General features: G+C 44.3%; 188 protein-coding genes, 15 tRNA genes, 1 rRNA gene, 1 pseudogene, 1 riboswitch and 1 other annotated feature (1 of these 207 cut by a window edge). Of the genes and pseudogenes, 60 read left to right on the top strand and 145 right to left on the bottom strand.

Annotated elements, in window-relative coordinates; all coding sequences use genetic code 11:
* Both fdrA and M2444_RS19345 read right to left on the bottom strand, forming a co-directional pair.
* Positions 1 to 607, bottom strand: partial view of an acyl-CoA synthetase FdrA gene (gene fdrA, locus M2444_RS19350; RefSeq protein WP_280787787.1) — the 5' portion only. 941 nt of this gene lie to the left of the window's left edge; 607 of the gene's 1,548 nt are visible here — the first part of the coding sequence; it begins with the start codon at positions 605 to 607; its stop codon lies beyond the left edge, outside the window.
* A 15-nt stretch (positions 608 to 622) separates the two neighbouring features.
* A complete protein-coding gene (locus M2444_RS19345) occupies positions 623 to 1,489 on the bottom strand; it encodes an oxamate carbamoyltransferase subunit AllH family protein (RefSeq protein ID WP_094877621.1) in 867 nt (288 codons plus the stop codon).
* 264 nt (positions 1,490 to 1,753) lie between these two features.
* Here M2444_RS19345 and M2444_RS19340 point away from each other — a divergent pair, with 264 nt between their 5' ends.
* Positions 1,754 to 3,448, top strand: a complete 1,695-nt coding sequence (locus tag M2444_RS19340; RefSeq protein ID WP_280787786.1) for a PucR family transcriptional regulator — start codon at positions 1,754 to 1,756, stop codon at positions 3,446 to 3,448.
* 62 nt (positions 3,449 to 3,510) lie between these two features.
* On the opposite strand, the gene M2444_RS19335 is transcribed toward M2444_RS19340, so the two are convergent.
* The 5 genes from M2444_RS19335 to M2444_RS19315 all read right to left on the bottom strand — a co-directional run bounded on the left by M2444_RS19335 (position 3,511) and on the right by M2444_RS19315 (position 10,227).
* Positions 3,511 to 4,710 carry a CynX/NimT family MFS transporter gene (locus M2444_RS19335; protein ID WP_280787785.1) on the bottom strand — a complete coding sequence of 400 codons (1,200 nt, stop codon included), beginning with the start codon at positions 4,708 to 4,710 and terminating at the stop codon, positions 3,511 to 3,513.
* Positions 4,711 to 4,847: 137 nt separating this feature from the next.
* The gene (locus M2444_RS19330) at positions 4,848 to 5,624 is read right to left on the bottom strand and encodes a DeoR/GlpR family DNA-binding transcription regulator (RefSeq protein ID WP_094872386.1); all 777 of its coding nucleotides are present in this window, start codon (positions 5,622 to 5,624) and stop codon (positions 4,848 to 4,850) included.
* Between the two features lie 55 nt (positions 5,625 to 5,679).
* Positions 5,680 to 6,345 (bottom strand): deoxyribose-phosphate aldolase, encoded by a 666-nt coding sequence (deoC, locus tag M2444_RS19325; RefSeq protein ID WP_094872388.1) that lies wholly within the window; start codon positions 6,343 to 6,345, stop codon positions 5,680 to 5,682.
* 307 nt (positions 6,346 to 6,652) lie between these two features.
* On the bottom strand, positions 6,653 to 7,861 hold the full coding sequence (locus tag M2444_RS19320) for an MFS transporter (protein ID WP_280787784.1): 1,209 nt from the start codon (positions 7,859 to 7,861) through the stop codon (positions 6,653 to 6,655).
* Between the two features lie 140 nt (positions 7,862 to 8,001).
* Positions 8,002 to 10,227 carry an S-layer homology domain-containing protein gene (locus M2444_RS19315; RefSeq protein ID WP_280787783.1) on the bottom strand — a complete coding sequence of 742 codons (2,226 nt, stop codon included), beginning with the start codon at positions 10,225 to 10,227 and terminating at the stop codon, positions 8,002 to 8,004.
* Between the two features lie 298 nt (positions 10,228 to 10,525).
* On the opposite strand from M2444_RS19315, the gene M2444_RS19310 reads away from it, so the two are divergent.
* The 3 genes from M2444_RS19310 (at position 10,526) to M2444_RS19305 (ending at position 12,970) form a co-directional block, all read left to right on the top strand.
* Positions 10,526 to 11,503 (top strand): tRNA dihydrouridine synthase, encoded by a 978-nt coding sequence (locus tag M2444_RS19310; protein WP_280787782.1) that lies wholly within the window; start codon positions 10,526 to 10,528, stop codon positions 11,501 to 11,503.
* Between the two features lie 113 nt (positions 11,504 to 11,616).
* Positions 11,617 to 11,916 carry a helix-turn-helix transcriptional regulator gene (locus tag M2444_RS33585; protein ID WP_481857510.1) on the top strand — a complete coding sequence of 100 codons (300 nt, stop codon included), beginning with the start codon at positions 11,617 to 11,619 and terminating at the stop codon, positions 11,914 to 11,916.
* Between the two features lie 70 nt (positions 11,917 to 11,986).
* On the top strand, positions 11,987 to 12,970 hold the full coding sequence (locus M2444_RS19305; RefSeq protein WP_042131871.1) for a tRNA dihydrouridine synthase: 984 nt from the start codon (positions 11,987 to 11,989) through the stop codon (positions 12,968 to 12,970).
* Positions 12,971 to 13,040: 70 nt separating this feature from the next.
* Here the strand turns inward: M2444_RS19305 and M2444_RS19300 are convergent, their stop codons facing one another.
* The 10 genes from M2444_RS19300 to M2444_RS19255 all read right to left on the bottom strand — a co-directional run bounded on the left by M2444_RS19300 (position 13,041) and on the right by M2444_RS19255 (position 22,018).
* The gene (locus M2444_RS19300) at positions 13,041 to 14,426 is read right to left on the bottom strand and encodes a family 4 glycosyl hydrolase (protein WP_042124563.1); all 1,386 of its coding nucleotides are present in this window, start codon (positions 14,424 to 14,426) and stop codon (positions 13,041 to 13,043) included.
* Positions 14,427 to 14,459: 33 nt separating this feature from the next.
* Positions 14,460 to 15,182, bottom strand: coding sequence for a 6-phosphogluconolactonase (locus M2444_RS19295; RefSeq protein WP_280787781.1), 723 nt, complete (start codon positions 15,180 to 15,182; stop codon positions 14,460 to 14,462).
* A 20-nt stretch (positions 15,183 to 15,202) separates the two neighbouring features.
* A complete protein-coding gene (locus M2444_RS19290; RefSeq protein WP_280787780.1) occupies positions 15,203 to 16,333 on the bottom strand; it encodes an ROK family protein in 1,131 nt (376 codons plus the stop codon).
* Positions 16,334 to 16,613: 280 nt separating this feature from the next.
* Complete coding sequence (gene groL, locus M2444_RS19285; RefSeq protein WP_094871457.1) at positions 16,614 to 18,242, bottom strand: chaperonin GroEL; 1,629 nt, start codon at positions 18,240 to 18,242, stop codon at positions 16,614 to 16,616.
* A 78-nt stretch (positions 18,243 to 18,320) separates the two neighbouring features.
* Entirely contained in the window at positions 18,321 to 18,602 is a 282-nt protein-coding gene (gene groES / locus M2444_RS19280; RefSeq protein WP_036676506.1) for a co-chaperone GroES, read from the bottom strand.
* Between the two features lie 440 nt (positions 18,603 to 19,042).
* Positions 19,043 to 19,810 carry a twin-arginine translocase subunit TatC gene (tatC, locus tag M2444_RS19275; protein ID WP_094871468.1) on the bottom strand — a complete coding sequence of 256 codons (768 nt, stop codon included), beginning with the start codon at positions 19,808 to 19,810 and terminating at the stop codon, positions 19,043 to 19,045.
* A gap of 150 nt (positions 19,811 to 19,960) precedes the next feature.
* The gene (locus M2444_RS19270; RefSeq protein WP_094871456.1) at positions 19,961 to 20,203 is read right to left on the bottom strand and encodes a twin-arginine translocase TatA/TatE family subunit; all 243 of its coding nucleotides are present in this window, start codon (positions 20,201 to 20,203) and stop codon (positions 19,961 to 19,963) included.
* Between the two features lie 137 nt (positions 20,204 to 20,340).
* Entirely contained in the window at positions 20,341 to 20,826 is a 486-nt protein-coding gene (locus M2444_RS19265) for a MogA/MoaB family molybdenum cofactor biosynthesis protein (RefSeq protein WP_020429419.1), read from the bottom strand.
* A gap of 79 nt (positions 20,827 to 20,905) precedes the next feature.
* Positions 20,906 to 21,379, bottom strand: coding sequence for a cyclic pyranopterin monophosphate synthase MoaC (moaC, locus tag M2444_RS19260; protein ID WP_094871454.1), 474 nt, complete (start codon positions 21,377 to 21,379; stop codon positions 20,906 to 20,908).
* Between the two features lie 3 nt (positions 21,380 to 21,382).
* Entirely contained in the window at positions 21,383 to 22,018 is a 636-nt protein-coding gene (locus M2444_RS19255) for a 5-formyltetrahydrofolate cyclo-ligase (RefSeq protein WP_094871453.1), read from the bottom strand.
* A 243-nt stretch (positions 22,019 to 22,261) separates the two neighbouring features.
* Here M2444_RS19255 and M2444_RS19250 point away from each other — a divergent pair, with 243 nt between their 5' ends.
* On the top strand, positions 22,262 to 24,202 hold the full coding sequence (locus M2444_RS19250) for an ABC-F family ATP-binding cassette domain-containing protein (protein WP_280787779.1): 1,941 nt from the start codon (positions 22,262 to 22,264) through the stop codon (positions 24,200 to 24,202).
* A gap of 406 nt (positions 24,203 to 24,608) precedes the next feature.
* Here the strand turns inward: M2444_RS19250 and M2444_RS19245 are convergent, their stop codons facing one another.
* From M2444_RS19245 to M2444_RS19215, 7 genes are all read right to left on the bottom strand, one after another.
* Positions 24,609 to 26,144: a 2-isopropylmalate synthase gene (locus M2444_RS19245; RefSeq protein WP_094878597.1), complete on the bottom strand. Its 1,536-nt coding sequence runs from the start codon at positions 26,142 to 26,144 to the stop codon at positions 24,609 to 24,611.
* 239 nt (positions 26,145 to 26,383) lie between these two features.
* Positions 26,384 to 26,666, bottom strand: a binding site (T-box leader).
* A gap of 391 nt (positions 26,667 to 27,057) precedes the next feature.
* On the bottom strand, positions 27,058 to 28,107 hold the full coding sequence (tsaD, locus tag M2444_RS19240; RefSeq protein ID WP_094871449.1) for a tRNA (adenosine(37)-N6)-threonylcarbamoyltransferase complex transferase subunit TsaD: 1,050 nt from the start codon (positions 28,105 to 28,107) through the stop codon (positions 27,058 to 27,060).
* On the bottom strand, positions 28,104 to 28,628 hold the full coding sequence (rimI, locus tag M2444_RS19235; RefSeq protein ID WP_042185263.1) for a ribosomal protein S18-alanine N-acetyltransferase: 525 nt from the start codon (positions 28,626 to 28,628) through the stop codon (positions 28,104 to 28,106). The genes tsaD and rimI overlap by 4 nt, the downstream gene beginning before the upstream one ends.
* Positions 28,625 to 29,461 carry a tRNA (adenosine(37)-N6)-threonylcarbamoyltransferase complex dimerization subunit type 1 TsaB gene (gene tsaB, locus M2444_RS19230; RefSeq protein ID WP_094871447.1) on the bottom strand — a complete coding sequence of 279 codons (837 nt, stop codon included), beginning with the start codon at positions 29,459 to 29,461 and terminating at the stop codon, positions 28,625 to 28,627. Before tsaB ends, rimI begins: the two co-directional genes overlap by 4 nt.
* A gap of 5 nt (positions 29,462 to 29,466) precedes the next feature.
* A complete protein-coding gene (tsaE, locus tag M2444_RS19225; protein WP_042185258.1) occupies positions 29,467 to 29,949 on the bottom strand; it encodes a tRNA (adenosine(37)-N6)-threonylcarbamoyltransferase complex ATPase subunit type 1 TsaE in 483 nt (160 codons plus the stop codon).
* A gap of 211 nt (positions 29,950 to 30,160) precedes the next feature.
* Positions 30,161 to 30,346 carry an H-type small acid-soluble spore protein gene (locus M2444_RS19220; RefSeq protein WP_280787778.1) on the bottom strand — a complete coding sequence of 62 codons (186 nt, stop codon included), beginning with the start codon at positions 30,344 to 30,346 and terminating at the stop codon, positions 30,161 to 30,163.
* 31 nt (positions 30,347 to 30,377) lie between these two features.
* The gene (locus M2444_RS19215) at positions 30,378 to 30,548 is read right to left on the bottom strand and encodes a hypothetical protein (RefSeq protein WP_280787777.1); all 171 of its coding nucleotides are present in this window, start codon (positions 30,546 to 30,548) and stop codon (positions 30,378 to 30,380) included.
* Positions 30,549 to 30,687: 139 nt separating this feature from the next.
* On the opposite strand from M2444_RS19215, the gene ku reads away from it, so the two are divergent.
* Positions 30,688 to 31,656, top strand: a complete 969-nt coding sequence (gene ku, locus M2444_RS19210) for a non-homologous end joining protein Ku (RefSeq protein WP_280787776.1) — start codon at positions 30,688 to 30,690, stop codon at positions 31,654 to 31,656.
* Between the two features lie 12 nt (positions 31,657 to 31,668).
* Entirely contained in the window at positions 31,669 to 32,616 is a 948-nt protein-coding gene (locus M2444_RS19205) for an ATP-dependent DNA ligase (protein ID WP_280787775.1), read from the top strand.
* A 47-nt stretch (positions 32,617 to 32,663) separates the two neighbouring features.
* On the opposite strand, the gene M2444_RS19200 is transcribed toward M2444_RS19205, so the two are convergent.
* From M2444_RS19200 to M2444_RS19185, 4 genes are all read right to left on the bottom strand, one after another.
* Positions 32,664 to 33,470: a hypothetical protein gene (locus tag M2444_RS19200; protein ID WP_280787774.1), complete on the bottom strand. Its 807-nt coding sequence runs from the start codon at positions 33,468 to 33,470 to the stop codon at positions 32,664 to 32,666.
* 26 nt (positions 33,471 to 33,496) lie between these two features.
* The gene (locus M2444_RS19195; RefSeq protein WP_280787773.1) at positions 33,497 to 34,312 is read right to left on the bottom strand and encodes a hypothetical protein; all 816 of its coding nucleotides are present in this window, start codon (positions 34,310 to 34,312) and stop codon (positions 33,497 to 33,499) included.
* A 160-nt stretch (positions 34,313 to 34,472) separates the two neighbouring features.
* Positions 34,473 to 35,663: a hypothetical protein gene (locus M2444_RS19190; protein ID WP_280787772.1), complete on the bottom strand. Its 1,191-nt coding sequence runs from the start codon at positions 35,661 to 35,663 to the stop codon at positions 34,473 to 34,475.
* Entirely contained in the window at positions 35,621 to 36,205 is a 585-nt protein-coding gene (locus tag M2444_RS19185) for an RNA polymerase sigma factor (RefSeq protein ID WP_094877699.1), read from the bottom strand. Before M2444_RS19185 ends, M2444_RS19190 begins: the two co-directional genes overlap by 43 nt.
* A gap of 146 nt (positions 36,206 to 36,351) precedes the next feature.
* Here M2444_RS19185 and M2444_RS19180 point away from each other — a divergent pair, with 146 nt between their 5' ends.
* Complete coding sequence (locus M2444_RS19180) at positions 36,352 to 37,236, top strand: DNA polymerase domain-containing protein (RefSeq protein ID WP_094877698.1); 885 nt, start codon at positions 36,352 to 36,354, stop codon at positions 37,234 to 37,236.
* A gap of 202 nt (positions 37,237 to 37,438) precedes the next feature.
* Here the strand turns inward: M2444_RS19180 and M2444_RS19175 are convergent, their stop codons facing one another.
* Positions 37,439 to 38,278: a YitT family protein gene (locus M2444_RS19175; protein ID WP_231573468.1), complete on the bottom strand. Its 840-nt coding sequence runs from the start codon at positions 38,276 to 38,278 to the stop codon at positions 37,439 to 37,441.
* Between the two features lie 240 nt (positions 38,279 to 38,518).
* The gene (gene cls / locus M2444_RS19170) at positions 38,519 to 39,949 is read right to left on the bottom strand and encodes a cardiolipin synthase (RefSeq protein ID WP_094877696.1); all 1,431 of its coding nucleotides are present in this window, start codon (positions 39,947 to 39,949) and stop codon (positions 38,519 to 38,521) included.
* A gap of 207 nt (positions 39,950 to 40,156) precedes the next feature.
* Between cls and M2444_RS19165 the strand changes: the two genes are divergently transcribed.
* Positions 40,157 to 41,275: a peptidoglycan DD-metalloendopeptidase family protein gene (locus M2444_RS19165; protein ID WP_280787771.1), complete on the top strand. Its 1,119-nt coding sequence runs from the start codon at positions 40,157 to 40,159 to the stop codon at positions 41,273 to 41,275.
* Between the two features lie 40 nt (positions 41,276 to 41,315).
* Positions 41,316 to 41,765 (top strand): bactofilin family protein, encoded by a 450-nt coding sequence (locus M2444_RS19160; protein ID WP_094871437.1) that lies wholly within the window; start codon positions 41,316 to 41,318, stop codon positions 41,763 to 41,765.
* Between the two features lie 9 nt (positions 41,766 to 41,774).
* On the opposite strand, the gene M2444_RS19155 is transcribed toward M2444_RS19160, so the two are convergent.
* The 5 genes from M2444_RS19155 to M2444_RS19135 all read right to left on the bottom strand — a co-directional run bounded on the left by M2444_RS19155 (position 41,775) and on the right by M2444_RS19135 (position 51,780).
* Positions 41,775 to 42,563 carry an ABC transporter permease gene (locus M2444_RS19155; RefSeq protein WP_094871436.1) on the bottom strand — a complete coding sequence of 263 codons (789 nt, stop codon included), beginning with the start codon at positions 42,561 to 42,563 and terminating at the stop codon, positions 41,775 to 41,777.
* Positions 42,556 to 43,467, bottom strand: coding sequence for an ABC transporter ATP-binding protein (locus M2444_RS19150; protein WP_094871465.1), 912 nt, complete (start codon positions 43,465 to 43,467; stop codon positions 42,556 to 42,558). The genes M2444_RS19155 and M2444_RS19150 overlap by 8 nt, the downstream gene beginning before the upstream one ends.
* Positions 43,468 to 43,685: 218 nt before the next feature.
* On the bottom strand, positions 43,686 to 48,281 hold the full coding sequence (gene gltB, locus M2444_RS19145) for a glutamate synthase large subunit (RefSeq protein ID WP_094877695.1): 4,596 nt from the start codon (positions 48,279 to 48,281) through the stop codon (positions 43,686 to 43,688).
* A gap of 364 nt (positions 48,282 to 48,645) precedes the next feature.
* Positions 48,646 to 51,000, bottom strand: a complete 2,355-nt coding sequence (locus tag M2444_RS19140) for a YhgE/Pip domain-containing protein (protein ID WP_094877693.1) — start codon at positions 50,998 to 51,000, stop codon at positions 48,646 to 48,648.
* A 204-nt stretch (positions 51,001 to 51,204) separates the two neighbouring features.
* Positions 51,205 to 51,780, bottom strand: coding sequence for a TetR/AcrR family transcriptional regulator (locus M2444_RS19135; protein WP_094871433.1), 576 nt, complete (start codon positions 51,778 to 51,780; stop codon positions 51,205 to 51,207).
* A 268-nt stretch (positions 51,781 to 52,048) separates the two neighbouring features.
* Here M2444_RS19135 and M2444_RS19130 point away from each other — a divergent pair, with 268 nt between their 5' ends.
* Positions 52,049 to 53,236 (top strand): MGDG synthase family glycosyltransferase, encoded by a 1,188-nt coding sequence (locus M2444_RS19130; RefSeq protein WP_094871432.1) that lies wholly within the window; start codon positions 52,049 to 52,051, stop codon positions 53,234 to 53,236.
* Between the two features lie 235 nt (positions 53,237 to 53,471).
* Here the strand turns inward: M2444_RS19130 and M2444_RS19125 are convergent, their stop codons facing one another.
* From M2444_RS19125 to thpR, 3 genes are all read right to left on the bottom strand, one after another.
* Complete coding sequence (locus M2444_RS19125; RefSeq protein WP_280787770.1) at positions 53,472 to 54,155, bottom strand: metal-dependent hydrolase; 684 nt, start codon at positions 54,153 to 54,155, stop codon at positions 53,472 to 53,474.
* Between the two features lie 74 nt (positions 54,156 to 54,229).
* On the bottom strand, positions 54,230 to 55,120 hold the full coding sequence (locus M2444_RS19120; protein ID WP_094871430.1) for a cell wall hydrolase: 891 nt from the start codon (positions 55,118 to 55,120) through the stop codon (positions 54,230 to 54,232).
* Between the two features lie 77 nt (positions 55,121 to 55,197).
* A complete protein-coding gene (thpR, locus tag M2444_RS19115) occupies positions 55,198 to 55,800 on the bottom strand; it encodes an RNA 2',3'-cyclic phosphodiesterase (RefSeq protein WP_094871429.1) in 603 nt (200 codons plus the stop codon).
* An 88-nt stretch (positions 55,801 to 55,888) separates the two neighbouring features.
* Between thpR and M2444_RS19110 the strand changes: the two genes are divergently transcribed.
* Together M2444_RS19110 and M2444_RS19105 are read left to right on the top strand one after the other, a co-directional pair.
* Positions 55,889 to 56,845: a D-2-hydroxyacid dehydrogenase gene (locus M2444_RS19110; protein ID WP_280787769.1), complete on the top strand. Its 957-nt coding sequence runs from the start codon at positions 55,889 to 55,891 to the stop codon at positions 56,843 to 56,845.
* Between the two features lie 78 nt (positions 56,846 to 56,923).
* The gene (locus M2444_RS19105) at positions 56,924 to 57,157 is read left to right on the top strand and encodes a GrpB family protein (protein ID WP_280787768.1); all 234 of its coding nucleotides are present in this window, start codon (positions 56,924 to 56,926) and stop codon (positions 57,155 to 57,157) included.
* A 131-nt stretch (positions 57,158 to 57,288) separates the two neighbouring features.
* Here M2444_RS19105 and M2444_RS19100 read toward each other — a convergent pair whose 3' ends face one another.
* Positions 57,289 to 62,085 carry a glycosyl hydrolase gene (locus tag M2444_RS19100; protein WP_280787767.1) on the bottom strand — a complete coding sequence of 1,599 codons (4,797 nt, stop codon included), beginning with the start codon at positions 62,083 to 62,085 and terminating at the stop codon, positions 57,289 to 57,291.
* A gap of 314 nt (positions 62,086 to 62,399) precedes the next feature.
* Positions 62,400 to 63,809 (bottom strand): deoxyguanosinetriphosphate triphosphohydrolase family protein, encoded by a 1,410-nt coding sequence (locus tag M2444_RS19095; RefSeq protein WP_094871426.1) that lies wholly within the window; start codon positions 63,807 to 63,809, stop codon positions 62,400 to 62,402.
* Between the two features lie 190 nt (positions 63,810 to 63,999).
* On the opposite strand from M2444_RS19095, the gene M2444_RS19090 reads away from it, so the two are divergent.
* From M2444_RS19090 to M2444_RS19075, 4 genes are all read left to right on the top strand, one after another.
* The gene (locus M2444_RS19090; RefSeq protein ID WP_256989878.1) at positions 64,000 to 64,308 is read left to right on the top strand and encodes a hypothetical protein; all 309 of its coding nucleotides are present in this window, start codon (positions 64,000 to 64,002) and stop codon (positions 64,306 to 64,308) included.
* Positions 64,309 to 64,350: 42 nt separating this feature from the next.
* Entirely contained in the window at positions 64,351 to 64,974 is a 624-nt protein-coding gene (locus tag M2444_RS19085; protein WP_094871425.1) for a class F sortase, read from the top strand.
* A 166-nt stretch (positions 64,975 to 65,140) separates the two neighbouring features.
* Positions 65,141 to 65,776 (top strand): polysaccharide deacetylase family protein, encoded by a 636-nt coding sequence (locus M2444_RS19080; RefSeq protein ID WP_256989877.1) that lies wholly within the window; start codon positions 65,141 to 65,143, stop codon positions 65,774 to 65,776.
* Between the two features lie 66 nt (positions 65,777 to 65,842).
* Positions 65,843 to 66,814, top strand: a complete 972-nt coding sequence (locus M2444_RS19075) for a substrate-binding domain-containing protein (RefSeq protein ID WP_094871423.1) — start codon at positions 65,843 to 65,845, stop codon at positions 66,812 to 66,814.
* A gap of 404 nt (positions 66,815 to 67,218) precedes the next feature.
* On the opposite strand, the gene modB is transcribed toward M2444_RS19075, so the two are convergent.
* The 5 genes from modB to M2444_RS19050 form a co-directional block, all read right to left on the bottom strand.
* The gene (modB, locus tag M2444_RS19070) at positions 67,219 to 67,881 is read right to left on the bottom strand and encodes a molybdate ABC transporter permease subunit (protein WP_280787766.1); all 663 of its coding nucleotides are present in this window, start codon (positions 67,879 to 67,881) and stop codon (positions 67,219 to 67,221) included.
* Positions 67,882 to 67,915: 34 nt separating this feature from the next.
* On the bottom strand, positions 67,916 to 68,710 hold the full coding sequence (gene modA, locus M2444_RS19065; RefSeq protein WP_481857509.1) for a molybdate ABC transporter substrate-binding protein: 795 nt from the start codon (positions 68,708 to 68,710) through the stop codon (positions 67,916 to 67,918).
* Positions 68,711 to 68,941: 231 nt separating this feature from the next.
* Positions 68,942 to 69,913 carry a helix-turn-helix transcriptional regulator gene (locus tag M2444_RS19060; protein ID WP_094877684.1) on the bottom strand — a complete coding sequence of 324 codons (972 nt, stop codon included), beginning with the start codon at positions 69,911 to 69,913 and terminating at the stop codon, positions 68,942 to 68,944.
* A 199-nt stretch (positions 69,914 to 70,112) separates the two neighbouring features.
* Complete coding sequence (locus M2444_RS19055) at positions 70,113 to 70,799, bottom strand: hypothetical protein (RefSeq protein ID WP_094877683.1); 687 nt, start codon at positions 70,797 to 70,799, stop codon at positions 70,113 to 70,115.
* 191 nt (positions 70,800 to 70,990) lie between these two features.
* Entirely contained in the window at positions 70,991 to 71,677 is a 687-nt protein-coding gene (locus tag M2444_RS19050) for a M50 family metallopeptidase (RefSeq protein ID WP_094877682.1), read from the bottom strand.
* A 226-nt stretch (positions 71,678 to 71,903) separates the two neighbouring features.
* Here M2444_RS19050 and M2444_RS19045 point away from each other — a divergent pair, with 226 nt between their 5' ends.
* On the top strand, positions 71,904 to 72,371 hold the full coding sequence (locus M2444_RS19045; protein WP_280787764.1) for a DUF3450 domain-containing protein: 468 nt from the start codon (positions 71,904 to 71,906) through the stop codon (positions 72,369 to 72,371).
* Positions 72,372 to 72,420: 49 nt separating this feature from the next.
* On the top strand, positions 72,421 to 73,125 hold the full coding sequence (locus M2444_RS19040; RefSeq protein WP_042185200.1) for an AIM24 family protein: 705 nt from the start codon (positions 72,421 to 72,423) through the stop codon (positions 73,123 to 73,125).
* Between the two features lie 78 nt (positions 73,126 to 73,203).
* On the opposite strand, the gene M2444_RS19035 is transcribed toward M2444_RS19040, so the two are convergent.
* The gene (locus M2444_RS19035; RefSeq protein ID WP_042185198.1) at positions 73,204 to 73,659 is read right to left on the bottom strand and encodes a Dps family protein; all 456 of its coding nucleotides are present in this window, start codon (positions 73,657 to 73,659) and stop codon (positions 73,204 to 73,206) included.
* A 184-nt stretch (positions 73,660 to 73,843) separates the two neighbouring features.
* Positions 73,844 to 75,322, bottom strand: coding sequence for a potassium/proton antiporter (locus M2444_RS19030; protein ID WP_280787763.1), 1,479 nt, complete (start codon positions 75,320 to 75,322; stop codon positions 73,844 to 73,846).
* Positions 75,323 to 75,516: 194 nt separating this feature from the next.
* Between M2444_RS19030 and M2444_RS19025 the strand changes: the two genes are divergently transcribed.
* On the top strand, positions 75,517 to 76,584 hold the full coding sequence (locus M2444_RS19025; RefSeq protein ID WP_280787762.1) for a GNAT family N-acetyltransferase: 1,068 nt from the start codon (positions 75,517 to 75,519) through the stop codon (positions 76,582 to 76,584).
* A gap of 518 nt (positions 76,585 to 77,102) precedes the next feature.
* Here the strand turns inward: M2444_RS19025 and M2444_RS19020 are convergent.
* From M2444_RS19020 to M2444_RS18920, 21 genes are all read right to left on the bottom strand, one after another.
* Positions 77,103 to 79,808 (bottom strand): discoidin domain-containing protein, encoded by a 2,706-nt coding sequence (locus tag M2444_RS19020; RefSeq protein WP_280787761.1) that lies wholly within the window; start codon positions 79,806 to 79,808, stop codon positions 77,103 to 77,105.
* Positions 79,809 to 79,859: 51 nt separating this feature from the next.
* Positions 79,860 to 81,380, bottom strand: coding sequence for a glycosyl hydrolase (locus M2444_RS19015; RefSeq protein ID WP_280787760.1), 1,521 nt, complete (start codon positions 81,378 to 81,380; stop codon positions 79,860 to 79,862).
* 153 nt (positions 81,381 to 81,533) lie between these two features.
* Positions 81,534 to 83,084: a glycosyl hydrolase gene (locus M2444_RS19010; protein ID WP_094871462.1), complete on the bottom strand. Its 1,551-nt coding sequence runs from the start codon at positions 83,082 to 83,084 to the stop codon at positions 81,534 to 81,536.
* A 12-nt stretch (positions 83,085 to 83,096) separates the two neighbouring features.
* Positions 83,097 to 83,176: riboswitch (cyclic di-GMP riboswitch) on the bottom strand.
* 136 nt (positions 83,177 to 83,312) lie between these two features.
* Positions 83,313 to 84,686 (bottom strand): sugar phosphate nucleotidyltransferase, encoded by a 1,374-nt coding sequence (locus tag M2444_RS19005; protein ID WP_060625067.1) that lies wholly within the window; start codon positions 84,684 to 84,686, stop codon positions 83,313 to 83,315.
* A gap of 686 nt (positions 84,687 to 85,372) precedes the next feature.
* Positions 85,373 to 86,713 (bottom strand): UDP-glucose dehydrogenase family protein, encoded by a 1,341-nt coding sequence (locus tag M2444_RS19000; RefSeq protein WP_280787759.1) that lies wholly within the window; start codon positions 86,711 to 86,713, stop codon positions 85,373 to 85,375.
* Positions 86,714 to 86,717: 4 nt separating this feature from the next.
* The gene (locus M2444_RS18995; protein WP_036676592.1) at positions 86,718 to 87,818 is read right to left on the bottom strand and encodes a glycosyltransferase; all 1,101 of its coding nucleotides are present in this window, start codon (positions 87,816 to 87,818) and stop codon (positions 86,718 to 86,720) included.
* A gap of 61 nt (positions 87,819 to 87,879) precedes the next feature.
* Positions 87,880 to 89,019: a glycosyltransferase family 4 protein gene (locus M2444_RS18990; RefSeq protein WP_280787758.1), complete on the bottom strand. Its 1,140-nt coding sequence runs from the start codon at positions 89,017 to 89,019 to the stop codon at positions 87,880 to 87,882.
* Positions 89,019 to 90,206, bottom strand: coding sequence for a glycosyltransferase family 4 protein (locus M2444_RS18985; RefSeq protein WP_280787757.1), 1,188 nt, complete (start codon positions 90,204 to 90,206; stop codon positions 89,019 to 89,021). The genes M2444_RS18990 and M2444_RS18985 overlap by 1 nt, the downstream gene beginning before the upstream one ends.
* The gene (locus M2444_RS18980) at positions 90,193 to 91,050 is read right to left on the bottom strand and encodes a glycosyltransferase family 2 protein (protein WP_280787756.1); all 858 of its coding nucleotides are present in this window, start codon (positions 91,048 to 91,050) and stop codon (positions 90,193 to 90,195) included. The genes M2444_RS18985 and M2444_RS18980 overlap by 14 nt, the downstream gene beginning before the upstream one ends.
* Positions 91,051 to 91,076: 26 nt before the next feature.
* A complete protein-coding gene (locus M2444_RS18975; RefSeq protein ID WP_280787755.1) occupies positions 91,077 to 92,462 on the bottom strand; it encodes an oligosaccharide flippase family protein in 1,386 nt (461 codons plus the stop codon).
* The gene (locus tag M2444_RS18970; protein WP_094875422.1) at positions 92,428 to 93,906 is read right to left on the bottom strand and encodes an O-antigen ligase family protein; all 1,479 of its coding nucleotides are present in this window, start codon (positions 93,904 to 93,906) and stop codon (positions 92,428 to 92,430) included. Before M2444_RS18970 ends, M2444_RS18975 begins: the two co-directional genes overlap by 35 nt.
* A complete protein-coding gene (locus M2444_RS18965) occupies positions 93,903 to 94,676 on the bottom strand; it encodes a WecB/TagA/CpsF family glycosyltransferase (RefSeq protein ID WP_042124436.1) in 774 nt (257 codons plus the stop codon). Before M2444_RS18965 ends, M2444_RS18970 begins: the two co-directional genes overlap by 4 nt.
* Positions 94,673 to 96,019, bottom strand: coding sequence for an O-antigen ligase family protein (locus tag M2444_RS18960; RefSeq protein ID WP_280787754.1), 1,347 nt, complete (start codon positions 96,017 to 96,019; stop codon positions 94,673 to 94,675). The genes M2444_RS18965 and M2444_RS18960 overlap by 4 nt, the downstream gene beginning before the upstream one ends.
* 9 nt (positions 96,020 to 96,028) lie before the next feature.
* Entirely contained in the window at positions 96,029 to 96,964 is a 936-nt protein-coding gene (locus tag M2444_RS18955) for a glycosyltransferase (protein ID WP_094871551.1), read from the bottom strand.
* Between the two features lie 25 nt (positions 96,965 to 96,989).
* Positions 96,990 to 97,682 (bottom strand): sugar transferase, encoded by a 693-nt coding sequence (locus M2444_RS18950; RefSeq protein WP_042124430.1) that lies wholly within the window; start codon positions 97,680 to 97,682, stop codon positions 96,990 to 96,992.
* Between the two features lie 30 nt (positions 97,683 to 97,712).
* A complete protein-coding gene (galU, locus tag M2444_RS18945; protein WP_036676615.1) occupies positions 97,713 to 98,603 on the bottom strand; it encodes a UTP--glucose-1-phosphate uridylyltransferase GalU in 891 nt (296 codons plus the stop codon).
* Between the two features lie 83 nt (positions 98,604 to 98,686).
* Entirely contained in the window at positions 98,687 to 99,328 is a 642-nt protein-coding gene (locus M2444_RS18940; protein ID WP_094871549.1) for a CpsD/CapB family tyrosine-protein kinase, read from the bottom strand.
* Positions 99,312 to 100,052: a YveK family protein gene (locus M2444_RS18935; RefSeq protein ID WP_094871547.1), complete on the bottom strand. Its 741-nt coding sequence runs from the start codon at positions 100,050 to 100,052 to the stop codon at positions 99,312 to 99,314. Before M2444_RS18935 ends, M2444_RS18940 begins: the two co-directional genes overlap by 17 nt.
* Positions 100,053 to 100,320: 268 nt before the next feature.
* Positions 100,321 to 100,956 (bottom strand): response regulator, encoded by a 636-nt coding sequence (locus tag M2444_RS18930; RefSeq protein WP_094871545.1) that lies wholly within the window; start codon positions 100,954 to 100,956, stop codon positions 100,321 to 100,323.
* Positions 100,957 to 100,980: 24 nt separating this feature from the next.
* Entirely contained in the window at positions 100,981 to 102,627 is a 1,647-nt protein-coding gene (locus M2444_RS18925) for a sensor histidine kinase (RefSeq protein WP_094875425.1), read from the bottom strand.
* Positions 102,628 to 102,944: 317 nt separating this feature from the next.
* Positions 102,945 to 103,799, bottom strand: coding sequence for a helix-turn-helix domain-containing protein (locus tag M2444_RS18920; protein ID WP_179283579.1), 855 nt, complete (start codon positions 103,797 to 103,799; stop codon positions 102,945 to 102,947).
* An 84-nt stretch (positions 103,800 to 103,883) separates the two neighbouring features.
* On the opposite strand from M2444_RS18920, the gene M2444_RS18915 reads away from it, so the two are divergent.
* A complete protein-coding gene (locus tag M2444_RS18915; protein ID WP_280787753.1) occupies positions 103,884 to 105,794 on the top strand; it encodes a glycoside hydrolase family 20 zincin-like fold domain-containing protein in 1,911 nt (636 codons plus the stop codon).
* A gap of 41 nt (positions 105,795 to 105,835) precedes the next feature.
* On the opposite strand, the gene M2444_RS18910 is transcribed toward M2444_RS18915, so the two are convergent.
* Positions 105,836 to 106,129 (bottom strand): hypothetical protein, encoded by a 294-nt coding sequence (locus tag M2444_RS18910; RefSeq protein WP_094875430.1) that lies wholly within the window; start codon positions 106,127 to 106,129, stop codon positions 105,836 to 105,838.
* 103 nt (positions 106,130 to 106,232) lie between these two features.
* Here M2444_RS18910 and M2444_RS18905 point away from each other — a divergent pair, with 103 nt between their 5' ends.
* The gene (locus tag M2444_RS18905) at positions 106,233 to 107,168 is read left to right on the top strand and encodes a hypothetical protein (RefSeq protein WP_280787752.1); all 936 of its coding nucleotides are present in this window, start codon (positions 106,233 to 106,235) and stop codon (positions 107,166 to 107,168) included.
* Between the two features lie 94 nt (positions 107,169 to 107,262).
* Complete coding sequence (locus M2444_RS18900; RefSeq protein ID WP_170880314.1) at positions 107,263 to 107,502, top strand: NHLP leader peptide family RiPP precursor; 240 nt, start codon at positions 107,263 to 107,265, stop codon at positions 107,500 to 107,502.
* A gap of 16 nt (positions 107,503 to 107,518) precedes the next feature.
* On the opposite strand, the gene M2444_RS18895 is transcribed toward M2444_RS18900, so the two are convergent.
* Both M2444_RS18895 and M2444_RS18890 read right to left on the bottom strand, forming a co-directional pair.
* Positions 107,519 to 109,429 carry a sensor histidine kinase gene (locus M2444_RS18895; RefSeq protein WP_256990349.1) on the bottom strand — a complete coding sequence of 637 codons (1,911 nt, stop codon included), beginning with the start codon at positions 109,427 to 109,429 and terminating at the stop codon, positions 107,519 to 107,521.
* 114 nt (positions 109,430 to 109,543) lie between these two features.
* Positions 109,544 to 111,442, bottom strand: a complete 1,899-nt coding sequence (locus tag M2444_RS18890) for a sensor histidine kinase (RefSeq protein ID WP_094875432.1) — start codon at positions 111,440 to 111,442, stop codon at positions 109,544 to 109,546.
* A 224-nt stretch (positions 111,443 to 111,666) separates the two neighbouring features.
* Between M2444_RS18890 and M2444_RS18885 the strand changes: the two genes are divergently transcribed.
* Positions 111,667 to 112,065, top strand: coding sequence for a hypothetical protein (locus M2444_RS18885; protein ID WP_280787751.1), 399 nt, complete (start codon positions 111,667 to 111,669; stop codon positions 112,063 to 112,065).
* Between the two features lie 93 nt (positions 112,066 to 112,158).
* Here the strand turns inward: M2444_RS18885 and M2444_RS18880 are convergent, their stop codons facing one another.
* Positions 112,159 to 113,364 (bottom strand): MFS transporter, encoded by a 1,206-nt coding sequence (locus M2444_RS18880; RefSeq protein WP_076283887.1) that lies wholly within the window; start codon positions 113,362 to 113,364, stop codon positions 112,159 to 112,161.
* A gap of 204 nt (positions 113,365 to 113,568) precedes the next feature.
* Between M2444_RS18880 and M2444_RS18875 the strand changes: the two genes are divergently transcribed.
* Positions 113,569 to 114,252, top strand: a complete 684-nt coding sequence (locus M2444_RS18875; protein ID WP_280787818.1) for a peptidylprolyl isomerase — start codon at positions 113,569 to 113,571, stop codon at positions 114,250 to 114,252.
* A 234-nt stretch (positions 114,253 to 114,486) separates the two neighbouring features.
* Here M2444_RS18875 and M2444_RS18870 read toward each other — a convergent pair whose 3' ends face one another.
* The 3 genes from M2444_RS18870 to M2444_RS18860 form a co-directional block, all read right to left on the bottom strand.
* Positions 114,487 to 115,593, bottom strand: coding sequence for a Glu/Leu/Phe/Val family dehydrogenase (locus M2444_RS18870; protein ID WP_076283886.1), 1,107 nt, complete (start codon positions 115,591 to 115,593; stop codon positions 114,487 to 114,489).
* Between the two features lie 183 nt (positions 115,594 to 115,776).
* The gene (locus M2444_RS18865; RefSeq protein ID WP_094875436.1) at positions 115,777 to 116,709 is read right to left on the bottom strand and encodes a manganese-dependent inorganic pyrophosphatase; all 933 of its coding nucleotides are present in this window, start codon (positions 116,707 to 116,709) and stop codon (positions 115,777 to 115,779) included.
* Positions 116,710 to 116,827: 118 nt separating this feature from the next.
* Positions 116,828 to 117,625: an AAC(3) family N-acetyltransferase gene (locus M2444_RS18860; protein ID WP_094875438.1), complete on the bottom strand. Its 798-nt coding sequence runs from the start codon at positions 117,623 to 117,625 to the stop codon at positions 116,828 to 116,830.
* 167 nt (positions 117,626 to 117,792) lie between these two features.
* Between M2444_RS18860 and M2444_RS18855 the strand changes: the two genes are divergently transcribed.
* Positions 117,793 to 118,770 carry a ring-cleaving dioxygenase gene (locus M2444_RS18855; protein WP_280787750.1) on the top strand — a complete coding sequence of 326 codons (978 nt, stop codon included), beginning with the start codon at positions 117,793 to 117,795 and terminating at the stop codon, positions 118,768 to 118,770.
* Positions 118,771 to 118,830: 60 nt separating this feature from the next.
* Here M2444_RS18855 and M2444_RS18850 read toward each other — a convergent pair whose 3' ends face one another.
* Positions 118,831 to 119,532: a YjjG family noncanonical pyrimidine nucleotidase gene (locus tag M2444_RS18850; protein WP_280787817.1), complete on the bottom strand. Its 702-nt coding sequence runs from the start codon at positions 119,530 to 119,532 to the stop codon at positions 118,831 to 118,833.
* Between the two features lie 167 nt (positions 119,533 to 119,699).
* Between M2444_RS18850 and M2444_RS18845 the strand changes: the two genes are divergently transcribed.
* A complete protein-coding gene (locus tag M2444_RS18845; RefSeq protein WP_094871567.1) occupies positions 119,700 to 120,635 on the top strand; it encodes an MraY family glycosyltransferase in 936 nt (311 codons plus the stop codon).
* Positions 120,636 to 120,975: 340 nt separating this feature from the next.
* On the opposite strand, the gene M2444_RS18840 is transcribed toward M2444_RS18845, so the two are convergent.
* The 9 genes from M2444_RS18840 to M2444_RS18800 all read right to left on the bottom strand — a co-directional run bounded on the left by M2444_RS18840 (position 120,976) and on the right by M2444_RS18800 (position 128,994).
* On the bottom strand, positions 120,976 to 121,497 hold the full coding sequence (locus M2444_RS18840) for a mismatch-specific DNA-glycosylase (protein WP_094871527.1): 522 nt from the start codon (positions 121,495 to 121,497) through the stop codon (positions 120,976 to 120,978).
* A gap of 112 nt (positions 121,498 to 121,609) precedes the next feature.
* Positions 121,610 to 121,777, bottom strand: coding sequence for a hypothetical protein (locus M2444_RS33480; RefSeq protein WP_179281647.1), 168 nt, complete (start codon positions 121,775 to 121,777; stop codon positions 121,610 to 121,612).
* 208 nt (positions 121,778 to 121,985) lie between these two features.
* On the bottom strand, positions 121,986 to 124,007 hold the full coding sequence (locus M2444_RS18830; RefSeq protein ID WP_280787749.1) for a hypothetical protein: 2,022 nt from the start codon (positions 124,005 to 124,007) through the stop codon (positions 121,986 to 121,988).
* Entirely contained in the window at positions 123,982 to 124,884 is a 903-nt protein-coding gene (locus M2444_RS18825) for an ABC transporter ATP-binding protein (RefSeq protein ID WP_094871524.1), read from the bottom strand. Before M2444_RS18825 ends, M2444_RS18830 begins: the two co-directional genes overlap by 26 nt.
* Positions 124,877 to 125,266, bottom strand: a complete 390-nt coding sequence (locus M2444_RS18820) for a GntR family transcriptional regulator (protein WP_094875444.1) — start codon at positions 125,264 to 125,266, stop codon at positions 124,877 to 124,879. Before M2444_RS18820 ends, M2444_RS18825 begins: the two co-directional genes overlap by 8 nt.
* A 167-nt stretch (positions 125,267 to 125,433) precedes the next feature.
* Positions 125,434 to 126,186, bottom strand: coding sequence for an amino acid ABC transporter ATP-binding protein (locus M2444_RS18815; RefSeq protein WP_373455890.1), 753 nt, complete (start codon positions 126,184 to 126,186; stop codon positions 125,434 to 125,436).
* A gap of 15 nt (positions 126,187 to 126,201) precedes the next feature.
* Positions 126,202 to 126,861, bottom strand: coding sequence for an amino acid ABC transporter permease (locus M2444_RS18810; RefSeq protein WP_094871519.1), 660 nt, complete (start codon positions 126,859 to 126,861; stop codon positions 126,202 to 126,204).
* 29 nt (positions 126,862 to 126,890) lie between these two features.
* Complete coding sequence (locus tag M2444_RS18805) at positions 126,891 to 127,661, bottom strand: amino acid ABC transporter substrate-binding protein (RefSeq protein WP_094871518.1); 771 nt, start codon at positions 127,659 to 127,661, stop codon at positions 126,891 to 126,893.
* 211 nt (positions 127,662 to 127,872) lie between these two features.
* Complete coding sequence (locus M2444_RS18800) at positions 127,873 to 128,994, bottom strand: polysaccharide deacetylase family protein (RefSeq protein WP_280787748.1); 1,122 nt, start codon at positions 128,992 to 128,994, stop codon at positions 127,873 to 127,875.
* Positions 128,995 to 129,478: 484 nt separating this feature from the next.
* Between M2444_RS18800 and qoxA the strand changes: the two genes are divergently transcribed.
* The 4 genes from qoxA to qoxD are packed head-to-tail and all read left to right on the top strand — an operon-like array spanning position 129,479 to position 133,344.
* A complete protein-coding gene (gene qoxA, locus M2444_RS18795; RefSeq protein ID WP_280787747.1) occupies positions 129,479 to 130,474 on the top strand; it encodes a cytochrome aa3 quinol oxidase subunit II in 996 nt (331 codons plus the stop codon).
* A gap of 38 nt (positions 130,475 to 130,512) precedes the next feature.
* On the top strand, positions 130,513 to 132,456 hold the full coding sequence (gene qoxB / locus M2444_RS18790; protein ID WP_280787746.1) for a cytochrome aa3 quinol oxidase subunit I: 1,944 nt from the start codon (positions 130,513 to 130,515) through the stop codon (positions 132,454 to 132,456).
* A complete protein-coding gene (gene qoxC / locus M2444_RS18785; protein WP_094871514.1) occupies positions 132,453 to 133,049 on the top strand; it encodes a cytochrome aa3 quinol oxidase subunit III in 597 nt (198 codons plus the stop codon). Before qoxB ends, qoxC begins: the two co-directional genes overlap by 4 nt.
* Position 133,050: 1 nt before the next feature.
* Positions 133,051 to 133,344 carry a cytochrome aa3 quinol oxidase subunit IV gene (qoxD, locus tag M2444_RS18780; protein ID WP_179281646.1) on the top strand — a complete coding sequence of 98 codons (294 nt, stop codon included), beginning with the start codon at positions 133,051 to 133,053 and terminating at the stop codon, positions 133,342 to 133,344.
* Between the two features lie 75 nt (positions 133,345 to 133,419).
* On the opposite strand, the gene M2444_RS18775 is transcribed toward qoxD, so the two are convergent.
* From M2444_RS18775 to M2444_RS18735, 9 genes are all read right to left on the bottom strand, one after another.
* A complete protein-coding gene (locus tag M2444_RS18775) occupies positions 133,420 to 135,126 on the bottom strand; it encodes a methyl-accepting chemotaxis protein (RefSeq protein ID WP_179281645.1) in 1,707 nt (568 codons plus the stop codon).
* 209 nt (positions 135,127 to 135,335) lie between these two features.
* On the bottom strand, positions 135,336 to 137,915 hold the full coding sequence (locus M2444_RS18770; protein WP_280787745.1) for a DUF4430 domain-containing protein: 2,580 nt from the start codon (positions 137,913 to 137,915) through the stop codon (positions 135,336 to 135,338).
* 208 nt (positions 137,916 to 138,123) lie between these two features.
* A complete protein-coding gene (locus tag M2444_RS18765; RefSeq protein WP_280787744.1) occupies positions 138,124 to 141,084 on the bottom strand; it encodes a GAP1-N2 domain-containing protein in 2,961 nt (986 codons plus the stop codon).
* On the bottom strand, positions 141,081 to 142,343 hold the full coding sequence (locus tag M2444_RS18760; RefSeq protein WP_042124368.1) for a TRAFAC clade GTPase domain-containing protein: 1,263 nt from the start codon (positions 142,341 to 142,343) through the stop codon (positions 141,081 to 141,083). The genes M2444_RS18765 and M2444_RS18760 overlap by 4 nt, the downstream gene beginning before the upstream one ends.
* Positions 142,344 to 142,427: 84 nt before the next feature.
* On the bottom strand, positions 142,428 to 143,069 hold the full coding sequence (locus M2444_RS18755; RefSeq protein ID WP_094871508.1) for a beta-mannanase: 642 nt from the start codon (positions 143,067 to 143,069) through the stop codon (positions 142,428 to 142,430).
* A 22-nt stretch (positions 143,070 to 143,091) separates the two neighbouring features.
* Positions 143,092 to 144,366 (bottom strand): vWA domain-containing protein, encoded by a 1,275-nt coding sequence (locus tag M2444_RS18750; RefSeq protein WP_256989881.1) that lies wholly within the window; start codon positions 144,364 to 144,366, stop codon positions 143,092 to 143,094.
* A gap of 329 nt (positions 144,367 to 144,695) precedes the next feature.
* Complete coding sequence (locus M2444_RS18745; protein WP_280787743.1) at positions 144,696 to 147,098, bottom strand: transcription initiation factor TFIID; 2,403 nt, start codon at positions 147,096 to 147,098, stop codon at positions 144,696 to 144,698.
* 4 nt (positions 147,099 to 147,102) lie between these two features.
* Entirely contained in the window at positions 147,103 to 150,492 is a 3,390-nt protein-coding gene (locus M2444_RS18740) for a tubulin-like doman-containing protein (RefSeq protein WP_280787742.1), read from the bottom strand.
* 61 nt (positions 150,493 to 150,553) lie between these two features.
* Positions 150,554 to 152,371, bottom strand: coding sequence for a vWA domain-containing protein (locus M2444_RS18735; RefSeq protein WP_094871502.1), 1,818 nt, complete (start codon positions 152,369 to 152,371; stop codon positions 150,554 to 150,556).
* A 187-nt stretch (positions 152,372 to 152,558) separates the two neighbouring features.
* Between M2444_RS18735 and M2444_RS18730 the strand changes: the two genes are divergently transcribed.
* The 3 genes from M2444_RS18730 to M2444_RS18720 all read left to right on the top strand — a co-directional run bounded on the left by M2444_RS18730 (position 152,559) and on the right by M2444_RS18720 (position 155,655).
* Entirely contained in the window at positions 152,559 to 152,729 is a 171-nt protein-coding gene (locus M2444_RS18730) for a hypothetical protein (RefSeq protein WP_156113055.1), read from the top strand.
* Positions 152,722 to 153,648, top strand: a complete 927-nt coding sequence (locus tag M2444_RS18725; protein ID WP_280787741.1) for a hypothetical protein — start codon at positions 152,722 to 152,724, stop codon at positions 153,646 to 153,648. The genes M2444_RS18730 and M2444_RS18725 overlap by 8 nt, the downstream gene beginning before the upstream one ends.
* 228 nt (positions 153,649 to 153,876) lie before the next feature.
* On the top strand, positions 153,877 to 155,655 hold the full coding sequence (locus M2444_RS18720) for a hypothetical protein (protein ID WP_280787740.1): 1,779 nt from the start codon (positions 153,877 to 153,879) through the stop codon (positions 155,653 to 155,655).
* A 96-nt stretch (positions 155,656 to 155,751) separates the two neighbouring features.
* On the opposite strand, the gene M2444_RS18715 is transcribed toward M2444_RS18720, so the two are convergent.
* Both M2444_RS18715 and M2444_RS18710 read right to left on the bottom strand, forming a co-directional pair.
* Entirely contained in the window at positions 155,752 to 156,306 is a 555-nt protein-coding gene (locus M2444_RS18715) for a pyridoxamine 5'-phosphate oxidase family protein (protein WP_280787739.1), read from the bottom strand.
* Between the two features lie 300 nt (positions 156,307 to 156,606).
* Positions 156,607 to 157,089, bottom strand: a complete 483-nt coding sequence (locus M2444_RS18710) for a GyrI-like domain-containing protein (RefSeq protein ID WP_280787738.1) — start codon at positions 157,087 to 157,089, stop codon at positions 156,607 to 156,609.
* 152 nt (positions 157,090 to 157,241) lie between these two features.
* On the opposite strand from M2444_RS18710, the gene wrbA reads away from it, so the two are divergent.
* Entirely contained in the window at positions 157,242 to 157,883 is a 642-nt protein-coding gene (gene wrbA / locus M2444_RS18705; protein WP_094875457.1) for an NAD(P)H:quinone oxidoreductase type IV, read from the top strand.
* Positions 157,884 to 157,960: 77 nt separating this feature from the next.
* Here the strand turns inward: wrbA and M2444_RS18700 are convergent, their stop codons facing one another.
* The 5 genes from M2444_RS18700 to M2444_RS18680 form a co-directional block, all read right to left on the bottom strand.
* Positions 157,961 to 158,959 (bottom strand): Gfo/Idh/MocA family protein, encoded by a 999-nt coding sequence (locus M2444_RS18700; RefSeq protein WP_373455807.1) that lies wholly within the window; start codon positions 158,957 to 158,959, stop codon positions 157,961 to 157,963.
* Between the two features lie 44 nt (positions 158,960 to 159,003).
* Entirely contained in the window at positions 159,004 to 159,354 is a 351-nt protein-coding gene (locus M2444_RS18695) for a DUF1648 domain-containing protein (protein ID WP_094870792.1), read from the bottom strand.
* 37 nt (positions 159,355 to 159,391) lie between these two features.
* A complete protein-coding gene (locus tag M2444_RS18690; protein WP_094870791.1) occupies positions 159,392 to 159,718 on the bottom strand; it encodes a nucleoside triphosphate pyrophosphohydrolase in 327 nt (108 codons plus the stop codon).
* Positions 159,719 to 159,755: 37 nt separating this feature from the next.
* Positions 159,756 to 160,151 (bottom strand): 8-oxo-dGTP diphosphatase MutT, encoded by a 396-nt coding sequence (mutT, locus tag M2444_RS18685; RefSeq protein WP_094870789.1) that lies wholly within the window; start codon positions 160,149 to 160,151, stop codon positions 159,756 to 159,758.
* A gap of 154 nt (positions 160,152 to 160,305) precedes the next feature.
* Positions 160,306 to 161,019 carry a YceI family protein gene (locus M2444_RS18680; RefSeq protein ID WP_094875459.1) on the bottom strand — a complete coding sequence of 238 codons (714 nt, stop codon included), beginning with the start codon at positions 161,017 to 161,019 and terminating at the stop codon, positions 160,306 to 160,308.
* Positions 161,020 to 161,168: 149 nt separating this feature from the next.
* On the opposite strand from M2444_RS18680, the gene M2444_RS18675 reads away from it, so the two are divergent.
* From M2444_RS18675 to M2444_RS18660, 4 genes are all read left to right on the top strand, one after another.
* Positions 161,169 to 161,849, top strand: coding sequence for a response regulator transcription factor (locus M2444_RS18675; RefSeq protein WP_094870787.1), 681 nt, complete (start codon positions 161,169 to 161,171; stop codon positions 161,847 to 161,849).
* Entirely contained in the window at positions 161,837 to 163,252 is a 1,416-nt protein-coding gene (locus M2444_RS18670; protein ID WP_094875460.1) for a HAMP domain-containing sensor histidine kinase, read from the top strand. Before M2444_RS18675 ends, M2444_RS18670 begins: the two co-directional genes overlap by 13 nt.
* Before the next feature lie 69 nt (positions 163,253 to 163,321).
* Positions 163,322 to 163,813, top strand: a complete 492-nt coding sequence (locus M2444_RS18665) for a hypothetical protein (RefSeq protein WP_094870784.1) — start codon at positions 163,322 to 163,324, stop codon at positions 163,811 to 163,813.
* Positions 163,814 to 164,019: 206 nt separating this feature from the next.
* Positions 164,020 to 165,477, top strand: a complete 1,458-nt coding sequence (locus M2444_RS18660) for an amidase family protein (protein WP_280787737.1) — start codon at positions 164,020 to 164,022, stop codon at positions 165,475 to 165,477.
* An 85-nt stretch (positions 165,478 to 165,562) separates the two neighbouring features.
* Here M2444_RS18660 and M2444_RS18655 read toward each other — a convergent pair whose 3' ends face one another.
* The gene (locus M2444_RS18655) at positions 165,563 to 166,120 is read right to left on the bottom strand and encodes an SLOG family protein (RefSeq protein ID WP_042185074.1); all 558 of its coding nucleotides are present in this window, start codon (positions 166,118 to 166,120) and stop codon (positions 165,563 to 165,565) included.
* Positions 166,121 to 166,482: 362 nt separating this feature from the next.
* Here M2444_RS18655 and M2444_RS18650 point away from each other — a divergent pair, with 362 nt between their 5' ends.
* Positions 166,483 to 167,148, top strand: coding sequence for a hypothetical protein (locus M2444_RS18650; protein WP_280787736.1), 666 nt, complete (start codon positions 166,483 to 166,485; stop codon positions 167,146 to 167,148).
* A 74-nt stretch (positions 167,149 to 167,222) separates the two neighbouring features.
* Here the strand turns inward: M2444_RS18650 and M2444_RS18645 are convergent, their stop codons facing one another.
* The gene (locus M2444_RS18645) at positions 167,223 to 169,253 is read right to left on the bottom strand and encodes a beta-galactosidase (RefSeq protein ID WP_280787735.1); all 2,031 of its coding nucleotides are present in this window, start codon (positions 169,251 to 169,253) and stop codon (positions 167,223 to 167,225) included.
* Between the two features lie 119 nt (positions 169,254 to 169,372).
* Between M2444_RS18645 and M2444_RS18640 the strand changes: the two genes are divergently transcribed.
* A complete protein-coding gene (locus M2444_RS18640; protein ID WP_256990341.1) occupies positions 169,373 to 170,206 on the top strand; it encodes an AraC family transcriptional regulator in 834 nt (277 codons plus the stop codon).
* Between the two features lie 183 nt (positions 170,207 to 170,389).
* On the opposite strand, the gene M2444_RS18635 is transcribed toward M2444_RS18640, so the two are convergent.
* The 5 genes from M2444_RS18635 to M2444_RS18615 all read right to left on the bottom strand — a co-directional run bounded on the left by M2444_RS18635 (position 170,390) and on the right by M2444_RS18615 (position 176,128).
* Positions 170,390 to 170,815 (bottom strand): hypothetical protein, encoded by a 426-nt coding sequence (locus M2444_RS18635; RefSeq protein ID WP_280787734.1) that lies wholly within the window; start codon positions 170,813 to 170,815, stop codon positions 170,390 to 170,392.
* A gap of 124 nt (positions 170,816 to 170,939) precedes the next feature.
* On the bottom strand, positions 170,940 to 172,931 hold the full coding sequence (locus M2444_RS18630; RefSeq protein ID WP_280787733.1) for a beta-galactosidase: 1,992 nt from the start codon (positions 172,929 to 172,931) through the stop codon (positions 170,940 to 170,942).
* A 119-nt stretch (positions 172,932 to 173,050) separates the two neighbouring features.
* The gene (locus tag M2444_RS18625; protein WP_280787732.1) at positions 173,051 to 174,352 is read right to left on the bottom strand and encodes an ABC transporter substrate-binding protein; all 1,302 of its coding nucleotides are present in this window, start codon (positions 174,350 to 174,352) and stop codon (positions 173,051 to 173,053) included.
* 61 nt (positions 174,353 to 174,413) lie between these two features.
* Positions 174,414 to 175,247, bottom strand: coding sequence for a carbohydrate ABC transporter permease (locus M2444_RS18620; RefSeq protein ID WP_094870770.1), 834 nt, complete (start codon positions 175,245 to 175,247; stop codon positions 174,414 to 174,416).
* Positions 175,247 to 176,128, bottom strand: coding sequence for a carbohydrate ABC transporter permease (locus tag M2444_RS18615; RefSeq protein WP_094870769.1), 882 nt, complete (start codon positions 176,126 to 176,128; stop codon positions 175,247 to 175,249). Before M2444_RS18615 ends, M2444_RS18620 begins: the two co-directional genes overlap by 1 nt.
* Before the next feature lie 136 nt (positions 176,129 to 176,264).
* Between M2444_RS18615 and M2444_RS18610 the strand changes: the two genes are divergently transcribed.
* Together M2444_RS18610 and M2444_RS18605 are read left to right on the top strand one after the other, a co-directional pair.
* The gene (locus tag M2444_RS18610) at positions 176,265 to 178,085 is read left to right on the top strand and encodes a cache domain-containing sensor histidine kinase (RefSeq protein ID WP_094875470.1); all 1,821 of its coding nucleotides are present in this window, start codon (positions 176,265 to 176,267) and stop codon (positions 178,083 to 178,085) included.
* Positions 178,082 to 179,743 (top strand): helix-turn-helix domain-containing protein, encoded by a 1,662-nt coding sequence (locus tag M2444_RS18605; RefSeq protein ID WP_280787731.1) that lies wholly within the window; start codon positions 178,082 to 178,084, stop codon positions 179,741 to 179,743. The genes M2444_RS18610 and M2444_RS18605 overlap by 4 nt, the downstream gene beginning before the upstream one ends.
* 98 nt (positions 179,744 to 179,841) lie before the next feature.
* Here the strand turns inward: M2444_RS18605 and M2444_RS18600 are convergent, their stop codons facing one another.
* Together M2444_RS18600 and yicI are read right to left on the bottom strand one after the other, a co-directional pair.
* Complete coding sequence (locus tag M2444_RS18600) at positions 179,842 to 181,008, bottom strand: SGNH/GDSL hydrolase family protein (protein ID WP_094875472.1); 1,167 nt, start codon at positions 181,006 to 181,008, stop codon at positions 179,842 to 179,844.
* A gap of 125 nt (positions 181,009 to 181,133) precedes the next feature.
* On the bottom strand, positions 181,134 to 183,455 hold the full coding sequence (gene yicI, locus M2444_RS18595; RefSeq protein WP_280787730.1) for an alpha-xylosidase: 2,322 nt from the start codon (positions 183,453 to 183,455) through the stop codon (positions 181,134 to 181,136).
* A 127-nt stretch (positions 183,456 to 183,582) separates the two neighbouring features.
* On the opposite strand from yicI, the gene M2444_RS18590 reads away from it, so the two are divergent.
* Positions 183,583 to 184,473: an AraC family transcriptional regulator gene (locus tag M2444_RS18590; protein WP_094875474.1), complete on the top strand. Its 891-nt coding sequence runs from the start codon at positions 183,583 to 183,585 to the stop codon at positions 184,471 to 184,473.
* Positions 184,474 to 184,577: 104 nt separating this feature from the next.
* Positions 184,578 to 185,336: a hypothetical protein gene (locus M2444_RS18585; RefSeq protein WP_094875475.1), complete on the top strand. Its 759-nt coding sequence runs from the start codon at positions 184,578 to 184,580 to the stop codon at positions 185,334 to 185,336.
* Positions 185,337 to 185,437: 101 nt separating this feature from the next.
* Here the strand turns inward: M2444_RS18585 and M2444_RS18580 are convergent, their stop codons facing one another.
* From M2444_RS18580 to M2444_RS18560, 5 genes are all read right to left on the bottom strand, one after another.
* Positions 185,438 to 187,507 carry a class I SAM-dependent methyltransferase gene (locus tag M2444_RS18580; protein WP_094875476.1) on the bottom strand — a complete coding sequence of 690 codons (2,070 nt, stop codon included), beginning with the start codon at positions 187,505 to 187,507 and terminating at the stop codon, positions 185,438 to 185,440.
* Between the two features lie 126 nt (positions 187,508 to 187,633).
* Positions 187,634 to 188,509, bottom strand: coding sequence for a radical SAM/SPASM domain-containing protein (locus M2444_RS18575; protein ID WP_280787729.1), 876 nt, complete (start codon positions 188,507 to 188,509; stop codon positions 187,634 to 187,636).
* Positions 188,510 to 188,528: 19 nt separating this feature from the next.
* Entirely contained in the window at positions 188,529 to 189,515 is a 987-nt protein-coding gene (locus M2444_RS18570; protein WP_094870760.1) for a Gfo/Idh/MocA family protein, read from the bottom strand.
* A gap of 261 nt (positions 189,516 to 189,776) precedes the next feature.
* Positions 189,777 to 191,165, bottom strand: coding sequence for a threonine synthase (thrC, locus tag M2444_RS18565; protein WP_280787728.1), 1,389 nt, complete (start codon positions 191,163 to 191,165; stop codon positions 189,777 to 189,779).
* Between the two features lie 103 nt (positions 191,166 to 191,268).
* The gene (locus M2444_RS18560) at positions 191,269 to 191,772 is read right to left on the bottom strand and encodes a CYTH domain-containing protein (protein ID WP_280787727.1); all 504 of its coding nucleotides are present in this window, start codon (positions 191,770 to 191,772) and stop codon (positions 191,269 to 191,271) included.
* Positions 191,773 to 192,070: 298 nt separating this feature from the next.
* On the opposite strand from M2444_RS18560, the gene M2444_RS18555 reads away from it, so the two are divergent.
* Positions 192,071 to 193,285 carry a chromate transporter gene (locus M2444_RS18555; protein WP_094875479.1) on the top strand — a complete coding sequence of 405 codons (1,215 nt, stop codon included), beginning with the start codon at positions 192,071 to 192,073 and terminating at the stop codon, positions 193,283 to 193,285.
* 134 nt (positions 193,286 to 193,419) lie between these two features.
* On the opposite strand, the gene M2444_RS18550 is transcribed toward M2444_RS18555, so the two are convergent.
* From M2444_RS18550 to M2444_RS18540, 3 genes and pseudogenes are all read right to left on the bottom strand, one after another.
* Entirely contained in the window at positions 193,420 to 194,406 is a 987-nt protein-coding gene (locus tag M2444_RS18550) for a phosphotransferase (RefSeq protein ID WP_094875481.1), read from the bottom strand.
* Positions 194,407 to 194,509: 103 nt separating this feature from the next.
* Positions 194,510 to 194,918: pseudogene (locus M2444_RS18545) on the bottom strand (GNAT family N-acetyltransferase).
* A gap of 142 nt (positions 194,919 to 195,060) precedes the next feature.
* Positions 195,061 to 197,112 (bottom strand): beta-galactosidase, encoded by a 2,052-nt coding sequence (locus M2444_RS18540; RefSeq protein ID WP_280787726.1) that lies wholly within the window; start codon positions 197,110 to 197,112, stop codon positions 195,061 to 195,063.
* Between the two features lie 170 nt (positions 197,113 to 197,282).
* Here M2444_RS18540 and M2444_RS18535 point away from each other — a divergent pair, with 170 nt between their 5' ends.
* Positions 197,283 to 198,116, top strand: coding sequence for a helix-turn-helix transcriptional regulator (locus M2444_RS18535; RefSeq protein ID WP_280787725.1), 834 nt, complete (start codon positions 197,283 to 197,285; stop codon positions 198,114 to 198,116).
* A 153-nt stretch (positions 198,117 to 198,269) separates the two neighbouring features.
* On the opposite strand, the gene M2444_RS18530 is transcribed toward M2444_RS18535, so the two are convergent.
* Complete coding sequence (locus M2444_RS18530; RefSeq protein WP_280787724.1) at positions 198,270 to 200,423, bottom strand: alpha-galactosidase; 2,154 nt, start codon at positions 200,421 to 200,423, stop codon at positions 198,270 to 198,272.
* Positions 200,424 to 200,448: 25 nt separating this feature from the next.
* Positions 200,449 to 203,001, bottom strand: coding sequence for a beta-mannosidase (locus M2444_RS18525; RefSeq protein ID WP_280787723.1), 2,553 nt, complete (start codon positions 202,999 to 203,001; stop codon positions 200,449 to 200,451).
* A gap of 248 nt (positions 203,002 to 203,249) precedes the next feature.
* On the opposite strand from M2444_RS18525, the gene M2444_RS18520 reads away from it, so the two are divergent.
* The 6 genes from M2444_RS18520 (at position 203,250) to M2444_RS18495 (ending at position 210,574) form a co-directional block, all read left to right on the top strand.
* Positions 203,250 to 204,602 (top strand): ABC transporter substrate-binding protein, encoded by a 1,353-nt coding sequence (locus M2444_RS18520; RefSeq protein WP_094875487.1) that lies wholly within the window; start codon positions 203,250 to 203,252, stop codon positions 204,600 to 204,602.
* A 107-nt stretch (positions 204,603 to 204,709) separates the two neighbouring features.
* Positions 204,710 to 205,603 carry a carbohydrate ABC transporter permease gene (locus M2444_RS18515; protein WP_094875489.1) on the top strand — a complete coding sequence of 298 codons (894 nt, stop codon included), beginning with the start codon at positions 204,710 to 204,712 and terminating at the stop codon, positions 205,601 to 205,603.
* A 2-nt stretch (positions 205,604 to 205,605) separates the two neighbouring features.
* Entirely contained in the window at positions 205,606 to 206,439 is an 834-nt protein-coding gene (locus tag M2444_RS18510) for a carbohydrate ABC transporter permease (RefSeq protein WP_094870749.1), read from the top strand.
* A gap of 30 nt (positions 206,440 to 206,469) precedes the next feature.
* Positions 206,470 to 208,323: a sensor histidine kinase gene (locus tag M2444_RS18505; RefSeq protein ID WP_280787722.1), complete on the top strand. Its 1,854-nt coding sequence runs from the start codon at positions 206,470 to 206,472 to the stop codon at positions 208,321 to 208,323.
* Positions 208,324 to 209,823, top strand: a complete 1,500-nt coding sequence (locus M2444_RS18500; RefSeq protein WP_280787721.1) for a response regulator — start codon at positions 208,324 to 208,326, stop codon at positions 209,821 to 209,823.
* Positions 209,795 to 210,574, top strand: a complete 780-nt coding sequence (locus tag M2444_RS18495) for a spermidine synthase (protein ID WP_481857508.1) — start codon at positions 209,795 to 209,797, stop codon at positions 210,572 to 210,574. Before M2444_RS18500 ends, M2444_RS18495 begins: the two co-directional genes overlap by 29 nt.
* Positions 210,575 to 210,656: 82 nt before the next feature.
* Here the strand turns inward: M2444_RS18495 and M2444_RS18490 are convergent, their stop codons facing one another.
* The 5 genes from M2444_RS18490 to M2444_RS18470 all read right to left on the bottom strand — a co-directional run bounded on the left by M2444_RS18490 (position 210,657) and on the right by M2444_RS18470 (position 216,190).
* Complete coding sequence (locus tag M2444_RS18490; RefSeq protein ID WP_094870745.1) at positions 210,657 to 211,544, bottom strand: sugar phosphate isomerase/epimerase family protein; 888 nt, start codon at positions 211,542 to 211,544, stop codon at positions 210,657 to 210,659.
* Positions 211,545 to 211,582: 38 nt separating this feature from the next.
* On the bottom strand, positions 211,583 to 212,611 hold the full coding sequence (locus tag M2444_RS18485; protein WP_218832579.1) for a LacI family DNA-binding transcriptional regulator: 1,029 nt from the start codon (positions 212,609 to 212,611) through the stop codon (positions 211,583 to 211,585).
* 68 nt (positions 212,612 to 212,679) lie between these two features.
* On the bottom strand, positions 212,680 to 214,254 hold the full coding sequence (locus M2444_RS18480; protein ID WP_280787719.1) for a DUF3502 domain-containing protein: 1,575 nt from the start codon (positions 214,252 to 214,254) through the stop codon (positions 212,680 to 212,682).
* 75 nt (positions 214,255 to 214,329) lie between these two features.
* Positions 214,330 to 215,226, bottom strand: coding sequence for a carbohydrate ABC transporter permease (locus M2444_RS18475; protein ID WP_218832580.1), 897 nt, complete (start codon positions 215,224 to 215,226; stop codon positions 214,330 to 214,332).
* 28 nt (positions 215,227 to 215,254) lie between these two features.
* Complete coding sequence (locus tag M2444_RS18470; RefSeq protein ID WP_256989849.1) at positions 215,255 to 216,190, bottom strand: ABC transporter permease; 936 nt, start codon at positions 216,188 to 216,190, stop codon at positions 215,255 to 215,257.
* 535 nt (positions 216,191 to 216,725) lie between these two features.
* On the opposite strand from M2444_RS18470, the gene bglX reads away from it, so the two are divergent.
* The 4 genes from bglX to M2444_RS18450 all read left to right on the top strand — a co-directional run bounded on the left by bglX (position 216,726) and on the right by M2444_RS18450 (position 221,818).
* A complete protein-coding gene (gene bglX / locus M2444_RS18465; RefSeq protein ID WP_280787718.1) occupies positions 216,726 to 218,885 on the top strand; it encodes a beta-glucosidase BglX in 2,160 nt (719 codons plus the stop codon).
* Between the two features lie 113 nt (positions 218,886 to 218,998).
* Positions 218,999 to 219,967, top strand: a complete 969-nt coding sequence (locus M2444_RS18460; RefSeq protein WP_280787717.1) for a metallophosphoesterase family protein — start codon at positions 218,999 to 219,001, stop codon at positions 219,965 to 219,967.
* A 194-nt stretch (positions 219,968 to 220,161) separates the two neighbouring features.
* Positions 220,162 to 220,914, top strand: a complete 753-nt coding sequence (locus M2444_RS18455) for a 3'-5' exonuclease (protein ID WP_094870739.1) — start codon at positions 220,162 to 220,164, stop codon at positions 220,912 to 220,914.
* Positions 220,915 to 221,041: 127 nt separating this feature from the next.
* Entirely contained in the window at positions 221,042 to 221,818 is a 777-nt protein-coding gene (locus M2444_RS18450; protein WP_280787716.1) for a MerR family transcriptional regulator, read from the top strand.
* Positions 221,819 to 221,888: 70 nt separating this feature from the next.
* On the opposite strand, the gene aroD is transcribed toward M2444_RS18450, so the two are convergent.
* Positions 221,889 to 222,653: a type I 3-dehydroquinate dehydratase gene (gene aroD, locus M2444_RS18445; protein WP_280787715.1), complete on the bottom strand. Its 765-nt coding sequence runs from the start codon at positions 222,651 to 222,653 to the stop codon at positions 221,889 to 221,891.
* A gap of 44 nt (positions 222,654 to 222,697) precedes the next feature.
* The gene (gene rbsK, locus M2444_RS18440; RefSeq protein ID WP_280787816.1) at positions 222,698 to 223,612 is read right to left on the bottom strand and encodes a ribokinase; all 915 of its coding nucleotides are present in this window, start codon (positions 223,610 to 223,612) and stop codon (positions 222,698 to 222,700) included.
* 277 nt (positions 223,613 to 223,889) lie between these two features.
* Between rbsK and glgP the strand changes: the two genes are divergently transcribed.
* Both glgP and katA read left to right on the top strand, forming a co-directional pair.
* Positions 223,890 to 225,506 (top strand): alpha-glucan family phosphorylase, encoded by a 1,617-nt coding sequence (glgP, locus tag M2444_RS18435; RefSeq protein WP_280787714.1) that lies wholly within the window; start codon positions 223,890 to 223,892, stop codon positions 225,504 to 225,506.
* A gap of 250 nt (positions 225,507 to 225,756) precedes the next feature.
* Positions 225,757 to 227,214 carry a catalase KatA gene (gene katA / locus M2444_RS18430; protein ID WP_094870734.1) on the top strand — a complete coding sequence of 486 codons (1,458 nt, stop codon included), beginning with the start codon at positions 225,757 to 225,759 and terminating at the stop codon, positions 227,212 to 227,214.
* Between the two features lie 155 nt (positions 227,215 to 227,369).
* On the opposite strand, the gene M2444_RS18425 is transcribed toward katA, so the two are convergent.
* The gene (locus tag M2444_RS18425) at positions 227,370 to 227,564 is read right to left on the bottom strand and encodes a sporulation protein Cse60 (protein ID WP_280787713.1); all 195 of its coding nucleotides are present in this window, start codon (positions 227,562 to 227,564) and stop codon (positions 227,370 to 227,372) included.
* A gap of 394 nt (positions 227,565 to 227,958) precedes the next feature.
* Here M2444_RS18425 and M2444_RS18420 point away from each other — a divergent pair, with 394 nt between their 5' ends.
* Entirely contained in the window at positions 227,959 to 228,414 is a 456-nt protein-coding gene (locus tag M2444_RS18420; protein WP_280787712.1) for a GreA/GreB family elongation factor, read from the top strand.
* Positions 228,415 to 228,515: 101 nt separating this feature from the next.
* Here M2444_RS18420 and M2444_RS18415 read toward each other — a convergent pair whose 3' ends face one another.
* From M2444_RS18415 to rrf, 17 genes are all read right to left on the bottom strand, one after another.
* The gene (locus tag M2444_RS18415; RefSeq protein WP_280787711.1) at positions 228,516 to 228,980 is read right to left on the bottom strand and encodes a YdeI/OmpD-associated family protein; all 465 of its coding nucleotides are present in this window, start codon (positions 228,978 to 228,980) and stop codon (positions 228,516 to 228,518) included.
* Positions 228,981 to 229,084: 104 nt separating this feature from the next.
* Positions 229,085 to 229,155, bottom strand: a tRNA-Gly gene (locus M2444_RS18410).
* Positions 229,156 to 229,167: 12 nt separating this feature from the next.
* A tRNA-Pro gene (locus M2444_RS18405) sits at positions 229,168 to 229,241 on the bottom strand.
* A 30-nt stretch (positions 229,242 to 229,271) separates the two neighbouring features.
* Positions 229,272 to 229,348 (bottom strand) — tRNA-Arg (locus tag M2444_RS18400).
* 8 nt (positions 229,349 to 229,356) lie between these two features.
* Positions 229,357 to 229,431: transfer RNA gene (locus M2444_RS18395), tRNA-Gly, on the bottom strand.
* Between the two features lie 6 nt (positions 229,432 to 229,437).
* Positions 229,438 to 229,521 (bottom strand) — tRNA-Leu (locus M2444_RS18390).
* A 15-nt stretch (positions 229,522 to 229,536) separates the two neighbouring features.
* Positions 229,537 to 229,612 (bottom strand) — tRNA-Lys (locus M2444_RS18385).
* 68 nt (positions 229,613 to 229,680) lie between these two features.
* Positions 229,681 to 229,755: transfer RNA gene (locus M2444_RS18380), tRNA-Gln, on the bottom strand.
* A 16-nt stretch (positions 229,756 to 229,771) separates the two neighbouring features.
* Positions 229,772 to 229,849 (bottom strand) — tRNA-Asp (locus tag M2444_RS18375).
* Positions 229,850 to 229,874: 25 nt separating this feature from the next.
* Positions 229,875 to 229,951 (bottom strand) — tRNA-Met (locus tag M2444_RS18370).
* A 72-nt stretch (positions 229,952 to 230,023) separates the two neighbouring features.
* Positions 230,024 to 230,100 (bottom strand) — tRNA-Met (locus tag M2444_RS18365).
* Positions 230,101 to 230,117: 17 nt separating this feature from the next.
* Positions 230,118 to 230,193, bottom strand: a tRNA-Val gene (locus M2444_RS18360).
* 6 nt (positions 230,194 to 230,199) lie between these two features.
* Positions 230,200 to 230,271: transfer RNA gene (locus M2444_RS18355), tRNA-Glu, on the bottom strand.
* A gap of 16 nt (positions 230,272 to 230,287) precedes the next feature.
* A tRNA-Ser gene (locus M2444_RS18350) sits at positions 230,288 to 230,380 on the bottom strand.
* A 5-nt stretch (positions 230,381 to 230,385) separates the two neighbouring features.
* Positions 230,386 to 230,461 (bottom strand) — tRNA-Asn (locus tag M2444_RS18345).
* A 3-nt stretch (positions 230,462 to 230,464) separates the two neighbouring features.
* Positions 230,465 to 230,541, bottom strand: a tRNA-Ile gene (locus tag M2444_RS18340).
* A 57-nt stretch (positions 230,542 to 230,598) separates the two neighbouring features.
* A 5S ribosomal RNA gene (gene rrf, locus M2444_RS18335) occupies positions 230,599 to 230,686 on the bottom strand; the annotation flags it as partial.

Raw genomic sequence — 230,686 nt, 5'->3', positions numbered from 1 at the left:
CTGTTCCTGATGCGCCAACGATCCCGATATTTCCTTTTCTCACGGCATTTGCAAAGCATAATGCGACATTGCCAATAATCGCAGTCCCACAGTCTGGCCCCATCATTAACAAGCCTTTTTCTTGGGCTAAAGTCTTTAATTCAATTTCATCTTCAATACTTACATTGTCGCTAAACAGCATGACATGAAGATTATTTTCAAGAGCTTTTCTTGCTTCTCTAGGAGCGTAGCTCCCATTTACGGCAATAATCGCTAAGTTAGCTTCAGGAGTACCGTTTACAGCTGAGGTAATGGTTGAGTATTTAACCTCACTTTTTCCCTTAGAGGAATCTTTCTTTTTCGTTAACAATTCATTGATGCTATCGAAAGCACCCTCACATAGCTCTTCAGAGGCAGCCTTCACAATAATCACTAAGTCACTTGTTTTGGCACTTTCTACTTCAGGTGTCATCAAGCCCACATTTCTAATGACCTCTTTATTCATTTCAGTCCCCATTGCAATAATGGCTTGTTGTACGATTTCGATCTGATTCGCTTTGGTTGAGAGTGACATCAAAGATACGGAATCGATATACGTGTTTGGTTTTACTAAAACTTGAACAGTCATACTTGTACCTCCCATTTACATGTTCATTTCCAGCCCTGCAACAATTCCTAGGGCGATATCTGTACCCGAAGTGGACCCTATAGCCAGTACCCTATCTAAAGCCAATAGTAATTCCTCTTCGCTACCTCTAAATAAAGCTTCCATTAAGTCACTTATAGACTCTCTTACCTGACCAACTGCTGCTTTAGCTAATGCCATATAGCTGATATCATTGGTTAAAGCCTTCGCATGTAAGACGACTTCTTCACAAAACGATTGGTGTGAAAAGTATTGATGATTCTCGATGCCCATGACGGTAAACAATCCCACCAAGAAATCATCGCCGGCTGGCGTTAAGCCTGGTCCAAGGCCTATGAGCGAAGTTGCATGTGTAATTGCAGTAGAGATTCGCTTGTTTTGCAATTCCGATACAAGTAACTGCGTCCGTTCATGAAGGATTCTAGACATTTCATCGTCAAAAGGATTGCCGCTTTTGAAAGCCCTTTCAATTCTGCTGTTATTTCCGTGAAGTTTAATATATTGCTTCATGACGGATACATTCATTATTAAGACATCAGCTTCTGAAGGATATTTAGGCAGTTTACAATTCCATTTTTTAACACCATTCATTGTGATAGACATCTTATTAGCAATTGATAAAACGGAATGATCCGAACTTACAATGTCATTCACCCTGATATCTGCTTCTTCAAAATGTTCTAAGTCAATAATAAGTGTATTAGGCGCATTATCGATTCCCTTACACGCAATAGTATACAAATCTCCACGATCCAAACATTGAATATTGATTGTGCGATTAAATGTGCTATGAACAAAGCCATGAAACTTATGATGAATGATTCGTTGAATAAAATCTCCATCACCGGATTTCGCAAATCTCACTAGAGTCACCTCTATTTTCATTCCTTATATTTTCAAAAAGGTGATTGACCTCCTTTTCACTTCAACAGATGGATGAATGCATTGAATCATATGATTTGGTTACATCGTACAAAGGCAACTATTAGCGTAACTACCTTACGCACTTAATATATAATATACTGGTAGGGATCGTCATCGTTTAAGCGAACCAAAAAGAGTGCATCCTATTTGTGCATGTTATACAAGGGAATGTGTTAAAAGTGTGTCTGAGGAGTGTGCCAAACATTGCTAACCGTTAAAGACTTAATAAAGATCAAGGCTATAGAGGGAATAAAAATTGTTGCTGGAGAACAAGGAATTGATAAATCCATATCCATCGTTAACATTATTGAGAATCCTGATGCCTTTGACTGGCTTTCACCTAACGAACTACTCTTATCAACAGGCTACATCTTTAAAAACAATGCCGAATTACAAAATCGAATGATTAAGGAACTTGCGGAGCTGAACTGTTCAGGATTGGTTGTGAAAATGAAACGGTACTTTGACAAGCTTCCTCAGAACATGATTGATGAAGCCAATAAGTATGGGTTACCCCTTCTAGAACTTCCCTTTGAATACACACTCTCTAACATGATCTCGATCATTAATGAGAAGGTTTCCGGAAGATATGATTTGCTCAATAGAAAGACTTTAGATATACATAACTTGTTCTTCAAAATCACCCTCGAAGGCGGCGGTATTGCCAAAATAACCTCCATGTTATCCGAAACGATTAGTAATCCTATTATTGTCGTAGACAAGGATTGGCGATTACTGCATCACACAGAACATGCGAAGAATAACAGTCCTCTCGAGTATTATCTTGATTTTTCAAATCGACAGCCTGTTTTTAATAAAGCGTTCATCGATACTATCCCTACCAATCTAAATGAAATGAAAAAATCTATTAAGAGGACCTATCATTCAGAAGGTGCGGAAATAAAATGTCGGGTGATTCCTGTCGCTGCTTCTAACTATATTTACGGCTATATTGTGATTTGGCAGACAGTGCAAGAGCTATCAGAATTTGATTACATTATTTTGCAGCAAGCCTCCACCATCATGGCACTTGAGCTGATCAAAGCAAAGGAAATTAGCGAACTTGAAATAAGAATTAAGCAGGACTCCATTGATGATTTACTTTCGGGGAAAATATCATCCCATGAAGCGCTGCAAACCTTATGTTATTTACATGGATTAAATCCGAGCTATATGTATTACAGTATGGTGATAAATATTGAAATGAATGAAGCAGACAAGTTTGAAGATATGATTATCGGAAAGTACAAAATGGAGTCCATTGCAAAAAAGTGTGTGGACATCATTTATGACTTGTCGCATAAAGCGATTGGAGAAATTAAGTGTTTTTATAGAAACAACAGAGTCATCATTCTAGTAGGGCAAAATGAAGAAAGACCTCCTGTTTCGATTAGTGATGCCAAGTTATATGCAAATGAACTGCTTGAGGTACTTATCCAAAGAACAAAAGAAACACTCTTAATAGGGATTGGTCAGCAATACAGTACAATCAGCTCGCTGCATAATAGCTTTTCTGAGGCGAACGAAATGATTAAATTAATGCAACAAAAAAACCTTCAAAACAAGGTCTCACATTTCGAAGATTATTCAGTTTACCATCTGTTGGAAGCAAATATCAAAATCGTTGCCTTAGAAGAATTTTTCCGGAAGTGTCTAGGTAAAGTCTTTGATCATGATCAATTACACGGTACAAGCTACATGCTAACTTTAGAAAATTACTTTATTAACAATCTGAATGTCACCGAAACTTCGAAGGCTATGTTTTTGCACAGAAACACACTTATCTATCGAATCGAAAAAATAAAAGAAATCCTAAATCTGGACTTAAAGCATTCGGAAGAATTACTACGAATTCAAATAGCGCTAAAGATATTTAGTATTATAAATAAAACGATTTAAAAAAACTCCCCATACAGCAGCAGGGTTCATTATTTCACCTGTCTGCTATATGGGGAGTTTTTTTATACATATTTATCTCGGCCAGACAACATTCCAAACGTCATCACAAGTCCGGAAATAACGATCAGTGTGATCAGTGGAATCGTCCACACTTGGGTCATATCATATAAATAACCGATCAGTATAGGCCCTATGGCTGCAAGCATATATCCCGTGGATTGAGCCATTCCAGATAATTCTGCAGCTTGATTTCCGTTTCGGGCACGAATTCCGATATAACTTAGCGCCAGTGGGAAATTCCCTCCCAAAGCGATACCAATCAAGATAATACTTAGGATCATCATAGGATAAGATGAGCCCATCCATAGGCCCCCATAACCAACAATGGAGCACATGCCTAATGCGAATGCAATCCATACTTGAGAGCGCAGTCGTCCTGCAAGAATAGGAACAAGAAAACTAACAGGTACGCCAACAATTTGTGTGAAGGATAATAACCAGCCTGCTGTACCCCTACTTATGCCATAGTTATATAAGATTTCAGGTAACCAAGACATTGTTATATAAAATAATGAAGATTGAAATCCCATGAATAGCGCTATTTTCCAAGCGAGCGGTGAACGCCAGATTTGCCTAGCACTGATCCTTACACTTTTCACTACATTATCTTTGGCTGGATTTAATCTAGTTAGAAGGATCCATACCACGATCGCTATGATTGTCGGAATTCCCCATACGATTAAGGCTCCGTCCCACCCAAGCTTCAGACCATGGGCTAGAGGAATACTAATACCTGATGCTAACGATGCGAACAATCCCATGGAAGTGGAATAGATACTTGTCATTAGACCGAACTTTTGTGGGAACTTCTCCTTCACAACTACCGGCAATAGAACATTTCCGATGGCTATCCCTACTCCAATCAAAAGCGTACCAACGAAAATAAAGAGTGTCATTGAAATGGAACGAATGCAAATTCCGACCAAAAGAATAACCAAACCTAACAATAGCGTCTTCTCGTTGGATAAACGAGCAGCGATTCTAGGAACGAGAGACGACATAACAGCGAAGGATATCAAAGGTATACTCATTAATAAACCTGCACTCCAGTGTGCAAGCCCCACATCTTCTTGAATAATGCCCACTAATGGACCTACCGATGTAATCGCAGGGCGTAAATTAAAGGCTACCAGAACAATCCCCGAAATGAGTAAAATGATATATAACAAATTCTTGTTGTCTTGTGTCTGTGGTGAATGCAAAAACTAAATCTCCCCTCAACGAATCAAACGCCAAATGATCTTCAGAATGTAGCATTAGTTATAACATATAAGAAAGTAGTTTAAAAGTATAAAAGCAAACAGCGCGCACCAATTGAGTATCGGCACGCGCTGAATTTCTAAGCTAGATAAAGAGAAATATTTAATTGTTTGATTTTCTCAATCCACTCTTCTGATAAACCTCTATCAGTTACAATCGCATCAAAATCATTTAACGAAGCAAAGTAAGTGGACTTAACCATATCAAACTTAGAGGAATCAATCACTAAAATTTTCTCAAGAGCACAATGAATTGCCGCATTTTTTGTGTCCACTTCACAACTGTTCGTACAAGTAATGCCTAATTTAGCATTAACTCCAGCCGCAGAAATAAATGCTTTTGTTGTTCGTGTTCTACTTATTAAATCCAACCCTTCTCTGCTCTCAAACATTTGAAGTTCTGGACGGTAATGACCACCAATAAGAATAAAATCCTTAAACCCTTTTTTATGAATCTCAATTAATGCATTCATAGTGCAGCAAACAATTTCCACAGAATGATTTGACGGAATATGTTCGATGATTTGAGCGGTTGTTGTACCAATATCAATAAAAATAATATCGTTAGGCTCGATTAGTGAAGCTGCTAACTTACCTATATTATATTTTTCTGATGCCCGATTATTTTTTTGAGTGGTCAAATCATATTCATCTTGTTTATTCTCATTGAGGTCAGAACCATTATAAATAACCGCACCTGAAACAACTTGAACGATTTTATTTTCTTTTAGATATTTAATATCCCGGCGAACAGTCATTTCTGTGACATCAAGTTGATGGGAAAGTTCTTTGATGGATGCGCCACTTTTATTTTTTAGGATTGATACAATTGTATTTACTCTCTCTTGCTTATCCATACCGGTTCATCCTAACTACTAATAATAAAGTATAATTATCAGAATTATACCATATCTAATACCCCAATACTTCCTGCCCTTTTACAATTTTAACTATGGCACTAGTTCCTAAACGGTCTGCACCCAACTCGATAAATGCTTTAGCATCATCCAAAGAGCGAATGCCTCCAGCTGCTTTAATCTTCACATTTGGACCAATGTTCTGTGCAAACAGGCTGACATCCTCTTTAGTTGCTCCAGCTTTTGAAAATCCAGTGGATGTTTTGATATAATCAGCACCAGCTTTTGTAACAAGCTCACATACTTTCACTTTTTCCTCTTGGGTTAGCAAACAGGTTTCAACAATAACCTTTAATACTCTACTTCCACATGCATTTTTAATGGCATGTATTTCCTCGTAAACTTCCTCATAACGCCCGCTTTTTAAGAAGCCCACATTGATCACCATATCAATCTCTGATGCTCCATTTGAAATGGCGTCTGTTGCTTCAAATACTTTAACAGCTTGGGTATTATAACCGTTCGGAAATCCAATGACTGTACAGATGGCTATTTTGCCTTCAACATAATTTGCTGCTTCTCTAACATAAGCACTTGGGATACAAACACTGGCCGTTTGGTATTTCATAGCATCATCACATAAATTCTTTATATCTTCCCATGTAGCCGTAACATCCAGCAGTGTATGATCTACTTTTGCTAATATATCTTTAACATCCATTCTATTCACTTCTCCTTTAAAAATTAGTTATGAAACATTAAAATGTTACTATTATAACATTCGCTGACACTACAAAGAGCTAGTTCCTCCATAGTCATTAATGTTGATGAATAAGCTATTACTTTGTTTGTGCAACGAATTAATGCTCCTAATATGTATTGATACATTTTGTTATATTAGAAACATATGTTTGAATTATAACATAGTTAAAAATATAGTCAATGATAGTGAAATGTTGTTTTGCTAGATTATCTTTGATATACGAAAAGGCCGCCGGATTATTTCCGACGACCTCTATGACTTCTCCTCAGGTTAAGTTATGATGCTGAGCAATAACTGCTTCTTGACTCTGCTGATCCAACTTATAGCATATCAATGCAATTACACAGGCTGATATCGCCAGGATAGAAGCAGCTATTGGAAGGGAGAATAATCCTCCATGCTGGGCAACGACTCCACCAATTGCGGAGCCACCTGCGATTCCCAAGTTAGACGCTACTGGATTCAACGATGCAGCAAGGTCATTCGATCGTGGTGAGAACTGCTTCGCCAAATCTATCAAATAGAGCTGGGCTGGTGCGCTCACAATACTCGACATGACGGCTAACATCATGAGTACGATCATTCCTAGAATCGAGATCGATGCGGTCATACTAAAGATGATGTAGATCACTGCTTGTATAAGAAAAACGAATCTAAGCTTACTTACCGCATTTCCGGTTGCAACCTTGCCTCCAATCCAGTTGCTGACAATCGTAGCAATCCCGTATACAAACAGTACACCACTAACCGAGCTCTTAGGAATATTCATCACTTGCTCTAGCAATGGTGTGATGTACGTATACATCACAAACACTGCTCCCACTGCCGTAACTGGAATGAGAAATGCAAGAATAATACGTCCATTTGTGAGCAGCTCGATCTGATCCTTGAGTGAGCTAGGCACAGGCTTCGGTAGTTTGCGTGGAATATAGACATAATTTAGCGCTATGGCAATTCCAGCTAATCCCCCATTCAGAACAAATGCTGCAGGCCAGTTAAAATACTGCCCTACAAAAGTGCCGATCGGTACACCAAATACATTCGCAACAGCGAAGCCGCTTAAAATTGTAGCGATCGCTTTGCCTCTTTTCTCCGGGTCAACCGCTTCATTTGCTACCGTAATGGCTACAGAAAGAACAAAACCACATAGTACGGCAGTAACTATTCTGGTCACTAGCAGCATACTATAGGTTCCAGTTATAGCACTCCACAAATTCAGCAGCAGAATCAATACAAGCGATACAAGAATCGTAATCCGTTTCGGGATGCGGCTGAACAAAGACATCATAATGGGTGTGCCAATGGCATAAGCGATCGCGAAACCAGATACCAAGCCCCCGGCTGTCGCTAGCGTCACTCCGAGGCTCGAGGATATTTCCGAGAGTAAACCAACGATAATATACTCCGTCGTACCCAGAATAAACGCCATAAAAGTAAATGAAAAAATCAATGCGTTCTGTCGTGATGTTGTCATGGTGCTCTCCATCCTATTTATCTCTATTTTTATAAGAGCATACCTACTCATAATACTCATTTAGACTATATTGAGCAATCCTATTTTTCATAAAAAAGAAGCTTCACATAAGTTCAAAGAACTCATGAGAAGCTTCTTTTTTAAGCCGGAGGCAAAATAATTAAGGTAATAAATTGTTCCTCGGAGAAAGATCTAGCTGTTCCAGGTCCATCTGCATCTGCTTTGAACTTAATGAGATAGGTCCCCGGTGCCGGCATCAATTTATCGTGAAGTTCAAACGCAATATCCGAAACACCTCTGTTGCTTCCTGTGAAAGTCAGCGTATGCCCATTATTGCTAATTTGGTCACTTGTCAGATGTGTCCACCCACTAATGCTATAATAGTCATTTGTGTTAAAGGTCATGCCTTCAATCGTTACCTGAACTTCAGCATTCGTAAAGGTTTCCCCGGAGAAAAAGTCAAACCGAATGGTCCGTTGTGTAGAACCAGTTACCAGCTGTTTTGTTTTTAAAATGCCTCCGTCAAAGCCATATATGGAGCTAGTAACCGTAGGTGTGGTCAGAACACCCTTAACAAGCTCAATCATAACGGCATGTTCAGCATTCTTCGCCGATTCATTATTGGATGAATCCTTAGCGGTAATCACGAAACGATACGTTCCTGCGCGCAAATCACCGACATTAGCTGCATTCACAGATCCGTCTGCTTCACTGGTGCCTAATGCGATAGCTGTTCCTAATTCATCGGCATCTACTTCACCGTTCTCATTCGTATCCGTCCACAGATAGGCTTGAACTGCTGCTCCTTGCTCTCCAATAGCTCCCGCTAACCCGCGAAGCTGATCTTGTGTCCCGTTGTAGTTATCCACCGCCTCGAACTTAGCTGTGTCCACTAACGGTGCAGTCGTATCCGGAACTTCGTTCTTGCTCAAGGTCAACGTAACGGCATGTTCAGCATTCTTCGCCGATTCATTATTGGATGAATCCTTAGCAGTAATCACGAAACGATACGTTCCTGCGCGCAAATCACCGACATTAGCTGCATTCACAGATCCGTCTGCTTCACTGGTGCCTAATGCGATAGCTGCTCCTAATTCATCGGCATCTACTTCACCGTTCTCATTCGTATCCGTCCACAGATAGGCTTGAACTGCTGCTCCTTGCTCTCCAATAGCTCCCGCTAACCCGCGAAGCTGATCTTGCGTCCCGTTGTAGTTATCCACCGCCTCGAACTTAGCTGTGTCCACTACCGGTGCAGTCGTATCCGGAACTTCGTTCTTGCTCAAGGTCAACGTAACGGCATGCGCAGCATCCTTCACCGATTCATTATTGGATGAATCCTTAGCCGTAATCACGAAACGATACGTTCCTGCGCGCAAATCACCGACATTAGCTGCATTCACAGATCCGTCTGCTTCACTGGTGCCTAATGCGATAGCTGTTCCTAATTCATCGGCATCTACTTCACCGTTCTCATTCGTATCCGTCCACAGATAGGCTTGAACTGCTGCTCCTTGCTCTCCAATAGCTCCCGCTAACCCGCGAAGCTGATCTTGTGTCCCGTTGTAGTTATCCACCGCCTCGAACTTGGTGCTATCAACCAAAGGTGCATTGATATCTGAATTGCTGCTATGCCCACTTTGTGAAGAGGAAGACCCTCCAACAACAGGAGTAGGTACAGTTACCGCTTCTTTACCCGGCTGAGGAGTTGGGGTGGCGCTTGGCTGCTCAGTATTCCCGCTCTCCTTAAACTTTAGAAACTTGGAAGCTACTAGAGCTACAGCCTGACGATCTACTTTGGCCTCAGGATTAAAAAAATTATTATATCCGGTAATCAATCCATATTCCACAGCGGCAGCTATAGAATCTTTGGAATAATCAGCAATTTGGCTACTATCAGCAAATTGCAAAGTTCCAGTTTTACCGGTAGGATTGACTCCCAATGCTCTCACGAACATGACGACCATATCCTGACGTGATAAATTTTGCCCCGTACCGAAAAGATTACTGCCGGTACCCTTGATCAATCCGGCTTTGACAGCTGCCTCTACATAGCTGTATGCGTAGTTGCTTGCGGTAACGTCCAGAAAGGTAGGCAGCGCAGGTGGGTTCGAAATATCCAGCTTCAATGTTTTTGCTAAAATAATTGCAAAATCCTGCCGTGTAATATTTGACGTAGGATAGAACTTACTCTCTTCAACACCGGTCACTATCCCCTGATCGAATAGCTCAACAATCGCTTTCTTTGCATATGAGCTATCAATATCAATAAAGGAAGCGGCAGCCGATCCTTTGGTCGGCATAATGATAGGGCTTGATAATACAGCAGCAGCCAATATAGAGCTTATCCATTGCTTTTTGTTCACTTACTTGTCCCCCTGTTCATTGGATGCATTATGTCGTTTGTCTATAATCGATTCGTTAACACAATTCGACTTTAAATTACAAACTTTTCATCTACAGGATTATAACAAGTATCAATAAACAGATTATAAACAAACAAGCCATGGCCTTATTACTGATGAACACTACAACCATAAATTTGGCTGTCGCTCACATCATTGATTCTGTGCATCAAACGAAAAAAAATGATACTATGTATGATGGGTATAGGACTTTGCTATCCTTATATCGTTTTTATATATTACAACAAGAGGAGATAATATGAGTAACGAACAAAACTTCTGGCTTGATTTACCGAAGCCGTTTTTTATATTAGCACCAATGGAAGATGTCACAGATGTTGTATTTCGTCACGTCATTAGTGAAGCTGCCAAACCCGACGTGTTTTTCACAGAATTCACTAATACAGAAAGCTATTGTCACCCTGTAGGAAAAGACAGTGTTCGTGGTCGATTAACGTTCACAGAAGATGAGCAACCGATTGTTGCTCATATTTGGGGTGATAAACCTGTATTTTTTGAACAGATGAGTATTGATATGAAAAAACTTGGTTTTCGCGGTATCGATTTAAACATGGGTTGCCCCGCACAAAACGTCGCATCCAATGGAAAAGGTGCTGGATTAATACTACATCCTGAGGTTGCAGCAGAAATTATTCAAGCAGCAAAAGCCGGTGGATTGCCGGTTAGTGTAAAAACAAGATTGGGTTACTCTGAGATTGATGAGTGGCGGGATTGGTTAACACATATATTGAAGCAAGATATTGCGAATCTTTCCATTCACCTTCGTACAAAAGAAGAAATGAGTAAAGTAAATGCACACTGGGAGCTAATCCCTGAAATAAAAAAATTACGCGATGAAATTGCTCCAAATACGTTATTAACTATAAATGGAGATATCCCGGACCGCGCAACAGGATTAAAGCTAGTTGAACAATACGGCGTTGATGGTGTCATGATTGGCCGCGGCATCTTCACCAATCCATTTGCTTTTGAAAAAGAACCTAAAGAACATAGTCCAAAGGATTTTCTCAATTTACTTCTATTACAGTTGGATCTTCACGATAAATATTCAAATGAACTCGAGCCACGTTCATTTAAACCACTTCTTCGCTTTTTCAAAATCTATGTTCGTGGATTTAGAGGCGCAGGCGAACTAAGAAACCAATTAATGGATACAAGATCAACAGATGAAGTACGTCGTTTAGTAAAACCTATTTTAGAGCAAGAATTAGAGTGAGGCATTTTCACCTGTGAATTGCCCCCCGTCAATTAGACAGTTTAAAACTATCTAATGCTTAACAGAATGAAAGGCCTCTCGTATTCCTACGAGAGGCCTTTCATTTTTACCCTATACGGTCAGAACGTAGTAATTCCAACCTATGCATAAATTCAATTGCAGACGAGCTCTCGATGTCTCCAATTTATTTGAGCCGGCTATATAAGCAGTTAACAACAAACGCACTATTAGATAAAATTAACGAACTGCGGTTGGATAAAGCTAAAGAGCTGCTGAAGACCTCTGAATACACCATTGTTGATATCGCCGAAAAAACTGGATTTACTAGTAGTTCATATTTTTATCGCTTATTTAAGAATAGTACCGGTATAACCCCGAGCGATTATAGAAAAAAGATAAAGGTCCTCCTATAATTCTGTGCATTAAACGAAAAGAAATGATACTATGTATGATGGGCAAAATGTTGCAAAAGAAGGAGAATTTATGAGTAACGAACAAAATTTTTGGCTTGATTTACCGAAGCCGTTTTTTATATTGGCACCTATGGAAGATGTCACAGATGTTGTATTTCGTCATGTGGTTAGTGCAGCTGCAAAACCCGATGTGTTCTTCACGGAATTCGCAAATACAGAATACTACTGTCACCCTAAATTAAAGGTAAAGGAAAGTGTGCTTACTCGATTAAGGTTCACGGAAGATGAACAACCGATGGTCGCTCATATTTGGGGCAATAACCCGGAGTATTTTGAACGAATGAGCATGGATATGAAAAAACTTGGTTTTCGTGGTATCGATATAAACATGGGATGCCCCGTAAAAAACGTCGCAACCAATGGAAAAGGTGCTGGATTAATTCGACATCCTGAAGTGGCAGCAGAAATTATTAAAGCGACTAAAGCTGGTGGATTGCCGGTTAGTGTTAAAACAAGATTAGGATATAGCGAAATTGATGAGTGGCGCGATTGGTTAGGAAATGTATTGAGACAAGATATTGCGAATCTGTCCATACACCTCCGTACAAAAAAAGAGATGAGCAAAGTAGATGCACACTGGGAGCTCATCCCCGAAATCAAAAAATTACGCGATGAGATCGCCCCAAATACGTTGCTAACCATTAATGGGGATATTCCTGACCGTGCAACAGGCTTGAAATTAGTAGAGCAATACGGGGTTGATGGAGTCATGATTGGCCGCGGTATTTTCAAAAATCCATATGCTTTCGAACTAGAACCTAAAGAACATAGTGTGGAGGAGCTTCTTAACCTTCTACTTTTTCATCTAGATCTTCACGATAAATATTCAAAAGAGGTTGAACCACGTCTGTTTAATCCACTTCGAAGCTTCTTCAAAATCTATATTCGTGGATTTGACGGAGCCGACGAACTAAGAAACCAATTGATGGAGACGAATGCAACCGATGAGGTACGTCGTTTAGTACAACCTTTTCTGGATGCAGATTCGGAATAATATGTAATGCAAAATAAATGGCCTCAGTTCTGAATTTCATCAGACTGAGGCCGTTTTTATTAAAGATGTCTTACTTCCACTCCAGCTTTGGCAGTATTTCTTTTTGCAGCTCACACATTTCATCGATCATCGCACAAGCTTGATAGTAGGTTGGAGCTTGCGGATCAAGCAGGATCGCTTGCAGCAATTTTGTTCTCGACTCTTCAAGAAACGCCTCCAGTAACAGCTTATGGATTGTACCTTGAATATGGATCATTCCGATAATGGCAGTTGGCAGTTCAACCGTCATTGGCTTAAATACGATACCCTTTTTATTAACGATCGCTTGTGTTTCAACAACCATATCCTCTGGAAGTCCTTTAATAGCGCCGTGGTTTGGCATATTAACAGCATTCAACTCGATTTCATCGTCGAAGAAAATCGCTTCAATAATTGGTATTGCGTATTCATTACTAATTTGAACCTTATCTTTATCAAATAGATAAGCCTGCTCAGACCACTGCTCTTGATTCAGCGTATTCTCGAATAAGCCTTTATCCAAAGTACTGCCACTTGCACAGTATACAAATTCAGGTGTTCTGGAGTCCTTCTTCCACAGCTGCTCGCTCATTGGATTGTAACGGAACTGTAAAGGTAGTCCAGCATAGAAATCCTCTGCCCAAGAAATATACTCTCCACAATGGTTAGTCCCGGGGTAAGGGTAGTAGCCATAAGTATGGTACAAGGTTCTGGATAATCCAATATGATCGAAATGTGCCAAACGGTTAGCTTGCTTTTCTTTGTCATGGAATAGAGGGTATAAATCCTCTCCCGTACTCTTGTTCCAGATCTTCGTAAAGAAGCCAAAGTGGTTCAATCCGCCGCCTTCAACTGCAATATCTTTACTATCCATCTCCAGGAATTCAGCTAGCTGATGAATCCCCATATCTAAACCATGGCACAAGCCCACCACTTTGATTGAAGTTAATTTGGAGATGGCTTCCACTAGCTTCGCTTCGGGATTCGTATAGTTAATTAGCCAGGCATCTGGACATACCTTCTCCATTGTCTTTGCAATCTCCAGCATCGGACCTAAATTTCTCAAGGTGTGGAACATTGATCCTGGACCGCCGTTCTCACCATATAGCTGCTTGCTGCCGTAACGCCGTGGGATATGGAAGTCTTGTGACCAGTAGTGATATCTCTCTACCTCAATCGCAACGATGGAGAAGTCAGCCTCTCTTAAGGCATCTTCCAAATTCGTCGTTTGCCAAATCTTCGCAGGATGAGAAAATGCCGTAAACATTTCGGTTGCATACTTGTACGTTCTATTCACATTCTCTTCTACAATATCCATAAGTGCGATTTCGAGTTCTACTTGATTTCTCAAACGTTCTGATAACACGAGATCTTGAAGTGCTCCTAGTCCAAAGGAAACACTTCCTGCTCCGATTAACGCAACCTTCAACTTTTTCATGGTCTTCAAGCTCCTTTTCATATTACGCCTCAACTATAATGACTGATCCATATATTTGGCGGCTGCTGCATCTAAAAAGAAATCTATATGATCATAGCCGAGCAATTGCTGAGCAGGCAGCTGTGCGTCAGAGTTTATGAAGATTTCCTTCACGATATCAGCTTTGCGCTCTCCAGTTATGACGACAACAACTCTTTTACTCCTTGCAATCTGTTCCAAACCTAATGTAACGCCTTGCTTTAATTCAGTCTGCTCATGAAAATATTTTTGAGCGACAGTCTTTGTTGTTTCCGACAGCTCCACAACACTGCTGTAATTTAATACTGGGCTACCAGGTTCATTTAATCCGATATGTCCATTCATACCTACGCCCATCAAGCTGAATGAAATCGGGTGTTGCTCGATAAAGTGATCAATTCGTAAACATTCCTGCTTCATATCCGGCGATGTTCCATCAAAAAACACAATCTGTCTGCTATCCAGTGAAATCTGGGAGAACAGATCTTGATTCAACATCTGATAGCAGCTGCCTTCGGAGCTCTTGTCAATGCCAACCCACTCATCCAAGCTAACGATGTTAAGCCTCTTGATTTTCAATTGGAGGTCCGCATCATTGGAAAATTTCTGATAGCTTTTTTGTGGAGTACTCCCTGAAGCCAGGCAAAACACGGGATGCTGATCGGTAAATAAATGATCTTTCATCTCTCTGGCAATTTCGTTTGCTACTTCCTCTTCATTCTCAAAGATTTTGATCATGTTGTTCACTTCCTTCTTGTTTACTCCGAAATGACATTAATCATCTCTTGCTGGAGAATAAGTATAGCTGCTCCGATGGCAGTTGATTGATGTAACTTACTCAAAGAAATTTGAGGAGTCCACTCCGTATATTGCTCGACATAGCTTTTCGTGCGGTCCAATATGCGTTCCGGGAACAGCGTTACCGTTTTACCGCTAATAATGACCTGGTCGATATCCAAGATGCTGATCATATTGGTAATCGTTAATGCCAGATTCTTCGAAACATAATCAATACAAGCTTCTACGTCATTCGTTGAATTCAAATCATATGTGCTTAACAAATACTTAATGGCTAATTTGCTTTCCAGCCAACCTACTGAAGATGGCGTACGTTTATATTCTGAATCAAAGCACATATACTCCAGCTCCCCTGCACTTGCATTAACGCCGCGGTGAAGCTCTTTGTTAATAATCAGGCCGCCTCCGACCCCATCACCTGCAGCAACATGAATGAGACTCGTCAATGATTGATCTGAGTTTTCAAGATTCCGAAATTCCGCCACAGTCGCTGCGTTCACATCATTCTCCAGAAGAATGGGTAAGTTTACTTCGCTCTTGAGAGTTTCAATAATCGTTTCATACATAAAGTCGTTTTCTTTATTGTGATGCGTTCTCATCCGGATCGATTTCTTTCTTGTATTGATCGCAGCATCAATGCCAATACCAATCCCCAAGACAACACTATCCGTTTCCTTCGCTTTACTCTTCAAATGCTCCACAATCTCTATAAATATCGAAGTAAACTGCTGGCTATAGAACGGAATATCTGTTTCAATCGAATACGAATCTATGATCTTGCCGTGCAGATTAATAAGTACCGCTGTAATCGTGTTGCCAATAATCTGTATTCCGATTGTCGTATAGCTGTTTTCATTAAATCTGTAAACCGTGCGCTTTCTTCCCAAGCCGCCAGAGCCTTCTCGACTTTCACCAGTGACGGTCAATAAACCAATCTGTTCAAAAAAGGTAACAATCTTGCTTACAGTAACAAAGCTCATTGCCGTTTTTTCTGTAATCTCAACTTTCGCCAGTTCAGGATATTGAAGCAAAATGTCGAAGACTATTTTTCTATTCTCATCTTTAATATCATTGGGTAAAAATGATTTCATATGTCCTCCATATTATATTATTAATATAATTAATAAATAAAGTTAAATAACTAATCAAAAAAGATAGGTCATCACTTACTGACCTCTTGAATTCATTATATATTCACTGTAGTGAACGTTCAAGTGTATTTATTTAACTTCCTTAAATTAATCTGTTCTCTATCTTAATATCACCAGCAAGTGCGTGCATCTGGGTACGCCACAAAAAGAAGCCTCTTATGAGTTCAATGAACCCATAAGAGGCTTCTAATCAATCCTATTTCAAAGATTTACAGCCTTATTACATCATGCCGCCCATTCCACCCATGCCGCCCATATCAGGCATACCTGGTTTTTCTGGTTCTGGCTTGTCAGCAATTACTGCTTCAGTAGTCAAGAACATAGCCGCTACGGATGCAGCGTTTTGAAGAGCATAACGAGTTACTTTCGCAGGGTCAACGATTCCAGCTTCGAACATGTTTACCCACTCATCAGTAGCAGCGTTGTAGCCGATCCCTACAGCTTCTTTTTTCAAGCGGTCCACGATAACGGAACCTTCTTGACCAGCATTAGCAGCGATTGTGCGAACTGGCTCTTCCAGAGCACGCAATACAATGTTAACGCCTGTTCTTTCGTCGCCAGTTGCCACAACAGCAGCAACAGCAGCATATACGTTCACAAGAGCAGTACCACCACCGGACACGATACCTTCTTCAACCGCAGCGCGAGTTGCGTTCAGGGCGTCTTCGATGCGAAGCTTACGCTCTTTCAATTCTGTTTCAGTTGCAGCGCCTACTTTGACAACGGCTACGCCGCCAGCTAATTTAGCCAAACGCTCTTGCAATTTTTCTTTGTCGAACTCGGAAGTTGTTTCTTCCAGTTGAGCACGAATTTGGCTTACGCGAGCATTGATGTCTGCTTTGTCGCCGCTTCCGTCTACGATTGTAGTATTTTCTTTGGTTACGCGTACTTGACGTGCGTTACCCAATTGCTCGATGGAAGTAGTCTTCAGATCAAGACCGAGCTTCTCAGTAATCACTTGGCCACCAGTCAGGGCAGCGATATCTTGCAGCATAGCTTCACGGCGGTCGCCAAAGCCAGGAGCTTTAACAGCAACAGCGTTGAATGTTCCACGCAGTTTGTTCACGATCAGCATAGCTTGAGCTTCGCCTTCGATATCTTCAGCGATAATAACAAGCGGTCTAGCTTGTTGAACGATTTTTTCTAGCAAAGGAAGAATTTCTTGAGTGCTGCTGATTTTTTTATCAGTGATCAAGATGTACGGGTTCTCCAGAACAGCTTCCATTTTATCCGTATCAGTAATCATGTACGGGGAAATGTAACCACGGTCGAACTGCATACCTTCTACGACTTCAAGCTCAGTAAGGAATCCACGGGATTCTTCAACAGTAATAACACCGTCTTTACCTACTTTTTCCATAGCTTCAGCAATCAATTGACCCACTTCTTCGTCAGCAGCAGAGATAGCAGCTACTTGAGCGATAGCTTGGGAATCTTCGATTGGTTTAGAAATTCTTTGCAATTCGATAACAGCAGCTTTAACTGCTTTGTCGATCCCTTTGCGGATAACCATTGGGTTAGCGCCTGCCGTTACGTTCTTCAGACCTTCACGGATCATAGCTTGAGCCAGAACCGTTGCAGTTGTAGTACCGTCACCGGCTACATCGTTAGTCTTAGTAGCAACTTCTTTAACCAGTTGAGCACCCATGTTCTCGAATGCATCTTCAAGTTCGATTTCTTTAGCGATAGTTACACCATCGTTAGTGATAAGCGGGCTACCGAATTTCTTTTCAAGTACCACGTTGCGACCTTTTGGTCCAAGTGTAACTTTTACCGCATTTGCCAAAGCATCTACACCGCGCAACATAGAGCGGCGTGCTTCTTCACTAAATTTAATTTCTTTAGCCATTGTGTAATTACCTCCTAGAATTTTTTGTATATCACGTTACTTTAAGTAGTTTAGATTTAGCTTATGATCGACTCTCGCTTAGTCAAGAATCGCGTGAATGTCGCTTTCTTTCATAATCAAATATTCTTTACCTTCGTATTTGATTTCTGTTCCTGCATATTTAGAGAAAAGAACACGGTCGCCTTCTTTAACTTCCAGCGCTACACGTACTCCATCTTTTAAAGCTCCGCTACCTACTGCAATAATAGTTCCTTCTTGTGGCTTTTCTTTCGAGGAGTCCGGAAGCACAATCCCGAATGAAGTGGTTTCCTCCTGCTCGCTCGGTAGCACCAATACGCGTTCACCTAAAGGTTTGATCATGAAAAAATAGCCTCCTTTTAAATTATGTTATTTTGCTTCAAAACATAGTTTAGAACTTACCTGTCTTACTTCAAAATCTCTGGTGTTTATGAAAAATATCAATTGGACGCTACGAATATCTGGTCCATCTCATATTTTCCATAAGCATTAGCACTCGACAGCTTGTAGTGCTAACAACAATTTTTATGATACTCAACTTGAGCCCGGATTTCAAGTCCTTTTACACAAATTCGCATTTGTTTTCGTAAAAAATAACGTTTCACTGGTTGTCCTAGGCACACACTCTATACATTCTATCCACAGGGTGTGAAAATATGCGTATGATTTCCAGTAGTCTCAACTGTACCACCTACGCCCGAACATTTCAAAAAGACGGGGGTTTAAAACAAAAGAGCTGTCTCTTTCGTAGAAAAATCTACTTAGTGACAGCTCTTTCATTATCATTCCTCACTCTTGGTGTACTGAGCTTCCCTTGCCGCATCCGCAGCGAGCTGTTTACGATAGACGAAGGCGGACAGGAATACGCTGAACTCATATAACACTAGCAGTGGAATCGTCACCAGAAAATCTGAGATAAAATCCGGAGGAGTGATGACTACAGCAATAAAGACAAGCGTGAAATAAGCGTATCGACGCATTTTACGCAAGCGTATCGGGTTAAGAACCCTCAGTTTGGTCAGAAACATCACCAGCAGCGGAAGCTCAAACAACAGCGCTAAAGGTAGCACCAGACTGAACATAAAGTTGAAATATTGCGCAATTCCGTAGGTCTCTTCCAGCCCCATACTCCGGGTGATAGAGATCGTGAACGAAAGCGCCATTGGAAATACAACATAATAAGCAAACGAAAGACCGATTAGAAAAAGAACAAAAACATAGGGTACATAACGAAGTGTTGCACTACGCTCTTCCGGCCGTAAGCCCGGACTAATAAACGCCCACAGCTGGTAAGCAATAAAAGGAATTGAAATGACTAATGAAACCGCCATTGCGATCTTCATATACATTCCGATACCATCCCAGAATGAGAAAGCATGCAGAACAAAACCTTGCGCTAGATCTGTACTAATTAAATAATCGTAGATTGGCTTGGCACAGAACAGCCCCCCTACCAATCCCAAAACAAATACAATCAGCACATAAATAATCCGTTTACGCAGCTCGGTGAGATGATCCACCACCGACATTTCTTCCGATTCGAGAGACATCCTGACACCATCCCATGACAAGAATAGAAACGCCACACCGACTTTATGTATAGCTGTGCCCGTTTCTGCAGAAAGCAGCAACCAAATTGAAAAAGGGGCATCTCCTAAGTCTATTAGACTTGAGAGATTGCCCCATTGTTAAACCTTTTATTATTCCGGCAGGCGTTTGTCCTGAGGAATATCTGCAGCGACCGTCTGCGGGGCCGTCGGCACAGGAGCTTCGCTCTTCTTCACCGGATCACTATCACCAATGATTTCACGTGCGCCTTCCTTAAATTCACGAAAGGTTCGCCCAACTGCGCGGCCTAACTCTGGCAGTTTATTCGGGCCAAAGAGGAGCAGTGCCAGTATAACCAACAAGATAATACCCGGAGTACCAATTCCACTAAACATTATTATTCCTCCTTGTCCGTCTATCCGATCATGGTATCGTTTACGATAATCTAATAATACCATAACTTATGTCACAGTTACATCCACTATCTTCTATAAATAGTTTATCCTTGTGACGTGACAAGAATATGACAATGTTATTGACGGTATTGGCCAGTTACCATGAGTAACGCTTCAGGCAGTTGATCCATAATGGCTGCTAAATTCTCATGAACACCCTTCGGTGTGCCCGGTAAGTTGACAATCAACGTGCGTCCACGAATGCCGCATATCCCGCGGAAAAGCATCACCGCACGGTTTTTTTGCATCACCGTACTTCGCATCGCTTCTGAAAGTCCAGGCACTTCCCGTTCGATTACACGCCGGGTTGCCTCTGGAGTCACATCGCGTATCGCTAAATCCGTACCTCCGGTAGTCAATACCAGATCTGCTTGAAAATAATCTGTGAGTTCTATCAAAGCTGCGATAATCTCATCTTGTTCATCAGGCACGATCCGATATTCAACGATCTCGCCTCCAAGTTCCTCTTCCACCAGCTCCCGAATAACCTGGGCGCTCGTGTCTTCCCGTTCGCCCCTGGCCCCTTTATCGCTGGCCGTTAGGATTGCTGTTTTCCACGCCATAGGTTTGTCCTCCCTCTCTATGTATAATCGGCTGTACAGTGCAGCCCAATTGCTTCAGCGCACCGAACGTCAGGTCTGATCATGATTCAAGCGCGTAATCTCCATTCTTACCCCCACTTTTAGACAATAAGAGCGTTGGCCCGATAATCATGTCCTTCTGAAGAGCCTTGCACATGTCGTACACCGTTAGTGCTGAAGCAGAAACAGCTGTCAATGCTTCCATTTCAACTCCGGTCTTTCCGGTAGTATGGACTGTTGCTTCTATATAAAGTTCATCTTCGCTGTTATCGGAGAAGCGGATGTCAATACCGGTAAGCGGGAGCGGATGGCACATCGGAATCCAGTCAGACGTCTTCTTGGCCGCCATAATTCCAGCGATCTGCGCAACGGCAAGTACGTCTCCTTTACTGATCTTGCCTTCCTTGATGGCACTAAGCGTCTCAGTCGCCATCTTGATCTTACTCCGCGCGACAGCTGTCCGCTTCGTAATCTCCTTTTCGCTCACATCCACCATACGAGCTCTTCCCTGCTCGTTAAAATGGGTCAATTCCACGGCTCACTCTCCTTTTCGGCAGTTCACTATGCCATTTTCAGTAATCAGCATGTCCATAAAGGCATCATGCTCATCCATGGGCACTTTCGGAACAAGTTGCATACCAAAGGCCAGCCCGATCCAGACAGGGGGCTTCGCAGCGGCATACTCTTCCGTCTCCCATGACGCACGCAATCGATCATAGTATCCTCGGCCGTAACCAAGCCTGCCTCCCTGAAGATCAAAAGCCAGCCCCGGAACAAACACAACATCCGGTAGTGTAACAACTTCAATCTCTTGTGAATCTTTGCCGGATACAATAGGTTCATGGATACCATACGCCCCCGGCTCAAGCTCACTCCACGCGTTCACCATATGGACACTCATTGCACCACTTGCCAGAATGACACGCGGCAGCAGTACCCTACGCTGGTCCTTCCACGCCTGTGTAAGAAGCACGTTGGTATCGAGTTCAGAACGAAAAGATACATAGGCCATCAATGAGGCTATGTCTTTCGTCTTCAGCCACTCTGATGCATGCTTGCAGACCAGAAAAGACAATTCCCTTCTCTGGTCCGAGGAGAGCTCGTTTCGGGCGATGGTCTTCTCAGTTCTTAGTTGTTGCTTTGCTTTGGAGATCACCGACTCCTTGCTTGTCATCGCCCGGCAACCCCCTGTATTTATCCCAAGCTTATCCTTGTTTGTAAATCCAGTTTACCACTCTTCTCCCTGGTTCGCCAAGGTGGATAGACTGTGTTTCTGGGCCGGGTCGTTATTCTCTGCTTCCGATATATCGAGCTCTCGCTTGGGAAACGCTTTTCATGTAAACTATAGAATAAGTTATTCATAAGGCTGAGGTGTAAATGCCAAGGCGAAATATGCAAGGGTGGAGGTTTCATCGTTATGCTTCTTCAAGCGACAGGAATTACAAAATCATATGGTATACAGAACGTACTAGATGGCATAAGCCTTCAGGTAAATGAAAAGGAACGTGTCGGACTCGTGGGCGTTAATGGTGCCGGCAAATCAACTTTTCTGCAAATTCTGGCTGGTGAAATGTCCTATGACAGCGGTCAAATTCATAAATCAAAAGAAACTACTATCGGGTATTTAGCCCAAAATAGCGGACTTCAATCTGACAAAACCATTCATGAAGAAATGATGGCCGTTTTCGCACCGCTGATCGAAGCCGAGGCTGAGCTAAGAGAGATGGAGGTAAGCATTGCCGATCCTAAGCTGGCAGAGGACCCAAAACGGTACGAAGAACTGCTCGAAAGATATGCCCGCCGTTCAGATTGGTTCAAGGATCACGGCGGTTATGAAATGAATACACGAATCCGTAGTATCCTGCACGGCATGGGCTTCGGTGAGTTCCCACCGGATACACCTATCTCCACACTTAGTGGTGGCCAGAAGACTAGACTCGCATTAGCCCGTATTTTGCTTCAGGCTCCCGATCTTCTAATGCTGGATGAGCCGACGAACCATCTGGATATCGAAACATTAACATGGCTTGAGGATTATCTTCGCAGTTATGCTGGCGGAATTCTGGTTGTCTCTCATGACCGTTATTTCCTTGATCGGCTTGTAACTACTATTGTAGAGATCGAACGTCATCAATCTCGGCGTTATACAGGCAATTACAGCCGATATGTAGATTTGAAGGCTGCCGAATATGAAGCACGGATGAAGCAGTATGAGAAACAGCAAGATGAAATCTCAAGAATGGAAGATTTCGTTCAGAAAAATATTGTGCGAGCATCTACCACGAAACGTGCGCAGAGCAGACGCAAAGCGCTTGAGAAGATGGACCGTATGGATCGGCCGATGGGCGATCTGAAGAAAGCCAGCTTCTCCTTCGAGCCGGACTTCATGTCTGGTAAAGAAGTGCTGCAAGTCCGTAATGTTGCGGTTACCTTTAAGGATGGTCCACCTTTGTTCAAAGACGCTACTTTCGAACTGCGCCGGGGAGAAACTGCTGCACTCATCGGTCCCAATGGTATTGGCAAATCTACACTGCTGCAGTGTATGACCGGAACCCGTGAGCCTTCAACTGGAACTGTGAATTGGGGGACTAAAGTAAAGGTCGCTTATTATGACCAGGAACAGACCCGCCTCAATCCAAAGAACACAGTAATGGAAGAGCTATGGAGTGAATATCCAATGATTGAGGAAGCCAGAATCCGTACGATCCTTGGCAACTTCCTCTTCAGCGGTGAAGATGTTCTTAAGAAGATATCTGCGCTGAGCGGCGGCGAAAAAGCACGCGTTGCATTATCAAAGCTCATGTTGCGCGGCGCTAATATGCTCATCCTAGATGAGCCAACCAACCATTTGGATTTGGTCAGTCGTGAGGTTCTAGAATCAGCTTTAATTGATTTCGAGGGCACATTGCTCTTCATTTCTCATGACCGTTATTTCCTCAATAAAATGGCTGAACGGGTGCTTGAGCTTCATCCCGAGGGGATCGATCAATACCTTGGCAACTACGATGACTATATTGAGAAAAAACGAGAATTAGAAGAGATTGCGAAAGATGCCGCCGAATTAGCCGCCAAAAATGTCAACAAGGATGCTCCAGTTCCTGAAAAAAACGCTGTTTCCTCCTTCGAAGCGGACAAGCAAACCAAGCGTGAAGAGCGTAACCGGAAGCGGCGAATTGCTGAGCTAGAGGAAGGCATTGCTGAGCTAGAAGAGACGATCGCTTTTATAGAGAATGAAATGACTAAACCTGAAGTTTACCAGGATTATTTAGCACTTCAAGGTCATGAAGAGGATCTAAAGAACAAAAAAACTCAGCTTACAGATTTATTTAACGAATGGGAAATTCTTGCTGACGAATAATGTAAAAGCCACTTCATAAATTTTTTTCATATTTCTTATTTTGTTCATAAACAGTTATCCACAGCTCTATACACAGGTTTCGTGTATAACTCCCTGCTAAAAAAGCCCCTTAGGGGCTTTTTTTATGCGTTAAATCGGTATTTTCGAATTACAGGAATTATTATCCACCGAATTATCCACATTATCCACAATTCCCACAATGTTTCATTGCTAACAAAAATGGTTATACGGGCATTTTAAAAAGAGCTGACATTGCTGATTTTACGCACTTTTTACACAATTCGTAGAGAATATGTGGATAACGTTGTCCACAACTTGACAAAAGACATAACCCCACCTAAAACCTGTCATCAAAAGCTAAAAAAGAACCCGCTATCTCTTAATCAGACAGCGGGTACGACACATATTAAACGATCTGTGTAGAGAGCAGCGCAGCGTTACAGGCTGCAATATAAGCAATCCCTGCTGCCATGATAATATCCTGATGAGTAGCTGTGCCTCTAAATTTAAGACCTTCCCACTCTACCATCACAGCCGCCTCCGCTTGGGCATTCTCCCCACTTCCGAGGGAATGCAGCTCAAGTCCAGAGAATTCTATGTCCTCTGAAATTCCTTGCCCAATAGCAGCAATGATAGCCTCAAGCGGACCATCCCCAATACTAGTATGGGAGGATTCCTGTCCAGACTTCAAATGGCGAACCGTAACCGCGGCAACCCGGCGCTGGGCACTACCTGCCAATACTTGAACCTCACCCAGTTCATAGACCTGAGCTTGCTGTCCGGTAGTACTACTCACCATTTGCAGCAATTGATCATCACTGACAACCTTTTGTCGGTCAGCGGTCTCTTTAAACGATTCATAAAGTGCATCCAGCTCCGCAGGCTCCAGCGTAATACCATACTTCGCCGCACGGTCCTTCAGCGCATGTCTGCCAGAATGCTTGCCCAGAATGATCATGCTACGCGGGATACCCAGCCGCTCCGGGTCCATAATCTCATAGGTGCTACGATCCTTCAGCAAACCATCCTGATGAATCCCTGACTCATGCTGGAAGGCATTTCTTCCGACGACTGGTTTGTTATAGGCGATTGGAAAATGCATCGCTCCGCTGATCAGCCGCGAAGTATCATACAGCTTATCAAGCACAATTCCTGTTTCTGCTCCAATTGCATCCCCGCGGGTTTCGAGCGCCATCACAAGCTCTTCCAGCGCGCAGTTCCCGGTACGCTCGCCGACTCCGTTGACAGTGACTTCGATCTGCGTCGCACCTCCATCAATGGCTGCCAGACTGTTGGCTACAGCCAGCCCCAAATCATTATGACAGTGGGCACTGTAGCTTACCGTTTCTCCACCTCTTGCTCCCAGCCGCACACGTCGGAACATTTCCCCATATTCATGTGGCAATGCGTATCCGACCGTATCGGGCAGATTGATAATAGAAGCACCTTCCTCAATAACAGCTTCAATCATTTCAATCAGATCATCGATTCCTGTTCGCGCAGCATCCATCGCCGTGAATTCAACGACATCAGAGAATTGACGCGCATAAGCCGTCATCTCGCGGGCTTTGGCTACGACTTCGGCTCTGCTCATACGCAATTGATGCTGCAAATGAATATCAGAAGAGGAGATGAACAGGTGAATCCGCCGGCGTTCAGCATCTTGGGTTGCCCGGACTGCCGCGTCAATATCCCCTTTAACCGCCCGTGCAAAACCGCAAATTTCCACATTTCGCACCTTACGGGAAATCGTCTGTACTGCTGCAAAATCACCAGGGCTCGATATCGGAAATCCAGGCTCCATCACATCAACACCCAGATCCGCAAGCTTATAGGCCAGCAGTATTTTTTGCTCTGGGGTTAGACTTGCACCCGGAGCCTGTTCACCATCTCGCAGAGTCGTATCGAAAATTTGTATACGTTTCTTTACTGGAATAATCATCTGAATTCCTCCTGTTTTCCTCTTATTGGATATCTTACCTTTAGCTTATGCTTCAGCGCAGAGTCACACGTCGACTTGTGATCCTGCTAAATTCCCCACCCACTGCTGCCGGCAGCTGATACGAATGAATCCTCTGCACAATTGGCGAAGTGCAGAGCGTTCACTCTTGGCGTCTTATGTAGCGATGAGTCCGTAACCCGAATCACTTCAATAAGAACGCAAAAACCCGCCGTCTCTAATAAAGAGACGGCGGGTCACCCCTCCGCGGTACCACTCTTTTTGACGCATAGGCTATTCATAGAATCAAGCCGTTAAGCTGCGTCCAGCTCTTCTTCCCGGTCCATCCTGATCGTGTCAGGAAGGACTGGGAAGGTCCGATAACGGGGACAACCGTAGGCAGCGTACTATTCTTTCCGCCGCTCCGCTCCCGGGCGAGATTCAAGACATCCGGTGACTGCGTCGCACCACCCCACAGCTCTCTGTTCACCGTCATTCCCTACTACTCCCGTTCTTAGCGTGTATTATATACATTACTCACTACTCAAAATCCATACAAAAAAGCCTGCCATCTCATTCAAGAGACGACAGGCTGTTAACCTTCGCGGTACCACTCTTGTTGATGCTCTGTACCGGTTAAATTACTACCGATTCCAATTGAACATCCACTCAACGGCCCAGTATGTTAGTACTCGACCACCCTATCACGGAGGTTACCCGTAGACGGTGTACGAACGTTCCGGCGACAATTGCCGGTAATGCTTCCACCGTTCCGCTCCCAGACGAGTTCAGGTCCCCTTCGACTGCGTCGCACCTACCCGCAGCTCTCTTATTATCCCAGAGTATCCTTACTACTTCCGCTCATCGCGTTTCCCTATATAATTGAACTGATTATACTCGTTAGCTCCAAATGATGTCAATAGGCGGATACAGACCATTGTTCCAGTGAGAATCCAGGGTCTGCAACCATATCCAGCGGAGTACCGCCATCATGCTGCCACTTCACATAAGCAGCAGCTCCAATCATAGCTGCATTATCCGTGCAGTATACCGGAGGTGGAATAATAAGCTCAATGCCCTCTGCTTCACAGCGTGAGATCAATGCTGCGCGCAATCCAGCATTAGCAGCAACCCCTCCACACAACAATAACTGCTTGGAGTTAGTAGCTTTAACAGCGCGTACGGCTTTTTCCACCAGCACCTCGACCACAGATTCTTGGAACCCGCGGGCAATGCCTGCCACATCTGGTGTAAGACCTTTCATCTTACTTTGATTCACAACATTCAGCACAGCCGACTTTAGGCCACTGAAGCTGAAATCATAAGAACCCGGCTCCAGCCATACGCGTGGCAACGGCACAACCTCAGTCGCCTCGCGTGCTAGACGATCCACGTGGGGTCCGCCGGGATAAGGGAATCCTAGTGCCCGTGCCACTTTATCATAAGCTTCGCCTACTGCATCATCACGGGTGCGTCCAATAATTCGAAACTCACCCTCCCGCTCCATATGAACCAGTTCAGTATGTCCGCCGGACACCACTAGTGTCATGCATGGATACTGCAACTCTGCCACTAAACGGTTAGCATAAATATGTCCTGCAATATGATGTGTGCCAATTAGCGGCTTCCCCCATGCGAGGGCAAGGCTCTTGGCAGCCACTACCCCGACAAGTAAAGCCCCCACCAAACCTGGGCCTTGTGTAACCGCCACCGCCGATAACTGAGCTGGTGTAACCCCTGCTGTAGCGAGTGCTTCTTCTATCACCAGTGTAATTACTTCCACATGCTTACGGGAAGCTACTTCTGGTACTACGCCGCCGAAGGCGCGATGCGTCTCAATCTGACTCGAGATGATGTTGGATAACACTTCAGAGCCATCTTTGACTACAGCGACCGACGTTTCATCACAACTCGTCTCAATAGCAAGTATTAGTACAGGCTGAGCTGCGCCCGTTTCTGTCTTCATTTCAAGTCCACGCTTCCTTCCATATTGCCATGCTCCTCGTACTCTGGCAGATCCGCCCACATAATGAGCGCATCCTCGCGATTATCGGAATAATATCCTTTGCGTGTGCCAGCAGAACGAAAGCCTTTTTTACGATATAAATTCTGTGCTACCTCGTTCGATACCCGTACCTCAAGTGTAATAGACTTCATACCTACATAAGACGCCGTCTTCATCAGCTCTTCCAGCAGGCGCTCGCCCCATTTACGTCCACGATAGGCTTCAAGCAAGGCTATATTCGTCACATGCGCCTCATCCACGATGGCCCACATACCAGCATAACCGATTATATGACCTGCCAGCTCCATAACCATATATTTTGCAAAATGATTATGCGTTAGCTCGTTGCGAAAAGCTTCCTCTGTCCAAGGCATCGTGAAGGCTTCCCGTTCAATGATAAGAATGTCAGGAATATCCGTAAGCTTCATCAAACGAAAAACAAGTTCAGCCTCTTGAGCTATCATTGATTCCGCTTCCGTCATAGTTTCTTTAAGCCCCCTTCTCTGCTTAACCGCAGATTGGCCTCCGCTTCTGAGATCTGAGTATAGTTAGGGATCAAGCTATGGATATCATCTTTTCCTACCTGAAGCCGCGCTTCCCCAAGAAATCCTGTCCAGCGGCCTTCCATTTCATAAGGAACCGCAATAGAAATGCCAAGATCCTTCAATGGACGAAGCGATTCCGCACTGCCATGAACTTCAGTCTCCCCAACAAACCAAAGAACAGCAGGCTTGTTTCCCTCGACTGACGCCTGTCCTAAACGTTCAGCTAAGTACTCCACCCAATCTGCCATCAGACGGATGGCATCAGGCTCAAGACGGCTAGGAGCATGATTTCCCTCAGCTGCGAATAATCCTGTATACACCTGTCCTCGGCGCGCATCCATTAGTGGAATGATCCAATCAGGCCCGTAGCTGTTATTCTCGGTAGTTTGTTCCGGCGCTTTGGTCATCACGTTATTCTTGAGGGCTGTTTGATATCCGCCCCATGCTACTGCATGTAGACTCGAAATACCGACAACGGGGACATCCCATGCCCATGCCAGCGTTTTGGCAGCGGTAACTGCGATACGCGTCCCTGTATACGATCCAGGACCCACACCAACAGAAATCCCGCCCAGCATTGCAGCAGTAGTTCCTGTTGCTTGCAGCGCCTGCTCAATGATCGGCAGTAAATGCACCGAATGATTCCGTTCTCCGGAAGCATTTATTTCATGCAGTAGTTCCCCATTCTCTGTAACTGCCACGCCTAATACTGCAGTTGATGTATCCAGCGCTAAAAGCCGCTTGCGCGGCTCTGTATTCTGATTCGTCATATTCCTTAACCCCACTTCTGGATCAGCTGCCGGCAAAGCTCACCATACGGCTCCCCGATTCCGGTCACCGTAATCATTCTTTCATCTGGCCCCACTGTTTCCATGTATATATGCATATGCCGCGGCGGCATTAAATCCGTAATAATACTGCTCCATTCCACCAAGCAGACCCCTTGCCCGTAGAAATACTCATCAAGTCCAAGCTCGTCCGCTTCCTGAAGCGAAATCCGATATACATCCATATGATATAGGGGCAGACGGCCCTCATACTCTTTAATAATTGTAAAAGTAGGACTGTTTACAATCCCCTTTACGCCGAGATGCCGAGCATACCCTTGTGAGAATGCTGTTTTTCCTGCGCCCAGATCGCCATCCAAACCGATAATCATCCCTGGCGTTGAAGCAGTAGCTAGAGCAGCTGCAAGCAACTCCGTATCCTGGAGGCTGTAAGAACGGTAAGTGAACACCGTTTCGTCTGTATTGTCCAACTACAACTACCACCTTTTAAAATGTACCTGCCAAAAACCATTACTATTAATTATATCGGTATGCTCCATCCACCGCAACAACTGTCCCCATTCAATCTTCCATGCCAGTATGCCAACAATAGAAAAAGAGACCTCTACGCAAAGATAAGCATAAAGAATCTCTTTTATAAACGTGTGATTTAGATTATCTCAGCTTTTCGAACAAACCCTGTTATTGTTCTTGCTCCTCTAACCGTTCAACACCTACCGTATGCGTATTCGTTGGTCGAGAGCCCACTTGAACCGTAGCCATTCCGTTCTGTGCATCCACATGCTCAATCCATACAGGTTCTCCATCCAAATGTACACTTACCGTCTCTTTAGAAGCATAAATATCCTGTGCCCGTTTGACGTCCACCACTGTTCTCCTCCTTTATTTTTCCTATAGTTTACGATTCTAAGGGTGATGTATCTTCGAGGGTTCGTTCTGCATCCAGCTTCTCCGAATCAGATACCTGACTAGCCTCCGGGGGAGCAATAATACTATCCCAATCCACAACTGCCGCTGGAATATCCTGCTCACTTAATGCATCGGTCCACTCGTTATCCCTGGGTTCCATTCCTTGTATTCTCCTCCTCAGCTTTATAGGCCTGGTTTTATATTTTCCCATGCTTCTCAAAAAATGCACCCGGCTAGAAAAGCCTTTCCTGCCTCATACTAACCCAAAGCAGACCAACTTAGATCAGGAGGGGTTTCTCATGCATACCGTTTGGAAAGGAGCCATCAGCTTCGGGCTAGTGCATGTTCCGGTTAAAATGTTCTCCGCTACGGAAGATAAGGACATTTCCCTGCGTTATATTCATAAGGAATGCGGCAGCCCTCTGTCGTATGTACGTAAATGTCCAGTATGTGACAAAGAGGTGGCTTGGGAAGAAATCGGCAAGGGGTATGAATATGAAAAAGGGAAATTTGTTCTATTCGACAAAGAGGAACTGGATCAATTGACCGACGAAAGCAGCAAAAGCATTACCATACTCGACTTTGTCGATCTGACGGAGATCGATCCGATTTATTTTCAAAAAACCTATTATTTATCCCCGGATCAGGCAGGGACAAATGCATACCGGCTTCTTATGGAGGCCATGCGTCAAACTGGTAAAATTGGCATCGCCAAAATTTCGATTCGTTCCAAAAGCAGTCTCGCTGCTATTCGTGTGCTGGAGGATTGCCTCGCCATCGAGACTATTTTTTATCCTGATGAAGTGCGACCAGTCTCACAAGTGCCTGGCCTGCCCGAAGCAGGGACGGTGAATGATAAAGAGCTGGATATGGCGAAGCTGCTGATTTCACAGCTGTCCACGCCTTTTGATCCGGCCAAATATACCGATGATTATCGCCAGCGTATGCTTGATCTAATCTCACATAAAATTGCAGGCGAAGAATTTCATATTGCTCCCGCTAAACAGGAAAGTAATGTAATTGATCTTATGGCAGCATTGCAGGCCAGTATTCAGGCGGTACAGCATGTTCCTACGGATCCAGGTCCTTCAATAGCAGGTACCAAGAAGACAAAAACAAAAGCCACTCCGGCTGCCAAAAGAAAAACTTCCAAGACCAAAGCAGCAGCTGAACCTGCCGAACTGCAGAATGAAGCTTCTGGGCCGATTCCAGTCATCGCACCCAAACCGAAGCGTCGTAGCCCCAAAAGTAAAACAACCGTATCTTAGGAGGCTCTGCTGATGAAGCTTCAGCCTATTATTCCTTTTGAACCCATACTGGCTGGGCAGCTTCCAGCAGGCAACCAGTGGATTGCACAGATTAAATGGGATGGCGTTCGCATGTTGTCCTATTACGACGGAAGCACTACTCAGCTTATTAACAGACGCGGCAATTACCGTACAACGCAATACCCTGAGCTTACGGATGTATCTGCTTACTGCAAAGCGGACTCCGTTATTCTTGATGGTGAGATTATTGCACTCAAGGATGGAAAACCTTCATTCCACGAGGTCATGCGGAGGGACAGCTTAAAGAATGGCTCCACCATTTCTGTCGTTAGGTATCAGGTTCCTGTCATTTATATGATTTTTGATATTCTGTTGTACAATGGCCAATCGACGATGGATCAACCTTTATGCTCGCGGCAGCAGCTACTAAGCGATATTCTGCTGCCCCATCCTCATGTACAAGTCGTACCGAATTATAGCGATCCTGGAGAACTGTTTGCCGCCGCTCAGAACCAAAGCCTAGAGGGAATCGTCTGCAAGGATATCAACAGCACTTATGCTCCGGGTGGAAAAGATAAACGCTGGCAGAAACGTAAAATCATTTCTGACATTGTGGCTGTAGCCGGAGGTGTAACGTTCCGAGACGGCATCGTTAATGCATTGCTTCTCGGGCTGTATGACAATGATGGTAACCTACACTATATCGGGCATGCCGGACCCGGCAAATTGACTGTACAGGATAAACGCGACTTAACTGCGGAGGTACATCAATTAAAAATAGATCAAATGCCCTTTGCAGAGGTTCCGCAACGAGGTAAGAATGCATATTGGATCAAACCAAAGCTTGTCTTCAAGGTTCATTTTCTGGAATGGAATACCTCAGGCACTTTGCGTCAGCCCGTTACTCAAGCTAAGGTTGATCTTCCTCCGGAGTCTTGCACTATGGAGCAAAAAGGATGAGTTCTTCCCCAAAGAAACGTCCTCCCGACTGTACGGGAGGACGTTGTTTATTGTGCTATAAGACTTGTTACAATAGCCTCCAGCTCCGCTTTTGTCTGCGCAGTATTTTTTGTACTCGTAAGCTTATAATCAGTACCTCCATCCACACTAGACCATACCAGCTGAACTTTAAGATCTCCATGATGAGGTCCAAACACAGTGTATACTGACTCAACTCCATTGATGGTCGAGTTCTCATCTTGGTCACCAGGCAGCTGCGCCAAAGTAACCCCTTCCGGAAGCGTATATGCAGGAGCAGATTTTAAAATCACTCTCTCCCCATTTCGCAAATAGGTGATAGAAGTTTCTGTTTCGCTCCACTTCAAGCTTTGGGAAATCACTTTTTTACCAGCAGCTTGTGCTTTGGCTTTTATCTGATCTCTGAGGGCTTTATACTCTGTGCTGAAAAACATCGGAAGTACTGGATTTAAAACAACATCCTGCAGCTTATAATCCTCCGGGAGTGAAGCAGGTATCAAGAGTGACTTTCCGCTTAATGAAGATAACTTCTGCGCTGCTTCATTTGTGGAACTGAATCTGTAAGGCATATAGCTTATACTCAAGGTTTCATCTGGATTAGATTTCTTGTCATTGACATAAAGGATCTTAATTTCGCCCGCTTTTAAGGGAACCGCATTTTCTTTAGCAATCAACGCTTCAATCGTTGGCGATACCGGCGTATTCTGTTCAACGGGTACGGTGGCTTTGCTTTTATTCTTGCTTCCTGCAGGCACTGCGCCTGCTGTTCCACTCACCGCACTCATCAACACTATTAAGCTTAAAGCCGTAATAGCTGCACTTTTTTTAATAATCAATATGATATCCTCCTTTAACCATCTGGTTATTTGATCATGCTTTTAGCTACAGCCAGCATTTCATTTGTCGTCAGTTTACTGGCCCGATTGTCTGAAAGGGTATATTGTACTGTTCCTGAGTTATCCAACCATACCAGTTTAGTATTGAAGCTTGCATCTTTAGCGGAATCGGTTGTAAGCACTACTTTCCTTCCGTTGACCGTCAGCTCTTTCTTAGTTTCTGTAGCTCGTACAAAAGGTACCGCTCCTTCGGGGAGTTTGGCGGGCGGCGCCCCGGTTACAATGCTAAAATTGGCTTTTCCTTTAGCATACAGCTGCATGGACAATTTAGTCTGGCTCCAGCTAACAACTTTACTGAACAACTGTTTATGGGGCTCACCTGCCGCTGCTGCTGCCTTTAGTTCTTGCTCTAACTGTAAATACAGATCTGAATCATTAGCTACGACCGGTGGGTAAATGATAGCTGTAGCCAGCGCGAAGCCTTTAGGAAGATTGCCAGGCTGCGGAGTAGACGGCCCCTTTAGCGCTTTAAATTTAGCTGCAAAAGATTTATAGTCTTTAAAAACAAATCCTTTGCCAGAGAAGCTGATCGTATCCTGAGGATTGGAAACTTTATCACGTACGTAATAAGCCATTAACGTTCCTTCCTTCAACCCTGCTTCGAGTGCATCCAGTTGCTTCTGAATCTTCTGATCGATTGGTGCTGAAGCCTGCTGCCCGGATGCCGACGCGGTCGAAAGGAATAAGCCAGATACCTCCCCACCCAAGACCACTCCTATTCCCAGCAAGGTTACTGCAGAAATCACCATCAGTATTTTTTTGAATTGATTATTAAGCTTCAAGTTCTAATCACCTCCTTCTAACAGAGTAGATGTAATTTCGCCCTGTTTTTCAACTACACTTCTATAACACTTCAGCATGGGAGAAAGGGACTTTTTCTCATAAAAAAATCCTTTCGTCAAAAGACGAAAGGATCATAAAGTACAATTAGAGCAGCAGTAGCTAGCGAATAAAACTATTGGCAATCACTTGCCATTGTTCACGGGTCAAGCTGTTGTTCAGTTCATCATTTAAACTACGGATCATCTGGCTGGCTTCATCATACCAATACATAAGATTCCGGGAAGACCAAGTCTGCTCCTCCTTCTCTGTACTCGCTGCGATAAAAACCGCCTCTTTACCGGTTCCTGTGATAGACCATTTTTCAGCAGTCTGACCTTCCAAGATAGACACTTGTGTTGGATAACCCCTAAAGGCGCTCTGCATTAAGGATAATGTAATTCTTTGACCCCCCTTGTGATAGGTAACCTCAGCACTCTCTATGGCATTCACAGTTATCTTCTCCATAAACAGCTTTTGGCCTGTTTCATCGGCCTTAGCTTTCTTTTGAAATTGTTCAAACATTTCTTTATGCTCCGTGTTTATCGACCCGTAAGGAGAAGCGGCTTTAAAAGTTGCTTGCTCAAATTCATAACCATTAGTGAGCTTGGAAGGCAGCTCTGGCCAGAAATCGCCAGTCCCTTTTAATTCATTTGCGAAATCTTGATACTTCGTATACACAGGAGATTTGAAGGCGTACTGCAATTGATTCCCATAACCTAAACCTTTGACCAACTTAGTAAATTCAGGATCATTCACATAATAAGCAGCCATTTCTCCAACGTTCAAGTAAGCAAGCACCTGCTCTTTATAAGTCTCTAATAAGCTTAGATACTTCTCTATCGCAGTAGAGGTTGTGGGAACAGGGGTATTATTGTGAACCGTCTGAACAATAGCTTTACCTCCACTGCTTACTAATGTAATAGCGCCATCCGAAGGCTGTGTGATATCAATTGTAGACTGGCTCCCATGTTCCGCTAAATCCCCAAGTCCAGACAGCTGAAGAGCACCAAATCCGATCATTCCCAGCAATGCAGCTGCGGATACCCCTGAGAGAAGTCTTTTTCTAAACCTAGATGGATGCGGGAGTATCTTCTCTTGCTTTTGCATAACGGGATTTCCCGGCTTTGAGAATGAATCCAGCTCGTCACGGAAGTGGGTCATTTCTCCATCTATTATTTTCTGTTGATCATGAATCGCCCTTACCCGCTTCATAACAGCTGCTTTTACATCTAGATCGTCACAGTCACCCCATGCGTCCATTTTTTTTATCATTTTCTCTTCAACAAAGCTTCGTTGCCGTTGCCCCACCATTCCGTCCCCCCTTTCTGAGCATTCATCATTTTGCCAAGCTTCATAATCGTACGCCTGTATCTCTTCTTCACGGCATCCGTATTTTTATCGAGGATCTCCGCAATCTCCGGAAAGCTCTGTTCCTCAAAGATTCGAAGTACTAACAGATTTCGCTCATCCATTTTCAGCTTTGAGAGGGCAATCGTGAGCTGTTCGTTAAATATGTAACGGTCCATCAACTGTTCCGGACTTTCTGCAGGAGGCTCGGGTTGAAAAAGCGCCATAATCTTTAAATGTCTTTGGCGTTTGCGGATTAGACTAAGGCAATGATGATAGGCAATTTTATATAACCATGATGAAAAGCTCGCGATAGGGCGGTACGTGCCTATATGCTGATAGGCCTTTACCAGAATATCTTGTACCGCATCCTCTGCTTCCGTGCGGCTTCCAAGCAGCCGGCAGCAATAGCGGTAAATCGGCTTTTGATAAGCCTCGACGATAAGGGCATAGGACTCTACCTCGCCTGCCTGTACCCGAACGACGGTGTACTCGATTCCGTCCAATATCAGCAAACTCCCCTTTCACGTAATCGTATATCCTTATAACTCCTATGATCATCCAAAAGGGACGCTTTGGAAATATTTTTTTCATGAAAAGAAACAGACTGGCACATAATACCCTCATTCCTATAATGGAAAGGAGGTTTCAGATGCCCGCGGCGATCAAAGGTACAATTACCGTAGACGGAGAAGAAATCATTATCACGAACCCAGAGAAGCTGCTCTGGCCAGAATGTGGCATTACGAAGCGGATTTATCTGCAAAAGCTTGCTGCACTTTCTCCCTATCTGCTGCGCTATTGCCGAGATCGGCTGCTGACCGTCATTCGTTATCCGCACGGTGTCTCTGGAATGTCCTTTTATCAGAAAAATGCACCTGATCCTCTTCCTGCCTTTGTCCAGACCGCTGTACATGAGAATATAAATTATATTAAGCTACAAGGTTTACCTGAGCTGATTTGGCTGGGTAATCTGGCTGCTTTGGAATTCCATCCTTCTTTGCATTATGTCGGCAGCGCTCTACCTTGTGAATGGATGATTGATCTAGACCCGTCACGTGAGGTTGAGCCTCGTATCATGGAAGCCACTGCAATCGTTGGGACGGTCTTAACCTCCCTCGGTTTATCTTCTGTACCCAAAACCTCTGGCGCTACCGGGGTGCAGATCATTGTTCCTATCGAAACTGGTGTTACTTTTGATGAATTGCGAAAAATCGGACATTTCGTCGGTCGTTATGTCACTGAAAAGCACTCCGATTTATTCACCTTGGAGCGTCTGAAGAAGAATCGGGGAGATAAAATCTATTTTGACTACCTCCAGCATTACAGTGGCAAAACATTAGCTGCACCTTACACACCACGCGCCAGACCGCTTGCTACAGTATCCACACCCTTGCTATGGAAAGAGGTTCAGCAAAACGTATCTCCTACTGATTTTCATCTGCTCAATATTGAGGAACGCCTGCAACGGATGGGAGATCTATTGGAAAAGGTGCCTCCGCAACCCGTCAAACAGCTCATTGCTAAGCTTCCGTAGGGATGGAATGACACGAATAATGAGCCAAAAAACAACAATAAGCCCGCAGCATCATTTCATGCTCCGGGCTTATCAGGCGTCCCACTCAAGGACAGAAGGTATATTGTATAAGAATACGGCATATCGAGTCTTGTTCACCGTATTTATTGCTCCATTATTCGTAAAAATACCTTCTTTCAGTTAATAATACTAAAGTGCCAAGCTAATGAATGGCTTTCTTCTTGAAACGGCCACCTTTAACATCATGAATGTTACCTATTGCGATGAATGCACCAGTATCCCAATCCTCAACAATGGATTTAAGCTTGGCTTCTTCCAAACGGGTGATAACCACGAAGATTACTTTCTTATTCTCCCCGGAAAATCCGCCTTCTCCATCTAAATAAGTAACACCACGTCCAAGACGTTCCGTCAAGGCTTCACCGATATCACGGAATTTATCACTGATAATCCATACCGATTTCGATTGATCCAGACCCTCAAGTGTAATGTCAATTACCTTGAAAGCAATGTAATAAGCAATTAGTGAGAACATCGCATTATTCCAACCGAACACAAATCCAGCTCCGGACAAGATGAACAGGTTGAAGAACATAACAACTTCACCTACAGAGAAGGGAAGCTTCTTGGCCACTAGAATCGCAACAATTTCTGTACCATCTAGAGATCCGCCAAAACGTACTACTAACCCAACACCTACACCAAGAATGATCCCCCCAAAAACGGCTGCAAGCATAGGCTCAACCGTAAAGGCATTCACATGATGCAACATTGAAGTACCAATAGACATAAGCACAATTGCATATAAGGTAGATAAGGCAAAGGTCTTACCGATTTGCTTATAACCAATTAACAAGAACGGAAGGTTTAACAGCGTCAATAAAATCCCCAGAGGAATGTCGAATAGATGTGATAAAATAATAGAGATACCGGTAATCCCACCATCAATCATTTGATTCGGTACGAGGAATATCTCAAGTGCAACAGCCATCATTGCTGCCCCAATGGATAACATGATCATACGCTGCGCGAACTTAGCCATTTTATGTGTTCCGGTCTTCTGCAGCTTGTTCTTTTCCTCTTTGGCAATCATTTGTGGACTCACATTCATAGAACTCCCCCTACAATTTAACAGTATAGTGTTGAAACATTCGGAAGTATAATTATAATCTATACTTTCTTACATTTCTTCTTATACAATTATTATATCACAAAATAAGCCCTAATAATGAATGGAACAGGTTATATCCTTCGAAAAATTCAGATTTAGTCCTCTTTCCGCTCATAATAGCGGAGATAACAACTGACACAGCCCTTCACCGAGTTTGACAATTCGCCCTCTCTCCTTAAACTTTACAGGATCAATAAATTCACTGTGCTTCTGATCCTTCTCAAACCCTTTGACTATCGGAGAGATAGCATCAGGATGTAGCAGCACAGCTGTCATTTCAAAGTTAGAATAAAAGCTGCGCATATCCAGATTTGCACTTCCCACTGTAGCGAGCAGATCATCGATAATCATGATTTTGGCATGCATAAATCCTTTGGTATAGCTGTAGAATTTAACTCCTGCGTCTTGTAAATTTTCTAAATAAGACAAAGAAGCATGATAAACAAGCATATTATCAGGCTTCGCCGGAATGATAATTCTTACGTCCACTCCACGAAGTACTGCACTTTTCAATGCCCGGCATACGGCAGGATCAGGAATAAAATACGGTGAAGTAATCCAAATCCGCTGTTTAGCTGCGCATAAGGCGGCAAAATACATCTCCTGAGAAGCGTCTATTGCAGCATCCGGGCCACTCCCAACAATCTGCACGGCTTCTTGCGCCTCACAAGTATGTTTTGGGAATAGACGCGGATGACTCATACTTTCGCCAGAGGCCAGTGTCCAATCCTTTAAGAACACATACTGAATGTAATATACCGAGTCTCCTTCCAGACGCAGATGGGTATCACGCCAATATCCCATTTTGGGATCCTTCCCCAAATAATCATCCCCTATATTCATTCCACCCGTGAAGCCAACGAGCCCATCCACCACCAGGATCTTCCGATGATTTCGGAAATTAAAACGACGATCCAACAGTGAACTAATCGGAGGTAAAAAAAAGTGGAACTCTACTCCCGCATTACTCAATGTACGAATGAATCTCCGGCTTAATTGATGGCTGCCCAAACCATCACAAAGCAAGCGTACCTTAACGCCCTGTCGCGCCTTCCGAATCATAACATCTTGAAATTGCTCACCAATCTCATCATCACGATAAATATAGAATTCCATGTGTATATGTTCTTTCGCCTCTTCCATAGCTTCCAGCATAGCATCATACGCTTCTCTAGCAGTGGATAATACCCTGCTCTTGTTGTGACCAGTAATCGGTCCTTCTGCGATTTTCGAGAGTAAATCCAGTAGACCTTTATTATTCTCAAACTGAGCGTTTCCACTCTCAGTAACATCCTTTACTACCTTAATACTGCCAGAGACATGTGAACGAATTTCACGAAATAGTGAAGTACATCTTTTGTTTAATTTTCGATTCTGTCTATAATCACGGCCCAGAAAATAATAGAATGCCAGACCCAGCGGCGGACAACAGAATGAAATGAACAACCACGCCATAGCCCTTTGCGGGCGACGGAACTCCAAAAATACAATAACTGCGAGCTGTACAATAAAAAGACTTAGAATTATCGCAAAGGTCTTCAATTCCCTACCCCCTCCATTAATAAAACAGTTGCAATAGACTCGCTGTGACGACTCTAGTACAGGTTTTGCCGTAACTCTCTTTCTTTATTCAAACAAACCGTTGTCATGTTCCCGAAAGATATGGAATACATAGAGTAGTAAGACAATTCGGGATGAGCCTAATGCAAGTAAGGTCGTTAGCTTCGTGTATCGTAAGGCGGCTGCCATATGCCGCAGAAAGGAGAAGCCATGAAGAGTCAGCCAGATCATAACCGGATTACGCTGCTCGTCGTAAGGGATGTCGGACGCCCAGTCAAACAACTCCACATCTCCAAGCCACTTGCGTTCGCCCTGCCGGCAGCAGCAGCCCTGTCCCTCTCCAGTCTGGTCACCTCTATGCATTTCCATGCCTCGCAGTCGATCTCACAACTGGAAGCTGAGGCAGCCGCACTATCACTAACCAATCTCCGCATGGAAATGAAGGTCGCTGACAAGGATAAGGATCTAATGCAGCTTCGTACTCAAGTCAGCGAGCTATCAGAAGAGGCAGATCATATTAAAGACAAGCTGAAGAGTGTAAATGCGCTGGAACAGGAGCTCCAGTCTTTGATTAACAAAAGCAAAGGCTCCGCCACTGAAACAAAAGAATCAAAAACGGGATCTACTGCTTCAAATTCAACCTTAGGCTTATCGAGCCGTAACGCTATGCCAATCCCAAATGAGACATCTTTTAAAGCTACAATCACATCACAGGTAGGCGGAGAATATATCGCGTCTTATCAGAACGAATCACTAAATCTGGTGGAGGAAACAAAAGACGATTTCGAAGAGATCCACGGTATGCTCGATGAAATGGTAGAAAGTATTACTCAGACTATCACTCTGGCCGAGCATGAGAATAACGTTCAAGCAAATCAACAGGCAAAAAAAGCTCAGGCTGAAAAAGCCAGACTAAATGCAGCGGTACTCTGGCCTACCGATTCTAGGGTCATCTCCTCAAGCTTCGGCTACCGAACAGATCCTTTCAAAGGCTTATCCGCGTTCCATTCAGGTGTCGATATTGCCGGGAACTTAGGCGATCCTGTATATGCCGCCTTAGACGGAGAGGTCGTTACCTCCGAGCAGATGGGTGCGAGAGGCAAGTATATCGTGATAAAGCATTCGAACGGGCTTGAAACCTGGTATATGCATCTGCAGGCAATGAATGTATCTGCGGGAGACAAGGTTAACAAGGGGCAGAAGATTGGCTTACTTGGAAACACTGGTCGAAGCACAGGACCTCATCTTCATTTTCAGGTAGTGAAGCAGAATAAAACTGTGGATCCCTTGGATTATGTTAAACCCTAAATGTTAATGTGAAAATATATGAACTAGGAGGAATTTATACATGTGGAACAAGCGGCAGCAGCGTGCCCCTTTCAAGTCTACGGACTCTCTGATTGGTCATGGGGGTACGCTCGAGGGTAAAGTACATTGTGATACGAACCTGAGGATTGAAGGTACCTTTAGCGGAGAAATTATATGCAGTGGTGTAGTCACTGTAGGGGAGGAAGGCACGGTGCGCTCCAGTATTAGAGCAGAAGAGATCGTTATCGCTGGTAAAGTATATGGAGATGTTACCGCAGATCGTAGGCTCATTATGACTGGTACTGGCGAGCTACACGGTAATATTTCTGCAGGAGCACTCAGTATTATGGAGGGCAGCCTGCTTAACGGGTCCATCGCCATGCAGGAACAGCCCACCTCTGAACAAGCAGGTGAGCTCAAAAGTAATACGAAAAAGGACAAGTCAGCAAAACGTTCCTCCAAAGCAGAAGAAACGCTTGAAGCCGGTTAATCCTATTTTTTATCCAGCAACGTCCCGTTTACGGAAGACAAACCAGGAAACTGCTAAGAATATAACATAATACACTGCTAGCACAGCAATGGAGAAGCCTAGTGTGGCACCACCTGGACCAACATCAGATCCCATGTAGACCCTTAGATCCATATGAGTGAAAATTAAATATCTGGCCCATTCGAACACATCCGGATTAAGCAAAGCAGCGAAAATACCTTGGGCAAACATGATGAACATAGATAAACCAATCGCCAATCCACTTGCCCGGAATACGGAAGAGATCATAAAAGCAAGTGTAACCGTCAAGAAAAGAGTGACATAGCGGCATAGGAGATCTATAAAGGAATACTCAGCAGGACTCCAAGCTGCAATCGAAGACAGTGTGTCTCCAGTTGGTGAGGCGAAAATAAACGATGCAGCTAAACCAAAAACAATCAACACTGCAGTACAAAGCAAGCTAAACAACACAATGCTAATGTATTTCGAGAGCAAGATCTGGGAACGGCTCCACGGGCGAATCAGCAGCATTTTGATGGTTCCCCAGGTAAATTCGCCCGCTACGGAGTCAGCGGCTATAACAACAACGAAGATCGTATTCAGGAAGAATACAACACTCACTATCATTTGGAAGCTGTCCCAAACGCCTAAGCGTGATGCAGGGTTATCCGTTGTGAAATACATAAGAGCCGGAAGAAACGCACTAAACACGGCTAGAATAATCAGCATAATCCATGTGCGAGCACGACTGTATATCTTGATGTTCTCATTATGTATCAACGCTGTAAAATTACTCAATTCCTTCACCTCCTGTAACCTCTAAGAATTGATCCTCAAGTGTACGGGCAAGTGATTTGATACTGTACACTTTAATCCCACCAGCCACTAGTCTGGCATTAAACTCCGCAATATCTTCACGTGCCGCCTCAACTACAAGCCCACCGCTCTTTAATGTTCCTTGTCCAATGAGAGCAAGTGCAGCTTCGGCATCGTCAACCTCAAACAAGGTTTCTCCGACAGGCATTGTAACATTGCCCACCTCTTTTAGCTGTTTTACCTCAAGCAGTTGCCCATTCTGAATAATGGCTACACTGTCACACATGAGCTCCATTTCGGAAAGTAAATGGCTGGAGACAAATACGGTTGTTCCTTCTTCACGACAGAGTAGGCGCAGATAGTCACGAAGCTCACGTATGCCTTGGGGATCAAGCCCATTGGTTGGTTCATCTAGAACCAGTAGCTTTGGTCGGTTTAGTAGTGCCTGAGCTACTCCAAGTCTCTGACGCATACCTAGGGAATAAGTCTTCACTTTGTCATGAATCCTTTGACCAAGCCCGACCAGCTCCACAACCTCATCAATCCGTTGCTTACTGACTCCCGGTACCATCCGTGCAAATTGTCTAAGATTCTGATACCCGGACAGAAACTTGTACATTTCAGGATTTTCTACAATAGCCCCAACACTTGCAATAGCCTCTTTATAATTATTTTTAATACTATGACCACTAATCAGGACATCCCCACTGCTAATGGAAATTAATCCCACCATCATTCGTATTGTTGTCGTCTTCCCTGCTCCGTTTGGTCCCAAAAACCCGAATATTTGACCCGGTGGGATATCAAGCGTTAAATTGCTCACCAGCGTCTTAGAGCCTATTTTCTTGGTAACTCCCTGCAGACGGGCAACAGGTTCAGACATCATTTCTGTATTTGACACAGTATCACTTCCTTTCATTTACAAACAAGTTTACCATACCGTTTTTTTCAGAAAATTACAAAAAAGAAACAGTCTAACGTTGTTTAGACCGAGGATTCGATTCAATTGGAACAAAAAAGGACCTGGCCTCCCGCAAACGAAAGAGTCCAAGTCCCTTATATTACTTCATTCAATATTACCCGTTTTTTTCAGAATACAGGTATTTAGCCACCTACACGTGCAAGCTCGCGCATATTCGCTTCAAATGCAGCCATCAAAGCAGCCTCGCCGGTCAATCCGGTTTGCTCCACTTTGCGAATCTGCTCCATCATCCGTTTGTAATCCTTCGGAATGACCCGAACAAACTTCGGCAAGCTATCTGCCCAGTGATCCAATACCCGCGCTCCCGCCTCACTGCCTGTAAGCTCTACATGACGGCTAATCAGCTCGCGCAGCTCTTCGATCTCTTCTGGCTCTTCCACTCTCTCGAGCAAGACCATTTCGAGATTGCAGCGGCCGATGAAGGATCTCTCTGGATCGTAAACATAAGCGATACCACCTGACATCCCTGCCGCAAAGTTACGGCCTGTTTCACCAAGAACCACCACACGGCCTCCGGTCATGTATTCACAACCGTGGTCACCCACACCTTCTACAACAACCTTCGCTCCAGAATTTCGAACGGCAAAGCGTTCACCGGCGATACCGTTGATATAAGCTTCTCCAGCTGTTGCTCCGTAGAATGCAGTATTTCCGATAATGATATTGTCCTCAGCTGCAAAGGTAGCTTTTGGAGAGGGTTTGATAATAATCTTACCACCCGACAGTCCCTTACCAACGTAGTCATTGGAATCGCCTTCCACCGTAAGTGTGATCCCCTTAGGTACGAATGCACCCAAGCTTTGACCAGCAGAACCGGTGAAATGAAGACGAATCGTATCATCAGGCAAGCCGGCTGCCCCGTATTTACGTGTCAGCTCGCTGCCAAGGATGGTTCCAACGGCACGATTAACGTTCGTAATCGGTAACGATGCTTCTACAGCCGTTCCAGATTCCAGTGCAGGTGCAGCCAGATCCAGCAGTTTAGAGACATCAAGCGTCTCTTCCAGACCATGATTCTGACGTTTACTGCAGAAGCGCGTGCTTCCCTCTGGCATTTCCGGTACATGCAGCAGACTACTCAAATCTACGCCCTTCTTCTTCCAATGCTGCGAAGCTTGAGCAGCGTCTAAGCAATCTGTACGGCCAACCATCTCTTCAATCGTACGGAAGCCAAGACTCGCCATAATTTCGCGTAAATCCTGTGCCACAAAGGTCATAAAGTTAACTACATGCTGTGGATCACCCGTAAAGTTCTTACGAAGATCGGGATTTTGTGTTGCCACGCCAACCGGACATGTATCCATTTGGCAGACACGCATCATGATACAACCCACAGCTACTAACGGAGCAGTAGCGAAGCCATACTCTTCAGCACCCAGTAATACAGCTACGGCTAGATCGCGTCCGCTAAGCATTTTTCCGTCTGTTTCCAGTACAACGCGGTCACGCAGATTGTTCAGCATCAACGTCTGATGCGTTTCAGCCAAGCCAAGTTCCCATGGAAGACCTGCATGACGAATGGAGTTCATTGGAGATGCACCTGTCCCCCCGTCATAGCCACTTACCAGGATAATATCAGCACGCCCTTTGGCTACGCCAGCAGCAATCGTACCTACTCCGACTTCAGAGACGAGCTTAACATTAATGTTTGCACGTGGATTGGCATTCTTCAGATCATAGATCAGCTCTGCCAAATCCTCAATCGAATAAATATCATGATGCGGCGGAGGTGAAATCAAGCCCACACCCGCTGTTGAACCGCGTACTTCAGCCACCCATGGATAAACTTTACGTCCTGGAAGCTGTCCGCCTTCCCCTGGTTTAGCACCCTGAGCCATCTTAATCTGGATCTCATCAGCGTTAACAAGGTAGTTAGATGTAACTCCAAAACGTCCGGAAGCTACTTGTTTAATCGCACTGCGACGGGAATCGCCGTTGCTGTCCGGGATATAGCGGGCCGGATCTTCTCCACCCTCACCAGTATTACTCTTACCACCGATCCGGTTCATTGCAATAGCGAGGGTCTCATGCGCTTCCTTACTAATGGAACCAAAGGACATCGCACCCGTCTTGAACCGTTTCATAATGGACGCTACGGGTTCTACTTCTTCTAAAGGAATCGGTTCATATGCTGACTTGAACTGCAATAAAGAACGAATTGTCTGATGCTTCTCACTTTCACCTTGAACCAGTGCAGCATATTTCTTGTACATTTTATAATCTCCACTACGCACAGAGTGCTGAAGCAGATGAATGGTCTGCGGGTTGAACAAATGATCTTCCCCATCGTTTCGCCATTGATAATCACCACCGGAATCAAGCACTTTATCATTTCCGTCTTTTTCAGTGAAAGCACGGTTATGATGGATAAGTGCCTCGGTTGCTACTTCCTCCAGACCAATACCGCCAATGCGGGAAGGTGTCCAAGTAAAGTAACGATCCACGAACTCCGAGTTCAGACCCACAGCTTCAAAAATCTGCGCGCCCCGGTAGGATTGAATAGTAGAAATCCCCATTTTGGAAAGAATCTTAACTACGCTCTTAGTCGCAGCTTTAATATAGTTCTTCACAGCCTTCTCATGCGAGATTCCCCGCAGTAAGCCTTGGCCGATCATATCATCCAAACTTTCAAAGGCCAGATACGGATTGACTGCACTCACACCATAACCAAGCAGAAGTGCATAATGATGGACTTCACGAGGTTCACCGGATTCAAGTAAAATACTAACTTTTGTCCGTGTTCCCTGCCGGATCAGATGGTGATGCAAGCTCGATACCGCAAGTAGAGCAGGAATCGCAGCATTCTCACGGTCCACACCACGGTCCGTCAGAATCAGAATGTTATGACCTTTAGCCATAACGCGATCCGCAGCCTCGTTCATACGCTCAAGCGCGATACGCATTCCTTCTGCTCCGAGCTCAGCCGGGAAAAGAATCGGAATAGACATCGACTTGAAGCCTGCTCGACGAACATGACGAATTTTAGCAAAGTCTTCATTCGAAAGAATCGGTGTGTGCAGCGAGATTTGGCGACAGCTTTCTGGTTCTGGTTTAAGCAAGTTACGCTCTGGTCCAATCGTAGTCGTAGTAGAGGTAACCAGCTCTTCGCGAATCGCATCGATTGGCGGATTCGTAACTTGAGCAAACATTTGTTTGAAATAGTTATATAGACGCTGCGGACGGTCAGAAAGCACCGCAAGCGGCGCATCATACCCCATGGAACCTACAGCTTCAGCGCCAGTAGATGCCATTGGCTCAAGCACCTTGCGCAAATCCTCAAAAGTATAGCCGAACGCTTGCTGCAGCTGCTGCACATTGTCATGCTTAGGATTGGGTAGCTCAGGCGCATCTGGAAGCTCTTCGAGACTAATCAAATGCTCATCCAGCCACTGGCGGTAAGGCTTCTCGGTGGCGATAGCCGATTTAACTTCCTCATCGGAGATAATGCGGCCTTCCTTCGTATCCACGAGCAGCATGCGTCCAGGCTTCAGGCGGTCTTTATATAAGATGTCCTCTGCTGGAATGTCCAGTACACCCGCTTCGGAGGATAGAATAATCATGTCGTCCTTTGTTACATAATAACGAGCAGGCCGCAAGCCGTTACGGTCCAAAATAGCGCCGATTTGCACACCATCTGTAAAGCCCATTGCAGCAGGTCCGTCCCATGGCTCCATCAAAGTGCTGTGATATTCGTAAAAAGCTTTCTTGTCGGCGTCCATACTGTCATGATTGCTCCATGGTTCAGGGACCATCATCATGGCTACCTGCGTCAAGGAGCGTCCGCTCAAATAAAGAAACTCAAAGGTATTATCAAACATTGCAGTGTCCGATCCATCCGGGTTTATAACAGGTTTGATCTTGCTCAGATCTTCGCCGAACACTTCACTCTTGAACAGCGACTGGCGAGCATGCATCCAGTTCACATTTCCGCGCAAGGTATTAATCTCACCATTGTGGATCATAAAGCGGTAGGGATGCGCACGTTCCCAGCTTGGGAAGGTATTCGTACTGAAACGGGAGTGAACTAACGCGATTGCTGATTCCAGCTCTTCGTTCTGCAAATCCAGGTAGAATTGTCCGACTTGTTCTGTAGTCAGCATGCCTTTGTACACGATCTTACGACATGACAAGCTTGGGATATAGAAGGCTTCAGCCTCTTCTACACCACCGTAGCGAATCGCAAGTTCTGCACGTTTGCGAATGACATAAAGCTTACGCTCAAAAGACAATTCGCTCGTAACCGAGGCCGAGCGACCGATAAACACTTGGCGCACAAAAGGCTTTGCAGCCTTCGCTGTTTTGCCTAGCATTTCATCATAGGTAGGTACATCACGATAGCCGAGTACTTCCTGACCTTCTTCAGCAATAATTTTGCTTAAAAGAGCCTCATGCTGAGCCCGAACTTTCTCGTTTTGAGATAGAAAAATCATGCCTACGCCATAATGGCCTTGTTCCGGCAAAGCAAAGCCAAGCTTCTGGGCTTCACTAGCAAAGAAACGGTGCGGAATTTGCAGCATGATACCTGCTCCGTCACCAGAGTTGGGTTCGCTACCTTGTCCGCCACGATGCTCCATATTAAAGAGCATTGTTAAAGCGTTACTAACAATATCATGGGACGGTTTGCCTTTAATATGGGCTACAAATCCCATGCCGCAAGCATCTTTTTCGAACTGGGGATCATACAGGCCCTGTTTTCCGGGCAGTTCAGTGTGTCTCATCGAACGCAACCTTTCTATTATAAAGTATGGCGTAATCTTTGGAAAATTTTTCAGATTAAAATTTTAATAATTATTCAAGCCAGATTAGTGCTATTATTTTATCACCGAGGTGACAACAGCGCAATTTAAACTTTTTTATGATGCTGATTAACATTTCTTTTTGCGACACAGCTTTAGTGGACAAAAGTTTAAAAAAACTCATATGTGTATAATTATGCATAATTGACGCATAAGAACTTATGCAATGAAAGCGTTTCAAGAATTTTCATTGCCCTTGAATGTTTGCAAGAAAAAGGGTTCTATGATTTGAACTCAAAAAAAGCGTCTCCCGGAGGAGACGCTTTTTAATTACTTTTTTTTAAAATTATACAGTCAGAGCCTGTTCACTATTCATTCCAGCTTCATTGTCCCGACTGCGGGTCATGAAGTAAGCGAAAGTAAGAGCAAGGAATCCAAGACCGAAGATTGCAAGCACACCTACATCACTCCACATTGCACTGAAGTCCCCTGTAGAAATTACTGATTTAAAACCACTAACTGTGTAAGTCATAGGAAGCAGTGGGTTAAAGAATTTCATCCAGTTCGGGATCAATTCAAGTGGGAATGTTCCAGCACTAGTTGTTAATTGGAAAATAAGAATAACGATAACAACAAAACGTCCCGGTTGATCCAGCCAAGTAACAATGGATTGTACTACCCATGTGTAAACTAGACTAGTCAAGAATGTAAACAGGAAGAATAGCGGTACACTTTGTACTTCTAGTCCAAGTCCGTACAATACAACCACAGCAGCCAGCATAGACTGGATAAAGCTCATGATTGAGAACGTAAGCGTACGGCTGATAAAACGATTCAAACGGCTTGCGCCAATTACAGCTGATTCACGCATTGGAATAACAATCGTAGAAATCAGAGCACCTACGAACAACCCAAGAGATAAGAAGTAAGGAGCAAACCCTGTGCCATAGTTCGGTACATGATTTACAACCTGATCCTCAACCACAACCGGTTGTGCGAACATTTCCATCATTTTATCTGACTTATTCACGCTGCCTGTTTGTTCAGCAGCTTCACCAAGCTTAGTTGCAAGTTCTGTGGATCCAGATTTCAGATCATCCATCCCATTCTTCAGCTCGCCTGCACCATTAGCCAATTGTTTGGAACCGTCAGCTACAGCACCAATGCCGCTACCTAGTTCACCAACACCACTGAGTAATTTCGATGTACCATCTCCGAGTGCTTTACCACCCTCAGCAAGTTTGTTACCTCCAGCTGCTGCTTCACTAAGCTTCGCACCGAACTGTTTCATACCTGCTTGTAGCTTATCGCCACCTGTTACAAGGGCTGACGCACCTTGTGCCAATTTTTGTTGTCCTGCCAAGAGCTGAGTGCTACCAGCATTTAATTGCTGTGCTCCATCATGCAACTGGGTTACTCCAGCAGAAACCTGCTGTGAACCAGCATGCAGCTGAGTTGCACCTTGTGCAAGTTGCTCTTGCCCACTGTGAAGTGCGCTTGCTCCTTGTGCTAACTGTTGTTGGCTTTGTTGCAGTTGTTCACTGCCTTGTGCAACAGCTGCACTAGCTGCTAGGAGCTTCTGTACGGCTGGATTTTGTGCCAGCTCAGGACTAGCCTGTGCCAATTGCTGCAAACCTTGAGCGACCGCTTTAGCACCCTCAGTAACCTTTGTGCTACCTTCTGCGGAAGCCTGCAAGCCTGCTTCCAGCTTCGCGCTGCCATCAACGGAAGAGGTCAAACCTGCTTCCAGCTTCGCGCTGCCGTCGACTAAAGATTGTGTTCCTGCTTGTAGTTTAGCAGTACCATCCACAGCAGACTTCGTACCTGCTTGAAGCTGTGTGGCACCTGTTACAGCTTGCTTCAAGCCATCACTAAGCTGTTTACTGCCGGCAGCGCTTTGTGCAACGCCATCTTGAAGCTGTGTATGAGCAGCCGACAATTGTTGCAAACCGCCTGCCAAAGTGCTAGAACCCGTTTGAATTGCGGTAGCACCTGAATTTAAATCAGTCACACCTTTAGTCAGTGGTTCTAAACCATTTTGAAGCTTGCCCGTACCTTCAGTCAGTACAAGAAGATTCTCTTTCAGCTTCAGTGCGCCGTCATCCAGCTTACCTGCACCATCAGCGATCTTGCTAGCTCCATCTCCCGCTTCGCCAAGTCCTTTAGATACATCAGTAATCTGATTGAATACAGAATCCACATAAGCCTCAGTTACCTTAGCGGATACTTTAGATTTAATTTCTGCTACAGCCGTTCCGCCGATTTGACCGGCCAGGAAGTTGTAGCCTTCATTTGGCTCATAAATAATTTTTGCCGGTTGTGGTTCATCATCCAAAAGCGTTGTTGCTTTAGCAGAGAAGTCTTCTGGAACAATAATCGACATATAATAGGTATTGTCCTTCATTCCTGCTTGCGCTTCTTCTAGTGAAACAAAGTTCCATTGAAAGCCATCGGTTACCTTAAGCTCTTCAACCAGATCATCTCCGGCCTGAAGTTGTTTTCCTTCATAATTAGCACCGACGTCTTGGTTGACCACAGCAACCGGTAACTCATTCATCTTGCCATACGGATCCCAGAATGCCTTTAGGAAGAATCCGCTATACATCACCGGAATAAATAGGATGGCAATCATCGGAATCAGCACCTTTGGATTTCTCAGTGCTGCGCCAAGATCCTTGGTAAATACGGATAATGATTTCATTCTGGTTCTCTCCTTATGAGCTTATGCTCTCTTTAAAATGCTTTGTTTGCGAAATATTACGTAACACTAGGTGACCACTTTCCCCATTTGGTCAATTCAGGGGATAAAAAAACGCCTCTCGGCTCTTCTTCAATGCCTATAACAGCTTGGAAATTGTTAAGGGAAAGCGAATCTGATCACGCCATCCCTACCCTGAATCAACGCTTACTGTGCCAATCCTTCGGCGAGAAACAAATGAAAGTACATCTTGATCTGTTCCTTGTCCAAGGGAGTATGTGTTTTATTCAGTTCAGCAGTCAATACAATATATAGCCTGAACATGACTACAGATACGATTTTAGGATCGCAAGGTTTGATTTCTCCCTTTTGGAGCGCTTGTTGCACCTCCCGTTCTAAATATTCTAAAACTAAGTTCTCGATCTTCTCGAGCCCTTCTCCTGCCTGCGGCGTTCCGAATTCGCGACTCTCCTGGGAAAGCTTGATGAATAGCTCCTGCTCACTTCGAAATTCCAGCAGGGCATCCAGCACACGATGCAGGTTATCAAAGAAAGGTCTGTCTCGCCTGATCTCGCGATCAGCAATCATCTTCATTTCTACCATCATATCGCGCAGGATCTCATCAAACAATTGCTCTTTGTTTGTAAAAAAGGTGTAGATGGTTCCTTTCCCAACATTTGCGATCTTAGCAACCTGATCCATGGTAGTCGCCTTATAGCCGAATAATGAAAAAGATTTTGCTGCGGCCTGAAGCACCTGCTGTCTTCGATCCACCACTGCCACCTGTGCTCACTTCCTTTCTCCAGAAAATATCATTACCGCTGACTATCTGACCACTTTACTAATCCGGTCAATTGGTCATTCATTACTTTAACATGAAGCCTTGCAGTTTGCAATACTTTAGAAAATCTTTTATTTTTTTATTTATTGCAGGGTTTTAACTTTCTATTTACGTCTTATTTGTATAATGTGATTAGAGAACAGTTTTCCCTCATTTATATTAAGAAGAAATTCCGCATTTCTATTGAAAAGGAAAGTAGCAGGTGAACTTATGCGAAAGAAAAGAGTACTGCTGTTTTCGGAAGGCTTCGGTACGGGCCACACAGGAGCAGCCTATGCTCTGGCCGAAGGAATAAAGCTGCTGAATCCGGATGTCCAGTGCCGAGTCATCGAGCTAGGTAAATTTCTTAACCCGATGGTCGCCCCATGGATTCTTTCCGCTTACCGAAAAACAGTTAGCAGCCAGCCTAAGCTGGTCGGCATGATGTATAAGACACAATATCATAAATCATTGAACCCGTTGACTAAGATGGCACTTCACCGGATTTTTTATACACATGCCTCTCAAGTGATCGAACAGCTAAAACCTGATTTGATTATTTGTACACATCCCATTCCGGCTGCTGTCATTTCCAGACTAAAACGTCGTGGATTGGAGGTTCCGCTGTATACGTTAATTACAGATTATGATGCACATGGTAGCTGGGTAAATTCCGAGGTCAATCGATATCTCGTCTCTACCCCACGCGTCAAATCAATTCTAACAGGCCGAGGGATTGCTCCTGAGCTTGTAACGGTCACCGGCATTCCTGTGCATCCGAAGTTCTGGGAACGATCCAACAAGACGCTGCTCCGTAAGGAACTAGGTCTAGCCGATATCCCTACTGTTCTTATAATGGGTGGAGGCTGGGGACTGATGTTCGGCAAAGAGATTATGAATTCACTCACAGCCAGAATGGATAACATCCAGCTCATCTTCTGTATGGGCAGTAACGAGAAGCTTATAGCCAAAATGAAGTCCAATCCAAGACTTAATCATCCTAACGTCAGGATTCTTGGATACACCAGTGAAATCAATAAACTGATGGATGCTTCCGACCTTCTAATCACAAAACCTGGCGGTATGACCTGTACCGAAGGTCAGGCTAAGGGAATTCCAATGCTCTTCTATAAAGCTATTCCAGGTCAGGAAGAGAAAAACTGCCAATATTTTGTAGAGCTTGGACTAGCAGAGGTACTTGACTGTGAGGTAGTAAACAAATGGTTCTCTATGATGCTCCGTGAGTATTCTGTTCTCGAAGAGCAGCGTAAACGCCGTCTTGCCCCTGATAAACATCAACCGCAAAGTTGCGCGACTACCGTTCTGCAGATGTTAGGCAACCCCGCAGACAAAACAGCTGATATTAGAGGAGCAAGATCTCAAGCCCGAGGCGAAGAGGCTGTGTGCATTACACCATAAAACATCCCCACGAAGCGGAGCTTTTCTTCAAATATAAGAATGTAACTTTTACGCTATACATTATCTTTATATTTCTACGAGAAACGGTTATCGTCTTTAATAGACGACAATCTCGTTTCTTCTTGGATGCGTAATCAGGTACTTTGTGAGGTCCCAATTATATGTAAAGAAAAGTAGATAGCCGGGAAAATCCCCGGCTATCTACTTTTTTGTGTAAACATGTGATCGGGATTTATTAAATCTCTATACTTTCACCAGCTTTAAGCGGGAACCCCTCTATCCCCTCTTGTCGCAGACGAGTACAGAAATCCATAGCATCTTGGGCAATATCCGGAAATGTATTGTAATGAAGTGGGATGACCTTGTCCACTTGAAGCCAGAGCGCAGCAAGGAGCGCATCATCCGGTCCCATGGTCAGCATATCGCCAATTGGCAGAGCCGCCAAATCAATCGCAGTTCTTTCACCAATCAGACGCAGATCGCTGAATAGTGCGGTATCACCTGCATGAAATAACGTCTTACCCTCTATCGTCAATAAAATACCTGCGGGCTGTCCAGCATAAATCCAAACGTCGCCTTCCTGAATCGATGAGGAATGAAACGCCTGAGTATATTTAACAGTAATGGCATCATAAATATGACAGCCACCTATATTCATATGTTTAACCTTGGCACCCTTCATCCGGCAATATTCTGCAAGCTCAAAAACAGCAAAGATCGGACAATCATTTTGTTTGGCAATTTGCACAGCATCACCTAAATGATCCAAGTGACCGTGAGTCAGCAGGACAGCATCTACAGTAATATCATCGGGTGAAATACCGGAGTTCGGATTCCCTGACAAAAAAGGGTCAATAATAACTTTCGCTTGCTCTGTTTCTACCAGCAGTGCTGAGTGTCCGTAATAAGTGATCTTCATGACAATTCTTCCACCTCCAGGGTTATTTAGTCTAGTTTACCCTATAAATAGCTGAGGTTCACAGAATAGGTCAATTATTTATAAAACGTATGATTACCAATGGTCTTCACATACTCCTGCGAATGATGTACGGTAAGATCCTGCGCAAGCTTAAGCGATAGGAAAAAATAAGTATTATCAGGAACTTCCTTCACGCCAGAGAGCGCTGCGTTCACCGCTTTAATACTATCATCATTAGGTTTGACACGTTTAAGACGCCCGTTAGCTACAGGACTGAATTGATGCTTTTGATAAATGACCTTATATATCGTGTCGGGGAAATTGGCTGACCGCAGCCTATTCAGAACAACGTTGGCAACTGCCACCTTGCCCTGGTACGGTTCACCTTCCGCCTCTGCCATTACAATCTTTTGTAGCAGAAGCAGTTCTTCTTCGGATACTGCGTAGCGCCGGGTTGCTTTACTTTGCTGCTCCTGGCTTAATAGCTCGGTCCGAGAGAAGTATAATGTTGTGAGGGGATTTTTCTGAGATGCCGAGACTGTCTTAACTACAGTCTGAGCGCTCTTTTTCGCTGTCGCTTTCTGCGCAGCTGAATTAGATTGTGCTACATCAGCCTTTACCCGAACTATGGAAGCCTGCGATGTATTTTGTGGCTTTATTTTATTCTTACTAAGCCATTCTACACTTTGCTCTGGTTTCCAAGTGGAACTGAACAGATTAACTGTGTTGTAAAGCTTATTCGTTTGTGAAACTTTTGTAGTGCCCCTCGTCTTACTAGATTTTGATTCTTCTTGCAAATAATTAATTACCGATGCTCGGCTGGTGGATTGCAGCTTATCCATCTGCACACTATCTATTTTCCCCTCGGCAACCTGATTAGGCTGCATTAAGCTTATGGCAGAGAAACACACTAGTATAACGCCAACAAGCAACGCGATACAGCGGTTTTGTTTAAAGATTAACATGATATTCCTCCTATTTCACGGCACATTCCTATTGTATGTAACCGAAAACGGAAGCTTTGAAAACTTAAATACCGAATTTAAAATGTAATATTTTCAATCATTTCATACATAGGAATGGCATACATTCTGGTAGCATACAACACAAAACTATCAATCGTCCAGTCTCTATGAAAGATTTTCGATCTTTTTTCATCATCCAATTTCAGTAAGTTTTCCAGCAATTTATCATCAAATGAAATTTTTCCAAGGTACTTTCGAGCCACTGTGAGATGTGGTTTGTACTCCCTGGATTCGGCCGAAAAACCTAAAGGAAGTGTCGCAGCGTGTACTCTCGCAGCCAGTAAATTCAGCTCTTCTAATTCGCCGGAAACCCCTACCCATAAAACTTTTGGAGCCTTCGGCAGACCAAATGTATTCCATTTATCTAAGGATAGTTTGAAGGGACGGCATTGCTCTGACATCTGCTTCAATGACCTGATTAAATCCGGGATTTTCGTCTTTGGGGTATCTCCTAAAAATTGCAGGGTAATATGATAATCCTCTGGATGAGTCCATTTTGCAAAATGAAACTTATGTGATAGGTTAGAGCACTCTTCCGCCACAACTTGTTGAAGTTCTGAAGGTAATTTCACAGCAATAAATAATCGTTCTGAATCTTTATCCGACACGTTAGCATCCATATCAATTTCACCTTCTCCTATAGATTTGGTATCCTTATCCTATAACATTATCCATTTTCATCAAACCTTATAGCAGGAGGAATACATCATGACTAAGTCCATAGTATGTTTACAACCACTTACAGCCGAACAACAAGAAAGGATTAAAGCAGCAGCCCCCGGTTATACATTCACACAAGGTGACGGCAAAAATCCGGATTTACAGCTGCTAGCTGATGCTGAAATCGTAATCGGCTGGGCTAAAGGCATCGCCGATACGCTTCTTCGTCCAGATTCGCCCCTTCGCTGGGTCCAATCCTGGTCTGCTGGAATTGAGAAACTCCCGTTAGAGCGTTTTAAGGAACGTGGAATCCTATTGACTAGTGGGAGCGGAGTGCATGCCGAGCCTATTTCTGCGGTAATTTTTGGTTTCATGCTTCTCTTCACACGTAATTTGCACACAGCCGTTCGCAATCAGATGAACCGTTACTGGAATTCTGACGGAAGTGAGAGTGAATTGTTCGGAAAAACAGCCGTTATTGTTGGAACTGGAGCCATCGGCAGCGAAACTGCCAGAATAGCTAAAGCATTCCGGATGAAGACGATCGGAGTAAGTCGCTCAGGCAAGCCACTCGCTGATTTTGATCAAGTATATACCACTGACCATCTGCCAGAAGCTGTGAGCCAAGGCGACTTCATCATCAATATACTCCCTATCACCGATGAAACTAAGCAATTATTTAACACTCCAATCTTTTCTGCCTTTAAACAAGGTTCCTATTACATTAACGTTGGACGCGGAGCGACTACTGATACTGAGGCTCTAATCCATGCACTGAATCGCGGTCAGCTTCGTGGTGCGGGATTGGATGTTTTCGAAACCGAACCCCTCCCGCAGGATCATCCGCTTTGGACTATGGAGCAGGTAGTCATCACTCCTCATTCTGCTGGCATAACCGATCAATACACTAATCGAATCGTAAATATTTTTACCGAAAATATAAATTCCTATTTATCTACTGGCACTCCATCCCTAAATCTCGTTGATTATGCCCGCCAATATTAAATTTAGTATTTGATTATTAAGAACACTTGTTCTATAATAAAAAAATCCAGGAATCAAACATAAAGAGAGGTTAGCCAAATGGATGTTACTGTCGCACAATACAATGAGGAATGGAATCTTATTTTCCAAGAAGATTCTCGTAAGATTAAAGAGATCTTCGCTGATGCACTTATTGATATTCACCATATTGGCAGCACTTCTGTTCCTGGGCTAAAAGCTAAACCAATCATTGATATGATGCCTGTTGAACGAAATATCCGAAGGACATTGAAGCCTAAATGGATGGGAAAGAAGCATTTGTCACTGAACTAGAAAGAGCAGCGCTTGAATGGTATTCAAATCATTAACTATAAACTGATCATACAAAATAGTCCCCGCATGTCCATTAGACAATCCTAATGGACATGCAGGGACCCTTATTTCACACCTGGATCGCAGCGCTCTTAATTAGAAGCTATGATTTCGTCAATATAAGCTGTAGCGGTTCCAGCCGTAGAAGGTGTAACAAACTGAATGCCAATGGCATCCACTTTTTTCAAATTATCAGGCGATAGATTGGAATTGTTGCTGAGATCAATCGTGAACTCCGTGAATCCATCCTGAGCAGCTATCTTCGCACCCGAATCGACCCATACTGCATAACCCCCTAATTGAAGAAACAGCTTGGCTTGGACATCAGGATGGTCAGAGAGTATTCTAACTTTAGCAGTAAGCTTGGAGAATAAGCTCAGATCAAGCGCAGCTACTTTTGTTGCTGCTATAAAAGGATCTTTATCTTCTCCATTCCATGCGAAATCAAGCTTCAAAGATTGATTACCTTCAGCATATACATCAGAAGATACTGTGGCTGTACCAGAATTAATAGACCAACCGTCGTTACCCGTCTCGAAGCCAAAGTGAACATCCGGGACAGCTTTCTCCAGAGATACTTCCTTCAAGTAAAGCTTCGCAGTTCCTCCATCATTGGAAACATCCTCAATTTTAATCCCAATCGTCTTTACAGCAGCCAAATCTACGCTCAAGCCTGCTGCTGCAGTCGGCAGTGAAATAGATAAGGTCGTATAGCCCTTAGAATCTATAGGCACAGGATCGCCGCTGTCGCTCCATTTCCAGTCCGCACCTGTCTTGATGAATAGACGCGCTTTAGCCGCACCACTCGAGAGCCTAACCTTAGCGCTGATCGTATCGAGCCCTGTAATATTCAGCTTCTCAGGATTAATAGCGAGTTCAAAGGATTCTTTGGAGCTGCCATTTGCATCATTGCCGGTATTAATCAAATCAAATTGTACACTTGCCGCTTCTTCATTGGCATCAAATGCTGGAGGTTGAGCGTTAGCGGACGAACCGTTAGTTGTAGCCCACCCTGTAATATCAGATGAGGTAGTGAAGGCGTATAACACGCCAGGCGCATGTCCCTGCGAACCTCCATTTTCTTCTCCCGACATATCCGGAAGTGTCCCGTCATAGACCGCTTGAATATCGTCAAAGTAGAGCGAACCTTCGTGGCTATGTCCGTCCATCGCATTCACATACAAATTGAAGCTCTGAACCTGCTTCAATCTTTCCTGTGTAAGCTCTCCCGCTTTTCCCCAGCTCATCTCCGTCAAATTCTTCAAACTTAATATTATTTTACCGTTCTTGTCTGGATTAATGACCGGATAAGCTTCGAAATATCCACCATCAATGACAAGCTGCACCACTAGCTTAAGCGGCTCACCTTTCTCAGCATAAGCGTTGTCTCCATCGGAAGCTACCCACATACTGAGTGCATTATAGTCGGACCAGTCCAGCGAACCCAGACTTTTACCTACTCCGGTATAACCTGCATTATTAATCGTATAGTGCAGTTTCATTCCGTAATCCCCGGATGCCTTATGCTCGGAGCTTAAAGATACGTTCACATCATCTCCGCCAGCCTTAGGATATTTGGCTACCAGCGCTTCATCACTTGAGCCATAAGATTCATAATTATCTACCAGTGCTTTGTCAGCAACAGGTGCAGTATACGTATTATAAAGACCGATATTATCTACATAGATCGGCAATTCACCTTCCACTTCCAAACCACTGCCAACCAGGGATATCGCTAGACCAGCGGCTTCCGCTGATTTAGCAGCATTATCCAGATCAACCGAAACATCAAATTTATAATATTGTGATCCACCCATGTTAACTTTCTCAAGATCGGACAAAGATTTATAGGATGAGTCCATGCCATACTTTGTATCCCAATCTGGCGGCAGCTGAATCACACTGCGTACCGCAGCATTGTTAGCCTCATTCTGAGCAGCCTCCGGAATTAACACGGAGAACTTCACACGTGTAACTTGAGACAGATCCACTCCATCCAGTGCAAGATCATTCAATTGCAGCTTCAGTTCCTGCCAAGTATCCTCAGCAGACAGCCCTTCAGTAATGTTAATAACAAGCTTACCGTCCGCATCTAGTGACGCATGCTGCAAGACCGTCTTGATCATCTCTGCGTTATTGGCGAGCCCTGACCAAGTACCATTATTTTGAATTTGCTCCAGATCCTTATCTGTATCAAAAGTAAGTACCTTTATCGGCGCTTCGCTGATTTTTAAGAACACTGAATTAGTTTGCGTAAGTGTAGATTCTCCAGTTCCATATGCTTTTACTGTAATCTCTGCTGAACTGCCATTCAGACCAGCTTCTGGCTGCCAGGAAGCGCTATAGTAACCGTCCGCACCTAGCTTCATTTCCACCTCCACTCCAGAATCACCCACAGTATAAGTCACTTTGCTAGGCACTGCATTTAATACTTTGGCCCGAATGACGGTTACAGCATCTGTTATTGTACTGATATTATTCGGAGTTACGATGTGGAGGAAAGGTTTCTTTCCTGCCACTTCAACCTCGAGATTGTACTTATTATCTTCTTTCACATCGCTCGCAAAAGCCGTGAAATCATCTTTATAGAAATTCACAAAATCAGGAAGCAACTCATGATCTGCTTTGTTAGGAACATTCTTATAAGGAACATACAGATTGTTACCTTCACCAAAGTTCGCCCAAGTCAGCATATATGATATTTTTGCCGCATCAGGGTCCGCCTTGATCGCATTCAATACTTTAGTAAACCATTCCAGCTCATTATTGCCTGTTGTTTTCATACCAGCAGCACTATAACCATACTCAGATAGGGTAACAATCTTACCTTTGTCTTGAGCAAGCTGAGAAATCATTTTAAGGTCTTTAACAAGACCACTCAGGAAAGCCTCCGAACCGGCATTCTCCTTGTTGTCATACTGATCCATTCCAAGAATATCAACAAATGAATCACCCGGATAAGTCGTTAAATATTCACTTTCATTTCCATTAAAAGATCCGTTTGGTGAGAATACATAAAGGAAGTTATGAACGCCTTTAACATCACGTAGATATTCAACTGTATATCTGTACAGTTCCGCGTATTCACTCTTTGTCGTTGTAGCCGCACCCCACCAGAACCAACCTCCATTTTGTTCGTGGAAAGGACGGAACAGCACTGGAATCAGGTTTCCATCGTCATCCTTAAGATTGTTCGCAAAATCAGAGATGCGATCCAGATATTTATTAAACTCTCCATTCCTATCTCCGCCCGGCAAAATACGTGATACTACGGAGTGCGTTGCTCCTTTGGAATTGCCTGTATCATTAAAGCTTCCCCCCGTAACAAAATTGTACGGATGTGTACTTAGCGTTACAATACCCCCCAAATCATGAGCCTGCTTCATGGCAGCTGATAACCCCAACCTACTCGCTTCATAATCTCCGCTAACGCCAGGAGGATTCTCATATCCATCTAAACTAAGAGTGTCCCAACCAAAAACCCCGGGATAATCACCAGTGGAGCTGTATACGTCAGAAATAACATTTCCGTTCTTATCCTTTCCGGCAAAAGAGACGGTAGTATCATGCTGATGACCGAACATCACTTGTTTACCGCTCATGCTATCCAGATAAGCAAATAACGATTTGGTAGCAGCCGATGCATCTACGTCAACGATATGAACACCAGCTTCCGGTGTTGCCGTTGGAGCAGCTGTTGCTGTAGGTTCCGGAGTAGCCGTCGGTACTGGCGTTGCTGCAGGCTCTACACTAGTACCACCTGAGCCCCCAGGCGCCGGTGTGCTTGTTCCCTGTTCTACAAGAATTCCATCCTTCACAGTGTATGTTCCTGCTACTAAAGTCACTCCATTTAAGACTACAGAGGAAGCACTTACTACAAGTTTGCTAATGGTACCTTTTGTTGTAATCAACGTTCCCGTTGCACCGTTACCAATCACAAGCTGATCGATTGTAGAACCTGAGCCTACTTCTATAATAGAAGCACTATCAATAGACAGTTGAGTGATGATCGTACGGCCCTCTACAACGACCCGAACTTTTCCTTCAGGACGATTCACTTTTACAGCAGCCAATTCAGAATTTTTTAAATGAATCGAATGCTCACCACCACCAGATATAAGTACATTTCCTTGTACAGTTACATTCTCCAAGAAACCCTCACCATTACCAATACCGGAGGTAAGATAAAGGTTGCCTGATGCAGCTATATTCTTTAGTTCAACCCCACTCTGGTTAATGACAACATTCCCTTGGATATCTCCCCCAGTGAATGTACCGGCTGTGTTGTAGTAGCCGCTAACCAATCTGTCAACGATAGTGACTACCTCTGCCCTTGTAATTGGGTCGCTCGGACGAAATGTACCATCTGGATAACCGGATAGAATTCCACTCAATGCTAGGGTAGCCCCTTTAGCGTAAGCGCTGATGGATGCTTGGTCTGTAAAGGTACTCGCTTTAGTGTCAGGCTCTAGTGAAAAAACAGAAGCAATTAATGTTGCAGCATCCTGACGAGTTACTTCAGTATCCGCTTTCGCTTTATTATCAGGAAAACCTTTGTAATAGCCAGCTTGCTTCGCTATAGATAAAGCGCTTGCATACCAGGCTTTAGCGGGTACGTCCGAGAATGACATTTCCGAAAGAGTGCTAAATCCAAATAGCTTATTAATAATACTTACAAGCTCAGCACGCGTTACTTTATGATCCGGCTTAAAAGAGCCGTCCGGATAACCTTGAATAACACCATTACCCTGCCACTTCTCTAAACTTTCTCCAGCCCAGTGGGCCTTGAGGTTTTCATTTGTTTTTCCGTTAGCTAGCGCAGGCACAGCCATTGTAACGAGCATTACTGCTGTAAGAAATAGAGCAAAGCTTTTTTTGAACCTCTTCATTTGTTTTACCCTCCCGTTTTGTAAAGGTTTTCATTATTACTCAAGCAGAAGATTCGACTGCTTTATCAACCCCCATTTATTCCCAATAACAATTTAGTTATTATATTAGCATCAATATATCATAGTAACAATAACTTATTTTAATAAATAGCAATATTTTTAGAAAAATCACTGAATTTCAAGGTTTATAAGCATAAATATATTCGAATAAATAATAACAAAACACTAACGAAATATTCCTTGTTCTATAAAAACAAAAAAAAGGCCAGTTCCAATGAAATGGAGGCTGGCCTTAATTTAATCTTCTCTTTTATCTAATCCAAGTCATAAATCGATCCGACTTTCAACCCGTATAGCTCATTGTATATTTTCTCCGCAAAGGCATCCGTCATCCCTGCGATATAATCAATCACCATATGTTCCCACGTCCAAATAGGATTTGCTTGTTTCTGATCCTTCTCGAAGCGTTGCAGCCAGTCCGATGGAATAATGGCTTTGGATGTCTGCGGATCAAGAAAAGCTCCCCATAGACGGCGCAGAATCCATTCACTACGTTTCTGAAGCCGCTGTACTCGTAAATCACGAATCATCGTGACCCAAGCGAAGCTTTTTAGCACACTTACGGTCCGCAGCATATCCTCATCTTCTTTTCCTTCCTTTATAAAGGTGACCTTCTTCCAGTCTCCATCAGGAATCACCCCAAGACTTGCGACAAAGGTGCTGACCCAATAAGCCTTAACTTCACGCCGAGTTCTGGAATAGTCGTTCTCACAGGTTGGCATCTTTTCCATCCATACTCGAAGAAATGAACTAAGCACCTCTTCTACCTTAGCACGAATCCCGTCCTCCTCCCAACCCTTCCAGAAGAAATCCTCTAACGTTGTAATTTTCTCTACGATCAGCCGCTGAATATAGGAATCATGCATGAAGTGTTCATGCACTTCAATCTTTCCAGCCTTAATTCCATCCTCCAAATCATGTGCAGAATAAGCGATATCGTCGCAAAGGTCCATTAGCTGAGCTTCCAACGTTTTCTTACCTGCTGGAATTCCCCACTCTTTGCGAATCTCCGAAATATATGCCCATTCGTGAAGGTACATCCCCTTCTTCAGTGAGGTACCAGGAAACGGATATTTATTAATTCCGAGAAGCACAGCATCCGACAGATTTAAGCCATCAATATTCTCCCGCTTCTCCAGAAACATAATCAGCCGATAATTATGAGCATTTCCTTCAAAGTGCTCATAGCGCTGCTTCATCTGCTCATGAATGAGCAGCCTATCTGGACCTGTTGCTCCAGATTGCAGGGCAGCCTCATTCGTCTTCTTTTCAATAAGCTGGTCCAGAATGTTATCCAGTACCTCTTCCCCTTTATGCCCAAATGGAGGATGACCAAAATCATGAGCAATAGCCGCGCATTCTACGACCTCCGGATCAATTACAAGTCCTGGGTTCTCCGCTTTACTTGTCTCTACCTCTGGATAAGATCTAAGCAGACTTTTCGCTGCCTCACGAGCAATCTGAGCGACCTCAAGTGAATGAGTTAGACGCGTCCGGTAATAATCACCCGTGCCAGCCCCGAACACTTGAGATTTGCCTTGCAGCCTACGAAAAGTAGGCGAATGGATCAAGCGAGAATAATCACGCTCATAAGCAGCTCTCGACGTTTCTAGGCGGGTAATTTCCGGATATTGCCGGTGTTCTCTTTTTTCAATAAGTGTCATATTCCCACCCCTAACCAATTGTCTATATATTGAATTTCATTATAAGGCATTTTCATAACAATTTTCACATCAAAATACAAAATGCTATACCAATCCCAAACTGCAATGGAAGCAATCCACCAATCTAAAAGCCACTGAAATGGAGATATTAATCTTCGTAGGGAAAAAACATCTAGGAGGGATCCACTAAATGATTATGAAGAAATTGTCCGTAGCTCTTTTATCCACTTGCTTAATGCTATCCGTTGCTTCTGCGGCTTCCGCTTCTGCTGCACCAGTCGAAACGAAACATGAGAAAAAAATGATGCATGCTGAGAAAATGAAAAAAGAAAAAGAACATAAAATGCATGAAAAGAAAATGCATATGAAGAGCCACTCCACTAAAGGAATTCATGCAAAGAGCATGAAGGCTAAAAGCATTAACACTAAGAGCATTCAGATGAAAGCAACAAAAATGCCAAAAACAGGCCATGGCGGTGCTAGCGAACAAACTGAATAGGGAGGATGAAAGAGGGGAAATCCCCTCTTTCTTTTCTTAAACATGAAAAAATGGATCTCTTCATTAATCTTAACCTTCATCACTCTAACTACTGTCAGTTGTACTGACTCACATTCGCAGGAAAGCAGACCAGAAACGAAGTCACTACAAATACAGCAGCAAGAAACGATAACGCCTACTAAAGCTATTCAAAAGATCGATATTAAACCATCATTACCCAAACCTATCCTGCCTACTCAGCTTAGCATTCCAGCTATTAAAGTAAGCGCCAAAATAGAGACCGTTACGTTGCTTCCAGATGGACAAATGGACGTCCCTAAGGACAGCAATATTGCAGGAATTCTGTATCCAGGAATATTGCCAGGCGCTAAGGGAAATGTGATTTTAGACGGGCATGTGGATAGTTATATAGGTCCAGCTATTTTTTTCAACCTCAAAAAGCTTAAGCACGGTGATGAAATTACGGTATCCAATGCGGACGGGCGAAAACTAACTTATAGTGTAGAGTCTGTAGAAATCTTCACCACTGCTGAAGCACCCTTGGAACGAATCTTCGGTAAGTCTACTGAAGCCAGAATGAATCTTATTACTTGTACAGGGAGATATAGCAGAAAGAAGAAAGAACATGAAAAAAGACTGATTGTCTTTACAAAACTGAAACTATGAATATTTTGACCCTCCAAAGGAGCATTCTAAAATAAAAAAAACAGGTGAATTCATGAAAACTAGCAGCAAAATTATGATGACTACCCTCTCTCTCTTGTTATGCTTCACGAACTCCGCGCTAGGTAGCCCGAGCAAGAACCGCGACTACTACGAAAAAAGAGGAGACATGATTTGGGAAGTACATACTAACCAAAAAGTGATTGCATTAACGTTTGATGACGGTCCCGACCCTTCTGAAACCGATCAAATATTAAAGGTATTGAGTCAATATCATGCGAAATGCACCTTCTTTGCCATAGGAAAAAGAATTGCAGCGTATCCAGATGTGGCGAAACGAGTCATTTCCGAAGGACATGAATTAGCTAACCATACCTACAATCACGTTTATTTTAGAAAACCTATTAATAAAGCCCAGTTTGAGCGGGAGCTTAATTTAACCGAAGAAGAAATCATCAAGGTTTCTGGAAAGCATAGCGCTTTGTTCAGACCCCCGGGTGGCATGTATGACGAGACACTAGTTGATACTTCAAATAATATGGGCCTAAAGCCAATTTTATGGTCCTGGCATCAAGATACTCGTGACTGGAATCGCCCTGGCGTGCAGAGTATCGCGAACAAGGTTATTCGAAATGCACATAATGGTGATATCGTCCTGTTTCATGATCATGTGCATGGACAATCTCAAACCAGAGAAGCGCTCAAAATTATTTTGCCGGAATTAGAAAAGCAAGGTTTTCGATTTGTCACCGTTTCAGAATTAATCAAATTATCCAATACACAGCAAGCTGGTAAACCACAGTAGCCTAATTGCACAGGACTTCAAAATAAGGTAGTCTTGTCCTATTATGAAGTTCTGGAGGCTTTTGTCATGTCTGATAACACATCCTATACGACTGAGGAAATTGCCCGTTTACTGAAGATCTCGAAATTAAAAGTATATGATCTGATTAAAAAAGGGGAGCTTCCCTCCTACCGTGTAGGAAAACAGATGCGTGTGGATCAATCCGATTTAGAAGCCTACAAACAGAATGCTCGAAATGGAATGACCCTATCGACATCGCCGCTCACTTTTGCTGGAGCAAATCTAACACAAGCTGCCACACATTCTGGCCAATTTAATAGTAAAGCTACAGGACACAGCCTTGTGATTACAGGTCAGGATATGTCACTCGATATTCTAGCGACCTATTTGGAGCGTTGTTTGCCCACTGAGCGCCCTCTTCGTTCTTACGCTGGCAGTCTAGATAGTCTGATTGCCATGTATCAGGGCGAATCGGACATCGTCAGTACGCATCTGCTCGACGGGGATACTGGAGAATATAACCTTCCCTATATCCGTAAAATACTTGTGGGGTTCTCTTATGTTGTAGTCCGTCTGTTGACCCGAAGTGCAGGATTGTATGTTCAAAAGGGGAATCCTAGAGGTCTCCATGAATGGTCTCATTTACAACAGGATGGACTTAAACTGATTAATAGAGAACGAGGCGCTGGTGCACGTGTGTTATTGGATGAACAACTCCGATTGCACGGCATTCCTGCTGCAAGCCTATCTGGATATGAGCAGGAGGAGAATAGCCATTTAGCGGTCGCGGGTAAAGTCGCAAGAGGCGAAGCTGATGTGGCCATCGGTACCGAAAAAGCTGCTAAGATTGTCGATGGCATTGATTTCATTCCCTTGATTCAGGAGTCTTACGATCTAGTGATGCTTAAGAAACCGGAGCATGAGCAATGGATTGCCACCGTGATTGATATTTTACGCTCGCCAGCCTTTCAAAGTGAGCTTGGGTCCATTCACGGATATGATCTCACGCAAACCGGGATGATTATTTATGAGACCTGATGAGTCGCTGACTTACTTAACTGTATAGCGAGCAATCGAAATCTGCGTTGGTGCAGTGCGGAGCATGCGGCGGAGGAACATTTAGTTGTATTTCGTACAACTACAATCCTGCTAATAACTCGCAAAATAGATATAACTGTATTTAGTACACCTATTTCACTTGATTTCTCCCCTATACGGGATTTTTCTAGTTTTTAGTTGTATAGAATACAGTTAAAATCTAAATAATCCCTTTTTCATCCGAAATAAGTGTACAGAATGCAATTATCTCAAAGGTTCTTCAATATTTGTGCTATAGATCTGCGCTGACGAGCTTCTGCTGAAGATTCACACTAAAAATAGCTATTTACAAAAAACACCAGCCAACGTTTCTCCATTCCTCGGAGAATCACTGGCTGGTGTTTTTAAGTACGCCGGTTCACAAACATCAACATTACAGCAGACATAACAATAATAGAGCACACCCACATCCAAGCAAGAGTCATGTTGCCGCCATCTACCGCAACATAGATCGCTGTAGGCACTGTCTGCGTGCGGCCAGGAATATTCCCGGCAATCATGATCGTAGCGCCGAACTCTCCTAAACCACGAGCAAAGCCGAGAACGTACCCTGCAGCGAGTGAACGGCCTGCAAGAGGAAATGTGACATAACGAAGTACTTGCAGCTCGCTTGCTCCCTGCGCACGCGCCGCATCCTCAAGATCCGGTTCCACGCCTTCAAAGCCCGCCTTCACTGTGCGATAAACGAGAGGAAAAGCGACGACAACCGCGGCGATAACCGCAGCCCCCCATGTGAAAAGGATCGTATGCTCCGTCATCTGTTCATACCATCTGCCAATCCAGCTGCGGCGACCTAAGACGACCAACAGCACAAATCCGACAACTGTCGGCGGCAACACAAGTGGAAGCAGCATTACAGTCTCGACCAAGCTATAACCAGGGAATTTACGACCCGCCATAGCCTTGGCTGCAGCCGTTGCCAGAATAAACACAATGATGCTGGTAAGTACTGATATTTTTACGGAAAGCCATACCGGGGCGAAGAAATCAGTCCAGTTTATTTCCATCCTTAACCACCCCGCTTCTACTTATGATCTCTTATTAAGGAAGCAAGAAGCCATAGCTTGCAAAAATATCACTAGCTTCCTTACTCTGAAGATAACTGTACAGTTCCTTGGCTTCCTTCTGATTCTTCGAATCCTTCACGATACCCGCCGGATAATTAATGGCTTTGTGGACATGCGGGCCAACAGTAAGGGCGATCTTCGTCTTTTTTGAAGTCAACGCATCTGTCTTATATACAAAGCCTGCATCGACATTCCCCGTTTCGACGTAGGACAGAACCTGACGTACATCCTTCGCAAATACAAGTTTGTTTTGCAGCGTATCCCATACCTTCTTCGCAGTTAACGATTGCTGAGCATATTGGCCAGCGGGCACAGATTCAGGCTGCCCTACCGCTACCTTCTTAAAGGATTTATCCGTAAGTTGAGTGATCGTATTTAATGAAGCTTTTGAATTCGAAGGTACGACAAGAACCAACTGATTCTTAAGCAGAACCTTATGGTCAGAGATCAGTCCAGCATCCACTAAAGCATTCATCTGTTTATCCCCTGCAGAGAAGAACAGATCAGCCGGAGCACCTTGCTCAATCTGCTTCTGTAATGTGCCAGATGCAGCATAATTAAAGACTAAATCAATATCGGGATGTTTCTTCTCATAGAGAAGCGCCATTTTATCTAAGCTATCTTGCAAGCTGGCTGCAGCGGATACTATAATTTCTGTCTTCTTGGCGGCTGCCTCTACCTCCACCACTGCGCCCGCAGATAAATTCACAACCAAAAAAATTGCTAATACACCAAAGATTCTGATTGACCATTTCTTAAACATTTCCATTCCTCCCATTTTCACATATATATGTAGATGCTATTCTAGCATACGTTTTTTCGATTTTCTATAGATTGAGTTGTGTTTAGATATGTTTAGTTATATATTGTTATAATTAGATAGTTAGAAATGAGTACATCTTCGACTTACTCGCAAAAAAAGGATGCCTCCGGCAACCATTTAAATGGTTGCACAAGCACCCCATCTTTCGAATTGAACGAAGGTCAAATGAGCGTGTCACTACTTATAGTGCGAGCTCCATTTTTCCAACTGCTGCCTGATTACTTCACGATAATAGTACGGTTCAATGATTTCCGCTTCCTCTTCGAATCTCTTAATCCAGCGGACAAATCCTATATCTTGTTCCACTGCAACTTTAAAGTGAAAACATCTAGATTGACGATCCACTTTACTTGGCTTAAAAGGTAATTCGTCCTTCTTAATTCCTTCCATTACCCGTTCCGAGAATTTCACTTTAAATTCTACCTGTAAACTATCCCTATCTAGTGACCATTTCTGCTTCATAAAGGCTTGCACATCAAACGCTTCCTTCGAAAAAAAACGATTTAATGGCTTCACATTAGAAAAATCGTTGATATGATATGTACGAATAACACCCTGACGATGACAAAATCCAATGAGATGAAAACGACTTTCCAGCGGGACCAGACAATAAGGATCAATGGTGATCCCTTTCTCTTCTAATGCATTCTCACTATAATTCGCTTGAATACTCTTTTGCTTTAATAAAGCCTCCAGGATCGGAGTAAGAAATGAGTGTTGTTCCATATGTGAACTGTTTCTTGTTCTTTCTGCCCACCCCACCCCTACTTCTCTTCTTGCACGTTCTATTGATTCTTCTCTCTCTGCCTTACGTTTATATTCAGCTGCGACTATTTTTTCATACGCGCTTTCAAAATCTATGGGTAATGCTGGTTTTATATCTTCCATAATATAGCGTAATTGCGAAAATGCGTTTGCTTCTTCTTCCGACCAATCCAAGGGATAGAGTGCAAAATTTCCAATAAAAGCATAACCTTTTCCATGCCCCAGGTGGGTTATGGGAATATGCATGGCACTAAGCGCGTCCATATCCCGGTAAATCGTTCTCTCGCTGTTGCCGCAGCGTTCCGCCAATTCACGGGCTAATATCCCTGGCTTGGCTTGAACAAGTGTAATAATGCGCATCAGTCGGATTAATCGGTCTGTCATATTCAGTTCCCCTTGATTTATGGTTAAATAGACCCATTATTTTATGAAAAAAAGTAAAATTGTGATAGAACTTTTTTACTATGTTACCACATTTTATATTACAATTCTTCTTATAATTTTCCGCCGAATCCGCTGAAAAATCCAATTTATGTATAGGTCTTTTTTCGCTTATATGCATCCTCGTGCAGTGAGTCCTATATTAAATTCCACCAACGGCTTTACTTCGTTGCTGATGCTCGAACCCGATCTGTTTATATAACATTTCAGCCTCTTTAAGCAGCAAAGGATCTCCAGAGCGTACTGCGAGTAGCAAAATCTTATCCGCATGCCGATTGAGCATTTCGTGAGCTTCACTATGCTGGCCTTTACTTCGTAGTGCCTCTGCTTCTTCAACCGTTTCAGCCGTCTTCAACAATTCCAGATGCTTCTCAACATAAAAGCAGCAAGTATCGCTCAGAATGCGCGTATGATGCGCGTACTCCAGTTCAAGTACCTTCACGGGAAGTTCACGAACGCGCTCTACGGTTGGTTTTTTATACTTCCACTGTAGGGATAATGCTTCATACTTACCTGCTACAGAACTAGAAGTAGTGAACTCCAATCCTATGAATTTGCGTTGTCCTGTTTTTATTTTTCCTAGTTTAAGCAAGAGAGAATTTCCTTCCCCTACCTCCATTTCACATCCATAACAGCGCTTAAAAGTTACATGTGGCTCAAGCCAAACTCGTAGTTCAATATCACGTGCAACCACTTTGTGGCTGCTTGGTCGGCTATTTTCTGAAGGCAAATTTCCTTTCCATTCGACAAGTAAAACTACATCACGATTTCCACCTGCAAAAATACGATCTTGACCCCACGTAAATATAGGAGTAATACTTTCCATCATATTTTCCACCTCTTTCTTATTTTGGGTCTTCTATTAATGTACCAATAATGGCGGACAACTCCATGTCATGGAATGTATGTTCGGTTCTATATTATCGACAAAAAAAGAGCCATTCTACATACTAAGTAGACTGACTCTCGCAAAAACAGCCCCTTTTGTCTGTTTATGACGAAAATTTTATATTTTTAACTTTAACGACTCTGAAGTTTAGGCTGCACTCGCTCCCGCTTAAAAAATAGTCCCAGCGCCCATTTGGCGCAAAGCAGAGAAAATATAAAAAATAGGATGGCCCAAAATATGGCCGGCACCGATGTCATCCTTGCCAGGTTACTGGCATCTCCCGCACGAGATGGGGATACAACGGCCGCATATACGAGAAATAAACTTCCCATTACAGACTCTTCCAAGGTCAAAAAAGCTAATAACAAATAATAATATTTGCTGGCCTTTTTCCACACCACCAGCATTAAAATATTCAGCGTAATAAACCCGCCTAACCACATCATTCCGAAGCTTCCCCGCACGTACATTACCAGCATAATCAATGCTACTGTAGTAGCTAAAATAAGTCCCCAATCATGCCGTCCTTTACTGTAGAGATAGAAGAGCAGCAATGCAAATAAAGAAGCCAGCACATACCCGGATAACGACACTAGTATCGCTCTGCCTCCATCTTGAATGGCTGTATAGGTGACCCCACTATGATTTGCATATAGCTCAATCCGTAGCACACTGCCAGACAGCAGTAGAGTCACCAGCGCATGACCAAATTCATGAATCATCGTGTCCAAATTCCGAAACAAAGATGAGAATGGAATCAACCTCGTCAAAAAAGCAGATCCGACCAAAAATAACATTGTCTTAAGCCATTTATTCATTCCGTAGCAGCCCCTTTCCGTCCAAAGTATACGATAAATAGTCCCTCTTCTCAATCATGTAGAGCACAGCCTTGTTGTTCTTCACAAGGATGTGTAACCTCACTTCAAGCAGGCAAATATTACTGATCCAAGAAGCCCTATTCACGTTTAGCGTACGCTGTCAGAAGCTGTCAAGCTGTGTTAAAATAAAAGAAATACAAGCCTAAATTGGGTGGTGATTATATAGATGAAACAACGTAAATACCGTAAATATCTACAGCTGTTATGTTCGCTCCTGCTTCTGCTGACCCTTTCCTTATCTCTTCCGGCCCCAGTAGCAAAAGCCAATATATTCAGTGATATCTATAATGGATTCAAAAGCTTCTCTGAGCTTCCGAATGAAGTCAATGAATTGAAAGAAGGATTTCAGCAGACAGCTGAAGAGCTACAACAGGCGAAAGATAAGCTTACGAATACCATGCAGGAAATGGAGGCCTACCGGACACAGAACGAAGCCCTGCAGGAGCAGAATCGCCAACTAACGCAAATGGTGGATGAGTTGCAAAATGACCGGACGGCACGCGAAGAATATTATCATAAAATCAAAGTGACTATTTTTACGGGGATTGGTCTAATTCTGGGGTATTTTATACTCATCCGTATTGTTCGTTTCAGCATGCTTCACCGTTCTAGAAAAGGAGACCGCCTGCGCTAAGCTTGAACATTCAGTAAAGATCACGTCTACAGCATGAGGGAGATGAAATATGAACATCGATGTCCAAGATGAAAGCGACAGCGGGAGCGGACAAGCCGTAGCCTTCACCCTTGGGGAGAAGGAAGAGGTTCATGTGCTGCACCCACAGCAAATTATCGCTTATCAAGGACCTGCCACTGGACGGGCGGACAGATTTATGGATGTAAAGGGCATCTATCGCAAGCGAAAATTGATTCGTTCGGATATGTCTGGTCCTTGCCATTTTGTCGCAGCCCTTCCACCAGGTTATCGGGTAAAGATTCTGCAGCTTGATGGAAAGAGCGATTTATTGTACGACTTTAAACATCTCTTCTTCTACAGCAAGGGAGTTACGATGGATACACGAGTGCTAAGTATGAAGAATGTGCTCGTTACACGTGATATTGTGAAAGTGAAATTTACGGGTAACGGCATCATTGGCATATTGACCGAAGGTACGGTATGTGAAGCTGAGCTTCATCCTTACAACCCGCTCTATGTGGATGCAGGCAGCATTATTGCCTATCCTGAGAATGCGAAGCTGGAGCTTACCGTTTACGGCAACCATTTAGCTAGCCAGCATATGAGCTATCACTGGAAGATGACGGGCCACGGCCCTGTGTTGTTTCAGGCCGGACGCCAGAATCGCCGATTTGAAAGAGATAATAACGATGATGGAATTATTAAACGATTTCTGCGCGAAGCCGTGCCATTTGGTGGAGTATTTATTAAATAGAATGCTTCAAAAAAAGAGCGCCATGCGTTAACCATACGCAGGCGCTCTTTGTGTATTCTATCCTATAAGGATGTTGTCTTAGCCGATAAAGGCATTCAGCATCCAAGCATGTTTCTCAATGCTGCTTCTGATGCCAATCAGCAGATCCGCAGTTGGTTGATCGCTCAATTCTTCAGCAGTAGCAATTGCATCTTGCAGTTCTTTAGCAACAGTCTTAAAATCTCTCACGAGCTCAAGTACCATACCTTTAGCATCTTCACCGCCACGAGCTTCTTGTAAGTCGGACAATTCAAGATATTGCTTCATTGTGGAGGCTGGTTGTCCACCAATAGAAAGCAAACGCTCAGCTAAATCATCTGCATAACCCGCAGCTTCATTGTATAGCTCTTCAAACTTCTCATGCAATGTGAAGAATTGAGATCCGCTAACATACCAGTGATAGTGATGAAGCTTTACTCCGAGCAGGAACCAGTTTGCAGTTTGGCGGTTCAAAGCAGCTTGCAGTTCAGTATGGTTCTTTAATTGTGTTGTCATTAATAAAACCTCCTATGGTTCATTTATTATAATTGTATTTAGACTCGTTCTAAATCTATATACAATTTAACACACTCTTTCGTATTTTGCAACTATTCTGGAGATTATATGTTGTGCCGATTCTAGCACAGCTTATGGTGTGAAGCCTATTATGTGTGTCACACTTTGGTAAAAAGTCTCTTCTCTAGATTAGAGAAACATCCTCCTCCGCGGTCTTTCCTTTCCTGCTGCGGAAGAAAGCCCTCATCTCATCTCGCTTACTCTTTGGACTTAGGACGTACACAGTATCCCCAGGCTCAATAACAGTACTGCCATGCGGAGTGACAATCTTTTTATTGCGGATAATGGCCGTAAATAAGATATCATCCGGCAGACCTATTTCTGAAATCTTCTGTCCAGCAATCGGCATATAAGGATTAATTCCAATATGGTTAAACTCCGAGTCTGTCTTGCCAAGAGCCACCAGCTCCATCAGGGAAGGCTGATCTGAATCTTCTTGCCCCACAAGCTTCAATCGGGATGCTAACGGGGATATACTAGTTCCCTGAATCACCGCCGAGGTCAGTACGACAAAGAAAACAACATTAAAGAATAGTCGTCCATGAGGCAGGTCAGCCAGCAGCGGATAAGTCGCTAACACAATCGGAACGGCTCCACGAAGTCCTGCCCAAGAAATCAAAGTCTTCTCGCGGAACGTAAAATTGGAAAAGTGCAGGCTTATAAATACACCGATTGGTCTAGCTACAACCATCAGAATAACGGACAACAAGATACCTTGCCATGCCACTTCCGCCAGCTCCTGTGGAAATACTAACAAACCCAGCAGTATGAACATAAATATTTGCATCATCCAAGCAAAGCCATGACTAAAATTCATAATGGTACGGTGATACATGAGCTCGGAATTTCCAAGCGTAAGGCCCATAACATAAACAGCCAGCAGCCCGCTGCTATGTACCCATGCAGATAAACCATAGGTCAGTACAGCAAAGCCAATCGCCATTACTGGATAAAGACCTGTGGAATCCAGGTTAATTCGATTGATACAGAAAACTGCGATCTTCCCCAGCACAAAACCCAGTACTAAGCCAATGCCCATCTCCCATATAAAAGACAACAGAAGCCCCCATATCGCCATATCCGGATGCTGTATCCATTCGATTAGCGAGACTGTCAAGAACACCGCCATTGGATCGTTGCTTCCTGATTCTGCTTCTAACGTCGAGGTTAGACGTTTATCAATGTTCTTACCACCGAGTACCGAGAAGACTGCAGCCGCATCTGTCGATCCAACGATCGCTCCAAACAGAAAGCTTTCCGGCCATGACACATCAAGGATTAGCTTAGCAAATACCCCTACAATGACCGTCGTCATGATTACGCCTACCGTTGATAAGGATAATGCTGGCCGAATAACAGGTTTAATATCCTTAATATTCGTCTGCATGCCACCTTCGAATAATATGACAACCAATGCGAAGATCCCGGCCATTTGCGTTAAGGAAGCATTGTTAAAAAAAACAAATTGGCTTAGCACCATCCCCGCAGCAAGAAACAGCACTAAAGCTGGCATTCCAAATTTAGTGGAAAACTTGGTGGAAAATACGCCTACAAGCAGGAGTGCTGCCAGTAATAATATAATATTATCTGCAAGTTGGGACACCGATTATTCACTTCCCTTTCTCTTCTAGCTTTAAAATATAAGAAGCTTCCTTATTTATGTACTTTATTACCCTTTTCGATATCCTTTTGAGACATTGAATAATATAAACAAGATTGGAGATTTCATTCCCCGGGCCTTATACTTTATGTAAATGCTTTCTCCCCATCGTCTGTACATATAGGAGGTTGAATGTTATGCAATTGAGATTAATTAAACCTGCGGAGCTAGACCAAGCGGCTCGGCTCGCAGATTCTGTCTTTCGTGAACCGGGTGCCACTTCAATGAAAGAGCTGTTTCCACTTATTTTCCGCCCTGGACTCAGTCATTCCTACGCGGCGATTGCCGATGACGGAACGGTTGCTGCTTTTATGGGACTCGTACCCTCTACGATCAAAACTGGAGATGCTTTCCTGAATGTATTCTCCATAGGTGCTGTCTGCACCGATCCCGCTTTTCGTGGCCAAGGGCTGGCGGGCCAACTTCTGCAGCTATGCCAGAGTCACGCTGCCGAGGCCGAGGCATCGCTGATTTTTGTCTCGGGTGATCGTTCGTTATACACCCGAGCAGGGTGCGTACCGTTCGGAGGTACGCAATTTGCCGAGCTGAACGCAAGCTCGGCTCAGGCACTTGCAGCCGCAGCAGGCGAAGAATGGACGCTGCGGCCAATGCAGCCGGGCGACTTCTTCGCCGTCTACCGGCTGCTCAATGAACGCGAAGCCGGACATGTGTACAGTCCGGGTGAGCTGGCGCTGCTGCTGGGGACCGGGGCTTACGCGGGTGTGATGGGCTTAGCCCAGCGCACACTCGTAGCCGTTCGGGACGGCAGCATCGAGGGGTTCGCCGCGGTGGCTGTGCCCGCGGCGGCAGAGGTGCCAGCGCCGAACACGGCGACGGCGGTGGAATGGGCCGGCCAGCCGAGCGCGGTAGCGGCATTGCTGGCCAAGGCGGGCTTGTGCGGCGGCGTTGGTGCGCTGCAAGTGCCTGTGCCGTGGCAGGAGCGCGGCTTGCTCGCGCTACTGCGGGACTCCGGCGCCAGCTTAAGCGGCGGCGCGAACAGCGGGACGGTCTGCATCGCAGACCGGGAAGCGCTTTTGCGGCAGACCGAAGGCTGCCGCAAGGGCCACGACTTGTCGTCCGTGCAGGACGACAAGGAGCTGATCTCGCTGCTCTTTGATCCAGCGAGCCCGCTTCACAGCTCTGATTCCTCGGGGGAATCAGAGGCAATTCCCTTGCCGTATATGTCTGGTCTACGTTTCATTTGACGGATTTAAACAATAAAACGGAAACCGTCCTTTTAGGGACGGTTTCCGTTTCTGCAAGAAAGAGAAGGATAATTAATGCCGTGGAACATATACATTCTGATCTACAAGCAAAATCACCCTCGCAGGTGAATAAGCCTCTGTTAACTTAACATTGGAGTGTACGAGGCAATCATTGTTGTACCTTTTGTAAAATTTCATATCCCAAACTCCCCCACCTTCTGCACTCAGTCTAAGAAATTGTGATGGGGCGTTGGGGAGGGAGTTTTATGGGGAAAAACTCCCTCTATTTAGGATGATTTCCTCACAATTGCCCAGTTATGCGGAATTTCTCCCTATAATACGGAGGATTTTCTAAAAGACAGCGATATCCGCTGGAATACAGGGAGAAATTGCCTATATTCCACCTGTTCAACCCTAAAACACAAAATTTATAGGGAAGAATTCCCTATTCCATTGTAGATCTATCTCACAGTTATTTAGTGTGCGCTATATACGATTATATAAATTCAAAGGATTGCTTATTCTCTGGAGTACACCTGTAACTCTTGAATAGACCAATAATTTCCGCCGGCTCCGGTCTGTACAATTTTGATATACCGTGTCTTTACCTTAGAAAAGGATATCTTCGTAAGCTCTTTTGTGCCTTTTCCAGAGGTGAGTTTGTTCCAGTTTTGAGCATCGTCAGAAATATAAACTACATATTCTCTTGGATAATCAAAAGGAGATAGCGTGCTGTCCAAATCTATTCTTTCAATTTCATGTGCTACACCCAGATCAATCTGAAAATACTCTCCAGAAACCTGATGTTTTCCAGTGTCCCAGCGCGTACGCCGATCCCCATCGATGGCAAGACTTGGAGCCGATGCCACCGTATTCACATTTGAGGATACCTTCCATTTAGTACGATCCAGAGGAACCAGTCCGGTGGCTGTGATCTGAACTTTATCGGACAGTAAATTGGAGCCGGATACCCTTACCGCGTAGGTATATAAAGTTCCTTCATGTAAATTATGATCCGTGTACTCTGTTAGCTTCACATCAGTAGCGATCACTTTCATTTCCCCACCGCTACCATCAGCTCTAAGTAACTCGTAGCTTGCTCCTGGTGCCTCCAACCAATGTAATTTTACAGATAAACCTTTTGTTGCTGCGGCTTTGAATCCTTTAGGTGCCGACGGCTTTACTTCAGAGGAGAGCTGCAAAATGTACTGCACAGCCTCTCCTGGAGCAAGTGTCTCCGTAAAGGTTAACGTGGGAGTAGCCTTTTTCCCTGTTATATAACTTCTTGCTTTTTCATACGTATCCCCGTTTCCAAAACGCTCCCCTTCATACACACCGTTTTTCGGCATAGTCACATTTACACTCACGGTCTGTGGGGTAGACTCAAAATTAACGAAATTAACCAATATCTTATTTGAGGTCGCTCCGCTACCCGCAAGAGGTTTTAATGTAGAAGTATCCACGGCGCGAACATAAACCAGCTTGTCGGCTAACACATCCTTGTTTGCAACTTGGTAAGTTAATGGAGCTCCATGCGTAGCATAAGCAAGACTGAGCCTTCTCATAATGCTGACACGTGAATCCTCGTTCTCTTTTGTATAGTAAATCTCTGTGGTTGCCGGATCATGCTCTTCTAAATTAAACCCGTATTTGAATAAACTGAAATCTTTAAAAAAAGCAGCATGCTGCACAAACATATCCGCATAACCAATATGCGCACGCATGATCCGGTCGAATACAGCCGCTGTCCGCTCCGTTGCCCCGTATTGATAGGCATCCACATGACTGTCCGAGGTACCAAATTCAGTGGTCAGCATTTTTTTGCCGAGCCCATTGTCTGCACCATCGAAGGTCTTCAAATTCTCAGTAAAGCTTCCCCCATTGCTAAAAATATAAGAGTCGCCGTAGGAATGTCCATTGGTCAAATCCGTGACCTTCTCCAGCTCCATACGCTGCTCTGGATCTCGTTCCCAGCCATCCGGATCTCCACATTCCTTCCCAGTTCCCTTCTGATTACCACAGGAATCCTCACTGTAGCTCGGCCAATACGCCCAGCCTGGAGCAACTGTTTGTAAATGGGGCGCGATTTGCTTGCCCTTTTTATTTAGCCAATCCGCAATCGCCAAGTTAACTGCCTTAGAACGATTGAATAATCCTGGTTCATTATCTACCTCATAATATTGAAAATAGGGGCTATATTGCTCAAAATAATCTGTCAGCTTTTTCTCCGCATCAGCTGGCAACGAGCCATCTGCCTTAAGCTTAATATCACCAGTATGCAAATACAGCGCAACCGCCTGCATGTTGTAATCCTGCAATACCTTGTAATATTCCATCATATCTGAGCAGGATCTCCCGACATCACTGGCACAGCTAGTACGCATCACATTACCGCTATAAGCCATCCCTAGCCATTTGATAACATAAGGCAAATGCGTAACCGCACCTTCATCAAAATAAAATTGCTTATTATTCACTACTGTTCCGGTCAGTGTATAGCTGCCATGAATAGGCTCGGAAATTGGAGCGTTAAGAGATTCTAAACGGAGATTATCCCAAGTCCACCAGGAATATTCGTCTTCTTTGTCACTGCAATATAAACAGCGAACCGTTTGCAGCTTCAATTCGTTCGTTCCCAGCTTCAATTGCTCCTTGGGAATGTATAATTCATAGGACTTTTGAAAGCTATATTCACTTTCTGTGCCCGATACGCCAGCAATTTGAATGATCCCCGACAATTGATGATTGGAAAACACACTCATTTGCGGCACGGATTTATAAGCATTCAGAATACCTACGCTAAATAAGACCCCATTCTCCGGGATCTTATTTAGCTGATAAGTGATCGTTAATTCCGGCTGGGTCTTTCCATTCAAGCCTGCAGGCAAGCTCTGAAGAGCCGATAGTTTGAGTGCTGAAGAAGGAACATTAAATACCTTCTTACTGCCGGAAGTGCCACTCGCAGCGAATTCAGCTGCTGAGCCATCATGTTGTCCCAGATTCCAGATCACAGTACCATCCGGTATTTCTGCTGCAGCATCAGTTCCTGTAGATAGTCTCGGTATATTGGCACCTACCTTATAATCATTCGTCTTATTCGTTCCGAAAACTGAGACAGACAACAGAAACAAGACGGTTAATGCGGCGAATTTCAGTAACAACAGTAATGGTTTGTTTGTAGATATTCTATTTTTTCCATTAGATATTCTCCTCGTTATTCCCATCCATAGGTCCTCTCTTTCTTCCGGAATGTCTAACCCTATCATTTCATTAGATTAAGGAAGGAACAATGCTCCTTGTGGAATTACCTGCTGCTTCTGGCTTGAACTCTCCCACAGTAAACGAAGATTGGCATCTCCTTCATTCTCATAATATTCAATTTGGATATCATAAAGCGTTCCAGCTGTGAGCGGGATACTTCCTTTATGAAGGGTTGCACTTTGATTGTTCCAATTGTCGATGATCAGCTTTCCGTCAATCCAGACACGGACTCCATCATCAGAGGATGCCGAAATCGTATATTTTTCACTGAATTTAGGCTTGAGCTTCCCTTTCCAGCGTACAGAAAAACGATCTTCATTTATCTCCGGGGCAGGTGACCCGCCATGCCAATTAAAATCAATCTTACGGTCATCGCGGATAAGTACCGCTTCTCCCTCTAAATCAGTATTGTTATAGTATTCTCCAGTTAAACCCGTTGGCGTTACCGGGGTTACCGGTGCTGTCGAAGGGCCTCCTGATGCGAGAACGTAATCCTCTCTCGATACTATAAACGATTCATTCATAAAGCTTTTAATTGACTGTAGCGTATTATTTTCTGTCAGTAATTTTCCCCAAGTCATCATATAGACCCATTTATTTTGTTTCTCGGTTAATATTTCCGGGTTCGGCAGCTGTCCGCTCTCCCCGATTCCGATAGGTTTACCTTCAGCAAGTGCAAGCAGATCCTCATAGTAGGACTGCTTATAATCGTTATTGTAGATATCCGCAGCCAGAACATCGAGTTTATCCGCATCGGGATAATATGCAGCATATGGATCTGCCCATTCATTCGGTGCATTTGGATTCCACACCCACAGTAGATTATTTAGCTTGTGTGTGTTTACAAAACGATCATAGACAATATTCCAAAGCGCTGAAAAATTGTCCTTTTTCCCCCACCAAAACCAACCGCCGTTCATTTCATGGTAAGGTCGCCATAAGACTGGAACTCCGGCATCACGCAGCTGTTCTAAATATCCAGCGATCTCGTCTAGATCAGAAATAAGACGCTTATACTGAGCCGTCCCAGGCGTAACATAAGCATTAAACTTTTCTTGACTGAGACTTCTGTTTACATTGGACCATTCTGGAGATGTCCCCGGCAAACTCTGATGGAATGTCATGGCTACAATGCCACCCTCTTGATGCCACTCAATTGCACTGTCAATAACAGCTTGCCGCTGTTCTGCGATCGTCCCCTTGGATTGATTATTAATCGCCCCTAATTCATAACCATGTAAAACGGCATTCTGTCCCGAAGTATTTTTCAGCTTATGAACCAGTTCATCTGGGCTTTCTAGATAATCATGCTGGCCGGACAGGATTCCTTTGCCACGTAGATTCACCAAATTACTCAGCAGTTGCTTGGCTTCTTCAGAAGCTGATGGATTGCTTGGTATAGCCGGAGGTAGAGAGGAAGAAACACTCATAGCCTTCGGAAGACTCCTAACCTCTCCCCAAGGCAGCAAGGAAAAAATAATAAACACCGGTAATATAGTAAACAACAATCTGTTTTGCTTATAATATTTACGCAAATAAATCCTCCTTTCGGTAGCTGTACTGCCTCCACAGGTAATAAATGAACATACCTGTTATCGGACAATCGTCTTCTGACCTAATGAGGACTATAGCTTAGTAGCTCTGCAATAACGCAGAGCTACTAAGGATCGACCTTTAATTTTCATCAATCAGGAGACATCCGGAAGAAAAAGTGCACTTGCTGGAACTGTCTCTTTAGCTTGACTAGCACTTTCCCACATCAAGCGGACTCTCGCATCGCCTTCATTCTCGTAATACTCCACCTTGATATCGTATAGCTGGCCAGCCGTCAGCGTTATGGTGCCCTTACGCTCAGTACCACTTTGCTTAGTCCAGCTATCAATCACAGATTCCCCATTCACCCAGACACGGATGCCATCATCTGAGGTAGTGTAAAATGTATATTGCTCTTCATATAATGGCTTAATTTTACCGCTCCAACGTATGGAGAAACGATCAATCCCGAGGGCGGCATCCGGCGATCCTAGCCGCCAATTGAAATCGATCATCGCATCTGTTCTAGTAAGAGCTGCTGCTCCCGACAGCTGGATGTTGTTATAATATTCTCCTGCAAGCCCCTTCGCAAGAGGAATTGCTGCCTCTCCCTCTTCTTCGGAAGGTGCCGGCGCTGGTGCAGCGCTAGGCTTCGGTACCAGACTAGTATTTAATTTATCTCTAGTCAGGGTATAGTTGCTATTCATAAAAGTTTTGATTGTGTCTGCACTGTTATTATCGTAAAGCATTTTTCCCCAGCTCATCATATACGTCCATTTACTTTGCGATTGCTGTAGCTTCTCCAGATTAGGCACTTCACCATTCTCCCCGATCGCAATCGGTTTGCCAGCGGCTAGACTCAACAAGCTATCATAGTATTTTTGCTGGTAATCATTTTCGTATATATCTGCTGCCAGAATATCTACTTTATCTGCTCCTGGATAAGTTGACGCATAAGGATCTGACCAAACATTCGGAGCATTCGGACTCCATACCCATAACAAATTATTTAATTTATGAACGTTAACAAAACGGTCATACATAACATTCCAAAGTTTTGAAAAGTTGTTTTTCTTCCCCCACCAGAACCAGTTTCCGTTCATTTCATGATAGGGTCTCCAAAGTACCGGAACGTTGGCATCACGTAAGCTCTTTAGGGAGACTGCTACCTTATCAAGTTCAGCGATCAGACTGTTATATTGCTTGGTACCCGGTGTAACGTAACTATCGAACTCACTTTGGCTAAGCGTTTTTTTCACATTACCCCAGTCATAAGCGGTGCCTGGCAGGTTAGCATGAAAAGTCATAGCTACGATCCCGCCCGCTTTATTCCAGTTGATGGCGCTGTTCACCACATTTTGACGCTGCCAGGCCATCGTTCCTTCGGACTGGCCACTGATCGCGCCCAGTTCATAACCGTGAAGAGCTGCGTACTGTCCGCTTGTTCCCTTCAGCATATTGTTAATTTCATCTGGACTTTCTAAATAGTCATGTTGACCAGCAATAATACCTTTTCCTGAAATCGAGTAAAGATAGTTAAGCAGCTTTACGGCTTCGGGTGAGGCTCCTGGGGTAACTGGGGTACCAGAATTTGAAGCAGCTATGACAACAGACGGCGAAATTCCAACAGTAAGCGGAAGTGCAGTCAGAAACAGGACGAGTGACAGAAATGCGCCAAATAATCGATACGTACGGTAAGCTTTCAAAATAATCTCCCTTTCGGTAGCCAGGCTGCCACTCTTTCGAAGGCCCTATAGCTTTGCGTCCCTACCTTTCGATAGGTTTGCCTTTTCAATTTAAGAGAAATAATCTCTCTTACCGTAAGTATCGACGACAATTAATGATATATTTAGTGTTTTTATGACTTTTTTTGATAATTGAGTCAATTTACCTGTTTAAAGAAATTTCAGATTGGTTAAATAGATAGGTTAGACCTATGAAATGAATTGTTGTAGTTCTATATCATTCCAGTCTAAAGTAATACGAATATTATCTTCTTCTACTAACTCAGAACCCGTCTGTACCTCTATAAACTCAACATCCGTCAAAGCAAGGATCGCGTGCTTCGTTCCTTCCGGGATACGTACCACGTCCCCAGCCTTCACATTATGTTTCTTCTCATTCAGCACAATACTTGCTTCGCCGCTGACGATTGTCCAAATTTCACTACGCTTGCGATGTAATTGATAGCTGATATTATTCCCCTCGGATATAAAAATCCGTTTGGTCAGCACTTCATTACCCTCGTCGTATTTCACATAATCAATAACTTTGTAATGACCCCAGCGGCGTTCCTCATACATCGGTCTCTGTTCAAAGGTCTTCAGCACTTCTTTAATCCGTGGGCTCTCAGCTTTATGGGTAACCAGAATACCATCCGGGCTAGCCGCGATGATCAGATCCTTCGCACCAATTACCGTAATCGGAATATCCAGCTCATTAATCAAGCAAGTCCCCTCAGAATCCGCCGTCACAAAACCTTTTCCTACATGCTTGCTGCTCATTTCCTCTGTCAGCGTATTCCAAGTTCCAAGATCCTTCCAGAATCCATCATAAGGTTGCACCACAATATGTTCTTCTTTCTCCACCACTTCATAATCAAAGCTGATGGAAGACAATAGCTTATACTGCTTCTGCAATTCTTCATATCCTAAAGGCAACCCTTTACGCTGCAAAATATCTAACAAGTAGCCTAAACGGAAGGCAAACACTCCGCAATTCCACAATGCATTTTGTTCGATGAGCTGTTCTGCTTGTATGCGGTCTGGTTTCTCTTGAAAGTGACTCACCTTCATAAAACCATTCCCCCCCGCCTCTTCAGTGGTAGGAATGATATATCCGTATTTCTCTGAGGCATGTTCAGGAACAACACCCATTAGTGCCAGATTTGCTCCGCTTTCCAGCATGGTCCCCTCAAGCATAGCTATGGTATCGAAAAAGGATGCTTCTACATAAGGATCAACAGGCAAAATGGCTATCGTCTCCGCTGGAGAAACACCTGCAACCGAATAAAGATAGGTAGCTGTTAAGGCGATGGCCGGAAAAGTATCCCTACGCTCCGGTTCAACGATAATCGGCACATGACTTCCCAGTTGGCTTTGTATCATTTCTACTTGACCGCGGCCGGTGGCCAGATAAGATGATTCTGCCATCCCTGCTTCCTCCAGCTGTCTCCAGACACGTTGTACCATGGATTCCGGTTCACCTTGAGGGCTTTCAAGTACCTTTAGAAATTGCTTTGAACGTGAGTCGTTGGACAACGGCCATAGCCGTTTACCTGAGCCGCCTGATAGAAGTACCATTTTCATAGATGAACCCTCCTTGAATTATGGAAATCGAGCATAATTGAATTGTTATCAAAACGTCAGCTTCCGCTTAGCCTTATTTCGAGCGGATGCATTAAAAAAATTTATTAGGTATGAACCACTCCAAGGGATTTTGGACTTCCGATCGCTGTTATCCTCAGATTTCCTGATTTGAACCGCCGCCAGCGGTAGAAATCCGAGGATAGCATATGCTTTCGAAGCTAGCTTTCCTACGGAAATCTTTCGGGCGAACACTCCGTTTCTACAGTTCCAAATTCCCTTTCCGTTCTTTACCTAACCAACTTCCTCTAAATGCTTGAACCGTACTGCACCGGGCTGTACCAGCCGGAAGGCAGCACGTTTTTCTAAAGATTTGCTTCTGCTCCTATGGAGGCAGCAGCCAACGCAAGTACTACTACAACAACAAGGTTATCTGCTACTGCGATAAACAATCAGAGTACCTAACTTTATAAATTGCTTAGAAACTTAAGATAAGGGAACGAAGTGGCGAAGGAGAATTTTGGAACTGGAGGAGCGATAGCGTCCGCCTTTGTCTGCGGATTTCTACCGCTATTAGCGGTTAAAATCAGGAAATCTGCAGACAACAGCGGCCGGAAGTCCAAACATCCTATGGAGTCACGCCTCATCCCTAAATAGAAAAATCACAAGTTCAATCTATATAACTTAGATTAAACCGCTCCAGCCACACTAGCAGAATAACCGCTCAATCCACCCATCTGCGGGCGGCCGACAGAATGATAAACGAGGCCGGTACCCTCGATTTGCTCCTTGGAATACACATTCCGCCCATCGATCAGCACCCCATTACGCATGCTTTTCGCCAGCTGATGCAGATCAATGTCCTTGAGCAGGCTCCAATCGGTCAAAAGACATACGGCATCGCTGCCCTCGGCCGCTTCCTCTGGCAGATGGCACCAGCGAAGCTGTGGATGATCATATTGCTGCCTGAAATTAGGAGCTGCGATTGGATCATATAGTTTGACTGTTGCCCCTTCAGCCACCAGTGCCTCAACAATCTCTCTGGCTGGAGCTTCGCGGACATCATCAGTATTAGGCTTAAAGGCAAGCCCCCATATCCCAATCGTCGAACCGTGCAGGCTGCCAAGTGATTCATGCAGCTTGGAGATGATCATAAACCGTTGTCCCTTGTTCACTTCGACTACAGATTTCAATAATTTGAATTCGTAATCGACGTTGCCCGCGATTTGAATGAGCGCATTAGTGTCTTTCGGGAAACAGGAGCCTCCATAACCGATACCAGCCTGCAGGAAGGATGACCCGATTCTTTGGTCCATACCCATTCCTTCAGCTACCTCGGTTACATCAGCTCCCACTTTTTCACAAATATTGGCGATCTCATTAATAAAGGAGATTTTTGTGGCCAAAAATGCATTCGAAGCATATTTGATCATTTCAGCACTGCGTATATCTGTTACAAATACATTTTCTGTGAAACCCTTATGAAGCTCGCGCATGGTTTGTTCCAGCTCTGGATTATCAAGGCCAATAACAATTCTATCGGGATGGAGGGTATCGCGAATCGCTGACCCTTCACGTAAAAACTCAGGTGCTGACACGATATCAAAAGAATGATGGGTATACTTAGAGAGCATTTGGGAGATTTTTTCATTTGTCCCTACGGGTACTGTAGATTTAGTCATTATAATTTTGTTCCCCTCCATCGCTTTAGCGATTTCAGCAGCTGCACCCTCAATGTAGGTTAAGTCTGCTTCACCATTAGGCAGCGATGGCGTACCTACAGCAAGAATGATGATATCTGAACGCCGCACCGAGTCCTGAAGATCCGCAGAAAAAGATAACCGTTCCTCTCGAAGATTCAGTTCAATCATTTCCTCAATTCCCGGCTCATAAATGGGCGATTCCATCTGTTTCAGCTTCTTAATCTTTTCCTCGTCCTTATCCACACAGATGACATGATGTCCGCTCAGTGCAAAGCATACGCCAGATACAAGACCCACATACCCAGTCCCGATTACTGTCAGCTTCATACAATCATCCTCCTTTTAGAAAATTGACGTAGGCCTGCTCAACATACTGCTTGAACTTAACCATGAACGCCTGCTCATCGAATTTACGTGCATGCTCCATAATTTGATCAATATCCCAAGCGTAGGACTCTACCTCATAAATAGCCTTAAGCAGATCCTCCACTTCTTGATGCTGAAAGAACACACCATTTACATAAGGAATAATAGTATCTAGTGCCCCGCCTGCTTGATAAGCGATTACTGGTCTTCCGGCCGCGTTCGCTTCCAGCGGTGTAATTCCAAAGTCCTCTTCTCCTGGAAAAATAAATGCCCGACACTGTGCCATCATTCCAGTCACTTGCTCATCTTCTAGCCGGCCCAGAAACGATACATTATCCTTAGCCATGCCTTCGAGACGCTTGCGATCCGGTCCATCTCCCACGATATAAAGCTTAAGACCGTTGCGGTTAAAAGCCTCCACTGCCAGATCAATCCGCTTGTAGGAAACAAGCCGAGATACTATTAAATAATAGTCACCAATGGTAGAAGAGCTTGTAAACCGGGCAGTATTAATCGGTGGAAATATGACATCGGCATCCCGGTGATAATAATTCTGAATCCTCGTCTTCACAACTGAAGAATTGGCTACGAACTGATTCACATTTTTGGAAGTCCGCTGGTCCCACGTTTTGAGCTGCTGCATGTATACCTTAAGCATTTTTTTGAATAGCCCGGAATTCGACTGACGTTCCATGTAGGTGTCATAATCCCATGCGAAGCGCATAGGCGTATGGCAGTAACAAAGATGAAACGTGTGTTTAGGAACTTGAATACTTTTCATAAAAGCACTGCTGGAACTCAGGACGATATCGAAACCGCGAAAGTCCAAATCACGGATGGCCATTGGATAAAGTGGCAGCACCCCTTTAAAATTGGTCTTTACCCCCGGAATCTTTTGCAGCCAGGAGGCACGGATATCCGCATCTTTGAGATTGTCAGTAAGGCGGCTTCCGTTAAAAACCGTTGTGTAGATTGGAGCCTCGGGATACATGTGATGAAAGACTTCCACCACTCTTTCCGCGCCGCCCATTTGGATTAAGTAATCGTGCGCTATCGCAATTTTCATGTGAATCATCCTCAAAGTTTTATGGAGCATCATCTTCAGAATTACCGCGTCATCTCATCTGTCAGGTGCCCGCCAACAAACCTTTATAGTAGTCAACGATGTCCTTGACCGTATTCTCGATAACAAAATGCTCTTTCACTCGTTTCATCCCATTGTCCGCCATCCGCCGTCTTTCCTCCGGGTGATCTAGCATCCATTTAATGGAGTCTGCCAGTATCACCGCGTCACCAGGCTCTATCAGTAGTCCCGTCTCACCTTGAACTACAATTTCTACCGGCCCGCCTTCATTGGAGGCGATCACCGGTAATCCCGCTGCCATTCCTTCAACGATAACTTGGCCAAAAGGCTCAGGAGTTACCGAAGTGTGAATCAGTAAATCAGCAGTATTCATAAGGCCTTGAATATCATCTACATGCCCTAGCATGCTTACATTCGTAAGCTCGTCGTTTTTTATCTTTTGAAGCAATTCCTGCTTATAAGCCTCTTCTCCAAACAGCGCGTCTCCGGCTAGCCAGAACTTTACACGAGGTTCGTTCTTAAAGCTTTTTGCGGCTTCCAGCACAATATGCTGACCTTTCCAATGCGCTAATCGGCCAACTAGCAATACGTTAAATGCTTTCTGGTCCCGCATGCCGATCCCATTACCAATCGCTTTAGCGAAAGCGGAGTATACGACCAGCGTTTTTTTCGAACGTGGCAGCTCCAAAGCATTCAGCGTAGAATGTGAATTCGCAATGACTCCATTGGGGAGCAGACGCGACAGCAAACGAATTCCTTTGGCAACGATCGGCTTTAAATAAGGGGCACCAATATGATCCCTGATGTGCCATATCAATGGAACGCCCGCTATTTTTGCAGCGATGGCCCCGTATAATGCAGATTTCAGAGAATTGGTGTGCACGCAATCTACCTTCTCCGCTTTTAATAGCGGCGCAAGCTTTCGACCATAAGCCAATAGCTTAAAGGCTGCAGCAGGTGCTCCCAAGTTGACGGCATTTCTACCACGACTTCTGATGCTCTCATCCAGCGGAATAATACGGACATCCATCCCCTTTTCACGCAGCCGTTCAGCCAGTGCACCATCCTCAGCCAGGATTACAAGTGGATCAATCTGTTCTCCAATATGAGTAAGGATGTTAAACAGGGCAACTTCTCCACCACTCCATTTAGCAGTGTGATCTATATAGGCCACTCTAAGCATTACGTGGTCACCTCCTCTCCTAAAGCTTGCAGGAACACAGATTCTATTTGATCCGTAACTTGCTCCCAGGTATATCTCTTCAGTACATGCTCTCTACATTCATCCCGGCTCGGAAGCAGCTTTCGATTGCTAAGCATATGGATCATGCCTTCGGCCATGTGATCACTACTTGAGCTCTTAAATAGCAATTCCGGCCGGAAGCCTTGCAAAATTTCCCTATTGCCGCCAATCGGCGTAGCCATCACTGGCAATCCTGAAGATAAGGCTTCAACAGTAATTAAACCAAAGCCCTCCAATGCCTGTGAGGGAACCACGAACATGTCCGCTGCCTGATAATAAGAGGCTAGTTCATGATCGGGAATGTAGCCTAGCAGTCTTACCTTGTTGCTTAAGCCATAGTCGGCGATCTTTTCTTCCAATTCCCCTCGCAGCGGCCCTTTACCACCAATCAGCAGAATCGCATTCGGGAAACGCTCCGCAACTTGCTTCCAGGCTTCGAGCAGCTGGAGTAGTCCCATCCGATTGACCAACCGCCGGACAGTCAATACAGTTGTTGCTCCCTCAGGTAAATTCAAGGTTCGACGAATCGCCAATCGATTCGTAGCGGGAATAAAACGTTCCACATTAGCTGCTCCTGGAATCACTATAATTTTGTGTAGTGGCACTCCGTGAAGCTTATGGAGAATATCGCGGAACGTCTCACTAAGCACGATGAATTTATCCGCTAGTTTATAGGCTCTATGTTCAATGGATTTGGCGATGGTTGTTTTGACCCGGTGCTTAATGCCTTGGCCTTCGATTTTCATTTCTTCATTCCATGGGCCATGAAAAGTCATCACTACAGGAATCCCGCGTTTCTTTGCTTCCAGGGCTGGACCAATACCATAAGGAGCAAAGTGAGTGTATAAAATATCTATACGGCCACTGCCCTCCCCCATCAGATCGGCCGCCTTACGCTGGAAGGCATCCTTACGTTTCCAGATCCCATCTTTTGGATCTCCTGCATTGTGAATAATCAATTCCTCAGGGGTAGCAGGCGTTTCTTGACTGCAAATCAGCGCATGCACCCGATTACGTGAGGAGAGCTGCTCGCAAACGGATTTGAAATACGTGTTAAGCCCACCCGGCTGTAGCGACGGCCAGCTAAGGCCTGTCGTCATAATGTTCAATCCGTCACTGTACGGCATAGCTTCTCTCTCCTTTATTCTCTTTCTCGGTCTGACTCGTCTTCGCATTGTGCAGAGTCAGCTTTCCCGATCTAATTAATTCGTAATGCTTGAAGCCGACCATGAATTCATACATGACCCAGAATACGGATACACCGAAACCTGACATTCCCTTCTTGAACAACCCGTGTAAGAAATACTTTTGCAGGAAACGGGCTGGTGGCCTTAACAGCAGATGACTGACCCGAAATCGTTTGCCCTTGGCATACGCACTTTCAGCTTCCAAGTCAGTGTACTTATTGAAACGTGCCACATGATCGTTAATACTGCGGTAACCATAATGCCAGAGGGTTCCTGTCAAACGTATGGTTCGCTCTTCAGAGACCTCGGGCATCTCGTGCACCAAGCTATTTCGAATTCCATACGCTTTGCGGTTGTAAAGTCGCACTAGATATTCGCCACGATCCAGCCATCGGCCCATAAAATCACCGATCCGGTAGATAGAATAGGCAACCGATTGATCCATAAGCCCCGGTTTCAGTTCAAGAATACTTGTGGCCAATTCGTCGCTGACCACTTCGTCAGTATCAATAAGGAAGACCCAATCATGAACCGCGCGTTCTACTCCGAACTCCCTCTGTTTCGCATATCCGGGCCAAGGGTTGACGTATACACGACAATTCAAGCTTTCAGAAAGCTGTACTGTCCCGTCTTTGCTGCCTCCGTCAATCACAACCACCTCGTCGGCGAATAACCTGCAGGATTGTATGGCCTTAGATATTCGAACTTCGTCATCCTGAGCGATGATGACAGCCGATATTGGATAATTGCCTTGGCCGCCTACCACGCTTTTTACTGAATCCATGAAGGTTTCCTCCTTTATCTTTCGCATTATCCATTCATATCCATAGGTTTCTTGCGAATGTAAGAATTCATCGTCGTCTTCATCCACTGAATGTCCTCCCGGGTAATGAGCAGCCGGGGAAGTTTAACTTTTAAGGTGTACTTTATATTGAGAACAATGAAGAAGAATCGCAGGATTGCTGATGACAACATCGCTATCCCTGCTCCGAGCAAGCCAAATTTAGGGATGAGCAGGAACAACATCGGGATAACCAAGAGTAAGCCGAAACCTTGAAGCATCGAAACAACTTTTGGCTTGCCTAGCGCCATAAAGGCCTGCGCCAGAATGATCGTCCCTCCGCTAATGGTCACTTCAAGAAGCAATAAGCGAAACACAGTTAATGCCGCGTTGAAATCTTTGCCGTACATCAGCGGAATCACTAAAGGGGCTAAGAGCATCAGGACTACTCCGCCAAGCATGGTGAAGGTCGTGCTAATTCGAAAGGCTTTGAATGTTAGCTCTACCGCCTGTTCTTTTGACAGCTCAGAAGCCTTGGGAAAGAGTACGATGGTAATCGAGCTTGAGAAAAAATTAACCATCCGTGACAGACTCACTGCCACTACATACAGCCCCAAATCAGCAGGTCTTAACAGGCCGGCAATCACAATCTGATCGATATAGTAAGAGAAATTACCAAGCAAATCATTGCCGTAAGAACCTAGCCCATAAGTGAACAATCTTTTTAAATTCTGAAAGGCTCCTTTCATCTTCACCTTATAGGTGCGCAGCAAGGAAATCATCATTCCAATAAACACCGGGGCTCCTGGAAGGAGATAGGCTACTGCAGTTGTAAAAGGATTCATCTGATCCAGTGCGATCAATATTCCGATTATCGTCAGTGTAAGCAACGGGACTAGATAACGAATCCAATTAAACCTCTTGTATTCTCCTCTCAATTGAAAGGCTGCATTGTTAATTTGAGAGATTACTATAATTGGACACAGAATCATTGACCACTGGGCAAAGCTCACAACCTCCGGACTGAAGGATTTCAGCCAATAGGGCAAGACCACGATACCTATAATCATCGCTATGACCCCGAAAATAATACCGAGCAGCAAGGCCATTCGATAAAGCACTCCGGCATCCTCCGGATTTTTCTTAGCGTTATAGATCAGAGCTGACGGAATACCAAAGCTCATGCTGAACGCCAGAAACTGTGACCAGTTAATCATTGCCGTCTGTTCCCCACGTCCTGCCGGTCCAAGATAACGGGCAGTCAGTACACCCGTTAACATGTTAATCAGTAAGATCATTACACTGACAAACATAGTTTTTACGGCTGCCGAGCTGTTGTCCTTACTTTTGGCGAACAGTCTAAAGGATGACCAGATTGTTCTAGTGGGGAGAGATTTTGCATTCAACTGCTGCATACGGTGTTCCCTTCCTTCTACTTTGAGTAATCTCCCTTGCGCTGAGGCCAAGACCGATCAGCATCCAGATTAAGTATCCCTTGAGTCCGGGAAACCCATTATCTGAAACCAGACTGACAATCGCACCAGTCCAAGTAGCTAACGCAAGTCGGGCGTATGGCTGCAATTTGTCCTTGCTGATTACTCTAGCAAATATCTGTTTGACAACTGCGCCTAAAGCTCCGAAGAAGAAAACAGCACCCAGAACACCAAAGGTAAGCAGTAAAGCGATAACTCCGTTATCCATAATTCCGTATTCTCCAAGCTCGCCGCCGTTGCCAAGCTTAGTCCCTTGGCCGACACTGCCAATTCCCTGACCTACTGGATTGGCGGCGACCATCGGCAGCATGTTTTGCCATAAGCTTAGCCGTTCATTATAAGAGTGATCTTCCTGAACAGAAGAAAGCGTCTCTACCCGAGCAACCAGTCCTTCGGCGCCAGGCAATTTCGGCACAACCCAGAACAACGCCGCAGCCACAAAAACTAATTGGATCAAAGTTTTCCACTTTCCCTTAGAGGGAGAGGTTCCAATGTACATGAGCAGCATCACCAGTAGAATCAGCCATGCCGCTCGTACTAAAGTAGTCAGCAGGCAGATTACAACTAGCAGAACGCCGATCCAGCGCAATGTTCCCCGCCATTTTTTCTCCAGTATCATCGGAACTAAAGCAAACGCTAAGAATGTTGCAGCTGGTCCGGGCGAATTCAGCGTAGAGAACACTCGGATTTCCAATGGATATGGATTTCCGATGGACATCATATCCGCATGTTTCATCCAGAACACATCCCAAGGTGGCACTGTCAAATACTGAACAATCCCATAAATGGCAACCAGGACCGCAATATTGGCAAAAGCGGTAAGGAGCCGGTCGATATCCTTCGGCTTGAACTTTGTAACGGCAAAGTACGGCAATAGCAGCAGGGGCACAATATAATTCGCTAAGTCATAAACTGAGCCCATACCATTCTTGGCCAAGCCAATTAAAGCTCCATAACCTAGCGCAACTGCGAACAGCAGCATGATCCGCGTAGAGGCTTTTTGAATATTGTGAATCTCCCTCAGCAGCGGAATAATTAAGGTTACGCCGGTTAACAAAGGGGCTAAACTTAGCAGTGATACAGAGTGATAGACTCCTTCTGACCAGTCAGCAATGCGGCGCAGCTCTGGAGCGACAGCCCAGATTAACAAGGTATAAGCAACCAGCATTTTCGGTCTAAGTATGGCTAGCAAGAAAGCTGGGAATAGGATAGCTGAGAGAATGGCTCCCTGCAGACTGTTCGATGAACTCAGCATCGCACTGGAGAAGCCGATGATCAGCGGAAGAGAGACACCTATAGCCGCAGCTCCCCCTAGTACTCCAGCTGTCTTGATAAACCTAAGTGATGGGGGCGTAAATACACTCATTCCAAGCCTCCTTCCTTCACCTTATCCCGCTTACGCAGTTCCTTAAGTAATAAAAGTAGAAATTGTGCATCGTCCACAAGATACCTTTTCCAGAGCCGGCCCGGCTCCTGGCTAAGCCGCCAGAACCATTCGAACCCTGTTTTTTGCATGAAGCTAGGCGCTCGTTTCACTGAGCCTGACAGAAAATCAAAGGTCGCTCCCACTCCGATCGATATCGGAGCTTGATAAGAGGTATAGTGGCGGTAAATCCACTTTTCTTGCTTAGGAGCTCCCACACCAACAAACACGATATCTGGCTGGCACTCTGTCAGCATTTCTATAATGCGTTCATTCTCTTCCTCATTGTGCTCGAATCCATAGGATGGAGAATAACAGCCAACTACATTTATTCCGGGATGCGCTGTTTTCAAATTCATCGCTGCCCGTTCCGCCACGCCTTCAGCTGAGCCTAAGAAGAACAGCCGGTACTTCCTTTGCTCAAAGGCGTTGCCCAATCGATTAAATAGATCCGCACCGGATACCTTCTGCTTAAGCGGCTTGCCTAGCATTTTGGATGCCCAGATCAGTGGCATTCCATCAGCAACAACTGCGCCTGCCTTCGAATATACCGTTTGAAATTCTTTATCCTTACGAAGCTTGATCACATGATCTACATTGCAAGTGAGGATATATGACTGATTCCTCTCCTGAATGGTTTTATCTATGTAATCAAGCAAATCCATAAAATCATAGTTATCAAAATTGACATCGAACATATTCACTTGATTCATCGTATCACTTCTTTTTGTGGGGAATCGGTTGGCTGTGAAGATCGATACAGGCAGTTCAGGTACCAACAGAACGGAATAATAAATTGGACCGTCGACAGCGTGTTATCGGAGAATGAGTAGATTAAAAACGCTGCAATAAATAACAGATAATAAGGTTTGATCGGCGGAGCCAATGCTCTGTACACCAGAATAAATACAGCCAATAAAGAGAACATCAACAGAATAGCGCCAATATATCCCCCATCGAAGTAAAAGCGGATATACTCGTTGTGCGGAACTACAAAACCCTTATACAATGATCCATCATTTGCTACCGTCACTGCTCCAAGCCCTCTACCAGACCAAGGAGAGTCCGCAGCCTTGTTTAAGAAATACTCCCATGCCTCTGACCTTCCTGATAAATCAACAGCCGTATCTGTCTGTCTCTCAAAGGAACGTTTCTCAAAATTATCGAGCTGCCAGAAGACGGCAACCATAATCAGGAAAAATGCACCCATTAACGGAATTAGCAGATAGGTTCTGCCCTTCAAATATTGGCGAAGAATATCATAGAAGTAATAGAGTACGGTAAGTCCAAGTGCCAATATAGGCCCTCTTGTTCCTGTTCCAATCAAGATAAAGAAATTTAGAACTAACATGATATAGAAAAAGCGTGCTTGCTGCGGATTCCGCTTCACCTCTATAAATGGAATCGCGACTCCCATAAAGGCCAGCATCGCTAGATGCGAAGGAATATTAGCTCCCTGAATCCGTACAGCGCCTGTATACTCGATGTTGAGAAAATTATGAACATGCGCAAGCTGCAGCAACAAACCAACCACTACACTAACAAAGGGAAGCATACAGATAATCTTGATTTGCAGCTCGGCTACATCCTTTTTCCAGTTGATAAGTAAAAATACGAATGGAATTGATAGACCGATAAAAGCTTTAACTGCAATGGATGAGGTCATTTCCGGCAGCCAGATCGAAGATCCAAAGGTAATCACCAGCAGTGCTACCATTGCCCACAGAGGGTGACTCAGACGAAACCGCAAACCATTGACCAGAATACAAGGAACAAGCAGCATCACGATTACCAATTTATAAAGTGACAATATCTCCATTCCGAACATGCTGCCATCATATAAAAAGTTAATCGATATTGCCGTCGTGATGAGAACGAAATAACTGATCAGTTCAGGCCGTGAAATCGAGATTCCCAGCAATATAATCAGAAGCACGGCAGCTATCGCAATCATCGGCTGGTAGATGACCGCCGTTCCAAAGAACAGGGCCGACATGAGATAGAGCATCCCGTATGGCAAAACATTTAATTTGGAGCCCCACTCAAAATTAGTCATGTTAATCCCTCACCCCGCTGCGGAATGCCTCTCCCGATTAAGAATCATATGAAGCGTTCCACGAATACTCTCCAGCCTGCATTTGTTCAAAAGCCTTCTTCCTTTGCTTCTTGAGAGAATAGAATCAGCCAGGATATACACGAGCTTAGCAGCTGTCTTTCCCACTAGAATTAGCTTGCCTTTTAACCCTTCGCTTTTCATAGCGTTAGAGATACCTTGGCTATAATAGCGCCTCATAATCCAGTCTTCCGTCAACCGAGCTGCCGGAACGAAATGGTCAACCGCCATTTCCGGATGATAGAGGATGGAATGTCCCTCTTTTTGAATCTGTCCGAATAACCAGGTCTCTTCACCTGAGAGTAGAGAATCACCCTTTCTTCCCAGATCTAGGGGAAAAAGACTGATGTCGAATACGAGCTTCCGCATCGCCATATTGGCCCCACAAGGATGAAGCTGCTTGGGATATTCCTTAATCCGGTTACCTAAATCAACAATGGTGTACGGAAGCTCAAAGGGTTTAATCAACCAGTCCGGACGTTTACTTTCGAATATAGGCGCGATTTTGCCTCCCATAGCCATGACCTCCGGTTTACTCTCGAAAGTACTGACAATCGTTGTAATCCATCGCTGGCAAGGTATCGCATCATCATCGAGAAAGGCAATCAGCGGTGATTTGGAGGCCAGAATCCCTGTATTTCTAGCCGCTGAAAGCCCCTGCATAGGCTCCATCATGTAGCGGATATCCACATCAGCTCCATGCTTTCCTATAAACTTTTTGACGCACGCTTCTGTATCATCTTTGGAACAGTTATCCACAACAATGATCTCCGCCTGTTCTAAGTGATCCAGCTTTAAAAGTGACTGAAGCGTCTTGATCAATAAAGGTGCTCTGTTGTAGGTACAGATGATAATGGAAAGCTTAGGAACGTCTCCGTATTCACGCATCGGCATTCACCTAATTTCCACATTATTAATAAGCATCTTTTGAACCGAGTAACATCAGTCCGGTTTTAGCAATGATTTTTAGATCCAGCATGGTGCTCCGAATATGGATGTAGGTTAAATCCAGCTGTACCATTTCGTCGAAACCGACACTGTTTCGGGCATTCACTTGCCAATATCCGGTACAACCTGGTGTAACCGTCAAACGCTGTTTGTCATATTCCGTATACTGAGCCACCTCTTCTGGCAGCGGAGGACGAGGACCGACCAGACTCATTTGACCTATCAGCACATTCCACAGCTGAGGCAGCTCATCGATGCTCGTCTTGCGCAGGAATCTCCCTATCTGTGTGATCCGCGGATCGTTCTTAATCTTGAACATGGCACCGCTCACTTCGTTATAAGCCATCAGGTTTTCTTTTAACTCTTCAGCGTTACTAACCATGGATCTGAACTTATACATCGGGAACTGCTTTTCATTCTTCCCAACCCGGTTTTGCCGAAAGAACACCTTTCCTTTCGGATCCTCCAGCTTGATCAGAATCGCCACGACAACAAATAATGGCATTAACACGAGAAGACCAAGAGCGGAAAAAAAGATATCGATCATCCGTTTCATTATCAAATAGGACTCCGCTTCTTTCCTTCTCTCATCGGTATGCAGCATGTAAAGTTTCGGCAGGACCGCCTCGTAGTCTTCCGGCAGTTTTTGCATGCTCATCCTCCTCATCTAAAATTTTGCGAACTCAACTTAACTACTCAAGCTGGTTTGTCCCATTTTATTCAGCCATTCCGACATTGCATCCATCACCGGATAGCGTAAATCTTCGCTCTGCAATGCAAATTCAAGTGTTGTTAAAATATATCCAAGCCGCTCACCGACATCATATCTTGTTCCGTCAAAATTATAGGCATATACCCGTTCGCTCTGATTCAGCTTCTGAATGGCATCTGTCAATTGGATCTCTCCGCCAGCACCTTCTTCCATCAGATCGAGATACTTAAAGATCTTCGGAGTAAACACATAACGTCCCATGATTGCCAGATTGGATGGTGCCGTACCTAGTGGCGGCTTCTCTACAAAATTGTTAACCCGATACAATTTACCGTCCTGCAAATCCGGTTCAATAATACCGTAACGATTCGTGAATTCATCAGGAATCTCTTGAACTCCAATCACCGAGTTTTGTGTTTCTTCATATTGATCGATCAGCTGCTTAAGGCAAGGTACGGCTCCTGTGACGATATCATCGCCTAACATGACACCGAATGGCTCATCACCGATAAACCGTCTTGCACACCATACGGCATGCCCCAGACCCTTTGGTTCTTTCTGGCGAATATAGTGGATTTCTACCTTGGCTGAACGCTGAACCTCTTTAAGCAGATCCAGCTTTCCATCTTCCAGAAGTCTAGACTCCAGCTCAAACGCATTGTCAAAATGATCCTCAATGGCTCTTTTACCTTTACCAGTAACAATGATGATATCTTCAATACCGGAAGCAATAGCTTCCTCAACAATGTATTGAATGGTTGGTTTATTGATAATCGGAAGCATTTCTTTAGGCATGGCTTTCGTTGCAGGAAGAAAGCGAGTACCTAGTCCTGCCGCGGGTATGATTACTTTTTTCACTTTTTTCATCGCACTTTACCTCCTAAAAGTTTTGTAAGCATTAGCTACAATGATTTCACTTCGAGCAAAACTCACTTCGAAAGCATAAACGTTTACTTCGCCTGGTTCATGGCAATTCCGATTAGATTAGAGCCGGTCTGTTCAAGCAGTGTCTTCGCTTTACGAATCGATTCCCGTTTGGACTTTCCGTATCTGGCCACCAGGATCACGCCGTCCGTTTGAGGTGCCAATATACGAGCATCACTGAAATCGACTGCCGAAGGAGAATCCAGCAGGATCAGATCGTAGTTTTCTTTTAGTTCCTCAAGCAAAGCGGTCATTTTAAGGTTACCTAGCAAATCCGGCGGACTAACATGCGTTTTACCCGCCGGGATAACCGAGAGATTGGCCAGATTTCCGAGGACAGCGATGTTATCCGCTTCCTCTGGCCCACTTAAATAAGCCGCAAGCCCGTCACTGCCCTCTATTTCAAACACTGTATGAAGACCGGGATGTCGCAGATTGCAGTCCACCACTGCTACCTTCTTGCCATCCTGGACGAAAGAAACCGCGAGATTCGACAAGATTGTCGTCTTGCCTGCTCCAGCTTCTGCTGACGTAAAGAGCAGCACTTTTCCTCCGCTACCCTGCGTTATTCCAAGCTGGCGTATATATGTGCGTAGCGAACGAAACGATTCCGAGATATGCGAGGATGGATTAGCATCAGTAATCAGACTCTTATTTAGCCGTAACATAAGCACCCTCCTTCACCCTTGTGTTCCCGCCTGCCGCCTTACCCAAATCGCGTTTACGAATGGTTGCGATTGAAGCAATTACCGGAAGACCAAGGTCATATTCCGCTTCCTTTTCAGACCTTAATGTGCCGTTAAGTGTTTCCATAAGCAAAATAATTCCTAGGGCAGCCATAAGCGATACAACAAAGCTGATGATGAGATTCATCGCAAACCCGCCGTTCGAGGGCCCTGGAACATCAGTTGGATCGGCCGGTGTCAGCAAGGTAACATTGTCAACCCTCATCAGCGATGGCAATTCACGAATGAATGTCTGCGAAACCGCATTTACGATCCCGGCAGCTTTGTTGTAGTCTTCATCCTGAACATTTAGGTTGATTACCTGGCTCTTCTCTGAAGTTTTAATCTCAAGCTTCTGACTTAGTTCATCAGCCGTCAGACCAAACTCCGGGTGATTTTCTATTACGCTTTTCATGATGGTCGGTGATTTCATAATTTCCTTGTAACTCTCAATTAAATTCAGGCTAAAGCTCAAATCATTAAGATTGTTGCTCTCGGGAGCCTTGGCAATGTTGTTGACAAGCAGCTGTCCGGAAGCGGAATAGACGGGTTCAACGAAGTTTTTACTAACGTAGTAAGTCGTAGCACAGGAGATCAAAACGAACACCATGATGAGCCAAAACCTTTTTTTAATCAGGTTAATGTAATCCAGAATCGTCTTTTCCACAGTAACCCTCCTTCCGCTAAAATTACATTCTGAAAGCATTCATGAAAGTTTCAGTTGTTGCTTTAATTCTATCAATCCACACCATTCGCCACATGGCTCATACCATTACTTTCCTCTTCACTTTGGAGTAAGATGTTGTACTCCTTAAGAGGGGGGTGAGGTATACTTTAGTGCCATATTTAGGGCTAATTTAAGTTTTGACGCACAAAAAAACACGGACATCCTGTCCGTGTTTATGTACGATGCTGCTTATAAAGCATTTCAGCTTTCACTCATATGACATTTCATATTTGGTCAATCCAACAGCATTTGCGTAAAGCGCTGCCTGTGTACGATCTGCCACCTGTAATTTCGCTAAAATCTGACTGACATGCTTTTTCACTGTAAATTCACTAATAAAAAGACGTGAGGCAATTTCTCTGTTGCAAGCGCCCTGTCCCAGCTCGATTAAGACTTCCTTCTCTTTAGGGGTCAATTCATCTGTTGGACTGCTTCCACTCATTCGCATCTTATCTTCCATCAGACCAGGATCATAATACTTTCTTCCTTTATAGACCAACTGGATAGCAAATAGTAACTCTTCTGGCAATGCCTCTTTTAGTACATATCCGTCTACCAGTACTTCCTCAGCTTTCAGAAAATCCTCTCTGCTTGCAGAGGATGTCAGCAGAATAAACTTACTAACGATACCTCGAGCACGTGCCGTCTTGATGACATCAAGTCCTGATTCATCCGCTAATTTAAGATCAATGAGTACAAGGTCAGGCTGCGTCTCCTCAATCACAAGAAGCGCTTCTTGGCCGTTCGTCGCCTCTCCAGCAAACTTCACATTTGGTTGCATCGAAATAACGGATGCCAGCCCTCTTCTAACTAGAGGATGATCATCTACAATGACGATTTTCATAGAAACGACCTCCCGCCCTAAAGTTTATGCATTCTTTAATTCAGCTACACCCACAGGAATGGAAATCAAGATTCTCGTTCCCATATTTTCATTACTGGACAGCTGGAAGTCGCCACCTAGCGACTGCGTCAAATATTGCATATTCTTCATGCCAAGCCCACTTGCACTATCTTCGGATTCAATCCATAACAAATCAGTATCAAAACCAACACCATTGTCATAAATCAATAATCGGATCCAAGTCGGTTTCAGAGACAGTTCTACATCCACTCGACTGGCAGCGCCATGCCTGATGGCATTTCCAGTAGCTTCAGAGATAATTCGAAAAAGCGCCTTGTGATAAGGATAAGGGAGACTGAAATCATCTCCCGTTATTTTTAATTCAATATCAACATCATTTAATCTGGATAAGCTCTTCAAATGTGATCTTACCATGCCGAGCCATGTAGGCCCGCCACTCTTTTTGGAGCTAAGACTGTAGATCGTGATCCGCAGTTCTTTAGCAACCTTTGTAGCAGAGTCATGAATAAGCTCAATTTGTTCTTCTAGCTCATGATCTGACATTCTCTTCCACGATTCCTTCAGCGAATGCGTCGCATACACAATACCAAAAAGGCTCTGGGATACACTGTCGTGCATTTCATCCGCAATCCGGTTCTGTTCGTTCGTGATGATCAGCCGGTTCTCAATCACACCAAGCTCATGCCTTTCAAGAATATTCGCACTTAGCTCAGATAAGAATATCAATTGTTGAATATACCATCTGCGGCCTTCCAGCCCCTCTGTAGACTCCAGCTTGAGTCCAATCATCCCTACAAAACGGGTGCTCATCCGTACAGGCATCAGCAGGAAATCTCCTAATCCCGGAAGATTTCTAAAAATAGGCTCTCGCTGCAATCTCCATTCATGCTCATGTTTTCCCAGTTCTGAGAATAGGAACTGTTCCTCCTCCTGCTGCCAGCCGGTCTGCCTGCTCTGCGGAGCTGGTTCTCCGCTTTTCTTAGCGAACCAAAACAAAGCCTTATCTAGCTTCGTTAGCTTAACAACATAATCGGTGATCACTTGACCGATATTCATGAAATCATGTTGGCTTGAGGTTTCCACGATATGGTACAGCGATTTGATATGCTCCATCGTCTCTTTCGTGCGGGCATTCGATTCTTCACGTTGCCGCTTCATCCGATTAACGATCTGCATTATTATAACCGTAAGTACCAGTGTTAGAAACAGATTGCCATTTACAAATACAATTTCCAGAAAAGTTTTGTTCGCAGAATTGATAAAAAAATAACAGAGCACCGCAAAAATACTGATGTAACTTAACAGCAGCGACCATCCAAAATAAATGGACAATGAACCTGCAGCAATCAATACAGGGTTTAGCACATAGAGCCTAAAAGAACTCTCGTACCCACCGGTAAACAAGGTCAATGCAATAATTCCCACCATCTCTATACTAACAGCCAGGACGAGAGTCTTTGGCCTGCTTCGTAATCTCCGATAACCAAATGAGAACGTTTGTGCCAACAGAAAGAGTATGGCAATAACAAGGAATTTATAAATTACGGAAGGTCCCGTTTTATCTAGAAGATACATGAGCGATGTGAGGGACAAAGAGAAGTACCTGTAATACTCAATCAGTTTGTCTTCTGCAGTTGGCTTGATTTTCATCCCACCACCCTATTCTCCAGTTTTTTTGGAAAATGCGAGATTATGCTGTGCTCGATAAAAGCATCATACATGAGAAAAATCACAATAACAAGTTGACATTTCCCATGTTTGCGCTTCCATTTGAAAAATAGTTACAAAAAATTTATTATTTTTTCAGGAGATTTTATACCTAAAATTTGTCATTTTATCCACTATAGTTATTAAGAACTAACGTATTTATGTAATATTAATCCATAATTTTAAATAAATTTTATAAAACGACAATACTTATACAATTATAACAATTCTCATTGGGACTCTAGTAGTATAATGTCGATTTATATGTTACTTCGACAAAGCTGCGGCGCAATTCCCATATATTTTTTAAATAAACGTGAAAAATAGAAAGGATCATTATAATGAAGCATGCCCGATATTTCTTTCACTTGTAATGAGGTATTGAGAAGCAGCTTTTTGGCCTCAGCCATTTTAAGACGGTGAATATATTCATGAAGCGGATACCCGCTACTACGCCGAACAAGACGACGAAGGGTAGACATGGAGATATGATGTTTTGCCACAATTTGATCTAGGTCCATTTCACCATAAATGCATAAATTCAGGTCCTCCCGAATCTGACGCATATAATCTGCCTGGGCATTCCAACTTTTTTCTTCTATTATAAAAGAACACTCCAATAGCATCCTTTCAACGAGTAGTGCGGCCCGATCCGCATCTGCAGGTGCTCCACTCTCCATCCGCTCTAGCACTTCTTCAAATAAGGCCGAAAGTCCCATGATCGAATTCGCTTGGAACACATTCCCGCCAGCGATTAGCCCCGACTCCAGCCATTCCGATACACGTGTCCCATTAAAATTAATATAATACTCATCCCAGCTCCCTCCATGCGGTGGACCGAAATTATAACTGTATCCTGGACGAAAAAAGAATAAGCTGCCTTCACGCACCTGCTGTTCTTTCCCCGAAGTCTCCCTATAGGTGCCACCACCTGATACTATGTAAACAATAGCCCAGTGTTCAAAAACTACGCCTGAACGGAATAACGTTCTTCCAGGCAAATGACCGGCTTGTCCGACTCTAATATTTTTAAGCTTCAGCTTAGAGGACTCAACCTTCGGATCAATAATTCGTATTGGATAGGGACTGATCATATAATCCATGTGCTTGGACATTATAGACATTCCTCCCTCTGTTTAGTAGTGATAAGGTTATTGTGAACTTGATCATATTCTACATGAATAAGAGGTGTCCACGCTATGCTTAATCATTCTACACTACTGCTTCTGCCTAATCCGCGTGAAATCACATTGTCGCAAGGCTCATACCGTTTCCCAATCAGCGGAAGCATTGTGCTTCCTAGTACGGGAGAGCAAAGTTCAATGCCTGCTGCACAAAAGCTGCAAGCTGTGATTAAACAAGCCTTAAATCTTCATTTGACCTTATCTATTGGCACACGTCCAACGGTTGTATCCGCTTGTATCTTTAGCTATGTGCCATCATTATCTGAGCAGGCATACGAAATAGTTATTGATCAGAGCGGTATCGTTGTCTCCTATAGCTCACCTGTCGGTGCCTTCTACGCAGTAGCCACACTGAAACAAATCATTGAACAAAGCGGCAGATCTATTCCTCATCTGCAAATTCGCGATGAACCTGATTTTGGAGCCAGAGGGATAACCGTTGATATCAGCCGCAATAAAATTCCGAAGCAAGAAACCTTGTACCGAATCATTGACCTTATGGCCGATCTGAAGATGAACCAGCTTCAGCTATATATAGAAGGTACGCCGTTCGCGTATGAATCTTTCCCTCAAGTGTGGGAGCTTGAGACTCCAATCACAGGAGAGGAAATCTTGCTTCTAGATGCCTACTGTAAAGCGCGTTATATTGAGCTTGTTCCAAACCAGAACAGCTTTGGACATATGGAAGGCTGGCTTTCCCGTCCTGAATTCAATGCTTTAGCCGAAATTCCAGAGGGATTTATGCTTCCCAAGGAATTGTACATGGGGGATGTATATCCAGAAGGACTATTTATGCATCCCGGTACGTTTGATACCGAAGATCCTGCTGTGCTCCCTCTGCTAGAAAAAATGTTCGACGATCTGCTTCCATACTTCTCCTCTAATCAATTTAATGTAGGCTGTGATGAGACGTATGAGCTTGGTCTTGGCAAAAGCAAAGCGCTGGCTGAATCACAAGGCAAGGGTCAGATCTATTTATCTTTTCTTCAGAAGATTTATGAGCTTGTTACGAAACGCGGCAAGACGATGCAATTCTGGGGCGATATTATTATCCAACATCCCGAACTAATCCCTCACCTGCCTAAAGATATTATTGCTATGGAATGGGGTTACAGTGCGGAACATCCTTTTGAATCGGATACCCTCAAATTCCGTGAAGCGGGCATTCCTTTCTATGTCTGCCCAGGTACCAGCTCATGGAACTCCATTACAGGGCGTAGCGACAATATGTTTGCCAATCTGCGTAGTGCAGCTATTCATGGCAAAAATAATGGTTCTATCGGCTATCTCATTACCGATTGGGGTGATCATGGGCACTGGCAGCATCTCCCAATCAGCTACACTGGATATGTTTATGGTGCTGCGCTTTCCTGGAATGTAGATAACAATTTAGATGTAGACACTGCAAAATATTTGAATACATTCATCTTCGCGGATCGTTCCGAGGGTATTGGTCAACTACTCCTTGATCTGGGCAATTACTATCAGCTTGAATCCGAGATTATTCGTTCAAATGATACGGAAATGTCCCTGCTCCTTCGTACTAATCTCGACAATTTGTTAATTGTAGAGAAACTTACCGAAGATCATTTCAACAATCTCGAAGAATACATGCTCTCTATCGAGACACGTCTCTCGGGGCTTGATCTTCAATGTGATGATGCTGATCTTGTTCTTAAGGAACTGAGTAACGGAATCCATTTTGTGAAGCACGCTGTGCAGCTTGGAAGAATTAAACTGCAGCTGGCATCCGCGCCAGATACGATTGACCCTAATCTGATTACAGAACAAATCAATGATTTGAATGTTCTTCTTCATCAGTATCGTCTATTGTGGACCGAGCGCAACCGCCCCGGCGGCCTAGATCAAAGTATTTGGAGACTTATACGTCTAAGAGGACAATATGAAGCATTGAAATCGGAGTAATTTCCTCATCAAAGCTGCAATTGGCGAGTCGAACGTTGAACTTAACGTTTCCGACTCGCTAAGCGCAGCTCTTCATATTGATTTTCAAGCATTTCCCGCTCCCGTTCTTCATGCTTTTCTCTGCCAATTCCCTCTTTCATGCTTTCCTCATCCTCATAGATTTGCCACAGATCAGAGAACAAATAATCTTTGATTTCTACTGTTTTTCCATTCAATATCCCACTTGTCCAAATCAGTCCCGCAGAGGTACGCATCACAATGCGGCCGTCTGGTGTTTCAGCCTTTTGCCCCATTCGAATCTTCATAAGCATTTGTCCCAAGGTATAACACTCCATTCGTCCTCAAACCTCCTAAATTTTAGTTGTAATGGAATAAAGAGAAGGATATAATCAGGGCGAAAGAACCAGTTTTTTGCAATTTTATTGTAGGAGGGATGCAATGGATTGGCTAAATGATTACGAAGAAGAACTCCGCTTAGTCTTTCAAGAAAGTAGAAAGATCATCTCCGAATTTCCTGAGCCTCTAGATTCACAAGGCATATCCTATCTTGAACATTTTAACGTATTCAATGCGGAAAGCCACAAAAATTACATATGTTATCTATTGCCCTTTTGGCTTCAGAAAAGCTGTGGACTCTCAGCAGAAATTACCCGTCAAATGTCGATGGGCAATGTCTTCTTCATGCTATATTTTTTCATACAGGATGACCTGATGGACAGCAAAGAATCCTCTACATACGATAGACTGCCTTTAGCGAACCTACTCTATGTTGAATTTTTGAATATCTACAGACTTTTATTTCCGAATGACTCCTCTTTCTGGACCTCGTTCAATCGTTATATCGCTCAATGGGCAGACAGTGTTAGTAATGAAACCGCCAGTGATTATTTTCTTAACGATCGGATCAAGATCCCTTATAAAGCCAGTCCACTCAAACTATCCAGCACCGCTGCCCTTCTGGTATCTGGTAAGGATTCCCTTGTACCACAGTCTGAGGAAATGATCGACTCTGTTCTACTTACACTACAAATGCTTGACGACTATGAAGACTGGAACGAAGATTTATCAGAAGGCAGCTATAATTGTCTCCTCTCACTCACACGAAGCTATCTATCCGCTGATAAAGCAACCACACTCACATCAAAAGAGGTCGAATTCTTCCTGTTTACAGCAAACGGACTACGTACCTATGCTGAGCTAGCGCAGGATACGCATCGCAAAGTAATGGCTTCCAGCTTGGATGTACCTCATCTCCTAGCATTCCACTCCATGTTGGTGACGAACTTACAACAGATCTCCGATTCCATCGAAGCAGAAAAGCAGCTTTTACAAAGTGGAGGCTTGTTTTATTATTTGTCAAAAAATATACAATAATTCTATTATTTTGTAATAAAAAGAATAGTATTAGCACAATTGCTATGTTATATTATTAAAGGTAAATATATACATTTTGGGAAGGGTGATTATTATGTCAGAAGCAGTTCTTAGAAATCAAGTCATTCAAAAGGCATGGGAAGATCCAAGTTTTAAGCAAAGACTACTCGCAGATCCAAAAGCAGCTCTCCAAGAAGCGCTAGGCGTAATCATTCCCGACAGCGTTACCTTGAAAGCCGTTGAAGAAGGTTCAAATGAATTCTATCTTGTAATCCCACCAAGTCCATCATCAGATGTATTGAAAGCAACCGCAGCACCACGCGGTTCTTGGTAAGACAGCAGGATTAACCTCATAGGGAGTAGGAATCATCCGGAGCTTCTGCCAGTGGCAGTATGGTAATGGATTCGGTTCCTACTCCTTTTTTGCTTGTGAATCTCACTTCACCTTGCATAGCTTCAATGATGCGGAAGGTGACCATCAATCCTAAACCTGTTCCTTTATTTTTTTTGGTGAAATATGGTTCTCCTAGTCGGTGCAGAACATCAGGGTCCATTCCTTCCCCGTTATCTTTGATGTGAATAATCACTTTATCATCTTCACCATACACCGACATATAAATGAACCCTTCCTCACTGAATGATTCAATGCTGTTCTTGATAATGTTAATGAACGCCTGCTTAAATTTCGAGGAATTTCCTTTTACCCATAATTGACCGGATACATCCAGAATCATTTTCCCTCCATTGATGTGACACAGGGGCTGCATAATACTCTCAATATGCTTGAATTCATCATATAAATTCAGACTAGAGATCGTCTCAAATTCTGGTTTAGCAAAGGTTAAGAAATCAGTAATAATATTGGATGCACGATCTAGTTCACTTAGGGCCATTGACATATAAATTTGCTCTTCGTTAACAGATTTCTCGCTAAGCAGCTGCAGAAAGCCCCGAGTGACTTGTAGTGGGTTTCTTACTTCATGAGCTACAGATGCAGCAAGCTCGCTAATGATCTCCATTTTTTCCGAACGCTCCAATTCATTGTTGAAACGCTCTAGTTCTCTAGAGTAATTAACAACCTGTTGATGGTTAAAGGCTAATCTTCGTTCCAGAATTACGATCAAGGAAATAATGAAAGCAACCAGCCCCCACTTCCACAAGAACAAATCATAATTCCCTTTTTGGATGTAATACCATAATAGCTCTGCAACTACAGTAAACGCAGCGGTTCCAAATCCAATGGCAAACACAATAGCATCTTTATTTCCTTTAAGAGAGAATATAACCACACATGCGATCAGCAGGATGAATTGGAGGATAAGGATAAACCCTATAATGGTGGTAGAAATAAAATAATAGAACTTAATATAGTGATTATTGGATAGGAGATTGATTAAAAGACATAACAAACCAAAAGAAGAGTAAAGCACTTGAAATTGACGAAATTTTCGAATGATACTGAATTTACCACTACCGAATAATTTCTCAAATAAAAAGGTAAGCGCTGGGAGAAGTGAAAAAAGGGCTAAGTCTAAGCATACGTTACTAATTGGCCCCAATTTATTGTAAAAGGTATAGATGAAGGGGGAGTAGGTTATAGAAAGGATTCCAGTAGCCGCTATAACCACTGCTAGTGAAGCAACACTGGAGAAATAATCTTTGTTTATGTATAGAGCACTTATAAATAGAACGATAGCCACCAGAAAAAAAGCGCAGCCCAAAATCACATCACTTAGTCCATTCTCAATATATTCATTAATTAATTGACTATGTTCACCGATCATTACACTTTCTTTAATTCCAATTCTGTCTTGCATGGTTTCTGTCCAGATATATAGTGTTTTCCCGTTATCTTCTTTACTTAAAGGCAACAGCAAAGAATAGTTATCCTTGATATATTTACGATTTTCCTCGAAGATCAAACGATCCTCCACATACACTCTCACATGAAGAGCATATAAAGTATCGATATACACCGAAGGAGACACATAACTTAAAACGGGTAAGGAAATGCGGCTCCAAGAAGAGGATACTCCTGAAGGTAACTCTGGGAGTCCCTTCTTAGAATCTATGTTCATCCAGCCTTGCTGGCCTTCACTCCACGGAATCTCTTTTCCTGCATTTCCTGTTTCATCCCCCCATTTCATTTGCCACTTTGTAATTTCTTGGGGTGGATTTGGGTTCGCCGCCGATACAATAATAGAGCCACAACCTATCAGGAGGAGTGAAAGGGTGATTGTAATGTGGAGTATTCTAACCATCAAGCGCATATAGGCACCTCAGAAGGAAGTTTCAGAAACAATATTCTGTGTGTTACTACTTCGCTCACTATGCTACCCTTTCCTTCTAAAAAACGGAATAATCATTAAATTCTCCTAATTTTTTCTAGCCTTTGGCAATTTAATAATAATCTCCGTCCCTTCCCCCTTCTCACTCCGAAATTCAGTTGACCCTTCCATCGCCTCAATTATTCGGAAGGTTACCATAAGTCCAAGCCCTGTTCCTTTTGTTTTATTAGAGTAATAAGGCTCACCCAGTCGGGCCAGTTCACTACCACTCATCCCTTCTCCATTATCACGTACACTAATCATTATATGGCCTTCGGATTTCCAGGCCGTAATTCTAATAAGTCCATTATCCTGCAAGGCTTCGATGCTATTTTTTATAATATTAATAAACGCTTGTTTAAATTTGGCAGATGATCCAATCACGCAGAGTTCTGACTGCAGGTTGAGTTCAATGACTCCCCCTTGCAAATTTGCAAGCGGAGCGAGAATACCCGACACATGCCGTAACTCCTCGGATACATCAAGCCTCTCAATGGTCTCTAGCCCTGGCTTAGCAAAGGTAAGGAAGTCTGAGATAATCACCGTAGCTCTATCCAGTTCTGCGATAGCCATCTGCATATATTCCCTCTCTTTATAATCTGAACGTTCTCCTAGGATCTGAAGGAAACCACGGGTTACCTGTAAAGGATTCCGTACCTCATGTGCTACAGAAGCCGCCAATTCACTTATAATCTCCATTTTCTCGGAACGCTGCAAATCATTATTAAACGTTTCAAGCTTACGAGAATATTCAACAAGTTGCTCGTGATTTCTCGTAAACCTTCTCCCCAGAATGACGATTAAGGATAATACGAAAACCATCATCCCCCACTTCCACCAATATAATTGATAGGATTCTCTGGATATGTAGTATACGATCAATTCGACAAGAGATATAAATGCAAAGATGGTAAACCCTGTAGTAAAAACAATAGCATCTCCATTGCCGCGATAAGTATGAATTAACGCTAAGCTTACCAATAATATAAATTGCACAATCATAATGATGCCTAGAATATCAGCAGTCATGAATCTATAAAAGTCTTCCAGCTGATACGACAGAAGGATATTAATAACCATTAGTGAAAGACAGAATATAGAATATACCAATTGAAATTTACGGAATCGGGTAACGATTTGTTTTTTCCCTGAACCGAATATTTTCTCGAAATAAAAGGTTACGGATGGCAACAAAGTGTACAACGCTAAATCAAAGAAAACAAGCACGATTTTCCCATAATCCCCGAGGATGATCGGCAAAAACGAAGAATACGTAACCACTATGACTCCAATAGATAAGAGAATTAATACCAACAAAAATCCGTCCGTAAAAAATCCTTTTCTCAAGAATAATGAACAAATAAACAGGACAATAGCTATAAAGATAAATGTCGTCCCAATGATAATATCCATTAAGCCCTGCTTTACATAAATGGACAACAGCTCACTGTAGCGATCTACTCTTATTTCGCCTTCTATTCCTAAATCCTTGCTTCCTCCGTGTGTCCATATGTATAGTTCCTTCCCTCCATCTTCTATGGATAAAGGAATTAGAATTTTGCTGCCGTTGAAATTGTATTTATTCTCAGAATCATATACTAACGCGTTATTCACATAAGCTTTGACGCTATTTCCATATACCTTATTAATGAATAACGCGGATTTCTCGCTCATTTGCGGCAAAGAAAACCGGAGCCACGCTGAGGATGTACCTTTTGGCGTCTCTGGTTTGTTATCATGAGGCGTTACGCGAATCCATTCATCATCTGCAGCTGCTACAGCTTCTTCGACAGTCTCTGCTTCTGTATTTCCAAATCTAATCTCCCAGCTTGGCAGCGCAGAGTCTGATGATCCAGCACTCACTATCGCCGCACCGTAAGACACTATTGCTGTTAGCAATAGAAATAATAGCAAAGAAGCCGCTATCTTTGGTTTTGGCAACTTCATCGTAGCACCTCAGTAATTCATTAGTTGTTTAAATGATCATATATGATTCTTAATTTCGACAACCTTCGCACTATTCCTGCCTATTCTTGTTAATTCCCTCGAAAAAAGACGTTATTTATCAGCGTTATTTCCCTGATTATTTATAAACCGATTCGAACATAGGCAATCGGGTAAAGATACATATGAGAAGTCCAAATCTTAACCTACCGAGGGAGTGAACGGCTATGGAAGATACACCTAATAAAACTGAGGCCGACTTTGCATACGAGCGTTATATACAAGCTGATATTGATGTAGAGGATGTTGTCAATGAAGATGCCGACCCCGTATTGGTTGGCGATAAATATTTGGCGGCGGATATTGGTTTAAACCAACCTGAGGAAACACTCGAAAGAAATGACTTACTGGAATCCGATGCATTCCTGGCTGCTGAAACGGCAGGACTAACAAGCAGCGATACTGATGATGACGAGGAGCTGCTAGAGATGGAAGAGGAGGATTCGCCACTGGAAGATATTCCTGATGCAGATGAGGTGTATCCGGGATCCATCATCGACCCTGCTTCACCACCAGTAGATGGAATGCCTGGAACGGACATCTTAAACGGATCACAAGGAGATTAGACTATATAAAGCCGCCGGAATAGGATCCGGCGGCTTTATTTGTCTTTCAATATGAGCACTGGTCTCAGTAAGGGTTATTCTTGTTGCTGCCGGTTATTCTGCTGAACGCGCTGCTGCAATTTGGGAATCCAGCTTACGGGTCTTAACCAATACCGCTGCTACAAGCAGCATCACCCCATTGATCACAAACACCCAGCGGATTTGGATAAATGCCCCAAGTAAGCCGCCTATAATAGGCCCGGCCATAGTCGCGAGTTGAGATGCCGCTTGGTTGAGACCAAAGGCACGTCCACGAAACCCGGGTTCAATTACTTGTACAATCATTGCGTTTACAGATGGAAGCACACCTGCATAGAACAAGCCGTAGGCAAAACGAAGAACGGCGAATTCCACATACCCTGTAACAAAGAACTGCAGAATATTACCGATACCTCCACCGATTAATCCAATGAACAAGATCATCCCGAAACCTTTCCGGCTTCCAATTCTACCCCACTGCGGAGCCATTAGCACAGTAGCAATACCCACAGCGGAGAATACAATTCCTGAGCTTAGCGAGGCGCTGCTTTTGGCGATTCCCATGTCTAGCAGATGTATCGGAATAAGCGGCTCCAGAATCATAACAGAAAAGGTACTTATTCCCGCCAGCGATAGCAAAGTCATAAATGCGCGATTGCTACGCGCTTCCTTAATATCATCACTTACATGAGACCTCGGAGCAGATCGGTCAAAATTCTCTTCTTTAGCAAAAAAAGTAGCGATAAGTGCCGAAACGAGTACAATACCTGCTGAGAATAAAAAAGCAACCCGATTGCTTGTGTAAAAACTCACTACACCGCCGATCAATGGACCAATGATACTGCCCGTTGCTCCGGCTGTAGACATAATACTCAGCGCATAACCGGTCTTATCCTCAGGTGTGTTCGTAGCCACCATGGCTATCGCAGCGGGAACAAATCCAGCAAGCAATCCTTGCAGTACGCGTACGATCAGAAAGACGTAAGGATCATGCACGAAGTAATTAATCAGATATAAGGCTGCCAAACTGAAGCCCGAGCGAATAAGCATCGGCTTCCGACCATATTTGTCGGCTAAGGAACCCCAGTAGGGAGAAATTAAAGCGCTGGCCAGAAAGGTTATGCCAAAACTAACCCCAGACCAAATTTCCAAATGATTCGTAACCCCAAGTTCGTCACTCAAAAAAATAGAGAGGAACGGAATAGAGATCGAATACGCTGTACTACAAAAAAAGACACCCACCCAAAGCACGATTAAGTTCCGTTTCCATGAAAAGCGCATGATCTACACATCCTTTCTTGATGTTCTCGCGGAAACATTCCTATTATTGTAAACCTCTTTTGTGAATGTGCCAATCCCACATGTCACAACTGACCTTTGCATGTAAAGGGACAAAGAGGTTATTATGAGAAGTACCTACGAGATTATTCAAGAAAAAGGAGAGATTGATTAGTGAAGTCTACACGAGCAAGATCTGCTATCCTAATGGTCATGTTATGCCTGGTGATGGTTATTGCAGCAGGTTGCGGTAATAAGCCTACCAATAATAATGCCAGCAGTAATAATGGAAGCAGCAGTGGAGCAGCAGGTAATAACGCTAGCAGCGAGACAAATTCTGGAGCTAATGAAGGGCTCCCTTCAGCTACAGCAAGCCACCCCGTTGTGACCATTGAGATGGATAATGGAGGCATCATCAAAGCCGAGCTTTATCCTGAAGTTGCCCCTAACACGGTTAACAACTTCATCTCACTGATTCAAAAAGGATTTTATGACGGCACCATATTCCATAGAGTGATCCCTAATTTCATGATCCAGGGCGGTGACCCTGATGGAACCGGTATGGGTGGTCCAGGGTATAGTATCGCCGGAGAATTCTCTGGAAACGGGTTTACTAATAACCTGTTGCATACGGAAGGTGTTCTGTCCATGGCAAGATCGCAGGCTCCAGATTCTGCCGGCTCCCAGTTCTTTATTATGGATGCAGCTTATCCTAGTCTAGATGGAAGCTATGCCGCTTTTGGCAAAGTTACCGAAGGCATGGACGTGGTTAAATCCATTGTGGGCTTGAAAACAGACAGTTCAGATCGTCCAGAAGAGCCGCCAGTGATGAAGAAAGTAACCGTCGACACACTAGGCGTCACTTACCCGGAACCACAAAAAGTACAATAACATGCAAAAACTCCTTCGGCGTCCTTAATGGACGGTAAGCGTTTATGAGAGAAATATAAGGATAATATATAGCGTGATACTTATAAATTCTTATATATTAAGAAACTCGGCAAGCTCCATCCGGAAAATGATTCGGAGAGACTGCCGAGTTTTTTTGAAAATATAAGCTTACCGTCCTTTAGCGACGCTGATGCGCTTTTGCATGTGAAAGACTAATTTAAGTACCTATGCACCTTATCCCCGGAGTGATCTTCTGCTAAGCGCATGTTGACCATTTCGCAGGAAAGTACTACGAGTATTTCTTAATAAGGAAATCCGTTCCTCTGCAAGCTGATTTGCCGCAACAGAAGTAGGAATTCCATTTAGACGTGAGATTTCCAGCACGCGGGTGATGTTATCGTAAATTTTTGAAACCTGCTTAAACGCACGTTCCTTATTATAACCATTCAGTTCATCGGCAATATTAATAACGCCACCGGCATTAATCACATAATCAGGAGCATACACAATGCCCATTTCGTGCAGCGTATCGCCATGATAGGCCTCTTTTAACTGATTGTTGGCTGCGCCTGCGATCACCTTCGCCTTAATTACCCGGAGGGACTCATCATTAATCGTTGCTCCGAGTGCGCATGGAGCATAGATATCACAGTCTGTACTGATAATATCTGCAGGATCGACTGCTTTGGCGCCGTAAGCTTCTACTGCGCGCCCCACAGCTTCTTTATGAATATCGGTTACGATAAGCTGAGCGCCTTCTTCATGAAGATGCTTACACAGCGAAAAAGCCACATTCCCAACACCTTGAACGGCTACAGTCTTCCCTTCGAGCGAATCACTGCCAAACGCTGCTTTGGCCGCTGCCTTCATCCCTTGGTATACGCCGTAAGCCGTCGCTGGTGACGGATTGCCCGATGAACCATAAGTAGGAGATGTACCTGTAACATAATCTGTCTCCTGATAAATAATGTTCATATCTTCTTCTGTAGTGCCAACATCCTCGGCTGTTATGTACCGTCCATTCAAGCCCTGTATGTATCTTCCGAAAGCACGGAACATCGCTTCGTTCTTATCCTTCTTGGGATCACCTATAATCACTGTTTTCCCGCCGCCTAAATTTAGACCGGATACTGCATTTTTGTACGTCATCCCTTTCGCTAAACGAAGCGCGTCAACAATCGCTTCCTCTTCTGTAGCATAGGTCCACATCCGTGTCCCACCCAGTGCGGGCCCTAATGTCGTGTCATGAATGGCAATGATTGCCTTTAATCCTGATGCTTTATCCTGACAAAATAACAGTTCCTCGTAATCGTCCCGCTCGAGTGCTGCAAACAATTCCATTCTTAATATCCCCTGTCTCTTTGTTATATTCCACATGTTGGTTGTTACTCTTACCTCTCAAAGTATTGTAGCAGAATGCGTCGTAAAACAAAAAGAACCACGTCACCCTTAAAACTTTCAATGGATGACGTGGCTCTTATATGAATGCTACTGCACCGAATCGAGTGCAATTGTCAAAATGCGTTACAGCTTAGCAATTGTTTCTGTAAGAACAGGAACGATTTGCGATTTACGGGATACTACACCTCTGAGAAGTGCTTTATTGTCATCAAGCTTAACATTGTACGCCGTTTCTACTGCACCTGCAACACGACCCAGAGCCAGACCCACAGAATCGTTATTGAGGATATCTGTAACTACAAACAGGAACAGATCCAATTCTTTTTCAGCAATAATGGAAGTAAGTGCAGTTTCCAGTTCAGCTTGTTTGGAGAGAACATCATTAACATCCACCGCGTTCACTTGAGCGATTTCAACTTTGTATTCACCCATTTTGAATTCCTTTGCATCCAAGGAAATCAGTTGAGCGATACTCTTGTCGCTAAGGTCAGCTCCAGCTTTCAACATGTCGAGACCGTAGCTTTCTGCATCTACACCAGCGATTTCAGCAAGCTCACGTGCTGCAGCTACATCTTCCGCAGTGCAAGTTGGTGATTTAAACAGCAAGGAATCAGAAATGATCGCAGACAGCATCAATCCGGCGATTTCTTTAGGGATTACAACTCCGTTTTCTTTATACAACTTGTTAAGAATAGTAGCAGTACAGCCTACTGGCTCAGCACGATAGTATAACGGATGTGCAGTTTCAAAGTTTGCGATCCGGTGATGGTCGATAACTTCCACCACGCGCACTTGATCAATGTCATTTGCACTTTGTTGGCGTTCGTTATGGTCAACAAGAATAACCTGATTTGCTTCACCAGCTACGTTCTCTACCAGTCGAGGAGCAGCGACTCCGAAATGGTCAAGCGCAAATTGCGTTTCACCACTAACCTCACCCAGACGAATTGCCTCAGCATCCCAGCCCAATTCCTTTTTGAGTGCAGCATAAGCAATTGCAGAACAAATCGTATCCGTATCCGGATTTTTGTGTCCAAAAACCAAAGTTTTTTCCATTTCCAATCTCCTTACTATGTTTTAGTGAGATTAATATACCATACATTGATAGCGGCTTCCAGATTGTGTGGTTTGAAAAATGCTTTATCGGCATTCAATTAGCCTCTTCTAGGGTTGCTCACGCCCTAGTCTTTGGAAGTGGTACCGGCTTGTCCTCCCCATGCAGTGGCTCATTATCTGAGAAAAGATCAGGATTTTCTGTCAGCATCTGGCTTAGAATATTCGTTGTTTCTACCGTCCCGCATATCCTAACCAGCGCATCGCCAAAATGCCCCTTACGCATAGCACCGCCTTCTTCAAGCTCGCGTTCCACTTTCCAAAAATGCTCAGACCAAGAGAGGCCACAGTGTCTGCGAGAAGGCACCATGATTTCATCGCCACCTGGCGTCACCGTATATAGCTCCTCATAGGTATCCGTCATTCTGCCTGGAATATCGACCCACTCTTCAATGCCATGGATAAACGTATTCCGCCGAAGATCGACTCCCAGCAGGACAATTTCCGCCTTTCGATCAAGTAGCTTGCCCCATGCTGAACCACGGGCGCACGGCGTATCCCAGCGTTCATCTCCCGTGGTGAAATCCTCAGCATCTGCACCTAAAGCCGCTACAGAATGTGTCGGATGCCAAGAGCGAGTAACATTTGGACGTTTACGGAACAACTCCGGTAATATCCCTACACAAGAAGGGGAATCTTGAACAGAGAACCTTGGATTGTCTGCATTAATATAAGCCCATGTATGGGTTGGCAATACGAGCAGTCCGTCCTTCATATATTCACTGAGTACATCCAATACTGTGTTCGCGCCTCCATCTACTTCCCCAATGCTTTTTAATGAGGAATGGACCAGAATAGTCCCATGTGGATCAAGCTTTAGCTCCTGCAATTGTTTCATCAAGCTAGTTGTTGTGTGCAATGTACGCTCTCCTTATGTATGAACTGGATTTTATGATGCATAAACATCTACTTGCAAAAACCGCTTTTTACTATTAAAATTATAGCTACTTAATAATACTCACTGAATATTTTAAAGATCACAATATAACTTACTCACATTTAGCATTTACACGGAGGTAATTACACATGACATTAACATTAAAAGGACTACACCACGTATCCGCAATTACAGGTAACGCACAGGAAAACTTTAGGTTCTATACCGAAGTACTTGGACTGCGTCTCATTAAAAAGACAGTAAACCAGGATGATATTTCAGTGTATCATTTATTCTATGGTGATGAGAAGGGTAACCCCGGAACCGAATTAACTTTCTTCGAGCTCCCGATGGCGGGCCGCAACCGTGCAGGCAACAACAGCATTTCCGCGCTCTCCCTTCGGGTGCCAAACGATGCCGCACTTCTCTACTGGGAGCAGCGCTTCACCGAGCTTGACGTAAAGCATGGGACGATTCAAACAATCGGCGGCCGCCAGACTTTAGCCTTCCGTGATCATGAAGGGCAACGTTTCATACTAGTATCCGACGAGAATGATAAGGGTGTTGCCGCTGGCATCCCTTGGGCAAAAAGCCCGGTACCTGCTGAGTATGGGATTATTGGTCTAGGTCCCGCACATCTTTCAGTAGAAAGTGCAGAGCATACTGCGGCTGTACTGGAGCAATTGCTTGGCTTCCGCCGTAAAGGCACTTATCCTTCAACAATTGCGGGCCAGCCAGATGTGATTGTATTTGAGACTGGTGAAGGCGGATCAGGTGCAGAGGTTCACCTAGAGGAACGTAATGATCTAGAGCAGGAACATTTAGGTCGAGGCGGGGTACACCATGTCGCATTCCGCGTGGACAACGAGGAGGAATTGAAGCAATGGGTCCAGCATATACGCACTGCTCAGCTTCCCAACTCCGGATTCGTGGATCGTTTTTACTTCCGCTCCCTTTATTTCCGCGAGCCTAACGGCATTCTTTTTGAGCTAGCTACAGACGGACCAGGCTTTGCAACAGATGAGCCGATGGAAAGTTTGGGTGAATCTCTTGCTCTGCCACCATTTCTGGAATCGAAACGCCAGCAAATCGAAGCTTATCTGAAGCCGCTGGATACTCGGCAATAAGATCCTTCAGCTCACTTAATAAAAGGTGTGAGTCGCTATGCGCTCACACCTTATTTTTTATTATTGAAGATCAGCTGTCTTGCCTACAATGTCTAAGAGCTCCGACAGAACTCGAATTTCGTATTTCGGTTGAACACCCGACGAATTCTCTTTACTGAGCGGGTTAAACCAGCAAGTATCGATCCCATAATTGATTCCGCCTTGAATATCAGAGGTTAAGGAGTCCCCTACAATCAGTACTTTTTCCCTATCCGAAATCCCCAATTTGGCAAAAGCATAATCAAAAATCCCTGTCTCCGGCTTCTGACAACCAGCCTCCTCTGAAATAATAATCTGCTCAAAGGTTTCACTAAGCGGTGATCCTTGGATTCTGGAAGTTTGCACTTCTTTAATTCCGTTCGTAATGATTGCTAATCGGCAGCCGGCAAGCTCCTCGCACAGCTCGATCGCTCCCTGGATCAGAAAGGTTCCCTCGCCTAAGAAACGCAGATAGGCTTCACTAAACGCCTCAGGATCTAGCTCCAGCGCATTCGCAGCGAATAACCGATTAAACCGTTCCACGCGTAATGCCGCAGAACTAATCTTCCCCTGCTCCAAATCCCGCCACAGCGCATGATTAATCTCCTGATAACTGGCAGCATAATCCTCAGCAGCTGTGGGCATCCCAACATGTAGAAATGCGTTAGATAACGCGTGACTTTCTGCCATTCCGTAATCAAACAGTGTATCGTCAGCATCGAATAAAATAACGTCGTATTTCATCATATCCCCCAAAACTCTTTTCTCAAAAAGGTACTACAGTGATACAATCAAGTCAACTTATCAGTCAGACGACAAAAATTTACTTTTTTAAGGTAGTTTTAAGCGAACTGTGTTATTTTAAAAAGAAAACGGTGGTGAGCGTCATATTATACGTTTTATCGTTTCTAATGTCTTTTTCTATCGTATACTTTCTAATTCCGCCGCTCGGCAGACTAGCTTTCCGACTTGATTTTGTGGACAAGCCTCGTCAAGACGTTGAGCGTAAAATCCATAGAGAACCTATACCGCTTACGGCCAGTTATGCCATATTCATCGGGTTCTTCATCACTTACCTGGTCTTTGCCCGGGAATTTTCCATGGAGACAGTCGCACTGTTTGCAGGGGGTGTGCTGCTATTAACTATTGGTACCATAGATGACTGGTACAAAACAAAGGGTAAGGATTTCCCGGCACTGCCCAAAATGATTGTGCAGGTAAGTGCGGCTGTTCTTGTTTATTTTTCCGGCAACGCATTTACCGGATTCTATAACCCCTTCTCAGGGGATTATATCGTTCTACCCGTTGTATTACAGTTTCTATTGACGATTATCTGGATCTTCGGCGTAACCACTGTCATTAATTTCTCGGATGGTATGGATGGTTTGGCTGGCGCCTTAACTGCTATTTCGGCCATAACACTATTTATTGTCGCATTAACTAAGGGGCAGTCCTCTTCAGCGATTATGGCGATTGCGCTCGTCGGCGTTACCATTGCTTATCTACGTTATAATAAACCGCCTGCCAAAATCTTTATGGGCGACGCCGGGGCTACCTTTCTTGGTTTCATCCTTGCGGTAATCGCACTCGACGGTGCGTTTAAGCAAGCCACGGCCCTGTCGCTGTTCATCCCGATTCTGGCGCTGGGCGTTCCGATCTTCGACAATATTTTTGTCGTCGTCAAACGCTTTATCCAAGGCAAGTCCATTTATCAGGCCGACGCAACCCAGGCTCATTACCGCCTGCTCCGTGCAGGTCTGAGCCAAAAGCAAGTCGTTGCCGTGTTATGCTTGATCAGCGTTTGTCTATCCTTATCCTCTATCATCCTGTTGTTGATCGAGACTTAGCCTATACAACCCTTTGAAGACATAAAACGAGCAAGATTCCAACTGGAATCTTGCTCGTTTTATGTTCAAAGCTTTTCGGGCGTGGCGGATTACAGGGACTTGATGGGAGATAGCCAAGAGTGAGTCAGAACTGTAGCAAGCTGTGTTATAAGGTATATAAGGGCTTCTAATTCTACTACGCTATATGGCAATCATTGTCGAGTCCGATAGCCGATAGCTCATCCATGAAGTTGCTCCTTCGTGTTACTAGCGGCATTTCTCAGCTTCTCCACAACTCCCCCTACACATACGCCACTACTCAGCATTCCACCCTCTGTTCCCTCCAACTCAGTCTCCCGAGTCAGCCATCGCTCTCTTGTGTAAACTCAGCTAACCTACGGTAGATCCCTACGATCTCCTCCATTGGCATTCGAACCAATCCACTGGAAGAGGGGGCGACAAATTCACGCACACCATCTACCGTTGGAGACACGTTTCCTTGAAATCCCCATTCTGCTTTTTTTCTCCGACTAAACTCTGTATATACACCTTTTCCAACGAAGCAAGCGACTTGTGGGCGATAAAGCGCCAGCTTGGAACGAAGCAACTCGCGGCCCTCATTATATTCCTCACGAGTGATATCGTCGATCCCGCGTGTTGGCCTGGCAACAATATTCGTAAAACCATAACCCAGCTTAAGCAGCTCTCCGTCCTCAGACGCGTCGTACAACCGAGGAGTAAGTCCTGAATTGTGTAAGATTCTCCAGAAATTATTTCGCGGATTCGCGTAATGATGCCCAACCTCGCCAGAACGGATACTCGGGTTAAATCCAATAAAAACAATTTGTAATCCGTGATCTAAATGATCTGGAATTTCGTCCATGTGATTCTGCCTCCTACCAAAAGACGTTCTTATTCAACTATGAGTGTACACATTAAGACAGGAAGATGGAATAGGTTCTGCCAGCCATACCTCTTACCCGCATAATAAAAGGTTACACCATTTGACCAGTTCTAATCGTATCAACCGTTAGCAGCGTCAATTCCCCCCGGCGGCTTCCGGCCATACTGGCGAAATGTGACCCTTCGGAGTCATCCAGCTTACCAGTTCCATTGCCCCGTTTCACACGCATACAAAATGCGGACTTGTTCTTCAGATTCAATGGTCCGAAGCTGCTGAATAATCGATTGATATATTTCTGATTTATGAATCCCTCTCTTTAACCTTCTAAGTATTTGCAAAAAAGACCATGGACTCCATCGTCCATGGCCAGGCTTCACCTAAATAACATATCTCCAAAAGCATAATCCAACTATCCAGTTTATGTAAACCGGTAGTCTTTATCTGCAATCTTCTACCTTATTCTGAGCTTATTTCAGCAAAACCTTCAATTCAGGCGTCATATCCGATGCTTTTAACATTACGAAATCGCTATAACCCTCTTTATACATCAATTTCACAATGTAGTTGCCATTTTCAACTCCATAATTGAATTGATTATCCACAATATCCGTTAATAGTGCCTTATCCTTCGTAACAATTGTACGATTCTTTTCACGTGCAAGTATTAGCCTTTGTTCAGGACTAGTAGGATTCTTAGGTGTTTGCTTATCCATATAGTCATCTTTTATTATTTCTGCCGATTGTATATCTTCAGCGGTTGTTCGTACTTTATCCGTATAACCCTTTTCGACCATCCATTTATCTAACTCATGGAAAGAAGACTTCCACGGATAATAATAACCGTAATTTACAGATGGCCGATCACTTTCCTCTTTTACCTTTACCTGTGTTTGGATACCAGCCAAATTAGGTTTTCCGTCCTTATCTATCTGTACCTCGTAGGACATATTCAAAATTTCGCGTTTGATAATCTCCTTTAGCTCTGAAATTTCCTGAGGATCAGAGATGGCTACTTTTTTATTCCTGTTGGTAATCCACATATAATCCAGGTCTTTGTCTAACAGAGTTAAATTATAGTTTTCATACTTGAAAGCTTCAGTATCCTTAACCGCCTTGATCTCTGATTCAAACCCCTTATTAGGGATCCAGTATTCCCTCACTAACTTGTGACCATTCTCCAATTGATAAGCCAGAGTAAAGTATTCATAAACGTATTGTTGTGAGGTATGTTCTGGACGTACTGCAACTACCGCTTGATGAAACTTACGGACAGCTTCTATATAATCTTTATCATGCGAAAATGGATCCTGTCCCATATAAGGTGTAGTTGAATAATCATCTATTGGGGTATACCACCGGTAGTTAGATCCCATATATACACCGCTAATCCTTTCACCGGAAGGCACTCTGGCTTCATACCCCGTAACACTTGATACCGGAATATACAGAAGTAACCCCAGCATTACTGCATAAACCGAAAACTCGGCTAACACTTTACGCGTCATAATCTGCCATGTTTTTCGAATAATCATTTCTGCGGCAATATAACCAATAATGGCTCCAATGGCATATCCGCCAATCACCCAGCCTATTTGCTGTTGCTTCATTTGTGCAAAATAAGTTCCGGAGATAAGCATGGCACATAACATAACTCCTGCTTTAAAAAGTGGATTGAAATATCCAAAAGCAATAGCCTGGCCGGCTTTTTCAGTATTACGTTTACGGTATAGCAGGTAGGATAATCCAATAAATAAAAGTGACAATACTCCATAGATCCATAATTCGGTATTGGTGTATGGTTTGCCGGTAAAATAATACATAATATGAACAAACGGAGACCACATCTGTGATTTAGAATCTAGGAATCTTACATTTGCATTTGCATATCCATAAAGATACATGGCTAAATGGCTATTGCCTAATGAAATCAGTACAGCAGGAAGAATAAGCAAAATATAAACGATAATTCCCTGAAGAATAGATTGGCCCGTGCATATTCCCACAAAAACACTAAAGCAGAAGAGGAACAAAGTCAAAATACTAACGGTGATACACCATTGCCAAATATCTGCGCCTTGAAAAATATAAAAATTGCCACTCCATGGCTTAACAACTGCAACCACCCCAGCAGTTAACCAAACAGGCAACAGCAGTAATATAAGTCCACTTGTCAAATGAGCTGTAAATAAATGCCCTCTGCGTAAAGGCAAGCTATGAAAGAGATCTGAGGGTGATTTTGCTTGAAGGTACCGGAACAAAAAGAGTCCAGCTGCAATAGGGATCGTAATAATAAACAAGGCTTGCACACTACCAGCGATGCGAAATAGATGTTCAATTTCCTGCGGTTTCTCATTCGGATTATTGCTCATGAACAGCTGCAGTGGAAGTGCGAACAATAAGCCAAGTGCATAGATAATCCCTATCCAGCCATGCTGGCGGAAGTTCTGGCGAATAATACTGCTATTAAAGTAGTACCGGCTGCGCGTCATATCCGACATCCCCCATTTCATAAATAAAGATCTCTTCTAACGTCAACGGAAGCAAATCGAATACGTATGGCTCATATACCTGAAAGGCCGCTTTGATTCGCTCACGATCCCCTTTTACTATGTACAGGTTCACGCTCCCCCGGCGTTCTTGATGTAAAATTTGCAGCTTCGCTGATATCGGAATTTCATGCCGCTCATCTCGGAAGGCCACTTGAATCTTATGAGTGTCCGCCTTAAGATCATCCAGATCCTTCTCAATCAACATCTTGCCACCATGCATAATCCCTACATGATCGCATAGGTCCTCGATCTCACGAAGATTATGTGAAGAAATGATTACCGTCAGCTCGCGTTCAGCAACCTCCTGAAATAGCAGGTTTTTGATCTGGCGTCGCATTACCGGATCTAACCCGTCAATCGGCTCATCCATAATAAGCACATCTGGCATACAGCTTAAACATAACCAGAATGACGCTTGCCGCTGCATCCCTTTGGAGAAACGACTAAGCTTACGCTTCTTATCGAGCTGAAAGACGGTCCCCAAATCTTCAAAACGCTTCTGATTCCAGCTCGGATAGATCGAGCGATAGAAGGCTGCCATTTGCAGCATGTTGGATTGCGGGAAAAAGTAAGGAGAATCCGGCATAAAAATAACCCGTTGCTTAGTTGTCGGGTGTTCGAATACCGCTTCACCATCCACCTTCACGGTCCCCTTATCCGGAAAGTAAATGCCTGCCAAGGTCTTCAGCAGCGTAGTTTTACCCGCTCCATTAGACCCGAGCAGCCCATAAATTGTCCCTTTATGTACCGTTAAAGAGATATCATCAACGGCCTTCTCCCCTTGAAATAACTTGCTGACTCCTCGAATCTCAATCATTACTCTTCCCCCCTTCTCTCTGCTTTTCCACTTGTCGGTACAATGAACTAATCTCAGCGGCGGTGAACCCAAGATAAACCGCTTCCGCCATCAGTCTAAGCAACTCATCACGTACTTCAGCTTTTTTAATCTCATTCTGTTCTTTTTTCATTGGGGCTACAAAACTCCCTTTCCCCTGCAGTGAATAAATATACCCCTCACGTTCCAATTCACGGTAAGCCTTCTGAATCGTATTGGGATTCACGGTTAGCTGCTGGGATAATGTCCTTACCGAAGGCAGTTGTTCATCAGTCTGCAAAATACCATGTAAAATCATCTCCTTGACCTTATCGGTCAGCTGCTCATAAATCGGCTTGCGACTGCGAACGTCCAATTCGAACATAACCATCCTCCTTTCACTGTCTTGCATTAAATCCATCATGACGTGTATTAACTGTACTACTATTATTAATACAGTTTAATCTTTATGTCAACGCAAAAAAACCCACACAGTGGTTTATAACTGTGTGGGTTTTTCTCATAAATAGACACTTTATTAGCTTGAGCTATTCACACTCTCGACTCTTGATTCAAAAAAATTCGAGTGCGTTCCTGCTGTGGATGATCAAAAATCTGCTCAGGTGTTCCAGACTCCGTGATCTCACCGTTGTCCATGAAAATCACACGATCGGCCACATCACGGGCAAAATTCATCTCATGAGTGACAACAATCATCGTCATATTCTCCTCAGCAAGTTGACGTATGACGCGTAGTACCTCGCCCGTGAGTTCAGGATCAAGCGCGGAAGTGGGTTCATCGAACAATAGAATATCAGGATTGAGCATTAATGCTCTCGCAATAGCAACCCGTTGCTTCTGTCCACCTGACAGCTTTGCAGGATACACATCCGCTTTTTCAGCAAGTCCTACCTTATAAAGTAAGTTCTCGCTTCTAGCCGTAATCTCCTTCACGCTTTCTCGCTTCAACATCCTTGGAGCTAGCTCTAGATTGCCTCGCACCGTTAAATGTGGAAATAGGTTAAAGTGTTGAAACACCATTCCCATGGCCGCCGTGATCTCACGAATACTTGCTCCACTAGCGTATTTTCCATTCGCCACGAGCGGCTTGCCTTGGATGAAGATGCTTCCACCCGTAATTTCCTCTAGATGTACTAGACTACGCAGCATCGTACTCTTACCCGAACCTGAAGGCCCTATAACAGCGACGGCCTCACCCGCCTGGATATTGAAACTAACCTTCTTCAACACATCCAATTTGCCGAAGGATTTCTGTAAATCACTTACTTCTATCATGTTACTCATATTCAGACAGTCCCTCTACTCGAATTTAAAACGTTTCTCCAGTCCTTTGAAGAATAAAGTGAGCACCAGCGTCATCAGTAAGTAAATCACTCCCGCCACTACAAAGGGGGTTACAGTAAAGTCTCGATTCACTGCTGTTTTTGCATAGTTCAGTAGCTCAGGCACAGCAACGGCATACAGCAGAGCCGTATCTTTGACCAAGGAAATCGATTCATTTGCCACGGCTGGCAAAGCTACCCTAAACATTTGAGCTAGAATTACCTTGCGCAGCGTTTGCCATTTACTCAGTCCGAGTACTTTAGCTGCTTCATGCTGCCCTTTATCAATGGAGAGCATACCCCCACGGAAGATCTCCGCGAAATAGGCCCCATAGTTAAGAATAAAACCAAGACTCGCCGCAACGAAGCGGTCCATGACCAGATATTGCCCAATCACCGGAATCTGTGGTAAACCAAAGCAAAAAAATAACAATTGCAGTAAAAGTGGTGTTCCCCGCATGACATAGATATAGGTATGTGCAATCCAAGCCACGGGCTTGATCGCACTCTTCGCCATCAAAGTGACTAGGAACCCGAGCGGAATCGACACCAAAATAACAATAAGAAACAATAAAATAGTTGTACGCGCGCCTTCTAACATCGGCCCGGAAATTTGTATTATATAATCCATTTTCATTTCTCCAATAAACTCTGTATATTGACCTGCTATTTCAATACCTTATTCTCACCAAACCACTTCGTGGAGATCTTCTCAGCCGTTCCGTCATTGTTCATTTCATCCAAAGCCTTTTGAAGTTCTTCCAGTAGTGCCTCATTGCCTTTCTTAATTCCAATACCGTACTGCTCAGGAGCAAGCGATTCATCTAGTAGCTTAAAGGTATCAGGCTCTTTTGACATATAATATCTGGCTACCACTTCATCAATGACTACACCGTCCAGGCGCTTAGTCTTCAAATCTGTGAGCGCTAGCACATTATCCGGAAATTCCGACAGATTAGCAATTTGGTCTTTAATCGGATTAGCATTTAAAGCATCGGCAGCAGAGGATAGACTTTGAAGTCCTACCTCTTTACCAGCCAAATCCTCAAGCTTTGAAATAGTGGAATCCGCTAATACGACTACTACCTGACTATTCTCAAGATAAGGCTTTGTGAATAACACCTTTTCCTTACGTTCATCTGTGATGGTATAACCATTCCAAATCATATCAATGCGCCCACTATTCAGTTCTGACTCCTTAGCTGACCAGTCAATAGGCTGAAAAGTGATTTCTTTGCCCATTTTCTCAGCTGCAGCTCCGGCATAGTCGATATCAAACCCAACAATTTCATTGTTCTCATCTCTAAAGCCCATTGGAGCGAACTTATCATCAATCCCGATTACCAGCTTTCCGTCCTTGCTCCCAGAAGACGAACAGCCTGATAAAGCTGCAATAACCATGATCATAAATAAAACTAAAAATGCATTCTTCTTCATCTCTTTTATCCCCCATCGTTGACACAGCGCCGTGTGCTTTAGTTCGCTAATACGTTATCAGAGTATCATGATAACATGACAAATTAACTACGTCGATAGATTAGGTAAGCCTACATGTGTCAAATCTACAAAGATTTCAGACAACAAAAAAAAGACGACAGATCAAATCTGTCGCCATAACAATGAAAATGATTTAATTTTACTATCAGAGTTAGCGCTTATCGTTCCAAAAATTGTTAGGCTCCATATCCGAAGTAATAATACGGAACGCATAGCCTTCTTTCTTCAGTGCCTCTAGGATGCGTGGAAGAACTTTAAGTGTAGCCTTTTGATCATGCATTAGAATCACCGGGCTGCTCTTCTTCAGATTATGAACCTCTCTCATAACTGTATTATAGATAGAATTACTATCATTCTTATATCGCCAATCCTCAGAGTCAACGTTCCAATCCCACAGATGGTACCCTTGCGTTAATATCTTATCTCTATAAGCTTTTGTTAAATAAGGTTTACTGCCATAAGGTGTACGAATCAGTGTTGTACTTTGACCCGTAATCTTCTTCAGAATTGCATTATCGTCATTCATCTCTTTTAACGCAGAGGCTGGAGAAGCATAAAATTTATCTTTCACATGTGTCATGCCGTGTAAAGCAGGTGCATGTCCCTCTTTCACTAAGCGTTTCACTTGAGACGCATGTGCGTTCATGTTATTTCCCAACATAAAGAAAGTTGCTTTCGCATCATACTTCGCCAAAATATCAAGTAGTTGAGAGGTAGTAGCAGATGGACCATCATCAAAGCTAAGATATACGACTTTCCCCTTTGTGCCTGTCGTCCCTGTAGGTACATTTTGTTGTAAATCCTTTTTATATTGGTTCACGAATGCAGCATCGTCTAATTTAGCCCCGGAATTATACACTCTTAATAGAGATTGAGCTGGCTTAAACGAAATTGAAAATCCAAGATGAGAGGTCATCTTCACAGGAACCATCGTTCTACCATTTTCAACAAATGTTATCAGCGGAATAGTCTTTCCATTAGGGAGAAGAGCTGTTGCATGATCATTCAGCAGTTCGATGGAACCGTTGTTCCCTTGAACATGAATTCCAACACCCTGAAGGGTAAGATTCAGATTCAGTTCTAGGGACAAATCACGCAGTGAAACATAATATGTATCCTTTATCGACACTGCATCAATTTTAGTTAATTTATCGTTCACCCCTAATTTCAGGGATCCTGTCGCACCCGCTGCATTCACTGTATCTATCTCTCGTACCAAACCCGTACATACGAATAGTACTATAAATAAAAGCCACACTTTCTTTTTAAACATCTTAAAAAATCTCCCATCTCGTATATTTACCTATAACATTATCATAGATTAATAGATAGAAATTTGAGAGATTGTAACTTAATACAGAATAATTTGTTACCCTTTTCGACGTTCGCAGATATTTCGACAAAATTCATCAAATTCTGATTTCGACCAAATCCTGTCACACCAACAAAAAATGGTTAAATTCCAATCCTTTTGCACAAAATAGATGTGTCCAAATTAGCAACTTTAGTAAATTATTGAACAAATTTTGAACAGAAATAAATAACCATTAAACAGCGTAGCTACAGTGATCTTTATCATATCATTAGGAACTTGTAACAAATTGATCACACATATTTAACTTGATCGCCATTATTAAGGTCTATTATGGCTAAGATGGAAAAATAAGTCTTTTGCTTTCTTTCTCATTAGTTCTTACTATATATGAAGGTAATGATGAGGGTTAATTAATAGAAGTATTGAAGGAAGGAGCTTAAGCATGAACAAAAAGGGACCGTTATACGCTTTATTTCTCAGCCTAATTTTACTCTTGCCAGGATGCAGTTCAATCGCTGTTCTGAATCCGAAGGGGCCGGCTGCGAGAACTCTGTCTGACACGATCATCCTCTCCATTGTTGTGATGCTCGGTGTTCTAGCAGTTGTCTACATCTTATATGTCTTTGTACTTTTGAAGTACCGCGCTAAGAAAAGTAACGAAGATTATATTCCTCCTCACGAGGAAGGAAACAAATGGTTGGAGGCTATCTGGATTACAATCCCGATTATTATCGTGGCATTCCTCTCCGTGGTCACTGTCAAAACGACAGTAGATGTAGAAAACGTTGCAGCGGATTATAAAGATCAGAAACCGCTTGTAATCTACGCTTCCTCCTCCAACTGGAAATGGCATTTCAGCTATCCTGAGGAAGGTATTGAAACCGTGAACTACGTGAACATTCCAGTTCACCGCGCTGTCGAGTTCAGATTGTACTCTTTCGGTACGATCTCAAGTCTCTGGATCCCTCAATTGGGAGGACAGAAATATGCGATGAGTGACATGCTTACCACTTTGCATCTTTCAGCGGATACTGTAGGTTCTTATACCGGAAGAAATGCGAACTTTAATGGTAAGGGTTTTGCCCACATGGAGTTTGAAGCCCTTGCGATGACTGATAAGGACTATCAAGAATGGGTAAAAGACGTTAAAGAAACAGCAGGTCCATTAACCGAAGATGAATTCAAAAATCTTTTGAAAATGGAATATGTCGGACGCAAAACATACACCAACACTCACTTATCCTTTAGCCCTCCTCCGGGAGATCATGGCGACCATATGAGTAATAATGGTAAAGATATGGATATGGATAATGGAACTATGGAACATCAGGATAATAAAGAAATTCATCCGTCTCCTGCACCATCTAGCGAGACAGAATTTAACAGCGAACCTAATCCAGAACTGGATGAACAGAGCACTACACATGAAGGACATTAGTCCATGTTAATTGAGCAACTTGAAAGGAGCGATTCCTAATGGATTGGGATAAATTTAAGGTCCACGGCGAACCCCTGATTTACGGGGCTATGGCAAGTATTGTTTTAGCTACAATCGGGATTATCGTCGGACTAACCTATTTTAAAAAATGGGGATATTTATGGCGCGAATGGTTAACTACCGTTGACCACAAACGTATCGGGGTTATGTATATCCTTGCTGCGCTACTAATGCTTTTCCGCGGCGGCGTTGACGCTATTATGATGAAGCTGCAAACGGCAGCCCCAGACATGAAATTTCTTGACGCACAGCATTACAACGAGGTATTTACAACACACGGCTTGATCATGATCCTCTTTATGGCCATGCCGTTTATTATCGGTTTGATGAACGTTATCGTACCGCTACAAATCGGTGCCAGAGACGTTGCCTTCCCGCGTCTTAATGCCGTCAGCTTCTGGCTCTTCTTCTTCGGAGCAATGCTGCTTAACATTTCGTTTGTTATCGGGGGATCACCAGATGCTGGCTGGTCTGCATACTTCCCACTAGCAAGTATAGAGTTCAGCCCAACGGTGGGTAACAACTACTATTCGCTCGCGCTTCAAATATCTGGTATCGGTACACTCCTCACAGGCGTTAACTTTATTGTAACGATTCTGAAGATGCGTGCTCCAGGTATGAAATTGATGAAAATGCCAATGTTTACATGGTCCGTGCTAATCACGAACGTAATTATCGTATTCGCTTTCCCAGTGCTTACGGTTGCGCTCGCTTTGATGATGTTCGACCGGTTATTCGGCTCTCAATTCTTCACGATGGCCAACGGCGGTATGGATATGTTATGGGCCAACCTTTTCTGGGTATGGGGACATCCAGAAGTATATATCGTTGTACTACCTGCCTTCGGTATTTATAGTGAAATTATCGCCACCTTCTCCAAAAAGAACCTGTATGGATATACATCCATGGTCTTTAGTATGTTGATCATCTCCCTATTGTCCTTCTTAGTATGGGCTCACCATTTCTATACAATGGGCCAAGGCGCTATGGTTAACAGTTTCTTCTCGATTACTACTATGGCCATTGCCGTTCCAACAGGTGTGAAAATATTCAACTGGCTATTCACCTTACGAAAAGGGCGAATATCATTTACGACGCCGATGCTATATTCGCTCGCCTTTATCCCGATCTTTACGATTGGTGGGGTAACAGGTGTCATGCTGGCCATGGCCAGTGCCGATTATCAGTACCATAATACAATGTTCCTGGTGGCGCATTTCCACTACGTTCTCATTCCAGGTGCTGTATTCGCCGTTATCGCAGGTTTCCACTACTGGTTCCCTAAAGTATTCGGCTTCCGTTTGAACGAACGCCTTGGTAAACATGCCTTCTGGTGGATTATTATTTCCTTTAACGTATCGTTCTTCCCACTATTCCTTCTCGGACTTAAGGGAATGACACGTCGACAATACACTTATTCTGCGGATACCGGATTTGGTCCGCTCAGTATGGTCTCGTTCATAGGGGCGATAGGTCTTACAATCGGATTTGTAATTCTGGTGTATAACATCTACTGGAGTACACGTTATGAACCAAGAGATACAAATGGAGATCCATGGGATGCACGTACTCTGGAGTGGGCAACGAAAAGTCCGATTCCGGCTTACAACTTCGCAGTGGTTCCAACCGTAAAAACACGCGATGCCTACTGGTTCTCTAAACAAGACAACGTACCTTTATACGAAGACAAGATTACTAAGATTCATATGCCTAGTAATTCAGGCAAACCATTTATTCTGGGTGTTATCTTCTTCATTGCAGGATTCTCTCTGGTATTCAGTCTCTGGATTCCGGCCATCCTCTCTGGAGTAGGTATCCTCATCGTTCTAGCTGCTATGTCCTTCGATCGGGATCACGGATTCTACATCCCTGCAGAAGAAGTTATTGCTACTGAAAAGAAATTGCGGGGTGAGACAATATGAAAATAGATGCGTCTAAGCCGCTTGAATACTCAACAGAAGAGAATAGTAATAAAATCTTTGGCTTCTGGGTCTTTCTAGGAGCAGAGATTGCACTGTTCGCTACGTTGTTCACTGTTTACTTTGTAATGGTAGACCGTTTTGCCAGCGGCCCTAGCGGGCCGGACCTTTTTGAAATTGGTCCAGTGATGATCGAAACATTACTGCTGTTGACAAGCTCATTTACGATCGGTCTTGCAGTTCATGCTATGCGGCATGGTTACCAAAAAGCTATGATGGTCTTTTTCGGACTAACCCTGTTAATGGGTCTCGGCTTCCTTGGTATTGAAATCACGGAGTTTGTCACTTATGTTCACGAAGGGGCTACACTTCAAACCAGCGGATTCCTATCCAGTCTCTTTGTACTGCTGGGAACACACGGAGCTCACGTATCGTTCGGGTTCCTGTGGGGTGCGGCTATCTTAATCCAGTTGAAGCGTCAAGGTATTACTCCGGCTACGGCCAATAAATCCTTTATCTTCTCGCTGTACTGGCATTTCTTGGACGTTGTCTGGATCTTTATTTTCAGCTTCGTCTATCTGAAAGGACTGATGTAGCATGATGAAGCAACTGTTTCCAATTCGCCATGTGATGGGTTTCTTAGCCTCTCTTGTCCTTTCTGTGGCTGCACTTGCTGTAATCTACCTTGATCTATCTAATAGTGCGAACATGGCTATCCTGCTTATTACAGCGCTCATTCAGGCTTCCCTGCAGCTCTTCCTGTTCATGCATATTGGGGAATCAGCTGATACCAAGAAAGAACTCTACATCAATATCGCCTATGCCTTATTCGTTGGCTTAGTTACGATCTTTGGTACGCTCTTCATCTTCGTATGGGGCTGGTATGCTTAACTCCATTCAATAACACACAAAAGGACGTCTCCAAAGCCTAAATGGCTCTGGGACGTCCTTTTTTTTCATTTCGCGTTATAATCTAAATTGCGCTAAAGTCTTCTGCAGATCTTCCGCCAGCACCGCTAAATACTGAGCTGATGCGGACATTTCCTCCATAGCAGACAGTTGCTGCTGACTAGCTGCGCTGGTGTCCTGAACACCCACTGCCCCTTTATTGGATATAGCATTGACCTGCACCATTGCTGCCGCCACACCTTGTGACTCTAAGGAGACATGCGCAACCGCCTCTCTAATCTCTTCCGTCTGCAGCGTAGCTTCTTTAATAGAACTTTGAATCTCATGAAACGCTTGAGATACGAGCTGACTTTGAGCAACGCCGATAGAGACTAGCTCAGAGCCGAAAGCCATTGATTCTACTGCTCTTTCAGTTTGCTTTTGAATATGCGTAATAATATCTGTTACTTTCAGTGAACTGTTTCTCGTCGCTTCTGCAAGACCCCGAATTTCTCCAGCAACTACAGCAAAGCCGCGTCCATGTTCTCCAGCTCTCGCTGCTTCAATAGAAGCATTAAGCGCCAGCAGGTTCGTCTGTGTTGCAATTCCGTTAATCGTAGTAATAATTGTATTTATATCCTGAGACAGATGCCCGAGGTTACTAATAATCTCTTGGCTCTGAGTTACGCCGGAGTCGATTTCCTTCATCTGTTCAATGATGTTATCTACAGCGATTACCCCACGATCTGTTGAACCAGAAGCGACTCCCATAAGGTCGGACATTTCAAAACTGCTACTTTCTACGGCCGAAATATTATTGGTCATAGCTTGTATAGACTGAGAGGTACGATCAATGCTTTCCGTCTGTTCATCAAACCCCGCTGCAATCTCTCCTGAAGATTCGGCGATCATTTGCGAAGCCAGCGAGGTCTGCTCCGCACTAGCGCTCATCTCTTGCGATGAGGCTGATAACAATTCTGCACTCTCCGCAATGCCTTGCATCATCTTCCGTAAGCTCTCCAGCATATTGTTAAATGAGCTATTAATTTGGCCGATTTCATCCTTAGCGGTATACGTTGCCGTGACGGTTAAATCTCCATTTTCCGCCCGCTTCATTAAACTTTGCAGTTCCTTAAGAGGTTTCGTAATCAGTCGAATGATTGCAACGCTAAGCACGATACAAATGATCCAAGAGAACGTTATCAACACTATACTTTTAGTCTTCATGCTCTTAGCGGTAGCCGTAGACTCTGAATTATGATCTCCAGCTCCCTTTAGCAGCGAATCGCTTATTCCTTTAAGCATATTGATCATTTTCTCACGAGAATTACTAAACTCACCTGTGAATACTTGAAAGGCCTCTTGACTACCTTTGCTATCCGCAATCTGAATAATACTGTCTCTTTGTGCACGATAGTCTGTTAAGGAGGACTCATATTCCTTTATTTTACTCACTACCGTACTATCTTTGTACTGGACGGTCTTCAACTTGTTCAAAAGATTATTATTTTCCTGCACTTTCTCCGTAATGCTCTCTTTCAGTTGTTTGTTCTTATTTACATCAACGCTAATCAAGCGCTCCAAGAGAAAAGCTTCAATTGCCCGATTGTTTGTACGCATTTGTCCCACGTAAGAAACAGGCAACAAGTTTTCATTATACGTCTCTGTTGTTTTTTTGGCCATTTTGTCCAAAGTGATAAAGCCAGTTACCCCCACAATGTTCAACATAACTACAGAAAATACCAATAGAATCCCAATTTTAAATTTCACTTTCATATTCTTCATCTGCATTCCGCCTTCTCATGATCTTACTAACTATCTATTTTTATCGGTAAGAAAGGCGAATAGTGTGATGATTTTTAAATAAAATCATGAATAAAATGTCGAAAAAAAGTTTCTCTTGTCAAATAATGCAACGAATGAAAAGAAAAACGGACACTCGATCCGCTAATACTCCGAATCGTAGTGTCCGTCTAACGAATAATCAATCGTACTTATTCACCCAATGAATAGTACCAATATAATATATCACCGTTCTCTAAAATGTAGCTGTCCGCACTGATACTTGGATCAGCATCTCTATTCGTCTTATACTTCCATCCACTGCTAGGTCCGCCATCAAATTCGGACAAACCATTTATAGATTTCACGTATTTACTTCCAGCGTTTCCGGATGATACTACCTTATCGCCCAATTGACTAATCAATAAGCTATAAGCTGTTTCACCTTCTTTTAGCGATACTGTTGTACTGTTCAGAATCGTCCCCTTCTTGTTATCCCCAACGACTGAAATGGTAGCCGTAGCTTTAACAGGAGCAATAACATCTGAAGGAATGTTTAGGGACTGAGTATAACGCGCCACACTAGGCACACTATCCTTAACATATCCGGTAACAATGATCGTATAGGTATTCGCTGGTAGACCTTGGTCAAATGCAGCTACCCCCTTAGCATTTGTGATCGCCTTCTGATCACCGATCAAGACCTGCACACCAGCGGCTGGAGAAGTCACTGGATCGGAAGTAAAGGTATCCTTATTCCACACCCATTGTTTCTGAGAAACTGTTACTGTGAAAGCTTCACCCGGCTTCGGCTGTACAGAGGATACAACCGCAGTATCAACAACCTGTGTGGTTTCTCCGGCATAATATACAAGAACACGGTCCGATTCCTGTAATTCAAAAGCATCCATACCCACACTTGGATAGATCCATTCGCCGCTACGCCATACTACGAAGCTCCACCAGCCATCATAAAGGCCTTGAGTAACTCCATGAATGCCCGATACAAAATTACCATACGACGATTTCGTGATATCTACTTTAAAATCATTGGATAACCCCAATTGCTGCAAAGCTTCAAGCGCATTGGAAGCCTTTAAAGTCCCCTCACCGATCAATCCTTGCGGACCCTCCACGGAAAGTGAAGCCGTTACATTCTTAGGAATTACCTTTAGATCTTGCGTATATTTAGCTATCAATGGTGCTTTTCCTTCACGATAGCCTGTTACTGTCAGCTTGTAATCACCTGCCGGAACATTCCCTGAGAATAACGCCTCGCCTTTAGCATTCGTTGTTACGATGCGATTTCCAATTTGGACCTGAACGGCAGAAGCTTTGGCAGTTACCGGGGAGGACGTATTCGTTACAGCGTCCCATTTCCATGTCTTACTAGTCACTACTACAGTAAAAGAATCGCCCTCTTTAGGGCTTGGTTTAGACACCGTTACCGAATCTACAAGTTTAGTATCATCTCCAGCATAATAAACCAGCACCTGATCTGAATCTTTAAGCGCAAAATCACTCATTCCAACATCAGGGTTGATCCATTGAGAGTTACGGGATACGGCATACATCCATCCGTCATAGCCGCCGTAGCTTCCAGCGGAAATGTTTCCAATTCCAGTGACATATGCACCGGAAGGATTCGTGATCGGCAAGTTCGTCTGAAGAGCCAACTTCTCTAGTGCACTAAGCACGTTACTGGCATATCCATATCCCTGTACTAAAGTACTCTTAGGACCCTCTACAGTAACAGGTGCATAGATTAAGGCATTCTGAACGGATGACTTAGAAAAATCGTATAATTTACTGTTACTGCCTTTATAGAGTAGATTGTAAGCTACAAGCGCCTGAAGGCCCTGCTCTGTAGCTAGAATATTACTGCTTCCGTCACGGCTATGCGCGAAGCTTCCGTCAGCTAGACGGTAGCTCAGCAGGTTACCCATCAGATTCACTTTATTCTTGGTATATTCTAATCCACTTGGGTCTACACCGAAGGATGTGAGACCTAGAATAGCTTGTGCAGCGCTCTCAGCACTATCTCCGTAACCTCCATGACTATCCTGAGCATTAGATAGCCAAGATACGGCTTGTAGCCCTGCTGTGTAAGCTTCTGGATTACGCTTATGCGCCGCTAGAGCGGTTAAAGCTATCGCTGTCATATCTGGCTCACTCGCGCCTGTCGTTAAGGCAAAGCCACCATCTTGATTTTGCTTGGAGAGAATTTCAGCAATGAGCTTATCCGCAGTCCATTTCGCGTTATATGGAATATTATATTTACCAGAGTCCAATGCGAGCAAAGCATATACTGGATTATTAAGTGTCTGTCCACTGATTTTGTCATGATTATAGATCTTCTCTATTAAGTTATAGCCAGGTGTTGTTCCGCTTCCAGCAAAGTTGGTAGGATCAGCACCAATTGCTCTTACTGCGAGTACAATTCTCGCATAATCCGTTACGTTCGCGAAATTGCCCTCTGCATTCTTTACCTTTTTCTCAAGGGATAGGCTATAACTCGCAGGCAGTTTGTATCCCGCTTGAGCCAGTCCAATCGCTTGCCAATCCGACTGCACGCCACCCTTTAAAATAAACTCTGCAGCTGTATAGGTCGCATCCGCAACGTTAATTCGCTCCGCCTGAGCAGCTGCATCGTTAGATTCATCTAGTCCGGTGCTAACACCTGCCTCTGCAAAGATGGTTCCTGCCGGAGCAAGGGATGTTCCTAAAATTGAAATGACCATGAATATGGCCAGTCCAAGTACGAAAAACTTGGAGGTGACTACTTTCTTCATTGTTCAACCTCTTTCTATAAAGGAATGGATACTACATAAAATAAGAGCGCACAACATAAAGACCGCCCCTATAAAGGGCGGTATAACCTTATTTTCATAATCATATCTATTAATACATAGCATGTCTATAGAGAAGCTTTGTTTGAGTAACAAAAAAAGAACAGCAGAACCAAACCTTTCGGCATCGTTCTGCTGATCAGAAATTCCTTTATTCAGCTGTTCCTTCCGGACTTGCCGTTGGCGAAGGTTCAGCACTTGGGTTAACACCCAGTGCATCCTTTGGAGCGGGATCTACAATCAATGTAAATCTTCCCGCCTTGATCATACTTTTCTCTACGATGGTCGCTCCCGGTTCTAAGGTAACCTCCACCTGATAGGATGGCTGTACCCCTTCTGTGACAGCTGTCGCGGATGACCCAACTGTGTTATTATCCGCATCGGCTCCCGGGGTAGGAGACGGCGAGGCATCGGCTCCTGCGTTAGTAGCCTCCGCATCTTCAGCCGGTTCAACAGCAGTGCCTGTGGCATCCGCTGACGGAACTGGACACGTTCCATTGCTAGCAGCGACCTTAAAGGTCTTATCCACCACATTGGATGAAGTCATCAGACTAATCTCCGTCGGATTAAATTGCACACAATCATCTGCTTTAGCAAACGTGAACACCAATATGCTGCTTCCCTTATCTCCTTCGACACTCTGCTCCTTCAAGTATACTGAAGCCGGAGGCAGTTCATTGCCTGCACTCTGAACGGCTGTCGGCTCAGGGCTTGTCCCCGGTAGAGCCGTCTTTGGATCTTCCGGACGCAGCATACTGAATACAATAATTGCGACAATCACCAGAATGCCCGTGATGGAACCGGAAATCAGGAGTCGAAATCGACTGCGGCTGATCCAGCGCGCCAGCGGGGAAGCAAGCTGACCGCGAGCTTCATTGTACACATTTTGAAGAGCAGGCCGTGCTGTAGCGACATAGCTTTTACGGAACTCACGATTCTTGAAGGCTTCGCGGTCACTGCTCTGGAAATACTTCAGAATCGCCCGGCGATAACCCGGATAAAGCTTTTTATTCGATATCGTAAATAAAGAATTTCCTTGAGACCATGCAAAGAATCGATAGATAACATCCTTATCGGTACCGGCTTTATGCTTTACTAATTCCAGGAGTGCGTCATAATCCAGCGGACCACCCTCGCGCTGACTAGTGTAGTAGAAAGCTAGAGGCAGACGTTCAAAAGGCTCTAGCACTCTAGCTTCCTTCAGTAAACGGCGACCGAGCAGCTGTACATCGTCCAATTCCTTTGGAGATAAGCCTGCAAAAATCTCTTCATTCGGCTTCTCTTCACCAAACCAGCGATACGCAGCGCGGAGTGCATTTTCTTTCTGCTTGCTAATTCTATCTAGTGGCGGCTGCCACTCCACAACATTTCCATAACGTAAGAAAACAACCTCAAGTAACTCTTCCTGCGTCATTTCAGTAAGGGATAGGCGGTTCAACAAGAATCTATCAGCAGACGCGGCAAGCTCCAGCATAAGCGAAAGTACTTTAGGAGATACGCCTGTCCCTCTACGTCGATCTTTCTCTGCTTTATCTACAGTGCCATGAATTTCCGCCACCGCAGCAACCGGATCAGTCTCCAGTTGTAGCTTTTCTAGCAAGTAATCCCTTACTGCATCCTGAGCAAAAGGCTGCTCTAACGCAGCTGGTAGAAAACGGCCCCAATGGAGTACAAAATTCAGAATGTCCACAGATTTAGATGCAGCAACTAGTCTTGATTCCATATAAGGCTCTAATAGCTGCTTACGGAAATACGATTCTGACATTACCCGTTGGAAAAAAGCAACACTCAGCTCATCATTACTCTCAATGATACCGTAAGCTTCATTAAGAACATCTTTGCGTCCCGCTTCCACGCTATGAAGCATTCCATTAATGAAATAATCAACGATTCTGGCTTTGTAATTATGATCCTTGAGAATAAAATAATCCTTAAAGCACTCCATAATTGCAGGATCCGGGACATTCCTTTGCCGGACTAAATCAAATTCTCTGTCGAACCGCTCCAAAAAAATATCATTCAGTCGGATTCTGGAATGAATCGCACCCTCAGCTTTAAGATAAGAGAGCAAACCACTCAGCACCGCGCTCTTATTCTCTGTATATAAGTGCTCATTCCCCTGCTCAATCTCATAAAATACGGCTAACTCATTATAGAGAGCGAGCGATAGTTTATGCTCAGGACTTTCTCCACGCAGGATCTGATCGGCAAAACTTACGAAATCGTCGAGATCCCCCGGATTCAGAAGTAACAGCTTCCAAACCAGATCAGCATACGGCTGACGGGACTCGCCAAAATCTACATTTCCCATCCGGCCTGTAACCAAATCGAAGGTGAAGTCCTTCTCGATGCTGCGATCACCGGGACGGAGCGAACCTTTTTCCACAAAACTAAGATGAATATATTTACGGCTTTGCGGTTCATTAGCATAAGTAATGACGCCTAATCTGCGGCGGAATTCATATGGCAGCACGCTATATAAAATTTCTGTAAGCTCCACCGCACGTGCAGACAGCTCCGTGATAGGTACATTTAGAGCGATATAGATTTTTTTCTTACCTGCCACAGAGAGCATCACCGCTTGCAGCAATGCCTTAAATATCCCTTCATCAATCCCTAACAAGCGTAATCCCGCTATAGGATCAGGGCGACGATCTGTACGTATAACTGGAATAGCTGACAGCTCCGGCAAGGTGCCGCCCAGCTCTCCTTCATAGCTTTTTGCGAAATCCGCATGTAGAAAGTCCCCGTAGCTCTGAACAATCTCCTCTGAACGTGAGGCCGGAACTACAAAGTTATGTGCAAAAAAGGCGCTCCGCTGGCCCGTAAAATCCGTCGCTTGATAATGACTTTTTCCAATAACCGTGTCACCATTTTCCGCATGGAACAGATGCAGCGCACTAGGATATGCAGATTCATCCTTTTCTCCACGCGCGGTAAGCTCTGCCGGTGCATCGTAGAGGCAGAAGGGATGTAATGTTTTTTTGATAAAATTATTGTCCAGGCTGTCCGATTTCGCTACTGTATCAAAACCTTCAGTGGAACGAAACAATCCGCGTCGTTCGCGGGTATACATTTGTTGGGCGATCTTAGACCCTGAGAAAACATTCACGGGCCGTCGCTCCCCTCAATATACTTCAGCTTGTGCAGCAGCCAAATAAACGGCTCGTCTACGCGAATCGGGCTTACTACACCCTCAATCTTCTGATTCACAGGATTACTGCCCAACGCAGAAACCGCAAAATAGCCCGTATTCGAGAAGTACACATCCATCGTATCTTTAAAAGGTCTGTCCACCTTACCAATAAATCTGCGAATTTCTCCGTCGATGTTATGGAATTCATCCATATTCAATGTTTTGCGATGGACATAGTTATTGAACACATTACTGTTGGACTTGATGTAATCGCCATCCTCATCCTTTAGCGAATGCAGCATATCACTTTTCGCAAGAACGACTGCTGTTGGAATGTCAGTTTTGCTCTTTTCCTGATAAGCGATAAAATCACCGAACATCGTCAGCACAACATCACGCGGCTCGTCATATTGCGAGACCCATTCGCCCGGGCGATCACCGATGTTAATATGAATCTTCTCACGGATTGAACGGATTTGCAGCGGATCGACCATAAACAGAATACCGGCAGAGTTCTTAATATGCTGACCGTGTAGTCCGAGATAATCCTGATCCACCATGCCCTCACCCGCTACATCAAAGAACACAAGTGTCAGCGGCGGCTTTTCTTCATCCTTAAAAACAAATTGAAAGATAAACGGCTCCTGCATTTTCTCCTTCTGTGTGGAAGCTAGCAGATCCCCGCGTTCAAACAGCGGTTCTTCATAGAGCGTACGGAACTTACGGCTAATCTCCGCGTTGAGCGGCATACAAGCGGCATCGAAATGACCAGCTGTCGTATGCTGCAAGGTATGAATCAGCGCGGTCATGTATACCGACTTCCCGACTTGGGAAGCTCCGATAATCGAGATAATGTTACTCGGAACCTTACCTGCAGTCACAGGCAGCTCGTTATGACAGGATGGACATAGCCGTCTGCGTGTGAGCACGCCATAACGATCCGTAAGCCCTGTTAACACATGATCGGTATAATGATGGTATTCTTCCGGAATATCCGCCGGATTAATGATTGCTTCTATGTCATCCACCGTATCAAGCCCAAAGCGCTCACGGTATTTATTCAAGGCATCATCTTCGCCCAGCGCGTAATTCTCATCGTCCTCTCGGCTATGCATAGCCCGGAAGACTACATCCTCCGGAGAGAACTTAGTGAAGCAATACGGACACACAATATCATAAAAAAGCGGCCTTGGCTCCGGCTGATTCTTTTTCATAAAACGGCTAAAAAAAGACATCTACTCATCCTCCCAAAAGTTGTATCTGCGTATCTTGCTATGGACAGGCAATGTCCAACTCTCGCTTGTACGCATAGACTGGTTTTACTCCGGCACCAAATCGTAATAAAGCCCATACTTAGGACCGTCGGTGAAAAAGATGCGTACAAAATCATCCTTACCGATCTCAATCGGCGGGAGTACATTGCGTCCAGGGGCGAAATCCTGTACAAAGGGAAAGAGAATACCATCCTCTTTCCCTGCCGGATGTCCTCCCCGTTTCTTAACATAACAGAGGACATCTCGAGCCACTGGAACTTCTGCCGTAATCGCCATATGTACGGTCTTTTGTTTGCCGAATAATCCTCTTTTTTGTTGAATGGAATAATAGATTCTGGCTTTGCCTGCACTGACCACCATACGGTTCGCACCATCACTTTGCCTCACCAGCAGCGTCTCTCCGTTATCAGCAAGGCGAGCGTATATGGTATAGGAGATTAGGCCGATCTCATCCAATCGATCACGGTATCCATTATTTGATTTGTATTCCTCACGAGTATAGAGCTTCATTCCGGCCGGAGGAATATCCCCGGTGCCAATAGAAGCCTCTTCTGCGGAGGTCTTATGGATGTACACCGCCTGCACACCGTCCGGCCAGCGCCATCTCAGCGTACAGAACCGGTCATCCACTTGAGAGGTCACATCCGTTATTACCAGAGCGGAAGTATTATCCTCGGCGTACCTCATTACTGTAAGCCCCTTTCAACTACTAGAATCCTTTGCTGTTCCGATTTCTCCGTCGATCAGGAAAGCTTTCTGACGGTGGAGTAGGCGCCGCATTGTTTCTTCTATTACGGTAAATACGTCCTTCTCCTACCGGAATGACGCCTGTAAATAACGAGATGATTGCAGCCAATATAAGAACAGCTAGAAGGCGAATAAGTCCGTCCGTGAAATGATGTCCGCTAAGTCCAAATTCCAGAATAAGCCCTGCGAACAACCCTGAAATTACGCCGCCAATCCCGAAGCTTTTTGCTAGATGACGGTTATCAAACATAATACCAAGACCGAGTCCAAGTGCAGCACCGATTAGCATCAGCGACAAAATACGAACTGCAGCATAGTATGGACTATCTGCTGTAGCATCACTGCGCACCGTAAGCAATGTTCGATCTCCCAACCGATCATAGATTTGCTGGAATACATCACCCAAAAGAGCCGTATCTGTCACATCATAGTAGTGACCGCCCGTTAGTTTCGCAATATCCTGCAGCAACTGGGTACCGGCAGGATCCTGCATCCCCAGGCCAATGGTATTTACGGCAATGCCACGATCTATATAGGTCTGTAATTCTCGTGAGGTGTCGAAATTACTGACTCCGTCCGACAGCAAAATGACCATAGCGCCTTGATTTTTTCTGCCGTCACTGTCTATCTCCTTAAGTGCTTCCGAGATCGCACCACTAATGTTCGTGCCGCCCTCAGTTGGCTTCAGATTATCAATGGACGTTAGCACCTTCTCACGATTCTGCGAATTCGAGAGTGGTGTTAACGGCTGGACGACTACTGCTTCGTGGTTAAAGGTCACCACCGCTACCTGATTATCATTGTCCATTCTCGCAATTAACGCCTTAGCTGCTGAATAACGGCTGTTATCAGGATCACTCTGCGCCATACTGCCAGAGTCATCAATAGCCATTACAACATTCTTAACCGGTTTAGCACCGCCAAAATTCAGCTCATAAACGAATTCTGTTAATGCTCCAACTCCAAGTGCAAGGACAATCATCAGTGGCAGGAGCTTCCAGGAAAGTCCTAGGTAGCGCTGCTTCCATGAGGCTCCGTTCAGCCGTGGCGAGATCATTTCTGCTAGCAGGCAGCCGATGCCGATACCGAGTGCTACTATGGCAAAATAAATGCCTACGAGTAAGATGGAAGGCAGATCGTTGTACCAGCTTAGCAGCCACTCGCCAAAAAGAAAGGCGACCCCGCCGCCGATCAGACTGAAGAAGAGCAGGAGCAGATTGATTTTTCTCTGCATCATTATACTTCCTTTCCGGGAGAAACCTGAATTGTACTCTTATGGTCTTAACATTGTTCGGGGGTTATGTAGCCCAAATTAACGGGCTGCCCGGATGTGTAATTATCCCCCAGATTGCACTTTGTGCAATAGAATGGAATAAAAGAAACATCTATTTCTATTCTATTGCATAATGTGCATTGGAAATAAGGAGAAATGTCCCTCTTCCAGAAATCCGCTTAAATCTAATGTATCAAATACAACAGAACCCTAGTTAAAGGTTATTTCCGTTGATTCTATTGCACAAAGTGCAATAAAGAGGCTCAAAGTGAGGGTACCCACCTATTACGCCATCAGCGCATCTCGGGAAGCTGTTCTTCACTCACCCCATGAAGCTGATAGCCATTCTGAGCATAGGTTTCATAATAAACCTTCCCATTACGGTAATAGAGCAAGTCCTCTAAATGGAAACCACCCATCAGATTTAATTTTTCCACTCCGCTCCTGCGCTGTTCATGCACGAAGCCTAAGCGATAAATGCGAGTCGTCTCATCCACACCAAATGCATAGCGCAGGAATTCAGATGCACTGTCTCCGAAGAAATATTTTTCCTCATGACGATGCTCTTGCGTGTATTCGAACAGACGAACATTGATCGTCGCGCTATCTTCCAGGTTATGGTACAGACGCTTGAACAGCTCTTCCTTGGATAGAACCTGACGGTTCTCATAAGCAGCCGCAACATTTGCACGTCGCAAAAGCTCTTCTTCGAAAGATAGAGCAAACGGATCTGCCGTTAATATTTCCCGCTGACAAATGGCAATCAAACGCTCCGCTACCGCTACTTTGCCTTGCTCTAACAGCTTAGAAATGCTACCCATATACTTGTCACTAAAGAATATCCCTGGCCCACGCCGGGTCTCGATCTCTTTCATTACTTCTTCTGTGACAACTCGGTAGTATTCCATCACGTTCTGGCCAGTGGTTTCATTCGTTCGCCCAATGCTGTCCATTACAGTAATACGCAGGTCTTCTTGGAGCGTCTCCATAGCTTTCACACGAGCCACACATTCCACGTGAAGCTGCTCAAGCGCAGATTCCAAACGACTGCATAGCGCAAGCTCACTTTCCATACATAATAGCTCATATTTTTTGCCATATACCGCAGAGAATAAGTAATGAATGAAGTTGCGTACCGTTCGTTTGTCAAAAAGCGGCACACGCTGGAACGGTTGGCGCTCCACACTTTCCGCATAAAGATCCTCAAGCTCATCCTGCGCGGAGACAAGTGCTGAACGCAATCCAGTCATATGCTGACGCAAAGCATGCAGCACACTGCCACCCTCATCGCGATCAGCTGTCCACTCCGCAAGCTGATAGAATGTTACTGCTGGTGTAGCTGTTTCCTGTGCCGCCAATAGGGTACGCCATCCACGAAGTGGATGAATACCTTCTACTCTCCGGTTAGACTCTGCCACAAAATTATTACGGAAATAAGCTTCGCCCCCATCACCGAACAGCTGCTGTTCAGCTTCACGAAGTGACAGCTGCTTCAGCTCATTGTAGGACGGACGTCCATGGCTCATTAGCCCTGTCATTTCACTAAGGCCGTCTTTCTCCGGGACTAGCTGCGCCCTATGCTCCCGTAAACGATCAGGATCCAGCCCTAATAGAGATTGACGCTCGCGCATAGTCCATGGACTACCCTCACGCATATCCGCTGCAAGACGCCGGAAGGCGTGATACAGCACGGCCAAGGCAATTTGGACATTAGGCCTTCTTACGCCAGAAAAGCCTGCAGAGGCGTAGCCTTGTCTTCCTGTGCTGCCTCTAATCCCGCTTTTGAAGGTCATATTGTTATACCCGCCGTGTCCGGTTGCCTGATCAGAAGTCGGGCGAACACGATTCTTGAGTAAACTGATATGGGAAATAATCTCGTAGTTATCATCCATGCCGTGAGCAGACATCATTCCGCGCTCATTCTTATCAGAGAGCAGGTACACAAGGTCAAATAATGCAGAAGGACCATGGCCAACTGGAATTGACAGTCCGTCTTCGGTTACAAGCAGCGGCGCATTAAAGGTATAGTCCGTAGCTTGCATTCTGTCCAATTCACGCAGAAAAGCCAGCCCTACCGAGCTGGAATATCCAAAATTATCCCCTTGCTCCCGCTCATTAATTAGAGCGTAGAGATCCGTCTGTACCGACTTAAAAGACTGACTGAGTATTGCACGAGCCAGCAGTGTAATTTCTGGCAACAACACATTAAGCGGGTCATCGACCCGCGTAATGATAGAGAGATGAATCACGTCAAAAGATGAATATAGACGTCCATAATCCGCTATACTGTTGCTCAGCCGCCGGATAACTTTATTCATTTCAGCAAGATAACGTGTATCCTCATGAAACTTGCGGTAAAGCTCATGACGCACCTTGCGCGGATCTGACCCTGCCATATCCGGCAAGGCCATGGCCAGTACCCGGTCTTTTCCTCCTGCATCAGTGCCCCTCTTACTTCTGTCTGTGTCCTCACTCTTCGTGCCTGACACAGCATGTAATGCCATAACACCGCCGGCGTTATCCCATTTCCGTTCGCAGCTATCCAGCACCGGACCGATGGCCGGAGCAACCTTGTCGCCTACGAACAGAAACAGGGCTGGGTAATGGATGCTGCTGCGTCCATCCCCTTTACTGCGCTGTGCCTCTTCCTGTACCGCATATTGTTCACCATAGGATATTGCCAGTGTTTTGATCATTGGCCTATTTCAACTTTCTGCGGATGCTGCCGAGTTTGTTAGTCATACTCTTGTAGAAACTATACATCTCATCGCCGCTCTCATACTCTACCCGTTCATACTCCAAGCTGTCGCGTGCTTCAAGGAAGGATACATAAAGACCTTCCAGCTTATAGAGCAATGGGGTTACGTCTTCAGCGGCAGTCATTTCACTCGCACGGCGAGCTGCCTTACGCAGCAGAACGCTGCGGCTCTTCTCATCCAGCTCCCGGAAATGACGGTACACGGCATATTCCACGTAGCTACGTTCTTTCATCAAGTTGGCAAACGGCTCCCAAGCTTCCTCTTCTTCATCACGGTCATAAACGTAGAGTGCGCCTTTCTTGATAATGCTGTCCGTGTACAACGCTTCGATGAATTGGTCCATCCACTTGTCTTCGTCCAGATATTGATGGAGCAGCCCTTCAAGCTCCGTTGCTTTTGCAGTCAGCTCAGCATATTTAGCTAGCTCAATACGAACACGAGAAATCAGCTGTGGTGAACGAATTAGATTCTCCTGTGCCATTTCTTTATTGATGCTGCCAAAAATATCTTTAATGCCTTCGCGCTCCAAGCCCTTCTCGCGCAGATTCTTTAGTTCATCAGCCGCCTTCTTCACTTCTCCGAGATTCGGACGCGAAGAATTTAACTGCATATCAAATCCACTCAATAGAGCATCCATATCAAATGGTTTCGTAAACACAACAGAGTATCTGTTGCTTGTGTTCTCGTCTACACCTTTTTCGATGATCACTCCGCTTGCCAACGCCTTTGCAAAGTCTGCACGCACACGTGCGTTATAATCACGTACACGAGAATTGACGTAAGTGTCACCCCATGATTTTTCCGGAATCGGAGAAGGGAGATACGTCCAGTTGTTCTTATCCGTCATCACCAGATGGCGGCCGATCCCTTCCTTATCGAGAATGGTCCGCTCATAGTTCTCTTCAAACACCCGCAGCGGCGTGTAGACGAAGAGTGGCACACCGTTACGTGTGTTAAGCCAGAAAATACGGTTTTTCACTTGGCTTTCTTTGATTGTAAATTGTGATTTGCCAAGCGCATTATTCTGATAATTACGAATCCCTTTCAGGATGCCAGGCGCTTTAACAGGTACGGAAACGAAACCCCATGATGGGAAATGCAAGCTGCCCGAGCTGTTGCTAAGGTGGAAGGTAGGCACAGCCTCTTCGTCCAATTTACCGGCAATAATCCGCTCTACGAACTTATCCAGCGGCTCTTCATGGCCGAATTTCATCACAAGGAAATCTTCCATCGAACGGGTGATCAGATCCCCGAACTTATCGCTAAGGAAATCCGAAATCGAGCGAACGATATCAATCTCCTGTTCCTTAACCCAGCGTCCGGAATGTTTCAGCATTTCACGGGTGAAGTCGCGAATCAGGTCGTCGCCGTCCTTCTGATCCATGATTTTGGAGATCGTCGCCGAAATATCCGGCACGTTAACAATGTTCCAATAATAAGTTTTGTTGCCTTTATAATCTGCTTGCTCTTCACCATTGATAAGGATGTCCCCATTCTTGGCAAAAATCGAGCTAAGCGCACTAAGAATCTCCGTAAACACACCGTAAATCCGGCTATTCTCTTCATTTAAGAGTTCATATAAGTCCTCGTAAAATTGAATCATTTGTTCCGTGCGTTCTACATCGGCATGGAGCCAATATTCATTGATTTTAGCCTCAATATAGGCATTTTTCTTCTTCTCTTTGGATACAAAAGCACTGCGAGCATCGCTTAGCTTCTCATCCGCACTGTCCTGTGCCGTCTCAATATCCCTTGGCAGACGCAGCAAGCTTTCACGTAAAGCCTCAATATAAGACTGAATCAGCTTCAAAATACAGAAGCCCTTCTCGGTGTACAGCAGGCGGGAAACGTAGAACGGACCTTGCTCTGGGTGCAGGAAGATGCGCTCCAGCTCTTCACTGAAACGTCCGACAATTTCGCCAGGCAGCTGCTTTTTCGATTTGATATATTCTTCTCGGGCACGAGCCAGGAAGTTCTGCTCCAGCTCTGTATCCATGCTTACCACTTGATTCTTAACTACATTGGCATGATTCAGGCGTTCGCTATTTTCGAACCCTGGTAATGGCTCAGGTACACGGGATTCAAAGGTTTTAATCATGCTGTCGAGATCTATCCCCAGCTTGCGTGCGAATTTCTCAACATCCTCTTGACCAGGCGCCTGCTGGAACATTTTTTCCATTTTATCAAACAAGCGGAAGGCCAGATAAGTCGTCATTTCCTCAATCGGAAGCACGGCAGACGAGGCACCGATAATGTTGTATTCATAGTTAGCTGGATAAGTCTTGTTCATCTGCGCAATATTAGTGCGGATATTACTGATATAGTCATGGATGGCGAATTCTTCACCCGATTGCTTTTCTTCACTTGCCATAAAGTTCGTGATGTTCTCAGCCGTTACGTTCATACAGTAATCATACGCATTCTCAAGCAGCTTACCTTCGGTATTCGTTGCAGAGATTAAATGGCATAGATTAAACGGAGGCAGCGGTGAATTCACCGTCAAAATATTACCGTATTGCTGCTGGAATCGCTCCCCGCGACTGTCCACATTCATCCAGTAATCCAGCTCTTTTAGCGCTGCATAACCGTTCTTGCGAATATATTCACGCGTATGCTCACTTAGACTTTTATTAGACAGGTTCACGTCCGGTGTAAAAAGATAACCCAGTGTGTTCACACGGTCAATACCGGCTGATCCATAATCACGTTCAATAATACCGCGTACGATATAGGCAATATCAAGGAACGCTCCACTACCTGTCCCCCCTGACAAACCTGTCAAAAGGAAGACCATCAGCTTTTTGTTCGTGCCAACAGATAAGGTCTTGATCTTCTTATCAATCGCCCCTACCACCTGATTAATCTTGGTGAACAAGAGCAGGCGTCCAGCCTGCCGCACACCAGCGGCACCGTTCATACCATCTGTGATGCTCAGCTCCGGTGACAGCCAATCCGTGATGTACGAATCAAGGATACTGCGGTTCTGCAGCAATCCGCCGATTTCAGCATTCGCCAGCAATACAAATTCATTCTGTGGATCAAGTCCAATCCCTTTGTATTTCTTCCCGCGATCCTGTTCATTCGTCTCAAAGGCTAGAAACTCCACATTATCCGGCTTGTCCCGCTTCTTCTTGGATATCGGATCTTCCGGCAGCTTAAAGCGGCGGTTAATCTGATATTTAAGTCGCAGCAGGGCATCAATGCCCGTGCCGCCTAGTCCAATAATCAGGATCGGATTATCAATCGTATCCACCCTGATCTTATCACTGACAATCCCGCCGCCTAATGATACATCCAATTGCTGTATATGCTCTCTTACTACTGGTTTCATATGCTTTATCCTCCTAAAAGTTTTGCGGAAGCTGTACTTCAGATTTCTTGCAAAACCACTTCTATACTAAATATTCGAGATAAATCGTCTTATCTACCGTGTGCAGGGACACTGAAACGCGGTCACCACTCTTCAGCTCAAGACCACGCGAGGCATCCGCAGCACGTCCGGATCTCTCTACAGTAACACCTTCTCCACTGCGTAACAGCAATCGGTCATTCTTAGCTGGTGTGAAAATAATGCTCTCGCTTTCCTTCAGCTCAGGCGCTAATTGCAGCAGCTGATGAAGGGTGAACTTGCCTCTGAAGCCAGCAAGTTTCTTATATTGTGGGTAGGTCTTCTCACCCGTGTTGCCGTCTTTAACCTCAATTACCAGCTGTCCAACAAAACCACGTGCCGATTTCTTATTCAGCACATACCATGCCGCAGCGGCTGCCAACACCAGAAGAATACCACCAATAATGTAATACAAGGTATTAGACGATGCTTCTTTCAGAGGTTCTTCTTTGCCAGTCCCTGTTGATGGACTAGTAGTAGCTGCGCCACCTGACTTCGCGCTGATCTTCACAGGAGCACTTTCACGATAGAAACTACTTTCCTCTGCACGAACCTTCAGCTCATAGTCATGGCTCTCTTTTACCTCAAAGGTACCCTTAAAAACATCCCCGGAGTTATCCAGTTCGATTTCCTGTACATCACCTGTATCGATATCTGTAGCAAGCAGTACCGCCTTCATATCTTGATACAAATTACTGAGCGTTACCTGAGTACCATTGCTGAACAGGTGAGAGGTAATATCAATTTTATCACCTTTTTTATAGGTTGCTGATGGCAACGCATCGATCTTAAGCTCCAAATCGTAGTTAAAAACTAGATTAATATCAATTTTATCCTTTGGCACACCTTTGACCTGAAGCTTCCAATCTCCTTCCTGCGGTGACAACAGCTTGATCAAGCTATAAGTAGAAGACTTCGACAGCACAACATCCTTGGACGGGATGGCGACAGCATTTCCTGCAGGATCAGTTAGCTTCGCGGTCACAGGCTGTGACGACATAATTGAGATATTGGCTTCCAAAACACTGCCGTTAGGCACGTTGACGGTCACATCCTGATAATCCCCATTTGCAGTGATCGACTGCACAGGTACTACCTTTAGCTTCAGATGGCTAGCAAAAATTTCACTAAGTATTTGCGGAAGATCATCTGCGGAGTCCGTCGAAAATGCTTTACCACCTGTCTCAGTGGACAGATCAGCGAGTTTCTGTTTATTCAGCTTGCCGTCGGCATTAAGCCCAATCGTATAAATGGGATAGCCATTCTTCTTGGCGACCTCCACAGCGGCGTTCAGTTCTTTATCCGATTCGCTTTGCGTCCGGCCTGTTGTTTTGTTGAAATCATTATTGCCATCAGCTAGCATTACAATGATTGGCTCATGATTCGGATCGCTACCATTCTGGAGCACCTTCACAGCTTCTTCTACACCGACAGCAATGTCGGTATAAGCTCCACGGTCCAGTCCATCAATAAAATCCTTTAAATCCTGTTTATCTGCCTCTGAATTAATTTCCAGCAGGGCCTTCTCCCGCTGCACTTTGTCGGTATAGGCAACAATACCTACTTTATCACCTTGAGTAGATAGCATATCTATGAACATTTTCATCGCTTCGCTCGCGACTTTGTTCTTGTCACTAGTCTTCATGGAGTTACTTACATCGATAAGAAGCACTGCATCAATGTGAGATTGCGCCGATGTTGCCGCATAGGCCTGAACAGCTGCAAATGGTGAGGCAGCAAGACATAGCGCCAGCAGTAATGCCGGGAAGATACGTTGAATAAGTGTCTTAGTTGTTCTGTTACTTTGATATTTACGAAGCATAAATAGGGCTCCTCTTGTGTTATATTAGGCACATATGACAGGTTCAGCACTATCGCTAAAATCTGTAAATAGTATGCCATTATGATATAATTAAACCTTGTAAACTTCAACTTTAGGACCGCCGGACCAAAGTAGCAATGATGCATAGAGTGATCATTCTATGAGCCATCCAGACTGCGAGGCGTCTATGAGAAAGGACTGTTCCATGATTTCATACGTCATTCTTGGGATTACGTTCCTAATTGTCGTAATTCAAATTTCCATCTATGCTGCACGCCAACGTAAACCACTAACTCGAGATGATATTAACGACCGCCTACTGGCCGCATTGAACGGAGGCGATAAAGGCCGTGAATAAGAAAAGACCTGTTACCTTTCGCCCTTTCAAGGCTCCTCGTTACGCTTATGACAAGCTTCGTATTTGTCGCCACTGCGGACAATACACCGCTCTCGGTGAAGATCGATGCTCCAAATGCGGGAAAGACTCACTTATTACGGTAGAGAAGCAAGCTGCATCCATTGCAGGAAGAAAAATGCATACGCGCCTCCTATTCATCTTACTGCTTACACTAGCCTCCGTCTATTTTGGAAATAGCATAGAGCAGATGATGTTATGTGGTGCCGGAGGAATTCTCCTCGCTGGACTATTGTACTATACGCAGCGAAAAGCACGGCAGAACGAGAATCTTCGTTCTCTTAACGAGCTGCTCGGCCGAGGAATTGGCATCATCAAAGAGGGACTGGAGATCAACCGCCAGGAGGCTGTCTCCGTACTCCGTGAGGACGATGTTCTTGCCTACGAGAAGCTGCGCGAACTCTCCATCCTGCTTCGTGGTGACCGGATCGCACGGCAACGTATCGCCTTGCTGCATGGTTTTTTGCTTCGCAAGGATATGGATTTAGAACTGGAGCAGCTTCTTCTTAAGGATTTCGAGCCGCTACTAGCCGAATATATCGGCGAGATCGCTAAAGTCCGTCCTGATCTGATCAAAGATCGTACACTACGATACGTAAAGAACTATGAAGTAGAAATTCGTCATATGAATAATGGTATGACCATCCTTACGGGAGTTGCCGGAGCTGCAGTAAGAATGAAGCGTTATGCCCTGCTCTACTCCAGTATGATCGGCCGATACGTGCAAGATCTGCCTAAAGACCGCTTTATGCGGTTATCCAAACTCATTGCTGCGAATCCCCATGAACCGTGGAATGGCTTGGACCAAAGAGTAGCGGACATTCGTGAAGCCAAATACCGCTGGGACCCGGAAGTTCAATAGGGCTTTCTTATATTTCAAGTAGAAATGACATTGGCATCCGTTATAGATGGCAATTGTTTCTCGTAGAAATATAAGGATAAAGAATAATGTGAAACTATGCTTTCTTATATTTCAAGAAGAAACGGGATTGGCATCTTATTGATGGCAGTTGTTTCTCGGTGAAATATAAGGATAAAGAATGATGTGAAACTATGCTTTCTTATATTTTGAAAAAAGAGGCTACTCTATATGACGTTCAAACCATTAATAACCCTGCGAAACTTTATGATCATTTTGTGTATAAGCATGTTTGTGATGCTTGGACAGAAGGTTTTTCTCATCGCCGACAAAATACAAATAACCAAGGAAGCCGACCGTCTCTATGCTGCTGGCGATCTGATAAGTGCAGAGAATCAGTATCGCCTAGCGGCGGCAAACCATTCCATATTTTATATGGAAGAAAAGGTTGCGAAGCGACTTGATGAGCTGTCACCAATCACGGCCATCCGCCAAGGTTTGAATGCCTTGGTATCATCCGCTAAAGCACAAGCTGCGACGAAAGATTTCACCGGATTTATGAAAAGTTATGATACCCTCCTCAGCTTAAAAGCTACATATATGAAGCCCGGTGGTCCTTATGAATCCTATTATCGCCAGTTATCGACCGATTCAGGCATTTCTGACCAGTTCACAACCTACTTCCGAGAATTTAAGGAGCAGTTTCTTACTGAACTTGCTCAGAGCCAAGATGGAAACAAGAGTGGAGAAGATACTCCTAAATGGAATCTGTTGCAGATTCCCGATGCTTATTACGGAAGCGCTGCATCCAAGGAGGAGTTGCTAACCTCCAAGTTCAAAAGTCATGATACAGCTAAACTAAAAGCCTTAGCAGGCACAGGAAACTTTACAGGCATGCTGGAGAGCACCCTCTCCATGATGAATGCTTACAGCCAGCATAGTTACGAAGCGCCATGGGTACTTGGGCAGGCAGAAAGTAGCGGAAAAATCATCCTGAACAAAGACCTAGAGAGCGATAAAATCACCGCTTTTGCTGGGCATGCTGTTGCCTATCGTCATTTTGCAGGATCAGCAGGGATCACCTCATCCAAAGTACTAACCTTAGTAGATACCAGTAAAGCTAAACTACTTAAAAATGCCAAGCGCATGGCCAGCAAAGGCCAATATGCTGAAGCTATTCAGCTATACAGTGATCTTGCTCCGCTAGAGGATACTTCTTCAATCCTTGCCGCTACAAGATTGGCTTGGAATATTGCTGAACCTGTGCGCCTACTCCCGGGCGGTGAGGAACAAGGCAGATATGGGAACGCCATCTCCAGCAAGGGACTACACGATAAGAAGGTCATTGTGGCTGGAACGGATAGCAATGGTGTCCTCTATTATGCAGCAATGAATAGCGACGAAAGTGTCATTACTTTAACTGGAAATAGTTTACCAAAATTCGAGAGTCTGCGCAGTCTAACTTTTAATGACCAGCTTGCTGCCTCTTCAGGTTCTAGTGCACCCGTGATTCTGGCTGAATCTGAGATCGAAGGTGGACGTACCCTTTTTACAGCATATGAAATGAAAAAAGATGGTATTTCACAGTTGTTTTCTATGTCTGGAGATAGCTACGAACTGCAGTCCGATGATTCCATACTCGTATCTAACGCGGATCTCGGAGACGGTGTCATTGGACAGACAGCACGTTATCGCAAAGTAGATGCCAGCTATCAATTTGCTGAGATTGTTCAGGAGTATGCGGTAATTTCAGCTTCCGATGTAGCGCTTCATCCTTTTGAAAAGGTCTCTTTTCACTGTGAAATCGTCGCTGATAACTTCGGCAATATGCTTGCATACTCCAATGGAATTTATATTTTTCTTCAAGGAGACTTGGGTTCCGTTACAGGTAACGCGTTAGTTAGTGGTCAATATCAGAACGGTTATCAGCTTGTTGGAACGGACATGGGAGAGCAGTATGTGCCTGTGTTTGTGGTGGAATCCGTGGGTAGTATGAGTTTTGCACAGTAGAATATATGGGTTAACTGCTTAGTTGAATTGTGGGAACGCTCGTCGTGACGAATGAGAAATTTTATATATACATGAATCTAGGATCACCATATCCGCTCAGTTTTTTTGTCCAAGGGGCGTCGGTAGCCCGTCTATACTTGTAGTATTCTTCTCTTGTCTATATTCTTTCAGACCTGCTTCGCCCTTTTGGATAGACCAACGTTGTAACGTGTCCCGCTCACCATCATAACTCATAAATGGGACCGAAAATCCGCAGGAAGTCTGTACTTTATGAACATCAATTAAAATGATCTGTCTAGCTCCAGGCAGAGGTGTAAACATAGGGTACAGCGTTTCCCATTCTGATGAACCAGGCAGAATTACTGCCCCTGTTCCATACAGTCTCAGAATGTTCGGCGGTCCTTCAAAGGCACAAAACATAACCGTCACTCTTCCGTTTTCCAGCAGATGAGCGCTTGTCTCATTGCCACTACCGGTCATATCGAGATAAGCCACCTGATTAGGAGACAAAATCCGCAAGCAATCATGACCCTTAGGTGAAAGGTTAACATGCCCCTCTTCAGAAAGTGGCGCTGACCCTACGAAAAAAAGATGCTGCTGCTGAATAAACTCCTGATGTGCAGGTAATATAGCCGTGAATTGTTTTCCCATTTGATGTTCTCCGTTTCTTTTGGTTTGTGTGTGATTCGTTTGATGGGACTGTCACGCTCCATCGAACCTATTAACTCAACCAGCTACTTCGTTCGAAACCAGCCAATGTACGGGATTTTTACCGTTCTTTTTCTCATTCGTTACGCATTCCTTCTATTGATATATATTCGTTTCTACCGTTGAGTAACCCTTCACCCTCACCCAAGGTATTAAACTCATCACCGAAAAAAGGAACTGCCTCTCGGCAGCCCCCAAATCCCCACGAAACATTTCTTTTAGCTAAAATATCTTTCACCCGATCTACTCAATCGCAATATAAATCTCAACCTGCGTGTTGGCAGGATCAAAATTCCGCGAATCGTAAATTTCAAAATCGCCCGTATAGGTTCTTACTTCTGTAGACACCTTAAAATACGCCCAAATCTCCCCCCATGCTTGCGAGACTACTTCAAATACCGGACCTTTTTTCGTCGTAAAAACCATATACTTGCTCTCCGGAACAGCCGCACTCACGATCCCGCTATCCGCTAAATGTCTCTCCCCAGCGACTTCATGCCCGATCACAACGGTGTATGCACCCGACGCATCACTCTCATAATCTGTATACAAGGCATAGATATACTCAGGCTTAACCGTATCCATCTGCCCCGCAATATTACTCTGAAAATACGTTTCCCAGAGCCGCGATAAGCCCCCGTCGGGACCCATTTCCACTTCATTTGTCGTACGTATGCTAACCCCAGCCAATGTCATTTTCGGTTTTTGTGCAAAATAAGTATTCATTATTCTCCCTCATTTCCTGTAATTGAGTTCAGTATACACAAGGGAAGTGGACATCTGTCTGTCCAGTTAGAGCAGAATTATCGATTTAGGTTATAAAAGCATCAATGGGGTAATTAATAGTATGGAACTACACTCGAAGGGAATGACCTAGCATGTCAAAAATTAAATTAGCTGTCATCTATTACAGTGCCACAGGAACTAACTACCAGCTAGCACAATGGGCCGCGGAAAGCGCCGAGAAAGCGGGAGCTGAGGTAAAACTGCTGAAGGTGCAGGAGCTGGTTCCCGAGGATAAAATTGCGGCCAATCCGGCCATGAAGGCCTTGGCTGAGAAGACAAAAGATATCCCCGTTGCAACACCTGATGATATTGTGGAGGCCGATGCGATTATTTTCAGTTCTCCAACCCGTTACGGTAACATCGCTTCTCAAATGAAGCAGTTCATTGATACAACCGGAGGGATTTGGGGCAAAGGACTCACGGTAAACAAAGTCGTCAGCGCCATGAGCTCAGCACAGAATCCGCACGGCGGACAGGAAGCTACGATCTTGGCACTCTACACATCGATGTATCACTGGGGAGCGATTGTCGCTGCACCTGGTTACACAGATCCTGTCACATTCGGTGCAGGAGGCAACCCGTACGGAACAAGCGTCAGTGTAGATGGGGACGGTAAAATGATCGAAGAGCAGGATCGGATCCGTGATGCTGTTTTTCATCAAGCCAAGCGCACGGTTGAAGTGGCCGGCTGGGTCCAAGCAGGCAAAAATAAAAACGACAATAGTCAGAACTAGACTTCCACCTATCGTTCGATATAGCAAACACCCCTCGGAGCTACCTTAGTAGCTCCGAGGGGTGTTGTTTATTTTATTTACTCCCCAGGATACTTAAGACCCCACTGCGCACGTATTTGATCCAGCAGTTTCAGAATCGCTAACGATTCATCCAATGACATGACTGGACTTTCAGTTAGCCCTGCTTGTAAACAACGTCCTACTTCCTCTGCTTCAAAACAATATCCAATAGAAGCTCGATCATCCACAAAGCTCTCTACCTTCTCATCCCCTATATAGAGCGAAGCCGATTTCGGGTTCACTAACGTCCCTTCAACAATTATACGTCCCTCTGTTCCAAACACATGTGCTTCCTCCAGCGTATTAAGACGAATACCACCGTTCAACGAAGCGGTTTTTCCATTGCCATAATTCAACAGCATGGAGAAATGCTCGTCCACTCCAGTCTCGCCAATATGCACCGTACTGGACATAGATTCAGGATGAGGTCCAAACACCATCGAGGCAAAAGAAACCGGATAAATCCCAACATCCAGCAGCGCGCCTCCCCCCAGCTTCGGATTCAGCAATCTGCTTTCCGGATTCCAGTCGGTGCGAAATCCTAAGTCTGCCTTCACCAAACGAACATCACCGATTCTGCCCTCGGCGATCCATTCTCTAACCTTCACCATCGCCGGGATGTAACGACTCCACATGGCCTCCATCAGGAACAGCTTATGATCTCTAGCATAGGCCACCACTTCTTCCAATTCTCCGCTATTCACGGTAAAAGGCTTCTCACATAGAACAGCTTTACCTGCACGTAGCGCCAATAATGCATTTTCTTTATGAAAAGGATGTGGCGTTCCAATATATACAGCGTCTACATTCGGGTCATTTACCAATTCCTCATAGGTAGCATAAGCATGTGGTACTCCATGATCCCTCGCGAATTTATCTGCACTTTCCTGTGAACGCGAACCCACGGCATATGCCACGCCATTGCTGGCATGAGATAAATCAGTAACAAACTGATGGGCAATCCAGCCTGTACTGAGAATTCCCCATCTTATCTTGTAAGCGTTATCCATTTTCATTTGCATGTTCCTCCTAATCCTTCTGCTAAGTCTCTTTAATTCTATCAGACCATTCTAATAAATGTATAGGAACTGATGCCGGCGAACACCACCGTCACTACCAAAATAGCAATATTCCAGCTCCTGCTCAGAGCCGCTGAATGCTCGTTAGAGCTCTGAATAAACGCTTTTTGCAAAAGGAACTGCAGGAGTTTCATGATTATAAACCCCAAACATCCAAGCCCGCTTTGCAAAATAACCTCCAGACTAGACTTGCTTACAAATCTATCAGCCATATTCCCATCGTAATGGATCGGAACCCTATCAGGCATTTTGGAATATAGGAATAAATAAATAGCAATAGGAATCAAGGCTACCACACCGCTTAAGATCATCATCAGTTTAGTTTTGGACAACTTTAATAACCTCCTTATACGGAACAATAATCTCTAGTTATTCTCTTTCCACATCAATCAAAAATATCTGCTCCTTAAATCCGCCACGACGTTCAGCTTTCTCAGCACGAAGCTCCTCCAGCTCTGCGCTATTACTTCCATGGGTCTCCGCCAGCGCTTGAATTACTTCCAGCATGTCGGCAAGCTCCTCTAGCGCTTCTTCATTACTCACTGCCCGAAAATACTCCTCCGACTCTTCTTTCAATTTCTTACGTAGTTCAGTTATGTATTCTTTGGAATCTAATATCCTTGTTTTAAAGTCTTTACCTTGAGAAGCTATCAGGTTGGGGATTCCGTCACGCACTAGCTTTTCATATACGGGCACTTATGTTCTTCCTTTCTACTTGATGTTCAGACTGACTTCACACTTGATCTGACCCCACCATTAGCCGTTCTACAAAAGGAATATCTGCAGGAGCAAACGTGAACGGACCGAGTGCAGTTGGAAACACCCACCTATATTCATCGTGATCGACAAGTTCAATTACACCTCCCAGATATCGGGCTTTCCAAGCAAACAGTCTGATCTCGACACTTCCATAGTTGTGCTCGTTCACGCCAAAGCTTTCATAGGGAAGGATTATTATCCCCATCTCCTCCTGAAGCTCTCTTTGCAGACAATCTGCGATGCTTTCATCCTGCTCTATTTTACCGCCAGGAAATTCCCAAAGACCTGCCTGAGATTTACCTTGCCTGCGCCGAGCAATAAGAATCTGTCCTTCTTCATTATGTATAATCGCTGCCGCCACCTGGATCACAAGGAACACCTCCTTTATTGCTATTTATTAGACAGATACTTCTATTAAAACATACATTTCATTCCAAACCAAAGAGACTCTCCCAAAAGCTATTAGGCCCGGGAAAGTCTCTTCCGTACAGTTGCTCTATAAATTCACTGCAACAAGACTGATGCTATTTCTTCAACACAAGCTCTAATCGAACCTCAAGATTGTTCTCCGTATCCAGTACAACGGTGTGTGGATTGCTTAAGCCAAAATCAGAAAAGGCCACTGTCGCTGTACCCGACAGCATCAGCTGTCCACCACTGTACGCTGCTTGAGACTGGAAAGTAACGTCCTTATCCACACCCTTCACTGTAAGCGTTCCTTGCATTTCAACCGGTACAGTCGCTCCTTCGGTCCATTCCGTTGGCAGCTCGGAGAATGATTTAACGACAAACGTAGATTGTGGAAATTCCGTAACGGCTAGAAAGTCTTCCCCTTTTACATGCTCATCTCTTTGACCATTGCCAGAGTCCAGAGCGCTCATATCTACTGTCCCTTCTCCAACCATCGAAGTAGTATCTTCTATATTAACTTTCCAGGTACCTTGAACTTTGTTATCCACGAAGTTTACTGTTTCTTTAGAGGTGGTTACTGACCAATATACCTTAGAAGCATCCGTAACCGTCCAATCACCGTTTAATTGGTCGGCTGTGACTGCCATACCTACTGGTGCTCCAGTGTTAGCCGTGCTTTCTCCATTACCGGCTGTTGTGGCTTGCCCTGGAATCACGGACTCGATCTGTACATTATTGCCCAGCGATTTATCCAGCAATGTATAGCCTGTGACTACTCCTACGATGATGACTCCGGCCGCGATCAAGGCTATTCTTTTTCTCTTCATCCTGTTCCCTCCAATATTCAAAATATTCTGTATATTTTCAAGCTCGTCCCTCATTCTAACAAAGCAATATGTCGGGAAGAAGTCAGAGCAGAGCGAGCAATGATGTGTTAAACTTGTCGTAATTTTATAGATTGGAGGACCACCACAGGATGAGATCCATTCTAATTGTTGAAGATGAGGAAGCTATCTCCAGGGTCCTCAGTGCCTATCTGAAAAAAGCAGGCTTCCATGTCACCCGTGTAGCCGACGGACACGCTGCACTGGAGTCTTTTGCTATAACACCTCCCTCATTAGTATTACTCGACATCATGCTGCCAAACATGGACGGCTTTGAACTGCTAAAGCTGATTCGTGAAAAAAGCAGCTGTCCCGTAATCATGCTCACCGCAAGGGACGGGATCCATGACCGACTAGCCGGACTCGACGGTGGTGCGGATGATTATATGTCTAAGCCCTTTATTCCTGAGGAAGTGGTGGCACGCGTGAATGCTGTGTTACGCCGTCCTTCGCAGTGGTCCGATGGCAGCCGCAAACGGCATTATGGCAGTTTGTTTATCGACTTTACTGCACGAGCTGTATTTTTAAACGGAGTTGAGCTGAGTCTTAGTCCACGTGATATGTCGGTCATGTTATTTCTGGCTGAAAGACCTAATCAAATCTGTACCCGCGAGCAATTAATAGAACATGTCTGGGAGATGGATTACGAAGGAAGTGACAGAGCCGTGGACTTGTCTATCAAAAGACTTCGCCAAGCGCTGTCGCATTGGCCAGTAGATGAGGGGGAAATCCGTACCCTGAGAGGGACAGGATATCAATTATGGACAACCTAAAGAAGAGCAGCCCCAAACGTACTTCGATTCTCTCCTATTGGACGATTCGTTACCTGCTCATCATTAGTGTTGGTCTCCTGCTAACTGCACTAACGACGTTCTGGTGGATCCAACAAGAAGCTATGAGTAACCGGATGCAGACTACTGGATTATTAGCACAGGAGATTGCCGACCGGAGCGTAAATCGTGAGGGTTCAATAGAGATCAGCCAAAATCTTGGAAGGCTCATTGAAGACCGAAAACGATTCTTCAAGTTAACCGTAGAAATGTGTGTAATCATTACAGATCAGCAAGATCAGATGCTGTTCTCAATGCCGCCTCTAACTGAAGATGAGATGAGGCATAAACTTAATGATAGCCTTGACGACTCTCGCAGTCCGGAGTTCAAAGCTGCAGTAGCGCCCATAAAATCGGATGGGGAAACGCTGGGACAGGTGATTGTGCTTCAATCCAAGAAATCGCTGAGGCATATTCCGCAGGAGGAGATCATTTTTTTCTCCATTCTGTTGCTATTTCTAATTATATTAAGTTGGCTAACCATTTACCTCTTGTCTCGTAAACTGGCAAAACCGATCCAGAAGGTAGCCAAAGCAGCCGCTCAAATCAGCCATGGCCGTTATGATATCGTTCTGGATAAGGACGCCAAAGAACGGGAAATCCATGAACTGATGTTGTCTTTTGAAGAGATGGCAGGCAAGTTACAACAATTTGAGCAGTCCCGTGCGGTTATGTTAGCCGGTGTATCCCATGAACTAAAGACACCAGTAACCTCTATTAAAGGCCTAATCCATGCCGTTCGTGAAGGGGTTGTCGAAGACGATGAAGCTGTGGAATTTCTAGATATTGCTTTGCAGGAAGCTGGACGATTGCAACGGATGGTTGCCGATCTTCTGGATTACAACGCACTGACTGCAGGAATCGTTTCAGTCCGTCACGATCGACTGGATGCCGTACCACTGTTATCCGAAATCGTGTATCAATGGAAGCTGACACAAGCGTATGAAGTTGCGGAGCCTGTGCTCCATATGCCAAGAACTCCCTTATTTTTGTGTGGGGACCCGCTACGTATCCAACAAATCATCGTCAATTTACTTAATAACAGTGTACAAGCCAAGGCCCCAGACCGAATGGTACAGCTTACAGTAGAGGTGCTTGAACAGCAAGGTCATGACATGGCGGAGATTCGTATTCAGGATAACGGGCTGGGCATCTCATCAAATCATAGTGAGTATGTCTTCGAGGCTTTTTTCCGAGGTAGCGACAAACAAAGCACACTACGTGGTCTGGGACTCGGCTTAACCTTCAGCCGTCTGCTGGCAGAAGCCATGAACGGGAGCCTTGTGCTTGAGGAGCACTCCGAGGAAGGCTGTACCTTCGTGCTGACTCTGCCGCTTGATCACTAAAAAATAGTCTGCGGGCCATCGTCATGGTATAATCATGTGCACAATCACACCGAAAACCGGAGGCTGTATATGCTTACTTTTGAACAAAAATTAGCGATTCTCGACTCTTACCCCCAATTGGAACGTAAAAACGTATCCCTTGGGCGCGTGAACTATCACTACGAGGAAAGCCAGCATGATAAGAAAACCGTTGCTTACCATCTGCATCCTAATGGGAATGGTTATGTGTTCGCAGGCTTATTGCGGGGCTATGAGGCAGATGATAAGGGCCTTGTGAACATTCGCGACTACTCGGAATCCGAGCTGCGGAGTCTGCTGGATGCCACCATCACCTCACTGTCTATTTACATTCCGGATGCCCCTGTAGCCAGCAAAAGAAAGAAAAAGGCTGCGGCAGCAGCCGACTCATTCTGGACTAATGATGAGGGCCATACGCTGACTCTAAAACTTGAGGATGATTTATGGTACGTCTATGCCGACCTTAATCTAGAAATGGCCTTTGAGACCCTTGAGGAAGCTAAAGAATATTTAGCGGAAGAGGGATTTACAGCACAGGGGTAATAATGACTCTTATCAAAAAATAAAAAGAGGTGTCCCAAGGCCATTTTATCTGGCGATTCGGGCACCTCTTTTCAATTGGGAGCATGAAAGCTCTTTGAATAAAAATCTATTTATCTCACGCCTCAATATAACACTACCCATCAAACCCAAATTATGGTTAGATGAAGGAGAAGCTATATCCTATAGGGAAAGAAGCGTGAACGCACATGAGTTTCGAACTCGTAGAAGCCACTGTACCCGAGATCCAAGCTGCATTAGAATCCGGAGAAATCACGTCAAAACAACTAGTTCTCATGTATTATGAACGCATAGCTGATCATGACAAAAATGGCTTAACGATTAACTCTGTGCTAGAGATCAATCCGGATGCATTGTTTATCGCAGAATCTCTGGATGTGGAACGTGCGATCAAAGGCTCCCGAGGTCCTCTGCATGGCATCCCTGTGTTATTGAAGGATAACATCAATACTGGGGACAAAATGCATACTAGTGCGGGTTCGCTGGCTTTGGCGAATTCTTTTGCCGGGAAAGATGCGTTCATCGTTACCAAACTGCGTGAAGCCGGAGCGATTATTATGGGTAAAGCCAATATGACCGAATTCGCCAATTTTATGACCACCGGCATGCCCTCCGGTTACAGCTCCCGTGGCGGGCAAGTCCTTAACCCCTACAATATATCTACACCAACTGGCGGCTCCAGTAGTGGATCAGCGGTTGCTGTAGCCTGTAACTTCTGTACAGTCTCTGTCGGTACAGAAACCTCCGGATCGATCCTTAACCCCGGCAATTTGGGCTCTATTATTGGCATTAAGCCAACCGTTGGACTGCTCAGTCGTTCGGGAATTCTTCCGCTCTCCAACACGCAGGACACTGCGGGCCCTATGGCCAGAACGGTTCGTGATGCTGTTCTGCTGTTAAATGCCATGCTGGGCGACGATAATCATGATGCCGCCATGGGAACGAATATAGGTAAAATTCATGAGGATTACACTGTATTCCTCGACGAGAACGGCTTGCAAGGTGCCCGAATAGGTATCCCGCGTGATTATTATTTCGAGGAGCTAACAGAAGAACAACTTGCACTATTCAACGCTTCCGTAGACAGGATGAGAGAGCTCGGAGCGACCATCATTGATCCTGCGGATATAAAGACCGCTCGGGAAATTAGTTATTCTTCGGTAGTCTTAAACGAATTCAAAACAGCACTGAACGCTTATTTATCTCATTTGGGACCTGGCGCACCAATGCGAACCTTAAAGGATATTATTGATTTTAACCATGCGCATCCTGTGGAGACTTTGAGATATGGTCAAGCTACATTAATAGATGCGGAATATACCTCTTCCGGCACACAAACCGAATCCAAGTATTTACGACACCGCGTGACTGACCTGAAGCTGTGCAAGGAAGATGGAATCGACGCTACTATGAAGGAATACAATCTGGATGCCCTGCTGTTCCCCGCCGATTTCGGCGCCAGAATTACCTCCAGAGCGGGATATCCGTCTATCGTTGTGCCTTCCGGTTATACATCAGCCGGCGCCCCTTTCGGTGTGACTTTCTCTGCGAAAGCTTATCAAGAGCCCACACTCATCAAGCTCGCCTATGCTTATGAACAAAATTACAAGGTGCGAAAAGCACCTTCGCTAAAGAGTTTTATCTAATCTCTTCTTATATTAAAAGGCCCATAAACGGTGATGTTCTCATTCACTGTTTACGGGCCTTTACTTTTCCAAAATCTACATATACTTACTCGTAGTCACGTTGATTCTCTTCATCGGCAATATTCTGAATTTCATCGGAGTGAATTAGAAACAACTCATATTCCCCTTCAGCATGCAGCTTCAACGCCCGCTCTTTAAAAAACTTCGGACTCCCCTCCGCCGCATCCTCATCATAAAAGAGCAGTATTCCGTCACTTTTGCGGAACAGCAGATCATCTCTGGCCCGAAACTGCCAACTACCGTCATAAGGGGCATTACTGACCGCCCCGAAGAAATCCGCACCCGCAATAATACGCCGATACTCGTTCTGCTTCTCTTCTTTCCACTTCTCTTCCTGTCCGGTATGCGCTGTAATGATCCCAAGCTTTAAGTCCGGATATTGCAGCTTAAGTTCGCTTACCACTTCGCATGCCCACAGATCCACACCATACTGGCCGGGCGTAATCACCCATTCCACGCCTTCTTCGATCAAAGGTTTTAATCGGTTAGCTAGTGCCTTTTTGATATAAGGAATCCCTAGATGCTTATTGTCAAAAATACCGAGCTCGTGCGCACGATACCCCGTTACTAGTAAAGTCTTCATGTGCTGCCTCTTTCCTGGTCGTCTCATTGCAGATTGTGCAACAGAATGCTACCTTTGGCTCCTATAAAATCATTCCATTGTACTTCGTGCAATAGATTTCGGAGAAATCCGTTAAAATAGGTGCTTTTCTCTTCTTTAAGTGTACAAAGTGCAATAGAATTCTTATCCCCCCTCATTTCAGGAGAATCTATTGTACAAAGTGCAACCTAGTGGGCTATAAAGCTCCACATATTTGTTCATTATATAACATTTGCACACTTCATTTCTTTAGGCAAACTTTCAGCTAATATTAAGCAATCTTTCAGAACCATTTGTTATATTCCTTCTAAATCTATCTTCAACCTACTTAGGAGGAATAAAAAATGAAAAAGTTCGTCCCCATACTAATATCTGGAGGCTTACTGGCGTCTCTATTATTGGCTGGCTGCAGCGCGAATTCGGAGGCCGAAGGAACAGCTGCTGCAAATAACCAAGCAGACAGGGGTTCAGCAGCCAAACAACCACAAGCAAACGGCAATCAACAAAATGGCAGACCCAATATGTCCATGAATTTCGGTAAGATTAAGAGTGTACGCGATACCACCCTTACCCTCTATAAATCGGACATGTCTATGCCCCGACAAGGTGCTGGAGAAGGGGACGGGCAGAACAGTCAAGGCGGTACCCCACCGGAAAAACCTGATGGCGATCAAAATACAGGAAACGGCGCTGCGCCCGAGGGTGGGAAGCCACAAGGGGAAATGCCGGAAGGTGGCGGACAAGGCGGCGGGCCACAGGGAGGTAGAATGCAGCAAAGCTTCTCCGATGAAACCACAGACATTACGATTGATGCGGATACTAAAATCGTAGCGGTTACCTTCGACAATGGCACGCGTCAAGAAAATGCAATCACCTTAGCAGAACTAAAGGCGGATGATATTATCCAATACACACTTAAATCAGATTCCACCGTGGCGGAGAGCATTACATTAAGTAATGGCAATCCGGGTGGAGCTACTCCAGATGACAGCACGAGCAGCAGCAGCTAATGAAATGCTGCATAACAAAAAAAGATCTCCGGGGACAAGCTGGTTCCCCGAGATCTTTTTATATATACTACGAATTAGTTCTTATCCGACAAAATCAATACTCCACGGGCTGGCACAACAGCAGAACCGCTAACCTTATTGCCAGTCAGAAGATCCGTACGCTCAGTAGCACCAATATCCGCACTCAAATCACCAGTGGTGTGGTTCAGCAAGAATAGGTAGGATGCGCCTTCCTTCACACGTTGCACAGATTCGATACCTTCCGGTGCAGTTACTAGCGGCTGAATGTTCTTGTCAGCACATAGATTGGCTAAGAATCCTTTCAAGAATCCCGCTTCTGGGCTGGTAGCCACGTAATACGCTTTACCTTCACCAAAGTTATTCACCGTCAAGGCTGGCATTCCTTTATAGAAATCAGATCCGTACTCTGCCAAAACCTCAGCACCTTCGGCATGAATCAGATCGCAGAGCAGATCACATTTGTAAGAAACACTCAAATTGCCCCATGCCTTGTCCATCACAATCTCATTGCTCATCCCTGGCAGCAGTGCATCAATTTCCTCAGCCCAGATCCCTAGTACGTTGCGCAGTTCCCCAGGGTAGCCACCAACGGTTACGAGGTCGTTCTCATTAACAATCCCGCTGAAATAAGTCGTAATGAATGTTCCGCCTGCTTTTACAAAAGCTTCAACCTTCTCAGCAAAACCCGGCTTAACCATATACATCACAGGTGCGATAACAATCTCATATTTGAACAGATTCTCTTCTACACCGATCATATCGGCTTCGATATTTTGTTGGTAGAGTGCATCATAATATTTATGAATCTCATTCACATAATCCAAAGCTACGGACGGTCCGCTTGAAAGGTTGATAGCCCAGCGGTTTTCCCAGTCATAGATAATCCCTACTTTAGCTGCACTACGCGCATCCAATAGCTGATCTCCAAGTTGGCCAAGCTCTTTTCCTAGCTCAGCACATTCACGGAATACACGCGTGTGTTCATGTCCTACATGCTCAATAACAGCTCCATGATACTTCTCACATGCACCAATTGAACGACGCAGTTGGAAGAACAGAACAGTGTCTGCACCACGCGCAACAGCCTGATAACTCCATAAGCGCATAACCCCTGGACGTTTCAGAGAGTTATAGGGTTGCCAGTTCTGCTGGCTTGGCGTTTGCTCCATCAGCATGAAAGGTTGTCCATTCTTCAATCCACGCATGAGATCATGCGCCATGGCCGTGAAGCTGACTGGTGTATCGAGTGAAGGATAGTTGTCCCAAGAAATGACGTCCATATGTTTAGCCCACTCAAAATAGTCCAGTTCATCATAAAAGCCCATCAAGTTAGTGGTAACAGGTACGTTAGGACTGTGCTCCTTAATCGCATCACTCTCAATTTTGTAGCATTCCAGCAAGCTATGCGACATAAATCTACGGAAGTCTAAGGAAATGCCTTGGAAGTTGGTACGGTTACCATCCCATTCTTCACTTAGCTCACTAGGCAGTACAATTTCTTCCCAATCATAAAACGTATGTCCCCAAAAACGTGTATTCCACGCTTTGTTTAATGCATCCAGAGAGCCGTAACGATCCTTTAACCAGACACGGAACGCCGCTTCAGATAAATCAGAATAATCGTAGTTACTGAACTCATTCGAAACGTGCCAAGCTACCAGCGCCGGATGATCCTTATAACGTTCAGCCAGCTTTCCTGCCAGCTTCGCTGCAAACTTGCGGTAAACCGGACTGTTTGGATTCGAGTTATGACGTCCACCGAACTTGCGTTTTCTACCCTTCACATCAACACGAGTAACTTCAGGATAACGATGAGCCATCCAAGCTGGGTGCGCTCCTGTACCTGTTGCCAGACATACGTAAGTACCATTTTTATATAGTCTATCCATTAATTCATCTAGTGATGAGAAATCATAAGTGTCTTCGGAAGGTTGAATCAGCGCCCAGGAAAATACATTAATTGTGGCAACATCAATTCCTGCCAGCTTAAACATACGCTCATCCTCTGCCCATACAGGCGCATCCCATTGCTCTGGATTGTAATCTCCACCGTACCAAATCTTAGGTAATTTATCGTTAATCACACTTCGCACATCCTTTATTGTATAATTATATATATATTGTAATCGGTTAATTTGACGCTATAAATATAAAATAATCTTCCCGTCATATAAGAATATGGAACTAAGAGGAGATGGATTCATTGAAGGGAATCGTGCATCGTAGAATTGTGTTCCCCCATGAGGGTGGACAGCATCTACCTATCACATTAGACAGCATCGGTCACAATCATCAACAGGAAAAAGTATCTCGCTTAGATGGCTACGAAACCTATCATTGGCTCCAAACGGCGTCTGGTGAAGGGGTAATTCATTTGGAGAATGAAAGCTTCTCCCTCCCCGCAGGCAGTGGTGTATTACTTCTCCCCTATACTCCACATCGCTATGAAGCTTCTGCTGCTAACTGGAGCACCTCTTATCTAACGTTCGGAGGCAGCTCTGCAGGTTCTATTTTGGAGACGCTGGGGATGAATATGAATTCTTTTTACCGCTGGGAAAAAGAGGCGCCTCTCTCCAAGCTGCTAAGAGAAATACTTGATCAGTATGATGCCTCACAGGACATGTTTGGTCTGACTGCCTCCACAGATGCTTATCGCTTTCTGCTTACTTTAAGCAAATATGGGCAACTACATAACAACACAACAATATCCCGCAATGTAGATAAGCTGCAGCCGCTACTGAAATGGATGGACAGCCATTATGGTGATCCTGATCTCGGACTTAACGATCTAGCCGATCAGCTCGGCGTCTCAGGGCGATATCTCAACAATCTATTCATACAGACCTTTGGGCTATCTCCTTATGCCTATTTCGTACGGCTACGTATCCGTAAAAGCAAAGAAATGCTCGTAAGCCAGCCGGATCTTACTGTAAAAATCATCTCGCAGAGAGTAGGCTTCCGTGATGTTAGCCATTATGTTGCCACCTTTCGCAAACAGTCAGGGACTACACCGGAGCAGTTTAGACGACTTCACTAATACTCTAAGGTGTACAGCTTAATCGCCTCCTGCGTAGTGAAATGCTACATAAGATTGCGTATGACAGAGCTCATCGCTGTGTGGCTCTCATTAGTATGGGCATGTGCGTCAGAGTAACTGCATTTAGTACACTTAAATCAGCCTGTTCAGCACAAAATATCCATATAAGTGTATTCTGTGCAGTTATATTCTCAGCATTTGGCTGAGAACCGCGATACTTCGCATTATAGCTGCACTAAATACAACTAAATCCATTTCATAGCCCGAGAACTTTAAATAAGTGTAGAAAGTGCAGCTATTCCGCACCAACTCGCCATTTGCCCCAGCGTAACATTCTGCACCATTCCACTCGCCTACCGCTCCAGCGTAACATGCTGCACCATTCCACTCGCCTACCACTCCAGCGTAACATGCTGCACCACACCAACTAACTTGCCTCGACAGCTCCTCCGACCCAAGGAGCACATTCAATTGCACTTCATACATTAGAATGCACTTTTCCATCTCATTTCGAGCGTTCTGTTGTACTTCGTGCATTAGAATCTTGTGAAATCCATTAAAATGGAGGCTTTCCACCAATCTGATTGCACAATGTGCAACAGATCTCAAATTCCCCCACCCAAAAAGGAATTCTATTGCACAGAGTGCAATCCCATTCACAATCCCAAAGGATTCAATCATAGGTCGAAGGAGATAAGAACGCCCTCCCCATCAACGGTTACTAAGAATCCTTTCACATCTCCAGAATTTCTACACCATATGGCTCAAGCTGCAGCTCTCCTGAACAAATCGAGTGATCGAGCAGACTGCTATACTCTTGTGGCAAGGTGACTGTCACAGACTCCCGGCTCAAGTTAAGCAAGAATAAGAAGCTGCCTTGATCTCCCGAACGCACAGAGGCCTGTACTCCATCCGGCAGTCCCTCAAATCTAAACAGCCCCTGCTGTTTAGAAAGGCGCTCCAACAACACTGACCAGAAGCGCTCTTCCATATGCGTTCCAAAATAATAAACCTGACCCTTCCCAAAAGCATTAACGGTTACAGCCGGTGTTCCACTATAGAAATCATCGCTATACCAAGCAATCGGCCACGCCACAACTGGTCTCAGGATGTCGCACCACTGCGTGCATTCATATTGGTTCCCCTCAGCATCAACAACCTTATGGGTTTCAGCACCAATCGGATCATACTCCAGTACTTCAATCCCTGTGCAATAGCTCAGTAGTCCCGGCAGTGGCTGCATGACTGCGATGTTATTTGTAGTTTTCACGCCACTTCGGTTGGTAATGAGCAAGGTGCCGCCAGCTAGTGCAAAATCCTCCAAACTACGTACGATCTCCTCATCCAGCAAGTATAAATTTGGTGCGATCACTACTTTATATCCATCCAGTGGTTGTCTGAGGTCAATCACATCGCAGCCCAAGCCAAGCTTTGTTACTGCACGATGGATCTGCTTAATATTCTCATAATAATCAAATCCCTCAGCTTGAGGCTGAATATCCAGTGCGGCTTTCTCTTCATGAGAATGTAGAATCGCCACTTCATGCTTTAATGTCGTTCCAGTCAGCCTTTCCCCAAGTGTATTCACTTCATGGCATAGCTGAGTGAACTCTGCAAATCTGCGTCCTGGGACATTACTGTGATCAATCAGTCCATGCCAGAATTGCTCTGCACCTGCGGCTGCACTACGCCAACGGAAATGAACGACAGTATCCGCGCCTCTGGCTATCGTCTGCCACGCATAAGCACGAAGCATCCCAGGATACGGCGTTCTCCACATCGGCATCCAACAACCTGGTGAGCCGCTTAGCTGCTCCATGATCCAGAAGTTTTGACGTTTAATCCCTCGGGTTACGTCTAACGAAAGTGCTCCGCTATATGGTGTTGTCGCTTGCTTGGCCCGAGAAGTATTCGGATAATAGTCAAATGCAGCGATATCCAGATCAGCACCGACTGCGTACATATCCAGACGCTGCGGATAGCTGTGAAAGTTATGAGTGATAAAATGCTGCGGACAAACAGACCGCAAAATATCAATCTGCGTCTTCTGGAATGCTACCACCGAATCCCACTGAAACCGCTGATAATCTAGCAGAAACGATGGATTCTGATGTGGCGATCCGCCCAGTGGAACCGTAAGCTCATTCCAATCGCTGTATTCTCCACTCCACACAACCGTTCCCCACTCTACATTCACCCGATCAAGGCTGCCATATTTGGCTTTTACCCAAGTGCGAAACGCTATATTGCAAGCGTCACAATGACAATCTAACATACCAAATTCATTGTCAGTCTGCCAGCCTATAACGGCCGGGTGTTCACTATAGTGCTCAGCAAGACGCTGGGTAATACGGCTTCCGTATTCACGTAAAGATGCACTGTTATAACAGCGATGTCCGCGTACCCCTGGGTGGAATATATCTCCGTTCGCAAACACTGGCAGCACGTCCGGAAATTTCGTAGTTAACCATCTAGGAGGTGTAGCAGTCGGCGTACCGATCACAACTTGCAGTTCATATTTGTGAAAAAGATCCAGCGCGCGATCCAGCCACTCAAACTGGTAATTCCCCTCCGTAGGCTCTAACCGGCTCCATGCAAACTCGGCGACTCGAACTACCTTAACACCTGTTTCCTTCATTAAACTGATATCCGGTTCCCACATGGATTCTTCCCAATGTTCCGGGTAATAGTCCACACCCATCTGAATAGGATCAAATCGTTTCATTGGCGCCCTCTCCCCTAGCTAAGATAAAAGGCGCTCCCCGTCTCATATTGATGAGGTATACGGAGAACGCCTTTGTGAACTACTTGTCCATTTTAATCTTTTTTATGAACGAGCTTTCCTTATTTCTTAAGCTTGTCCCAAGCTGCTTGCATGCCAGTCATCCAGCCGTTCACATCCACTTTGCCAGCAATCATCTGTTGAATAACACTAGCAAATTCTTGGGTTACACCATCAGGGAATTTAGAAGATTGCAAACCATACACCTTGTCTTCTTTTACATAATTCCATACGTCAGATCCAAGCTTACCGATATCTTCAGGAGTAGCTTCGATTGTGGATAAAGCAGGAATGAATTTCCATTTTTTAACGATATACTCTTTACCCATATCAGAAGTTACCAACCAGTTCAAGAAGGTTTTAGCTTCTTCTTTAGATCCGGAATCTTTGTTTACAACAAGGTTAGCAGGAATACCTACAGTCATTTTATCGTTTTTCTCAGCATCTTCATTGATTGGCATTGGGAACATCCCGATGTTCATATCAGGTGTGATGTTATCTACAAGTGTTTGTGCCCAGTTCCCTTCTTGCATCATTGCGATTTCACCTTTAGCAAACATAGCCAAGTGAGTGTTAGCATCTGTGGTCAAAGGATTTTTTTGTCCGTATTTCAAAGTCAGGTTGAGCAAGTTGCTCCAATCTTCAAACACTTTGTTACCTACGATTGTACCCGTACCCTCATTCAAGCTCTTAATGAAGCCATTTACATCGTCTTGTTGTGCAAATGCTACGCTAATGCCTTGGTTACCAAGGAGCCACCATTCTTGATATGCATTACCAAAAGGAGTTACGTCAATGGCTTCTAGTTTCTTAGCCGCTTCTTCTAGTTGTGACAATGTTTTTGGAGTTTCAGTGATGCCTGCTTTTTCAAACAGGTCTTTGTTATATACAAATCCAATACCTTCAAGGTTCATTGGCATACCGTATACTTTACCGTCTTTAGTCATTGGCTCTGCAGCCATAGGAATCAGATCTTTCACCCAAGGTTGGTCGGACAGATCCTCCATCTTATCTCCCCAAAGCTCCATTTCAGCGTATCCACCATTGGAGAAAATGTCAGGTGCGTCGCCGGAAGCAAACTTCGTCTTCAGTGCTGCTGCGTAATCGGCACCACCACCAACGGTTTGGATATCCAGCTTGATGTTAGGGTATTCTTTTTCAAATTCAACCTTGAGCTCATTCAGACCTTCAACGATTTCAGTTTTGAACTGAAAGATTTTAACCGTTTTCACTTCGCCTTTATCCGTGCCAGCGCTTCCATTTTGTGAGTTACTAGAAGCGTTATTGCCTCCACCACATGCTGTTAATGCTAAACTCATAGCCATTACTGCCGAAAGTGCAACTGCCGAGCGTTTCTTATTCATTATGTTTTCCCCCTTAAGATAGTGGATCAAGTCTACAATATTTGGAACGGAGGGCTCGGTGTTAACCTTTCACCGAGCCAGCCGCTATTCCCTCAACAATGTAACGCTGCATAAACAGATAGAAGATGATAATTGGAGCAATCCCGATTACGAGAGCCGGAAGCGCCATATCCCATTGCTTGGTGTATTGACCAAAGAAGGAGAAGGTCGCCAGCGGAATGGTACGAAGTTCTGGTGCCTGAAGAATCAAGGAAGGCAGCAGATAATCATTCCATATTCCAAGTGCATTCAGCACGATCGTTGTCATTACCATTGGCTTCAGCAAGGGAAGTACTATGCGGAAGAATACGGTAATTGGATTACATCCGTCAACTGTTGCCGCCTCTTCGATTTCAAGCGGAACGGACTTGATAAAACCGTGGAACAGGAAGATTGCCATTGGAACACTGATCCCTAGATTCGTAATGATCAATCCTAGGAAGGAGTTGTTTACTCCAATTACATTTACGACTTTCAAGATTGGAATCATGATCGTTTGAAACGGAACAACCATTGCAGCTACGAACAACAGTAGCAAAAATTGATTGAATTTCGTATTCGCCCGAACCATACGATAAGAAGCCATCGCACTAAACAGAGAGATCAGAATAACACTGATAACCGTTATGATAACCGAATTTCGGAAAGCTTCACCAAACCGTGCCAATTTCCAAGCATTTGTATAGTTCGACCACATAAATGTCTGTGGCCAGCTTGCGGCATCACTCAGAATTTCACCGAAGGATTTCACTGAGTTCGCAAGTAAGAAATAAAATGGAGAGAGGAAGAGAAGGGCAAGAAGAATCATCAACACCTCTACGCCGATATTCCATCTGCCTTTTGACTTAGCGTTCATTAAGCTTCTACCTCCTTACTCTTCGTAATACGGACCTGAATCAGAGTGATAATCGCTACGATAACAAAGAACAGCAGCGCTTTAGCAGTACCCAGACCGTAACGATTGTTCAGGAAGGCTTCATTGTAAATATTCATGGCAACCGACTCTGTAGATTTGAACGGTCCACCTTTCGTCAAGGAAAGGTTAAGGTCGAACATTTTGAAGGACCAAGAAATCGCTAGGAACAAACCGATAGTTACAGCAGGCATGATCAATGGAACTACAATGCTGCGCAGGACCTGCCAACGGGAGGCACCATCAATATCAGCCGCTTCCAATACTTCTTTCGATACGTTACTTAGAGAAGCGATGTAGATAACCATCAGATAACCAGATGACTGCCAAACAAAAACCATCACAATCGCCCAGAAGCCGGTTGTTGCATCACCCAGCCAAGGAAGATTAAAGAACGACCAGCCGGTGAGTTCTCCCATCGTTGCGAACCCTTTGATGAAGATAAATTGCCAGATGAACCCAAGCAACAATCCCCCAATAACGTTCGGCATAAAGAAAATAGTCCGAAGCATGTTCCGTGTCTTTAAAGGTTTCGTTAACAGATAAGCTAGGAAGAATCCTACCACGTTAGTCAAAACAACACCTAACACAGTAAATCTTACTGTAAACCAAAAGGAAGACCAGAAGTCGGGGTCATTCGTAAATATAGTGGAGAAGTTTTGAAATCCGACCCAACTTACATGACCAGATACACCGTTCCAGTCTGTGAAAGAGTAATACATCCCCATGATGAATGGGATAATCGTTATTAAGGTAAAAAACAAGACTGCAGGACCAACGAAAAATGCTTGTTGACCTAACTGGGACAACTTAGTGCCGCGCATTTATTGTCCCCCCCTTTCTTTTGCTCACTTACTTGTTTATGCTTTATACACATATTATCTGTTTTTTTGAGGCTACCTCACACCTACGGAAGTGATCTTTCAGGTGTAAAATATTGATCGGATGTGACAAATTTCGATGAAATGGAACACGATTCGCACAAAAATGATCGTTTTCATCCTACTCCCAACTTTAATCTGCATTATGGCCACAATGTTTATAAGTTACCACTTTAGTACTCAATCCTTAAGAACAAGAGCAGTAGATGAGAATACGAATCTTCTCTTTCAAGGCACTAAAAATATCCAAAGTCTGATTCAGGAGCTGAATCGACTCTCCCTTATCGTTTATTCAGATTCAGAATTCTACAGGTCACTGGAAGCCGGATACGAGGATATGCTAGCCAATGCACGAATCTACTCTTCTCTGAATTATATTTCATCCTCTATGCCTGACATCTCTCAGGTCTATTTATACGGTGTCAAAGAAAACACAGCTACTCTGCTTACCCAGAGTACACCGAAACGTTGGCAGGGTATCCCACCTTATCCTGACTCCAAAATCACTACCGAGTCTACGGTATCCATACAGAGCACACATATAAGTCATAGCTACGGCCTAACGGCACCGATCCCGCAGTTCGTACCGGAACCAGTGTTTACCTTGCATAGAAGAATTGAAAAGGTCCCTACCACAAAGGCACTTGGCTACCTGTCGATTGATGTCAAGCTAACAGCGCTAACCGACATCATCAGTCAGTTATATGACCAGAAGCAAGAGAACATCTGGCTGCTGGATGGCAGCGGAAACATTGTCTATGGGGACAATAGCGAAGAATACGGTAAGAAACTGAAAGGTAATTGGTACAATGCACACATCGCGGGAAATCCTAGCCCACAGGGCTACTTTGAAGAGGATAAAGCCATGTTTATTTACCAGAATATCGAAGGTCCAGGATTGAAATGGACACTGGTAAAGCAGATTCCTGTTTCCTATCTTTTCCGAGAAGCCAATGAAGCGGCAAAGATTAATATAGCACTGATGGTCCTGCTGTTGATTACCATTACTACACTAACAATCCTAATCTCTTTTCGAATCACAGCCCCGATTAAGCAGTTGACCCGCTATATGAATCAGGTCCAGACCGGGAAGCTTGATATCGATATCCGCCCCATGGGCAAAGACGAGATCGGTGTCGTTACAGAGCGGTTCCGCAGTATGATGGATACGATCAACAATCTGATCCTGAGAGAGTATAAGCTTGAATTAACGAATAAAACGAATGAGCTGCGGGCTTTGCAAGCGCAGATCAATCCGCATTTTCTCAACAACACCTTGCAAATCATCGGTACGCTTGCCTTGGAGCTTAAGGTACCCCAAATCTATTCTCTTCTTTCGGCGCTTGCGAAAATGATGCGTTACAGCATGTACAATGAGGAGAAGATTGTCACCGTTAAAGACGAGCTGGATCATGTCAAAGCTTATATTGAATTGCAAAAGGAACGTTTTGAAAATAAATTCAGTTTCCGTTACGATATGGAGGAATCTCTTTTAGAGACATTTATGCCTAAAATGATTCTGCAGCCTATTGTAGAAAATTATTTCAAACATGGGTTTAATCATTCCCGTACGGATGGATTCATTGAGATCACCTCAGCAAGAGCAGGTGACAAGCGGATGGAAATTCGTATCCAAAACAACGGAAATGCCATTCCTTCTGCGAAACTGGATCTTCTACGGCAGAAACTTCAACATTCCACTAGAACAGATATTGATTTATTAAGAAATTCTGAGCAAGACAAGGAAGCTGCTGGATCTGGTATTGGTCTGCCGAACGTTCTGGCACGGCTCAAGCTAGTATGCGGAGACAGTGCCCTCTTGACTGTGGACAACCTCAGAGCGGGTGGAGTGGTTGTAAGACTGGAAATAGACATTATAGCGGAGCGTGAGACGATATGAAGGCGTTAATTGTTGATGACGAAGCCAGAGTTAGAAAAGCAGTTAGACTTCTTGTTGACTGGGACGCGCATCAAATCGATGGGATTCTGGAAGCCGGAAACGGAAATGAGGCCATAGAGATTATTCGGCAAGCAAAACCCGCCTTAGTCATTATGGACATGATGATGGATTCCGGCAATGGCATAGAGTTAATGACATGGGTTAACGAATTTGCCGGCAACACCAAGTTTATTGTGGTCAGCGGACATAATGACTTCGAGTTCGTCCGCCAGACCGTACGCCATGGAGGGATTGATTACATCCTTAAACCCATTGAAGCAGAGGCCATCAATGTTGCAGTCGCTAAGGCAGTGACTGCCTGGCGTTCAGAGGAAGCTGATCGGAGCGAGCGACAGAAGCAGAGTATTCAGCTCAATGAGTTCAAGCCCATCTACGGAGAAAAGCTTCTATCCGCGTTAATCGATGATCCGATCAACTCGGAATTATCCTTCCGAAGATTATGTAACGATGACATTATCCCGGACAATGTCCTCACTTCGCGCTTAATCCTGGTGCAGACAGACACAGGAAATAATCTCCTGCTCAAACGTTTTGGAGGAGACACTGGGCTCATGAATTACGCAATCGTCAATATATGCAATGAATTTCTACAAGGTCAGCATAAGGGTGTGGCCTTTCGTTACTGGGGAGGTCCTTCGGAGATTGCCATTATTCTATGGGATATTCAAACGTCAGTTGTCGAGCTTATAGGTAAAATTAATCAGGGTATCTACGCTACCCTACAGGTCCGAATGCATTTCGGAATTAGCTGTATCGGTAGCCTGCCTAAGCAATTACCTTCTCAGCGTGCAGAAGTGGCCGAGGCCCTGCAGCGTCGAAATTTATTAGTTCATGAGGATTACTGCCATTTCTCCAGTTCTTCTGAAGAGTTTAAAGAGCGAAATGAAATCTCAAAGCCAAAAATTCAAGGAAATGCATCTCCGACGATCTTTGCTCGTGTGAAGGAGGATTGGAAAATGGCAGTCATCAGCGGAAGCCCTGAAGTTATATCCTCAGCAGCGCAGCACTGGGTAGACGAGCTTAGCCGAGGTGGTATTGTTACACCAGAGATCCTAAACTCATGGAAGAATGATGCTCTTTTATTCCGTTCCCAGTTAGTACGTGAAATGTTAGGCCCTGATGCCGATAGCGCACTAGCCGAGCTAGAACAGGCCGACCAGCTTCATCCGGCCCCTTATACGAACGGATACTCGTTCTCCTTATTTGCCTGGCGTGACTGGTCATTTGACCTGATGGAGCGACTGTCAGAAGTATTCTCGGCTAAACAAGCTAAAGAACGTAATCCTATGCATGACATCGTGAAATATATTGAACTCAATTACGCCTCCGATCTTTCCCTACAGGAGGTTGCCAGTAAGTTCTATGTTAGCCGCGAATATATATCACGCCGATTTAAACAGGAATACGGCATTAATTTCTCTGATTATATCGTTAACATCCGGATAGATAAAGCTAAGCTGCTTATGCAGAACCCTCGGCTTAGGCTGTCGCAAATTTCTGAAATGGTCGGGTTTCATGATGTGAAATACTTTAGCAAGGTCTTCAAGAAACAGATTGGGGCATCACCTAAGGACTACCGAAACCAGACTAAAATTTAATTCATACCTCGCTACGAGAAAACGATTGTCTCCTTATATGGAAGACAACCGTTTCTCGCAGAAATATAAGGATAATGTATAGCGTGAAACTTAAATTCTTATATTTTTAAAAAGGCGTCCGCAACCGTCTTGCCGGCTTCGCCATTCGGATGCGGGTCGTCTGTTCCACTCATATACTCCGGTCTGATAAGATGATCATCTGGTGCAGGTAATGATAATAGGCTTGCTATATCAAACACCCGGCTCACACCTATAGGCGGATTGGACAAAATCTCACGATTCACCTTGCGCCAAGTCTCTTCTCTCTCGCCCTGGAAATTGAATGGCGGTACCGTACCTAGAATAATACTAGCTTCAGCATTTGCCCCCTTGATCTTAGAAATAAGGGTCTGCAAATCATCAAGAAGCTCGTCCGCCGAACGGCAGCCAATATCAATGTCATTTACTCCGAGTACGATCATCACTTCATCACTCTGCTTAGCTTTGTTTAGCCATGGGCCATCCGCGGCCACATCATAAGCTCTAGCCCAGCCAGAGCCGAGATTCCATACCCCAATATCCGTGCTAAGGCCATCCGCAATTCTCGCAACCCAATATTCGTACGCATCCTTTAAGGTCCGCACACCTTGAGTAATCGAATCCCCCAGAAATACTAGTCTCTTGGTAACAGATTTCTTATACCCAATAAAGCTTGGCAGTACCAAAAGATTATCAGACACAGTAAAACCATCCGCTGATTGCTGTGCAGCAAGATTTCCAGGCCCGTCATAAGCTGTAGCCAGCATCCCTTCTACATTGAAAGGAATCGATTTGCCTGCAGTGAGCGTCTTAATCGTCCACGTAAACGCCAAGTAATGACCCTCCGGTAGAACAATGCTTGTCTCATCACTCCAGAAACATTCACCAGCCGCAACGGTTTTTGAGGCTTTGCCCTCAAAGGTAAGCGCATGCTGTGTATTTTCAGTTATCGTTCCGTCTGGTTCTGTTCCTCCGTCAGCGATATAAGCTGTCTCGATAACCCAGTCGCCTCCAGGTTCACTGCCTACAGCTTCTTGCCCTTGATCCCATGTAGAATCCACCGCATTGCTATGCCAGAACTTTAACTTTAACGTACCATTTTCCCTTAAACGAATATAAGTCCGGAACGTATGCGTAAACGGTTCTTGCCTATTCATTATAAAATTCGCTGCAGTTGAAAGAACCGTTGCTGAGGTATAATCCGTCTGGTTCAATACTCCACTTCCCTTGGTTAAATTAGTATCCATAACGTTTCCCCCGTTATTCAGTAAGATTGTAACACTAAAACCTCTCCAATAAACTAAGGGAACAGATCGTCCACCCTGTTTACAAGAGAGGTTATGGCTATATCAATATGCTTTAAGAAACAATCTTATTTCAATGTGATCGTAAACGATACGGTTTTTGCACCTGCGTTTACTTTTACTGTATTTTCATCTACTTGCTCTGCACCTTCTACAGAAGCGATAGCTCCCAGATCTTTAAGGGAAAGCGAGAATTCTTTACCGCTGCCTTCCGCAGTAACTGTTAACGTACCGCCTTTACGGTCAGCCTTCACAGTCAATTCAGGAGCACCTTTAAGATCACGAACGGTTGCAGAAGTCGTGGTGCCATCTTCAAGTGAATACAAGCCAAATTTCACGCCATTCGCATAGTCGTAATCTGGTTTGTTATCCACACTGCCAATTGCCAGCAAGGAATTCTGGCGAACGAATAGTGGCAGGCTAAAGAAATCATATTTCTCTTTGCGCCATGATCCGCCCTGTACGGTTTCACCAGTAAGCAGGTGAGTCCAGCGACCAGCCGGCAAGTAGTACTTCGCTTCACCGTTTTCTTGGAAGATAGGGGCTACAAGCAAGGATTCACCTAGCATGTATTGACGATCCAACACCTCGCAGGTAGGATCTTCCGGAAATTCCATAACCATAGCCCGCATAGAAGCCCAGCCATGTTCATGAGCCTGTCCTGCTACATCATACAGATATGGCATCAAGCTACATTTAAGTTTGGTGAAGAAACGGGTAACATCACAAGCTTCATCATCATAAGCCCAAGGCACACGGTACGAAGTGCTACCATGCAGACGGCTGTGACTGGACAATAGTCCAAACGCCAACCAGCGTTTGAATACATGTGCCGGAGCCGTGTTCTCGAATCCGCCGATATCATGACTCCAGAAACCGAAACCTGACAAGCCCAGAGACAATCCACCACGAAGGCTCTCCGCCATGGATTCATAATCTGCGTAGCAGTCACCGCCCCAGTGAACCGGGAACTGTTGGCCACCGGCAGTTGCAGAACGTGCGAACAATGCTGCTTCATTCTTACCAAGCTTCTCTTCAAGCACTTCAAATACAACCTTGTTGTACAGTTGCGTGTAATAGTTGTGCATTTTCATCGGATCAGATCCATCGAAGTAAACTACATCTGTAGGAATACGCTCGCCGAAGTCTGTCTTGAAGCTATCTACACCCATATCTACCAAATCACGCAGGTAGCCGGCATACCATTCACAAGCCGCAGGGTTGGTGAAGTCCACCAGCGCCATTCCCGCTTGCCAAAGATCACATTGATAAACGTCACCGTTAGGTTTTTTGAGCAGGTAACCATTTTTCTTGCCTTCTTCAAACAAGCGGGAACGTTGCCCGATATAAGAGTTGATCCATACGCAGATCTTCAGCCCTTTTTCTTTCAGGCGTTTCAGCATGCCTACTGGATCAGGGAATACGCGCTCATCCCACTGGAAATCGGTCCATTGATATTCACGCATCCAGAAACAATCGAAGTGGAATACACTCAGTGGCAAATCGCGCTCTGCCATACCATCTACGAAAGAGTTTACGGTTGCTTCATCGTAGTCGGTAGTGAAAGAAGTCGTCAGCCACAGGCCGAATGTCCAAGCTGGCGGAAGTGCAGGTTTGCCAGTAAGTGAGGTATAGTTACTGATCACTTCCTTAATGGTAGGACCATCAATCACGAAGTATTCCAGGCTTTCTCCAGCTACACTGAATTGCGCTTTTTTCACTTTTTCCGAAGCGATCTCATAAGAAACCAACTCAGGATGGTTAACAAATACACCATAGCCTTTGCTGCTTACATAGAAAGGAACGTTCTTATAAGCTTGCTCGGAGCTAGTACCACCGTCTTTGTTCCAAAGATCTACGGTCTGTCCATTCTTTACAAAAGCGGTAAAACGCTCGCCCAAACCATATACGAATTCACCTACACCGAGATCCAGCTCTTCACGCATATACGTGTTGCCGTCTTGATCTGTGATATAAGCCATGGACTTGAAACCGCTGCCTGTAATTCTCTCGTCTCCACGATAGAAATCCACAGCCCATTGTTGGCCTTTGCGAATCACTACACGAAGTCCGCCGCTGATCAGTACAGTCTCGGAATCGGTTTCTTCAATCTTAACATGATCTCCAGTACCTTTTGTGAGTTCGAAGACTGGACCGCGTTCTTGTACGCCATCATGATGAATAATCTTAACCCCTACCACACCTGGAAGCGGGGAATGAAATTTTACAGTAAGCAGGGTTGAGTTCAGCGTCGCTGAACGCCCTGTGATTGGAGTGGTTTGAGTAGTTGCTGTTAATCCTTCTGGAGTCTTTTCTACAACATAATTTTGAACTGCACCGTTAATCGTGATACCATCACGCACCAGCCAGAGACCATCAGTGAATTTCATTGTGTACTTGCCACCTTTCAATTTGGTGTTTATAGTTGCATTATACCGATAAAAAATAAACAAAACTAATACTATATAGCTCATTTATAACACTATTTTAATGTTTTTTCCGAAAGAGGTGGCATTTATGGACCGTACAACCCAGAGTTTGCTAAAAGAAGACAGAGTGCATGGCGATAGCATGTTTCCGCTTGCAGCTTATTGGATAGAATTACCGGCTGGAACACATGTCCTCGATACCCATTGGCATGAAGAAGCGGAGTTTTTTATGCTGCTCGAAGGTGAGATTCTGTTTCAGGTGGATACCGAATATTTCCCACTTAAAGCCGGTGAGGCTGTATTTATCGAGTCCGGTGATATTCACGCTGCCTATGTACTTAACGAAGACACACCCTGCAAATTTTGTGCGCTCGTGTTTCTTCCTGATCTTCTGGCTAGTGCCCAATATGATACGATCCAGCAGAACACCATCTTACCCCTTCAGGAGAAAAGACAAAGCTTTCCTCGCCACCTAACACCAGCTGTGAAATGGCAACATGAACTTCTCGGGCACTTAGAACGCATGATGGACGCCTACGCTGCGCAATCTCCCGGGTTTGAAGCTTTTATTAAAGGCACGTTGCTCATCATGCTCTCGCTGATTGCCCCAGAGGATCGTTTTGTAAACCGCAGCCAGCTGGATGACGCTGATACTACTAAAATCAATCGACTTAAGAAGATTATTCTCTATATTCAGGATAACTATCAGGAGCCGATTCGAACTCGTGATCTCTCTGAGCTGATTCCCATGAGCGAGGGACAGTTCTGCCGTTTTTTCAAAGAAATGACCCGAAAGACTCCTGTGGATTACATTAACTCTTACCGGATTCGCCAAGCCGCCGATCTACTGCAACAAAGCGACAGAAAAATATCCGACATCGCATTCGAAGTCGGATTTGATAATGTAAGCTATTTTATTAAAGTATTTCGCAGAGCGATGAAATGCTCGCCTTCGGAGTTTAGGAAGGAGTCCCGTTGACATCTTGCTGTTCGACTTAGCTAACGGCTCTCTTTATTAATTCTTCTTGTTCATCTACCGATATATTATAAATAGATCTTACCGTCGTAGGAGGAGAATGAGCCATGCATATAACGAATATGACCACTGCTATGGGAACGAGACTAAATGTAGCTGGTAGTCATCAAACTAACGATAAAACCATAAATTCAAACAGTAAGACAAGCGGTAGCGGAGACCACTTATCGATAAGCAAATCTGCAAAAGCAGCTTTTCAAAATCAATCTAAAATGAGCGGAATGGTTGATTCTCTACTTAAACAAAAACAGAGTATCATCGATAGCAAGAACAGCCTAATTGAAAGAACCACCAAAAACTCACATAACCTTGATTCTATTCAAGATCAACTTAAGGAATTCGATAAACAGCTCCAAACGATTGACCAACAAATTGCAAAACACGCCTTCGAAGAGCAACAAAAGAGCTTAGAAAATGCTCAGAAAGCAGATCCATCGGATGAACCTAAAACCGAGCAAGAGGTACAAAACGAAAGATTGAATACGATTGTTGCTATAAGCCAAAATGTTTCTCAAATGGAGGTTGTTTCTTCTACCCACACTAAGATGCATGGCGAGGCAAGAGTTCTGACCAAGGAAATCGAATTAGATGAAGCTCGTTCTACTCATTCCGCAACAGCCAAACGTGAGCAGTTATCCAAAATCGAAGATAGAATATCGGAAATGAATGAAACGTTAGGCGATACCATACAAGAAACCGGAGATAAAATTAAAGATCAGGAACGGTCTGAGAAATTAGCCACCTATCAAGAAATTCAGCGTTTAGCCGAAGATTCTGATAAATCGCAGCTAGAAATACTAATCTAACAAAAACAAAATTCTATATATAGAAAAAGCAATCGGACCTCTACCACATCAAAGGGTTTGCCGATTGCTTTTTTATATGCAGATGACTTTATATTGTTCAACTATTCCTTCCGAATCACAATAAAGCAGGTGCTGTCCGGTAGCGCCACTTCCTGTCCGCTCTCATCCATGAACCTTACTCTGTCATGCAGCGCTTCGGTATAACCTTCTTGCAAGTAATGCCGGAAGACTTCAATCTTTGCCTGCTTTCCTAAAGTCTGATCAATAAATGAGGCGAATTTCGCAGGCGTAAAATAACCAAACTGTTCTTGTACCTCATGAATATAAGCCTCCTCGCCCCAAGTATACGTATATAAAAATTCCATAGCATCATTAACAGGCATGAGTACTTCTTGCTCTCCTAATCTTTGATACTGAATCTGACGTCCGGCAAAATCCTTCGCATAACGCTCCAGCCACGCCATACCGTCCTCCTCCAGAAAGCGAACTCTCCGCAGCAATGCTGTGGGCTCGGTCATTATCCCATCGCGGATAATGATAACCCCGCCCACTGACAATACATCAAAAGCACTTCGCAGAGCGGCCGAAACGGTATCATGATTGAACTTTTTACCGTTAAGCGGCACATAAGAATATAGTTCATGCAAAATCGAAGAAAAAATCACCGTGTCCACCGTTCCAGCCTCCACGAAATCTTTAAGCTTCAACGCATCTCCCTGCTGGACCTCCCAATGCCGCCCTTCCCGTTGCTTGCGCTGCCGCAGAGCTTCCACTACATTGCTCGATATATCAATACCGATAGGAGTAACCTCTGGCATACGCTCTTCCAGTAAATCCAGCAGCACACCGCCGCCCGGACCGATATCCAGCACTTTTTGTCCAGTGACATGCTCCAGAATCACAGCCTTATAATCTCCTGAATGATTCATTTGGCTTAAGTAGGTATCTTCATTATGAAAACGGTCGAAGGCATCCCTCCGCAGCTCGAACAGATCGAATAACAGCAGTACTGCACGTTCATATAAAGGTGATTTTTCAGCTTCCATACAGAATTCGATCAGCTTCTCTGCCGCTGCCGAAAATTGGAACTGAAAAAATACCGTGTCTGGCAGATACTCCTTAGCATAAGGACGAAGCATTAGATGAGGGTTCTCATCACGTAAGGTCCCTTTTTCAATATCTTCCCATGTAAGCTCCGCTAAATATTTTTCTATAATCCGCTTCTTATAAACATTGATCTTCTTAACACCCTTGTAGTCATAGTAAATGCTGTTCATTACCTGCTCGAAACTGATATGGCGTAGGGGTTCATGCTGAGCCCTTTGGGCTGCAAGCAACATCACCTTCAGAAATTGCTCCAACGAGAAGGTCTGCATTGCAGATTCCACATACCAGAAGATAGTTTTACTTAAAGACTCTAACCGTTCCGCATGGAAGCCTTCCTGTGTCAGCTTTGCCCATTCCGTAGTGAAATCCTCTCCTCTAGAGATCGGACCTAACCGCATTCTGCGCAGTCTTTCTTTCATCGGCATTGGACTAGCAAGTTCACCGGATGAAATCAGAGCGATAAGCTGCTTCACTTCATGCTCTACATTCAGCCAGAGCTCGGGGGATACAGCACCGATGATGCAATGATTGAGTGCGGTTAGCAAGCGTTCAAGTTCCTCGGCAGTCAGTAACTGTTCTTCCACAAGATCACGGAGCGGCTTATTTACTTCTGGAGGCACCTCCCCACGGATTTGCTGACCTATCAGTCCATGGGTTTCAATAAGCCGATGAACCAGTGCACTTGTTTCAGAGACCTTACCGCTCAAATGTTTCCCGTATAACTGTGCGGAACCCATATTATGTACAAAACAATTAATGCCTTCCTCCTGCCAAAGTAACCTTTCCTTCAATGTGCCACCCTTAGCCGTTTCTGACCAAATTAACGTTTCTTCCACAAGCTCTTTGATCCAAATAGAGCGGGGAAGTTGGTCCAGAATCAGCAGACTGCGTTCCACATAATCCAGTACAGGATTCCTGCGATCTAGCTCCTCCAGAGATTCCACACGCTCCAAATTGACAATTTGCTCCTCCGCTTGAACGATAAGCTTCAGCCAGAGGTTATCCTCCAAATGATCTTGTATTCCTTCACGGTATAAGGTGATGGCTTCCAGCGATTTCAGCATATACTCCTCCTTCGCTCCAAGTGGAGACTATATAGACTTATTATTATATATACACTCCCATTCATTAAAAAACAGAACCAGGACTCATGAAATAGCCATGTCCCAGTTCTGTTTACATTCAAATCTTTAATTTCCGAACCGTTGCCGGTATCCGCATTTACGGCACAGCTCTTCCACTGCCTCTCTACGAGAGAATTCATAGAATAGATTATTCGCTCGCTCGCCCTCTACGATTTCTGAGAATGGAGTCTCATGAATGTTGCCGAGGTTGATTACCCCTTCACCATCTAGACAGCACGGCACAACGGTACCATCCACGAGGATTGCCGCTTGGCTGCGCAGCGCATGACAGAACCCTTTTCCGTCGTCCTCCGGTTCGTTCAGCGCAGGCCAACGGAACTCATGGTCCTGATTGAGATACACCCGAGGAGCAATCTTGACGCCGCTGCCAGGTACAACCTTTTCTTCAATTTTAAAATCAAGATTAAAGGCTTCCTCTAGCATAGCAAGAGTCTCACGATTACGATTCTTCTCTAGATTAGTCAGGTTATCCTCCGTCAAATTCCACAACCGGAAGGAAATAATCACGCCTTGCGCAGAGGCTTCCCGTACAAAAGAAATAATCTCCGCCAAATACCCTTCGCGGTTCTCAGATCCCTCATGCCCATCAAAGCTATGCAGAGAGAAGTTCATCTGTCGTAGTGCAGGTTTGCCGAGAATCTTAGGGCCTGCCTTATGAATTAACGTACCGTTGGTAGTAATATTGACCTTAAACCCTTTGGCATGTGCGGCATCCAGCAGTTCACCAATCTTTGGATGCAGCAATGGCTCACCTTTTACGTGAAGGTAAATATGATTACTATGCGGTTTAATTTCATCTAATATCGTATTAAAAGTATCGAGCTTCATAAAGTTCTTCGTTCGGGCGGTTGGTGGACAAAAGCTGCAGGCTAGGTTGCAGACGCTTGTTATCTCAATGTATACCTTTTTAAAAGTCTTCAAGTGCTGCTCCCCATTCTATTTATAGATCTGCGGCATAGCGGAGGCCGATCTGTGCTCTGGCTTCCTCCATAACTTCTGCTACTGCCAAGGAATTCGCATGTGTATTAACCCTGCTTTCCCGTTCACCATTCTTAATTAAGTTGATAAATTCCTCAACCTCATAATACATAGACTCGAACACCTGAGGCTGTGTAAGCTCCTCGACGGTCCCGTCACGATAATGAATCTTCACTTGATAGGGTTGGTTGATCTTATCGATCACCATTGTACCACTTTCCCCTTGAATCTCGGCTGGCAAATAGGAATCAGCGATCTTGGAATGCATCACAACTGCATCCATATCATCATATTGCATGACAAGACTTCCTTCACCATCTACTCCGGAAGACAGCATAAGACCCACGGCCTTTACAGACTTCGGTTTCCCAAACAACACTACCATAGGATATAAGCAGTAAACGCCAAGATCCATCAACGAGCCATTAGAGAATGCCGGATTAAAAGCATTTAACACCGTTCCCTGCCGATAAGCATCATATCTCGATGAGTATTGACAATAGCTCGCAAAATAACGACGTACTTGGCCAATCTTATACAAATTGTCTCTGATCACTCCGAAATTCGGCATAAATGTCGATTTCATTGCTTCTACCAACAACACATCATTGTTCTGAGCGGCTTCAATCATGGCTCTAAGCTCCGCACTGTTTGAGGCAGCCGGTTTCTCACAGAGCACATGTTTGCCATGGTTTAAGCACATAATCGCCTGCTCAGCATGCATGGAGTTCGGGCTTGCAATGTAAATAGCATCGACATCTTTACTGGAAACCATATCTTCCAAATTCGTATAAATTGTAGCTCCAGCATATTTTGCAGCAAAGGCCTGACCTTTCTCCATTGTGCGGGAGTACACGGCTGTCAGGATAAACTCCTCATTCTCCAAGCCGGCTTGCACGAAGCGGTCTGTAATAAAGTTTGTTCCAATGACCCCGAAACGAATTGTCATGATAATCCCGTCCTTTTTAGTTCTTACTAAAACTCTATATGCTATTTTCTCACTCTCTGGGTAGTCATGTCTACTTTTCAGGACAAATTTCCGACAAATTCCGATAGATCTGCCTTGTGAAAAAAAGCACCGCTGCATCATCTTTTGTCGATATCAAACTATTCATAGTAAACAGCGACATTATTTGTCGAAGGATGCAGTAAAAAGGCTCCCATTCTTAACTTAAGAACAGGAGCCTGCTGAGCCATACGGATTTACAACTTATTTATAAAAAGCCTGCAATTGACGCACAATTTCATCCTTGTCATGATCCACTACGGTTTGGTGTTGTGGCATCTCGAACAACGCTTTAATTTGTGCCGGGAATTCCTGCTTAATGTCGATCAGAGTAATCGCCTCATCAAACTTAGCTGGATGTGCGGTCGCAAAGGTAATCCCAATCTCATCCGAACCATTAAAAGCTTCGTAAGCTGCGATTCCACATGCAGTATGCGGATCAAGCAGGTAACTATATTCTTTTTGATACTTAGCAATTGTATTCAAGCATTGGTCATTCTTCACGCCAAGCGCTGCAAAATCCTGCTGCACCTGCTGAAGCGCCTCGCCTTCAACCGTAATCTTGCCCTCGGTTTGCAGCTTGGACATATACGCAGACAGCTTCTCGGAATCTTCGCCAACCAAATAATACAGATAGCGTTCAAAATTGCTCGCCACTTGGATATCCATCGAAGGGCTGTACGTACTTGTGAAGCCGCCTGGTTTGTATTCCCCAGTGTTCACAAAACGCTCCAAGATGTTATTTTCATTCGTAGCAATAATGAGTTTGTTAATCGGTAAGCCCATTTGCTTAGCCAAATATCCGGAGAAAATATTACCGAAGTTGCCGGAAGGCACGCTGATGTTAATCTTCTTCTCGTTGCTGCCATCAACATGCAAATACGCATAGAAATAATAGACGGTCTGCGCCAGAATACGCACAAAATTAATGGAGTTGATCGCACGCAGATGATAGCGACTCTTAAAGTCGAGATCCGCGAACAGATCTTTAATCACCTTTTGGCAATCATCAAAGTTACCATGAACAGACAGGTTCAGTACATTACTGTCATCAACCGTAGTCATCTGTAGCTCCTGCACTTTACTAACCTTACCATGGGGATGAAGAATACAGATCTTGATTCCTTCTTTTCCGCGAACGCCCTGAATGGCAGCCGCTCCAGTATCCCCCGAGGTTGCTCCGAGGATGTGGATGATCTTGTTCTGCTTTTTAGAAATATACGAGTACAGCTCACCCATAAACTGCAGTGCTACATCTTTGAAGGCAAAAGTAGGGCCATGGAACAATTCCAAGACATATAAAGAATCGTTCAATTGTTGAATAGGCGTTACTTCTGGCATGCGGAAATTACCATAACTAGTATTGACCATTTCCTGCAAATCTTCTAAAGGAATCTCATCATTAGTGTAATAGGCGAAAATCTTCAGGAACAATTCCTGGTAGCTAAGACTTCTCCACTCTTCTAAAGTAGCTGCTGAAACTACAGGAATCTCGGAAGGAACCATCAAACCGCCGTCATCGGCAAGTCCCATCAACACCGTATCGATAAAGCCTTTAGGTTCCACATTGCCTCTTGTGCTTATATACTTCATGCTCATCCTCCTGAACCCCTCTATATACTATATATAAATATAAGCTTCACTTAATAGTTGCCTGTTTTCCCTATATACTACCACGTTTACGCGCTAAAGTCCGTTAATTCTTTGTCTTATTTTGTAGCTCTTTCCAAACGGTTTTGTTGCTGTACTGCCGTTCTGTGCTGACATCCTTGCCGAACCATTGCGGCGCCTTGAAGCTTTCCGCTTCCTCCAAAGATTCAAATTCAACCTCCAGAACGGACAATTTAAGCTGAGAATAGACGTCGATCTCAACCGTTGTGTCATTCCACACTGCCGTAATCCGCTCTTTGACCAAGGCTACCGCATTTACTGCCTCAATCATCTGATTATATAAACCCTCCGAGATAAAATATTCGATCTCTTCACGTTTGATCCCTTTGCCGTCCTTAAACGTATGTGTGTATGTTACCTCACCTGAGTCCAGATCCGTAATTTTACGCACCCGCAGCTCTTGTCCGCCGTCTATCGCCAGATACGTCTGATCGATATTATGCCGGGTCACAATCTTCAATTCGCCTGCTTGAATAAGCTGCTCCGGAAATTCCGGCAGCAGAAACTTGCGTTCGATCTCCAAAGCCATGATGTTTCGCTCCTCAATGTGCCATTTTTTTATATTAATAATCATCATAGGGGTGAGACAAACCCAAGTCAATGTAGATTATGGGGAAATAGGTCATGTTCTTAAATATTCATATTTGAATCGTATTCAACATTGTTGGTAAAATCCCAAAGCTAGTATTTGTAAAGTTTTTGTAAAATGATTGTATCCAATTCAGCTGTAGGCTTAAAATGTAATCAGTAATTCATGTCATTCTTCGAAGTTATTGAATTTTATTTCAATACGAGTGAAAAAAAGATAAAAGGAGCAAGCAATCGGTATGGAAGCGAATCAAGAAATGGTGATACAGACCGAGAAGAAAGGAAAGATTGCTGCTCTAATTGAGGTTTATAGTGTATCCACAAAACTCGGATTCACCTCTTTTGGAGGACCAATCGCACATTTGGGCTATTTCCATAATGAGTACATCCGTCGTCGAAAATGGATGGATGAACGAAGTTATGCTGACCTAGTTGCGCTTTGTCAGTTTCTTCCCGGGCCAGCTAGCAGTCAAGTCGGTATTGGTGTAGGAATTATACGAGCTGGATTACTAGGCGGTTTAGTGGCTTGGTTAGGCTTCACCCTACCATCAATCATTGCACTGGTGGCCTTCGCCTATTTGCTACAGGGCTACGGCATAGAAAGTACCGGTTGGATTCATGGATTGAAGATTGTCGCTGTAGCGATCGTTGCACATGCTATCCTAGGGATGGGTCAAAAGCTTACACCTGACCGTGACAGAGTTACGATAGCGGTAATAGCTACAGTTATTACACTTTATTGGCAAACGACATATAGTCAAGTTCTCATCATTGTTGCAGCTGGACTTCTCGGGTTATGGTTATACCGTAAGAAAGAAGAGACAACTGCTCCTCATTTACATATTACAGTAAGCCGGCCCCTTGGAATCCTCTGCCTCTCTTTATTTTTCATTCTCCTTATTTCACTCCCTTTTTTAAGACAATGGGGTGAAATAGAAGGGTTAACGATGTTTGATAGCTTTTACCGTACGGGTTCTTTGGTGTTTGGCGGAGGTCACGTTGTACTGCCTCTTCTAGAACGAGAAGTTGTCTCTACTGGCTTGGTAAGTGAAGCTGATTTTCTTGCAGGGTATGGTGCCGTGCAGGCGGTACCAGGGCCACTGTTTACATTTGCTAGTTACCTTGGTGCCATGGCAGGAGGCTTATCTGGAGCAATCATTGCTACATCTGCAATATTTTTACCGGCATTTCTTCTCGTTGCTGGCGCACTACCGTTTTGGAACAGTCTACGGAATAGTCCGAAAATCAAGGGAGCTTTGGTAGGGATTAATGCAGCTGTAGTTGGTATATTACTGGCCGCACTATATGATCCCTTATGGACTACGGCTATCTTGGAACCGGGTGATTTTGCTCTAGCCGTCATTTTGTTTATTATGCTTGTATATTGGAAGCTTCCCCCATGGATTATTGTTCTTATAGGAGCTGCAGGAGGAATGGTACTTGGTCTAATATAACAAATCAGAATTTTTTTAATCAATTAAGGTTCAAAAACAAAATCAGTGGTTGCCTATGTGAAAAAGAACCCTACGGGCTCCGTAGGGTTCTTCCGATTCATGAATGCTCCAGCGTCTCCGAGCCATGTATAGTTCTAAAGATTTCCTAACAAAGCGGACATATTTTTTTGATTTTCTGCAAGCCAAATCATTTCCTTCGCAAAGCGGGCTGGCGGTACACTATGTTGATCCATGTTAGCATTAATCCACCAGGTGCTTTCCATATACCACAACAACTGTAATGAATGTGTTAAATAGCCCTCTACCACGTCGCGTTCCTCACTGTACCCTTCCATAAACGCCGAAGCCAGGGAGACATCTAAATTTTCATCTAAGGCACATGACATCACAGCACGAGCTACATCAAGCTGCGGATAGTCATATTTTAGTCGATCAAAATCTAGAATTGCAGATAATCCGTTATCATTAAATAAAAGATTATCTACCCAAAGGTCACGATGTGCCCATCCTAGTTGGAGTAATTCGAGTAGTTCTAAATTCATTTCTTCAGTAGCTTTAAATTGAGTTTCTATATTAGCAAGCAGCTGAGGTTTACCAAGTCCCTTAATCTTTTCCCAAACGGAATTCCAATGTGCTAAACGCTCCTCACGGCTTGGAGGAATAAATTGCGGACTATTTTTAATGCCAAGTGTCCCGTCATTTAACAATCGATGCATTTTTCCTGTTGCTCGACCTAAATCGTATATTTGATGGACGTTGATTTCACCCGGTGAAAGTAGTTTTCCTTGGCAATATTCCATTACCAGAAAGCGTTCTCCTTGATCAGATTCAATCAAAATACTTTCATTTTGTGATAGCACTTTGGGGCACGCTATTCCTTGGTCATACAATCTAATCTGCTGAGAGAGTGCTAACAATATCTCCTCTGATTTATATAATTTATATCTTTCTTTGTTGTATTGTTTAAGTAACAATTCCCCTGCATCCGTCGTAACTTTCCACTTTAAGTTTAACCAGCCCCGTTTTATCGGAGTAGTTTCAATAACATTCAAACCGAATAAACGATGAAATGCTTTTAGCAGGTCATCCAAGATCAATTCCTCTGTTAATATGGCCTCCATCTGGTCAACTCCCATATTTATAGTGTATAAGTTCTTATTCCTTATGGAGACCTAGATAACCTCTGGGATAAATCTAAGTTTTTGCGTTAAACTGCCTTATTAATCAATCTGTTATTAATTTTGAATACATATTGATATTTATAAACTTTCCGTTTACTCTTTCATACCTTCTTAAGGTTCCCTCAAACATAAAGTTCAGCTTTTGTAAGACTTTTACTGAATGCGTAATCTAACAAAGCACTTATAGCTTCTGAAGCGTATCCTCTTCCCCAAAATTCGCTTTTTCATTTTCAAAGCCTAGGGGATTAAAGCTACAAGAACCTATGATTTCATTGGATTCCTTTTCAATTTATAGAGAAACGAATTGCTTTGTTATCAAGGGAAAATTCATCAAGAAGTTTTATCATATCTTTTGCCTGATTTTCATCTGTAAAACTATCAATATTCATGAACTTGGTAACCTCTGGATCAGACCAAATTTTAAACAAACTTGGCGAATCCGATACCTTCATTTTCCATTTCCCATTAGAGTATCACATCATCGTTAAAACGAATAATATACCTCTTTCGACTCAAGAAAAACCAGACATAACGTGCTACATATTTTGGAGGCCTACTCTTTTATCCAGCCGTTTTGCCTTTTTTATTCATAGATTAATGTAATACCCATACCCCAAAGCCTTCCAAGGTAACCTCACCCGATAATGTTGTTCCGCTCAGTAAATCTGTTTTGGTCTCATGCAAATGTATGGAGGCAGGCACTTCACTATAATTAAGTAAAAAAGTGTAACTGGAAGAAGTCCCGTTTCGAACTTGCAGCTCTACATCTTCAGGGAGCACCAGCCAATCTGCTGGCGACTTCAGGCCGACTTGATCTATGATTATGGACGCTGCTTGTTCATTAAAGACTGCTCCGTAATACCAAACCTCGCCTTTGCCGCGACGATTTCTTGTAACCGCCGGCTTTCCCGCATAATAGTCCGAGGCATAGACCGCCATGACTTCGACCGAATCATCCTCAATCCGGAGAATATCATTAAAATCATCTGCCCCGGTAACCCCTTCGGTCGCACCCGACCAGCTAATCGCCGTTGGCTGACGACTACCTTTAACCATGGTGAATTCTTCGACTGTGATCCCGCATAGATCCCTAGCAGCACCTGGGAATGGTCGCATGTAACATTGACCACGTTCATCCTTATAACCGGTTCTACATCCGAAGATCAGTTTTCCACCTTGCTGAACATATTCATCCAGAAGCGACGCTGTCTCATCTGTCATGATCGCTGGGTGAGGATAGATAAGCACATCGTACCGTGCGAGCTCTTCCAGCGTCGTCTTTTGGCGTAAATAGAGTACGTCATTCGGGATATGCTTCCGCTGGAGTGCCTTGTACCACTCCTTATTGCTCTTCCACATAAATGGACCATGCCATACATCGTACTCTCCATCCCACTCATTAGCATAATCACGAACAATAGCAACGTTAGCCTGATTACGGGTGCCGATAAGTACTTGCCCTGCCGCCGCCAGCTCTTGTCCGATCTGTCCCGCTTCCCGTACTCTTCGGTTCGGCTGGTTATGGTAGTCGTTAATGCCATGCCAATAAATTTCATTGCCCATCGTAGCTGTCCGCCAGCGGAAATACAGTACCATATCTGCGCCATGAGCGATCGATTGATAGGTCCATAAACGCATCTGTCCCGGCTTCGGAGAAGGCATATCCATCCGATTCACCCAGCCACCTGGTCCCGACTGCTGCTCCATAATACAGAAGTTAGGGGAAATAGAACGGACAACAGATAATGAAAGTCCCCAGCCTCTGTCATTCAGCGGATTCCGTTCATTCGGATCATAAAAAATAGTTGAGAACTGCGGATAGGAATCATAGCTGAAGAAATCCAGTAGTTCATCCGTCAATTCATGGCTGTCGAGATGCCCGAACAGACCGTTCGTTGTTACCCACTGCTTAGGGGCAAGTTTACGGATGATGTTCGCTTGGTTTTTGGCAAAAGAAATCGTATTGTCCGATATAAACCGCTTTTCATCCAAAGCCTGATGGGGATTGGGCTGCTTAGGTGATGGGGTTGGACGCGGAAGATACACTTGAGACCAATCACTATAACTCTGATTCCAAAAAACAGCCCCCCAAGCCTCGTTTAGCCGCTCAAGCGTGACATATTTCTGCTGCAACCATTTCCGGAAAGCCTTATGGTCACTCTCTGAATAAAATTCACTGATCTCGCAGTTGAGCTCATTATCAATTTGCCAGCCGACCACACCTGGATGATTGCCATAATGTTCAGCCATCTGTTCTGTAATCCGAGCACATAGCTCACGGTATTTGGGACTACTGTAATTATAATGACGGCGCATGCCATGCTGAAGGGTAACACCTTCATACGTCACGTTTAATACTTCTGGATACTTATGGGTCAGCCAAGCTGGAGGTGTTGCCGTCGGCGTACCGAGCACAACCTGAAGCCCATGTTTATGAGCTAAATCAATCGCCCGATCAAATAGCCCGAACTGAAATTCACCCTGGGCAGGTTCAAAAATTGACCAAGCAAATTCCCCCATCCGAATGATCGTGAAGCCCAGTTCTCGCATCCGGCGATAATCGTCCTCCCACATGCTTTCCGGCCAGTGTTCCGGATAATAACAGACGCCAAGCTCGAATTTTTCTGTTGCGACAGGTTTCTTCATGATTACCTCCAAAGTATTAAAAATATGCTTTCAGTATTTTATAATTCTATTGTAGTATCAGTGTTAATAAGGCTTATATAACAAAATATTGCGATCATATAACGATCTTGCGTTAATTACCTTAATCCAACTAGCGCCCTGATGCGCGACAGAAATGAGTGCCATATAACATGAAGAAACAATGGTATTTGCCAACCCCAGCTTTTTCAAAATATGTCTGCTATCCTGAATTTTTAGGACATTACAGTCACTTTCCACAGCATACCGAGAGAAGAAGTGAAGGATTCCTGGAAAGCTATAACCTGCATTTAATCTTTGGTGGGGAGGGTTATGTATTCCATGAGGGCGAACGTATTCCGATGAGCAGAGGACGAGGGTTTCTTTACCCTAAAGGCGCCTATCAGCAGTACGGCTCAGATCCTGGGGAGCCTTGGGATGTACGTTGGGTTCATTTTAGCACTGAAATTGTACTCCCCTTATTAGAAGAAGTGGACCAGTCAAGTGCATACCTGTTCACTTTTGATTTGGACGCTAAGCTGGACGAGCTGTTCGAGGAAATGTATTTACTGAGCGCTTCCTATGTAACACGTAGTGAGCCAAGACTATCCGCGCTTCTGTACGAGCTTCTAGTGAAATTGCTGCAGAACTCCGAACCGCTTCACGGCTCAGTACCACACGAGGTCAGGCAGTCTATCCGCAGTGCCGCAGATATCATTCATGTCGAATGTGCCCGTCCTTGGTCACTGGAGTCGATGGCAAGACTAACCGGGTACAGCAGCTATCATTTTCTACGGCTGTTCCGAATGGTTATGGGCAAAACACCAAACCGTTATTTAACGGATTGCCGACTGGCCAGAGCCAAGCTTCTACTGGTTTCTACTGGACTCTCCATTGCTCAGGTTGCGACTCAGTCCGGTTTTGCCCAGTCCAGCTATTTCATTAAAGTGTTCAGAACGTTCGAGGGGATGTCCCCCGTAAAGTACCGTCAGGCTTTTGGATCATAATTCCTTAAACGTTAAACGAGAAAAAACCGAACAACAATCAGAGAAAACCCTGAAGTTCGTTCGGCTCAAACAGAGGAAAAACATCATTTATACCAGCACAAAAAACAAGCCAAGAGCCGGGCTCATGGCTTGTTTCCTTTTGAAATAAATTATCTATTCCTGCACCTTCAATTTAAAGCATCCGCTAACATAATCCTGCTGAATATCCGGCAGTGCCAGTCCGACCTGCATTAGACGGTCGCCGCCGTAGACCTCACCGCTTGCCTCCAGAGTATAATTCAGCTCCGGATTCAAGCCATTCAGCTTCAAGCTGCGGCGTGGCGGGTGCGGCACAGCCATTACCCGGAAGTAATAAATAAGTGCTTCATGCTGATCGTCTGAGACGAACATCCATGCCGTCTCGTTACCCTCGAACGGGCTTTGCAGACGATACAGATTGCCCTGCTGAACAAGACTGCGGATCTGTTTATAGTTCGCAACCTGTTCCTTCACAAGCTCCTTCTCTTCGTCTGTAAACTTCGTAAGATCCAGCTCGTAACCAAAATTACCGGACATAGCTACATCTCCACGAAAGGACAGCGGGGTGATCCGTCCTACCTGATGATTTGGCACAGCAGACACATGCGCGCCTATGGAACTAACCGGATACACCAGACTTGTTCCATACTGAATCTTAAGCCGTTCTACAGCATCAGTATCGTCACTGGTCCAGGTCTGCGGCATGTAATGTAGCATGCCTGGGTCGAAACGGCCACCACCACTACAGCAGCTCTCGAATAAAATATGTGGAAACTCTGAAGTTATTCGCTCCAATAGTTCATACAAACCTAGCACATAACGATGTGCAGTTTCCTCTTGGCGTTCAGAGGGTAATTCTGCAGAGCCAATCTCCGTTAAACAACGGTTCATATCCCATTTCACATAGCTAATCGGCACGGTAGTGAAAATTCGGCTTAACGATTCATAGATGTACTGCCTTACATCTTCTCGCGTATAATCGAGCACCAGCTGCCAGCGGGCTTCGCTACGGCGGCGTCCCGGCACATGCAGACACCAGTCGGGATGCTTCCGGTAGAGCTCACTGTCTGGCGAGATCATTTCCGGTTCGAACCAGAGTCCGAACTGCAAGCCTAGATGGTTCACGCGTTGGGCGACATCAGACAATCCGCCTGGAAGCTTGCGCAGATCCTCCACCCAGTCTCCGAGAGAGGAGTTGTCAGCGTCTCTTTTGCCAAACCAGCCATCATCCAGCACGAATAGTTCAATCCCAAGCTTCGCGCCTTCGGCCGCAATGGACTCCAGTTTGTCCGCATTGAAGTTGAAATAGGTGGCTTCCCAGTTATTGACCAAGATCGGTCGTTCCTTATCTCTATATAATCCTCTACACAAACGAGTCCGGTACAAGCGGTGATAGGTTCTCGACATTTCCCCGATCCCCTCGGATGAATACACCATAACTATCTCTGGGGTCTGGAAGTGCTCCCCAGGTTCCAGCAGCCAAGAGAAATCAAAAGCGTTCAGCCCCATCGTAAACCGTGTCATCCCAAAGGAATCGACCTCTGCCTCAGCTTCAAAGCCTCCACTGTATACAAGACTGAAGCCGTAGGCCTCTCCATGATTCTCATCCGTTTCAGGTTTCACCAGCGCAGCAAATGGATTTAACTGGTGGCTGCTCATCCCTCTGCGGCTACCAATGGTTGTACCACCTTGCACCAGACGTCTGCGAGTCAGATTACCTTCTCTTGACCAAGCCCCTGCCAAATAGATCATATCCATTTCGCCAGACGAGAAATCCACACTCGCACTCCATGCACGCTGTAATTGCAGTTGTGTTTCTCCATCATTTGCAAACTCGACCGAGCGGGTAATTACGTTGGAATGCTCATATATGGTATATCGTAAAATAACAGTTAGCTTGGCATAATCATCCCTAAGCGTAAGCTCTAGCGTCTGTGCTTCTTGGCCAGACTCTACATATACTGAAGGCAGCCCGGTAAGTGCTGGTTTCCCCTCCATTACGCGATACCCACTGTATTTCAATTCCGTGATACGAGTGCCGTCTTCAAGCCGAACCTGATAAGCAGGTGTTCTGAAATCTCCCGTGCCGTATTGTGGATATTCCTGCGGCAGTCGGTCAAGTCCCGTATTTCCTCCCAGATTCAATAGGTCGTCCAAATTGCTGTCGCTACGCAGCTTTTTGCCCCAATACACATGTGCCGGATAATCATTGACCAGCTGAAGAATATAACTCATCCCCGCACTTTGTAAATGGAATAATCCCTTATCTTCCTGAATTGAAATCCCCATGCGATAGTCCTTCTCTCCTTAAGATTTACAGTAAATCTTCGCTCACAAAATCAACCATCGATTGAACCTTTAATCCCTTAGGAATAGCTGGAGTCCAGTCCCTTCCATCGCCCCCACGCTGAGAGAATGCTATCGTCTTGGACTGCCCTGGAAGAAGATCAAAGTAATTGTCAGAGAATATTCCTTCATCTTCTGAGGTCAGATATACGCCTCTAGCTAATACATCACTTGTCACAGTGAAGCTTAGACCTCCGCTATCTGGAGTTTCCATTATGTTAATTACTGACCGCTGCAACCGAATTTCTTTTTCCGGGACAAAATAGTGCACCTTTCGATCTATCATCTCGCCATCAGCCTGCAAGCTGATCTCAAGCAACACATCGTTCGATCCATGACCTTCTAGTAGTTCCGCCACTGGAGACGAGAATACGATAGCCGCAGAATCAGCTCCCAACTCAACTGAATGTGTCAACTCTTGTACTAGGGAACCGTTAAACTGATACAATTTAAGCACCAAATCAGCGATAACCGCTGTTCTTAAATCAGATACGACATGAACGTCAATCCGCTCACGGTCTGTACCGTCAATAGACAACAGAACATCTTGAAAGCTTGAGCGCACGGTATATTGCAATGCCTTCCAGCGTCCATTGTAATCCATCCCCGCCCATGAAGCGACTGGCCAGCAATCATTCATCTGCCAGTATAAAGTACCCATACAATAAGGTTTATTTCTTCTGTGACTTTCAATCGCGATTCGAATCGCTTCAGCCTGCAGGATTTGACTCATATACAGAAATGATTTAAAATCCTTCGGCTGCGGCAGATACATATCCATGTATTCCTTGATCAGCAGATTCCCGCGTCCATTCTTCTGATGAGCCAGCATGACCTCTGAAGTAAGCTCCAAATCCTGCTCTTCAGCATAGCTCATTACGGTCTTCAGTTCCGGGAACGATTGGAATCCGTATTCACTCATAAAGCGGCCAACCTTGGTATTATAATTCTCAAAAGGCTCAATCCCGTGCCACACGCCCCAGTAATGCACATCCCCATCGCCCACAATCCGTGTCGTATGTTGATTCATATCTCCAGTCAAATTCCGCATTGGCGAAGACGGCCAATAGTCCACACCTGGATGGAACGCGGCTACAGCCTCCGGTAGAATCCGGTGGAATATTTCCTCATAATCAGCCCACATGGTAGCTCTTTGCTCAGCACTGAGTTTTTCTTTCCAGCCCCAGCCCATATTTTCCTCGAACTGTGACCAGGCCGAATCAATCTCGTTATTACCACACCATAAGGCGATGCAGGGATGATTGCGCAATCTTTTAATGTTATACTCCGCTTCTTTCTTCACATTCGCAAGGAACGCTTCATCCCCCGGATACATGCTGCAAGCGAACATGAAGTCCTGCCAGACCAACAGCCCGTATTCATCACAGAGCCTGTAAAATATCTCCTCTTCATAAAAACCGCCACCCCACACTCGCAGCATATTCATGTTTGATTCTGCAGCCGTGGCAATTTCATGCCGATAACGCTCTTCGGTTACTTCTGTGATGAAGCTGTCATTCGGAATATGATTGGCACCTTTAGCGAAGACCGGCACCCCATTCAGTACAAAAGAAAATGAAGTCCCTTTCGCATCATGCTCCCGAATCAATTGAATGCTACGAAGCCCGGTTCTTACGCTTTTGCTAACTTCAACTTCCGTATCTTGCAGCAACTCCGCTTGGAATGTATATAAATTAGGCTCGCCTAGTCCTCTACACCACCAGAGCTGCGGCTGATCTACCACGATATCCATCTCTATTAGCTGCTTTCCACTTTTTAAGGAAACCGCTTTCATTGACTCTAATCCATCAGCACTCATTCGCAGCATTCCCTGCCATGCCGCAGGAGCATCCACTTCAATCATTGCGGTTAAATGAGCCTCTTCCTTTGTGATCACATTTTGGCGGATATGGAGATCTGTGATTTGAACTGTGTTACGCCCCTCAAGAGAGGCCCCACGCCAAATTCCACTGGTCAAAAAACGCGGACCCCAATCCCAACCGTAATGATAAGGCGCTTTGCGGGCAAAAACGCTAATCCGCTGTTCCTCTAGTCCCCCAAGCTCGGATTGATCATTCGGTGCAGGTAACGCATATCCCAGTTTCGCTAGCTTAGGCAGATCCTCTTTAACTACAGAGCGGAATCTCACTCGTATATGGTTTTCACCAATCTTCAACTGATCTTTAACATCCACTCTCCACGCCAAAAACATATTGTCTGCTGCGAGCACATGTACATTATTCACATACACGTCAGCATAGGTATCAAGACCTTCAAAAATCAGTTCTGTGCAAGTAAGCTCCAACCACTCTTCACCCAGCTGCAAAGTGGTTTGATATTCCCAATCCTTCTTATCAATCCACTGTAGGTTATGTTCATTTGTTCCATAGAAGGGATCCTCAATCTTTCCGTTCTTCAATAAATCCGTATGGACCGTGCCTGGCACAGTAGCCGGAAGCCACTCCTCGTCACCACAGCTTCTAAATTCCCACTTCGCAAGCTTCATCTCAAGATGTTTCATGGTACCCTCCTAAAAGTGTTGTAGAGCATATGCATCTTTCAAAATAGCATACCTTTTCTAGTATTTCATTGAATTCGATTGGCATTCTTAGTATTTTGTTATCCATTAGTTAGGAATACATTAATTATAATCGTTCAAACAAAACAAATAAAGACAATAAATAATAATACAATACATTTCTAAACGCTTTATTTAAAGCTATAATGTTCATGTAAACGCTAACAAAATAATGAAAAGGGGATTATGTTATGAGAAATAAGTTATTTTCGTTATCTTTTGTTATGATTATGGTTTTATCATCAACGCTGGCTGGCTGCGGCTCGAACAATGGAAACAGCACCAATAACGGGGCTTCTGCAACCGATAAGCCTGCAGCAACGAATACAGAGAATACAAGCGGAGATTCAACAAACAACGCAACAGCCGAGCCTGCAGCAGGAGCTGATATTAGCGGAAAAATCACCTTCCTGACTAACAGAACAGACATGATTGGCAAAGAATACGATGAATATTTAAAGCGCTTTAATGAAAAATACCCGAATATCAAAGTCGAATTCGAAGCTTCCCAGACCGACTATAATCAACAGGCTAAAGTCAGAATGGCTAGCGGCGAGCTTCCAGATGTTATGTTCATTCCTACCATTCCTAACTCCGACCTGCCGAAATACTTCGCTTCACTGGATGACCTCGGTCTGAACGATCAAATCACCTTTAAAGACTTCAAATCCTTTGATGGCAAGCTGTATGGAATTACCACAGGGAACTCGACATCCGGAATTGTTTATAACAAAAAAGCATTTACAGATGCTGGCATCACAGAAACACCTAAAACTTGGGATGAATTCCTGGCTGCCTGCGAAAAGCTGAAAGCAAAAGGTGTCATTCCACTGTCCTCTAACTTCAAAGATAAATGGCCACTCGGTACTTGGGCTTATGACACTCCACGCCTAATTGCAGGCAACCCTGACTTCCCTAATGAGAAGCTGAACTCTGAGACACCATTCACTTTAGACAATGGTTACGGGAAAGCTTTTAGTCTGCTGAGAGAACTGAACGAAAAAGGCTATCTGGAAAAAGACATCAACTCCACCAACTGGGAGCAATCGAAAAAAGACATCGCTTCTGGTAAGTTCGCCATGTACTATCTCGGCAACTGGGTCATTAACCAAGTTATTGGAGTAGGAGCTCCTTCAGACGATGTTGGCTTCTTCCCATTCCCTTATGACAATTCAGGTAAACCTTCCGCTACTCTTAGCCCAGACTTCTTCTATGCTGTTGCTAAAAACAGTAAAAATTTAGAAGCTGCCAAAGCTTTTGTAAAATGGATGATTGAGGATTCCGGCTATGAGGACTTTGCGGGCTTTATCTCCCCACTAAAAGGAAAAGAATCTAATCTGGCTCAGCTAAAAGAATTCCAAGCTACCGGAGTAGAGCTAGTAGAGGGAACTGTTGACGATGCGAAGGTTACAGAAATCGGCAACAAAGCACAACTGGATCTCCCTGCTGTTGTCCAGGAATTTGTGCTTGCCAAAGATCCACAAACTGTATTAGACAAATGGAATAAAGCCTGGGCTAAAGCTAAAAAAGATCTCGGCTATTAATACAAGCTTTTGACCAGAAGTACACCACGGCGCAAAATGGATTATCGCCCTTACGGATAGTCCATTTTGCCTTTCCATACCAAGCTTTTATGAAAGAAGGGCTAGCGATGTTCGGAACACTTTCCTATAACAAACAAAAAACGATAATCATCGTATCATTCCTTACGATCCCATTGTTGCTCCTTGCGACGTTTACGTATTATCCAGCGCTTAAGCTGATCTATTACAGCTTCACCAACTGGGATGGCTATAGCCCTGAGAAACCATGGGTCGGACTTGCTAATTACCGTGAGGTCTTCTCTAATCCTGATATTTTCAAAGTATTTACACATAACTTTGCATACTTCGCTATGGGAATTGTTCAGAACATAGTCGCCATTTATTTTGCAGTTGTTCTGAATAGTAAGCTCAAAGGGAAAAATGCATTCCGAATCTTACTTTTCCTTCCTTACATTATGAACGGAGTTGCCGTTGCTTTTATGTTTGGTTATGTCTTTGACACTACTAACGGCTCTCTGAACATGTTCTTGAACAGCATCGGTCTAACCGGATTAGGGCAGACCAGCTGGCTTGGAACAGAAGGACTGGTCAACTACTCTCTGGCATCCACAGGGTTTTGGCGTTTCATGGGTTATAACATGGTCATCTACATCGCCTCCTTGCAGGCTATACCAAACGATATCTATGAGGCTTCAAAGATTGATGGTGCCGGGTCCTTCCAAACCCTTTGGAGAATTACTTTACCGAATATGAAGCCAGTCATTCAGCTTAATTTATTTCTTACCGTCACAGGAGCACTGGAAGTATTTGATCTCCCGTTCGTATTGACCAAGGGTGGTCCTGCGGGCGCCAGCGAAACTTACGTACAAAAAGTAGTAGACACTGCATTTGCTTACAACAACTATGGTCTCGCTTCTGCCATGAGTATCATCTTGCTCTTCTTTGTCGTCATCGTGCTATTAGTACAGCAACTAGTTCTTAGCCGGGGAGGAGACAAATAGACATGACAAACTCCAAATTCCGCTTTACAGATGTTATTAAATACTTCTCGCTAATCATCGGCATATTTGTCGTGCTCTTTCCTCCTTATGTAGTTATCGTAAACGCCTTCAAATCAACTGATGAATTTAACAGTAGTAGCTCCATGGCGTTGCCAACAAGCTTTTTAAACTTTGATAATTTCATTGCAGTCTTCCAGCGTGGAGGTTTACTTAACGGCTTTGGTAACGTGTTAATTATTATTGCTGTTACTTTAATTCTGAACATTCTATTTGGAACTATGGTAGCATTTGTACTGGGACGCTTCTCTTTTAAATTAAAACCTGTTGTCTTCGGTGCCTATCTAATAGCTACTATCATTCCTAGCATCACGACACAAGTAGCGACTTTTGGAATCATCAAAAGCATGGGGCTTTATAATACACTCGGCGCCCCTATCGTGCTATACATCGGAGCAGATGTGATTCAAATTATTCTTTATTTGCAATTCATCCGTAACATTCCCGTGGATCTCGATGAGAACGCGATGGTAGAAGGTGCCTCTCTTTTTAAAATCTATCGCTCGATTATTTTTCCATTATTGACGCCGGCTACGGCTACTTTGATTATTTTGAAGACGATTAGTATCTATAATGACATGTATATCCCTTATCTATATATGCCAAAACAAAGCCTGGGTGTAGTTACGACGATCCTGATGCGTTTTCAAGGGGTCAATTCGGGAGAATGGAATTTGATCTGTGCGGCCATTCTGCTCATCCTGCTCCCAACTATAATTCTATATTTCTTCCTACAACGTTACATCTTTGAAGGCGTAACCAGTGGCGCAGTTAAATAAGGAAGTTGACTTTAAGAAAGGACAACGCAAATGGTATCATTCATCCGGCTAGCCTTACGAAAAATGTGGTTGTTCCTTGCCAATCTTCCGATGGAGCGAAAACTGATCGTCGTATTTGTCTTTCTGATCTCGCTTCCAATCACTTATGTTAGTTATTTGTCCTCCCGCTCCATGTTCAATTCTGTTCTTGTGAATGCAACGGAAAGCGCGAACCAAATGACATCGAATGCCTCTGATACCATTGACCGTTATGTCGCCGATCTAAAAAGATACACAGCGCTACCGCTGTATAACACCGATGTACAATTCTACCTCACTCAGCAAAATACCGACTGGGATAAAAGTACTGGCATGGCGATGTTCCTGAGCTACTTGAAGCATACGAAGGAAGAGATCATCGCCGTGTACATGGTGGATCAGTACGGTTCTGTTTTTTATGATAGAGTCCCCGGAATCCACGAGCTGTACCCTGAAGAACGACTAGCCGAATGGAGAACCTTAAGTGATGAAGCTGGAGCCGCTCCTGTCATTCAAGGCAGACATACGATTCGTATAAACTCCAATGCCCATAGAGAGGTTTTCAGTGTACTTCGCACCATTAATTCTGTAAGCACGCTAGATCATATAGGAATTCTCGTATTTGATGTAGACATCAACTTGTTTAATGGGATTATTGATCCCGTAAACGCAGTTACACAAGGCAACACATTAATTGTAGATAATAACGGAGAACTGATCTATGACAGTGAAGACGCCTCAGACTCGATGCAAACCGGCGGGGAACAAAGACTGAACACGCAGCTTTTGCTGCAGCATGTGAATCAGCAACAGGATCATTTTCAAATAGAAATGAATGGTCAATCTTATCTTGCAGTGTATAGCGTCTCGAAACAGACAGGTTGGACGACTATGGTTACGATTCCTTTGGCCCGTATCCTGTCACCTGTACAGAAGAATCGCAATGCTCTTATATTAACTACACTGATCATTATTGCTTTTGCACTTTGCGTTGCCACGTTCATCTCACATGCGCTGACTAAACCCCTTAAATCTTTGGTCCGTCTAATGAAACGGGTACAGCACGGTAATCTGGATGTCTGGCAGCACTCCAAATATAATGATGAGATTGGAATGCTTGGCAGTCATTTTAATCGAATGATCATTAGGGTCAAGGATCTGCTACAGGAAGTATCCCTCACCGAGAAGCGTAAGCAGAAGGCTGATATGAGGGCACTTCAGAATCAGATCAATCCCCATTTTATTTATAATACGCTGGAGTCTATCCGTATGCTGGCAGAGAGCAATGATGACCCCCGTGTAGCGAAGCTCACCTATTTACTTGGACTTCAGATGCGTTACAGTATTGTCCGAAGCGAAGAAGCCGTTACGATCAGACAAGAGCTGGATCATGTTCGAAATTATTATCATCTGCTACAAATCCGGTTTCCAGATAAGTTCAATCTACACATTGATGTGCCAGAGAAATTTCTACATCTTCCTGTAATCAAACTTGTCTTCCAACCCATTGTGGAGAACGCAGTTTTTCATGGCTTAGATCAAAAAGTAGGTCTCGGTACCTTAACCATCACCGCATGGAGTGAGCAAGGAAATGTCGTATTCTGTGTAGAAGATGATGGCATCGGTATGGATGCTGCCACCCTTCGTTCCTTAAATCATAGTCTGCAAAGTGGGAATGAAAGTGAAATGTTTGGAATTGGCCTACGAAATGTGAATGAGAGAATCCGTCTGCATTACGGCAGCTCATTCGGGCTCCTTGCAGAGAGTAAGCTCGGAGTAGGTACTCGTGTTACACTGCGCATTGAGGACATTCCCTTCACTACTCATAGTGAAGATGATATGAATTACGGAGAGGAGATGCTCTGATTGCTGCGTATTGCAATTGTTGACGATGAAATCCTGATCCGCGAAGGTCTGGCCCGAATGATCAGCAAAGAAAATACTGAATTTCTGGTCATCGGTACCTACTCCGATGGGAAACATCTACTTGACGAGTTACCTTCGCTTCAGCTTGATGTTGTGATTACTGACATTCGTATGCCGCAAATTAACGGCTTGGAATTAATTAAACAATTAAAAGCCAGTCACCCGCAAATCCGCTCCATTCTAATGAGTGGATTTGTTGAATTTAATTATGCCAGAGAAGCCATACGCAGCTCTGCAGTAGACTACTTATTAAAGCCTATCGATAAGGAGCAATTATTCGACCTGCTTTATCAATTGGAGAAAGAGCAGCAGTTCTCTCGTGACAAGGAGGTACGTCACCGTACCGGTCTCCTACTGACCCTTCTTCAAGTCGACGAGCCCCCATCCCCCTTGCTTTTGTCGAGCCTTACTTTGCCCCAGCCTTATTTCTCAGTCTTTGTGTTCAAAGGAAGATCAAGAGAACCCGTCTGTTTCTGTGTAGACAGTCTGCGGCAAGAGAAGGCATTTAGTATCGACAGCTTAGAGATCCAAAATGGACTGCATGTCTGTATCCTGTATTCTACAAAACAACTCTCGGACAGCGATAGGAATGAAATCGGAGACAGGATTCGTATCTCTGCCAATGGTATGATACTGCATGTAGGTACTAGCAGTTCCTATAATGATACCGCCAAGCTCAGACAAGCGTATCAAGAGGCTAGGTTAGCCTGCAGTGTCGGCATCTATAACACTGACCGATTGCACTATGCTAATATTCAGAACATTCAGCAGCCTGAGATAAATATTCTCGAGCCTTTTAATGCGATCAAGGAACCATTAATCCATGATCTGCAGATCCTGAATATGGAGGGTGCTTTAGAGCGCGTGCGTAACTTATTCTCAATGTTGAAATCACAACAAGCTGTGCCCGATCAAATTCTCCGTGTCTGTCGATGGGTTATTGAATCTGCGCAGAAAGAATTGCAAGAATTTGAGACCCTCTACAAAGGTGCACCCTATCTTGGACTGGATGAAAGCATTACTTCCAGTATGAGATTCAGTGAAGTTGAGCGTAGTTTCACCAACCATTTCTCAAGCATTCTATTTGAGATCAGAGCCCATCGCCTAGAGATGTCCGGTACAGCTGTAGAAACCATAAAGCGCTGGATATCAGCCAACTATAATCAACATGCGGATCTGAACACCTTAGCGAATATGGTTTTTTTGACACCAAGCTATTTAAGCAAGCTGTTTAAACAAGAGACTGGACTTACATTAACGGACTACATCACGGAAATCCGGCTACGTAAAGCCAAGCATCTGCTCAAGAATGCCCCTGACCTAAAAATTCACGAGATTGGAGCCGAAGTTGGATATGGCGATCCTGCCTATTTCAATAAGCTTTTTAAACGTGTAGTCGGCGTTACACCCAATGAATATAAACGAATTTCTATCGTATAAGGAGTTTGATCACTTGCAATCACAGATTCACACGAGCAGCGATAATCATGAAATCACCGTCTATGACACCACAGAACTATACGGTGAACAAGGTACGTTCCGCGTCATGCAGTTTTCCAATCAGGCCATTCAAGGTGCGATGGATCTCAATCACCCAGAACGAGTTGTGTTTGAATATCCGCGAGCCATCATTCACTTGATGAAATGCAATGCTCCCTCTTTCGAGGACGCCTTTCTTATTGGTCATGGGATTGGAACGATTGCCGGGTATTTTCTAGACAAGAGATTTAAAGTAGCTGAGCTAGACAGCGAAGTAGTCGAATTAAGCCGCCGCTATTTTGGATACATCCAAGATAACGTAGTGATCGGTGACGGACGTCAGATCCTTGAAGGTGAAGAAACACAGAAATATGATTACATCGTCTTGGATGCTTTCACCGCTGCGGGCACGCCGAGGCACTTAATCTCCAGTGAATTTTTCAGCATCGCGCATTCAAAACTGAATACCGAAGGGTATCTCCTGATGAATCTGATGGGAAAAGGTGAAAATGATCCGCTCATTAATGCTATTTACACCACGCTCGCCGAACAATTTACCTATATTAAATCCTTTTCACTGCCTTCAGATGGGACTGCGGATATCAAAAACATCATTATTATAGGTGGATTTAAGCCGATCCGCTTTCAAGCTCGCCACATGGCAGGCTTTAATGAAATCCAGCTTGGGCAAGGCTATCTTATACGGGATTAAGCTAAGCATATAAAAATGACCTCATCCTCCACTTTACTGTGGGTTTTGAGGTCATTTTTGAGTTGTTACTATCTGATATCCTTTACACCGGATTTGGGACAAAACTGCCACCTCGGCAATACTTCAAATAATTTAGCGCATGTACCTGTCCAGTCATTTCTAGTTCACCCTGGTAGACAGGATCATGCCAGCCTTCAATATCAATTGTTCCCTTATAACCAGCTTGGCGCAGAATCGAGATGATATCCACCCAGTTCGTATCCCCGAAGCCAGGCGTCCGGTCCCAGACATAAGGCTTAGGTCCATGAATTCCGTATTCCTTGACGATATCCCAGGCAATAGTGGCATCCTTGCCATGTACATGGAACACCTTATTCACCCATTTGCGTAGCTGCGGAATCGGATCAATGAGACCTATCAGCTGGTGGCACGGTTCCCATTCCAGACCCAGATTGTCTGCTGGCACAGCATTGAACATTTTCTCCCAGGCTGAAGGATTGTGAGCGATATTCCACTCTCCCGCCTGCCAATTTCCACCCATAGCGCAATTTTCAAAAGCAATTCTTAAGCCACGATCGGCTGCCCTTTTGGACAATTCACTAAACACCTCTGCAAATCTCGGAATCGAATCGTCAATCGAAGAACCTGGAAGACGTCCGGTGAATCCTCCGATAATATCTGTGCCGAATAAATGGGCATGATCAATCAATCGCTCCCAACTGGCGAGTGTGTCAGCATTGTCGCCTGTTCCTGAAAGTGGATTGCCATAAATCCCAACAGAAGAGATGACAAAATCATGTTCAGCAGCCAGTTCCCTAAGTCGTGCAGCTGTTTCTACAAGATTGGTTTCACCTGTGGTCTGCCAAAAGTTCAGGTTAAAGGATTCAAAACCATGCTGAACGATTTGCGGAATCACGGTGACGGCCTCCCCGCCACGAACCAGAGTACCTATTCTCAATGTGTCTTGCATTTGGGTTACCACTCCAATGATAGCTTTTATAGTCAGTATTAAACCTTAAGTGTTTTGAGCATCTTGCAAGAGCCTCGCTTGAGCAATACCGCATCGTAGACAATATGCTGATGAACTGACCGTCCAGAAATTAGATCAAACAGAACGCCCACACTGGATAAAGCCATTTCTGTACCCGGTTGGCTGATCGTATCAAGTGAAGGATGAAAATATTCAGCCATTTCGATCCCGTCAAAGCCAATGATTGAAATATCATCCGGAATAGACAACCCCGCGGTAAGCACCGCCTTGGCTGCACCGATAGCAATCGTGTCGGAGGCTGCAAATATTGCGGTTACTCCCTTATTCCGTTTAAGCAATCTCCGCGCTGCATCAAATCCCGAGCTAGGACTATATTCACAATCCTCCACCAACTGTGGATCATAAGGCAGATTATGTTCTTCCAGTGCTTGTTTGTAGCCCAAATATCGCCGGTTTCCTGTAGTTTCATCCAATAAAGGGGACTTGGCTAGAAAACCGATATTCTCATGCCCAAGTGATATCAAATAATTGGTGGCCTTATAAGCTTCCTTCAATTCATTAATGGTGACACTAGAAAAGATATCAGGGTCCACCTCTTGTGTAGAGGTGATCGTCGTCAGTACAAACGGAACCGTCAGCTGCTTGAACTTCTCTTCGGAATGATTGTAGGTTCCGCCCATGAAGATGATCCCGCATAGATTTTTTTCTTTGGTGAGCTGAATGGCAGCATTGATTTCATCCGTACCATCCTCTACCTGATGAATGAGAAAGGGATAACCACGCAGATTAGCCTGCCGCTCGATTTCTTTAATCATATTGGAGAAAAACGGATTGGTAATCCCCTTAACCATAAGTGCAATGTTCTTTGACTCTGTAGTTTTTAAATTTCTTGCATTGGAATTGGGAATGTAATTATATTCCTTAACAACATTCAGAACCTTTTCCCGAGTAGCCTTACTCACCAGCCCCTTATTGTTGATGACCCTGGAGACCGTCGAGATGCCCACACCGGAAATCCGCGCGATATCCTTGATATTTACGTCCACTATACTCCCCCACTTATAAGTAAGGGAGCTATATGCTACTATAGCTCCCTCACACCTTTTAACGTTCTTTAGTTCACTGGAACAAACGCAGCCAATTGCTTTTCTACTTCGGCAATAACCTTGTCAATTCCTGCTTTTTTCAGTTGCTCACGGTAATCCGCTACAGCAGCTTTAGGATCTTTGCTTGTTTTACCAAGCATCAATTGAATACCAAGCTGGGAATTCACGTTGGAGATGGAAGCAATTTCTGTAGTTACATTCGATGGATCAAAGCTAAAGCCATTGTATGGATCATCGATAGCGACTTTATCCCACTCTGCAAATAAAGAGTTACGAATTGGGTTTTCTGTATCCGTAGGAACTACGAATTTGTCATTACGAAGTGACCAAGCCGCGAAACCTCCGCCGTCCGTTTTTTCGTTGAAGCCTGGAGGCTGCTTTTTAACACCATTTTCCATAACATATTGTTTGCCTTCAATACCGTTTTGGATGAGGTTGTAGTAGCTTTTGTCTGTCATGAACTTCTCGATCACCATCAGAGAACGCTCTGGATTCTCGGAGCTCGTGCTAATTACAGTCGAGTTATCAACACCCATCTTACGTTTGATCTTCTTGTTGGCTTCCGCAAAAGTAAAGAATGCAGTTTCTGCCTCTGGTTGTGCCTTCAAATCTGCACCGTATTGGCCAATCCAGTCCTGAGCATGAGTCAAATAACCAGCGGAGTTTGCTGCTCTGAAGTTATCTTTGCTGCCAAGAGTTGCAGACAGCACATCCTTGCCCCAGTATCCTTTATCTGCCCATTCACGCATTTTCACAGCCCAATCTTCGAATTCCTGAGTGTATGCTGGATGGAAGACGGTCTTGTAGTCCTCTGGACTTTTAGTCACAAGATTTAGTTCATTCAAAGATATACCAGGTGCGTTAAGCCACATTCCTGTAGTATCTACGAGCATTCTGAACATATTGGCCGCATCTTCTGACTTACCGTTAATTGGTGGGAAGGACTCATTGGCAACAACATTATCCATGTATTTAACCATGTCATCGAGAGTTGTAATTTTTTCCATTCCGTATTTCTTCAACAGGTCTACACGATAGGCATAACCATTTGGTGTATATTCACTATAAAGACTCGGTACGCCATAGATTTTACCTTTGTACTTAGTATTTTCCCATACACTAGCAGGGATTTCTGCCTTCAGCTTAGGAGCAACTTTATCGAGCATATCGGTAAGGTCCACTAGAGCACCTTCACTAGCCAATGTGAAATAGGATACAGGTGCTCCTGGAGATGCATGAGACATATCAAACTGCTCGCCTGAAGCAAATAGCAACGGGTATTTCGTATTGATATCTGGCCAGTCAATATACTTCACTTCAATTGTAGCGTTGAGATCAGCCTTGAGCTTTTTGTTAATCTCAGCTAGAATCGCCTTATTTTGAACACCTTCACTACCCCACAGATAATACACCAACTTAGCTTCTTTGGAAGTGTCTACTCCTCCTGCATTCGTTGAAGCATCTGGTGCCTTCGTAGCTGCCGGATCATTACTCGCCTCGTTGTTCTTCGATGAACAGGCTGTCAATGCCCCAGTAAGCATGAGTACAGCAATTAAAGAAGACGCAATTTTTTTACCTTTCATTAGGTAAGCCTCCCTTTTCTTTTCTATTTATGAATTGCATTTATAATAAACGCGCCTTCGAAAAGGAGACGTCCATTAACCCTTTACAGCCCCAACGGTGAGGCCTGTTACGAAATAACGCTGTACAAATGGATAGAGGAGAATAATTGGCCCGGTGGCCAGCACAGCTGTAGCCATCTTGATGGATTGCGTTGGAAGATCAGCTGTATTGATAACTGCCCCCGAATTGATTAGTGTACCGAGATTCGTCTGATTGACCATTCGCTGCAAGAAGTATTGGAGTGGATATTTCGTCGGGGAGTCCATATATAACATCCCGTTGTACCACTCATTCCAAAAGCCTATCGCCGAGAAAAGCCCGATGGTAGCTAAGGAAGGAACCGCCAGCGGAATAAATATCCGCCAATAGATACGGAAGTCGCCAGCACCGTCAATGGTAGCAGATTCATATAAGGAATCCGGAATGGCCTTCATGAAATTACGCATCAGGAAGATCGACCATGCGCCAACTACAGCCGGTAGAATCATGGCAAATAAGTTGTCTTTCATATGCAGGTGCTTGACCATCAAGATGTACGTTGGAATCAAGCCACCGCTGAAGAGTGTCGTAAAGTAAATTAGAAAGGAAAAGAAGTTGCGATACTTGAAATCCTTGCGGTTAAGCACGAAGCCAGCCATCGACATCATGAACAGTCCAAGGACCGTACCCACTACGGTTATAAAAATAGTTATCTTATAAGCATTTACTAGTTGCGTAGAGTTGTTAAACAACAATTCGTAAGCCTTAAAGGAAAATTCCTTAGGCAGCAGCTTGTAGCCTTCGCGGACAATTTCCTGCTCGTTCATAAACGATGAGGAGATCATTAGTGCAAAGGGAAATACACAGAACAGTGCAAAGATACTAATGCAGATATAGCTAATCACTTTTATGATAATACTTCCGGAATCCTGTTTGATTTTTTGAGTTTCCATATTCATCACCCCTGTTTCGTGTCTGGTTTTAGAACAATGCGCTGTCCGGCTCGACCTTACGTACAATAAAGTTAACTACTAGCACCAGAATCAGGCCAAACATGGATTGGTAGAAGCCCACCGCGGCGCCCATAGAGAAGTTGAATTGTCCCACCAGTGAACGGAAGACATAGGTATCGATAATATCCGTCTGCGGATACAGCACCGAGTTCGTACCGATCAGATTATAGAAAAGGTCAAAAGAGCCCTTGAGAATTCCACCCATACCAAACAGTAAAAGCAGAATAAAGGTTGGCTTCAGAATCGGTAAGGTCATATAACGGATCCGCTGCCAGGTAGTAGCTCCGTCCATATAAGCAGCCTCGTACAGATCATGATTAATCCCTGTGATCGTTGCCAGGTAGACAATCATTCCATATCCGGTAGCGGCCCAGATCTTGAAGGCTACTATGATATATTTCCATATGCCCGGATCAGAATAGAACTCGTAACGGTCTAGCCCCATTCCAGTTAGCATCGTATTGATGAACCCGGAATTAAAATTGAATATATTGTAGGCAAACACACCGACGATAACCATAGAGATAAAGTAAGGTAGGAGAATAACGGATTGAGACACTTTCTTGAACCACTTGCCCGAGATCTCCGATAGCATAATCGCAAACACAATTTGAATAATGTTACCCAGTGCTAGGAAGACGATGTTGTAAAGAAGCGTATTCTTGGTAATATTCCACAAATCTCCATTTTGAACCAGAAATTCGAAGTTTTTCAGACCGATAAAATCACTTCCGAAAATACCCTTGTTGAGCTTGTAATCTACAAATGCGACATAAGCGCCAGGCATTACGGCATAGTGAAAAATAATGAAGTATACGATTACAGGCAGCAACATTAGAAAAAGCACTTTGTTCTTAATGACTTCCCGGACAATATTTCCACCCGCAAGCTTAATTCTTGCCAATGAGCCCACCTCCAATTTGAAAGATGCATTTCATCACATGCATAACTTAGCTTCCTTTCTTGTCCCGCAACCAGCATGAAACTGCTTGCTCATCCTTTATAATAAGCGTATCGGATGATATAGAAACGTTTCCATAATTTCTTTGAAACTCCCTGTACGAAAATCATACTCCCTAGTTGTATGCGCTGTCAATTGATTTTATTTTTGATTTTCTAGTAATAAAAATCACATTTTATAACCTAAATATAATGATTCGGCCGATTTCACGAAGATAATTGACTTTTTATGGCCTTCGGACTAAGATCGATATGTATCGTTAATGGAAACGTTTCTATCTGTTCTTTCACACATATGTCAGCCTCTATATATGATGTCTGACGATGAACTCCCCGTTCTTATCTATCTCATGTCTCATCCAATTATATTTATCTGCGTGTGCATAGCGGCGAACTCAAATAGCAAGCGCTTTCTTATTGGTATAGCACATCTATTTGTCACAATAACTTTCAATGCGCTCACGAGGAAGGTGTTAACCATGACTAAACTGTTTATCCAAGATCTTGTGAACGATATGACTCTAGAAGAAAAGCTGGCCCAATTAACCCAGCTAGGCCCTCACTATTGGGGTTTGGATGATACCGTAGATTTAACCGGTCCATTCAAGGAACTGAACATTAAGCCGCAGGTAATGCAGAACATCGGAAGCGTTCTGAACGGCATTGGAGCCAGGAATGTGATTGATCTACAGACCCGGCATTTGCAAGCCAGCCGTCAGAAAATCCCCTTACTCTTCATGGCGGATGTGATTCATGGTTACAGAACGATCCTACCGATCCCGCTTGCGATAGGTTGTAGCTTTGACATGGAGGCCTGTGAAAGGTTCGCTGAAATTGCAGCCAAGGAGAGCGCGGCTGCCGGTATTCACCTCACTTTCTCGCCTATGACGGATCTTGTACGTGATCCGCGCTGGGGACGGGTGATGGAGACATCCGGTGAGGACCCTTATCTGAATGCCCGTGTAACTGAGAGCATGGTACGGGGCTATCAGGGCAAAGACCTAAAAGAAAAAGGTCGTATCGCTGCCTGTGTGAAGCACTTCGCCGGTTATGGCGCTCCCGAAGGCGGTCGAGAATACAATACGGTAGATATGTCCCTCGGCGTATTACGTGAGTTCTATCTGCCAGCCTATAAAGCTGCTGTTGATGCTGGTGTAGCCATGGTGATGGCCGCATTCAATACGATTGACCGTATACCTGCAAGCGGTAATTCCAAACTTCTCCGCGGGATTCTACGTGAGGAATGGGGCTTCAATGGCGTTACCATCGCCGATTTCAATTCCGTAAATGAACTAATCCCTCATGGCGCTGCCGAAGATGGCCGTGAAGCAGCGGAGAAAAGTCTGGCTGCAGGACTAGATATTGAAATGATGTCCACCCATTATCTAAACCACGGCGCTGCTCTAGTCGAAGAAGGCAAGCTTGATATCTCCTTGATTGATGAAGCCGTTATCCGGGTGCTAGAACTCAAGGACGCTCTCGGCTTGTTTGACAATCCATTCAAGGATGCAGATCCAATAGTAGATGAGGCACCTACGCCGAGCGTAGAGAATTTACAAGCTGCGAGAGAGCTGGGTGCCAGCTCAGTGGTGCTGTTGAAAAATGACAATAACGCTCTGCCCCTTAAACACGGTATGAAGATTGGATTGGCTGGTCCCTTCGCCACCTCTATTCAAGTGCTGGGCGGCTGGTCTGGAACGGAAAAAGACCCAGCCGTATCACTCTACAATGGCATTTCTCAAAAAACATCTGCCGCGGATATTATTACGGCCATGACTGGTGAGCTGGGAAGCATGCTGGAGGGTGTTTTTGATGTGGAGGATGAAATCGAAGAAGCATTCCAGCGCCTGAAAGATTGCGACGTCATTCTCACTGCTGTCGGTGAGAATCAGCAGGATACCGGGGAAGGCGGAAGCAAAACCAATCTGCGCTTGTCGACCAATCAGGAGAAGCTGATTTGGCGTCTGAAAGATACCGGCAAAAAGATTGTTACCATTGTATTTAGCGGCCGACCGCTGGAACTAAAGCCTGTTCTTGAGGCCAGTGACGCTTTGCTGCAAGCCTGGTTTCTGGGTACAGAATCCGGAAACTCACTAGCTGATGTGCTGTTCGGAGATTATAATCCGTCCGCTCGTTTATCAATGAGCTTTCCTTACTCGGTTGGGCAAATCCCTGTTTATTACAATGCCTATCAGACGGGACGCCCTTATGATCCTCTATATCCCAATGTACGTTATGTAACCCGATATTTGGATTGCCCTAATGATCCGCTGTTCTGCTTTGGCTATGGTCTGAGCTACTCCAGTTTTGATTACAGCAACTTCAATGTTGATGCTACCGATCGGATTGTTGCCTCCATTGAAGTGGAGAATACTTCAGACATCACCGGCAAGGAAACCGTTCAACTCTATATCCATGACGTTAGCGCAAGTGTTGTACGCCCGGTCAAGGAGCTGAAAGCCTTCCGACAAATTACACTCGCAGCGCATGAGAAACAAGTGGTTTCTTTCGAGATTACTAGAGAAATGCTGATGTTCTATGGAAAAGACGATCAAATGGTCTTCGAACCCGGAGAATTTGATATTATGATTGGTAGGAACTCCGGAGATCATTTCACCCAGCGGATCTGGATCGGCTAACGTCTATGGCTACATAGCTGATAGTGTCAGCCCTCACCCGGCTTGATGTCGCATAAGCGGCTCACGCTTCCGGAGCTTAGAATTCAATATCAGACAGTAAGGGAGATACCCCAATGAGACACAGCTTATCATTTCAGCAAGATGGAACTTTGAAAATTGTACAGTTCACTGATCTTCACTGGATGGATGGAAGAGCCGAAGATCAGCGTACCCGGGAACTGATGGAACGCGTTCTGGAAGCGGAACAACCTGATCTTGTAGTTTTCACGGGCGATCTAATTTACACCGGCCCTGTATCACCTGGTGAAAAGGCCTGTGAAGACCCCGCCCAGGCTTTTCGGGATGCTGTTGCTGCTGTGGAGAAAACGGGAACCCCTTGGGCCTTCGTATTTGGCAACCATGATACAGAAACCCTGATTTCCCGCAATGAACTGATGCAGATTGCCTTGGAGCATCCCCACTGCCTGGCCAAAGCCGGCCCAGAGGATCTCGAGGGTTCAGGGAATTACTCACTTGAAATTAAAGATCAGGATGGCCAAGCGGCTGCAGTCTTTTATTTTATTGACTCGGGCAGCTACTCTGAGATGGAGCATATCCCTGGCTATAATTGGGTTAGCCGGAGTCAGATCAATTGGCTGACAGCTGAATCAGATCGGCTAAATCCAAAGACTGCGGAAGACAGACTACCTGCATTAGCTTTCTTTCATATCCCAATTCCTGAATACCGGGAAGTATGGTTCACACAAGTTTGTCATGGACATAAGAACGAGCGTGTATGCTCACCACATGTTAACTCGGGATTGTTCACCGCTTTACTTGAAATGGGTGATGTGCTGGGCACTTTTTGCGGGCATGACCATGTTAACGATTTTACGGGTAACCTATACGGCATACGTCTCAGCTACGGCCGGGCTACTGGCTACAACACTTATGGAAAAGAAGGCTTTATGCGGGGCGCACGCGTCATCAAACTGACCCAAGGCACCCAAGACTTTAATACCTGGATTCGACTTGAAGACGGATCCGTTCTACTGGAACAACCCGTTCATCAACCTGAACCTGATGCCACTCCAGAGTATTAATCGCCTTCCTTCATTTTCTGCACTCTTATTTGCTCATTATAGTGATAAAAAGAACCCGCATTGTGCAGGTTCTTTTTTTATGTTCCAATATTAGCTTGTTCCCATACTCCCCATTACATCGCTTTTTTTGTTAAAATAGAGTAGTCGACGTATTAAGCACTACAGCGTCAGTCATGGAACGGAGGCAAGTACCTGTGGATTATATTATTCTGGACATCGAATTCAACGGCCGTAAGTTTGCCAGCGAGCACCCTATGGAGGTCATTGAGATTGGAGCCGTCCGGTTAGACTCTTCATTGCAGTATAAGGATGAATTTTCTTCCTTGATCAAACCCATATATTTCTCCACCCTTAATTCTTTTATTAAGAAAAAAACCGGTATTCCCCAAGAGGAAATCGACATCGCACCCCGATTCCCGAAAGTCATCACTGCTTTTAGAGAGTGGCTTGATCTAAGTACAGATGGAGTGCTGCTGCTTACTTGGGGTGGCGAAGACATGAAAAGAATCATTCAGGATGTACGTATGCACAAGATGGACGACTCCTACTGGATGTCCGCAACGTATTTCGATTTACTGAAGGGTGTGCTTCGGGCTCGCGGACTAAGTAATGATGTCAGCGTGGAAAGCGCGATGGCTTTATTTGAACTTGAACCTTCCGGATCTGCTCACCGGGCGCTGGATGATGCAAAGATGACTTCAGAGATTTTCCGCGCTGTGTTTAAGGATCTGGATTTTGAGCGCTCACAGCATTACGTAGATACCTTTTCTAATGCCAAAGAACGTAAGACGGTCAAAGTTGCCATTAAAGCGATGAACTCACAAAAAATAGTACCTACCTGGGACCTTGTTCTCGAACACTACTTCTCAGACAAAACAACCCTAGCTGATCCTCGGAAATTAGAGGAATTACAGAATTATTTTGCGGCGCAGATGGGTCAAAAATAACTTCAAACATCAGCAAATCATAGCAGCGGCAGTCTTCCCAATGATCTTCAGCGGGTAACTGCCGCTGTTTGGGATACCCTAAAAAAACATTTGACCTTCACGCTACGTAAAGGTGTACATTGAATTTGTGGGAGGTGATACTACGGAATACACAGTACAGAAGCTCGCTGAGCTAGCTGGAATCAGTACGCGAACCCTGCGATACTACGACGAGTTTGGCATTCTTAAGCCGGCGAGAATCAACTCCTCGGGGTATCGTATCTATGGCCGCACCGAAGTAGATCTACTGCAGCAAATTTTATTTTATCGAGAGCTTGGCTTGAGTCTGGAACGTATCAAAGCTATTATGACCGAACCGTCTTTCGACGGAGCCAAAGCACTACGGGAGCATCATGACAAGCTGCTTGAAAAGAGACATCAATTAGATCTACTCATTGCTAACGTCGAACAGACGCTGGCTCACCAAGAAGGGAGAATGACTATGAGTGACGCTGAGAAATTTGAAGGCTTTAAACAAAAGCTGGTAGAAGACAACGAGAAGAAATACGGTCAAGAAATTAGAGAGAAATACGGGGACAGCATTGTAGATCAATCCAACAAGAAGCTTAAAGGTATGACAGAAGGACAATATGCGGCTATACAGCAGCTTGAGGAGGAAATGTTTGAGTCCCTTGTTCAAGCGATGGAGCATGGAGATCCTGCCAGTGTATTGGCGCAAAAAAGTGCTGATCTGCACCGCCAGTGGCTCTCCTTCTACTGGGATTCCTATTCCAAAGAGGCACATGCCGGTGTTGCACAAATGTATGTTGATGATGAGCGTTTTACCAAGTACTACGACAAGCATCGCCCTGGACTTGCAGCGTTCTTAAGAGATGCCGTTCAAGTATACACGGGTACAAAATAATAGAAAAAGAGCGGCACCGGAAATCCGGTCGCCGCTCTATTTCTATTATCCGAAACCTCGTTGATAGCTCCTATAGACTGCTATGCAGCAGTGACAGTACCTTTCGCAGCTCAACTACAGCTACCTGCCCAGGTGCAGATGGTTTATGTGCCGCTCCAAAGGTAAGCGCTGAACCGAATATTTCACCGGCTAGACGGCTAATTACCCCAGCTCCAGCCATAGACATCGTTATAATTGGGCGATCTGCATATTGTTCTTTCATCATATGGGTAGCTTCTAGTAAAGTCAGTACATCCCCCGCATCCTTAGGCATCACGGCAATTTTGGGCAGGTCCCCCCCAAGCTCCTGTGCTTTACATAGTCGTGAGATGATTTCCTCTTGAGAAGGGGTTCCATGAAAATCATGATTGGATATAATGACAGACACATTATGGGTATGAGCAGTCTTGACTAGCAGCTTTACATCCTGTTCCTCATTAAATAATTCAACATCTATTATGTCTACCAGCCCGCTTTCGGCTGCAGCAGTATTCAATGCAATGTAGTACTCCTTGCTAACCTGCTTTTCGCCACCTTCTTTGGCACTCCGAAAAGTAAAAATCAGCGGTAACTCCGGAATTACAGAATGGATTTCTTTTAGTGCTGAATTGACCGCCTCTACGTCTTCAACTTCATCAAAAAAATCCGTCCGCCACTCTACTAAATCGGGACTAAGCTCTTTTAATGATTCGGCTTCCTGTTTCAGTTCAGACAAGGTAGCTCCAATCAACGGAACACATATTTTAGGGATTCCTTCGCCAATGATCACATTTTTTACGATTACTGTCCTGCTCATTATTTCAGCCCCTATCCAGTCGTCTGTTATAGATTCTGTATTGTTTATTTTACTGCCGATACATGTTTTAGAAACTGTTCGACCTCTGATAATTGCGGAAGCGATGGGATCGCGCCTTCTTTCCCTACAGCCAGTGCTCCAACAGCATTAGCGAAGCTCACTGCCTCCTCCAACGTTTTGCCTAAGACCAATTGCTGGGCTAATGCCCCATTGAATGAGTCTCCGGCAGCAACCGTGTCTATCGCCTTAACCGGGAATCCAGGAACTGACTTAGCGCCTTCAGCATTAACGATCAGTGCGCCTTTAGATCCCAAGGTTACGATCACATTTTTAACACCTTTTTGCAGCAAAATACGGGCTGCCTGCTCAGCAGTCTCTAAACTATCTACAGTCATTCCAGTCAAAATTCCCGCTTCCGTCTCATTAGGTGTCAGATACGATACTTGACCCAGCATCTCGTCTTTAAGTACTCTAGCTGGTGCCGGATTCAGAATGACCGGAATTCCATGACGATGTGCAATGGCAATAGCATGCTCACTCATCGCCAGTTCCATTTCAAGCTGCATCACTATCATCTCAGCCTGGCTAATTACAGCCTCTAACGCCTGTATATCCTCTGCAAATAGATCAATATTCGCTCCGGGTACAACGATAATCCGATTCTCTCCATCTTCTTCAATAACGATTGAAGCTACACCTGTTGCCTCAGTTTCACTCATTGAGATATGTTCTATATGAATACCTTCTTGCTTAATAATCTCCAGCATTTCGCTTCCAAAGGTATCTTTTCCGATGCTGCCGATCATACTAACCTCAGCACCCAGACGTGCTGCGGCAACGGCTTGATTCGCTCCCTTTCCACCGGGAGATAGAGCAAATACTTGTCCCATAAGCGTTTCTCCTGCATTCGGTGCCCGGCTCGTACGTACTACCATATCCATATTTATGCTTCCAATCACAACTATACCCAACTTAAACACCACCAGTAATTATTTCTTCAATCTCTTTATCTTAGGGTCTTCCCTTCACTTTATCAATCACTTCCGTTGATTTTACCCCTAATTGGCTATTTTCACCAAATTGACGTTATGCTTTTATAGATAAAGTGTGCTAGAATGATGGTGCAATCGCTTCCACAACGATTGTTGACTGTTTTTTGAGCAAACGTTTGCATCGTAGATAATGCCAGCAGCTTTACTGCAATTCAATCTAATCCGCGATTAGGAGGCTTATCAAGTGAACGAACAAAAATTACCAACAGTAGCTTATTTCAGTATGGAGTACGGGTTACATTCCGATTTTAAAATGTATGCCGGAGGGCTTGGAATTCTCGCCGGTGACTACATTAAGGGAGCTAAGGACATCAATGCTCCTATTATCCCTATCGGGCTGAAGTGGAAACAAGGGTATACGGATCAAAAAATTGATGCGAATGGTAATCCGTACGACTCCTATCACAATTATGTTTATGATTTTCTTGAAGATACAGGGGTGAAAGTAACCGTTAAAGTCAGAAAGACCGATGTGGTGTGCAAAGTATGGAAGACTGATTATTTTGGCAACAGCACGTTGTATTTACTGGATACGGATATCCCCGAGAATAATGATGCCTGGATTACTGGACAACTGTACGGCTGGTTCGGCGAGGAACGGATCGCACAAGAGATCGTACTTGGAATCGGTGGAGTAAAAGCTATGCGTGCGCTAGGCATTCCGATTGATGTCTATCATTTCAATGAAGGCCATGCAGCCCTTGCAGCTATCGAGCTAATCCGAGAGAAAATGTCCGGAGGCAGCACCTTTGAGGAAGCTTGGAAAACTACTCGGGAAGAGGTTGTGTTCACTACACATACCCCAATCAAAGAAGGCAACGAAACCCATCCACTCGACCGCTTAGAGTATATGAGTGCATTTAATGGTTTAACCCGTGATCAGATGGAGCGAATCGGTGGTGAGCCGTTCAACATGACGGTTGCCGGTCTACGCCTCTCCCGAATATCCAATGCCGTGGCTCAGCTTCATGCGGATACAGCCAATAAGATGTGGAAAGAGGTTGCCGGAAGATCGGATATCATCGGCATTACTAATGCGATTCATACGCCTACCTGGGTAGATGAAAGAATGACCCAAGCCTACGAAGAAAATGGCGATTTATGGGCAGTGCATCAGGAAATTAAAGGTGAACTGATTGATTTTATTAAAGAACGCTCTGGTATTAGCCTCAATGCTGATAATCTACTTATTGGCTTCTCACGCAGAGCTGCTCCTTATAAACGCAGTGACCTGATCTTCTCGCAGCCGGACATTATTGAGCCTTATCTGGAGTCCGGCAAAATACAAATCGTCTTCTCTGGCAAAGCTCATCCACTCGATGATAACGGCAAAAAAATCGTCAGCAATTTAGTGGCGATGATGAAAAAATATCCGAAGAGTGTTGTCTTCTTGGAAAATTACGATATGACTATCGGCGCACAGCTGACACGCGGTTCTGATATTTGGCTCAACAATCCGCGTAGACCACTGGAAGCAAGTGGTACCTCCGGGATGAAGGCAGCCATGAACGGCGTATTGAACTGCTCTATTCTAGATGGCTGGTGGCCGGAAGCCTGTATAGATGGCAAGAATGGCTGGCAGATTGGAGATGGCTTCGAGACAACTGACTTCGAGGTTCTGGATAAGCATGATAGTGATGCGCTATACGACACCCTATTGAATCGAGTTCTCCCAACCTATTATGAGAATCGTGAACAGTGGGTACAAATGATGAAGAAGAGTATCGAAACCACTCACACCGAATTTGCCACCAAAAGAATGCTGGATGAATACTATAACAGAATGTACATTAAAAACTAAGTACAGAAAACGGATATTCCTATATCAAAATAGAACAGCGTACCCTCCAGTGATGGTAGAGGTGCGCTGTTTCTTTTTTAACTCTGCTTAGTAATTAATCACTCTATCTATCATATATATCTGAATGGGACGACGATTACCACATACTGTAATGTGTCAATTAATCAAAAAGTGTTGCATTTTCCCCAAAAAACATTAATATAGAACTTATACTAAATCTAAAATCAAATCTTACGAGGTGATTCTATTAATGAGCTCCAATAATAATAATCTTACGACCAGCTGGGGTGCTCCAGTAGGCGACAATCAGAATTCAATGACAGCCGGTGATCGTGGTCCTACTTTGCTGCAAGATGTGCATCTGCTTGAAAAATTAGCCCACTTTAACAGAGAACGTGTTCCTGAACGTGTCGTTCATGCTAAGGGTGCTGGCGCTCATGGGTATTTTGAGGTCACTCAGGATTTAACTCAATATACAAAAGCTAATTTTTTATCTGAGGTAGGCAAACGCACACCCATGTTCATCCGTTTCTCTACGGTTGCTGGGGAGCTAGGTTCTGCTGATACTGTACGGGACCCTCGTGGTTTTGCTGTGAAATTTTATACGGAAGAAGGAAACTATGATCTCGTAGGTAACAATACACCTGTATTCTTCGTTCGTGATGCAATCAAGTTCCCTGATTTTATTCATACACAGAAACGTGATCCACAGACTCACTTAAAGAACCCTAATGCGGTTTGGGACTTCTGGTCTTTATCTCCGGAATCTCTACATCAGGTGACTATTTTGATGTCAGATCGCGGGATTCCAGCTACGCTGAGACATATGCATGGGTTCGGAAGCCACACCTTCAAGTGGGTAAATGACGAAGGAAATGCAGTCTGGGTGAAATATCATTTCAAAACAGAACAAGGCATTAAGAACCTTGCTCCAGATCTTGCCGCAAAAATAGCTGGGGAGAACCCAGATTATCATACAGAAGACTTGTTCAATGCTATTGATAAAGGAGATTTCCCTGCGTGGAAACTCTACGTGCAAATAATGCCGATCGAAGATGCGAAGACGTACCGCTTTGATCCATTCGATGTAACAAAAGTATGGTCGCAAAAAGATTATCCATTAATTGAGGTTGGCCGCATGGTACTGGATCGCAATCCAGAGAACTACTTCGCGGAAGTAGAGCAAGTTACGTTCTCGCCTGGCTCTTTCGTCCCTGGTATTGAAGCTTCTCCTGATAAATTACTACAGGGTCGACTGTTTGCTTACGGCGATGCTCATCGTCACCGTGTAGGTCCTAACCATAACAGCCTGCCTATCAACCGTCCAAAAGTAGAAGTGAAGAACTATCAACGTGACGGTGGCATGGCACTCGGCAACAATGGCGGATCCGGTGCTTATTACGAGCCTAACAGCTTAGGTGGACCTAAAGAAGCACCACAATACAAAACCTCACCCTTCGAAGTATCTGGAAATGCCGACAGTGTCTCCTATAATAGTGACGATCACTATACACAACCTGGTGACTTGTATCGCCTGTTGAGTGAAGAAGAGCGTATCCGTCTTGTTCAAAATATCGTAGGTGCTATGACCCCCGTTGAAAGTAACGATATTAAACTTCGCCAAATTGTTCATTTCTATAAAGCTGATCCGGAATTGGGACAGCGTATCGCTTCCGGTTTAGGATTATCCGTTCCAGACGGTATTTAAGACTGTAAATGCACTTATATAATCAAAGAGGACCTTTACCCGTAGATGGGAAAGGTCCTCTTTTTAATAAGAAAAGCTAAAACATATAATATATTAGAACAATCACGATGCATAGTGTGGAGACAACAGATAAGCACGAAAAAAAAGTATTCCAGTTATTGCCCTTCATTTGTCTTATACACGACCAGTATACTGCTTCTTTGATGCTCTGCCCCATCACGTGAAGATTTAACTACCGAACCGTAACAGATATTCACAACCTGTTCCTCACTCAGCCCTGCCAAGAACTCATTAGCTTTATTCTCAGCATACGAATTATCAGCATCTACAAACTCTTTTACTTGAATCATCCTGATCTCTCCTTTAATAAATTTTAGTTACTTTTTATGTCTAGATTCTATAGGTAAACTCAACGAAATGTACATGGCGTATCACTCCCCTGGTAACATTTAATGTAAATTTATCTTCGAAATATAGTATAGGCATTCCGCAGTTTTCTACGAAATGCCCATAACATCAGCCTATCATAGCACCCAACTATACAATAGTCAAACGTTTTAAATACAATATTTAGTAAGAATTAATTGCCTTTGCAAAATGGATTGGATTTACATATAGAAGCTGTTATACTGATCAGAAGGTTCCCTCTGGGGGACCTCTATTTGTATAGGAGGGATTGTACTATGGCAACGCGTCATAACAAATTTGCAAAGAATGTGCTACTTAGAGGGGGTGAAATCTACTATGAACCATAGTCTAATTTATGAAGGCTCAAGGACACAATTGGTCCAGCAGCTTATTTATTTTGATGAGGAAAAAATCGCATTTCTAAATCAGTATTTCCCGGAACGAAGCAAACAAAGAAGTAATGCTGAAACGCTGTTGTCCCGTTATTGCTCCGAGCTGGAACAATTACTTTCCCGTTTTAATGGTGAAGAATTGAATTCACTCGTATTGATTGGAAGTCAGCTTCAGCTACGCTACTTAGACGACAATACTACAGATACCTACACCATCGTATTTCCAAACCACGCAGAACCCAATGATAACAAGATTTCAATGTTCTCGCCTATTGGCATGCAGTTGCTGTTAGCTCAGATCGGCAGTACATGTCAGCTTGCTATACCTTCAGGTGAGTTATCAGTAAAAATCGAAAGTATTAAGTTTGTGAATTGTGGTGAGGTAGCCGTTCTTATTTAAGCCAACTCGCACATATCACCAACATTAACAGCGTCCCTTTCCAATCTTATGGAAGAGGACGCTGTTCATCTATTCAGCCTGCTAAGCACTTCTTCATACTCTTATTTAAGCCTTAAGCCTTCACCCAGTTTACTGACTGATTTATTGATACGAGATGCTCTGGTTTCAGGTTTTTTCGCTGCTTCGATCCAAGACACATATTCCTTCTGATAAGAATAAGCTAGACCGTTAAAATAAGCTTCTGCCTGCTCATGCCTACTCAGCGCATCAAGGAAATCCTCTGGGGCTTCTACCTCCCGTAATTGATGATCTTGCTCCATCGTCATACGCACAATATCACCAGGTTGAGCTTTGGCTAGATCCCTTAGTTCTTTCTTTACCACCATAAAATGCTTTCCGTTTCCATGGGGCATAAGCGTTCCTCTATAGGGGATTCCATTTACACTTCCTTTTACCTGTATTCTGGACTTTGTTTCAAATATTTGTTCGGCATCAAAAGGGACGTTAAGATAAGTCCAGCTCCCGCTTGCATCAGGCCGCACTAATTTAGCTTCGAATTCAAACATAGCTACATCCCCCTCAACTAAAATCCTATGTTCTATTGTATCCATTCGAATGTAACTATACAAAAAAACACCTATCTATAATAGATAGGTGTTTCTTAATTATAAGCGGGTGATGGGAATCGAACCCACGCTATCAGCTTGGAAGGCTGAAGTTCTACCATTGAACTACACCCGCAAAGGTATAAAATCGGGATGACACGATTTGAACATGCGACCCCCTGGTCCCAAACCAGGTGCTCTACCAAGCTGAGCTACATCCCGTCAAAACATGTAATTACTTCGTAATAAAAATGGCGCGCCCTGAGAGATTCGAACTCCCGGCCTTTTGATTCGTAGTCAAACGCTCTATCCAGCTGAGCTAAGGGCGCAAAAATTATGGAGCGGAAGACGGGAATCGAACCCGCGACCCTCGCCTTGGCAAGGCGATGCTCTACCGCTGAGCCACTTCCGCAAAATATGGTGCGCGTGAAGGGACTTGAACCCCCACGTCGTGAAACGCCAGATCCTAAGTCTGGTGCGTCTGCCATTCCGCCACACGCGCACACTTTAAAAATAATGGTGAGCCATGAAGGACTCGAACCTTCGACACCCTGATTAAAAGTCAGGTGCTCTACCAACTGAGCTAATGGCTCGCAAGATGGGGTCCCCGAAAAGTATTCGGATTCACCTTCAGAGAGTAACTTCACTTTTTGGGGTGAAGTGGCTGGGGATATAGGATTTGAACCTATGCATGACGGAGTCAAAGTCCGTTGCCTTACCGCTTGGCTAATCCCCAACAATAATTAACTAAATGGCGGAACCGACGAGATTCGAACTCGCGATCTCCTGCGTGACAGGCAGGCATGTTAGGCCAACTACACCACGGTTCCAAAGACATAATGCATAAGTGAAAATTGGTTGCGGGGGCAGGATTTGAACCTGCGGCCTTCGGGTTATGAGCCCGACGAGCTACCGGGCTGCTCCACCCCGCGTCATTTAATAATTATATACTATTCATTTACACTTCGCCAGCTAGTCCCAAAACATCATGCTTAAGGAAAATTTGGTTGCGGGGGCAGGATTTGAACCTGCGGCCTTCGGGTTATGAGCCCGACGAGCTACCGGGCTGCTCCACCCCGCGTCGTTCTTAAATGAATATGGTGGAGGCTGAGGGGATCGAACCCCCGACCCTCTGCTTGTAAGGCAGATGCTCTCCCAGCTGAGCTAAGCCTCCATGTTATGACCCGTATGGGATTCGAACCCATGTTACCTCCGTGAAAGGGAGGTGTCTTAACCCCTTGACCAACGGGCCATGCTAATAAAATTTGTGGCGGAGAGAGAGGGATTCGAACCCTCGAGACGCTTGTGGCGCCTACACGATTTCCAATCGTGCTCCTTCGGCCAAACTCGGACACCTCTCCATAAATGGCTCCCCGAACAGGACTCGAACCTGTGACAACTCGATTAACAGTCGAGTGCTCTACCAACTGAGCTATCAGGGAATATGGTGGGCCTTAGTGGACTCGAACCACCGACCTCACCCTTATCAGGGGTGCGCTCTAACCAGCTGAGCTAAAGGCCCTTTTAAGACATTTAAATATTAAGGGCAAAAAAAATACCACGGGTAATGTAGTTGTCCGCTTGGCGGCGTCCTACTCTCCCAGGACCCTTCGGTCCAAGTACCATCGGCGCTGGAGGGCTTAACGGTCGTGTTCGGGATGGGTACG

The organism is Paenibacillus sp. PastF-3 (genome assembly GCF_029893135.1).
Lineage (GTDB): Bacteria > Bacillota > Bacilli > Paenibacillales > Paenibacillaceae > Paenibacillus_AQ > Paenibacillus_AQ nitricinens.
Note: the sequence above shows the minus strand (reverse complement) of the source record. Positions and strands in the feature narration are given on the sequence as shown.

Bases quoted from the DNA above. Each gene is read 5' to 3' on its own strand.
- M2444_RS19330 (WP_094872386.1), bottom strand. From the start codon at position 5,624: ATGGATAAGCAAGAGAGAGTAAATACAATTGTATCAATCCTAAAAAAT.
- deoC (WP_094872388.1), bottom strand. From the start codon at position 6,345: ATGGATGTTAAAGATATATTAGCAAAAGTAGATCATACACTGCTGGAT.
- M2444_RS19320 (WP_280787784.1), bottom strand. From the start codon at position 7,861: ATGACAACATCACGACAGAACGCATTGATTTTTTCATTTACTTTTATG.
- M2444_RS19310 (WP_280787782.1), top strand. From the start codon at position 10,526: ATGAGTAACGAACAAAACTTCTGGCTTGATTTACCGAAGCCGTTTTTT.
- M2444_RS19305 (WP_042131871.1), top strand. From the start codon at position 11,987: ATGAGTAACGAACAAAATTTTTGGCTTGATTTACCGAAGCCGTTTTTT.
- M2444_RS19300 (WP_042124563.1), bottom strand. From the start codon at position 14,426: ATGAAAAAGTTGAAGGTTGCGTTAATCGGAGCAGGAAGTGTTTCCTTT.
- M2444_RS19295 (WP_280787781.1), bottom strand. From the start codon at position 15,182: ATGATCAAAATCTTTGAGAATGAAGAGGAAGTAGCAAACGAAATTGCC.
- M2444_RS19290 (WP_280787780.1), bottom strand. From the start codon at position 16,333: ATGAAATCATTTTTACCCAATGATATTAAAGATGAGAATAGAAAAATA.
- groL (WP_094871457.1), bottom strand. From the start codon at position 18,242: ATGGCTAAAGAAATTAAATTTAGTGAAGAAGCACGCCGCTCTATGTTG.
- groES (WP_036676506.1), bottom strand. From the start codon at position 18,602: ATGATCAAACCTTTAGGTGAACGCGTATTGGTGCTACCGAGCGAGCAG.
- tatC (WP_094871468.1), bottom strand. From the start codon at position 19,810: ATGTCTCTCGAATCGGAAGAAATGTCGGTGGTGGATCATCTCACCGAG.
- M2444_RS19270 (WP_094871456.1), bottom strand. From the start codon at position 20,203: ATGTTTAGTGGAATTGGTACTCCGGGTATTATCTTGTTGGTTATACTG.
- M2444_RS19265 (WP_020429419.1), bottom strand. From the start codon at position 20,826: ATGGCGTGGAAAACAGCAATCCTAACGGCCAGCGATAAAGGGGCCAGG.
- M2444_RS19255 (WP_094871453.1), bottom strand. From the start codon at position 22,018: ATGACAAGCAAGGAGTCGGTGATCTCCAAAGCAAAGCAACAACTAAGA.
- M2444_RS19250 (WP_280787779.1), top strand. From the start codon at position 22,262: ATGCTTCTTCAAGCGACAGGAATTACAAAATCATATGGTATACAGAAC.
- M2444_RS19245 (WP_094878597.1), bottom strand. From the start codon at position 26,144: ATGATTATTCCAGTAAAGAAACGTATACAAATTTTCGATACGACTCTG.
- tsaD (WP_094871449.1), bottom strand. From the start codon at position 28,107: ATGAAGACAGAAACGGGCGCAGCTCAGCCTGTACTAATACTTGCTATT.
- rimI (WP_042185263.1), bottom strand. From the start codon at position 28,628: ATGACGGAAGCGGAATCAATGATAGCTCAAGAGGCTGAACTTGTTTTT.
- tsaB (WP_094871447.1), bottom strand. From the start codon at position 29,461: ATGACGAATCAGAATACAGAGCCGCGCAAGCGGCTTTTAGCGCTGGAT.
- M2444_RS19215 (WP_280787777.1), bottom strand. From the start codon at position 30,548: ATGGAACCCAGGGATAACGAGTGGACCGATGCATTAAGTGAGCAGGAT.
- ku (WP_280787776.1), top strand. From the start codon at position 30,688: ATGCATACCGTTTGGAAAGGAGCCATCAGCTTCGGGCTAGTGCATGTT.
- M2444_RS19205 (WP_280787775.1), top strand. From the start codon at position 31,669: ATGAAGCTTCAGCCTATTATTCCTTTTGAACCCATACTGGCTGGGCAG.
- M2444_RS19190 (WP_280787772.1), bottom strand. From the start codon at position 35,663: ATGGTGGGGCAACGGCAACGAAGCTTTGTTGAAGAGAAAATGATAAAA.
- M2444_RS19180 (WP_094877698.1), top strand. From the start codon at position 36,352: ATGCCCGCGGCGATCAAAGGTACAATTACCGTAGACGGAGAAGAAATC.
- M2444_RS19175 (WP_231573468.1), bottom strand. From the start codon at position 38,278: ATGGCTAAGTTCGCGCAGCGTATGATCATGTTATCCATTGGGGCAGCA.
- M2444_RS19165 (WP_280787771.1), top strand. From the start codon at position 40,157: ATGCCGCAGAAAGGAGAAGCCATGAAGAGTCAGCCAGATCATAACCGG.
- M2444_RS19160 (WP_094871437.1), top strand. From the start codon at position 41,316: ATGTGGAACAAGCGGCAGCAGCGTGCCCCTTTCAAGTCTACGGACTCT.
- M2444_RS19150 (WP_094871465.1), bottom strand. From the start codon at position 43,467: ATGATGTCTGAACCTGTTGCCCGTCTGCAGGGAGTTACCAAGAAAATA.
- gltB (WP_094877695.1), bottom strand. From the start codon at position 48,281: ATGAGACACACTGAACTGCCCGGAAAACAGGGCCTGTATGATCCCCAG.
- M2444_RS19140 (WP_094877693.1), bottom strand. From the start codon at position 51,000: ATGAAATCATTATCCGTATTTACCAAGGATCTTGGCGCAGCACTGAGA.
- M2444_RS19130 (WP_094871432.1), top strand. From the start codon at position 52,049: ATGCGAAAGAAAAGAGTACTGCTGTTTTCGGAAGGCTTCGGTACGGGC.
- M2444_RS19125 (WP_280787770.1), bottom strand. From the start codon at position 54,155: ATGAAGATCACTTATTACGGACACTCAGCACTGCTGGTAGAAACAGAG.
- M2444_RS19120 (WP_094871430.1), bottom strand. From the start codon at position 55,120: ATGTTAATCTTTAAACAAAACCGCTGTATCGCGTTGCTTGTTGGCGTT.
- thpR (WP_094871429.1), bottom strand. From the start codon at position 55,800: ATGGATGCTAACGTGTCGGATAAAGATTCAGAACGATTATTTATTGCT.
- M2444_RS19110 (WP_280787769.1), top strand. From the start codon at position 55,889: ATGACTAAGTCCATAGTATGTTTACAACCACTTACAGCCGAACAACAA.
- M2444_RS19105 (WP_280787768.1), top strand. From the start codon at position 56,924: ATGGATGTTACTGTCGCACAATACAATGAGGAATGGAATCTTATTTTC.
- M2444_RS19100 (WP_280787767.1), bottom strand. From the start codon at position 62,085: ATGAAGAGGTTCAAAAAAAGCTTTGCTCTATTTCTTACAGCAGTAATG.
- M2444_RS19095 (WP_094871426.1), bottom strand. From the start codon at position 63,809: ATGACACTTATTGAAAAAAGAGAACACCGGCAATATCCGGAAATTACC.
- M2444_RS19090 (WP_256989878.1), top strand. From the start codon at position 64,000: ATGATTATGAAGAAATTGTCCGTAGCTCTTTTATCCACTTGCTTAATG.
- M2444_RS19085 (WP_094871425.1), top strand. From the start codon at position 64,351: ATGAAAAAATGGATCTCTTCATTAATCTTAACCTTCATCACTCTAACT.
- M2444_RS19080 (WP_256989877.1), top strand. From the start codon at position 65,141: ATGATTTGGGAAGTACATACTAACCAAAAAGTGATTGCATTAACGTTT.
- M2444_RS19075 (WP_094871423.1), top strand. From the start codon at position 65,843: ATGTCTGATAACACATCCTATACGACTGAGGAAATTGCCCGTTTACTG.
- modB (WP_280787766.1), bottom strand. From the start codon at position 67,881: ATGGAAATAAACTGGACTGATTTCTTCGCCCCGGTATGGCTTTCCGTA.
- modA (WP_481857509.1), bottom strand. From the start codon at position 68,710: ATGGAAATGTTTAAGAAATGGTCAATCAGAATCTTTGGTGTATTAGCA.
- M2444_RS19060 (WP_094877684.1), bottom strand. From the start codon at position 69,913: ATGACAGACCGATTAATCCGACTGATGCGCATTATTACACTTGTTCAA.
- M2444_RS19055 (WP_094877683.1), bottom strand. From the start codon at position 70,799: ATGATGGAAAGTATTACTCCTATATTTACGTGGGGTCAAGATCGTATT.
- M2444_RS19050 (WP_094877682.1), bottom strand. From the start codon at position 71,677: ATGAATAAATGGCTTAAGACAATGTTATTTTTGGTCGGATCTGCTTTT.
- M2444_RS19045 (WP_280787764.1), top strand. From the start codon at position 71,904: ATGAAACAACGTAAATACCGTAAATATCTACAGCTGTTATGTTCGCTC.
- M2444_RS19040 (WP_042185200.1), top strand. From the start codon at position 72,421: ATGAACATCGATGTCCAAGATGAAAGCGACAGCGGGAGCGGACAAGCC.
- M2444_RS19035 (WP_042185198.1), bottom strand. From the start codon at position 73,659: ATGACAACACAATTAAAGAACCATACTGAACTGCAAGCTGCTTTGAAC.
- M2444_RS19025 (WP_280787762.1), top strand. From the start codon at position 75,517: ATGCAATTGAGATTAATTAAACCTGCGGAGCTAGACCAAGCGGCTCGG.
- M2444_RS19020 (WP_280787761.1), bottom strand. From the start codon at position 79,808: ATGGGAATAACGAGGAGAATATCTAATGGAAAAAATAGAATATCTACA.
- M2444_RS19005 (WP_060625067.1), bottom strand. From the start codon at position 84,686: ATGAAAATGGTACTTCTATCAGGCGGCTCAGGTAAACGGCTATGGCCG.
- M2444_RS19000 (WP_280787759.1), bottom strand. From the start codon at position 86,713: ATGAAGCTGACAGTAATCGGGACTGGGTATGTGGGTCTTGTATCTGGC.
- M2444_RS18995 (WP_036676592.1), bottom strand. From the start codon at position 87,818: ATGAAAATTGCGATAGCGCACGATTACTTAATCCAAATGGGCGGCGCG.
- M2444_RS18990 (WP_280787758.1), bottom strand. From the start codon at position 89,019: ATGCTTAGAGTGGCCTATATAGATCACACTGCTAAATGGAGTGGTGGA.
- M2444_RS18985 (WP_280787757.1), bottom strand. From the start codon at position 90,206: ATGCCGTACAGTGACGGATTGAACATTATGACGACAGGCCTTAGCTGG.
- M2444_RS18980 (WP_280787756.1), bottom strand. From the start codon at position 91,050: ATGGATTCAGTAAAAAGCGTGGTAGGCGGCCAAGGCAATTATCCAATA.
- M2444_RS18975 (WP_280787755.1), bottom strand. From the start codon at position 92,462: ATGCAGCAGTTGAATGCAAAATCTCTCCCCACTAGAACAATCTGGTCA.
- M2444_RS18970 (WP_094875422.1), bottom strand. From the start codon at position 93,906: ATGAGTGTATTTACGCCCCCATCACTTAGGTTTATCAAGACAGCTGGA.
- M2444_RS18965 (WP_042124436.1), bottom strand. From the start codon at position 94,676: ATGAATCAAGTGAATATGTTCGATGTCAATTTTGATAACTATGATTTT.
- M2444_RS18960 (WP_280787754.1), bottom strand. From the start codon at position 96,019: ATGACTAATTTTGAGTGGGGCTCCAAATTAAATGTTTTGCCATACGGG.
- M2444_RS18955 (WP_094871551.1), bottom strand. From the start codon at position 96,964: ATGCGTGAATACGGAGACGTTCCTAAGCTTTCCATTATCATCTGTACC.
- M2444_RS18950 (WP_042124430.1), bottom strand. From the start codon at position 97,682: ATGAGCATGCAAAAACTGCCGGAAGACTACGAGGCGGTCCTGCCGAAA.
- galU (WP_036676615.1), bottom strand. From the start codon at position 98,603: ATGAAAAAAGTGAAAAAAGTAATCATACCCGCGGCAGGACTAGGTACT.
- M2444_RS18940 (WP_094871549.1), bottom strand. From the start codon at position 99,328: ATGTTACGGCTAAATAAGAGTCTGATTACTGATGCTAATCCATCCTCG.
- M2444_RS18930 (WP_094871545.1), bottom strand. From the start codon at position 100,956: ATGAAAATCGTCATTGTAGATGATCATCCTCTAGTTAGAAGAGGGCTG.
- M2444_RS18925 (WP_094875425.1), bottom strand. From the start codon at position 102,627: ATGAAAATCAAGCCAACTGCAGAAGACAAACTGATTGAGTATTACAGG.
- M2444_RS18920 (WP_179283579.1), bottom strand. From the start codon at position 103,799: ATGTCCAAGCACATGGATTATATGATCAGTCCCTATCCAATACGAATT.
- M2444_RS18915 (WP_280787753.1), top strand. From the start codon at position 103,884: ATGCTTAATCATTCTACACTACTGCTTCTGCCTAATCCGCGTGAAATC.
- M2444_RS18910 (WP_094875430.1), bottom strand. From the start codon at position 106,129: ATGGAGTGTTATACCTTGGGACAAATGCTTATGAAGATTCGAATGGGG.
- M2444_RS18905 (WP_280787752.1), top strand. From the start codon at position 106,233: ATGGATTGGCTAAATGATTACGAAGAAGAACTCCGCTTAGTCTTTCAA.
- M2444_RS18900 (WP_170880314.1), top strand. From the start codon at position 107,263: ATGTCAGAAGCAGTTCTTAGAAATCAAGTCATTCAAAAGGCATGGGAA.
- M2444_RS18895 (WP_256990349.1), bottom strand. From the start codon at position 109,429: ATGGTTAGAATACTCCACATTACAATCACCCTTTCACTCCTCCTGATA.
- M2444_RS18890 (WP_094875432.1), bottom strand. From the start codon at position 111,442: ATGAAGTTGCCAAAACCAAAGATAGCGGCTTCTTTGCTATTATTTCTA.
- M2444_RS18885 (WP_280787751.1), top strand. From the start codon at position 111,667: ATGGAAGATACACCTAATAAAACTGAGGCCGACTTTGCATACGAGCGT.
- M2444_RS18880 (WP_076283887.1), bottom strand. From the start codon at position 113,364: ATGCGCTTTTCATGGAAACGGAACTTAATCGTGCTTTGGGTGGGTGTC.
- M2444_RS18875 (WP_280787818.1), top strand. From the start codon at position 113,569: ATGGTCATGTTATGCCTGGTGATGGTTATTGCAGCAGGTTGCGGTAAT.
- M2444_RS18870 (WP_076283886.1), bottom strand. From the start codon at position 115,593: ATGGAATTGTTTGCAGCACTCGAGCGGGACGATTACGAGGAACTGTTA.
- M2444_RS18865 (WP_094875436.1), bottom strand. From the start codon at position 116,709: ATGGAAAAAACTTTGGTTTTTGGACACAAAAATCCGGATACGGATACG.
- M2444_RS18855 (WP_280787750.1), top strand. From the start codon at position 117,793: ATGACATTAACATTAAAAGGACTACACCACGTATCCGCAATTACAGGT.
- M2444_RS18850 (WP_280787817.1), bottom strand. From the start codon at position 119,532: ATGAAATACGACGTTATTTTATTCGATGCTGACGATACACTGTTTGAT.
- M2444_RS18845 (WP_094871567.1), top strand. From the start codon at position 119,700: ATGTCTTTTTCTATCGTATACTTTCTAATTCCGCCGCTCGGCAGACTA.
- M2444_RS18840 (WP_094871527.1), bottom strand. From the start codon at position 121,497: ATGGACGAAATTCCAGATCATTTAGATCACGGATTACAAATTGTTTTT.
- M2444_RS18830 (WP_280787749.1), bottom strand. From the start codon at position 124,007: ATGACGCGCAGCCGGTACTACTTTAATAGCAGTATTATTCGCCAGAAC.
- M2444_RS18825 (WP_094871524.1), bottom strand. From the start codon at position 124,884: ATGATTGAGATTCGAGGAGTCAGCAAGTTATTTCAAGGGGAGAAGGCC.
- M2444_RS18820 (WP_094875444.1), bottom strand. From the start codon at position 125,266: ATGTTCGAATTGGACGTTCGCAGTCGCAAGCCGATTTATGAGCAGCTG.
- M2444_RS18815 (WP_373455890.1), bottom strand. From the start codon at position 126,186: ATGAGTAACATGATAGAAGTAAGTGATTTACAGAAATCCTTCGGCAAA.
- M2444_RS18810 (WP_094871519.1), bottom strand. From the start codon at position 126,861: ATGAAAATGGATTATATAATACAAATTTCCGGGCCGATGTTAGAAGGC.
- M2444_RS18805 (WP_094871518.1), bottom strand. From the start codon at position 127,661: ATGAAGAAGAATGCATTTTTAGTTTTATTTATGATCATGGTTATTGCA.
- M2444_RS18800 (WP_280787748.1), bottom strand. From the start codon at position 128,994: ATGTTTAAAAAGAAAGTGTGGCTTTTATTTATAGTACTATTCGTATGT.
- qoxA (WP_280787747.1), top strand. From the start codon at position 129,479: ATGAACAAAAAGGGACCGTTATACGCTTTATTTCTCAGCCTAATTTTA.
- qoxB (WP_280787746.1), top strand. From the start codon at position 130,513: ATGGATTGGGATAAATTTAAGGTCCACGGCGAACCCCTGATTTACGGG.
- qoxC (WP_094871514.1), top strand. From the start codon at position 132,453: ATGAAAATAGATGCGTCTAAGCCGCTTGAATACTCAACAGAAGAGAAT.
- qoxD (WP_179281646.1), top strand. From the start codon at position 133,051: ATGATGAAGCAACTGTTTCCAATTCGCCATGTGATGGGTTTCTTAGCC.
- M2444_RS18775 (WP_179281645.1), bottom strand. From the start codon at position 135,126: ATGAAGAATATGAAAGTGAAATTTAAAATTGGGATTCTATTGGTATTT.
- M2444_RS18770 (WP_280787745.1), bottom strand. From the start codon at position 137,915: ATGAAGAAAGTAGTCACCTCCAAGTTTTTCGTACTTGGACTGGCCATA.
- M2444_RS18760 (WP_042124368.1), bottom strand. From the start codon at position 142,343: ATGTCTTTTTTTAGCCGTTTTATGAAAAAGAATCAGCCGGAGCCAAGG.
- M2444_RS18755 (WP_094871508.1), bottom strand. From the start codon at position 143,069: ATGAGGTACGCCGAGGATAATACTTCCGCTCTGGTAATAACGGATGTG.
- M2444_RS18750 (WP_256989881.1), bottom strand. From the start codon at position 144,366: ATGATGCAGAGAAAAATCAATCTGCTCCTGCTCTTCTTCAGTCTGATC.
- M2444_RS18745 (WP_280787743.1), bottom strand. From the start codon at position 147,098: ATGATCAAAACACTGGCAATATCCTATGGTGAACAATATGCGGTACAG.
- M2444_RS18740 (WP_280787742.1), bottom strand. From the start codon at position 150,492: ATGAAACCAGTAGTAAGAGAGCATATACAGCAATTGGATGTATCATTA.
- M2444_RS18735 (WP_094871502.1), bottom strand. From the start codon at position 152,371: ATGCTTCGTAAATATCAAAGTAACAGAACAACTAAGACACTTATTCAA.
- M2444_RS18730 (WP_156113055.1), top strand. From the start codon at position 152,559: ATGAGAAAGGACTGTTCCATGATTTCATACGTCATTCTTGGGATTACG.
- M2444_RS18720 (WP_280787740.1), top strand. From the start codon at position 153,877: ATGACGTTCAAACCATTAATAACCCTGCGAAACTTTATGATCATTTTG.
- M2444_RS18715 (WP_280787739.1), bottom strand. From the start codon at position 156,306: ATGGGAAAACAATTCACGGCTATATTACCTGCACATCAGGAGTTTATT.
- M2444_RS18710 (WP_280787738.1), bottom strand. From the start codon at position 157,089: ATGAATACTTATTTTGCACAAAAACCGAAAATGACATTGGCTGGGGTT.
- wrbA (WP_094875457.1), top strand. From the start codon at position 157,242: ATGTCAAAAATTAAATTAGCTGTCATCTATTACAGTGCCACAGGAACT.
- M2444_RS18700 (WP_373455807.1), bottom strand. From the start codon at position 158,959: ATGAAAATGGATAACGCTTACAAGATAAGATGGGGAATTCTCAGTACA.
- M2444_RS18680 (WP_094875459.1), bottom strand. From the start codon at position 161,019: ATGAAGAGAAAAAGAATAGCCTTGATCGCGGCCGGAGTCATCATCGTA.
- M2444_RS18675 (WP_094870787.1), top strand. From the start codon at position 161,169: ATGAGATCCATTCTAATTGTTGAAGATGAGGAAGCTATCTCCAGGGTC.
- M2444_RS18670 (WP_094875460.1), top strand. From the start codon at position 161,837: ATGGACAACCTAAAGAAGAGCAGCCCCAAACGTACTTCGATTCTCTCC.
- M2444_RS18665 (WP_094870784.1), top strand. From the start codon at position 163,322: ATGCTTACTTTTGAACAAAAATTAGCGATTCTCGACTCTTACCCCCAA.
- M2444_RS18660 (WP_280787737.1), top strand. From the start codon at position 164,020: ATGAGTTTCGAACTCGTAGAAGCCACTGTACCCGAGATCCAAGCTGCA.
- M2444_RS18655 (WP_042185074.1), bottom strand. From the start codon at position 166,120: ATGAAGACTTTACTAGTAACGGGGTATCGTGCGCACGAGCTCGGTATT.
- M2444_RS18650 (WP_280787736.1), top strand. From the start codon at position 166,483: ATGAAAAAGTTCGTCCCCATACTAATATCTGGAGGCTTACTGGCGTCT.
- M2444_RS18630 (WP_280787733.1), bottom strand. From the start codon at position 172,931: ATGAAACGATTTGATCCTATTCAGATGGGTGTGGACTATTACCCGGAA.
- M2444_RS18625 (WP_280787732.1), bottom strand. From the start codon at position 174,352: ATGAATAAGAAACGCTCGGCAGTTGCACTTTCGGCAGTAATGGCTATG.
- M2444_RS18620 (WP_094870770.1), bottom strand. From the start codon at position 175,247: ATGAACGCTAAGTCAAAAGGCAGATGGAATATCGGCGTAGAGGTGTTG.
- M2444_RS18615 (WP_094870769.1), bottom strand. From the start codon at position 176,128: ATGCGCGGCACTAAGTTGTCCCAGTTAGGTCAACAAGCATTTTTCGTT.
- M2444_RS18610 (WP_094875470.1), top strand. From the start codon at position 176,265: ATGAAATGGAACACGATTCGCACAAAAATGATCGTTTTCATCCTACTC.
- M2444_RS18605 (WP_280787731.1), top strand. From the start codon at position 178,082: ATGAAGGCGTTAATTGTTGATGACGAAGCCAGAGTTAGAAAAGCAGTT.
- M2444_RS18600 (WP_094875472.1), bottom strand. From the start codon at position 181,008: ATGGATACTAATTTAACCAAGGGAAGTGGAGTATTGAACCAGACGGAT.
- yicI (WP_280787730.1), bottom strand. From the start codon at position 183,455: ATGAAATTCACTGATGGTCTCTGGCTGGTGCGTGATGGTATCACGATT.
- M2444_RS18590 (WP_094875474.1), top strand. From the start codon at position 183,583: ATGGACCGTACAACCCAGAGTTTGCTAAAAGAAGACAGAGTGCATGGC.
- M2444_RS18585 (WP_094875475.1), top strand. From the start codon at position 184,578: ATGCATATAACGAATATGACCACTGCTATGGGAACGAGACTAAATGTA.
- M2444_RS18580 (WP_094875476.1), bottom strand. From the start codon at position 187,507: ATGCTGAAATCGCTGGAAGCCATCACCTTATACCGTGAAGGAATACAA.
- M2444_RS18570 (WP_094870760.1), bottom strand. From the start codon at position 189,515: ATGACAATTCGTTTCGGGGTCATTGGAACAAACTTTATTACAGACCGC.
- thrC (WP_280787728.1), bottom strand. From the start codon at position 191,165: ATGAAGTATATAAGCACAAGAGGCAATGTGGAACCTAAAGGCTTTATC.
- M2444_RS18560 (WP_280787727.1), bottom strand. From the start codon at position 191,772: ATGGCTTTGGAGATCGAACGCAAGTTTCTGCTGCCGGAATTTCCGGAG.
- M2444_RS18555 (WP_094875479.1), top strand. From the start codon at position 192,071: ATGGAAGCGAATCAAGAAATGGTGATACAGACCGAGAAGAAAGGAAAG.
- M2444_RS18550 (WP_094875481.1), bottom strand. From the start codon at position 194,406: ATGGAGGCCATATTAACAGAGGAATTGATCTTGGATGACCTGCTAAAA.
- M2444_RS18540 (WP_280787726.1), bottom strand. From the start codon at position 197,112: ATGAAGAAACCTGTCGCAACAGAAAAATTCGAGCTTGGCGTCTGTTAT.
- M2444_RS18535 (WP_280787725.1), top strand. From the start codon at position 197,283: ATGAAGAAACAATGGTATTTGCCAACCCCAGCTTTTTCAAAATATGTC.
- M2444_RS18530 (WP_280787724.1), bottom strand. From the start codon at position 200,423: ATGGGGATTTCAATTCAGGAAGATAAGGGATTATTCCATTTACAAAGT.
- M2444_RS18525 (WP_280787723.1), bottom strand. From the start codon at position 203,001: ATGAAACATCTTGAGATGAAGCTTGCGAAGTGGGAATTTAGAAGCTGT.
- M2444_RS18520 (WP_094875487.1), top strand. From the start codon at position 203,250: ATGAGAAATAAGTTATTTTCGTTATCTTTTGTTATGATTATGGTTTTA.
- M2444_RS18515 (WP_094875489.1), top strand. From the start codon at position 204,710: ATGTTCGGAACACTTTCCTATAACAAACAAAAAACGATAATCATCGTA.
- M2444_RS18510 (WP_094870749.1), top strand. From the start codon at position 205,606: ATGACAAACTCCAAATTCCGCTTTACAGATGTTATTAAATACTTCTCG.
- M2444_RS18505 (WP_280787722.1), top strand. From the start codon at position 206,470: ATGGTATCATTCATCCGGCTAGCCTTACGAAAAATGTGGTTGTTCCTT.
- M2444_RS18495 (WP_481857508.1), top strand. From the start codon at position 209,795: ATGAATATAAACGAATTTCTATCGTATAAGGAGTTTGATCACTTGCAA.
- M2444_RS18490 (WP_094870745.1), bottom strand. From the start codon at position 211,544: ATGCAAGACACATTGAGAATAGGTACTCTGGTTCGTGGCGGGGAGGCC.
- M2444_RS18480 (WP_280787719.1), bottom strand. From the start codon at position 214,254: ATGAAAGGTAAAAAAATTGCGTCTTCTTTAATTGCTGTACTCATGCTT.
- M2444_RS18475 (WP_218832580.1), bottom strand. From the start codon at position 215,226: ATGGAAACTCAAAAAATCAAACAGGATTCCGGAAGTATTATCATAAAA.
- bglX (WP_280787718.1), top strand. From the start codon at position 216,726: ATGACTAAACTGTTTATCCAAGATCTTGTGAACGATATGACTCTAGAA.
- M2444_RS18460 (WP_280787717.1), top strand. From the start codon at position 218,999: ATGAGACACAGCTTATCATTTCAGCAAGATGGAACTTTGAAAATTGTA.
- aroD (WP_280787715.1), bottom strand. From the start codon at position 222,653: ATGAGCAGGACAGTAATCGTAAAAAATGTGATCATTGGCGAAGGAATC.
- katA (WP_094870734.1), top strand. From the start codon at position 225,757: ATGAGCTCCAATAATAATAATCTTACGACCAGCTGGGGTGCTCCAGTA.
- M2444_RS18425 (WP_280787713.1), bottom strand. From the start codon at position 227,564: ATGATTCAAGTAAAAGAGTTTGTAGATGCTGATAATTCGTATGCTGAG.
- M2444_RS18420 (WP_280787712.1), top strand. From the start codon at position 227,959: ATGAACCATAGTCTAATTTATGAAGGCTCAAGGACACAATTGGTCCAG.
- M2444_RS18415 (WP_280787711.1), bottom strand. From the start codon at position 228,980: ATGTTTGAATTCGAAGCTAAATTAGTGCGGCCTGATGCAAGCGGGAGC.